This window comes from Pseudoalteromonas agarivorans, from assembly GCF_024518735.1.
Taxonomy (GTDB): domain Bacteria; phylum Pseudomonadota; class Gammaproteobacteria; order Enterobacterales; family Alteromonadaceae; genus Pseudoalteromonas; species Pseudoalteromonas atlantica.
The window spans coordinates 1-230,686 of sequence record NZ_JANIGJ010000001.1 but is presented as its reverse complement, the minus strand read 5'-3'; the positions used below and the strand labels follow the sequence as shown (position 1 = coordinate 230,686).

The 230,686-nt window shown below is 40.8% G+C and carries 194 protein-coding genes, 8 tRNA genes, 1 pseudogene and 2 riboswitches; of the genes and pseudogenes, 82 read left to right on the top strand and 121 right to left on the bottom strand.

The features are described 5' to 3' along the window. The first annotated feature begins 502 nt into the window (after positions 1–502). The 4 genes from NQT65_RS01015 to NQT65_RS01000 all read left to right on the top strand — a co-directional run bounded on the left by NQT65_RS01015 (position 503) and on the right by NQT65_RS01000 (position 2,664). A complete protein-coding gene (locus NQT65_RS01015; RefSeq protein WP_138725029.1) occupies positions 503–892 on the top strand; it encodes a hypothetical protein in 390 nt (129 codons plus the stop codon). A gap of 124 nt (positions 893–1,016) precedes the next feature. Further along, positions 1,017–1,319 carry a hypothetical protein gene (locus tag NQT65_RS01010; protein WP_004587218.1) on the top strand — a complete coding sequence of 101 codons (303 nt, stop codon included), beginning with the start codon at positions 1,017–1,019 and terminating at the stop codon, positions 1,317–1,319. 85 nt (positions 1,320–1,404) lie between these two features. Further along, on the top strand, positions 1,405–1,983 hold the full coding sequence (locus NQT65_RS01005; protein ID WP_256850272.1) for a hypothetical protein: 579 nt from the start codon (positions 1,405–1,407) through the stop codon (positions 1,981–1,983). A gap of 123 nt (positions 1,984–2,106) precedes the next feature. Beyond that, positions 2,107–2,664 (top strand): hypothetical protein, encoded by a 558-nt coding sequence (locus tag NQT65_RS01000; RefSeq protein WP_004587216.1) that lies wholly within the window; start codon positions 2,107–2,109, stop codon positions 2,662–2,664. 393 nt (positions 2,665–3,057) lie between these two features. Here the strand turns inward: NQT65_RS01000 and NQT65_RS00995 are convergent, their stop codons facing one another. From NQT65_RS00995 to NQT65_RS00960, 8 genes are all read right to left on the bottom strand, one after another. After that, positions 3,058–3,510, bottom strand: a complete 453-nt coding sequence (locus tag NQT65_RS00995) for a GNAT family N-acetyltransferase (protein WP_256850271.1) — start codon at positions 3,508–3,510, stop codon at positions 3,058–3,060. Between the two features lie 31 nt (positions 3,511–3,541). After that, complete coding sequence (locus tag NQT65_RS00990) at positions 3,542–4,132, bottom strand: DUF2238 domain-containing protein (protein WP_256850270.1); 591 nt, start codon at positions 4,130–4,132, stop codon at positions 3,542–3,544. 61 nt (positions 4,133–4,193) lie between these two features. Beyond that, positions 4,194–4,985 (bottom strand): SDR family oxidoreductase, encoded by a 792-nt coding sequence (locus NQT65_RS00985; RefSeq protein ID WP_256850269.1) that lies wholly within the window; start codon positions 4,983–4,985, stop codon positions 4,194–4,196. Positions 4,986–5,138: 153 nt separating this feature from the next. Next, the gene (locus NQT65_RS00980; RefSeq protein ID WP_256850268.1) at positions 5,139–5,642 is read right to left on the bottom strand and encodes an Mpo1 family 2-hydroxy fatty acid dioxygenase; all 504 of its coding nucleotides are present in this window, start codon (positions 5,640–5,642) and stop codon (positions 5,139–5,141) included. Positions 5,643–5,715: 73 nt separating this feature from the next. Beyond that, on the bottom strand, positions 5,716–6,402 hold the full coding sequence (locus NQT65_RS00975; protein WP_024033419.1) for a Crp/Fnr family transcriptional regulator: 687 nt from the start codon (positions 6,400–6,402) through the stop codon (positions 5,716–5,718). After that, complete coding sequence (locus NQT65_RS00970) at positions 6,399–7,055, bottom strand: hypothetical protein (protein WP_256850267.1); 657 nt, start codon at positions 7,053–7,055, stop codon at positions 6,399–6,401. Before NQT65_RS00970 ends, NQT65_RS00975 begins: the two co-directional genes overlap by 4 nt. Before the next feature lie 497 nt (positions 7,056–7,552). Continuing rightward, positions 7,553–10,699, bottom strand: coding sequence for a PilC/PilY family type IV pilus protein (locus NQT65_RS00965; RefSeq protein ID WP_256850266.1), 3,147 nt, complete (start codon positions 10,697–10,699; stop codon positions 7,553–7,555). A 477-nt stretch (positions 10,700–11,176) separates the two neighbouring features. Next, complete coding sequence (locus tag NQT65_RS00960; protein WP_004587208.1) at positions 11,177–11,587, bottom strand: hypothetical protein; 411 nt, start codon at positions 11,585–11,587, stop codon at positions 11,177–11,179. Between the two features lie 272 nt (positions 11,588–11,859). Here NQT65_RS00960 and NQT65_RS00955 point away from each other — a divergent pair, with 272 nt between their 5' ends. Continuing rightward, complete coding sequence (locus tag NQT65_RS00955) at positions 11,860–13,173, top strand: S41 family peptidase (protein WP_256850265.1); 1,314 nt, start codon at positions 11,860–11,862, stop codon at positions 13,171–13,173. A gap of 76 nt (positions 13,174–13,249) precedes the next feature. Here NQT65_RS00955 and NQT65_RS00950 read toward each other — a convergent pair whose 3' ends face one another. The 8 genes from NQT65_RS00950 to NQT65_RS00915 form a co-directional block, all read right to left on the bottom strand. Continuing rightward, positions 13,250–13,660: a hypothetical protein gene (locus NQT65_RS00950; RefSeq protein ID WP_004587208.1), complete on the bottom strand. Its 411-nt coding sequence runs from the start codon at positions 13,658–13,660 to the stop codon at positions 13,250–13,252. Between the two features lie 238 nt (positions 13,661–13,898). Continuing rightward, entirely contained in the window at positions 13,899–14,414 is a 516-nt protein-coding gene (locus tag NQT65_RS00945; protein WP_126007417.1) for a M23 family metallopeptidase, read from the bottom strand. A gap of 55 nt (positions 14,415–14,469) precedes the next feature. Next, positions 14,470–14,739, bottom strand: a complete 270-nt coding sequence (locus NQT65_RS00940; protein ID WP_004587206.1) for a YrhK family protein — start codon at positions 14,737–14,739, stop codon at positions 14,470–14,472. A 225-nt stretch (positions 14,740–14,964) separates the two neighbouring features. After that, entirely contained in the window at positions 14,965–16,308 is a 1,344-nt protein-coding gene (locus tag NQT65_RS00935) for an SPFH domain-containing protein (RefSeq protein WP_004587205.1), read from the bottom strand. Beyond that, positions 16,301–16,639 carry a methanolan biosynthesis protein EpsI gene (locus NQT65_RS00930; RefSeq protein ID WP_138684983.1) on the bottom strand — a complete coding sequence of 113 codons (339 nt, stop codon included), beginning with the start codon at positions 16,637–16,639 and terminating at the stop codon, positions 16,301–16,303. Before NQT65_RS00930 ends, NQT65_RS00935 begins: the two co-directional genes overlap by 8 nt. Before the next feature lie 266 nt (positions 16,640–16,905). Next, positions 16,906–17,313: a hypothetical protein gene (locus tag NQT65_RS00925; RefSeq protein WP_256850264.1), complete on the bottom strand. Its 408-nt coding sequence runs from the start codon at positions 17,311–17,313 to the stop codon at positions 16,906–16,908. Positions 17,314–17,583: 270 nt separating this feature from the next. Next, the gene (locus NQT65_RS00920; RefSeq protein WP_256850263.1) at positions 17,584–18,840 is read right to left on the bottom strand and encodes a cation:proton antiporter; all 1,257 of its coding nucleotides are present in this window, start codon (positions 18,838–18,840) and stop codon (positions 17,584–17,586) included. A gap of 152 nt (positions 18,841–18,992) precedes the next feature. Next, positions 18,993–19,400, bottom strand: coding sequence for a hypothetical protein (locus NQT65_RS00915; protein WP_004587201.1), 408 nt, complete (start codon positions 19,398–19,400; stop codon positions 18,993–18,995). A 575-nt stretch (positions 19,401–19,975) separates the two neighbouring features. Between NQT65_RS00915 and sbcB the strand changes: the two genes are divergently transcribed. Continuing rightward, the gene (gene sbcB / locus NQT65_RS00910) at positions 19,976–21,421 is read left to right on the top strand and encodes an exodeoxyribonuclease I (RefSeq protein ID WP_138684985.1); all 1,446 of its coding nucleotides are present in this window, start codon (positions 19,976–19,978) and stop codon (positions 21,419–21,421) included. A gap of 803 nt (positions 21,422–22,224) precedes the next feature. Here sbcB and NQT65_RS00905 read toward each other — a convergent pair. Beyond that, positions 22,225–23,106 (bottom strand): NAD(P)-dependent oxidoreductase, encoded by an 882-nt coding sequence (locus NQT65_RS00905; RefSeq protein ID WP_256850262.1) that lies wholly within the window; start codon positions 23,104–23,106, stop codon positions 22,225–22,227. A 116-nt stretch (positions 23,107–23,222) separates the two neighbouring features. Between NQT65_RS00905 and NQT65_RS00900 the strand changes: the two genes are divergently transcribed. Together NQT65_RS00900 and NQT65_RS00895 are read left to right on the top strand one after the other, a co-directional pair. Next, positions 23,223–23,774, top strand: a complete 552-nt coding sequence (locus NQT65_RS00900; RefSeq protein WP_004587708.1) for a glutathione peroxidase — start codon at positions 23,223–23,225, stop codon at positions 23,772–23,774. Between the two features lie 303 nt (positions 23,775–24,077). Further along, positions 24,078–25,058 (top strand): 2-hydroxyacid dehydrogenase, encoded by a 981-nt coding sequence (locus tag NQT65_RS00895; RefSeq protein ID WP_256850261.1) that lies wholly within the window; start codon positions 24,078–24,080, stop codon positions 25,056–25,058. Between the two features lie 66 nt (positions 25,059–25,124). On the opposite strand, the gene NQT65_RS00890 is transcribed toward NQT65_RS00895, so the two are convergent. After that, entirely contained in the window at positions 25,125–26,447 is a 1,323-nt protein-coding gene (locus NQT65_RS00890; protein ID WP_256850260.1) for a sodium-dependent transporter, read from the bottom strand. Between the two features lie 138 nt (positions 26,448–26,585). Here NQT65_RS00890 and NQT65_RS00885 point away from each other — a divergent pair, with 138 nt between their 5' ends. After that, on the top strand, positions 26,586–27,329 hold the full coding sequence (locus tag NQT65_RS00885) for a 4'-phosphopantetheinyl transferase family protein (RefSeq protein WP_138684989.1): 744 nt from the start codon (positions 26,586–26,588) through the stop codon (positions 27,327–27,329). An 18-nt stretch (positions 27,330–27,347) separates the two neighbouring features. Here NQT65_RS00885 and lysC read toward each other — a convergent pair whose 3' ends face one another. Further along, positions 27,348–28,733, bottom strand: a complete 1,386-nt coding sequence (gene lysC / locus NQT65_RS00880; protein ID WP_256850259.1) for a lysine-sensitive aspartokinase 3 — start codon at positions 28,731–28,733, stop codon at positions 27,348–27,350. 76 nt (positions 28,734–28,809) lie between these two features. Then, positions 28,810–28,982, bottom strand: a riboswitch (Lysine riboswitch). A gap of 290 nt (positions 28,983–29,272) precedes the next feature. On the opposite strand from lysC, the gene NQT65_RS00875 reads away from it, so the two are divergent. From NQT65_RS00875 to NQT65_RS00860, 4 genes are all read left to right on the top strand, one after another. Continuing rightward, entirely contained in the window at positions 29,273–30,544 is a 1,272-nt protein-coding gene (locus tag NQT65_RS00875) for an MksB family condensin complex protein (protein WP_096041534.1), read from the top strand. A gap of 3 nt (positions 30,545–30,547) precedes the next feature. Continuing rightward, complete coding sequence (locus NQT65_RS00870) at positions 30,548–31,096, top strand: condensin complex protein MksE (RefSeq protein ID WP_024033404.1); 549 nt, start codon at positions 30,548–30,550, stop codon at positions 31,094–31,096. Then, complete coding sequence (locus NQT65_RS00865; RefSeq protein WP_126007447.1) at positions 31,093–33,870, top strand: Mks condensin complex protein MksF; 2,778 nt, start codon at positions 31,093–31,095, stop codon at positions 33,868–33,870. The genes NQT65_RS00870 and NQT65_RS00865 overlap by 4 nt, the downstream gene beginning before the upstream one ends. A gap of 108 nt (positions 33,871–33,978) precedes the next feature. Beyond that, positions 33,979–34,530, top strand: a complete 552-nt coding sequence (locus NQT65_RS00860) for a DUF4136 domain-containing protein (RefSeq protein WP_126007449.1) — start codon at positions 33,979–33,981, stop codon at positions 34,528–34,530. Between the two features lie 146 nt (positions 34,531–34,676). Here NQT65_RS00860 and NQT65_RS00855 read toward each other — a convergent pair whose 3' ends face one another. After that, positions 34,677–35,165, bottom strand: coding sequence for a peptide-methionine (S)-S-oxide reductase (locus tag NQT65_RS00855; RefSeq protein WP_256850258.1), 489 nt, complete (start codon positions 35,163–35,165; stop codon positions 34,677–34,679). A 176-nt stretch (positions 35,166–35,341) separates the two neighbouring features. On the opposite strand from NQT65_RS00855, the gene NQT65_RS00850 reads away from it, so the two are divergent. Next, complete coding sequence (locus tag NQT65_RS00850; RefSeq protein ID WP_256850257.1) at positions 35,342–37,195, top strand: TonB-dependent receptor plug domain-containing protein; 1,854 nt, start codon at positions 35,342–35,344, stop codon at positions 37,193–37,195. A gap of 547 nt (positions 37,196–37,742) precedes the next feature. Here the strand turns inward: NQT65_RS00850 and NQT65_RS00845 are convergent. Beyond that, positions 37,743–38,006 (bottom strand): YkgJ family cysteine cluster protein, encoded by a 264-nt coding sequence (locus NQT65_RS00845; protein ID WP_029774574.1) that lies wholly within the window; start codon positions 38,004–38,006, stop codon positions 37,743–37,745. Between the two features lie 169 nt (positions 38,007–38,175). Between NQT65_RS00845 and NQT65_RS00840 the strand changes: the two genes are divergently transcribed. From NQT65_RS00840 to NQT65_RS00820, 5 genes are all read left to right on the top strand, one after another. Continuing rightward, positions 38,176–39,357, top strand: a complete 1,182-nt coding sequence (locus NQT65_RS00840; protein ID WP_126007461.1) for an efflux RND transporter periplasmic adaptor subunit — start codon at positions 38,176–38,178, stop codon at positions 39,355–39,357. Beyond that, complete coding sequence (locus tag NQT65_RS00835) at positions 39,354–42,503, top strand: efflux RND transporter permease subunit (RefSeq protein WP_256850256.1); 3,150 nt, start codon at positions 39,354–39,356, stop codon at positions 42,501–42,503. The genes NQT65_RS00840 and NQT65_RS00835 overlap by 4 nt, the downstream gene beginning before the upstream one ends. A gap of 342 nt (positions 42,504–42,845) precedes the next feature. After that, positions 42,846–44,642, top strand: a complete 1,797-nt coding sequence (locus tag NQT65_RS00830) for a SulP family inorganic anion transporter (protein ID WP_256850255.1) — start codon at positions 42,846–42,848, stop codon at positions 44,640–44,642. Positions 44,643–44,979: 337 nt separating this feature from the next. Further along, positions 44,980–45,936 carry an alpha/beta hydrolase gene (locus NQT65_RS00825; RefSeq protein WP_256850254.1) on the top strand — a complete coding sequence of 319 codons (957 nt, stop codon included), beginning with the start codon at positions 44,980–44,982 and terminating at the stop codon, positions 45,934–45,936. A 106-nt stretch (positions 45,937–46,042) separates the two neighbouring features. Beyond that, on the top strand, positions 46,043–46,933 hold the full coding sequence (locus tag NQT65_RS00820) for a dienelactone hydrolase family protein (RefSeq protein WP_126007467.1): 891 nt from the start codon (positions 46,043–46,045) through the stop codon (positions 46,931–46,933). 46 nt (positions 46,934–46,979) lie between these two features. Here NQT65_RS00820 and NQT65_RS00815 read toward each other — a convergent pair whose 3' ends face one another. The 3 genes from NQT65_RS00815 to NQT65_RS00805 form a co-directional block, all read right to left on the bottom strand. Next, positions 46,980–47,144: a hypothetical protein gene (locus tag NQT65_RS00815; RefSeq protein WP_232510967.1), complete on the bottom strand. Its 165-nt coding sequence runs from the start codon at positions 47,142–47,144 to the stop codon at positions 46,980–46,982. Between the two features lie 183 nt (positions 47,145–47,327). Beyond that, a complete protein-coding gene (locus tag NQT65_RS00810) occupies positions 47,328–47,486 on the bottom strand; it encodes a VOC family protein (RefSeq protein WP_256850253.1) in 159 nt (52 codons plus the stop codon). A gap of 13 nt (positions 47,487–47,499) precedes the next feature. Further along, positions 47,500–48,435, bottom strand: coding sequence for a LysR family transcriptional regulator (locus tag NQT65_RS00805; RefSeq protein WP_054983125.1), 936 nt, complete (start codon positions 48,433–48,435; stop codon positions 47,500–47,502). A gap of 456 nt (positions 48,436–48,891) precedes the next feature. Here NQT65_RS00805 and NQT65_RS00800 point away from each other — a divergent pair, with 456 nt between their 5' ends. From NQT65_RS00800 to NQT65_RS00785, 4 genes are all read left to right on the top strand, one after another. Beyond that, the gene (locus NQT65_RS00800; RefSeq protein ID WP_054983124.1) at positions 48,892–49,998 is read left to right on the top strand and encodes an L-dopachrome tautomerase-related protein; all 1,107 of its coding nucleotides are present in this window, start codon (positions 48,892–48,894) and stop codon (positions 49,996–49,998) included. A gap of 52 nt (positions 49,999–50,050) precedes the next feature. Further along, on the top strand, positions 50,051–50,605 hold the full coding sequence (locus NQT65_RS00795) for a thioredoxin family protein (protein WP_126007473.1): 555 nt from the start codon (positions 50,051–50,053) through the stop codon (positions 50,603–50,605). Further along, positions 50,602–51,393 carry a glycine betaine ABC transporter substrate-binding protein gene (locus NQT65_RS00790; RefSeq protein ID WP_256850252.1) on the top strand — a complete coding sequence of 264 codons (792 nt, stop codon included), beginning with the start codon at positions 50,602–50,604 and terminating at the stop codon, positions 51,391–51,393. The genes NQT65_RS00795 and NQT65_RS00790 overlap by 4 nt, the downstream gene beginning before the upstream one ends. A gap of 75 nt (positions 51,394–51,468) precedes the next feature. Further along, the gene (locus tag NQT65_RS00785; protein WP_054983121.1) at positions 51,469–52,122 is read left to right on the top strand and encodes a nitroreductase family protein; all 654 of its coding nucleotides are present in this window, start codon (positions 51,469–51,471) and stop codon (positions 52,120–52,122) included. 62 nt (positions 52,123–52,184) lie between these two features. Here the strand turns inward: NQT65_RS00785 and NQT65_RS00780 are convergent, their stop codons facing one another. The 10 genes from NQT65_RS00780 to dapB form a co-directional block, all read right to left on the bottom strand. Continuing rightward, positions 52,185–52,769, bottom strand: a complete 585-nt coding sequence (locus NQT65_RS00780; protein ID WP_256850251.1) for a class I SAM-dependent methyltransferase — start codon at positions 52,767–52,769, stop codon at positions 52,185–52,187. Positions 52,770–53,033: 264 nt separating this feature from the next. Next, entirely contained in the window at positions 53,034–53,666 is a 633-nt protein-coding gene (gene grxB / locus NQT65_RS00775; RefSeq protein WP_054983119.1) for a glutaredoxin 2, read from the bottom strand. Between the two features lie 178 nt (positions 53,667–53,844). Continuing rightward, positions 53,845–54,978 carry an L-dopachrome tautomerase-related protein gene (locus NQT65_RS00770; protein WP_029774289.1) on the bottom strand — a complete coding sequence of 378 codons (1,134 nt, stop codon included), beginning with the start codon at positions 54,976–54,978 and terminating at the stop codon, positions 53,845–53,847. An 8-nt stretch (positions 54,979–54,986) separates the two neighbouring features. Next, positions 54,987–55,478, bottom strand: a complete 492-nt coding sequence (locus tag NQT65_RS00765) for a cupin domain-containing protein (protein ID WP_256850250.1) — start codon at positions 55,476–55,478, stop codon at positions 54,987–54,989. A 189-nt stretch (positions 55,479–55,667) separates the two neighbouring features. Then, positions 55,668–56,321, bottom strand: a complete 654-nt coding sequence (ribB, locus tag NQT65_RS00760) for a 3,4-dihydroxy-2-butanone-4-phosphate synthase (RefSeq protein WP_004588090.1) — start codon at positions 56,319–56,321, stop codon at positions 55,668–55,670. A 224-nt stretch (positions 56,322–56,545) separates the two neighbouring features. Continuing rightward, positions 56,546–56,727: riboswitch (FMN riboswitch) on the bottom strand. 66 nt (positions 56,728–56,793) lie between these two features. Continuing rightward, positions 56,794–57,852: a S66 family peptidase gene (locus NQT65_RS00755; protein ID WP_256850249.1), complete on the bottom strand. Its 1,059-nt coding sequence runs from the start codon at positions 57,850–57,852 to the stop codon at positions 56,794–56,796. 354 nt (positions 57,853–58,206) lie between these two features. Continuing rightward, positions 58,207–58,683, bottom strand: coding sequence for a transcription elongation factor GreA (gene greA, locus NQT65_RS00750; RefSeq protein ID WP_004588092.1), 477 nt, complete (start codon positions 58,681–58,683; stop codon positions 58,207–58,209). 46 nt (positions 58,684–58,729) lie between these two features. Beyond that, positions 58,730–61,948 carry a carbamoyl-phosphate synthase large subunit gene (gene carB / locus NQT65_RS00745; protein WP_024033384.1) on the bottom strand — a complete coding sequence of 1,073 codons (3,219 nt, stop codon included), beginning with the start codon at positions 61,946–61,948 and terminating at the stop codon, positions 58,730–58,732. A gap of 16 nt (positions 61,949–61,964) precedes the next feature. Then, a complete protein-coding gene (carA, locus tag NQT65_RS00740; RefSeq protein WP_004588094.1) occupies positions 61,965–63,101 on the bottom strand; it encodes a glutamine-hydrolyzing carbamoyl-phosphate synthase small subunit in 1,137 nt (378 codons plus the stop codon). A 364-nt stretch (positions 63,102–63,465) separates the two neighbouring features. Beyond that, positions 63,466–64,263, bottom strand: a complete 798-nt coding sequence (gene dapB / locus NQT65_RS00735) for a 4-hydroxy-tetrahydrodipicolinate reductase (RefSeq protein WP_138685009.1) — start codon at positions 64,261–64,263, stop codon at positions 63,466–63,468. Positions 64,264–64,602: 339 nt separating this feature from the next. Between dapB and NQT65_RS00730 the strand changes: the two genes are divergently transcribed. The 3 genes from NQT65_RS00730 (at position 64,603) to NQT65_RS00720 (ending at position 68,014) form a co-directional block, all read left to right on the top strand. After that, complete coding sequence (locus tag NQT65_RS00730; protein WP_004588096.1) at positions 64,603–65,916, top strand: Na+/H+ antiporter NhaC family protein; 1,314 nt, start codon at positions 64,603–64,605, stop codon at positions 65,914–65,916. A 134-nt stretch (positions 65,917–66,050) separates the two neighbouring features. Beyond that, entirely contained in the window at positions 66,051–66,839 is a 789-nt protein-coding gene (locus tag NQT65_RS00725; RefSeq protein ID WP_055255029.1) for a hypothetical protein, read from the top strand. 161 nt (positions 66,840–67,000) lie between these two features. Next, complete coding sequence (locus tag NQT65_RS00720) at positions 67,001–68,014, top strand: alpha/beta fold hydrolase (RefSeq protein WP_256850248.1); 1,014 nt, start codon at positions 67,001–67,003, stop codon at positions 68,012–68,014. A gap of 71 nt (positions 68,015–68,085) precedes the next feature. Here the strand turns inward: NQT65_RS00720 and NQT65_RS00715 are convergent, their stop codons facing one another. Continuing rightward, complete coding sequence (locus tag NQT65_RS00715) at positions 68,086–68,883, bottom strand: M48 family metallopeptidase (protein WP_024033379.1); 798 nt, start codon at positions 68,881–68,883, stop codon at positions 68,086–68,088. A 194-nt stretch (positions 68,884–69,077) separates the two neighbouring features. Between NQT65_RS00715 and NQT65_RS00710 the strand changes: the two genes are divergently transcribed. After that, positions 69,078–70,277, top strand: a complete 1,200-nt coding sequence (locus tag NQT65_RS00710) for a Bcr/CflA family multidrug efflux MFS transporter (RefSeq protein WP_024033378.1) — start codon at positions 69,078–69,080, stop codon at positions 70,275–70,277. Between the two features lie 28 nt (positions 70,278–70,305). Here the strand turns inward: NQT65_RS00710 and grpE are convergent, their stop codons facing one another. Continuing rightward, on the bottom strand, positions 70,306–70,920 hold the full coding sequence (gene grpE, locus NQT65_RS00705; RefSeq protein WP_024033377.1) for a nucleotide exchange factor GrpE: 615 nt from the start codon (positions 70,918–70,920) through the stop codon (positions 70,306–70,308). Between the two features lie 58 nt (positions 70,921–70,978). Continuing rightward, positions 70,979–71,944, bottom strand: a complete 966-nt coding sequence (locus NQT65_RS00700; protein ID WP_256850247.1) for an HrcA family transcriptional regulator — start codon at positions 71,942–71,944, stop codon at positions 70,979–70,981. Positions 71,945–72,228: 284 nt separating this feature from the next. On the opposite strand from NQT65_RS00700, the gene nadK reads away from it, so the two are divergent. The 4 genes from nadK (at position 72,229) to NQT65_RS00680 (ending at position 75,853) form a co-directional block, all read left to right on the top strand. Then, entirely contained in the window at positions 72,229–73,113 is an 885-nt protein-coding gene (nadK, locus tag NQT65_RS00695; protein ID WP_004588103.1) for an NAD(+) kinase, read from the top strand. 75 nt (positions 73,114–73,188) lie between these two features. Beyond that, positions 73,189–73,755 carry a hypothetical protein gene (locus tag NQT65_RS00690; RefSeq protein ID WP_138685012.1) on the top strand — a complete coding sequence of 189 codons (567 nt, stop codon included), beginning with the start codon at positions 73,189–73,191 and terminating at the stop codon, positions 73,753–73,755. A gap of 75 nt (positions 73,756–73,830) precedes the next feature. Beyond that, positions 73,831–75,504: a DNA repair protein RecN gene (gene recN, locus NQT65_RS00685; protein WP_138685013.1), complete on the top strand. Its 1,674-nt coding sequence runs from the start codon at positions 73,831–73,833 to the stop codon at positions 75,502–75,504. A gap of 37 nt (positions 75,505–75,541) precedes the next feature. After that, complete coding sequence (locus NQT65_RS00680) at positions 75,542–75,853, top strand: hypothetical protein (RefSeq protein ID WP_004588106.1); 312 nt, start codon at positions 75,542–75,544, stop codon at positions 75,851–75,853. Positions 75,854–75,865: 12 nt separating this feature from the next. On the opposite strand, the gene NQT65_RS00675 is transcribed toward NQT65_RS00680, so the two are convergent. The 4 genes from NQT65_RS00675 to NQT65_RS00660 all read right to left on the bottom strand — a co-directional run bounded on the left by NQT65_RS00675 (position 75,866) and on the right by NQT65_RS00660 (position 84,170). Next, positions 75,866–76,885 (bottom strand): GGDEF domain-containing protein, encoded by a 1,020-nt coding sequence (locus NQT65_RS00675; RefSeq protein ID WP_256850246.1) that lies wholly within the window; start codon positions 76,883–76,885, stop codon positions 75,866–75,868. Between the two features lie 220 nt (positions 76,886–77,105). After that, positions 77,106–78,521, bottom strand: a complete 1,416-nt coding sequence (locus tag NQT65_RS00670; RefSeq protein ID WP_004588108.1) for a glutamate synthase small subunit GltD family protein — start codon at positions 78,519–78,521, stop codon at positions 77,106–77,108. A gap of 9 nt (positions 78,522–78,530) precedes the next feature. Beyond that, on the bottom strand, positions 78,531–82,988 hold the full coding sequence (gltB, locus tag NQT65_RS00665; protein WP_024033372.1) for a glutamate synthase large subunit: 4,458 nt from the start codon (positions 82,986–82,988) through the stop codon (positions 78,531–78,533). Positions 82,989–83,831: 843 nt separating this feature from the next. Beyond that, entirely contained in the window at positions 83,832–84,170 is a 339-nt protein-coding gene (locus tag NQT65_RS00660; RefSeq protein WP_004588110.1) for a Grx4 family monothiol glutaredoxin, read from the bottom strand. A 267-nt stretch (positions 84,171–84,437) separates the two neighbouring features. Here NQT65_RS00660 and NQT65_RS00655 point away from each other — a divergent pair, with 267 nt between their 5' ends. From NQT65_RS00655 to NQT65_RS00640, 4 genes are all read left to right on the top strand, one after another. Further along, positions 84,438–85,019, top strand: a complete 582-nt coding sequence (locus tag NQT65_RS00655) for a Fe-Mn family superoxide dismutase (RefSeq protein ID WP_004588111.1) — start codon at positions 84,438–84,440, stop codon at positions 85,017–85,019. Positions 85,020–85,228: 209 nt separating this feature from the next. Beyond that, entirely contained in the window at positions 85,229–87,151 is a 1,923-nt protein-coding gene (locus NQT65_RS00650) for a PrkA family serine protein kinase (protein WP_004588112.1), read from the top strand. Positions 87,152–87,177: 26 nt separating this feature from the next. Then, positions 87,178–88,461: a YeaH/YhbH family protein gene (locus NQT65_RS00645; RefSeq protein ID WP_256850245.1), complete on the top strand. Its 1,284-nt coding sequence runs from the start codon at positions 87,178–87,180 to the stop codon at positions 88,459–88,461. Between the two features lie 17 nt (positions 88,462–88,478). Then, positions 88,479–89,993 carry a SpoVR family protein gene (locus NQT65_RS00640; protein WP_126007501.1) on the top strand — a complete coding sequence of 505 codons (1,515 nt, stop codon included), beginning with the start codon at positions 88,479–88,481 and terminating at the stop codon, positions 89,991–89,993. 151 nt (positions 89,994–90,144) lie between these two features. On the opposite strand, the gene NQT65_RS00635 is transcribed toward NQT65_RS00640, so the two are convergent. Together NQT65_RS00635 and NQT65_RS00630 are read right to left on the bottom strand one after the other, a co-directional pair. Then, positions 90,145–91,116, bottom strand: a complete 972-nt coding sequence (locus tag NQT65_RS00635; protein WP_029774351.1) for a sensor domain-containing diguanylate cyclase — start codon at positions 91,114–91,116, stop codon at positions 90,145–90,147. A gap of 3 nt (positions 91,117–91,119) precedes the next feature. Further along, complete coding sequence (locus tag NQT65_RS00630) at positions 91,120–92,124, bottom strand: response regulator (RefSeq protein WP_004588116.1); 1,005 nt, start codon at positions 92,122–92,124, stop codon at positions 91,120–91,122. A gap of 216 nt (positions 92,125–92,340) precedes the next feature. Here NQT65_RS00630 and tpx point away from each other — a divergent pair, with 216 nt between their 5' ends. Beyond that, positions 92,341–92,928, top strand: coding sequence for a thiol peroxidase (tpx, locus tag NQT65_RS00625; RefSeq protein WP_004588117.1), 588 nt, complete (start codon positions 92,341–92,343; stop codon positions 92,926–92,928). Between the two features lie 113 nt (positions 92,929–93,041). Here the strand turns inward: tpx and adk are convergent, their stop codons facing one another. From adk to NQT65_RS00570, 11 genes are all read right to left on the bottom strand, one after another. After that, positions 93,042–93,686 carry an adenylate kinase gene (adk, locus tag NQT65_RS00620; protein WP_004588118.1) on the bottom strand — a complete coding sequence of 215 codons (645 nt, stop codon included), beginning with the start codon at positions 93,684–93,686 and terminating at the stop codon, positions 93,042–93,044. Positions 93,687–93,868: 182 nt separating this feature from the next. Continuing rightward, the gene (gene htpG / locus NQT65_RS00615) at positions 93,869–95,782 is read right to left on the bottom strand and encodes a molecular chaperone HtpG (protein WP_024033368.1); all 1,914 of its coding nucleotides are present in this window, start codon (positions 95,780–95,782) and stop codon (positions 93,869–93,871) included. 145 nt (positions 95,783–95,927) lie between these two features. Beyond that, positions 95,928–97,832, bottom strand: a complete 1,905-nt coding sequence (locus NQT65_RS00610; RefSeq protein WP_256850244.1) for an MFS transporter — start codon at positions 97,830–97,832, stop codon at positions 95,928–95,930. Between the two features lie 266 nt (positions 97,833–98,098). Continuing rightward, positions 98,099–98,707, bottom strand: coding sequence for a recombination mediator RecR (recR, locus tag NQT65_RS00605; RefSeq protein ID WP_004588121.1), 609 nt, complete (start codon positions 98,705–98,707; stop codon positions 98,099–98,101). 6 nt (positions 98,708–98,713) lie between these two features. Further along, positions 98,714–99,040, bottom strand: coding sequence for a YbaB/EbfC family nucleoid-associated protein (locus NQT65_RS00600; RefSeq protein ID WP_004588122.1), 327 nt, complete (start codon positions 99,038–99,040; stop codon positions 98,714–98,716). 59 nt (positions 99,041–99,099) lie between these two features. After that, positions 99,100–101,568 carry a DNA polymerase III subunit gamma/tau gene (gene dnaX, locus NQT65_RS00595; RefSeq protein WP_256850243.1) on the bottom strand — a complete coding sequence of 823 codons (2,469 nt, stop codon included), beginning with the start codon at positions 101,566–101,568 and terminating at the stop codon, positions 99,100–99,102. A 3-nt stretch (positions 101,569–101,571) separates the two neighbouring features. After that, positions 101,572–102,117, bottom strand: coding sequence for an adenine phosphoribosyltransferase (gene apt, locus NQT65_RS00590; RefSeq protein ID WP_004588124.1), 546 nt, complete (start codon positions 102,115–102,117; stop codon positions 101,572–101,574). A gap of 172 nt (positions 102,118–102,289) precedes the next feature. Beyond that, entirely contained in the window at positions 102,290–102,412 is a 123-nt protein-coding gene (locus tag NQT65_RS00585) for a hypothetical protein (protein ID WP_004588125.1), read from the bottom strand. A gap of 72 nt (positions 102,413–102,484) precedes the next feature. Continuing rightward, positions 102,485–103,237 carry an HvfC family RiPP maturation protein gene (locus tag NQT65_RS00580; protein WP_256850242.1) on the bottom strand — a complete coding sequence of 251 codons (753 nt, stop codon included), beginning with the start codon at positions 103,235–103,237 and terminating at the stop codon, positions 102,485–102,487. 10 nt (positions 103,238–103,247) lie between these two features. Beyond that, positions 103,248–104,105 carry an HvfB family MNIO-type RiPP peptide maturase gene (locus NQT65_RS00575; protein ID WP_024033364.1) on the bottom strand — a complete coding sequence of 286 codons (858 nt, stop codon included), beginning with the start codon at positions 104,103–104,105 and terminating at the stop codon, positions 103,248–103,250. An 83-nt stretch (positions 104,106–104,188) separates the two neighbouring features. After that, a complete protein-coding gene (locus tag NQT65_RS00570) occupies positions 104,189–104,725 on the bottom strand; it encodes an HvfA family oxazolone/thioamide-modified RiPP metallophore (protein ID WP_256850241.1) in 537 nt (178 codons plus the stop codon). 227 nt (positions 104,726–104,952) lie between these two features. Here NQT65_RS00570 and NQT65_RS00565 point away from each other — a divergent pair, with 227 nt between their 5' ends. Beyond that, complete coding sequence (locus tag NQT65_RS00565) at positions 104,953–105,933, top strand: tRNA-dihydrouridine synthase (RefSeq protein WP_054983096.1); 981 nt, start codon at positions 104,953–104,955, stop codon at positions 105,931–105,933. A 57-nt stretch (positions 105,934–105,990) separates the two neighbouring features. Then, positions 105,991–106,323 (top strand): TraR/DksA C4-type zinc finger protein, encoded by a 333-nt coding sequence (locus NQT65_RS00560; protein WP_004588130.1) that lies wholly within the window; start codon positions 105,991–105,993, stop codon positions 106,321–106,323. 4 nt (positions 106,324–106,327) lie between these two features. Here NQT65_RS00560 and NQT65_RS00555 read toward each other — a convergent pair whose 3' ends face one another. The 9 genes from NQT65_RS00555 to pyrC form a co-directional block, all read right to left on the bottom strand. Beyond that, on the bottom strand, positions 106,328–107,371 hold the full coding sequence (locus tag NQT65_RS00555) for a hypothetical protein (protein ID WP_256850240.1): 1,044 nt from the start codon (positions 107,369–107,371) through the stop codon (positions 106,328–106,330). A gap of 63 nt (positions 107,372–107,434) precedes the next feature. Further along, on the bottom strand, positions 107,435–108,694 hold the full coding sequence (locus tag NQT65_RS00550; RefSeq protein WP_004588132.1) for a tetratricopeptide repeat protein: 1,260 nt from the start codon (positions 108,692–108,694) through the stop codon (positions 107,435–107,437). Between the two features lie 11 nt (positions 108,695–108,705). Beyond that, positions 108,706–109,320, bottom strand: coding sequence for an energy transducer TonB (locus tag NQT65_RS00545; protein ID WP_126007517.1), 615 nt, complete (start codon positions 109,318–109,320; stop codon positions 108,706–108,708). After that, positions 109,320–109,724 (bottom strand): ExbD/TolR family protein, encoded by a 405-nt coding sequence (locus tag NQT65_RS00540; RefSeq protein WP_004588134.1) that lies wholly within the window; start codon positions 109,722–109,724, stop codon positions 109,320–109,322. The genes NQT65_RS00545 and NQT65_RS00540 overlap by 1 nt, the downstream gene beginning before the upstream one ends. A gap of 14 nt (positions 109,725–109,738) precedes the next feature. Beyond that, positions 109,739–110,263 carry a MotA/TolQ/ExbB proton channel family protein gene (locus NQT65_RS00535; protein WP_004588135.1) on the bottom strand — a complete coding sequence of 175 codons (525 nt, stop codon included), beginning with the start codon at positions 110,261–110,263 and terminating at the stop codon, positions 109,739–109,741. Next, the gene (locus NQT65_RS00530; protein ID WP_004588136.1) at positions 110,263–111,627 is read right to left on the bottom strand and encodes a MotA/TolQ/ExbB proton channel family protein; all 1,365 of its coding nucleotides are present in this window, start codon (positions 111,625–111,627) and stop codon (positions 110,263–110,265) included. The genes NQT65_RS00535 and NQT65_RS00530 overlap by 1 nt, the downstream gene beginning before the upstream one ends. 7 nt (positions 111,628–111,634) lie before the next feature. Beyond that, the gene (locus tag NQT65_RS00525) at positions 111,635–112,405 is read right to left on the bottom strand and encodes a DUF3450 domain-containing protein (RefSeq protein WP_004588137.1); all 771 of its coding nucleotides are present in this window, start codon (positions 112,403–112,405) and stop codon (positions 111,635–111,637) included. A gap of 865 nt (positions 112,406–113,270) precedes the next feature. Continuing rightward, complete coding sequence (locus NQT65_RS00520; protein WP_004588138.1) at positions 113,271–113,474, bottom strand: cold-shock protein; 204 nt, start codon at positions 113,472–113,474, stop codon at positions 113,271–113,273. A 464-nt stretch (positions 113,475–113,938) separates the two neighbouring features. Further along, on the bottom strand, positions 113,939–114,988 hold the full coding sequence (gene pyrC, locus NQT65_RS00515) for a dihydroorotase (RefSeq protein ID WP_256850239.1): 1,050 nt from the start codon (positions 114,986–114,988) through the stop codon (positions 113,939–113,941). A gap of 214 nt (positions 114,989–115,202) precedes the next feature. Here pyrC and NQT65_RS00510 point away from each other — a divergent pair, with 214 nt between their 5' ends. From NQT65_RS00510 to NQT65_RS00500, 3 genes are all read left to right on the top strand, one after another. Next, positions 115,203–117,572: a bifunctional diguanylate cyclase/phosphodiesterase gene (locus tag NQT65_RS00510; RefSeq protein WP_138685836.1), complete on the top strand. Its 2,370-nt coding sequence runs from the start codon at positions 115,203–115,205 to the stop codon at positions 117,570–117,572. Positions 117,573–118,027: 455 nt separating this feature from the next. Beyond that, positions 118,028–118,915, top strand: a complete 888-nt coding sequence (locus NQT65_RS00505; RefSeq protein ID WP_004588141.1) for a LysR substrate-binding domain-containing protein — start codon at positions 118,028–118,030, stop codon at positions 118,913–118,915. A 51-nt stretch (positions 118,916–118,966) separates the two neighbouring features. Then, on the top strand, positions 118,967–119,731 hold the full coding sequence (locus tag NQT65_RS00500; RefSeq protein ID WP_256850238.1) for a YdcF family protein: 765 nt from the start codon (positions 118,967–118,969) through the stop codon (positions 119,729–119,731). Between the two features lie 13 nt (positions 119,732–119,744). On the opposite strand, the gene NQT65_RS00495 is transcribed toward NQT65_RS00500, so the two are convergent. After that, complete coding sequence (locus tag NQT65_RS00495; protein ID WP_256850237.1) at positions 119,745–120,497, bottom strand: Nif3-like dinuclear metal center hexameric protein; 753 nt, start codon at positions 120,495–120,497, stop codon at positions 119,745–119,747. Between the two features lie 150 nt (positions 120,498–120,647). Here NQT65_RS00495 and NQT65_RS00490 point away from each other — a divergent pair, with 150 nt between their 5' ends. After that, a complete protein-coding gene (locus NQT65_RS00490; protein WP_004588144.1) occupies positions 120,648–121,016 on the top strand; it encodes a hypothetical protein in 369 nt (122 codons plus the stop codon). A gap of 140 nt (positions 121,017–121,156) precedes the next feature. Here the strand turns inward: NQT65_RS00490 and NQT65_RS00485 are convergent, their stop codons facing one another. From NQT65_RS00485 to NQT65_RS00460, 6 genes are all read right to left on the bottom strand, one after another. After that, positions 121,157–124,333, bottom strand: a complete 3,177-nt coding sequence (locus NQT65_RS00485; RefSeq protein ID WP_256850236.1) for an amidohydrolase family protein — start codon at positions 124,331–124,333, stop codon at positions 121,157–121,159. Between the two features lie 97 nt (positions 124,334–124,430). After that, complete coding sequence (locus tag NQT65_RS00480; protein ID WP_004588146.1) at positions 124,431–125,255, bottom strand: M90 family metallopeptidase; 825 nt, start codon at positions 125,253–125,255, stop codon at positions 124,431–124,433. Positions 125,256–125,313: 58 nt separating this feature from the next. Beyond that, entirely contained in the window at positions 125,314–128,202 is a 2,889-nt protein-coding gene (locus tag NQT65_RS00475) for a ligand-binding sensor domain-containing diguanylate cyclase (protein WP_338128523.1), read from the bottom strand. Positions 128,203–128,557: 355 nt separating this feature from the next. Then, on the bottom strand, positions 128,558–129,196 hold the full coding sequence (locus tag NQT65_RS00470) for a CatA-like O-acetyltransferase (protein WP_256850583.1): 639 nt from the start codon (positions 129,194–129,196) through the stop codon (positions 128,558–128,560). Between the two features lie 155 nt (positions 129,197–129,351). Continuing rightward, complete coding sequence (locus NQT65_RS00465; RefSeq protein ID WP_256850235.1) at positions 129,352–130,392, bottom strand: Glu/Leu/Phe/Val family dehydrogenase; 1,041 nt, start codon at positions 130,390–130,392, stop codon at positions 129,352–129,354. 450 nt (positions 130,393–130,842) lie between these two features. After that, a complete protein-coding gene (locus NQT65_RS00460) occupies positions 130,843–132,369 on the bottom strand; it encodes a fumarate hydratase (RefSeq protein WP_004589406.1) in 1,527 nt (508 codons plus the stop codon). Between the two features lie 169 nt (positions 132,370–132,538). Here NQT65_RS00460 and pabB point away from each other — a divergent pair, with 169 nt between their 5' ends. From pabB to NQT65_RS00445, 3 genes are all read left to right on the top strand, one after another. Next, a complete protein-coding gene (pabB, locus tag NQT65_RS00455) occupies positions 132,539–133,885 on the top strand; it encodes an aminodeoxychorismate synthase component I (RefSeq protein ID WP_256850234.1) in 1,347 nt (448 codons plus the stop codon). Positions 133,886–133,891: 6 nt separating this feature from the next. Further along, positions 133,892–134,467 (top strand): NUDIX hydrolase, encoded by a 576-nt coding sequence (locus tag NQT65_RS00450; RefSeq protein ID WP_024032358.1) that lies wholly within the window; start codon positions 133,892–133,894, stop codon positions 134,465–134,467. A gap of 102 nt (positions 134,468–134,569) precedes the next feature. Beyond that, positions 134,570–135,946, top strand: a complete 1,377-nt coding sequence (locus NQT65_RS00445) for an L-serine ammonia-lyase (protein ID WP_004589403.1) — start codon at positions 134,570–134,572, stop codon at positions 135,944–135,946. Between the two features lie 71 nt (positions 135,947–136,017). Here the strand turns inward: NQT65_RS00445 and cysB are convergent, their stop codons facing one another. Then, entirely contained in the window at positions 136,018–136,995 is a 978-nt protein-coding gene (cysB, locus tag NQT65_RS00440) for an HTH-type transcriptional regulator CysB (RefSeq protein ID WP_024032357.1), read from the bottom strand. Between the two features lie 293 nt (positions 136,996–137,288). Here cysB and NQT65_RS00435 point away from each other — a divergent pair, with 293 nt between their 5' ends. Next, a complete protein-coding gene (locus NQT65_RS00435) occupies positions 137,289–138,047 on the top strand; it encodes a hypothetical protein (RefSeq protein WP_256850233.1) in 759 nt (252 codons plus the stop codon). Between the two features lie 244 nt (positions 138,048–138,291). On the opposite strand, the gene NQT65_RS00430 is transcribed toward NQT65_RS00435, so the two are convergent. After that, positions 138,292–139,584, bottom strand: coding sequence for an NCS2 family permease (locus NQT65_RS00430; RefSeq protein ID WP_004589400.1), 1,293 nt, complete (start codon positions 139,582–139,584; stop codon positions 138,292–138,294). A gap of 117 nt (positions 139,585–139,701) precedes the next feature. Between NQT65_RS00430 and NQT65_RS00425 the strand changes: the two genes are divergently transcribed. The 3 genes from NQT65_RS00425 to NQT65_RS00415 all read left to right on the top strand — a co-directional run bounded on the left by NQT65_RS00425 (position 139,702) and on the right by NQT65_RS00415 (position 141,397). Beyond that, positions 139,702–140,157: a tetratricopeptide repeat protein gene (locus NQT65_RS00425; protein ID WP_256845215.1), complete on the top strand. Its 456-nt coding sequence runs from the start codon at positions 139,702–139,704 to the stop codon at positions 140,155–140,157. Between the two features lie 283 nt (positions 140,158–140,440). Then, positions 140,441–140,875: a SulA-like leucine-rich domain-containing protein gene (locus NQT65_RS00420; RefSeq protein ID WP_024032354.1), complete on the top strand. Its 435-nt coding sequence runs from the start codon at positions 140,441–140,443 to the stop codon at positions 140,873–140,875. 42 nt (positions 140,876–140,917) lie between these two features. Beyond that, positions 140,918–141,397: a YchJ family protein gene (locus tag NQT65_RS00415; protein ID WP_256845216.1), complete on the top strand. Its 480-nt coding sequence runs from the start codon at positions 140,918–140,920 to the stop codon at positions 141,395–141,397. A 128-nt stretch (positions 141,398–141,525) separates the two neighbouring features. On the opposite strand, the gene NQT65_RS00410 is transcribed toward NQT65_RS00415, so the two are convergent. Then, complete coding sequence (locus tag NQT65_RS00410; RefSeq protein WP_004589192.1) at positions 141,526–141,828, bottom strand: DUF6172 family protein; 303 nt, start codon at positions 141,826–141,828, stop codon at positions 141,526–141,528. Between the two features lie 190 nt (positions 141,829–142,018). Continuing rightward, positions 142,019–142,546, bottom strand: a complete 528-nt coding sequence (locus tag NQT65_RS00405; protein ID WP_256850232.1) for a VC2046/SO_2500 family protein — start codon at positions 142,544–142,546, stop codon at positions 142,019–142,021. Positions 142,547–142,658: 112 nt separating this feature from the next. Between NQT65_RS00405 and NQT65_RS00400 the strand changes: the two genes are divergently transcribed. After that, a tRNA-Tyr gene (locus NQT65_RS00400) sits at positions 142,659–142,743 on the top strand. Between the two features lie 48 nt (positions 142,744–142,791). Next, positions 142,792–142,876: transfer RNA gene (locus NQT65_RS00395), tRNA-Tyr, on the top strand. A gap of 63 nt (positions 142,877–142,939) precedes the next feature. Here NQT65_RS00395 and NQT65_RS00390 read toward each other — a convergent pair. Further along, positions 142,940–143,590, bottom strand: a complete 651-nt coding sequence (locus NQT65_RS00390) for a M48 family metallopeptidase (RefSeq protein WP_256850231.1) — start codon at positions 143,588–143,590, stop codon at positions 142,940–142,942. Between the two features lie 309 nt (positions 143,591–143,899). Between NQT65_RS00390 and NQT65_RS00385 the strand changes: the two genes are divergently transcribed. Together NQT65_RS00385 and NQT65_RS00380 are read left to right on the top strand one after the other, a co-directional pair. After that, positions 143,900–147,232, top strand: coding sequence for an MHYT domain-containing protein (locus NQT65_RS00385; RefSeq protein WP_256850230.1), 3,333 nt, complete (start codon positions 143,900–143,902; stop codon positions 147,230–147,232). A gap of 9 nt (positions 147,233–147,241) precedes the next feature. After that, entirely contained in the window at positions 147,242–148,237 is a 996-nt protein-coding gene (locus NQT65_RS00380; RefSeq protein WP_256850229.1) for a response regulator, read from the top strand. Here NQT65_RS00380 and NQT65_RS00375 read toward each other — a convergent pair. Together NQT65_RS00375 and NQT65_RS00370 are read right to left on the bottom strand one after the other, a co-directional pair. Then, positions 148,234–148,662 carry a VOC family protein gene (locus NQT65_RS00375; protein ID WP_256850228.1) on the bottom strand — a complete coding sequence of 143 codons (429 nt, stop codon included), beginning with the start codon at positions 148,660–148,662 and terminating at the stop codon, positions 148,234–148,236. The genes NQT65_RS00380 and NQT65_RS00375 overlap by 4 nt on opposite strands. A gap of 1 nt (position 148,663) precedes the next feature. Beyond that, entirely contained in the window at positions 148,664–149,320 is a 657-nt protein-coding gene (locus NQT65_RS00370; protein ID WP_004589186.1) for an HD domain-containing protein, read from the bottom strand. Positions 149,321–149,460: 140 nt separating this feature from the next. Between NQT65_RS00370 and NQT65_RS00365 the strand changes: the two genes are divergently transcribed. Continuing rightward, positions 149,461–150,651 carry a class I SAM-dependent methyltransferase gene (locus tag NQT65_RS00365; RefSeq protein WP_121637668.1) on the top strand — a complete coding sequence of 397 codons (1,191 nt, stop codon included), beginning with the start codon at positions 149,461–149,463 and terminating at the stop codon, positions 150,649–150,651. 96 nt (positions 150,652–150,747) lie between these two features. Here NQT65_RS00365 and NQT65_RS00360 read toward each other — a convergent pair whose 3' ends face one another. From NQT65_RS00360 to NQT65_RS00310, 11 genes are all read right to left on the bottom strand, one after another. Then, a complete protein-coding gene (locus NQT65_RS00360) occupies positions 150,748–151,044 on the bottom strand; it encodes a PilZ domain-containing protein (protein WP_138685908.1) in 297 nt (98 codons plus the stop codon). A gap of 9 nt (positions 151,045–151,053) precedes the next feature. Then, the gene (locus tag NQT65_RS00355) at positions 151,054–151,434 is read right to left on the bottom strand and encodes a response regulator (RefSeq protein WP_126007544.1); all 381 of its coding nucleotides are present in this window, start codon (positions 151,432–151,434) and stop codon (positions 151,054–151,056) included. Between the two features lie 74 nt (positions 151,435–151,508). Continuing rightward, positions 151,509–155,396, bottom strand: coding sequence for an ATP-dependent RNA helicase HrpA (hrpA, locus tag NQT65_RS00350; protein WP_256850227.1), 3,888 nt, complete (start codon positions 155,394–155,396; stop codon positions 151,509–151,511). A 95-nt stretch (positions 155,397–155,491) separates the two neighbouring features. Continuing rightward, on the bottom strand, positions 155,492–156,526 hold the full coding sequence (locus tag NQT65_RS00345) for an isoaspartyl peptidase/L-asparaginase family protein (protein WP_256850226.1): 1,035 nt from the start codon (positions 156,524–156,526) through the stop codon (positions 155,492–155,494). Positions 156,527–156,767: 241 nt separating this feature from the next. Continuing rightward, complete coding sequence (locus NQT65_RS00340; RefSeq protein WP_004589180.1) at positions 156,768–157,475, bottom strand: SapC family protein; 708 nt, start codon at positions 157,473–157,475, stop codon at positions 156,768–156,770. A gap of 338 nt (positions 157,476–157,813) precedes the next feature. After that, positions 157,814–158,524, bottom strand: a complete 711-nt coding sequence (pgl, locus tag NQT65_RS00335; protein ID WP_126007548.1) for a 6-phosphogluconolactonase — start codon at positions 158,522–158,524, stop codon at positions 157,814–157,816. A 3-nt stretch (positions 158,525–158,527) separates the two neighbouring features. After that, complete coding sequence (zwf, locus tag NQT65_RS00330) at positions 158,528–160,000, bottom strand: glucose-6-phosphate dehydrogenase (RefSeq protein ID WP_004589178.1); 1,473 nt, start codon at positions 159,998–160,000, stop codon at positions 158,528–158,530. Positions 160,001–160,268: 268 nt separating this feature from the next. After that, positions 160,269–161,915, bottom strand: a complete 1,647-nt coding sequence (gene pgi, locus NQT65_RS00325; protein ID WP_256850225.1) for a glucose-6-phosphate isomerase — start codon at positions 161,913–161,915, stop codon at positions 160,269–160,271. Between the two features lie 515 nt (positions 161,916–162,430). After that, the gene (locus NQT65_RS00320) at positions 162,431–164,656 is read right to left on the bottom strand and encodes an aminotransferase class V-fold PLP-dependent enzyme (protein WP_256850224.1); all 2,226 of its coding nucleotides are present in this window, start codon (positions 164,654–164,656) and stop codon (positions 162,431–162,433) included. A 126-nt stretch (positions 164,657–164,782) separates the two neighbouring features. Continuing rightward, positions 164,783–165,859, bottom strand: a complete 1,077-nt coding sequence (locus NQT65_RS00315) for an AI-2E family transporter (protein ID WP_256850223.1) — start codon at positions 165,857–165,859, stop codon at positions 164,783–164,785. Continuing rightward, the gene (locus NQT65_RS00310) at positions 165,852–166,070 is read right to left on the bottom strand and encodes a hypothetical protein (protein WP_004589174.1); all 219 of its coding nucleotides are present in this window, start codon (positions 166,068–166,070) and stop codon (positions 165,852–165,854) included. The genes NQT65_RS00315 and NQT65_RS00310 overlap by 8 nt, the downstream gene beginning before the upstream one ends. A 147-nt stretch (positions 166,071–166,217) precedes the next feature. On the opposite strand from NQT65_RS00310, the gene NQT65_RS00305 reads away from it, so the two are divergent. From NQT65_RS00305 to NQT65_RS00285, 5 genes are read left to right on the top strand one after another with little or no spacing between them, the layout of a single operon-like run. After that, positions 166,218–166,883 carry a hypothetical protein gene (locus NQT65_RS00305; protein WP_126007556.1) on the top strand — a complete coding sequence of 222 codons (666 nt, stop codon included), beginning with the start codon at positions 166,218–166,220 and terminating at the stop codon, positions 166,881–166,883. A gap of 1 nt (position 166,884) precedes the next feature. Then, positions 166,885–168,342: a beta-barrel assembly-enhancing protease gene (gene bepA / locus NQT65_RS00300; protein WP_024034211.1), complete on the top strand. Its 1,458-nt coding sequence runs from the start codon at positions 166,885–166,887 to the stop codon at positions 168,340–168,342. A gap of 54 nt (positions 168,343–168,396) precedes the next feature. Beyond that, positions 168,397–168,744: an arsenate reductase (glutaredoxin) gene (arsC, locus tag NQT65_RS00295; RefSeq protein WP_029772483.1), complete on the top strand. Its 348-nt coding sequence runs from the start codon at positions 168,397–168,399 to the stop codon at positions 168,742–168,744. Further along, complete coding sequence (gene wrbA / locus NQT65_RS00290) at positions 168,744–169,298, top strand: NAD(P)H:quinone oxidoreductase (RefSeq protein WP_004589170.1); 555 nt, start codon at positions 168,744–168,746, stop codon at positions 169,296–169,298. The genes arsC and wrbA overlap by 1 nt, the downstream gene beginning before the upstream one ends. Further along, positions 169,295–169,738 (top strand): DUF2069 domain-containing protein, encoded by a 444-nt coding sequence (locus NQT65_RS00285; protein WP_138685914.1) that lies wholly within the window; start codon positions 169,295–169,297, stop codon positions 169,736–169,738. Before wrbA ends, NQT65_RS00285 begins: the two co-directional genes overlap by 4 nt. Positions 169,739–170,039: 301 nt before the next feature. On the opposite strand, the gene NQT65_RS00280 is transcribed toward NQT65_RS00285, so the two are convergent. Further along, positions 170,040–171,377, bottom strand: coding sequence for an ankyrin repeat domain-containing protein (locus tag NQT65_RS00280; protein WP_004589168.1), 1,338 nt, complete (start codon positions 171,375–171,377; stop codon positions 170,040–170,042). A gap of 210 nt (positions 171,378–171,587) precedes the next feature. Continuing rightward, complete coding sequence (locus NQT65_RS00275) at positions 171,588–172,181, bottom strand: MlaC/ttg2D family ABC transporter substrate-binding protein (protein ID WP_004589167.1); 594 nt, start codon at positions 172,179–172,181, stop codon at positions 171,588–171,590. Between the two features lie 246 nt (positions 172,182–172,427). Here NQT65_RS00275 and NQT65_RS00270 point away from each other — a divergent pair, with 246 nt between their 5' ends. Then, positions 172,428–172,964 carry an acyloxyacyl hydrolase gene (locus NQT65_RS00270; protein WP_029772479.1) on the top strand — a complete coding sequence of 179 codons (537 nt, stop codon included), beginning with the start codon at positions 172,428–172,430 and terminating at the stop codon, positions 172,962–172,964. Between the two features lie 117 nt (positions 172,965–173,081). On the opposite strand, the gene NQT65_RS00265 is transcribed toward NQT65_RS00270, so the two are convergent. Both NQT65_RS00265 and bamC read right to left on the bottom strand, forming a co-directional pair. Then, positions 173,082–174,452, bottom strand: a complete 1,371-nt coding sequence (locus NQT65_RS00265) for a YjiH family protein (RefSeq protein WP_029772478.1) — start codon at positions 174,450–174,452, stop codon at positions 173,082–173,084. A 70-nt stretch (positions 174,453–174,522) separates the two neighbouring features. Further along, positions 174,523–175,581, bottom strand: a complete 1,059-nt coding sequence (gene bamC, locus NQT65_RS00260; protein WP_029772477.1) for an NlpB/DapX family lipoprotein — start codon at positions 175,579–175,581, stop codon at positions 174,523–174,525. Between the two features lie 360 nt (positions 175,582–175,941). Between bamC and NQT65_RS00255 the strand changes: the two genes are divergently transcribed. Both NQT65_RS00255 and bcp read left to right on the top strand, forming a co-directional pair. Beyond that, complete coding sequence (locus tag NQT65_RS00255) at positions 175,942–176,478, top strand: glycine cleavage system transcriptional repressor (RefSeq protein ID WP_029774547.1); 537 nt, start codon at positions 175,942–175,944, stop codon at positions 176,476–176,478. Between the two features lie 10 nt (positions 176,479–176,488). Then, complete coding sequence (gene bcp / locus NQT65_RS00250; RefSeq protein ID WP_029774548.1) at positions 176,489–176,968, top strand: thioredoxin-dependent thiol peroxidase; 480 nt, start codon at positions 176,489–176,491, stop codon at positions 176,966–176,968. Positions 176,969–177,071: 103 nt separating this feature from the next. Here the strand turns inward: bcp and NQT65_RS00245 are convergent, their stop codons facing one another. The 4 genes and pseudogenes from NQT65_RS00245 to queE all read right to left on the bottom strand — a co-directional run bounded on the left by NQT65_RS00245 (position 177,072) and on the right by queE (position 181,213). Then, a complete protein-coding gene (locus NQT65_RS00245; protein ID WP_256850582.1) occupies positions 177,072–177,569 on the bottom strand; it encodes a lactoylglutathione lyase family protein in 498 nt (165 codons plus the stop codon). Positions 177,570–177,647: 78 nt separating this feature from the next. Beyond that, positions 177,648–177,728: pseudogene (locus NQT65_RS00240) on the bottom strand (twin-arginine translocation signal domain-containing protein); the annotation flags it as partial. Between the two features lie 190 nt (positions 177,729–177,918). Further along, the gene (locus tag NQT65_RS00235) at positions 177,919–179,496 is read right to left on the bottom strand and encodes an SNIPE associated domain-containing protein (RefSeq protein WP_256850222.1); all 1,578 of its coding nucleotides are present in this window, start codon (positions 179,494–179,496) and stop codon (positions 177,919–177,921) included. Between the two features lie 1,051 nt (positions 179,497–180,547). Further along, the gene (gene queE, locus NQT65_RS00230; protein WP_256850581.1) at positions 180,548–181,213 is read right to left on the bottom strand and encodes a 7-carboxy-7-deazaguanine synthase QueE; all 666 of its coding nucleotides are present in this window, start codon (positions 181,211–181,213) and stop codon (positions 180,548–180,550) included. Between the two features lie 145 nt (positions 181,214–181,358). Here queE and queC point away from each other — a divergent pair, with 145 nt between their 5' ends. Continuing rightward, positions 181,359–182,015 carry a 7-cyano-7-deazaguanine synthase QueC gene (gene queC / locus NQT65_RS00225; RefSeq protein ID WP_004589469.1) on the top strand — a complete coding sequence of 219 codons (657 nt, stop codon included), beginning with the start codon at positions 181,359–181,361 and terminating at the stop codon, positions 182,013–182,015. A gap of 114 nt (positions 182,016–182,129) precedes the next feature. Here the strand turns inward: queC and NQT65_RS00220 are convergent, their stop codons facing one another. Next, complete coding sequence (locus tag NQT65_RS00220; protein WP_004589470.1) at positions 182,130–182,579, bottom strand: methyltransferase family protein; 450 nt, start codon at positions 182,577–182,579, stop codon at positions 182,130–182,132. 343 nt (positions 182,580–182,922) lie between these two features. Between NQT65_RS00220 and NQT65_RS00215 the strand changes: the two genes are divergently transcribed. Further along, on the top strand, positions 182,923–183,165 hold the full coding sequence (locus NQT65_RS00215; RefSeq protein WP_024034198.1) for a hypothetical protein: 243 nt from the start codon (positions 182,923–182,925) through the stop codon (positions 183,163–183,165). Here NQT65_RS00215 and NQT65_RS00210 read toward each other — a convergent pair. The 5 genes from NQT65_RS00210 to NQT65_RS00190 all read right to left on the bottom strand — a co-directional run bounded on the left by NQT65_RS00210 (position 183,162) and on the right by NQT65_RS00190 (position 189,444). Then, the gene (locus NQT65_RS00210) at positions 183,162–184,199 is read right to left on the bottom strand and encodes a hypothetical protein (RefSeq protein WP_256850221.1); all 1,038 of its coding nucleotides are present in this window, start codon (positions 184,197–184,199) and stop codon (positions 183,162–183,164) included. The two genes, NQT65_RS00215 and NQT65_RS00210, sit on opposite strands and share 4 nt — an antisense overlap. Positions 184,200–184,300: 101 nt before the next feature. Next, complete coding sequence (locus NQT65_RS00205; protein ID WP_256850220.1) at positions 184,301–184,972, bottom strand: tRNA (adenine(22)-N(1))-methyltransferase; 672 nt, start codon at positions 184,970–184,972, stop codon at positions 184,301–184,303. A 148-nt stretch (positions 184,973–185,120) separates the two neighbouring features. Continuing rightward, positions 185,121–186,074, bottom strand: a complete 954-nt coding sequence (locus tag NQT65_RS00200) for a class I SAM-dependent methyltransferase (protein ID WP_256850219.1) — start codon at positions 186,072–186,074, stop codon at positions 185,121–185,123. Next, positions 186,075–188,069 (bottom strand): excinuclease ABC subunit UvrB, encoded by a 1,995-nt coding sequence (gene uvrB, locus NQT65_RS00195; protein WP_248462844.1) that lies wholly within the window; start codon positions 188,067–188,069, stop codon positions 186,075–186,077. 4 nt (positions 188,070–188,073) lie between these two features. Next, complete coding sequence (locus NQT65_RS00190) at positions 188,074–189,444, bottom strand: MATE family efflux transporter (protein ID WP_126007580.1); 1,371 nt, start codon at positions 189,442–189,444, stop codon at positions 188,074–188,076. 1,062 nt (positions 189,445–190,506) lie between these two features. On the opposite strand from NQT65_RS00190, the gene NQT65_RS00185 reads away from it, so the two are divergent. The 14 genes from NQT65_RS00185 (at position 190,507) to NQT65_RS00120 (ending at position 201,138) form a co-directional block, all read left to right on the top strand. Then, a tRNA-Asn gene (locus tag NQT65_RS00185) sits at positions 190,507–190,583 on the top strand. Between the two features lie 21 nt (positions 190,584–190,604). Then, positions 190,605–190,681 (top strand) — tRNA-Asn (locus tag NQT65_RS00180). Positions 190,682–190,702: 21 nt separating this feature from the next. Continuing rightward, a tRNA-Asn gene (locus tag NQT65_RS00175) sits at positions 190,703–190,779 on the top strand. 26 nt (positions 190,780–190,805) lie between these two features. Beyond that, positions 190,806–190,882 (top strand) — tRNA-Asn (locus NQT65_RS00170). 148 nt (positions 190,883–191,030) lie between these two features. Then, positions 191,031–192,974 (top strand): EAL domain-containing protein, encoded by a 1,944-nt coding sequence (locus tag NQT65_RS00165; protein ID WP_138580029.1) that lies wholly within the window; start codon positions 191,031–191,033, stop codon positions 192,972–192,974. A gap of 214 nt (positions 192,975–193,188) precedes the next feature. Further along, complete coding sequence (gene rsxA / locus NQT65_RS00160; protein WP_004589478.1) at positions 193,189–193,770, top strand: electron transport complex subunit RsxA; 582 nt, start codon at positions 193,189–193,191, stop codon at positions 193,768–193,770. Between the two features lies 1 nt (position 193,771). After that, on the top strand, positions 193,772–194,326 hold the full coding sequence (rsxB, locus tag NQT65_RS00155; protein WP_004589479.1) for an electron transport complex subunit RsxB: 555 nt from the start codon (positions 193,772–193,774) through the stop codon (positions 194,324–194,326). An 8-nt stretch (positions 194,327–194,334) separates the two neighbouring features. Further along, complete coding sequence (rsxC, locus tag NQT65_RS00150; protein WP_256850218.1) at positions 194,335–196,878, top strand: electron transport complex subunit RsxC; 2,544 nt, start codon at positions 194,335–194,337, stop codon at positions 196,876–196,878. Continuing rightward, on the top strand, positions 196,875–197,933 hold the full coding sequence (gene rsxD, locus NQT65_RS00145) for an electron transport complex subunit RsxD (RefSeq protein ID WP_256850217.1): 1,059 nt from the start codon (positions 196,875–196,877) through the stop codon (positions 197,931–197,933). Before rsxC ends, rsxD begins: the two co-directional genes overlap by 4 nt. Further along, on the top strand, positions 197,930–198,568 hold the full coding sequence (gene rsxG / locus NQT65_RS00140; RefSeq protein ID WP_054983414.1) for an electron transport complex subunit RsxG: 639 nt from the start codon (positions 197,930–197,932) through the stop codon (positions 198,566–198,568). The genes rsxD and rsxG overlap by 4 nt, the downstream gene beginning before the upstream one ends. Further along, a complete protein-coding gene (locus NQT65_RS00135) occupies positions 198,565–199,263 on the top strand; it encodes an electron transport complex subunit E (RefSeq protein ID WP_004589483.1) in 699 nt (232 codons plus the stop codon). The genes rsxG and NQT65_RS00135 overlap by 4 nt, the downstream gene beginning before the upstream one ends. 44 nt (positions 199,264–199,307) lie before the next feature. Next, positions 199,308–199,940 carry an endonuclease III gene (gene nth / locus NQT65_RS00130; RefSeq protein WP_024034131.1) on the top strand — a complete coding sequence of 211 codons (633 nt, stop codon included), beginning with the start codon at positions 199,308–199,310 and terminating at the stop codon, positions 199,938–199,940. 3 nt (positions 199,941–199,943) lie between these two features. Continuing rightward, positions 199,944–200,477, top strand: coding sequence for a hypothetical protein (locus tag NQT65_RS00125; RefSeq protein ID WP_256850216.1), 534 nt, complete (start codon positions 199,944–199,946; stop codon positions 200,475–200,477). Continuing rightward, positions 200,428–201,138 carry a GGDEF domain-containing protein gene (locus NQT65_RS00120; RefSeq protein WP_024034141.1) on the top strand — a complete coding sequence of 237 codons (711 nt, stop codon included), beginning with the start codon at positions 200,428–200,430 and terminating at the stop codon, positions 201,136–201,138. The genes NQT65_RS00125 and NQT65_RS00120 overlap by 50 nt, the downstream gene beginning before the upstream one ends. Before the next feature lie 60 nt (positions 201,139–201,198). On the opposite strand, the gene NQT65_RS00115 is transcribed toward NQT65_RS00120, so the two are convergent. Continuing rightward, positions 201,199–201,858: a hypothetical protein gene (locus NQT65_RS00115; protein ID WP_256850215.1), complete on the bottom strand. Its 660-nt coding sequence runs from the start codon at positions 201,856–201,858 to the stop codon at positions 201,199–201,201. 1 nt (position 201,859) lies between these two features. Continuing rightward, positions 201,860–202,366, bottom strand: a complete 507-nt coding sequence (locus NQT65_RS00110; protein WP_256850214.1) for a sigma-70 family RNA polymerase sigma factor — start codon at positions 202,364–202,366, stop codon at positions 201,860–201,862. 498 nt (positions 202,367–202,864) lie between these two features. Here NQT65_RS00110 and NQT65_RS00105 point away from each other — a divergent pair, with 498 nt between their 5' ends. Continuing rightward, positions 202,865–203,368 (top strand): hypothetical protein, encoded by a 504-nt coding sequence (locus tag NQT65_RS00105; RefSeq protein ID WP_096739361.1) that lies wholly within the window; start codon positions 202,865–202,867, stop codon positions 203,366–203,368. An 87-nt stretch (positions 203,369–203,455) separates the two neighbouring features. Here the strand turns inward: NQT65_RS00105 and NQT65_RS00100 are convergent, their stop codons facing one another. Both NQT65_RS00100 and NQT65_RS00095 read right to left on the bottom strand, forming a co-directional pair. Then, the gene (locus NQT65_RS00100; protein WP_024034145.1) at positions 203,456–203,821 is read right to left on the bottom strand and encodes a DUF4345 family protein; all 366 of its coding nucleotides are present in this window, start codon (positions 203,819–203,821) and stop codon (positions 203,456–203,458) included. Between the two features lie 2 nt (positions 203,822–203,823). Next, positions 203,824–204,789, bottom strand: a complete 966-nt coding sequence (locus NQT65_RS00095; RefSeq protein ID WP_256850213.1) for an AraC family transcriptional regulator — start codon at positions 204,787–204,789, stop codon at positions 203,824–203,826. A 207-nt stretch (positions 204,790–204,996) separates the two neighbouring features. Here NQT65_RS00095 and NQT65_RS00090 point away from each other — a divergent pair, with 207 nt between their 5' ends. Further along, on the top strand, positions 204,997–205,947 hold the full coding sequence (locus tag NQT65_RS00090) for an SDR family oxidoreductase (RefSeq protein ID WP_256850212.1): 951 nt from the start codon (positions 204,997–204,999) through the stop codon (positions 205,945–205,947). Between the two features lie 35 nt (positions 205,948–205,982). Continuing rightward, positions 205,983–206,615: an alpha/beta fold hydrolase gene (locus tag NQT65_RS00085; RefSeq protein WP_256850211.1), complete on the top strand. Its 633-nt coding sequence runs from the start codon at positions 205,983–205,985 to the stop codon at positions 206,613–206,615. Between the two features lie 537 nt (positions 206,616–207,152). Here NQT65_RS00085 and NQT65_RS00080 read toward each other — a convergent pair. From NQT65_RS00080 to NQT65_RS00025, 12 genes are all read right to left on the bottom strand, one after another. Then, complete coding sequence (locus NQT65_RS00080) at positions 207,153–210,110, bottom strand: TonB-dependent receptor (RefSeq protein WP_126007599.1); 2,958 nt, start codon at positions 210,108–210,110, stop codon at positions 207,153–207,155. Between the two features lie 604 nt (positions 210,111–210,714). Next, the gene (locus tag NQT65_RS00075) at positions 210,715–213,762 is read right to left on the bottom strand and encodes a TonB-dependent receptor (protein WP_054983426.1); all 3,048 of its coding nucleotides are present in this window, start codon (positions 213,760–213,762) and stop codon (positions 210,715–210,717) included. Positions 213,763–213,840: 78 nt separating this feature from the next. Beyond that, a complete protein-coding gene (locus tag NQT65_RS00070) occupies positions 213,841–216,576 on the bottom strand; it encodes a poly(beta-D-mannuronate) lyase (protein WP_256850580.1) in 2,736 nt (911 codons plus the stop codon). Between the two features lie 524 nt (positions 216,577–217,100). After that, complete coding sequence (locus NQT65_RS00065; protein WP_138579782.1) at positions 217,101–218,063, bottom strand: class 1 fructose-bisphosphatase; 963 nt, start codon at positions 218,061–218,063, stop codon at positions 217,101–217,103. Continuing rightward, the gene (gene fbaA / locus NQT65_RS00060) at positions 218,060–219,142 is read right to left on the bottom strand and encodes a class II fructose-bisphosphate aldolase (RefSeq protein ID WP_054983428.1); all 1,083 of its coding nucleotides are present in this window, start codon (positions 219,140–219,142) and stop codon (positions 218,060–218,062) included. Before fbaA ends, NQT65_RS00065 begins: the two co-directional genes overlap by 4 nt. A 13-nt stretch (positions 219,143–219,155) precedes the next feature. After that, positions 219,156–219,773 (bottom strand): bifunctional 4-hydroxy-2-oxoglutarate aldolase/2-dehydro-3-deoxy-phosphogluconate aldolase, encoded by a 618-nt coding sequence (gene eda / locus NQT65_RS00055; RefSeq protein WP_024034155.1) that lies wholly within the window; start codon positions 219,771–219,773, stop codon positions 219,156–219,158. Between the two features lie 65 nt (positions 219,774–219,838). Continuing rightward, positions 219,839–220,771 (bottom strand): sugar kinase, encoded by a 933-nt coding sequence (locus tag NQT65_RS00050; RefSeq protein ID WP_256850210.1) that lies wholly within the window; start codon positions 220,769–220,771, stop codon positions 219,839–219,841. Positions 220,772–220,829: 58 nt separating this feature from the next. After that, on the bottom strand, positions 220,830–222,137 hold the full coding sequence (locus NQT65_RS00045) for an MFS transporter (RefSeq protein ID WP_126007606.1): 1,308 nt from the start codon (positions 222,135–222,137) through the stop codon (positions 220,830–220,832). 3 nt (positions 222,138–222,140) lie between these two features. Continuing rightward, complete coding sequence (locus NQT65_RS00040; RefSeq protein WP_004589273.1) at positions 222,141–222,485, bottom strand: cupin domain-containing protein; 345 nt, start codon at positions 222,483–222,485, stop codon at positions 222,141–222,143. Positions 222,486–222,490: 5 nt separating this feature from the next. Beyond that, a complete protein-coding gene (locus NQT65_RS00035) occupies positions 222,491–224,710 on the bottom strand; it encodes a heparinase II/III domain-containing protein (RefSeq protein ID WP_420875617.1) in 2,220 nt (739 codons plus the stop codon). Between the two features lie 2 nt (positions 224,711–224,712). After that, positions 224,713–226,971, bottom strand: a complete 2,259-nt coding sequence (locus NQT65_RS00030; RefSeq protein WP_256850209.1) for a chondroitinase-B domain-containing protein — start codon at positions 226,969–226,971, stop codon at positions 224,713–224,715. Between the two features lie 146 nt (positions 226,972–227,117). Beyond that, on the bottom strand, positions 227,118–227,996 hold the full coding sequence (locus tag NQT65_RS00025; RefSeq protein ID WP_024034160.1) for an NAD(P)-dependent oxidoreductase: 879 nt from the start codon (positions 227,994–227,996) through the stop codon (positions 227,118–227,120). A 939-nt stretch (positions 227,997–228,935) separates the two neighbouring features. Here NQT65_RS00025 and gloA point away from each other — a divergent pair. Continuing rightward, positions 228,936–229,334 (top strand): lactoylglutathione lyase, encoded by a 399-nt coding sequence (gene gloA, locus NQT65_RS00020; RefSeq protein WP_004589277.1) that lies wholly within the window; start codon positions 228,936–228,938, stop codon positions 229,332–229,334. 37 nt (positions 229,335–229,371) lie between these two features. Here gloA and NQT65_RS00015 read toward each other — a convergent pair whose 3' ends face one another. The 3 genes from NQT65_RS00015 to NQT65_RS00005 form a co-directional block, all read right to left on the bottom strand. After that, a complete protein-coding gene (locus NQT65_RS00015) occupies positions 229,372–229,638 on the bottom strand; it encodes a DksA/TraR family C4-type zinc finger protein (protein WP_024034161.1) in 267 nt (88 codons plus the stop codon). A gap of 505 nt (positions 229,639–230,143) precedes the next feature. Next, positions 230,144–230,219 (bottom strand) — tRNA-Glu (locus tag NQT65_RS00010). 173 nt (positions 230,220–230,392) lie between these two features. Continuing rightward, a tRNA-Glu gene (locus tag NQT65_RS00005) sits at positions 230,393–230,468 on the bottom strand. Between the last annotated feature and the right edge of the window lie 218 nt (positions 230,469–230,686).

Sequence of the window (230,686 nt, the reverse complement as noted above, 5' to 3'; positions counted from 1 at the left end):
CATAAATTTCGACATGTAGTTTTTCTACATGAGAAATTTATAACGCAGTTAACGCTTTATTTAGCACGCGAGAAAGGCTAAATATTTAAGTCGATTGGTATAAATATCGTGTCTGTACTGTTTTAAAAGTAGAAAGACGCGTTTAGTAAATAATTCATCTCCTCGTTTTATAGCCTCCACCAGCCAAAAACCACCTTTTATAATAGGCTTGCATAAACAAATGTACTTAAAGCGGTTACTTATATTTTCGATGCAGTTTTTAGTTGCGGTTAAATGATTTAAAAAAGGGGTTTGGTTTTCATTTTAAATCTTTAGCTGCTGTATTTGCTTACTGCGCAGGCGTTTTTCCTCCTAAGTCTGAAAATGAGGACACTTTCCTCTTTTCCACCTGCCATAAAAAGGACACCCCGCCTTAAAGTTTAATACTCGCAATGTGTTACAGGATTTGTTATTAATACTAAAAATAAATAAGAGGACATACATTGCTCATAAAAAGAGGAAAGTGTCCTCTGATAAAGCTGTTAGGCATACAATGAAATCTATCTGCGGAATTATATTTTTGATGCTCAGTTCAACAACTTTTGCGAGCGAATGCAAAGTTGATGAGGCTAAGTTTGCTAACCAAGTTAAACTCGTAGAACAGGGCTATGGCAATTTTATCGTAACAGCGCCAATTGAATTAGAGTCAAAGCCATTTCAAACTATGTATTTAGTTATCGAAAACAAAAATAAGGCTCCTTTACTCCAAGGGGAGCTACGCACTACAATAAACAATGACTTGGCTATGGCTCACATTAATGTAACTGAGAATAACGGGTTAAACGCACATATTACTATTTATTGGGAGCCTCAAGGTGGTGGTTGCCCAATCATTGTTAGAAAATCGGTTTAAAGTATGCCTAACAAGCGCATCAAGCACGGGACTGCTAACAGTTTGCTCGGTTCCGCTCCGCTTCACATTTTAGCAAACTATCATCAGCCTCTTATGCGGGCGTTAGCAGCCAGAAGTTACCATCATGCAACCAAGTAATCTGTTAAAAATTGAATCATTAAATGATGATTGGCGGGATAAAGACTCCATACTTTTACATGCCTGTTTTCAGCTGCTAAAAGACTTCGTAGAGAAAGAAGACTTAGCCCTTGGAAATACGGATTGGAATGCAGATGAAAAGCATCGACTAGCCAAAGCTGAGATAGACGAATTGTATAAGTGGTGGATTAGCTATACCGAATCAGATACACCTGAAGAGGATAGCTTTGAGTTAGAGAATAATATGCTAATCCGTTTAATTAAAATAAGGTGGGCCTTGTGGACATAGCTGCTAACAAGTCAAGTCTAGGGACTTGTTCTCGCTGCGCTCCCACAAGCCTCAGCTTTAAGCGTTAGCTGTACAAAGGAGTACGATGAATTATCTACTAGTATTTTTCATTATTATATTTTCAAATCACTCCTTTGCTGAGAAGTGGGGAAGCCCTGAGGTAACTTCTGCCCTAAATCAGGACTCATCAATTGTAGTTAGGGTTATTCCCGGAAAAAGCTATTTAAATCATGACTTAACAAATTCAAAAAAAGCATTTGCTAAAGCTCAATATTTTAAATGGAATGGAAGTAATGCCTATGACATTTATCAAAACATAACGTTAAAAAACCCAGCTGCCCCAATTCACATTTTATTAGCAAATGATGGCACATTAGTTACCATCGATAATTGGTATTCGACTGGCTCTGGCAAAGTTATTGTGATTTATGCTCCTAACGGTGAGTTAATCAAAGAGTACGAATTAACAGAGCTTTTTCCTGACAAAGAGGATTTCGATAAACTTGGGCGCAGCGTATCTTCTATCCAATGGAGATGCTTACAGTTACAGCCTGATTTGCGTTATGGTTACCTATATGTTCCTCATATCTTAGGTGGGAGTTTACGCTTCGATTTAAAAACAGGGGCTTTAGATAAAATTCAACCTAACAGTCAGTGTAAATAGTACAGCTAACAAGCGCCTAAACTCCGAGAATGTTTCGTTATCATGGTTTTGGCAAACAACGCAAAAAGCCACGCCAACACATTGCGTGTTAGGCGGGCATTATATCCCAAAAGGAGTACGGTTTTGAATTTTAAGTTTATATTACCCTTTTCTGTATTATTGGCAGGTTGCCAAATAACTAAAGATATTGAATACAGTTCACTTCAAACCAATAGCGCATCATGCCAAATCCCAGTATCAAGCCTTGAAATAAACTCTCCAAAAAAAGGTGAGAATGTATTTAAATTTGAAGATATTGTTAATGCTAATGTAGCTTCTGGAGGCTCGTTCATTTCAATGAGTAATGTTAAGCGTGCAGATTTCAATTACATTCTAACTCAGGACTCTGCTCCAGACCTAAAGAACCAATTGATTGATATTTACCCTGAAACAGGTAAAGAAAAAGCACAATCAGATATAAAGTTTAATTACTATTTAACTAGCTCATCTACAATGGAAAATGAAGTTGTTCTAGTAATTAACGCCTCTTTCGACTTTGCTGGCTCAACCAAGAGCTATCAATCCTCTACTAAGGGTAAATATTCAACTTTCCCTGTAACTTACCCTGATCAAGAGTTTTTAAATAAATTATTAAGTAACGGTGTCAATGATATTAAAAAACAGATTTGTACATCGGTGTAAATGGCTTACAACAAGTCATTTCAGCAGGTCAAATTACAGTTGGCTTTTGCTTCTGCGTCGCTATTTTAGCCAACAAATATTTGCCTCTGAATGAGGCATTATGTGTATGAATGAGGTTATGCGAGCCGAAATTTAATGAGTGTGAATTTGAGAATAAATTATTAAGTCAGTGCTGTGAAGATCAGAAATTAGCAGTTGTTATTTATTATCAATCACAATCCAACGCTCTTAAATGGATGAATACAAATATGTCTGCACTAGGAAATCATACACTTTTAAAAAGCATCACATCTCAACCTAATAAGTAAAAATCAGTTTTAATGTCAATGGCTTATTAGTTTTTTGTATTATCCATACAACTTGCTTACATGGACATTGCCCTTCCCCAATTTACTATACCTCTCTAGTATTTCCCTCATACACATTTTTAGGGTTTATTTGCATTAGCAATGCTGGGTTGTCTATCGGTTTAAACCCGTATTGCGCATAAAGGCCATGGGCATCAGAAGTGGCTAATAAAAAGCGCCTTAGCCCTTGCAGCTCAGGGTGCTCTACTATCGTTTTAACCAGTAACTTGCTCAGACCATTACCTTGCAAATCTGGGGTAATAAATACATCAGCCAAATAGGCAAAAGTGGCGTTGTCGGTTACTACGCGGGCAAAACCCACTTGCTCGTTATCAGCGCTGTAAACACCAAAGCACATTGAGTTATCAATCGCTTTTTGCATCACGCTTTTAGGTATTCCTTTAGCCCAATAGCTATTAGCAATAAAGTTATAAATAACGCTAAAGTTAAGTTTGCTTTTATCTGTACTTATTTTGAAATTTCGGGTATTTACAGCCATAATCTATAGCCTTTTAGTAACAAAATTTGAATTAGTAATCTTTAACATTTTTTAGCTGTTTATCGTGTACTTTTGAAAGCAGCAATAATAAGCAAATAGCCCCAAGTAAGGCAATTCCCATATCAGATTGAGTATCCCATACGTACCCTTGCGTACCTAAAAATGCTTCTGCGTTTTCACCGCTTAACACTGCAACCCACCACTCTATTAGTTCGTAAAAAGCACTAAACGCTAAACATATCGATACAACAAACACATTTAGCCAGCCTTTACCATTTACTACGTTTTTACGTAGTAATATTTCACGCGCTAATAATGCAGGCACGAACCCTTGAAAAAAGTGCCCTACTTTATCGTAGTTGTTACGCTCACTGCCAAATAAGTTATCAAACCAAGGGACTTCGGCGTAGGTGTAATGCCCGCCAACCATTAGCACAATACAATGCGCTAATATAAAGCCATATAAAATGGGGGTGAGTTTAAAATGCTTATAGCTGCTTGCCATAAGCACTAAACCAATTATTGCGGGGATTACTTCAAGCAGCCAAGTAAACTGATCTTTTGGGTTAATTCCGGACCAAGTTAATACAATAAAAAACAGGCCAAGCCATAAATACTTCATTTAGAATCCTTGTCTAAATTGATTGAATTTACAACATTTTATATCTCTAAATTGCCCGATGCTACCGATAGTTTGTTTTAGCGGTTAATCGATTAAATAAGCGAGGAAAAAACCGTTTAATGGTCGGTGCCCAGCCACTTAAGCCTTTGCCAATAACCACTTCGTCTTTTTTATTATGAATTGCGAGGATCATTTTTTTAGCGGCTACGCTTACATCCATGCCATTTTCTATTGAGTGCTCTGGCTTGTTTTGCGCTATGCCTTGCTCGTTTAACGAATTATGTGCAATGGCCGTTTTAATAGAGCCGGGGCAAATAGTTAAGCAATGAATATTATGCTCTGCAAGCTCTGCACGCAGGCAATCCATAAAGCCCACTACCGCATATTTAGAGCCTGAATAGCCCGTTCTAAATTTAGAGCCTACTTTACCCGCAACACTACTAATAGAAACGATTGAACCGCTTTGCCTTGCTACCATACTAGGCGCTACCGCTTTGGTAAGTGCAATGAGGCCAAAGTAGTTAACTTCCATCAACTGGCGGTAAACATTAAATTCGTTTTCTAAAAATAGGCTGCGCTGCGATACCCCGCCGTTATTAATTAAAATATCGATAGCAGGTAATGTACTAATTAAATCAGTAACTTGAGCCAATACAGCTTCAGGCGATGACAAATCAAGAGGCACAATAATGTGGCCATCGCCATGTAAGCTTTGTTTTAGTTCGTTAAGTTTCTCAACGCTTCTGGCTGATAAAATAACCTTGGCACCCAGTGCTGCAAACTGTATTGCGAGCTCTTTGCCAATACCTGATGATGCGCCGGTGATCCACACGGTTTTATTGTTGTATTGCATGGGTTATTTGCCTTTATTATTTTATCCGCTGCTAATAGCAATCGTGTTAAGTATTAAACGTTTATAGCGACAGATATATGATTTATAACGCGGTTAATGCTTTATTTAGCACGCTAGAATAACTAAATATTTAAGCCTTTAAGCCGCTTAGCATTATGCCTTGGTGGGGCCTGCGATGGCGTTAACTTCATGCTCTAGCGATTTATAAAGCCCCATTAAAAATAAAAACTCAACGGTTACATACAACGGGCCAATAATTAAGCCAATTAAATCATCTACAAACGCAGGCTTTTTACCCTCATAGTAATGGCCAATAAACTGCAGCACCCAGCCAAATACAAACACGCCCACACCAATACTTAACCAAGGCCAAAAAGCCATAGCAGCGATTGGCTGGGCTGCTAAAAGCAATAATGTAAACAGTACACCCATTATTAAGCCAAGCGACACGCTCAGCATTAAGTAATACACCACGCTTGCAAAAACAAAAAGCTGCGCGCCATCAATAAGCAGGCTGCCAATGGGCATTTGAATACGCGCTAACAAGCAAAGCACCGCAAATACAATAAGCGGAATACCAAAAAAATGAGTTAAAACATTGCGTTTAGAGCGATGGTACAAACCGTATGTACCAAGCTGTTGCTGTAGAGTTTTCATGTGTGTGCCTTTTATTGTGTTTTTTTACACTATATCAGGCTTTTAAAATATCACTCTGTCGGGGAGCCGACATTTACTGATTACAAAGTAGCTCTAAAGCAGATTGGTTTAAAATGGTCACTTTGTTATAGCCGACCTCAATGAGTTGCTGCTTTGCTAACTTTTTTAGAATTTGATTGGCGGTTTGCCGTGTAAGGTAAGTCATATCAGCCAATTGCTGCTGAGACAAAGTAAAGGTATGGCCATTACTATGCGCTAAATGCGCGCACAATATAAGTAAGCGTTTTGCAACTCGCTGCTCGGCACTTAATAGTGCGTGATCTTCCATGCTAGTAAACATAACTCGCAATTTTTGGGCAAGGAGTAACCCAAAGTCTTGCCAATAATGCGGGTATTGTTTTAACAATTGCTCTAGTGCGCGTTGCCCAATAAAACACAGTGTTACATCGGTTTGCGCATAAACATCGTGGGTGCGCATTCCGCGGTCAAATAAAGTGACTTCGCCGAACCACAGCGAGGCATCAACAAAGCTTAAAACAGCTTCTTTACCATTATTACTTACCCCACTAATACGCACCACACCACTTAATACAGCATAAATACCGTCGTGTTTATCACCTCGTAAAAAAAGAGATTGGTGCGCGCTAAGGCTTAAAGTTTTTGCGTGGCTTAATAAAAACTGTTTTAAGTGTGCATCGCGCTTAGAAAACCACTGCCCTTGTTCAATAATGTTACAATGTGCTTTACTTAATCCATTCATTGCATTGTGTTTATATGTGGTTGAAGCTCTATTGCCAACGACTTAGGCAAGTCTAAATTACTGGCAATAACAAAGTCGTTATACGCCTCATTACCAGAGAAAAACTCCGCAATAAGCGTTTTATTTTTATATACGTTCACTGAAACACCACTGCCCATACCACCAGCATTAATAATGTAGTAATAGTAATTGCCTTTGTTAAAAAACAAAATACTTTCGCCTACTTTCCCTATTTGACGATAGTAGCTACCAAATGGCTGCGCGGCAGTGGCCGTATACTCTAGGCCAATTTTTTTCTCAGTGCCATAACGATAAGTAATAGCTGAGTTATCATTGGCCACACACACAGACAAAATATTATCAGTGGGCTTTAGTGTATAAGTCACTTTTGCGGTTGGGTTGCGTATAACCTTTTGCATTTTTGCATTTATATATGCTGTTTCACCACGTTTACAGTGACTTGGTACAATTCCCTCAATTAGGCCTTCTACAACAAGGTGCTTTTGCTCAATAGCCGTTGCCGGTAAATTAGCGTTTTCGTTTTTAGCCACTAACGGCGTTTTACTGCTACTAAATAAACTCACTTCCTCATCGCAACCATTTAAAAAGAGTACGGGAATACAATAGCAAAAAGAGATCAATTTGAAACTCATACTAATTCCATCTAATACAACTTAACCTTAAAATAGCGGCAAAATTAAGCACTAGCAACCATTAAAAATGGTAAGTTTTATAAATCTTTTTTTTAACCATGTTATGCAAATATTGCTTTACTATTTAGTGACTTATTTAATATTTATTTACACATTGATTGGTTTATTTACGAACAATTCATAAACCAATTCATACCCGTATGTCTATTTTCAATATAGGGACAATAAGCCCTCTTTTTATAATACTTAAACACAATAATTGCGAATAAATGTTGGCTTTATTAATACAAATTCGCTTGGTTAGGTAATTTATTTTAGGTAGGAAGCGTGTTGAATTTTAGGCAAAAATTACATTGTTGAGCTTTCTTAAGCAGAACACTTTAACGTAGCAAGGTTTGCTTTGGGTTCTATAATATTAGCTAGAAAAGTTAGCGCATGCCTTTTAAAGGCATGCGCGGTAAATAATAAAGCACTGCGACTCCTGAGCTAAAGCTAACCTAATCAGATGAAGAATCGTTTTCTTCACGTTTATATATGTAGGTTTGCTGCGTTTTAAAGCCAAAGCCTAATGTATCACTGTCATTTACAAGTTTAACTTTACCATCAACAACAGTTAGCCCTGGTCCGTTAATTTCAGGCGGTTTGATTGGGTTTACTGCGCCTTCACCAGTAAGGCTCGGGCCGATTAAATAAAACTGGCTTACTTGGCTAACAGGTATTGTTTCTTCGTACTCGTAGCCACCGCCTGGGGTACCGTCATCTGGGTCACCATCATCAGGTGTTGGCACATCACATAATCCATTATTATTAGCATCTATACATGAGTCGCCTTCACCAAAATACAACTGAGCGGTATCGGGTACATCGTAGCTGGTAGTAAATTTAAGTTGGTCGTACACTTTTGTGCCATAGTGCAAATGAAAAGCATACATTGCACCACCGCCCCCTGTTAAAGAGCACTGATTTTTATCAGACTCTAGTGCAGGTGTAAACGATGTATAATAAGCTACGCCTCCTACTACGGTGGCTGCAGCCAATGATTTTTCACCATTACTTAGCTCATATCGCCACCCTTTAAAGCCTGCTAAATCAGCTTCAAGTTCTACAAACTCATCTACATTATCTAGTGCATTGCCAAATGGGTCGTCATTCATAAGCATTAAATCACTTGGCACTATGGGCTCTGGCGTATTTTGTGAATCGAAGGTTTTAGTTACGGTTTGTTCATCGCGAATCATGTAAAGGTGATCTTGCTCATTGGTTGCAAGCGGATTTGAGCGATTACCACTGCCTATCACGATGGCATCGTAAGGCGTATCTAATCGTGTGGTTATTTCTTCACCGCCATAGCTCGTTTTGCTCACTTTACTAAACATAGTACGTGCCACTAGTGGCTTGTAAAAAAAGCGTCGGTCTTGCGTTGCTAATGAACTGCCAAGCTCTGCTAATTTGTAATGAGAAAAACTATTTTTGTCTGAGCCAGGCATATCCACACGCCAAATATTACCCCCAGTATCGGTGGCATATAAACGGTCAATGTAACCATCATAATCTGAGTCAAGCGTTGCTATATCGGCAGCTATACTGTGCTTACCTTGAAAATTATTATCCTCAGGCGTTAACGCCCATACTCTTTCGCCAGTTTTAGCCTTAACAATGTAAATTCCCGTGCCTGATTTATCCTCGCTACGAATCGCATTGTCTTTGTTTGTATCGTATCCGCCACCAAATACCAGTAAAGGCTCATCTCCAAACGCTTTAATATAGGCTATTTGTGGTTTTGACCAGGTTTGAGCTAGGTATTCAAACCCATCTGAGCCGCCTACAATAGGCTTACTCCAAAGCTGTTTTGGTTTATCTGGTGAGCTAATATCAAGTGCATAATAGTTTTTACCCCCGCGGCGCATGCCAGCAAATGCCCATACTTCATCACCTTTAGTGGCATCTATTACTCCGTCATTTAAGCCGTCACTGTTTAAACTTTTATTGTTAAAAAACACACTAATAGGCCCATCCATACCATATACTTTAGTATTGGCTTGATTTGTACGAAGCGCAGGTATGTTTTTTAACAGCTCAGCAGGCATAAACGCCCACTCCTCTTCAATGCTGTTACCTTTATCGTTAAACATGTGCAAAAAGCCAGCATTAGTGCCCACTAAAATACGTATGTTGCCATCACCATAATCAATAGATACCGGTTTAGAATGCAAAGGATCACCAAAAATATTGGCACGCTGATCTACTGATGAGCTATCGCTATCTTCGTTATCTACATCCATGCCTCTTGCCCAATTAATATCATTGCGCGAGATAGCAATATCAGTACCCGGTATGATGCCACCTATGGCGTCTGACACTATATTTAAAATTTCTTTAACTCTATCAAAGGTAAAATCAACAATACTACCGTCCGAATCTATATACAGTTTGCGGCTTTGTGAGTCTAAGCTTGAAAGTAAGTAGTTTACGCCGCCTTGTGCGACTAAATTACCATCGGCCGGTTTATTTGAAGGTAGCCAAAACGTGCGAGCGTCTTCTTTAATTAAGCCGTCATCACCTATTGCCTCACGGCCTGTGGAGTCAACTATGTTAGAGCCCGACATAACTAATTTTTTTAAATTGCCGCCCCAACGAGCCCCGGTCTCTGGGTAGAACATAGCAAAATAAATTGCTTCTCGGCTGCGGGTTTGGTCAACGTTATTACTGGCAACCGTAGGCGATGAAAAGCTATCGTTTACTTCGCGTATTCTAGAAATAGTATTATTTAATGCTTCAGAGAGCTCTGCTGAGGTATCTGCGTGAAGGTACTCGCCACCACCTAGTTCAGCGGTTTTTTCAAGAAGCGTTTTACCTTTGCTACTCATGCCACTACCAAAACCAATAGTAAATACGCGGCCTGTGTCTGCTACTTCCGGTGTGTCTTCGTAAAGATCTATTTCAACGTCTTGTGTACCATGAATTATTTGCGCTAATACCGCTAAATAACTGTTACTTGTTTTACTTGGGTTATAACCAAATTTTTGCTTGTATAAATCTTTAATATCGTCATTACGGTTATTATCCTGAGTAGGGTCGCCGTCGGTCATTAATATTAAATTTATAGAATTATCACAGCGCTCTTGCGAACCATATGCCTGTCTAAACGGCGATATATAATCAGGGGGCGTTAAAGGGTTGTCGTTGGTCTCTACACTAAAGTCACGTTGATTGGTATTTTGTCCATACCAAACGGTTTGGCCTGTCATATAAAGGTAGGCTTCCCATAAGGTTTCTGTAACGGGGGTGTTACCGCTAGCAGGTAGCTTTTCAATTTGGCCTAAAATAGTGTCATGTGATGAGCCTAAACCAGCCATAATATAACCACCGTTGTTACCATTAAAACGCATTAAACCAAAGTCAATGGCGCTATTATCATTAACCAGTTGGGTCATGGCATCTTTAGCTGCATCTATTTTTTTAGGTCCATTGTAAGGAAGCTTACTTCCCATACTTCCGGAGGTATCAAAAATAATCACAACACGGGGGTTTTCATCGGTTTCTACGTTATGGTTTACGTATAGCTCTATATCTTCGGCGGTTACAGAGAGGCTAACAGTTGCTGCAAAAAAAGATGCAACAATGCGATTGAAGGTAAGTTTCATTTTAAATCCTTTTATCTGCGCTAAAATCACGCAGTTCCATTAAAAGTGCAGTTACTTATTTATTTTTAGTTTTAATTAGAAAAATGCACAAAACAGCTAAATGCCATTAAACATAAACTTATTTACAAAGATTAATATTAACTGAATTTGCTATATGTTAAGTACTTTAATGAAAATAGGCGCAAATATAAAGAAATTTAATACCCTTAGAGCATTTTATATACGCATCGCCATTAGCAAAATATCCTGCTTTTAAAAACAATTAACCCTGTGATTCTGGGTTAACCTTACTTGCAATGGTGTTATTACCATATTTTAAGTTTAAACCCCCCTATTAAAATAGGTATTTAAGTGAGGATACACGTTAAACCCGCTTAAAAATTAACAACTCACATTGGTTAATTTCAAAAATAAAAACTAAAAAGCCCCCGCGAGTTTATAAACTCGCAGGGGCTTTTTAAGTGCTAAGTAATAAATTTATAACGATAAATCTTCTTTAGCACGCGTTAAATTATGAGATACCAGTGAGTTTTTAGAGATTTGATACGCTTCGTATAAATCTGAAAGGCCTGCGGTGTCTTTTTTGGCCATCATGCGGGCTACACCACGGTTACTTAATGCAAACGATGTAAGTTCGCGTACTTTTAAACGTGGGCCACGGCTTTCTTTTAATAAGGCAATTGCTTGTGTACAAATGGCTTCAGCTTCTGTGTAGTTTTTAGATTCTACATTAAGTGCACAGCTATTAAATGGCTGTTCAAACTCTGGTGCGGCTGTTACAGAATCTTCAATAACCATTAATTTGTAGTCACTTTGATCAGCCATTGCAGCAGCTGAGCAAGTTAATAATGAGCCAAGAGCGATGGTTTTTAAAAGTGTACGTTTCATGATTATCTTCCTGTTTGGTTAGTCGTACTTATTGGCGACAACTCAACTTTAGATAATTCTGAGCGCAGCGACAAACGATAAAAACAAACCTAATAAATGAGAAATACTAACTTATAGACTTAGCCTACCCTCCTTTTACAGCAGAAGATTGGCCGACTGAAAGCTATAAATAAACTTAAATAAACTCAACAATTTACACAATGGTTACCTATTGCCAAAAAAGCATTAGTGTTGTAACTTTGTTAATTAACCCAATATTTACAAGGATTGTCATGATTAAAAAAACAAAAAATATAATTTTATCTAGCTCAATTTTATTACTATGTGCATGTGGCGGCTCCTCAGAAAACGAAGGCGATATTATAAGTTCCGACCCTGCAGTATGTGCTAGTCAAACAGCACAAAACGAAGCCCTTTGGGACTACCTTCAAACAGATTATCTTTGGAGTGAGCAGCTAAATACCTCAACAAACCCATCTACATTTGACTCATTAAGCGATTTAATGAGCGAAGTTAAATCCCAAGTAGAATTAGATAAATACAGTTATGTAGTCACTGCGCAAGAATATGAAGACCGATACCTTAACGCGAGCTATTTTGGTTATGGTTTAGCAAACAAAATAGAATCTAACGGTCTTCTTGTAAAGTATGTATTTGACGATGGTAATGCAGCAGCTATGGGGTTAACCAGAGGCTCATTAATCACCAAAATGAATGGCGTAAATATTGAAAAAGCAATAACCAACAATACGTTTGACTACGATGCCTTATTGGGGCCTGAAGAAGAAGGCTATTCAGTAGACGTAACCTGGATAGATTTAAACGGTGAAGAACAAACCGGCACTATGGCACGCGCAACGGTTAGCACAAACACTATTCTAGACGCCCGCATATTAGAATCTAACACAGGTAAGGTTGGCTACCTGGCCTTTAATAGCTTTATTGAACGCAGTGCCCCAGACTTAGATGACGCATTTTCGTTATTCGAGCAAGAGGGCGTTTCAGAGCTAGTACTTGATTTACGCTATAACGGCGGCGGTTACCTATCTATAGCGAAGCAACTAGCAAGTCAAATTGCCGCAGATCAAGTGCTAGGTAAACCGATGTATAGTTACGAATATAATCAAAACCGTAAATCTAAAAGCACAAATTTTGAGCTAAGCAGCAGCAACCCTCGCCTGAATTTGCCTCGAGTTGTAGTGCTCACCACTGAACAAACATTGTCTGCTAGTGAATTGGTGATTAATGCGCTAGAACCCTACATTGAGGTTCAAGTGGTTGGCACAAGCACAGGAGGAAAACCTGTTGGTATGGATGTTAATGAACTTTGTGACCACGTTGTGTTTGCTATAAACTTTAAGATAGCTAATTCAGCTGGGTATAGTGATTACTTTGATGGTTTACCTGCAGATTGTTACGCCGAAGATACCATTAATTCAGATTGGGGCGATACCAAAGATCCTCTTGTAAACGAGGCTCTATACTTATTAGCTAATAACAGTTGCTCAACAACTCAAACAAGCCAGTTACCTAAACAAAAATCGCTTTATAACAATTTTGGTCTATTCGATAAAAACACGATATAACACTTTCAATTGTATACAAAAAAGCCGATGCAGGATTATCCCTTCATCGGCTTTTTTATCGCGTTATAAAACGTTTTTATAACGATAAATCTTCTTTAGCACGCGTTAAATTATGAGATACCAGTGAGTTTTTAGAGATTTGATACGCTTCGTATAAATCTGAAAGGCCTGCGGTGTCTTTTTTGGCCATCATGCGGGCTACACCACGGTTACTTAATGCAAACGATGTAAGTTCGCGTACTTTTAAACGTGGGCCACGGCTTTCTTTTAATAAGGCAATTGCTTGTGTACAAATGGCTTCAGCTTCTGTGTAGTTTTTAGATTCTACATTAAGTGCACAGCTATTAAATGGCTGTTCAAACTCTGGTGCGGCTGTTACAGAATCTTCAATAACCATTAATTTGTAGTCACTTTGATCAGCCATTGCAGCAGCTGAGCAAGTTAATAATGAGCCAAGAGCGATGGTTTTTAAAAGTGTACGTTTCATGATTATCTTCCTGTTTGGTTAGTCGTGCTTGTTGCCGACAACTTAACTTTAGATAAATCCTCTTGCCCCGACAAACGATAAAAACAAACCTAATAAGTGAGAAAATCTAACTTATAGACTTTAGTCTAATACCTACTTTGAATAACGTTTCTTTCACTCTCAAAAAATACAGCAAAAACAAGTGAGTTAACAACGTTGGCAGCTAATCAGTAAAGGCCCATCCATACATAAAACTGAGTTAGTTAGCAGTTAACTTTTTATGTGGGTTTAAAAAAAACATCTTTTTCCACCCTTGGCTTTGCGTTGTGAAAAGCCACGGCATAGGCATAAGCGATAATATAGAATAATGCACATGAGGTTGCTTTCCTGCGGCATTACCGGTATCACCCAGTAAGCCAATTTGACTGTTTATGCTAACTACATCCCCTGCACTTACATTGTAGTCATTTAAATGTGCAAAATAATGCACTCGCCATTTTGCACCTAATACCGCAACCACTTTGCCACCTCGGTTTAGTTCACCTGAAAAAATAACAATACCGCTTGTTGCAGCAACCACAGGCGTGTTTTTAGCGCCAAAAATATCAATTCCTTTATGCACACCCGAGCGCCCCCAAGGCTCATACCAAAACGTATTGTGGTTCCAATCCTTACTTGTAGCGCCTTGCACAGGAATTACTAGCTTCTCGGGAATGAGTAAACCCACTATTAATAAAATTATAACTGCGCCCAAAGTCCACTTTAGTAGTTTCAATGCATTACCTTTGCTGTGAATAGTCATTAAATTATTAATTACAATACCTGAACGCCTAGTGAGTATTGTTAGAACGAAACACTTTTTTAACGTGAACTAAACTCATTAATTTTAATACAGGTTTTATTATTAATTGCGCACTGCCAGCTATAAAAAGCCAGGTACCGCTTTCAACTAATGACTCATTTAAAAAGAAAAAGCTACCAATTAAAAACCACACCGCAATTAAAAAATCGTTAACTGCGCCTAATGCTTCATAACGGCGTTGGATAGTAATATGCTCTTGTCCTAAGTCTAAATTAAGCTGATTTTTGCTGGAGCCCATCAATACTACTCACTCTTTTTACTATGTAATTAAAAAACTGTTTTCACTAGCATCTAATACCAATTCGCTTAATTAAGTATTATTGCGAATTGGTATAGGCTTATCTGCATAATACAATAGCAAAAAACACACAATAAAAAACGCTGCCTGATATATCCGCCAGCGTTTTTATTGGTGTAGAGCCTTTATAACTAAAAACTCACTATTGCTTGTATATTTAATTGTTTATTTTTGGTCTTTTTCTAAACGTTTTTTAAGACTTAAAGCCGCATCTGCCGCTAATAATCGCATAAATTCAGAACCATTGCTTTGTTCGCCCTGCCCTGCACCTATTACAATTTCAGGCACTAAACGGCTTTTTCCTAAACTATTGAATAAAGCAGTTTGAATTTTCACCTCAGCTTTTAATGTTTCATCAAACACATATTTAGGATCAAGCGCTGCTGATTTAGCACGTAACCGTGCCTCAGCTAACACATCCATGCCTAGTGCTTCTAAACGCTGTTGCTTTAATATCTCTTCTTGCTCTTTTGCCAACTCAGCTTTTACAGCTACACGTTGCTGCGCAGAAATAATAGCATTCGCTTTAATACGCTCGGCATCGATTTGCTCTTTAATTTTAAGCTTTTCAGACTCTGCCCGCTGCTTTGCTATTGCTTGTTCGCCTAAGGCAACTTCTGTACGCGCTTGTTGCTCTGCTTTTTTAAGATTTTGACGTGCCAAGGCTTCATCTGCAGCCGCTTGCTTTTGCGCTTCTAAGCGCGCGTTTACTTTACTTTCGTAGTCAATATCAATAATACTTGCATCTACAACAGTAATACCATACGCACCTAAAATCGGCGCATTACGCAGCGGTTTACCCTCTTTATCAGATTTAATATTTACCGTTACACGCTGCTGTTTACTTAAGCTACCTAGTTCATCGCTTTTATCCCGCTCACCGCTGCTGATTATTTGCTCAGTAACAAAAATACCATTAGTAAGTTGATCAGAAAAGTCTTGGCTAAGTTGCCCGTTTCCACCAGAATAATGCTGCTCAACCGACATCATACGCGCCGACGCTTTAACGTTTTCTGTAGTAGCACGCATAAGTAAATTAGATATAAGCGTATCTTGCGAACCAAACTCTTCGTGTATTTTTAGTAATCCACGTAATTCACCTTTTTCAGTGGCTGGTACATTGCCTGGCAACCTAAAGCGCGATACACCACGTGCACCACCGGTTGTTGTATCCAAAAAGCGTATTGGAATAAGAGGTACAATTGCACTCGCAGTCGCGTTTTCGTCACCCGTAAAGTTAATCGATATAACCTTTTTATAAGCAGATGTAGTGCCAAATGCTTTTAAGTATGGGCCAGCTTGGTTAATAACCGTTAACTTTCCGGTAAACGCCGATTGATGAACTAAACGCTCGTCAGCTTCGTTCCAAGAAATAACTTGTGAAGTAAGCGTTGCTATAACAGCCAACACAACCACTATTGATGTTACTAAAATGACATTTCGGCGGCCAAAACGACCTATAAATGATTGTGACTTTTCTTCTGGAACCGCTTTTTTATCGCTATCCATTTTCCTTACTCTCCATGTTTAGTTTTTTCTTAACAAAGTAAATAATTTCTTGCTCGCTTAAATGCGCACAAAAACTACCTGAGCGATGCAATTCTATAAATGTTGCAAGGATCTCTTCTTTGCCTTTTATTTTTTTATGTTTATCTGCTTGGGCTTGGTTTTTATCCGTAAGTTGAGTAATAAGCTCATCTACAATGGTGTCTTTATCAAACAGCACATTGTATTCCTTAGTTTTTCTTACTCGGTTTTTGCGTATATTGCTATAAATAACATAAATAGCTAAACACAAAATAATAACCAATGTACTCAACCCAACAATATAGAAAATCATATAACCTGCTTATATTTAGTTGAATGATTACGTCAATAACAGGTGTTATAAATCAATAACAAATGTTAACTCATTAATTTTACAGAAACCTCGTATAAAAAACAGGTAAAAGTAATAATTCCAAAAATAAAGCTTTCTAAAACGGGCTTTCTCGCTTTTAAATTTACATGTGAGTTTTATAAAAAATTTTATTACACGCACAAAAAAGCCCCTACCAAATATAAATCGGTAGGGACTTTTTTGTGACTCTCGCTAATTAAATTGCTTTATAAGGCAAGCTCTTCTTTAGCGCGAGTTAAGTTATGAGACACTAATGTGTTTTCAGAGATTTGTACTGCTTCGTATAAATCAGCTAATGCTGCTGTATCGTTATGCGCTTTTAAACGTGCAACACCACGGTTGCTTAAAGCGTACGATGTAAGCTGGCGTACTTTAAATTTAGGGCCTTGTGCATCTTTTAAAAGTGCAATGGCTTTAGTACAAATTTCTTCAGCTTGAGCGTAATTTTTAGATTTAACATTTAATGCACAGCTATTGAATGACTCTTCTAGAGGCATTGGAGCCGTTTCGGTTTTAATAACCATAAGTTTGTAGTCACTTGAATCAGCCATTACAGCTGCTGAGCAAGTTAGTAATGAGCCAAGAGCGATGGTTTTTAAAAGTGTACGTTTCATGGTTTGTCTTTCCTAGTTAAGTTAGTCGCGCTTGTTGCCGACAACTGAACTTTAGAGTAATAGCTCAGCGCCGACAAACGAGAAAAACAAACTCAATAAGTGAAGAAAATTAACCTATAGACTTTAGTCTAATATACGTACAAATTTAAATGTTTAACAGCGTGTAAACCAGCGTAATTACTGCTTGTTTTGAAAAAGGTTTTAAAACGAGTGTTATGCAGTAGCTACGCAAACAAGCCTATGAGCTGTACAAAAATCAGTCTTTATAATTTATTTTGTTTTTATGCTTTTGGCGACTTTTCCTACGCTCAAGCCCTGCACTAAAATTGAAAAAACCACCACCGCATAAGTTAAAGCCAATAATATATTACGCTGCGCTCCGTCAGGTAGCTGCAACACCAGTGCCACCGAAATACCGCCACGTAACCCTCCCCAGGTTAACACTTTCCATGCACCGCTGGGCAGCTCGAGCTGTTTATTAAAAATAGTTGTTGTTAGGCCAACCACAATAAGACGTGCGCATAGCGCAATTAAAATGGTTAAAACGCCCGCCACCAGCAAATTAGCTGAGTACACAATCATTACCACTTCAAGGCCAATTAGCACAAATAAAATGGCATTTAAAATTTCATCAATTAGCTCCCAAAACAAATCAACATAGTGGCGAGTTTTATCACTCATGGCTAAATTACGGCCATGATTACCCACCATTAATCCCACCATAACCATCGCAAGTGGCCCCGATAAGTGCCAGTGACTCGCCAATGCATAACCGCCTATAACACCCGCTAGCGTCAGTAATACTTCTTCTTGGTAGCTATCTATTGCCTTTAATAAATAATTTAAAGCAGCGCCTAATATAAAACCAAATATTATACCGCCCCCCGCTTCAACAGCGAGTGTATGAGCCACTGAGTATGTAGTTGGCATATCACCACTGGTTAAAATTCCTAATAAAAGCGCAAATACCACCACGCCTATACCATCATTAAATAGCGACTCCCCCGCTATTACGGTTTCAATACTTTTAGGCGCGCCAGCAGAGCGTAAAATACCCATTACCGCTATCGGATCGGTTGGCGAAATCAACGCACCAAATAATAAACACCAAATAAACGATAAATTAAATCCCAATAAAGGCACTACTACATATAACGCTGTAGCAATAATCACTGTTGAAATTAGCGTACCCACACACGCTAAAATACCTATGGGTAATTTATAACGTCTTAAGTCACTTACATTAACGTGCAGCGCCCCAGCAAAAAGCAGCATTGAGAGCATGCCATCGAGCAATACATGAGTAAAATTGAGTTGACCAAGTAGGCTTACTTCGTAATCAATAAGTTCATCAAACCCTAAAAAGCCCAAAAATATGGCCACAATAGACACTAAAAGCGAAATAACCATCACCCCAATGGTGGTTGGCAGGCCAATAAACCGATGATTTATATAAGCAAGCAATGCGGTTATAGATAAAAAAATCGCGCTAATTTCAAATATACTCAACGTACTGGTGACATCCATAATCTAGCTCTCTTAAATTTAAAGCCTAATAGGTAGTTTCCACTTTTATGATTTGCACTTTTTAACCGTGCAACGCAAAAAGCCCATGTTAAGAATAAACCTAACATGGGCTTTTTATACACTAGCTTAATTAAAGCATGTTTAGTGCTTTTTTATAGCGCAAGCTCTTCTTTAGCAAGTGTTAAATTATGCGATACCATTGTACTGTTAGACATTTGCGCTGCCTCGTACAAATCAGCAATGGCTGCGGTGTCATTATTTGATTTTAAGCGTGCAACACCTCGGTTACTTAACGCGAATGACGTAAGTTGGCGTACTTTAAATTTAGGGCCGTCTGCATCTTTTAAAAGTGCAATTGCTTTTGTACAAATTGCTTCAGCCTCTGCATAGTTTTTTGACTTAACATTCAGTGCGCAACTATTAAATGACTGCTCAATTGGCTGCGGTGCAGTCGCTTGTTCGATAACCATTAATTTGTAGTCACTTGTATCAGCCATTACAGCAGCTGAGCAAGTTAATAAAGAGCCAAGAGCGATGGTTTTAATAAGTGAGCTTTTCATGATTATGTTCCTGTTGAGTTAGTCGTGCTTGTTGCCGACAATTCAACTTTAGAGAATTAACACAAAACCGACAAACGATTAAAACAAAACCAATAAGTGAAGAAAATTAACTTATAGACTTTAGTCTAATGGAGAATTACTAATTTACGGCAATTGGTATTTATACAATCAGTAACCGAACCCGCTCTTTACTTAGTCCGTTCAAGTAGCTTAACTTTTCCATAACAGCTTCAAACTTAAAGCCTATGTCTGCAGCATCATTTATCCACCAAACCAGCTGTTAAAGCACCAAGTGCTTAGCAAATTTGCGTTTGATTTACTTTGGACCGGTAATAACTATTTGCAAAAAGGTTAGCAAGCCATGGGCTATAACGGCGCGCCCCCTTACTTTTAATTCGTGATTGTCGATTGGAACAAAACTCAAACTTGACGTATTATTCCAAAGTTCCGCGAACACATTTATCACCCAAAACTATAAACTCCCTCGCCCATATGCCATAATCTAAATAATTCATTATTTTAGTAACTTGGCGTGTATTTAAGCGTTTTTAAGTTAACTACTCAGGGTTTTCAGCATGGCATATCAAGAGCAAAATCAAGCAACAATCTACTGGCACGATTATGAAACTTGGGGGGCGAGCCCTCAAAAGGATAAGCCGAGCCAGTTTGCGGGGATTCGTACCGACCTTGATTTAAATATAATTGGCGAGCCGCTTATTGAATATTGTAAGCCGCAAGCGGATTACTTGCCTCACCCTGAGGCATGTTTAATTACCGGTATTACGCCACAAGTGGCGATGCAAAAAGGTTTGGTTGAGGCTGAGTTTATAGCCAAAATTCACGCTGAATTTAGTGCGCCAAACACCTGTGTGGCTGGTTATAACAGTATTCGCTTTGATGACGAAGTAAGCCGTTATAGCTTTTATCGTAACTTTTACGACCCGTACGAGCGCGAATATAAAAACAATAACAGCCGCTGGGATATTATTGATTTAGTACGTGCGTGTTATGCGCTGCGCCCTGAGGGGATTGAATGGCCGTTAAAAGAAGACGGCAGCCCGAGCTTTAAGCTTGAACATTTAACGGTAGCTAATGGCATTGAACACGCCGCTGCTCACGATGCGCTAAGCGATGTAACTGCCACTATTGCACTGGCTAAACTTATAAAAGAAAAACAACCAAAGCTTTATAATTTCTTTTTTGGGCTGCGTAATAAAAAAGCGCTTGGCGAGTTAGTTGATGTATTTAACATGACGCCGCTGGTACATACCTCGTCACGCATTCCAGCCACACAAGGCTGTACTACGTGGGTAGCGCCTATGAGCTTTCATCCGGTAAATAAAAACGCGGTTATTTGTTTTGATTTAACCCAAAGCCCGCAAGTATTGCTTGATTTAAACGTAGAAGAGTTACGTAAACGTTTATACACCAAACGCGTTGATTTAGCCGAGGGTGATTTACCTGTTGGTTTAAAATTGGTGCATTTAAACAAGTGCCCTATTTTAGCGCCTGCTAAAACGTTATTGCCTGAAAACGCAGCCCGTTTAGGCATTGACCGCGAGCAATGCCTCGCTAATTTAGCTATTTTAAAAGCCAATACCGAGCTTCGCGATAAAGTAACTGAGGTGTTTAACGAAAAAGGCGATTACAGCGCGACCACTAACGTTGATTACTTACTTTACGATGGCTTTACAAGCCACGCCGACAAAGCTAAATTTGCGATTATTCGCGATGCTAAACCAGACGAGCTAGCGGGCTTAAATTTAGATTTTGAAGATAAAAAGTTCAATACATTACTGTTTAGATACCGCGCGCGAAACTGGCCTGAAACGCTCAACCAGCAAGAGCTTGACCAATGGCGTCAGTATTGCCAAAACAAGTTAATGCACGGAGAAGATCAACCCTCAATTAGTGCACAAGATTTTATGATCACCCTTGAAAACTTGGCCCATGAGCACGACGACAGCGAAAAAAACCTAACCATTTTAAAGGCTTTGTATAACTACGCGCAAAGCATGTAATTTAGTTTAAGTTTGTGTAGAACACTTTTAAAACGCGATACTTTAGCAATAAAGTGTCGCGTTTTTTGTTTTATATAACTTTACTACTACAAGTAAAGCCAAAAAAATTTTTCACAAAGAGAAGTAAATGAGAAAACATAAAAACATAAACCTTTTTAGATCTATCTCTTCCTCTAAAAGCGAAGTGCATCTTACCCTCTTTGTGAATAAATCGCTTCACGGGCTTTACCCATCACGCCAGCAAGCTTCGCGTCTACAAGTAAAACCCATATCTACACCTTCGCTGTAGACGTCGAGGCAAGCTCACTGACTTCGATGTGATAAATGATAACTACAAGACGTAGAGCTTGCTCACGTGAAAAGCGCAGTTTTTTAAATATAAAATAATCCACAAAGAGAAGCGAATGAGGAAAAAATGAGAAGACATAAAAACATAAACCTTTTTAGATCTATCTCTTCCTCTAAAAGCAAAGCGCCTCTTATCCTCTTTGTGAATAAATTACTTTACGGGCTTTGCCCGTCACGTAAGCAAGCTTCGCATCTACAAGTAAAACCCATATCTACACCAGCGTGGTAGAGGTAGAGCTTGCTCACGCGAAAAGCGCAGCTTTTAAATGCTTAAATAAAACACGACTCACAAAGAGAAGCGAATGAGGAGTAAATGAGAGGGCAAAAAAAATAAACCTTTTTAGATCTATCTATTCCTCTAAAGCGCAACGCCTCTTATCCTCTTTGTGAATAAATCACTTTACGGGCTTTGCCCGTCACGCAAGCTGCGCATCTACAGCGGTATACTCAAAAAGTTATTTTTTGTGCAGTGCTTCAATGCGTGCTAGTAAGCTTGATGTATCGTATCGCCCCCCGCCAAGCGCTTGTACGTCGGCGTAATATTGATCAACCGTTGCAGTCATCGGTAACGTAGCGCCGTTGTTTTTAGCTTCATCAAGCGCGATGCCTAAATCTTTGCGCATCCAATCTACGGCAAAACCAAACTCGTACTCACCTGCCCACATTGTTTTATAGCGGTTTTCCATTTGCCACGAACCCGCAGCCCCTTTTGAAATGGTTTCAATTACTTTTTCACCATCAAGCCCTGCTTGTTTAGCAAAGTGTAAGCCCTCGGCTAAGCCTTGCACTACGCCGGCAATACAAATTTGATTAACCATTTTACATAACTGCCCTGCGCCCACATCGCCTAATAACTGGCTAAAACGGCTATATGCCGCCATTACGGGTTGCACTTTAGTGAAAACAGCTTCGTTACCGCCAGCCATGACTGTAAGCACGCCGTTTTCAGCACCTGCTTGTCCGCCTGATACAGGCGCGTCTATAAAATCGATATTTTGCAAGGCTGCTTTTTCTGCTACTTCACGGGCTACTTCGGCCGATGTAGTAGTATGGTCAACCAAAATGCTATTAACGGCCATCCCCGCTAAAACACCATTTTCACCATAAACAACCGCACGTAAGTCATCATCATTACCTACACACATAAATACAATATCAGCATTCTTAGCAGCTTCTCGCGGCGTGGTAGCAAAACTTCCTGCATACTCATCTACCCAGCTTTGCGCCTTTGCTTGAGTGCGGTTATATACACACACATTAAAGCCCGCTTTTGCTAAATGCCCTGCCATTGGGTAACCCATTACCCCTAAACCTATAAATGCAACATTGATTGACATAAAAGTGCCTTATTTTCCTGCTAACTTAGAAACTATGCCCGATTATGTCAATCGGCTGCTTAAAAAGCGAATTAAGTCTTTATAAATTTCCAACGTAAGGAAATAAGTAGGTAACCATGGATAGTATTTATCAATTTAGTGCCCCTTTGTACAACAGCGAAAGCTTTGCGCTTAGCCAGCTAAAAGGCAAAACAGTACTTATTGTTAATACAGCAAGTAAGTGTAATTTTTCGGTGCAATTAAGTTCGCTAGAAAAGCTCTATCAAGAATATAAAAATAGCGGTTTCACTATTTTAGCGTTTCCGTGTCATCAATTTGGCCAAAACGAGCCGCTTGATAACCTCGCGATTAAAGACTTTTATCAAGGACAATTTGACGTGTCGTTCAAAGTGTTTGGTAAGGTAATGGTAAATGGGCCCGAGGCGCATCCGCTGTTTAATTATTTAAAGTCGCATACCCGTGGTATTTCGCAAAACCGCGCAGTAAAGTGGAACTTCACCAAGTTTTTAATTAACCCACAAGGTCAGCTCGTTGCACGTTATGCTCCGCGGACCAAGCCCGAAACGCTTAAACAGGTCATTGAGGCAAACTTACCTAGCGCACTAAACGCTAATAACTTAAATAACGCAAAAATAATACCCAACTTTAATGCATTAAAAGGCGCTTAATTATTCTAAATCAATAAACGGGTGGTTACTCAAGCATGCTTTATTAAACTAGTTTAAGGTTATGTACAATACCAATCGGCAATAATACTTAATCATTTTTAGGGGCTAAACGTGTCGCTACCTGCGTTAAAAAACTCTCATTTACGACTGCATGGATGCAGAAGGTAGAGCAATGCAGGAGCAATTGCCGAGAACAACTAAATAGCGAATTTTTTGCCTTGCTATCAACACGTTTTTCCATCCTCAAAATAGATCACTTGATTATGCGCATTGGTATAACAGCTAGGCTTTGGAGTAAATAACATGAACATTGCTTTTTTTAGTACGCAAAAATACGAGCAGCCTTTTTTTGAGCGCAGTATTAACAAACACCCGCAAATAGAGATTTGTTACTTTGAGCAAGCACTGAACGAGCAAACAGCACTGCTTGCTAAAGGGTTTGATGCTGTGTGTGTATTTGTAAACGACACAGTTAACGCCCTCGTTATTGAGCACCTTGCTGAGCAAGGAATTAATACTATTTTACTTCGCTGCGCAGGGTTTAATAATGTTGATTTAGTGGCTGCCAAAGCACACAACATTAAGGTATTACGAGTACCCGCATACAGCCCAGAAGCCGTAGCTGAGCACTGTGTTGCACTTATGCTTACCCTTAGCCGTAAAACACATAAAGCCTATAACCGCGTACGCGAAGACAACTTTGATTTAAACGGTTTATTAGGCTTTACCTTACACGGCAAAACAGTTGGCATTATAGGCTGTGGCAAAATTGGCCTTGCCCTTTGTAATATTTTAAATGGCTTTGGCGCGCATGTTTTAGTGTGCGACCCTTATGCAACACCTGGCAATTACACCATCACCGATTTAGATTCGCTGCTTACTCAAAGCGATATAATTTCACTGCACTGCCCCCTGAATGAGCAAACACACCATTTAATAAACGCCGATGCATTTAATAAAATGAAACCTGGGGTAATGCTAATTAACACTTCGCGCGGTGCGCTACTTAATAGTAAAGCGTGTATAAATGCGCTTAAAACTAAAAAGCTAGGGTATTTAGGGCTTGATGTGTACGAGCAGGAGTCGGAGCTATTTTTTAAAAATCATAGCGACGAGATAAACCAAGACGATATATTCTCGCGCTTAGTTAGTTTTAAAAACGTATTAATAACTGGCCACCAAGGCTTTTTTACTCAAGAAGCCCTTAGCGAAATTGCCAATACCACCATACAAAACGCAATAGAAATTAATGAACAGAGACCTTTAACCAATGAGGTTTTATAAAGCAGCGGCCCATTAATTTGCTTTACCCGTTTTGCTATTTACATAACGGGTAAAGCTTAAAATACTTTAGCCAAACGCAACGTTTGCAAAAACAAGAGTCATTAATACTGGGCACACAAAACGAATGTATTGAGCAAACCAGTAATGCGTGCCGGTACTGGCTTTATGAAGCTTATTACCGCGTTTCCACATCCAACCTGCAGTTATAAAATAAAACAGCCCCATAAGTGGCAGTTGGTACTGAGTAAATAGCATGATTACTAAACCAAATAACCACTCAAAGTTTAATATTATTGCACTAGCGCATATTAACACCACTAGGCTAACGGCCCACGTTGCTTTAGTACGATCTACGCGGTGGTTTTCTACTAAAAACGCTACCGGTATTTCTGTGGTAGAAATAGTAGATGTAACCGATGCAATCGACATAAGTACAAAAAACAGTAACCCAATTAGTAAGCCAATTTCGCCCATAGTACTAAAAAGCTCAGGCAAAATAGCAAATATAAGCTGCCCTTCACCTATAAGTTTTCCGCCGCTAAACACCTCTACCCCGTTATGCTGCGCTACATAAATTGCAGGCACTATCAGTAAACCTGCTAAAAATGCCACGCTGGTATCAAGTAGTGCAACGCTTGCAGTTAGTTTTGGCAGGTTTGCATCTGGCTGCAGGTACGAGCCATAAATCATCATGCAGCCAACCCCTAATGAGAGCGAGAAAAAAGCCTGCCCCATTGCAGCAATAATTAAATTTGGGTCAAGCACTTGGCTAAAATTAGGAATTAAATAAGCAGCAAACCCTTCGCTGGCGCCTTCTAAACTGGCTATATAAAAAATTAAGCCTATTAGTAGCACCAACAACAATGGCATTAATCGACGTGACCAAGTTTCAATCCCCGATTTAACCCCTTTTAAAATAATACTGGCGGTTAAAATAAGCATAAGCGGCGTAAATATAAAATTACGCGCCATAGAGTCGCTGTGTAAAAATTCGCTTGCTGCGGTAAAACCAAAAAATGTAGTAATAGGCTCTATGGCGTAAGAGAGCATCCACCCAGCTACAATAGAATAAAAGCTAAGCATAACCACAGCGCCCGCAAGGCCAATATATCCTGCGGCAGCCCCTACTTTTTTGTTGGTATTTTGCCACGCATTACCCAATGCTTTTACTGGGTTTGCTTGCGCTTGGTGGCCTAAATAAAGTTCGGTATAAAGCGCAGGTAGCGCAAGTAAAAATATAACTACAAAGTAAACCAATAAAAATGCACCGCCACCATGGTTGGCCGCCTGCGTAGGAAAACCCCAAATATTACCTAAACCCACTGCTGCGCCTGCAGCGGCTAAAACAAAACCAAAACGGCTTTGAAATCCATCACGCACTTGTGCCATACATCTACAAATTCTGTTATTCTTTGATTATTGTGAATTAAACCATATTTAATGCCAACTGAGTAATAAAATTGCTTTTGGCATAAATAAGCGCTGTTAACCGCTCATAATTACAGCACTCACTTATTTTAAGCGCGTATGACTAACCACTTTTTTAAAAACACCCTAAGTATTGCTCCCTCTTTTTATAGCGATTTATCCCCTAGCAACAATACTATTTTAGTGTTTAATGCCAACACACTTAATGTAGAACACCTTGATTTAACCCAGTACCTAAGCCCATTTGAGCTAAGCGTTATAAATCGCCGTAAACGCATGCAAGCAAAGCAAGAATATGTAGCATCGCGCATATTACTAAAGCAACTTGCAAAGCATACTCAGCCCCAATACGCACACATACCGCTTAATAAAATGAGCACCCACTTTAATGAAGAATGCTCAAAACTGCAGCTCCATATAAACCACACCGTTATAAATACCTGTATTTCGCACTCGCATGGCTTAGTTGGCGTTGCACTTAATGTTACTAAGGCGGAGTTTGGCTTTGATATTGAAAAAATAAACTTAAAACGCCCATTCGAAAAGCTCGCTAAGCATTTTTATCATAAGGCTGAAATTGCCTTAATTACCGCGCCTTTGGCTATAAAAGAGCAAGCCCACCGCTTTTTTAGAATTTGGACCTTAAAAGAGGCACTCGCTAAAGCAACTAGCCGCCCAATAGCGCAATTGCTTAGCCCAAATGTATTTGATGAATTTTCTTTGTTAAACCTAACAGCATCGAGTAACACCATAACGGTTGCCAATGAGGAGTTTGATATAAGCGTGGCGCATAAAAAAAGCACCGACTGGCGGTGCTTTATACTTAATAACTTGGATACTTAATAACTTGGCTTTAAAAGCTTAAGCAGCGCTTTCTAATAAGCGGCTGTGTATTGCTTGTACCACGGTATCTGATTCGCTTTGCTCTACTAAAAAGCATAAGTTGTGCTTACTTGCACCATGACAAATTAATCGAATATTAAACTCTTTTAGTACGTTCATTAGGTTCATTTCGTGCTGGCGTAGCTGTATTTCAGAGCCTATAAGCGCCACTAAGGTTAAGTTGTTTTCAACCGATACATGACAAAATTCGGCCAATTCATCTAAACACGCTTGCTCAAGCTCAGGTCGCGAGGCATTAGGCGCGTTATCGAGCGTAATGGCAACACTAATTTCTGAGGTAGTCACTAAATCTACCGATATATTAAATTCACTTAAAATAGTAAATACACGGGCCAAAAAGCCACTTGCTAATAACATTTCTGGGCTTTTAAGCGTTAGCAATATTTGGTTTTTACGCTGCGTAACGGCACGAATACCTGGCTGCTGCGATTTTTCACGCTCAATCCACGTTCCTCCGCGCTCTGGCTCGCGGCTAGAGCCTACAAATACATTAATATGGCTACGGCTTGCTGGTAAAATAGTTGCAGGGTGCAATACTTTTGCGCCAAATGTCGCCATTTCTGCGGCTTCATCAAAGCTTAAACGGGCAATTGGCGTTGCCTTAGCGCATAAACGCGGGTCGGTGCTAAAAATACCCACTACATCGGTCCAAATGTGTACACTCTTAGCGTTAATAGCCTCTGCTAATAACGCCGCACTGTAGTCAGAGCCACCACGACCAAGCGTTGTGGTTTGGCCAAATTCATCACTACCAATAAACCCTTGTGTAACTATTACTTGCTCATCTAATAACGGAATTAACAGGTCTTTAGCCGCTTGTGCAGTGGCCGCAACATCGGGCGTTGCTTTACCAAATTGGCTGTCGGTTTTAAGCACTTTGCGCACATCAAACCTATCTGCATTTAAGCCTTTTAAGCGCAGCACTTGAGCAAATAAATAAGACGATAAACGTTCGCCAAAGCTAAGCAGCTCATCGTGTTGTTGATCAGTAGTGAGTGTTTCAAGTGCTAACGTTTGAAACGCTTTTAACGTCTCGTTAAAACCTACGGCTAAATCGGCATCAAGCGACAACTCATCTAAAATAGCCTGTTGAATAGCCAATACGCCATCTATGTGTGCTTGGCGCTGCTCTTTACTAAGGTCGGGTTTGCACAGTGCAACTAAGTGGTTAGTTACGCCGGCACTGGCGCTCACAGCTACAATACGTACGCTTTTATCTGCAACAATAATTTCGCTGCAGCGACTCATCGCTTCAAAGTTTGCAACACTGGTTCCGCCAAATTTGGCAACGATGTAATCTGATTTTGCGCCTGATACTGTTTGTGGCACTGATTGGGTAGTCATTTCGTCTCCTTTCGCGGTATCCAAACCGCTAAAAAACAAGAAGAACTTGGCAAAGGAATGCAAATAAGATGTGTCCGCTGCCAGAAGCTCTCCACCTAAGTTGGTGACAGTTTTGGGGATTCAGCCCCATAAACCGAAAAACACGGTTGACGTAACCTTGTTTTCCTCGGCGAGTACTTCCCTCTTTAATGGTTATGGGCGTTCGTCACCTACCATTAAATACCTAAGTATCGCACCTCTTCTGAATGTTGTATTAACCTGTGGCTAATAAAACAAAACCCCACTGTGTAGCGGGGCTTTGAAAGTTATCGTTTAGACGTCTAGCTGTCAAGGTGTTTTAGCTAATATAACGCGAATAATTTAGCCAAGGTTTACATTGCTGGCTACTTTTACAGCGCTTAATGTAACTCGCCTGTACGCCAGCTAAAAAAATGTGTAAATTAAGCCAGTTAATAACGAGTACTTTTTATTATAAAAATATAAAAACTACGCTCTGCTTTAAGTGTAGTTAACTCATTACTAGGATGTATCACCGCATTATGATCCCAGCTAAAAAGCTGCTTAACACCCTTAGCGAACACTGGGGTGTTTTAGAGCTATTATTTAAACGTTTTAAAATGGCCGACTTTAGCCTCAAAGACGTGCAAAACGCCATTAAGCAAAAACAGCCCACGTGGACAAACGAGCGCATATACAAAGAAACAAATCGTTTGCTCAATCAAGACATACTTATTCCATTGGCTAAATCATCCCAGCTTGAAATAAACCGCGCCATTGCCGATTTTGCGACCTTTTTATTACAAGAAGAACACCTAGGTTTAGCACAAGAAATTAGCGTTTTGGTTGATGATTTAGCACGCCTAGGAAACCGATTAGATAATGCCGGCGAAATAGAAGACTATGACGATTTACGCCGCTATAGCCGCATTATGGATGATCGGGTGCGTAAAATAATGAAGCTTTACGCGCACAACGAAAACGCTATTTTAAACATTGTTGAGCAAGCTAAATCTGATCACGCGGTGCAATCTTTGCAAAAGCGCTACAAAGCGGTAATAGAAGCCTTTGACGAATACATAGAGCCGATGCTTGAAATGGTCGATATTCGCGGTGACTTTCATGCCTGTTTTACATTGATTGAGCAGCAAATAAGTAAGCAAATAGAGCACATTGAACGCTCAGGCAAAGCCTACAGCGACAAACGTATGCTTGAGCAATTGCGTACTCGGATACTCGAAATGCATTTAGTTGGCCGAGAAAGCTTACGCAAAAGTGCCGATATGCTTATGCCACTGCGCGAAGAGTTACGCCGTAATAACCTAATTACCCGCCAGGCAGCAAAAGTGCTTGGCCTTGTGCGTAAAAATGGCGTAGACAACATGCTAAGCGCGGTACAACCAAACTTTGTAAGCGATGCGCAGCGTTATTCGCTTGGCCAGCAGCGTCATATAGTTGCCTATATGGCAAGCTTGGTAGAATTTGAACACGAAGAATACCAGCTCCCAGAGCAACAAGACGTGCCGGCATTTGTCACGCCAAACATTCCTGATTACCACGATGTTAAAACAAGCTTTGCAAAACGCTTTAATAAAAAACGTAAAAAGCCCCAGCCATTGCTGCAATTTTTAGATGAAAGCTACCCAGAATTAGACGCCGACGAAATGCTATTTTTATATCAAAAACTAGTCAGCGACAGTGAAATTCACATTAGCCAAAGCGATGAAAAGACACGCGTAAAAATTGCCGGCCAGCATTTTTCGTTATACCCATTTAATTCTGCGCCTCAGCCAGATACACAGGCAGACGAGTAACACATGACACATATAAACTTAGACGAGCTTACGCACCTACAAGCCATTAATAAAAAATTAGGTGCGGGTTACCATATTTGCGAACAAGACAACGTAATGTGGCAAGAGCTTGACCAGCACATAGAATCTTATAGCGCCTTATTTAGCGCCCTTGGCCACGATTTAAAACACGACAGCCGCGGCTTTTACTACTTTGCCAGCGACGAAAGCACGCCAAACATGGGTAAAATATCCCGTGCTATTGCACTGACTATTTACATTTTAATTGAGCACTTTGCCAATACGGGTAAAGACCCAATGCGTGCCCTATTTGATGAAGTAAACGATTTAGAACTGATGCAAACCTTAGTGCAAATTAATAAACACTTGTTTGATCAGCTTGAGATATTTTCGGGCTCAGATTTACGAAAAGATGTATACCTGCGTATGGTACGTTTAGGCCTTGCCCGCGAAGTAGAAGGCGGCTTTATGCTACAAGCGCCTATTCACCGCTATATTGATGCACTTATGGAAGTAAACGAAGAAACCTACATTACAGAGGACGAGCAATGAAAAACTTATACGGACTAAGTAAACTCGCCCTACTTAATACCGCAGGCTATGCAAAGTGTGTTATTCCTCTTGATAAAAGTAGCTCTATTTGTGCACCAAACAATACCGGTAAAAGCTCGGTTATTAACGCCCTGCAATTTCCGCTAATAAACGATTTGCGCCTAACCGAATGGGACGGGCACGATTTAGATGAAACCCGTAAATTTTATTTTTCATCAGATCAGTCGTACATTTTGCTTGAAGCCAACCTCCCCCATGGCTCGGTGGTGATTGGTGTAGCAGGCCTTGGTAAAATAGCCGGTTACGCGCATCAGTACTTTTGTTATCAAGGCAAACTTGATTTAGCGCAGTACACGCAAGGTAATACCATTATTAAGTTTACCAAGCTGTTTAATCATTTAAAAACGCAAGGTTACAACCCTATAGAGCTTAAAGCACAAGAGCTAAACGCCCTGCTTACCGGCGGCGCAACCCCTTTTGACGGCGACATTAATTTAAAAATGATCCCGCTTAATAACGTGCAAGACTCCGCCATTTATAAAGAAATTTTTAGGCGTATTCTTAACTTACACAAATTGGGTGCAAGCGATGTTAAACGCTTTATGCTACGTGTGTTTGAACGCCATATGTCTAACTCTAAAGTGGACTTTTACGAAGTATGGCGTCGCTCGTTTGATAAAGTAAATCGTGCTAAACGCGAATTAAAAGCGCTTGAATCAATGCAAGAGCCAATAACGGCGCTTGAATCAATGCTTGAAAACCAAACCGTGCTTAAAGGTAAGTTAGCAGCCTACGCGCCTAAAATTGATCAAGCATTAATAGACTTTGATACCTACCAAGAAGAGCAACTAAGCGAACTAGCCATTGCCCTTGAAGACATAGAGCACGAAAAACACGAGTTTGAGCAAAAGCAAAGCTTATACGTACAGCAATCGCGCGATATAGAGCGCAGGCAAACCCAAATAGAGCAATGGTTTTTAGATTACAGCGCTCTTAAAAGTGAATTTGAACTGGTAAATAAAGCCACCCTTAAAACCAACCTTGGCCAACTTAAGCAAGACTACGAGTCGCTTTCGCACTCGATTACCAGCGCACAAGGGCAAAGCCTACACACGCTTGATTACCGCATTAGCGAAACGCAAAAGCAAATTAAAAGCTTAAAACTGCAGCTTAAAAACCTTGAGTTTAATTTGTTTACTCGAATGCGCGAAGACCTATCACTTAAAGAAGTAGAAGAAATATCGCGCATTTTAAACCCCGATATACTCTCGTTTGCCACCACCAGCAATGGCGATATAACCATTGATGATGAAGACGCATTTGGGGAATTTTTATCGCTATTAAGCGAAAACGTCAAAGGCGGTGTACTAACGCTTCCAGGTGCAAGCATTAAACTTAAAAAACTGTCGCCAGTGCAAATGCAAAGCGGCGAAAACAAAGCCCAACTTAGCGCTCAGCTAGACGCGCTGGAACGCTCGTTAAAAGAGTTTAAACAACAGCGCGAAGTAGCCGCTAACGTGGCCGATAAACAAAAAGAAAAAGATGCACTTTACGATGAGCTAATGAGCGCAGAGAGCGCCCTAAAACGCTTAGAGCAATTTGAGGTAATGCAGCAATCGGTAGAAGCGCAATCCATGCTAAAAGAGCAGTTATTAGCAGAGCGCGAACAAGTTGACGACTACCTGCAAGACATTCAAAAAAATAGTGGCTCAATTGCAGACAGGCGCTCGTTAATTAAATCTAAGCAAGAGCAAATTAATCGCCAAACCGAGCGCCTACGCCAAGTTAAAAGCGAGCGAATTGACCACACGCTTGATTTATACAGCGGTAAAGTAACCCCGTATATGATTGATATAACAGTCGACTTTGATAACTTAAGCGACCTAGTACATCACTTTAATAAAGACTGCCAAGAGCTGCGCAACTTTGACATAAACGTGCGTAATACCTATTTGCATGTATATAACGCGGGTATTACTAAGTTCGATAACGAAAACGACGAATTTACTAAATACCAAAAGTTGATTAGCGCGTTTCATAACCTTGATAACGAACGCGATGCCGTTGAGCGCCAAGGCCGCGTAGCCCTAACCGAAGTAGCCGCCACAATTAAAGGCTTGCGTGAAGACTTAGACCGCCTTCGCCGCGAAATGAACAGCTTTAATAAAGGCATAAGCCAGCACCGTATTTCTAACCTTCAAGCGTTTAAAATTAACGTAATACCGCGCAAAATGCTGGTTGATAGTATTGATACCATTATCAGCACGTCGCATCAGTTTGAACAAGGCGACACCCTTGATTTATTAAGCCAAGAACCTTACAGCGAAAGCGCGGTAAACGAAGCAAAAGATCACCTAATAAAACTTGCCTCCGACAAAGCAGGCCTTACATTAACTGACTTATTTGATATTCGTTTTGAAGTGGTTAACCGCGCTGGCGAAACCGAACACTTTGAAAAAATAGACTCAGCTGGCTCAAACGGGACCCGTATTACTATTAAGTTATTATGTGGCATGTTGTTTATTCGTTACTTATTAAGCGATCAGGAACAAAACCTTTACCGTATACCTATTTATATTGATGAAGCGGCCGACATTGACCCGCAAAACCAAAAAGCAATCATAGAAACGGCACTGAGCTTTGGCTTTGTGCCAATTTTTGCCTCGGTTAAACCGCAGGTAAGCTGTGATTACATTGTACCTATTCGTTCAGTAAAAGATGGCGCCCAAAACTGGGTAGACGAAAAAGACTGGATTGAAGTTGAACACAATTAATTGGCCGTTAAGGCAAACCAACTAAACTAAAATATAGGACGTTAAACTAATACACATTTAAACGATGTGTGTTATTTTAAATTAACGCATTTTATTGGAGCAAAGGTAATGAAAAATATACTTATTGTTGCAGCGCTGACATTACTTACAGCCTGTACGCAAACCCCTGACTGGGATTACGACAAATCAGCCAACTTTAGTAATTTTAAAACATTTGCTTGGGTAGAAAACGCGAGCCTAACCAAAGACACCACAAACTACCAAATTAACGGCTTAATGGAAAAACGTGTACGTACTGCCGTTAATAATGAGCTTAGCCAAACATTAGGTATGAGCTTAGTAGACCCAGCCCAAGCTGACGTACTAGTTAACTACCATGCATCGGTAGATAAAGAGCTAGAAGTAGACAGCTTTAACGTAGGCTACGGCGCGCGTTGGGGGTACTGGGGTACGGGTTTTCAACGCGACATTAGCGCCCGCGAATACGAAGTGGGTACGTTAGTAATTGATATTATTGACCGCGAATCAAACCAACTTGTATGGCGCGGCGCAAAAGAAGGTCGATTAAAGAAAAAACAATCGCCTGAGCAACGCGAAGCATCAATTAAAGAAACAGTCGCTAATATTTTAAGCAACTTCCCGCCGCAAAAGCAGCAGTAAGTTAAAATTAGCGTTAAATAAGTTTTAAAAAGCTCACAGTATGTGAGCTTTTTTGTGGGTTTTTATTTTTGGGACTTCAGATTTAAATAATTATGAGCTGCGCTCGTCACGTCAGCAAGCTGCACGTCTACAATACCGAGTTAAATTTACGCTTTATACTTATACAATAACTCAAAAGGTATATGGCAATAGTCATCTGGATGGTTGGTTAAACGGTCTTGATGCTCAGGATCGCTTGTTACGTAATTAGTTAACGGCTCTACCTGTACTACAATTTTATCGGCATCGCTGCGTTTATTTATATAGTTGTTTGCTGCCTCTAAATGGTTTTGGTTTTTGCTGTAAATGGCAGTGCGGTATTTAGGGCCTACGTCATCCCCTTGTTTATTAATGCTATATGGGTCAATAATTTCAAAAAAGTAGTCAAACAGCTTATTTAGGCTAACGGCGTTTAGGTCAAAAATTACCTTTACGCATTCTGCGTAACCATCGTAGTCGCCATCTGTAGTTTTACTTGAACCATTAGCGCGCCCTGCCTGTGTGCTAACAACACCTGGTAAGTGTTTCATAAACTCTTGTACGCCCCATAGGCAGCCACCAGCAAAGTAAATAGTATTGTGTTCTTTAGTATCCATTATAAATGCTACCTAATGAGTAAAGTGTGAATGGTTATCAAATGCAGATATTAACAAATTAATGTACAATCGCGCACAAAATGACTGCTGTTACATTTAGCTATTTTATCATGCTCAAATATGAGCTTTTAAATTAATTGTAACCGCAGCTACAAATAAAAAACGACGAGAAACACATGAACCGCACACCACACATTATATTGCCTGCACTATTATGCAGTGTTACCCCATTTGCTTATGCTAATACGTTATCTGATGAGTCTTCAATCGAGCAAATAACAGTGGAGGCTTCGCCTACTGCGAATAAACTGCCTGTAGGTACATTTGACTCGCCTATTTCTAATTTAGAGTACGATCCGCGTGTAGATCTTCAATCGCGCAATATGGCTGAGGCGCAAGCTGATGTAACTATTCGTGGCGGTATTTTTGAAAACACCGGCTTTAGAGTAGGCAGTGCTACCCTGCTTGACCCGCAATCTGGTCATTATTTTGCTGAAATTCCCATTGCACCGCAAATGCTAAGCGGCCCAGCCGTTTTAACCGGTGCCGATAACGCACTGTACGGTATGAACAGCTCTGTAGGTACGGTTTCGTTTGGTTGGAAACCGATTATTACTGGCGGTAGTGTATCGCTTGGTACTGGTACGAACGACTTTAATCTTCAAAGTATTCACGCTGCTAAAAACACACAACTTGATAGCTTAGCTGACTATACCTTAGGTTTTGAAGGTGAATATTCTCACTCGCAAAGTGATGGCACTATTGATAATGGTGACCATGACTTTTCGCGCGCCTCAGCTCGCGTGCAATTGGCAAGCGAGCATAGCCAAACCGATTTATTTTATGGCTCGCAAGATAAGTTTTTTGGCTGGCCTAACTTGTATACCCCTTTTGGCGTTAACGAAACTGAAGATTTAGAAACCCGCCTTTGGATGCTTAACCACAAGCAAAATTACGCTGAAAACAGTAATTTTGAAGTATCGGCGTATTACCGTACCCATGACGATCACTATATTTACTCGCGCGAAAACCCAAGTGCATTCGAAGCGTTTCATAAAAGCGAGGTTAAGTCGCTTGCTCTTTCAGGTCGCCATGCACAAAGCAATGCGTTTGCAATCAATTACTCAGCACAATTTATTGATGACTCGATTGAATCAACCACACTTGAAAACAACTTTACCTCACGAAAATATTATAAGCTGAGCGTATTGCCCCAATACACTATGGCGCTAAAGGCTAACCAACAGCTTATTTTTCGTTTAGGGGCTGCGTATGACGATACAAACCGTGATGACGCTGAGGTATCAGCCATTGGCGATATAACCTTAAATACCCAAAATAATGACAGCACAGCGCAAAGCCTTTATTTATCATATGCGCAGGCGAGTCAAGTTGCAGGCTATACAGCCATTGGCGGTAGCGATTCTGGCGGGTTATTTAGAAGTAACTACAACCTTGAGCGCGAAACCACTTCAAACTTAGAGCTAGGTTTATTACTTGAAGAGCAAAGCTGGCAGTTAAACTCGGCTATTTTTTATCGAAAAGATAATAACTTAACCGATTGGACCTTTAATTTTGATTCTACCTCGGCGCGCTTTGCAAACCCCGTTGATATTGATACTGCAGGGGTTGAATTTTTAGCGACTAAGCACTTTGATACAGCAAAACTTATTGCTAGCTACACCTATTTACATAAATCAGAGAACTACGGCGCAGCCGATATTGATGCCAGTTTTTACGCGTTAAACTTTCCTGATCACCGTTTAACACTTGGCGCTGTGTATAACCCAACTGATATTTTAGAATTTAGAATAGATAACGAATGGCGTACACAGCACAAAAACGCCCTTAGAAATGGCGACGATAACGCGTTATTTACCCAACTCGCGCTTAAAATAACCCCGCCTCAGTTAAGCAATTTATTTATTACTTTAGCGGCAGATAACGTATGGGATGAGTCGTTTGAAGAAATACCTGGTACACCAGGGCGCGGTGAGCAATATACGCTAAGCGCAACGTATAGTTGGTAAAATCAAAGCGGCGTTTACAAACTCAATTTATACTTTGATTTGTAGACGCTGTGTTTTTTATAAAAGCGCTATTTTAGAAAAAAATATTGCACAAAGAGAAGCGAATGAGCAGTAAATGAGAAAACACAAACCAACTATTACTTAAAGTTAATCTCTTCCTCTAAAAGCGCAGCGCCTCTTGCCCTCTTTGTGAGTTACTCACTTTATGGCCTTAAGCCAGTAAAAGCAGCGCGTTTTTATATAAAGCAAAGCTAAAAAGTTGCACAAAAAGAAACGAATAGGCAGTAAATGAGAAAATACAAACCAACTATTAATTAAAATTAATCTCTTCCTATAAAAGCGCCGCGCCTCTTAAACTCTTTGTGAATAAACCACTTTTACAGGCTTTGCCTGTCACTTAAGCAAGCTTTACGTCTACAAAACATCCATATATCTGCACATTTGCGGTAGACGCAGAGCTTGCTCGCGTGAAAAGCGCAGCTTTTAATTACTTAAAAAATCACTCAGTAATAGATAAATGTAAATATATGTGTATTAACACCGTAAGCTAGGTTAACTGCTCAAGTTCGGTAATAAGCGCTAGAGCCTCTGCATTAGTTGACCCACATACATCGCGCGTGGCGCTAAAATCGCTACATACTTTAGGGCGGCTTTCATCGCCAAATAGTTTACATAAATTGTTCTCATCAAGCTGAATACAACGCTCTCCGGCTTTTTTACCGTTTGGCATACCTGGTATTGGCGAGCTAATACTCGGTGCAATGCAACATGCGCCGCAGCCTAAGCGACATGCCATAGGCTCTGTTTTCATAAATACCTCTGTTAGTTAAAGCCAGGCCTCTGTATTTAAATTAACACCCTGCCTAGCCCATTATTTATCTGTAATACACATATGTAATGCTTTGTTACATCTTAAAACGCCTTGTAAACACTTTATTGCGTATTATTGCCTTGTCACCAAATATATGAAGGAATGCCTTGTGGCTACTAAAAAACAAATTTTATTACCAGTCGCGGTTTTAGCAGCCGGGATTGCACTCGCTTTTGGCCTTTCAGCCATGAAAACACCACCAGAAGAAAAACCAGAGCAAGACACTCGCCCACTTGTTGCTGCGCAAAACGTAAACATTGATGCAATAACGCTCGATGTTAAATCGTACGGCGTAGTAAAACCTAAAGACCGTACAGAGCTGGTTGCACAAGTAAGCGGGCAAGTTATTTCAGTAGCCGAACAATTTGTTGAAGGCGCGTTTGTTAAGCAAGGCGATATTTTAGCACGAATTGATCCAAATGATTACGAGGCCGATTTAATTGAGGCCGAAGCAGGCCTTGCCCAAGCAAGTTCAGCGCTTGAAATAGAACGCGCGCAAGCTCACGTAGCTAAAGCCGAATGGGAACGTATTAAATCAGACTCAAGCGATGCAATTGCATCGGAGCTTTATTTACGTAAACCACAACTTGCAGAAAAAATGGCAAACTTTCGCTCTGCCCAAGCCCGTGTAAAACGCACTAAACGTAATTTAGAACGCACGTACATCAAAGCCCCTTACGACGCTATAATAAACCAACGCACCATTAGCTTAGGCTCAGTGGTTAGTGCGGGTAGCAAGTTTGGCGAGCTAAGCGCTACCTCGGTTGCAGAGGTGCGTTTACCGGTTGCAGATAAAGAGCTGCAATACCTAGATAACGGCGGTATTGGCGCATTGGTTACACTTAATGCTGAATTTGCCGGCAAACAAACAACATGGCAAGCCAAGATTGTACGAAGCGAAGGTGTGGTTGATCAAACCAGCCGTATGAGCTATTTAGTTGCTCAGTTACCAACTCCGTACGCTGATAACACCAAACCACTGCGTTTTGGCTCTTATATAAATGCCACCATAAAAGGCCGCGCGCTTGATAACGCGATTATAGTGCCGCACCATTTAGTTAAAAATAACAAAATTGCTATTTTAAACGACGATCACACCCTAAGTTTTAAAACGCTTAATATTGTACGTGAACAAAACGGTATGGTGATTGCGAACCAAGGCTTAAACAGTGGTGAGCAACTTATTACCTCTGCCCTTGAATACCCAACAGAAGGCATGGCGGTTAAGCTAGAAGGCACTGAGCCTAAAAGCGATGTGACTCAATTAGCACTTAAAGAGGATACACCATGAGTACCTCAGAAAAAGGCTTAATTGCATGGTTTGCACGTAACCCAGTGGCGGCAAACCTCATCATGATTTTTATACTTATTGGCGGGCTTTTAACAGCGCTGACAATTCGTAAACAGGCATTTCCGCAATTTGAAAGTAACTGGGTGAGTATTGAAGCGGTATACCCAGGCGCAGCCCCGCAAGAGGTTGAAGAAGGTATAACGATAAAAATTGAAGAAAACCTTGAGGGTACCGAGGGTATAAAGCGTTTAATCACTTACTCTAACCGAGGTTATGCGCAAGCGTGGGTAGAAATAGAAGAAAAATACGACCTACAAGAAGCCCTAGACGAAATAAAAGCGCAAGTTGATTCTATCAATACCTTTCCGGCAGGAATGGAGCGCCCTGTTATTCAGCGTGAAAAATTTCAGCAAGAGGTGATGATCCTCGCGCTTTATGGCGACATGAGTTACTACCAGCTTAAAGAGCTAGGTAACGACATAAAAGATGAACTACTCGCCTTGCCTGGCGTTAATTTAGTCGACTTTTACAGTGGCCTAGATTACGAAATAGGCATAGAGATAAGCCCCGACAAACTACGTGAATATGGCCTAACTTTTAGAGATGTTTCAAGTGCGGTGCAAAATTTTTCTACCAATATGTCGGCAGGGCAAATTCGCTCTGACACTGGCTATATTTCAATGCGTGTTGAAAAACAAGCCTACCGTGGTGGTGAATTTGCAAAGCTTCCGCTTATAACGCTTGCCGATGGCGCACAGATTAACTTAGGCGATGTAGCGACGATTAATGATGGCTTTGAAGAAGGCTTACTTTACTCTAAATATAACGGTAAAAACTCACTCACGTTTGAAGTAGATGCCTCAAAAGATCAAGACATTACCGATGTAGCTAAAATTCTTAAAGGCTACATGGCAGAAAAACAATCGAAGCTTCCACAAGGCGTAAAGCTCTCCCCTATTGTTGATTTAACTTACTACCTTGAAGGTCGACTCGATATGATGATCGACAACATGGTATGGGGCGGTATTTTAGTAATGATAGTGCTGGCACTGTTTTTACCGCTGCGTTTAGCTTTTTGGGTAATGATGGGCTTACCGGTGTCTTTTCTAGGTGCCTTTTTGTTTATGCCAATTGGCTTTTTAGACATCACCATAAACATGGTGTCGTTATTTGCCTTTATTATTGTACTTGGCATTGTGGTCGACGATGCCATAGTCGTGGGTGAGTCTGCCAGTGCCGAAATAGAAAAACACGGTCATAGCCTTGATAATGTTATTCGCGGAGTTAAGCGCGTTGCAATGCCTGCCACTTTTGGGGTTTTAACCACTATCGCGGCGTTTTTACCGCAAGCTATGGCATCGGGCCCAGGCGCTGCGTTTTCTAAAGCCATTGGTGTGGTTATTATATTGTGTTTGATTTTCTCGCTGATTGAGTCAAAGCTAATATTACCTGCGCATATTGCAGCCATGAACCCACGTAAACCTAACCCTAAAAACCCATTACATAAACTGCGTAATGTGGTTGATAGTGGCTTAAAACACTTTGTACAAAACTATTACACGCCTTTTATAGGTCATTGTATACATTATCGTTATACCGTAATTATTGGCTTTTTATGTATATTAATAGTCAGTGCAGGTATGTTTGCAGGCGGCTTAGTTAAGTTTGTGCCTAACCCTAAAATACCGCATGATTTTCCGCGTATTACGCTTGAAATGAACCTGGCCTCTTCGGAGCAAGCCACCCTTGAAACTGCCCGTAAAATAGAAGATGTATTACTCAAAGTAGATAAAGAGCTTGAAGAGCAATACGGCCAAAGCATGATCCGCGATTTATCGGTAAGCCTACGTGGGCGTACTCAAGCAAACATTATGGCTATTTTAGTAGAGCCACACTTGCGCCCTATCGACACCTTTGCATTAAGCACCCTGTGGCGCGAACAAATGCCCCCGCTTCCAGGTGTTAAAATGCTTAATATTCAAGATAATATTTTTAGCGGCGGACGTGATGACGGCGACGTAAGCTTTAGGCTACAAGGCAAAGATGCCGATGAGCTAAAAGAAGTAGCTGGTAAATTAAAAGCTAAACTACAAAGCATGGAAGGTGTAGGCGATGTAAACGACTCACTGCAAAGTGCCACCGACGAAGTACAGCTTGATTTAAAACCACTGGCCTACAGCATGGGACTTACACTTGCCGACGTTGCATCGCAAGTAAGCTTTAGTTACTACGGATTAGAAGCACAGCGTATTTTACGCGAAGGCGAAGAAATTAAAGTAATGATTCGCTACCCAGAAAGCGAGCGTAACTCAATTAGCAACATTCAAAATGCGCGTATTATTACCCCAACCGGCGCAGAAGTACCGTTAAGCGAAGTAGCCGAAGTTAGGCTAGTAGATGGTGTAAACCGTATTCGCCGCGAAAACTCAAACCGTACTGTTAATGTATGGGCAGCAGTAAATACTGACCAAGTTGAGCCGTTTGCTATTGCACAAGAAATTCGCGATACCTATTTACCTTCATTGCTTAAAAGCTACCCAGGCGTTAAAAGTAATGTGGCTGGACGCGTACAAGAAGAAATGGACAGCGCCGATGAGCAGTTACGCGACTTTGCTATATCGCTGATGATTATATTTGCCTTATTGGCCATTCCGCTTCGCTCTTACTCGCAGCCGCTTATTATTATGTCGGTTATTCCATTTGGTGTAGTAGGTGCAATGTTTGGTCACGTAATATTAGGTATGACCATGAGCGGGCTGTCTATGTTTGGTATTATTGCGGTAGCGGGCATAGTCGTAAACGACTCCCTCGTAATGGTTGATTTTGTAAATAAAGCACGCGCAGAAGGCATGGCCGTAAAACAAGCCGTTATGCAAGCCGGTGCAAAGCGCTTTAGAGCTATATTGCTTACCTCAATCACTACATTTATTGGGGTAATGCCAATTATTATGGAAACCAGCTTACAGGCTAAAATAGTTATTCCTATGGCGGTATCGCTGGCCTTTGGTGTGCTATTTGCCACGGTAATTACTTTAATACTTATACCTTGCCAATACGTAGCACTAGAAGACGCTAAGCGCCTTACCCGTAAGCTACTTGGTAAATCGCAACCTATAAGTATTCAACCGGCACCCACTGCCAAATAATTAAAGTTTCTCTCCCAACCATTAAAGCTCGGCCTAATACGCCGAGCTTTTTATTGCCTAAATATTGCACTTCATTATTAATAGTTTTTATAAAGTGTTTCAAATAAATTATGGGTAATTATTTTAATTATATCAGCGTATTATGCGCCCTCAATTTAAAGCATCGCTAACGCATTATAATTTTATTGCTTAGCATTAAGCTCACACCGCAATGGTTTTGAGCCGCTTGTCAGTTAAGTGCCCTCCACTTAGCTCTAATAATTAATTTAAAACACCTAAACATACTGCTATCCGCTTAAAGCGCTATGGCATCTAGTTTATTTATGCACCCTAAGGAACCCTATGTTTGATTTAATAAGCAAACGCAGCGCTAATTTAAAAAATGATGTATTAGCCGGCTTAACCGCTGTGCTTACGCTCATTCCCGAAGCTGTTGCGTTTACCTTTGTAGCGGGAATTGACCCAATGATGGGGCTTTATGGCTCGTTTTTTGTTGGCTTTATTACCGCCGTGTTTGGCGGCCGCCCTGGTATGATTTCGGGTGCTGCTGGCTCTATGGCTGTAGTCACCACCGCCTTTATTATTATGTTTGGGCTGGAGTACTTGCTGGCCGCCGTGGTATTAACCGGTGTGCTGCAAGTTGTGTTTGGCGCTTTTAAAATGGGCAAATTTATTAGGCTGTTACCTCACCCTGTAATGCTTGGCTTTGTAAATGGCTTAGCTATTGTGATTGGTATGGCGCAATTTGGCCAATTTAAAGAAAACGTTCGCGTAGTTTACGATAAGCAACACGATATGTTTACCTACGCAGGCGATTGGATGCAACTAACCAGCCCAGCTATGCTTACCATGATGGGGCTAATTGCGTTAACCATGGCAATTGTATATTTTTTACCGCGCTATACTAAAGCAATTCCTGCCCCTCTTGCTGCAATAGCAGTATGTACAGCGCTGGTCACCTTTACGCCACTTGAGTCAAAACTTGTTAGCGATGTTGTGCACACGCAGCGTACTTCAATGATTGAAAAAGAGATCATTACTGAAAACTTTGCAGCTATAAAAAATCAAGTACCTCATGGGCAATACAGCGAAGTGGCGCAAAATATTGCGCTTGAGCGCCCAACCGATGCGCAAATTACGGCTAAATGGCAAGAAAACGAAGCGCAAAAAGTAGCTGAGGGCTTAAAAGAAACCATCGACCCACTTGATGGCAGTTTAAAAGGTGCATTACCGAGTTTTCACTTTCCGCAAATTAGTTGGGATTTAACCAATAGCGACTCGCTCGATGCGCTTATTACCGTGCTCATGCTTGCGCTTATTTTGTCATCTGTGGGGCTAATAGAAACCCTTATGACGCTTTCGCTTATTGATGAAATAACACAAACCCGCGGGCAAGGTAATCGTGAGTCGGTAGCGCAAGGCTCGGGCAATATTTTAAGCGGTTTATTTGGTGGCATGTGTGGCTGCGCCATGATTGGCCAAAGCATGGTCTGTTTAAACTCAGGCGGCCGGGGGCGTGCAGCAGGTATTGCTACCGCTTTATTTATGCTGGTATTTATTTTGTTTTTTCCAAGCTTAATTGAAATGATACCGGTGGCATCTTTAATTGGCGTTATGTTTATGGTGGTTATTGCTACGTTTGAGTGGTCATCTTTGCGCTTATTTGGCCGTGTTCCAAAGTCTGAAATATTTATCATTATTGTGGTATCTACCGTTACCGTATTGCTCGATTTAGCCGTAGCCGTAGGCATAGGTATTGTTATTTCTGCCTTGGTTTATGCATGGAACTCTGCAAAAGAAATCCGTATTCAATGTAGTGATGAATCGCAAAGCGAAAAAACCTACCAAGTAACGGGTAATCTATTTTTTGGCTCAATAACCTCGTTTAAAGAAGGGTTTAATCCACATAACGACCCACAAAAAGTGTGTATAGATTTTGCCAATGCCAGAGTGTGCGACCAATCAGGTATTGAAGCCATACATGGTTTAAGTGAGCGTTATAAAGCATTAGATAAAACGTTGTATTTGCGCCATTTGAGCCCAGAGTCTGCCAAGTTATTACAAAAAGCCGGTGATTTAGTTGAGGTTAACATTGTTGAAGACCCTAAATACCCTGTAGCCAACGACGCTATGGCGTAACACATCTCTTAGGTAACTCACTAAAAAAGCTCGGAATTTCCTGAGCTTTTTATTTTTAAGTCAATTGTTTAAATTATTTTAAGCTGGTAAGTTAGGCACGTATATGGACCCCCACATAAAAGGATGTAACTATGCCACTTGTACAACTTATTCTATTTATTGTTTTTGCTGTGTTAACCACACTTGGTTTAAAAAGAATAACCGTAACTTAATGCTATTTGGCTTCATTGCTATATCGTTCACATTTGTAGGGCTCGACTTTTTGATAGGCGAAGATGAAAGGAAGTCAGGCATTAATTAATCAAAAAATTTTAGCTTGAAAATTAAAGGGACTTTAATGCGCTTATACATACTGATTATTTCTTTAGTTATTTTTTTAAGCGGGTGCCAGAGCTATATTGCTTATCAAATAACTAAGCCTCCGCAGAAAGTTATCCCTAAAGAATTTGAGAGCTCTATCGCTTTATCTGGAGTACAAACCCATTACTGTAGCAGCGAAGTAGATTGTCTTGATTTTAGGTTTATCTCACCTAAGGATATCGAAAGCTACCTACTCGATGGTAATACACTTTCGTTAAGTTTGATTGTTGGAGGAAGCACTGAAGATGAGGTTTTTGAATACCAACTTACTTCAGATAATTTACCAAACAACCATAATAGCGGGCTTTTAATCATCTTTCCGGGGTATGGCGTAGACAGCTTGATTTACACCATGCAAGCAAGATGGCTTAGCCATGGTACTGGAAAAAATGTGATAGTGATGCCTGCAAGTAATCAATACGAGAAGTTTAGATTTGGTTTAAACTCGCTTGATGTGCTAGTCAATTATGTAAATAAAGAAAACTACACTGATATTTCCTTAATTAGTTACTCAATGGGCGCAATTGCGGGAGTTGAGTTGGCATCTAAGCTGAACATTAGTAAGCATATACTTTATGCCCCAATGATTAATTTTGAGGCCGCACTAACCACAATTGCTAACTTATCACACCCTATTTATAGCAAACTATTAGGCGATGATTATTTAAATGAAGTCGCGGCTAAGATAATTGAAAAAAGTGAAGTACCTCTTACTAAACTCGACATATTAAATAATCTAAATAAGACCCCGCATGCTAGGCAAACTTACATATTTTCAAGTAATGCAGACAAAGTGAGTCCATATAATAGGTTGCTTACACTTAACAACTCAAAAGTGAGCATGTATGAGGTAAAAGATTTAAATCACATTGAAATGGTTTCTTTAATTTCCACACAACAAAGGAATGTGCTCCTTTCCTTGCTTGATGGATAACTTTGCCAACATTCCTAATAATTGAGAAAAATATTGCTCGTTTTTTATCCCTAATACGTTATGGTATTTAAATAATAAATATACATAATAAAGTTAAGGAGCAGCCATGAATACCCCGCAATCAGATCATATCCCGCAAGAAGCCTTTGATTGGTACGACGAATACGCCCACGGTTTAATGGACAGACGTACATTTATGAAAAAACTTGGCGGTTTAGCTGCACTTGGTTTTTCAATGAGCGTACTAACCAGTGCTCTGTTACCTAATTATGCGTTTGCAGAGCAAGTATCATTTAATGATGATGATATTAAAGCCACCTACGAAGAATTTGATTCGCCAAACGGGCATGGTAAAGGCAAAGGCTACTTAGCAGTACCTAGCAAAATTGAAGGTAAACTGCCGGTTGTATTAGTTATTCACGAAAACCGTGGTTTAAACCCATATATTAAAGATGTAGCCAGGCGCTTAGCCAAAAAAGGCTTTATTGCCTTTGCACCCGACGCACTCTTTGCGCTTGGTGGCTACCCGGGCAATGACGATGAAGGCCGCGCCATGCAAAAAACCATGGACAGAGCTAAAATTCAAAACGATTTTGTAGCTGGGGCTCACTTTTTAAAAAATCATTCTAATAGTAACGGCAAACTGGGAGCTGTAGGCTTTTGTTTTGGTGGTTATATTGTTAATTACTTAGCGGCGGTTGAGAGTGGCTTACTGAGCGCGGGCGTGCCTTTTTATGGCACACCTGCCAGTGAGTCACTGCACAAAAATATAAAAGCGCCTTTAATGATTCAATTAGGTGAGCTTGATAAACGCGTTAACGCTACATGGCCTGATTATGAAAAAAGCTTAAAAGCTAACAATGTTGAGTACATTATGCACATGTACGAAGGCGCTAATCATGGTTTCCATAACGACTCTACTGGGCGTTATGATGAGCAAAAAGCAGAACTTGCTTGGCAGCGTACCTTAGCGTTTTTTAATGAAAAACTAAGTTAACAATAAGGTAATGCCACCAGCTTGAAATGGGTGGCATTTTTTTTAGTTAATTGAGCTCTGTAATGTGTAAAAGCTCACCAGATGGTCCCCATAAATAAATCACTTTACCCCACGGCTCTTGTTTTATCCCTTCAAAGCGAATATCAAAGTGAGTTAACTTACTAATGGTGTTAAAGGCTTCGTTTATGTTTAATACGCACACTTGCAGCATTAAATTTTCAGCAAATTCTTGGTTGTAGTAACGATTAATACCAATCGACTTAAATATTTAATCATTCTAGCGTGCTAAATAGAGCGCTAACAGCGTTATAAATTTCTTATGTAGAACAACTACATGACGATATTTATGCCTTGTTATCACGCTATTTAACTGTCGCTATAAATGCCTAATAACTTAACACGATTGGTATAAAAACAAACTACATTCACCTGATGTTGCTATGCTTAAATCAGCTGATGCAGGCTCAATAGTAAAGCCAAGCGCCTGATAAAAGTCGCACGATTGCTGATAATTTGTACACGGCACAAACACTCTAATATCATCAACTTGCATTATCAGTCCTTCATTAGCCAAGCACGCTTTTATCAATAATCCCTTTTGCAATAAGGGCTTTTAAAATACCGGCGCTTTTTTCTCTAAAGGCATCGCGAAGTAAGCGCACTGCCGGAGTGATTGACTGCCTACTTGGGCACACCAACCAAAGCTCTGTAGGCGTGGGTTTAAAGTTTGGCATAACACTTATGACATTACCGGCAAGTAAGTCATTAGACATATCTAAGCACGATTTAACCGCCAGCCCCTTGCCCGACACACACCAGCGCCTTACTAAATCGCCATCGTTAGCCGCATGGCCACCGTGCAATTTTACTTTAAACTCTTCGCTTGCATCGCTAAATACCCATACATCTTTAATTATATCTTGCAGTTGATAAAACAGCCCTTTATGTTCAGTTAAATCATGTGGATGAGCAGGCGTGCCATGTGTATCAAGGTAGCTTTGTGCTGCGCATAAAATACGCGGTACGTCGCAGATTTTAAAACCGTACATGCTGGCATCGTTAGGTTTACCATAACGCAGTGCAATGTCGACCGAGTCACGATAAAAGTCGATATTACTGTCGCTTATATTGGCGCGCAAGCTGAGCTGAGTGTGGGTTTGCATGAACTCGTCAAGCCAGGGGATCACAATGTTGCGCCCTAAATCAGAAGAAAGCGCAATACGCAGCTCGCCATCAATTATATCGTCATCGCTTTTAAGTGTATTTTTGGCTTGTTCAAGCATTGCCATTGCTTGCTGGCATTGCGGAATGTAACGCTCGCCAGCTGCAGAAAGCCTTAAATGGCGAGTGGTGCGTATAAATAGTTCAAAACCTAAAGCCTGCTCTACCCTTTTAACAGCAGCACTTGCTGTGGCGGTGCGCATATCTAAATTTGATGCTGCAGCAGTAATACTTTTAAACTCTGCCACTTTTAAAATTACCTGTAAGTCTTCTAAAAGCATTGTGTATTAATCCATTATCAACTTAATAATTTAATTATTATTTTTGGCAAAATTAAGCGCTTTAGGTTTGCTTACAGTGTATTGAGCAATCAAAAAGTAATTTATTGTCTATTTATATTTGACAATGCTTATCTATTGCGCGGTTTATCAATATAAAGGCTAATATTACACTGTACCCAACAGCTAGTCACTAACCACTATTTATTAAATTAGGACAATCTTTAGGGCGTTTATTAGTAAACCCAGCTTTTGGGCATTAATAGTATGTTTAAAAAGCAAATTTGTTTAAAGCGAGCGCTCACCCTTTTAATTAACTAATATTATTTGATAAATATTCAATTATTACCCTGTTTATTACATAAAAACTCTCACCTATTATTCACCTCATCGCAAGCGAAGTCATTTAGGCTATTAAAATCGCTTTACTCTATTTTTTAGCATAACGGGTATCACAGTATGAAACGATTAAAAACCACCTTAGCAATAGCAACCCTGTCATTAGCCGCAAGTGCTTTTTCAAGCGCCTATGCAGCAGACGTTGGCCCCCTTGAAACGGTGACTACTTTTAATAAATATCGCGGCGCAGGTATAACTATAACACCTGCAGGGCGAATGATTGTAAGCATGCATCCGCTTGATGCACCAAAAACGCGAGTAGTTGAAATTATGGCAAACGGTGCTCAACAACCTTTCCCTAGCGAAGATTGGGCTGACGGCCCCGAGCTTGGCAAAGTAGGCCTTGCAGCCGTAATTGGCGTACATAGCGACAGCAAAGGTGTGGTGTGGATTTTAGACATGGGCAGCGAGCAAGTAGCTCCAAAACTAATTGCTTGGGACAGCGTTGCCAATACCTTAGTTAATACCATTGAATTAAATAAAGACGCTGTACTTGATAACTCGTTTTTACAAGACTTTGTTATTGATGAACGTAACGACAAAATTTACATTGCCGATATGTCTTTTGGTAACTTTATGGGCGCTACTAAACCTGCGTTTATTGTTGTTGATTTAAAAACCGGCGAATCAACGCGTGTACTTGAGGGCAATGCTAAGCTAATGCCAGAGGAGCGCGATATTGTCATCGAAGCCTCTCCTGTTGCGTCTAAATCAGCAAAAGGTGAAACAACAAACCTACGTTTTGGTTTAAACCCAATTACTATTGATGATAAAAACGAATGGGTATACTTTGGCGCATTTACAGGCACTAGCGTGTATCGCATTCCAGCAAAAACACTTGCTAATAGTACGTATTCAGATGCTAAAAAAGCAAAAAGCATTGAAGTGTTTGGCCCTAAAAACCCAAGCGATGGCATGACCTACGCGCCAGGCGGCGGTATTTTAGTAACCGACCTTGAAAACAATGCCATTGGCTTAACGACTAAAGGCCACTACGAAATAATTGTTCAAGACAAACGATTATCATGGCCTGATAGCCTAGCAGTGAGCAATGGTTGGATTTATGTAACACAAGATCAGCTCCACCAGCACCCTGCATTTAGCCAAGGCTTTGGTAATGCAAAACCACCTTACGTATTAACGCGTTTTCGCTTTAATCAAAAATAATTAATTATTTTTATAAGCCAGCCATACCCGCTGGCTTTTTAGGAGTTAAGTTATGCTTCTCGACACCCCTATTTGTGACTTTGGCTGGCAAGCGCCCAACTTTACGTTAAAAACCCCGCAAGGCGAGCCTTTTACCTTAGCCGACAACCTAGGCGAAAACGCCTTGTTAATCGTTTTTATTTGTAACCATTGCCCTTATGTGCAACGTATTGCAAGGCGCTTAAGCGAAGATACCGCGTTATTAATAAACGAAGGTATAAATGTGTTAGCTATTATGTCGAACGACTATAAAAGCGTCCCTGCTGACTCCCCAGCTAATATGGAAAAATTTGCTAAGCAGCACGGCTTTTTGTTTCCCTACCTTGTTGATGAAAACCAACGCGTAGGCAAACAGTATGGCGCGGTTTGCACGCCTGATTTTTTTGGTTTCAATAAACATGGGGCACTGCAATACCGTGGCCGCTTAGACGATGCAAAAATGAATAACGATGCACATCGCACTCCTGAGTTAGTTAATGCCATGCGCCAAATTGCGGCCACAGGCAAAGGTCCTGAGCAGCAAACACCCAGCATGGGCTGCTCTATAAAATGGAGTAATTCATTATGAGTACAGTACATTTAAAATTGGGCGTAACCGATTTATCGTTTCACCATGTTACGGCCTCTTTAGTGAGCCATGTTTTAACTGATATGGGCTTTACCGTTGAGCGCATTTATGCGCCGCATCAAGATAACTTTAAAAACCTTAAATCTGGTGAAGTAGATTTACTCGCCTCAGCATGGCTGCCTTCAAGCCACGGTATTTATAAAGCCGATGTTGAACAAGTTATGCCACTCGTTGAGCTTGGCTTACATTATGAGCCTTATGCACACTGGGGCGTACCAGATTACGTACCGCAAAGTGCAGTGAACGAAATTAGTGATTTGATAAAGCCAAATGTGCTTTCAAAAATGCAAAAAACAATTCAAGGCATTAATGCCGGTGCCGGTATTACCCGTTTTTCTATTAATATGATGAAAGAATATGGGCTGACGAGCGCAGGGTATGAGTTTTTAACCGGCACAGAGCATGACTGTTTTAGCGCGTTTGAAAACGCCGTCGCCACCCAAACCTGGTACGTAGTGCCGTTATGGAAGCCACAATTTTTGCATTACAAGCACACAATACGTGAGCTTAAAGAACCACAAGGGTTACTTGGCGTTGTTGATAGAGCTGTTTTACTCCTACGTGAAGATAAACAAGCGCTGTTTAACCAAGCACAGTTAAACACCCTTGATAAATTACGCTTTTCAAATGAGATCATTGCCGAGCTTGACTATAAAGTATGCAAAAACTTACAACCACTCGATGACGTAACGCGTAATTGGCTTAATAACAATCCAATTAAAAAGTAATTTGTGCTTTGTTTTTTTTAAAAAGGCTCAATATAGACACTACTTGGCTAAAATAGCCACTTAACGGAGATAACCATGACCCATCCAATTATTAATGATTTAGAAAAACGTTATACAACTAAACGCTACACAACCAAGCGTATTCCTCAAGATGATCTAGATGTAATTTACGAAGCTATGCGTCTTTCTCCTTCATCTATTAACTCGCAGCCGTGGAAATTTATTGTTATTGAATCAGACGAAGCTAAAGAGCGTATGCACTCTACGTTTGCTAATAAATTTCAATTTAATCAGCCGCATATTAAAACTGCATCGCACGTTATTTTATTTGCTTACAACCCTAAATATAAACGTGATGACTACGCACAAGTCATTGATGCAGACATTAAAAATGGCCGTACTCAAAGTGAAAACCGCGAACAAGCATTTGGTGCGTTTGCTTTTGTTGATATGAATACCGATGAGCAAGGCAACAATGCAATGTGGACCAAAGCGCAAACTTACATTGCCCTGGGCAACACAATGCACGCCGCAGCACGCTTAGGCGTTGATTCAACACCTATGGAAGGTGTAGATGCACAGCTTATTGGTGAAGTGTTTGAACAAGAGCTCGATGGCTATATTTGTGATGTAGCATTGGTACTTGGCTACCACGATGACACTGAAGATTATAACGCTAAGTTACCTAAATCTCGCTTAGCAAAAGAGCAAGTTATTCAGGTTTTATAAAAACCTATTAAAAAAGCTTAGCGCTAATGAGTGCTAATGAGTGCTAAGCTTTTATATTCATTTTATTTTTTAGCAATAGCTTGCAGTACCGACGCTAAACCTGTGTGGTATGTGCCTTCAAACACTTCTCGCTTTAGCTCTTCTAAATGTATAAAGCTAAGCTCGGTTAAGTCATCTTGTAAATCGCTTTTTGAGGTTTTAGTATCGACACTTGGGCCGCCTCCGGTATTATAATTTACTTGCTCAGGCGTATAGGCCTCAAGTAAAAACACCCCGCCTGGCTTTAAACCTTTAACAGCGCGCTTATATACCGCTGAACGCACGGCACTTGGTAAAGGGCAATAAATAGACACTACTGCATCCCATTTTTCTTTTCCAAAATCAAACTTCGCTAAATCGGCGTGTACAAGCTCAATGTTTACGTTGTGCTCTTTGGCAAGCTTTGCCGCTTTTTCAAGCCCTACTTTTGAGCCATCAACCGCGGTAACGCTGTAACCCATTTTTGCTAAAAATACCGCATTTCGCCCCTCACCTTCGGCTAAGCTAATAACATTACCTTTAGGTAATTGCTTATAGTGCTCGGCTAAAAAATCGTTTGGCTGTTTGCCATAAGCGTATTGCTGAGTGTTATACCTTTCATCCCACATAATAGCTCCTGGTATTATTTTGCGTATTCATAGCGTTGAATAAGCCTGCTTAATAATTCCACTAATAATATGTAGTGTAAATAGGTAACTAATTTTTTAATGTTATTAATATACTACGCAGCCATGCTCACGCACACTGCTAAGTGCTGGATTAAAAGGGGTGATTTTCAGAGCTAAATAAAAAAAGCCAGTGACGAGGTCACCGGCCAAAAGAAGGCAATACGAAGGGAGTCGTACTGGCTGTTAAAACTTTTTCAGTATTCGCTATCTTAATAACGGCACATGAGATTCTAATGCCTGATAGTTCATCCATTGGTTTAATTGCTCTGGCCAGGTAATGGTTGGCTCGCAATATAAACCGCGTAATATAGAAAAATAAATAGCGCTATCAAGCAAGCTTAATGACGTTTTACCATTATTAATATTGAGCTGTTTTTCGGTGCCAATTAAAAATTCATTTACTTGTAAAACGATCTCAGGAGTTGATGCTATTAGGTTTACAAAGTTAAGCTCTGTTGATTGCTTGTTATCTTCCCACGCTATGCGGCTAGATTCTGTTTTAAACTCTTTTAAATCAAGTAATGGCCAGCGCGGCAAACCAATTTGCAATAAAGGCGCAAACGAGCCACCTTGCCACTCAATAGCCCCTTGCGTTGGCTTGTTTGATTCGCTAGAGCCAGCAAGTTCAATAAACAGGCTAATAATTTCGTTACTTTCACCCATAACAGTGCCGTCATCTTTTTCAAGAATAGGTACCATTTTTTTACCAATTAGTTTTGTTGGTGTTTCAGTGTCGTCGTAATCAAGTACAACGTCATCAAGCTTAATGCCTAATTTACCTGCTACATATTTAACACGCGCACAAAAAGGACAATGAGAGTAACTGTATAGTTTCATAATTAATTAAAGCCTAAAGCGGGTTAAGTACCTATGCCCGTAAGATACCCAAATAGTCAGCGCAGAAAAACCGCATTTAGGTTGAAACTTTATCTTGTAAAAATTGATAATCACGCTTTAAAAAGTAAATAAAATAAAAAAACACGCCATAAAGGCGTGCTTAATTTACACATTATAGTTAGCGCCCTATTACACCCTCAGCTAAAGGTTTAAATCTAAATATATAATAAGGTGCTTTATTTTGAGCATTGCCGTTATTAAGTTGTGCCGAAAGCGGCAATTGCGCAGCGCCGGTGTACATGTAACCCTCTGGTCCAATGCTTACACCATCAGGCCAAATCATGTTTTTATCGTACGTGTAATCACGGTACGTACGTGTTTTGGCATCAATAACGCCCACAGTACGCTCACCCACTATGGTTAAATATAAATTATCATCAGCATCAATACTTAAACCACCGTTTACTGGTTTTTGTGCGTATTGCTCTACACGTTCGCCTAGTTGTTTATCGGTTAATTGCTCGTTAGCAATGTCGGCCATTTTAATACGGTAAACATACTTTTTATTAAGCGGAGCAAAGTAAAGCCATTGCTGCGCGTTATCAAGCACAATGCCATCGGCCCCAATAAAGGCATTAAGTTGCTTTTGGTTATCAGTCCCTTCATCAATCATTATTGGCATTGTGTAATCGGGTAATGCACTTTCGTGACCTTGCAGTACTCGCCGGCTCTTACCTGTTTTAGTATTAACGATAATAAGGGCGGCTTGCTTGCCATTTCCGCCATCTGCAATACCTTCATCAGCGATCACCAATGTATTGTATTTGCTCGATATAGCTAAATCATTAAGTTGAGATTGAGCAACCGATATAGGGCTAGGTAAATAAATAATTTTATTAAGCTTATTGTTTAGCGCATCCCATGCTATCAGCTTTGGCGTAATACGCGGCTGCGCCTGGCCTGAGTCGAGTATCCAGACATTACCTCTGTCATCAGCCCTTACCCCTAATACCCAATTTAAATAGTTAGCGGGATTTTTTAAGCTGCCATCACTTTTATAAGGGGTTTGCATTTGCGCATTAGGAAATGGCACCACATCACCACTTTTTAAAAGCTCCCCCACTTTTACTTTTGGGTTATAAAAAGGGTGATAACTAAAAATAAAGCGCTTGTTTTGTGTATACGTAATACCGCCCACAGCACCGTCGGTTTGTGCGTAAACCTCAGCGGGTACCGTGTCATTTGCAAAAGCCGAGGCACTTATTAGCAAGGCTATAGCGCTTAGCCCTAATTTAGATTTATTTAAAAACATAATTTGCCCTACTTTTGCTTAATGTAATTAGCTGTGCCGTCTATCCAGTCTTGTCGAGCTGGGGCAAAAAAATCAATATCTACCGTATCTTGGATAAAGTGAAATTCGTGCGGTACATTGGCCGGTATTACCATCATGTCACCCGCTTTCATAAGATATTGTTTACCACCAGAAAACACTTTAGCCTCGCCTGACATGATCCACGTCACTTGTTCATTCGGGTGTTTATGAAGCGGTACTTTGCCGCCTTTTTTAGCCACCCATTTTACAAACGTAGATTGCGTACCATGAAAATATTGACGTGTTAAATATGGACCCATTTGCTCTTTGGGTTGGCTGTCGAGATTAAGTAAAAAAGGGGCGTTGGTAATGTGCTGATTATAACTATCCATTATGCCCATTTGGGGTGCAGGCGTTATTTGCTGTTCAAGTTTACTTTGCGCTGCCCATACGCCACTGCTTGTTAAAGCAGTTGCTAATAAAAGCGTGTTAATTTTCATAGTTTCACCTAAATAATAAACTGTGTGCGGCTGCACTGACTATTTAGGTAAAGTTTACAGGCTGAGGATTTTTGAAAAAGCCGCCTAGGTAAGAAACATTTTCAAATAAAAACGAGTAATTAATTACTTATTACAAAATATAAACCCAGCAATAAAGCTGGGTTTTACTTAGGTAATGCTTAAAAAACCTTAACTGACCTTTAATTCTTGCATTTGTATGTACTGTACTAAGTCTTCAATCGTTACCACTGTCATGCTGTGTTTATTAGCATAATCACTTACCTGTGGTAAACGCGCCATGGTGCCATCAGGATTAGTGAGTTCACAAATAACTCCAAACGGCTTTAAACCAGCCAGCTGCATTAAATCAACAGATGCCTCGGTGTGGCCGCGGCGAACTAAAACCCCACCTGTTTGTGCTTTTAAGCCAAATACATGGCCTGGGCGCGATAAATCACTGGGTTTGGCGTTATCGGCTGTGGCGGCTTTAATCGTTGTTACTCGATCTGCTGCCGATACGCCGGTTGTAACACCGTGTTTAGCCTCTATTGTAACTGTGTAGGCTGTATTATTTTGGCTGGTGTTGTGAGTTACCATTTGCGGTAGCTCGAGCTGCTTAATACGCTCATCGCCCATACACAGGCACACAATACCGCTGCCTTCGCGGATCATTTCCGCCATTTGTTGGGTGGTTAAATGCTCGGCAGAGAAAACAAAATCACCTTCGTTTTCGCGGTTCTCGTCATCAACAACAAGTACGCCTTGGCCTTGCTGCAAAGCAGCGATGGCGTTTTCTACGCGGGTGTGGCTTTCGCCAAATTGGCTAAGTAAAGACTGAATCATTATTATATTCCACATAAAAATAAATAGATTCAGGACACTGAAAGGCATGGCAAAACACACAAACTAAATTGCGCACTTTTTGCCACTAAACAGCTTATACCAATCCGCTTAATTAAGTGATTTATTTTGAGGTTGGAAAAACGTGTCACTCAAAATGATTAAGTATTATTGCGAATTGGTATTAAACACGCAGCTACAGGCCACGTGTTTGCATACGCTACAAGCTATATTCTCTTTCATCCGGACTATAACCGTCGGCTCTGGCATCTCACCAGATCTGCTTGACCTTTATTTAATACATTAAAAAACGATTATTAAATAAAGCGCTCGCGGGCTCGTTTTATTCAAAAGCTAATGAGTAAAACATACCGCCGGTGGGGAATTTCACCCCGCCCTGAGAATGTACCGTGAACTTATCTGTTCACGGCCTGCGCATTATACGCGTGTATTTATATGTTATTCAAAATAAACGTTAAATAAGTTCAGTGTTTAGTGAGGCATTGAGTACGTTACCTTGGTTAATATCGGCCGTGAGTGAGCATTTTGCGCCATTAACTAAGTTTAAGTTTGGCTGCACATGGCCAATATCAGCATCTATTATTACCGGGAATAAGCACCCACCCAATGCCACATCTAGCGCATGGCGGTAATCAAATGCATCGTGATGACTTTGTGTTATTTCGCTGCGCCCTAAAATAAGGCCGTTAATATCATCAAATACACCGGCAAGTTTGAGCGACAGTAAAAATCGTGCCACAGTGGTAGGGGTAAGCTCTGAATTTTCTAGGTATAAAATTAGCCCTTCGTTCGCACTGTGTTTTTTAAAGTCGTGCAATGCTAAAAATGGCGAATCCAGCAATAATCCTACCGTATCAAGGCAGCCGCCAAATAAGCGCCCAGACATCTCTATTGTGCGCTCATCGGTGTAATTTAGGCACTGCCACTGGGTAGGCTCGCTTGGCGCTAGCAGCTCATCGGGGTTTTGTGCGTACTTGGGTTTATTTTTTTGATAATAAGCAGAAGGTCCTTGCTCAAATTTACTTCCCGACTCGTAGGTAATGGTTTCAAAAATTTGTAAGCTGTAGGGGTTTGTTTCATCAGGGTGAAGCTGCATTAGGTTGGCACTATGAAGTGTTGCCCATTGGCACTTAGCCGTAAGTGCACAGGCAATTGTGCTCACATCAGAAAAGCCCACCAGCCATTTAGGTTTGGCCTCTTTTATGGCGTTAAAATCGAGCAGTGGCAAAATTTCCATCGCCAGCTCTCCGCCCATTGGCGGCATAATGGCGGCAACCTCATCATCTAGCAAAAAGCCCATTAATTGCTTGGCATGCGCTTTTGCATCTAATTCATCGCGGGGTTTATTTTGGCGTAAAAACTCCCCTTCTACTACCTCGTAACCACGGTGTTTTAAACCGTCTATCACTCTATCTAATCGTGCATGGTATTTTTCTTTTAAGCCCGACGAAAGCGAGCAAATAGCAATTTTAGAGCCTACTTTTAAAGGCGCTGGATAAAGTATATTAGCCATGAATGTTCCTTTTAATAAAGTGATTCCACTGTGTAAAAGCCGTTATGCATTTACACATTACCTATATGAATGTACCTATATCAACACGCACAGTCTTTATGCAATATGAATAAGCGTAGAGTGTGTTTAGCATTTATGCAGTCACCATTTTATTTATAAATTTTTTAACGGGTAATGGCGCGCGCTTTTTATAGCAATCTACTAATGCCAATCCGTTTAATTAAATAATCTATTTTGAGGGGTGGTGTTATATATGCGGTTTATGAGGGTAAGTTGGCATTAGCTAGTTTTTAGGTATAAAAAAACCGATGCAATTGCATCGGTTTTTGCTTGTACATTACTGTGAGCTAAATATTAAAGATACTCAACGTCAATGATTTCGTACTCAACGTCGCCTTTAGGCGTTTTAATGGTCACAGCATCATCTGTTTGTTTACCAATTAAACCGCGCGCAATCGGTGAGTTAACAGAAATTAAGTTATTTTTAATATCTGCTTCGTCATCACCCACAATACGGTAGGTTACTTCGGCATCTGTTTCTACATTTACAATAGTGACAGTAGTACCAAAAATAACTTTACCTGTATTAGGCATTTTAGTTACGTCAATAATTTGCACATTTGAAAGCTTAGCTTCAATTTCTTGAATACGGCCTTCACAAAAACCCTGTTGCTCACGCGCAGCGTGGTATTCAGCGTTTTCTTTTAAGTCACCATGTTCACGTGCAATCGCAATATCATTTACGATTTTAGGACGGGTAACTGTTTTTAATTCGTTAAGCTCTTCGCGCAGTAACTCTGCGCCACGAACTGTCATCGGAATTGATTGCATACTTTTCTCACTTAACACCAAGGCCTAGTGGCCTTGGTACATTTCCTTAGTTCAATCGCTGGTGTAGCTCTTGAACTGACGTCACTTTACTACGGTCGTCCGCTTGGTTAGCAGTACAGTTAGCAAATGCCGCGTTCAAGGTTGTCGTGTAGTTGGTTTTGTTTTGCAATGCACCACGACGCAACACCTTCGAATCTTCGATCGCTTGGCGACCTTCGGTGGTATTTACGATATAGCTGTACTCTTTATTCTTGATGTTATCAAGAATATGCGGGCGGCCTTCATATACTTTGTTTACACGGCGTACTTCAATACCGGCCTCTTTTAAAGCCTCTGCTGTGCCACCTGTTGCATCAATTTCAAAACCAAGGTCTGTCATGGTTTTAGCAAGTTCTACAACACGAGACTTATCGCTGTTACGTACAGATAGTAACGCGCGACCACCGCGTGGTAAAGTGTTGCTTGCACCTAATTGTGCTTTTGCGAACGCTTCGGCGAAAGTATCGCCAACACCCATCACTTCACCTGTAGAGCGCATCTCTGGGCCACGGATAGGATCCACACCTTGGAACTTAGCAAATGGTAAAACAACTTCTTTAACGCTGTAATACGGTGGAATTACTTCTTTAGTAATGCCTTGGCTTGCTAAAGACTGACCCGCCATACAACGCGCGGCTACTTTTGCAAGTGCAATACCGGTCGCTTTAGATACAAACGGTACAGTACGCGCCGCACGTGGATTCACTTCAATTAAGTACACTTTGCCATCTTTTACAGCAAATTGTGTATTCATTAAGCCTACTACGCCAAGCTCAAGTGCCATATCGGTTACTTGTTTGCGCATAACATCTTGCACTTCTTGTGATAAAGAGTGTGCAGGTAATGAACATGCTGAGTCACCCGAGTGAACACCCGCTTGCTCAATGTGCTCCATTATACCGCCAATAATTACTTGCTCGCCGTCACAAATTGCATCAACGTCCACTTCAATTGCATTATCTAAGAAGTGATCAAGTAGTACTGGCGCTTCATTTGAAGCTTGTACCGCTTCGGTCATGTAACGACGTAAGTCTTGCTCATCGTAAACAATTTCCATTGCACGGCCACCCAGTACGTACGATGGACGCACAACCAGTGGGAAGCCAATTTCACCTGATTTAAGTAATGCTTCTTCAGTTGATGTAACTGTTGCGTTTTCTGGTTGTAGTAAATCAAGACGCTCTACTAACTGTTGGAAACGCTCACGGTCTTCTGCGCGGTCAATCGCATCTGGTGAAGTACCAATTACTGGCACACCATTCGCTTCAAGTTCACGTGCTAGTTTAAGTGGTGTTTGGCCACCGTACTGTACAATCACACCTTTTGGTTTTTCAACACGTACAATTTCTAATACGTCTTCAAGTGTAATTGGCTCAAAGAATAGACGGTCAGAGGTATCGTAATCGGTAGAAACCGTTTCAGGGTTACAGTTAACCATGATGGTCTCATAGCCGTCTTCGCGTAGCGCAAGGGCTGCGTGCACACAACAGTAGTCAAACTCAATGCCTTGGCCGATACGGTTAGGACCGCCGCCAATAACCATGATTTTGTCTTTGTCTGACGGGTTCGCTTCACACTCTTCATCGTACGTTGAGTACATGTAAGCTGTGTCTGAGCTAAATTCGGCAGCACAGGTATCAACACGCTTGTACACAGGTACAATGTTTAACTGATGACGCTTTTTGCGAATTTCGGCTTCAGATACACCAGCAATTTCAGCAATACGTGGGTCGGCGAAGCCTTTACGCTTAAGTTTACGTAAAAACTCTGCATTTAAGCCGGCCATGCCACCTTCAGCGATTTTAGCTTCGTCTTTTAAAATGTCTTCTATTTGTACTAAGTACCAAGGGTCAACTTTGGTAAGTTCAAATACTTCTTCTACGCTCATACCGTGGCGCATTGCATCGGCAATGTACCAAATACGCTCAGCGCCTGGCTCGCGTAGTTCACGGATGATTTTTTCGCGCGCTTTCGGGTCATCAAGTGCCACAATTGGGTTAAAGCCCGTTGCGCCTACTTCAAGACCGCGTAATGCTTTGTGTAACGATTCTTGCTGGTTACGACCAATCGCCATTACTTCGCCCACTGATTTCATTTGCGTTGTTAAGCGGTCGTTCGCGCCAGCAAATTTTTCAAAGTTAAAGCGAGGAATTTTTGTTACTACGTAGTCGATTGATGGCTCAAATGACGCTGGTGTTTTACCACCTGTAATGTCGTTTTGAAGTTCATCTAACGTGTAACCAATTGCTAACTTAGCGGCAATTTTAGCAATAGGGAAACCCGTTGCTTTAGATGCCAGTGCGGATGAGCGAGATACACGTGGGTTCATCTCAATGATAACCATACGGCCATCATCAGGGTTTACACCAAACTGTACGTTTGAACCACCGGTTTCAACACCAATTTCACGCAGTACCGCCATAGAGGCATTACGCATTAATTGGTATTCTTTGTCGGTTAGGGTTTGTGCTGGTGCAACGGTGATTGAATCACCAGTGTGTACACCCATTGGGTCAAAGTTTTCGATAGAACATACAATGATACAGTTGTCTTTTTTGTCGCGAACAACTTCCATTTCATATTCTTTCCAGCCAATCAGTGATTCATCAATCAACAACTCACTTGTTGGTGATAAATCTAGGCCGCGCTCACAGATTTCGTTAAATTCTTCCATGTTGTAAGCCACACCGCCACCGGTTCCGCCCATAGTGAAAGAAGGACGAATAATACACGGAAAACCAATACGTGTTAGCGTATCGTGTGCTTCATCCATAGAGTGAGCAATTTCAGCACGTGGACATTCAAGGCCAATGTTTTTCATGGCTACGTCAAAGCGTTCACGGTTCTCTGCTTTGTCGATTGCATCGGCGGTTGCGCCAATAAGCTCAACGCCGTGTTTAGCCAGTACGCCGTGCTTATCTAAATCAAGTGCACAGTTTAATGCAGTTTGACCACCCATTGTTGGTAGTACTGCATCTGGCTTTTCTTTTTCAATAATTTTTTCTACCACTTCCCAATGAATAGGCTCGATGTACGTTGCATCGGCCATTTCTGGGTCGGTCATGATAGTCGCTGGGTTTGAGTTAACTAATATAACTCTAAAGCCTTCTTCTCTAAGTGCTTTACACGCTTGAGCACCAGAGTAATCAAATTCACAAGCTTGGCCAATTACAATTGGGCCTGCGCCTAAGATAAGAATGCTTTTTAAATCGGTACGTTTTGGCATTATTACTCCAGTTAAATTAGTTATTACGCGCTTGCATCAGGTCGATGAAGTGGTCAAATAATGGGGCTGCATCGTGCGGGCCTGGGCTTGCTTCTGGGTGACCTTGGAAGCTAAACGCTGGCTTATCAGTACGATGAATACCTTGTAGTGTTCCATCAAATAACGATTTGTGCGTGGCACGTAAGTTACTTGGTAGTGTGTCTTCATCGGCAGCAAAACCGTGGTTTTGTGCGGTGATCATTACTACATCGCGGTCTAAGTCTTTTACTGGGTGGTTACCACCGTGGTGGCCAAATTTCATTTTTACTGTTTTAGCACCTGAGGCCAGTGCTAATAATTGATGCCCTAAACAAATACCAAAAATTGGTGTATCGGTTTCTAAAAAGGTTTTAATTGCATCAATAGCGTAAGTACATGGCTCTGGATCGCCAGGACCATTAGATAAGAAGATACCATCTGGGTTTAAAGCAAGTACATCGGCGGCTGAGGTTTGCGCTGGTACAACGGTTAATTTACAACCGCGATCAACTAGCATACGTAAAATATTACGTTTAACACCGAAGTCGTAGGCTACTACATGAAACTTTTCATCATCGCTGCTAAGGGTTTTAAATCCTTGGCCTAATGTCCAGCTTGATTCGCGCCACTCAAAATTTTCCTTGGTTGAGACAACTTTTGCTAAATCCATACCTTTTAAACCTGGGAAGGTTTGCGCGGCTTGTAACGCTTTGTTTTCGTCTAACTCGTCACCGGCAATAATACAGCCGTTTTGTGCGCCTTTGTCGCGCAAAATACGGGTAAGCTTTCTGGTGTCGATGTCCGCAATACCTAAAATATTACGTTGTTTTAAGTAATCATCTAACGATTGCTCGTTACGAAAGTTACTTGCTAGCAGTGGCAAATCACGGATCACTAGGCCTTTAGCCCAAATTTGATTCGCTTCTTCGTCTTCGCTGTTGGTACCCGTATTGCCGATATGTGGGTACGTCAAAGTTACGATTTGTTCCGCGTATGATGGATCAGTCAAAATTTCTTGATAACCAGTCATAGACGTATTGAATACTACTTCACCGACTGACATGCCGTCAGCGCCGATTGCAGTACCGCGAAACACTGTGCCGTCTTCTAGGACTAACAGAGCGGATTTAGTCAAGTTAAACCTCCTAACAGTAAAAAACGGGAGTAAGCAAATGCTTAACACCCCGCCAATACCCAGAGGGATCGTCAAAACCAGATTTTTTTGTGAGCTTAAATTGTTTTACGCAGTCTTAAATGATGCCGATATAAAACGCTAAACCTTCAATCATTTTTCTTGCCTAAAACTCTTTTCATTCCCACTGAAACCCCTGGTTTTACTAGCCACTTGGGTATAATTGGAAACACGCATTTAGTAATTTTTGGCAAATTGGCTGCATTCTACATGAAGATGCTATTTAGGTCTAACGTTATTTAGATAAATACTACAAATAAGTCGTTTTAGGCAAAAATAGACCCAAACAGCTAAAAAAGTAACTAAACTACTTCAGATCTAGCACATCTTGCATATCATAAAGTCCTGCTGGTTTATTTTGTAACCACTGCGCAGCCCTTATAGCTCCTAATGCAAAGGTCATTCGCGAACTTGCTTTATGGGTTAATTCAAGCCTTTCGCCCATAGTTGCGAAATAGGCGGTGTGTTCACCTACTATGTCCCCGCCTCTTAGTACTGAATAGCCAATTTCATTTTGCGATTTTGCGGTTTCTACTTGGCTACGGTCGTATACCGCTACTTCATCGTGATCCCACCCTTTAGCCTGTGCAATAGATTCACCAATGGCTAATGCTGTGCCCGATGGCGCATCTATTTTATGACGATGATGCGCTTCAAAAACTTCTATATCTAGGTCGTCACCAAACTTAGTGGCCGCTGTTTGCACTAGGTTAAGTAGCACATTAACGCCAACGCTGTAGTTACGCGCAAACACAATAGGAATATGTTTAGCAGCATTTTCTAATAATGCCATGTCTTCGCTAGTTAAACCTGTGGTGCCTATAACCATAGGCAGTTTTTTATCGAGCGCTGTTTTTAAGTGATTGCGCATACCTGCAGGTAACGTAAAGTCGATAAGTACATCAACATCAGCAACCTTGCTCTCGTCGCTAAAGCTAATGGCTTTGTCGGCTGCACTGTTTACTTGATTTACATTAATACCCAATAACGATGAGCTGCTGCGAACATACGCACCACCAAGTTGTGTTTGCTCTTTAATTGTCGCGGCTTCTAATAGGGCTAAGCCCATTCTGCCGTTAGCACCAAAAACACCTATTCGATTCATTGTTATTGCCTTAATCTGATTTAGTTGGATCTGTTGTTGCGTACCCTGACTAATTTGCCGACCTAAACTTGCTTTGAGCAATTATTAGCCACATATAATCGCACACCGGTAGATATTATCTAAAAGTCGTGCAATAGTCAGGTAAGCCCTTAATTAAATAATAATAACAATACCAGTTTACTTTAGCCATCTATACATTTAAACTTCTCTTTCGCGTCGATTTGGTCTTTGGCTTGCGGGCGCTGTGGTCATCTACTTTTCAATTAAAGAGTGATCTACTAAATTCAGCTAAAAGAGGAGTTTTGGCTGTGGTTATATTAACTGGTTATGAGGAATACAATGCAGCCAACATTTAATAAAAACAAAGCAATTCTATCTTTGCTTCCCCTTCTTACCTTTGTAGCCCTTTTTTTAGGCTCAGGTTTATATTTACAATCGCAAGGGGTTGATTACGCTTTTTACCAGCTCCCAGCGCCGGTTGCTATACTACCCGCTATTATGCTTGCCTTTATTTTAAACAAAGGCACTGTAAACCAATGTGTTGAAACCTTTATTAAAGGCGCAGGACACAACAACATTATTACCATGTGTTTAATTTATTTACTTGCTGGTGCATTTTCGGCAGTAGCAAGTGCCACCGGTGGTGTGGATGCGGTTGTAAACGCTGGCTTGTCACTTATTCCCCCGTCGCTGTTATTACCTGGGCTATTTTTAATTGCTGCGGTTGTCTCTACTGCAATGGGTACATCAATGGGTACCATTGGTGCTATAGGGCCAATTGCTTATGCGGTATCCGTTAAAACAGGCATCGACCCTGCGCTAATGGCCGGTACTATAGTATCGGGCGCAATGTTTGGTGATAACCTTTCTATTATTTCAGACACAACCATTGCAGCAACGCGTACGCAAGGCTGTGAAATGAAAGACAAGTTTAAAGAAAACTTAAAAATAGCGGTTCCTGCTGCCGTATTAACCATTGCTTTGCTGCTTTATTTAACACCTGCTCCACAAGCTGTAGAAACTAAAGATTTTGATTTATTATTAGTGCTGCCTTATGCCTTTATTTTAGTATTGGCTGTTGCCGGTATGAACGTGTTTGTGGTGCTATTTAGCGGTATTGTATTTGCTGCGCTAATGGGCTTTACCGGCAGCTACGAAGGCGCAAGCTTCGTAAAAGATATTTACAAAGGCTTTACCGATATGCAGGAAATATTTTTACTTTCTATGTTTATTGGTGGCTTATCTGAATTTATTCGTATTAACGGTGGCCTTGATTTTCTGGCACAAAAAATTCAAGCCATTACAAAAGTGATTGCCAAGTGGCACCGCAAAGTAGCTGATCAGCTTGGTATAGCTGCGTTGGTATTAACCAGCAACGTGTGTATAGCCAATAACACGGTATCCATTATTGTTGCAGGCCCTATTGCTAAAAAGCTTGCTGATGATGGCGAAATAAGTGGTAAACGCTCTGCAAGTTTACTCGATATTTTTGCTTGTGTTACGCAAGGCTCACTGCCCTATGGTGCTCAAGCATTACTGTTAGGTGCTACGTTTAAAATTAGCCCGTGGGAAGTGTCAACGTCATCTTACTACTGCTTTATCTTAGCCTTTACTGCCATTGCCGTTATTTGTTTGCGCCGCAATAAAGCCTAAATTTCGTGCAAAATCTTATGTTGCAGCTTAATAAATAAGCTGCAACATATGTTAAAATAATAATCTACAAATCAATACCTTGTGCTATAATGCGCGCTTTCGCGTGTCACTAAAGTTATAGTTAAATATAGATTATGAAATTTAAAAAAATACTTCCCCTAGTTACCCTTACGTCAATCGCTTTATCATCTTCTGCCCTTGCTGCTAATTGGAGCAGTACCGCATTACATGTTAATAATGGCGACCAAAAAAACCCATTTACCAAGCAAGAATCAGACACTACTGTTTACTCGCTGCAACATGCATCGGGCTATGATTACGGTGATAACTTTTTCTTTATTGATTACAGCAAAGACGATACAACCGACGGCTACCAAGATAGCGACTTTTACGGCGAATGGTATTCAACGCTAAGCTTATCGGCTATTAGCGGTGAGAAAATTGGCGCAGGTGCATTATTAGATGTAGGCCTTACTGGCGGAATTAACGTTGCCGGCGATGCCAAAATGATGAAATACCTACCGGGTGTTAAATTAAGCTGGGATGTACCTGGGTTCAACTTTTTTCAAACACTTGTCACTGCCTATATTGATGACAGTGAAGGCGTAGCAAAAGGCGGTGCCCCTATTGAAACTAATAGCTGGATGTTTGATGTAGCCTTTGAATACCCGTTTACCCTAGGCTCGCAAAAATTTAGCTTTAAAGGACACGCTGAGTACATTGCAGAGCGCGAAGATGAATTTGGTAACGACGTAGAAGCGTGGATACTTGCACAGCCTATTTTAGTATGGGATATGGGCCACGCGTTAGAAATGAAAGAAAACACCCTATTACTGGGTATGGAACTGCAATACTGGCATAATAAGCTAGGCACTGAGGTCACTGAATCGGTTCCACAAATACACGTTGAGTGGACTTTTTAAGTCCATACAGTGTAAAACAGAGTCAACATTACTTTTAAACGGAGCACTTAAACAGTGCTCTTTTTTTGCCATGAAAACTATTTAATTGAACAGCCTTTAATACTTAGTTATTGTCTTACTTTAATTAAAGCCGTGTGCTTGCCTTTAATAGGAGTAAGGAAATGCCAGCGATTAAAGTTATTTGTTTGTCTGCATTATTAGCCTTTACTAATAATGCATTTGCCAGTAGTACAGAACCCTATAAAACCCTCTCTTACGATGCACTTTTAACAAATTACCAGTATGATTTTAAAGTAAATTATTTTGATATTGCTTCACAAAAGCAATCGCTAAAAATGGCGTATATTTATTTAAAACCCACGCAAAAAAATATGCCAATAGTGACGCTAATGCACGGTAAAAACTTTAATGCCGACTACTGGAGCCCCACAGCTCGTTACTTACAGTCGCTTGGGTTTGGGGTGCTGATCCCCGATCAAATTGGTTTTGGTAAATCTTCAAAGCCCACTAACTATCAATATTCATTTGCGGCGCTTGCGCATCATACACATGCATTAATGGACTCGCTAAATCTTGAAAAGTCGATTGTTGTTGGCCACTCTATGGGGGGAATGCTAGCGAGCCGTTTTGCATTAATGTACCCAGATACAACCACTAAACTGATTTTGCTTAATCCAATAGGGCTTGAAAACTACTTACACTATGTAAAATACAAAGACACCAACTTTTTTTATAAAAATGAGCTTAACAAAACGCCCGAAGGTGTTAAAAAGTACCAGCAAAAAAACTATTACGATGGTCAATGGAATGCTCAGTATTCAGCATTAACCGACTTTATTACAGGGCAAATACAAGGCCCAGATAAAGAGCAAATTGCCTGGGTTAACGCTAAAACCTACGATATGATTTTTACCCAACCGGTGATCACTGAATTTAAAGACTTAACCGTGCCGGTTAAATTAATTATTGGTACACGTGACAGAACAGGCCCTGGCCGAAACTGGAAAAAAGACGGGATAGATTATCAGCTGGGGCGTTACGACAAATTAGGAAAACACGCTGCTGCGCTTATTCCTGATGCGCAACTGTTTGAACTTGATAATTTAGGTCATTTACCGCAAGTAGAAGATTTTGATCGATTTAAGGCAGTGTTTAAACAAGCACTAAGTGAGTAATAGCTTGATGCTTAATAAAATAAAGCCCCTGTAAGTAAACTGCTTACAGGGGCTTTTTATATAAAACTAATTTACAGCGTACATTGCGGGTTTTTACCCTGCGATTTAGCCGTACTTTGCTCGCTAAGAGCTTCGCTCATTTGCGCTTGTAGATTATTAATTCGATTGCTCGGTGCAGGGTGAGTAGATAAAAACTCAGGTGTGCTACCACTGCCTGCTGCGCTCATATTTTGCCAAAGCGTTACCGACTCTTGTGGGTTAAAGCCAGCCTGCGCCATTAAATCTAAGCCAATGGTATCGGCCTCTGATTCGTGTGAACGGCTAAACGGTAAAACTACGCCGTACTGCGCCCCTAAGCCTAAACCTTGCATAATTTCGTTGCGGTATTGTACGTTGCCCATTTCAAGCGCTGCGCTGCCTAATTGCATACCGGTATCTAAAATTGAGCTTTGCGATACACGCTCATTTGAATGCTCTGCTATAACGTGGCCCACTTCGTGCCCTAGTACGGTTGCAAGCTGATCTTGATTGGTGGCTATTTTTAATAACCCCGTATGAACACCTATATAGCCACCTGGTAATGCAAAGGCATTTGCCGACTCATCTTCAAATACCACAACTTCCCAATTTTGTGAGGCGTATTCTTTTGGTAAAACAGCCACGACCTTTTCAGCAATACAATTTACATACGCATTGGTTTTTGCATCTTTATTGATTGGCTGTGACTCCTTCATTTGAGCAAAACTTGCGGTGCCCATTTCACTCATTTGTTGCTCTGAATACAGCGCAATTTGAGTACGCCCCGTAGGCGATGTTTTACAGCCGGCTAAAACTGCAGTTGCGAGTAAGGCAAGGGCTAGTTTTTTCATAGTGTTTCCTTCAAGTCTTTAATTTTTATTAGTTGTAGAATAGCAAACACGGTGCCAGTTTAGAATCTTTGCTCTTTATTACGCCGCTTTTTATTTTTAATAAATAAATGACCTTGCCAGACAAACTAAGTTTATACCCTTGCATAGCCCTGTTACACTATAAGCCTTGTTTTTAGTGAATGTTGAGTGACTACATGGACGCCTCGGCCTCGTCTTTTAATACCCGAATTTTGTTACCCTTGTTAGCCAGTATTGTTGCTATTACGCCGCTGGCTATAGACATGTACTTACCGGCCATGTTGGTTATTGCGAACGATTTACAAACCACTATGCCAAATGTACAAATTTCGCTAAGTATTTATTTGGCTGGCTACTCGCTAGGCATGTTATTTTTTGGCCCTATTGCCGATCAACTCGGTCGACGAAAACTAGCCCGTATTGGCTTAACCTTATTTGGTGCAAGCTCATTTGCGCTGGCTTTTACCACCGAAATACACACCTTTTGGGTACTTAGAGCCGTGCAAGCATTCACCGGCGCGGCAGCCACTGTGGTTGTGCCTGGCGTAATTAGGCATATTTATCAAAAAAACACCGCTAAGGGCATGTCGTATGTATCTATGATTATGATGGTAGCGCCCTTAGTTGCCCCCTCTGTGGGGTCGTTTATTTTAGGGTTCTCGGTATGGTCAACCATATTCTTGGTTCTTGCTGCCTATAGCTTTTTAATTTTAGCGTTTGTACAAGTGTATTTAATTGATATCCCCATTCATAAAAATGAGAAAAAAGGCCTAGCCTTGTTTTTCGACAGCTATAAAACGGTACTTAGTAATAAAGATGCACGTGCAGACATATTAAGCTCTATGTTTGTCTCGTTTGGCTTTTTTTGCTTTTTAACCTCAGTGCCTTTTGTATACCTAGATTTATATAATGTATCTGAGCAATTATTTGGTATTTTATTCGCATTTAATGTCATGGCACTTATGTGTGGTAACTTTTTAAATACCCGAATTGTACCAAGAATTGGCTCTCGAAAAATGCTGTACATAGGGCTTGTATGTGGCTTTGCCTCTGGGCTGGCACTGCTTACGTTTAGCTTGTTGCAGCTTTCTTTATATTACATTGTAGCGGCCATTGCGCCTTTAATGATGAGCCTAGGGGTAACAGCAAGTAATGCTGATTCATTAATATTAATGAAGTTTGAAAAAAACACCGGTACCGCCACCGCTGTTATTGGAACGCTGCGCTTTGGCAGTGGCGCGCTCGTTGGCCCATTGCTTGCTGTGGTGCATGCAAAAAGTGCAGTGCCGTTTTCAAGCTTAATGTTTAGCGCCGTGCTATTAACTATGCTGGTGCAGTTAATCCATTATAAAATAGACAAAAAAAATGCCTCATAATGAGGCATTTTTTATAAACAGTGACTAATTAAGCGTCTGCTGCTTTAGATACCATAACCATTGCAGGGCGTAATAAACGACCATTTAATGTGTATCCTTTTTGCATTACTGCAAGTACCGTGTTTGGTGAAACATCGTTACTTGGTTGGATAGACATTGCTTGGTGGAATTCTGGATTAAATTGCTCACCTTGTGGGTTAACAATTTCAACGCCAAACTTTGCAACCGCATCGTTAAAGCTTTTAACTGTCATATCAATACCTTCAAGCAATGGCTTTAGGGTTTCGTTTTCTTTATCAGAAAACTCAATAGCACGCTCTAGGTTATCGATTACTGGAAGTAATTCGTTAGCAAACTTTTCCAGTGCAAATTTATGTGCTTTTTCTACATCTTGTGCAGCACGACGACGAATGTTATCTACATCTGCGGCGGCGCGTACAACGCTGTCTTTTTGATCCGCAATGGTTTGCTTAGCGGCTTCAAGCTCTGCGTATAGCATTGCAATTTCAGCTTCAGGGCTTTGCTCTTGGTCTGCTTCGTGTTGCTCTGCGGCTTCTACTGCTGCTTCAACATCAGCTTCCATTTGAGCTACTTCTTCGTTTAGTTCTACTTCTTGCTCTGGGTTTTGTGTCTGCTCAGACATAAAATACGTGCTCCAATTCTTTACAACTGCGGTAATTATGGGGATTGAATAAAAAGATTCAAGAGTTAGATGGCTCTAATAATTTAAATTCTTGGATTAATTGTTCAATTTGCGCCGATTTAGGGCAAATTACGCAAAAGCGGCTTTGATACTCTTGATTTTGAAAGTACGGCACACTAATTACTATCAGCTCATTACACTCTGTAAACGGTAAGTTTTCAGTGTTTAAAACTGATACACCGTTTTTAAATGCGAGTTTATCTTCGACAAAATTTAAAAATGAAACGCCAATATTTAAGCTTTGTTCGCAATCGACCTTTTTATATAAATAGTTTTCGCCTACTACAATACTGTTATCTGATCCAAGCTTGTGACTAAGCTGGCGCGTCCACTGTGTCAGTGAGTCATGGCAATTACGCGGTGCGGTGTTTGCCATTGCTTGCATTCTGTACAAACCTTCCATTAAGGTTTGTTGGCTAAATACTGTGTTTAACCAAGTTGCAAATTGATAACGCACGGCATCTGAGGAATCATCAGGTTTGTTGATACAAATATTATGGCTTTGCCCTGCTCTATCTATTAGCAATACAAGCCAATCGTTAGAATCAAACTCAAGCACTTCTACTCTAAACACTTGTTGTGAGCTTGCTTGGGGTAAGCCTACACAACAACATACTTGATACTTTTTACTTAATCCATGGGCCAGCTTCACAAGTTGTGCTTGCTTTGGCTGCCAGTAATTAGCTATTTTAGCTAACGGAAAAAACTCATCAAACCAATAATCAAACCCTTGGTTTGTAGGTACACGCCCTGCCGATGTATGAGGGGAATATAACAAGCCTACTTTTTCAAGTCGCGCCATAGCATTTCGTACCGTGGCAGAACAAACCGCCATGCCTTTTTGCTTCGCTATTTTTGTTGATGGAACGGGCAACCCTTCACCATTACAATAAAGGCTCATCACTGCTGAAAAGATTTTTTGATCTCGCGGGTTTATATTCATGTTATCTACATCTTGTTGCATGAAAGAGATATCGGGGCAGTTAAAACAAATTCAAGCCTAAAGCACGCTTTAAGTGAATATGTTGTTGCATGCATTACAATAAAACACTGCTGCAACTATTTTTAAGCATTAAATACAAAAATTAAAGGGGTAATTTAATCTGTTGAGCCAATAATCAGCTCTTAGGTGAGCTTGGCAATATACAGGCGTAATTGAATCATTATCATATTGGTAAATCTGTGTTTTCAAACACTACTGTTTTGAGTTACCCTACAAAAATATTATTACTTTTTATTGCAGCCGTTATGCACTCACCGTTTAAAACTATTGGCCTTATAGGTAAACCAAACCATCCTAAAGCTGCGGCTACGTTACAGCGTTTACATACTTTTTTATCGGCTCTTGGCTTTACCGTGATTGTAGAAAAGCGCACCGGTGGGCAGTTATCGGATGTCCCTGATACTCATCAAGTTGACCTTGTTAGCTTAGGCGAGCAAGCCGACCTTGCTATTGTTGTAGGGGGTGATGGCAATATGCTTGGTGCGGCTCGCGTACTGGCACGCTTTGACGTAGCTGTAATAGGCGTAAACAGAGGTAATTTAGGGTTTTTAACCGACTTAAACCCAGAGGGCTTTGAAGGTAGCCTAGAGCAAGTGTTAAGCGGCGAATATTTAGAAGAAAAACGCTTTTTGCTCGAGGTGGAAGTATACCGCCATAACGAACTTAAAAGTGCGAATTCAGCCGTTAACGAAGCGGTGCTACACGCCGACAAAGTTGCCCACATGATCGAGTTTGAAGCTTTTATTAATAATGATTTTGTGTTTTCTCAGCGCTCTGATGGCTTAATTGTATCAACCCCTACCGGCTCTACAGCTTATTCTTTATCGGGTGGCGGGCCCATTTTAACACCTGAGCTTAATGCAATTTCGTTAGTGCCTATGTTTCCGCATACATTATCAAGCAGACCCTTAGTGGTTGATGCCGATAACGAGGTACGCTTAAAGTTAAGCCTTGAGAACACTGACAGCTTACAAGTCAGTTGCGACAGCCATGTAGTGCTTGCCGTTTTACCCGGCGATGAAGTGGTTATTAAAAAAGCCGACAGAAAACTGCGCTTAATTCACCCAAAAAACTACTCTTACTACAACGTTTTACGTACTAAACTTAATTGGGGCAGCCGTTTATACTAATTTTATTGCCAAGCGTAGTGCTTTAGCGCAAAATACAAGACAAATAAAAATTAATCAAACTAGGAATATCTAGCAATGACTTATGTTGTTATCTTTGCTTTGTTATTACTTATCACTTTGCTTGGCGCTTATATTAGAGTTGAAAACAATAGAAAAAAAGCGTTAGAAACCAAGAAAAAACAATTTAACGAACGTGTTGCCCAAGTAAACACTCGCCTCAAAACCAAGCTAAACAATTTATTAGAAGCCAAAATAATAAGACCTAAGTATGTAGCGCAAATTCAGGCAATTGTGACCAATTTTTTTGTGGTTCAGCCCCATACTGATGAAAACCTACAGCATTTAGAAGATATTAGCGACAGCTTAGTGAGCACGCTTTCGATTGAGTTTCAAAAAGCACTGCAAAGTGAAAACGCCCAAGCGCTACAAGATAATATACAGTACTTTGTGAGTGAGTTACCCCAGCAAGGCATACTATATAATAAAGCATTTTATCACGAAATTTTACCCTCATTGATTGTACAAATTAAAACTGACACACCTGTAAGCCCAAGCGAAAGCCTTGAAAATACTGACGAAACCCCTTCTGATGAAAGTACTGACTCTGATAGTCAGTTTTCTCAAAATGCGAGCGTTGCTTAAAAAGTAAAAAATTAATTTGCAAAAAACCTAAACACTGTATAAATTAACAGTTAATTCACTGGATGGATGAACAGTATGTTAATTGGTTTAGAAATTAAAAATTTTGCAATTGTAAGTAACTTAAGCACTGAGTGGCATAACGGCATGACGGCGATCACGGGTGAAACCGGCGCGGGTAAATCGATTGCCATTGATGCACTTTCACTGTGTTTAGGCGAGCGCGCTGAAGCGTCGGCGGTTCGCCCTGGTACAGATAAAGCAGAAGTGTGCGCACAATTTGATTTAACTGCCCTTCCTCTTGCTAAAGCATTTTTAGAACAACACATGCTAACGAGTAACGACAACGAATGCCTACTTAGACGCGTTGTATGTAAAAATGGCCGCAGCAAAAGCTATATTAATGGCAGCGCTGTTACAGCAGCTCAACTTAAAGAGCTGGGACAGTATTTAATTTCTATACACGGACAGCACGCTCATCAGCACCTTTTAAAAGCTGAACACCAGCTGCAACTGCTAGACGCCTACGCAGGCCACAACCAGCTTGTAAAAGCGGTTAGCCAAAGCTTTAAATTATATGCAAACCTGCAAAAAGAATTTAAACAGCTTGAGCAACAGCAATTACAACAAGCCGCTCAAAAACAATTACTCGAATACCAAGTTGCCGAATTAGATGAGTTTGCCTTACAAGACGGCGAGTTTGAACAAATAGAGGCCGAACATTACAAGCTAAGTAACAGCCAAACCATTTTAGAAGCCTGCCAGCGCGAACTTCAGCATTTATACGAAAGTGATGAGCAAAATGCCTGTTCAATGCTGCAACACAGCGCTCAGCAATTTGCCGAGCTTGCAAATTATGACGAAAGCTTAGCAAGTGTAGCTGCATTATTAGATGAAGCCGCAGTGCAAGTTGAAGAAGCAAGCAGAGAAGTAAGAAACTACGCAGAGCAAGCCGACTTAGACCCTGCTCGATTAACAGAAGTAGAAGCGCGCTTAAGTGGCGCGATGGACTTAGCCCGTAAGCATCATATAAAGCCTCAAGAGCTGGTTGAGTTTCATCAAGGTTTAACACAAGAGCTAGAGTCAATTAGTAACAATAGCTCACGTTTGGCGCAATTAGACGATGAAATAAGTAATGCGCTAAGTGCATACCAGCACGCCAGTGATCAGCTAAGCGAAAGTCGCCATAAATATGCTAATACATTAAATCAATTAATTAGTGAAAGCATGGCTAATTTATCGATGGAAAATGGGGTCTTTGAAATTCAGCTTACCCAAGAAGCTGAGCGCCAACCCAATGCATTAGGTTTTGATAGCGTCTCGTTTTTAGTCTCTACTAATCCTGGGCAGCCATTGCAACCTTTAGCTAAAGTCGCCTCGGGTGGTGAGCTGTCGCGTATTAGCCTTGCCATACAGGTGATCATTGCCCAAAAAGTGACAACACCAACGCTTATTTTTGACGAAGTGGATGTAGGTATATCAGGTCCTACCGCCTCCTCTGTAGGGAAGTTATTACGCCAACTAGGAAAATCAACACAGGTTATTTGTGTAACCCATTTACCCCAGGTTGCAAGTAGTGCGCATCAGCAGTTTTTTGTAGCAAAAGAAATAGCACAAGGCGAGACCTTTACTCAAATGCTCAGCCTAAATAAAGATGGCCGTATTAATGAAATTGCACGCTTACTTGGTGGCGATAATATAAGTAAAACCGCTAAAGCAAATGCTAAAGAGCTTATTATGGCGCACGCATAAGTTATACTTTTGCTACAACAGTGGAGAGACGTTTTAAATGCAAAGCATGCTGATAAATTTTTGCCATGTTACTGGGTGGCTACTTGTTGTTTTAAGCTTTTTACTTATCGGGTTTAGTAAGTTTAAGCACGCAGAATTTAAGCTAAAACTCTTTAGCTTTTTAAAACTTATATTGGTTTATCAAGTAACGGTGAGTGTTTGGCAGTGGTTTATTATTGGCAACATAGTGGCTAATAATCAATGGTTACTTTTATTAGCACAGATACTGTGCAGTGCAATGTGCTATTTAAGTTTACAGCGGCGAAAAAGTAAAAGCCGCCCCAACCTTGATAGCTTTTCTATGGATTAACTAACGCAAGCGTTAAGAGCAAGTTCTATTTTTACCTTGCTCTTTTGCTTTGTATAATCGCTCGTCGGCAAGCTTTATGTCTTGGGCTATGGTTGTATCTAACTGGCTTTGCACAAGCCCCATACTTATAGTTAATACCACCGATTTTCCATTCATCCGCACTGGATTTTTTTGTAATTCGACATGAATTTTTTCTGCAATACTTTGCCCCTGATCTTTGTCGCTGTTTGGTAGTGCAATTAAAAACTCTTCACCGCCCCACCGAGAAGCAATACCTTGCTTTGGCATGCTCTTTTTTAAAATATTGGCAAGTTGGGTTAACGCTTCATCACCAAAGTCGTGGCCGTAGTTATCATTAATGTTTTTGAAATTATCAACATCAGCTAGCAAAATTACATACGGCTGCTTAGTTTTTTTATGAAGATGTTTAAGCTCAGCAAGTTCTTTCATCATAAAACGTCTGTTAGGTAAATCAGTTAAGTGATCTATTGTGGCAAGGCGCTCATTTTTTTGACTCAGCGCGACTATTTTTTCATTGTATTTTTCGCGTGAGCGCTCATAAAAACCACTTAATAAAGCAACAATAATAAAAGAAATGACCACCCTCAGCGGAAGTGCTTCAGGCTGATAATCATAAATATTAAAGTTATCTGTAATAATAAAGCCGGCGATCACGGCAAATAAAAAGGCAACAATATCAAATGTTCCTTTTTTAAGGCCTCTAATAGAGTAAGTCACCGGTGATACAATAAATATCCAAATTGGCCCAGTACCTTCAGCTCCGCCCGAGATCACTAAATACAGCATTAAACAGTAAAGGTTATATAAAATGGTGGTCGCTGATTTTTCGACTGCGCGGTAAAGGCTAAAAGCCCACGCATAAAAACCAGCTGAAACTAGCAGCATAATACCAAGCACTACATCAGCATTAGACAGTGCATTACACGCCATAGCGAAGGTAGCTATAAATCCGATGGTCGAAAAAAAGCGAACAATTAGCTTTCTTTCTCTGTTGTCTGAGTATGCATTCATATTATTATTTTTTATTTGCAAGCGAGCTCTAAAAGCTCATTTTCCGAGGATTTAAAAAAAGAAGTTAGCAGCAAGTTTGTACTGAAATAGTACTTTAAGCAAGATTTACACGTTAATTATTGGTTAATGACAATTTTTTAATACTTTTTCATTTGAAAAAAAGCAAAAAAAAGCAAGCCAGTTGGCTTGCCTTTATTATATTTAAAACTTAACGAGATAATTAAACCTCTAAATAATCCATAATACCTTCAGCAGCGTTACGCCCTTCAAAAATAGCCGTTACCACTAAATCAGAGCCTCGCACTATATCGCCACCTGCAAATATTTTCGGATTAGTTGTTTGATGAGTAAATTCACCTTGCTCTGGTGCGTTAATGCCGCCCCAGTGGTTAATTTCTACATCATACTTTTCTAACCAGTCCATTTTGTGTGGTTTAAAGCCAAACGCCATAATAACCTGGTCTGCCTCAAGTACGTGCTCAGAGCCTGGTACAACTTCTGCTCGGCTACGGCCGTTTTCATCAGGCTCACCCAGTTGCGTTTTAACCATTTTAACGCCTGCAACATGACCATTATCGTCAAGTACAATACCCGTTGGCTGTACATTAAAGGTAAAGTTTACACCTTCTTCTTTAGCGTTTTTAACTTCACGCTTAGAGCCTGGCATATTTTCTTCATCACGGCGATAAGCACAAGTTACTTTAGCTGCATTTTGGCGAATAGACGTTCGCACACAGTCCATCGCGGTATCACCACCGCCAAGTACCACAACCTTTTGATTGGCCATATCAATGCACGCTTGGTTTTTTTCATCGTAACCCATAACGCGATTTGTGTTACCAATTAAAAATGGCAGTGCGTCGTGTACGCCTGGCGCGTCTTCGTTTTCAAGACCAGCACGCATACTCTGATACGTACCTACACCTAAAAATACCGCGTCGTAGTCAGCTAAAATTTCGTCCATAGTGATATCTACACCCACTTCAACGTTTAGCTTAAATTCCACACCCATTTCGGTGAAAATTTCACGGCGCTTTTGCATTACTTCTTTTTCAAGTTTAAAAGAAGGGATACCAAAAGTAAGTAATCCACCAATTTCCGGGTGACGGTCAAAAACCACTGGCTTTACACCGTTACGTACTAAAATATCTGCGCACCCTAAACCAGCCGGACCCGCTCCAATAATAGCTACTTTTTTATCCGTCCATGTCACGTATGACATGTCTGGTTTCCAGCCCATTTTAAATGCGGTATCGGTAATGTATTTTTCAATATTACCTATCGTTACTGCGCCAAACTCTTCATCAAGCGTACATGAACCTTCACACAGTCTGTCTTGTGGACAAACGCGTCCACACACTTCAGGTAAACTGTTTGTACGATGAGAAAGCTCAGCCGCTTCTAAAATACGGCCAGTTCTAATTAGTTTTAACCACTGTGGAATGTAGTTATGCACTGGGCATTTCCATTCACAGTAAGGGTTACCACAGTCTAAACAACGGTCAGCTTGTGAATTTACCTGATTCTCAGAAAAGGGTTCGTAAATTTCCACGAAAGATTTTTTACGCGACGAGATTGGTTTTTTGCGCGGATCAACACGCTGCACGTCTATAAATTGATATACATTTTCGCTCATACTGCCCCCTTATTGCGCTTGAACACGAAGTTCTGCGCTACTGCGAGCGCGGTGCCCGAGTAAACTTTTTACATCACTTGATTTTGGTTTAACTAGTTTGAACATAGGTAAGTACAGTTCAAAATTAGCTAAAATGGTTTCTGCTCGACATGAACCCGTAAGCTCTAAATGCTCGGCAATTAGGCCACGCAAATGCTCTTGGTGCGAACTTAAATCATCAAGTGTTACTACTTCTACAAGCTCTGGATTAATGCGTTTTTCAAAGTCACTTCGCTCATCTAAAATATAAGCAAAACCACCTGTCATACCCGCACCAAAGTTAACGCCTACATTACCTAGCACGCATACAACGCCGCCAGTCATGTATTCACAGCCGTTATCACCTACGCCTTCAACAACGGCTTGCACGCCAGAGTTACGTACTGCAAAACGCTCACCAGCACAGCCTGCGGCAAATAACTTACCACCCGTAGCACCGTACAAACATGTGTTACCAGCAATAGTCGCTTTATGACTTTCAAACGATGATCCCAGTGGTGGGCGTATAACAAGCTTACCACCGGCCATGCCTTTACCCACATAGTCGTTTGCATCGCCAATAAGGGTCATCTCTAGGCCACCGGCATTCCAAACACCAAATGATTGCCCTGCTGTACCATGTAGTTCAATAGATACCGGATCTGCAGCCATACCTTGATTGCCGTGCTTAGAGGCTATGTAACCCGACAGCATTGCGCCCACTGAACGGTCTGTATTACATATGCGGCTTACTAGCGAAATACCCGAAGAGGTATCAATCGCTTGTTGCGCTTTACCTAGTAACGTTTCGTTAAGTTCGCCTAAATAGTGTGAGCTATTTGGTGCGCTGCAAAATAAGGTTTCGCCCGTTGGGTTATTTGGCTGAGCAATTACAGACGATAAATCTATTTTCTTTTGCTTCGCTGTTTTACCTTCAATCGCTTCTAATAAGTCTAAACGACCAATTAAGTCAGTTAGATTAGCAACACCTAAGCTTGCCATAATTTCACGTGCTTCTTGAGCTATAAACTTAAAGTAGTTCATCGCCATTTCTGGTAAGCCGTGGTAATGCTTTTGACGAAGTGTTTCATCTTGCGTTGCAACACCGGTCGCACAGTTATTTAAATGACAAATACGTAAGTATTTACAACCTAGCGCCACCATTGGGCCTGTACCAAAGCCAAAGCTCTCTGCACCTAAAATAGCGGCTTTAATGATATCTAAACCCGTTTTTAAACCACCATCTGTTTGCAGGCGAATACGGTGACGAAGACCATTTTCAACAAGCGCTTGCTGGGTTTCTGCAAGGCCAAGCTCCCACGGGCTACCCGCGTATTTAACTGACGTTAATGGGCTTGCACCGGTACCACCATCGTAACCTGAGATAGTAATTAAGTCGGCGTACGCTTTAGCTACGCCTGTGGCAATTGTGCCTACACCCGGCTCAGATACTAACTTCACCGATATCATCGCTTCTGGGTTTACTTGTTTTAAATCGAATATTAGCTGGGCTAAATCTTCAATTGAGTAAATATCGTGATGCGGTGGTGGTGAAATTAATGTTACACCGGGTACCGAATAACGAAGCTTTGCAATATATGGCGTTACTTTTTCGCCTGGTAATTGTCCGCCTTCACCAGGTTTAGCACCCTGCGCCACTTTAATTTGAATTACATCAGCATTACGAAGGTAGTGCGGCGTTACACCAAAACGACCCGAGGCAACTTGTTTAATACGTGAGTTTTTCTCGGTGTTGTAGCGCAGCTTATCTTCACCGCCTTCACCTGAATTTGAACACCCGCCTAAGCGGTTCATTGCAATGGCAAGCGCTTCATGCGCCTCAGGCGAAAGTGCACCAATACTCATAGCTGCAGAGTCAAAGCGCTGGTATAAAAATTCAGCCGGCTCAACATCATCAATGCTAATGCCTTTTTCAGGTAATTTAAGCGCTAACATATCGCGCAGCGTTGCAATAGGACGGTTATTAACTAAATCAGCATAGGCTGCGTAGTCTTTATAATCGCCTGAACGTACGGCCTTTTGTAGCGTTTGAATAACATCTGGGTTGTAAGCGTGGTATTCACCACCGTGAACGTATTTTAATAAACCGCCATGGCTCAGTAATTTACGCTTACTAAAAGCAAGTTTATGTAGCTTTTGCTGATCAATATCAAAATCGCTAAAACAGGCGCCTTTAATACGACTTGCCACACCTTTAAAGCACATGTCTACCATAGCATCAGATAGACCAACCGCTTCAAAAAGCATTGAACAACGGTACGATGCAATTGTACTTATGCCCATCTTAGACATAATTTTGTACAAGCCTTTATTAATGGCTTTTCGGTACGAAAGCGTCACTTCGCAGTACGATTTATCAATCACTTTACTGTCGCTCATCGCAACCAGTGACTCGTATGCAAGGTATGGGTAAATTGCGGTTGCACCAAAACCAAGTAATACGGCAAATTGGTGTGCATCGCGTACGCTACCCGTTTCAATAATAATATTAGACTCACAACGTAAGTTATTATCTACTAGACGTTTTTGTACAGCACCTACCGCCATAGCAGCAGGAATTGGTAATTGGGTTTCGCTAAAGTTACGGTCAGATAAAATAAGCATTACACAGCCGGCTGCTGCTTTTTCTTGTGCAGCGTCGCAAATACGTGCAACCGCTTTTTCTAAACCTTCCTCTGCTGTGTATGTAATATCAATTTTACAGTAGCTGTAATGCTCGTCATCGGCATTTAGTAGCTGCTGCATGTCTGCATACATTAAAATTGGCGTATCAAACTGTAGGCGCTTAGCGTGGCCTGTAGTTTCATTAAATACATTTTGCTCACTACCAATACACGTTGCCAGTGACATTACGTGGTTTTCACGCAGCGGGTCTATTGGCGGGTTAGTCACTTGTGCAAACTTTTGGCGGAAGTAATCGTACAATGAACGATGCCCTTCGCTAAGTACTGCAAATGGCGTGTCATCACCCATAGAGCCTGTTGCTTCTTGGCCGTTTTCACCCATTACGCGAATAACACTATCGAGCTCTTCGTTAGTGTAACCAAACATTTTTTGGTATTTAACAAGTGTTTCGTCATCAAATGAGCGATTACCCGCATCTTGCTCGGTAAGCTCTTCAAACGGGGTTAAACGTTTAACGTTTTCTTCAAGCCATGACTTATAAGGATGACGCGATTTTAAATCTTGGTCGATTTCGTCTGAGTGCCAAATTTTGCCTAATTTAGTATCAATTACTAAAAGCTCACCTGGTCCTACACGGCCTTTTTCGACCACTTCATCTGCAGTGTAATCCCAAATCCCTACCTCAGAGGCAAGTGTAATAAAGCCATCTTGAGTAATAACATAGCGCGCTGGACGCAGGCCATTTCTGTCAAGGTTACAGGCTGCAAAACGCCCATCAGACATAACAATGCCCGCAGGGCCATCCCACGGTTCCATGTGCATAGAGTTAAAGTCGTAAAATGCGCGTAAGTCATCATCCATAGCACGGTTCTTCTGCCATGCAGGTGGCACAAGCATACGCATAGCACGGAATAAATCCATGCCACCTGCTAAAAACAGCTCCAGCATGTTATCTAAGCTTGAAGAGTCAGAGCCGGTTTCGTTTACAAACGGCGCTGCACTTTGTAAATCAGGAATAAGTGGTGATGAAAACTTATACGAACGTGCACGAGCCCATTGGCGGTTACCTTCAATGGTATTAATTTCACCATTATGCGCTAAATACCTAAATGGTTGTGCTAAAGGCCAACGCGGCTGAGTATTAGTAGAAAAACGCTGATGGAATACACAAATAGCGCTGGTCATACGAATATCAGCTAAGTCTAAATAAAAGTTAGGCAAATCTGCAGGCATCATAAGGCCTTTATAGATAGTCACTAACCCCGATAAACTCGCAATATAAAACGACTCATCCTCTGCTAAACGCTTTTCTGCACGGCGACGTGCTACATATAAACGTCGCTCTAAATCTTTAGAACGCCATCCTTCAGGCGCACTAACAAAAATTTGCTCAAAACCAGGTAATTGCTGTGTAGCAATTGGCCCTAGCATTGAAGGGTCAGTAGGCACTTCACGCCAACCGAGTATTTTAAGTGTTTCTTGTTCTAATTCTTCACATAAAACCTGTTTTGCAGCTTGTGCTAAAACGGGATCTGAATTTAAGAAAACCATGCCTACGGCGTAATTTTTACCTAAGTGCCAATTATGCTCACTCGCAATAGCACGGAAAAAACTGTCAGGTTTTTGTAGTAATAAACCACAGCCGTCACCTGTTTTACCATCGGCAGAAATACCACCGCGGTGCTGCATGCGATCAAGTCCAGTAATAGCTGTACGAATAAGCCGATGACTAGCTTGACCATTTACTTGGGCTATTAAGCCAAAGCCACAATTATCTTTTTCTAATGTTGAGTCGTATAACATAGACCCCTCCCTTGCTGCACTGTTAACGTGAATGAACTGCTCGACGATTTGCTAACAGACGCACAAAACTAGCCTCTATAGTAAATAGAGTCAATATTATTTTGAATACATATTCACATTCTTGAATATTTCTCACTTCAAGGCAAGATTTCTTTTTTACCCATAAGTTTTAACAATTAGCGCTTATTTGCGCGTTATTTTTTCATGACACTGGTGTCAATTTTAACATTTTGTAAAAACAAAGGCGTTAAAGCAATACCCTTTACGTAAACGTAAAGCGCCAAGCCAGTGAATAAATATTCACTAATTTCTAACGGGTTCAGTTAACATTTAGATAGTTTAATGCGTTTTAAATAAATTAGAGGCTTAGGATCACGCTTTTTTAGAGTTCATTAGTATAGTTATTAATTGTGGTGTCGTTTTTAGTGCAGATGTAGTGAATTTTTATTTATTACCAATTCGCTTGATTGAGCGAACTATTTTGAGGCTGGAAAAACGTGTTGATAGCTAGGAAAAACTCGCTACTTGGTTGTTCTAAAAAGAATTCTTTAACGCAAATAGCGACACGTTTAGCCCCGCAAAATGACTACGTCTTATTGCGCATTGATATAAAACTCATATTTTAATTAAAATTCGCGCTTATAATAAGTAGCTTTGTTGCTTACTTATCCTGACTAGGTGCACCTAAACGAGGAGCGAAGGCTGAGTTTACTAACTATTGAGCACAAATTAATGGTTATAATCACCCACTGATGGGCTGTTCAAGAGATTAAGACGTAAGAAAGTTAATAGGCACAAAAAAGCCACGTAAAACGTGGCTTTAATAATCTAGCAAAGTAGCAATTACTCTGCGTCAGCTTCTTTATACTTAGCTGCAGTTTCAGTGATCAGTGGCTGTAATTCACCACGTTGAAACATTTCAATGATAATGTCACATCCACCTACTAATTCGCCCTCAACCCAAAGCTGTGGGAAAGTAGGCCAATTTGCGTATGCTGGTAACTCAGCGCGAATATCTGGATTAAGTAAAATATCAACATAGGCAAATGGTTCGCCACATGACATTAGAGCTTGTGACGCTTGTGAAGAAAAACCACAATTTGGTAATTTAGGCGACCCTTTCATGTAAAGGATAATTGGGTTTTCTGAAATCTGCTGTTTAATTTTATCAATGGTTTCCATCTACAACCTCAAAATGACGATAGCTTGATATACCTAGGGCTTGAAAATAAATCATTGTGGCCACAGATATATAACTTAAAATGGGCAAATAAAGCCGCAATTGAAATAGTCTTTAGCAATAGCATTGCTGTTTGCTTAAACTTGAGTAAAATACTCAACAATTATAGTAACACTATATTTTCGTTTGGTATAGGTAAGTGCTCTGTTCTATCAGGCATTACGTACTATCAAGCGAGTTATCAACCAAAAGAAGATGGAGATAAAAAAATGGCATTTGAACTACCGTCACTACCATATGCAATTGATGCACTTGAGCCTCATATTTCACAAGAAACTCTTGAGTATCACCACGGTAAGCACCACAACACTTACGTTGTTAAATTAAACGGTTTAATTCCAGGTACTGAATTTGAAAACAAATCTTTAGAAGAGATTGTTTGTTCATCTGAAGGTGGCGTATTTAACAACGCTGCACAAATTTGGAACCACACTTTCTACTGGAACTGTCTATCTCCAAATGGCGGCGGCGAGCCAACAGGTGCTATCGCTGACGCTATTAACGCTAAATGGGGCTCTTTTGACGCGTTTAAAGATGCATTAAACGACAAAGCGGTTAATAACTTTGGTTCTAGCTGGACATGGTTAGTTAAATTAGCTGACGGTTCATTAGATATCGTAAACACGTCTAACGCAGCAACACCGCTTACAGACGAAGGTGTTACACCAATCCTAACTGTGGATTTATGGGAACACGCTTACTACATTGATTACCGTAACGTTCGTCCTGATTACCTTAAAGGTTTTTGGGCGCTTGTTAACTGGGAATTCGCGAACGCTAACTTCGCTTAATTAGCTATTATACGCTGATTTAAAAAGACGCCTCGGCGTCTTTTTTTATGCCTTTATAAAATTAAAATCGCCTTTATACGCTCTAAATTGCTAATTTAGCCACATGATCTTTTTTCACTTAAATTTTTAATTTTATTGCACAAAAATATCAATCTCTGACTAAACTTTAAAAAGTAAGCACCTTTTTAAAGCGGGTTTCGGAGGTTATTATGACTATTTTTGAGCACTACCAAGCACGATACGAAGCAGCACAAGAAGAAGAATACAGCATTAGCGAATTTCTAGAAATTTGTAAAAATGACAAATCAGCTTATGCCAGCGCCCCTGAGCGTTTACTTATGGCAATAGGCGAGCCGCAAATGGTTGATACTGCAACCGATGCACGTTTAAGCCGGTTATTTTCTAATAGAGTGGTTGCACGCTACCCTGCCTTTGCAGACTTTTACGGCATGGAAGATGCCATAGAACAAATTGTCTCCTATCTAAAGCATGCGGCTCAAGGCCTAGAAGAATGCAAACAAGTCCTTTATTTACTCGGCCCAGTTGGGGGAGGTAAATCTTCAATTGCAGAAAAACTAAAATATTTAATGCAGCAAGTGCCTATCTATTCAATTAAAGGCTCTCCGGTAAACGATCACCCGCTCAGTTTGTTTGACCCAGTAGAAGATGCCAACGTTCTCGAAAAAGAATACGGTATTAAACCACGTTATTTAAAAACGATTATGTCGCCATGGGCAGGTAAACGGTTAAAAGAATTTAACGGCGATATTAGCCAATTTAGAGTCGTCAAACGCTACCCCTCTATTTTAAATCAAATAGGTATAGCCAAAACCGAGCCCGGTGATGAAAACAATCAAGATATTTCAGCATTAGTGGGCAAAGTAGATATTCGCCAGCTTGAGCATTTTGCACAAAACGACCCCGATGCCTACGCTTACTCAGGCTCTTTATGTTTAGCCAACCAAGGTTTAATGGAATTTGTAGAAATGTTTAAAGCCCCTATCAAGGTGCTGCATCCACTCCTTACCGCAACGCAAGAGGGTAACTACAACGGTACCGAAGGTATTAGCGCTCTGCCGTTTAACGGCATGATTTTAGCCCACTCAAATGAGTCAGAATGGCAAACATTCAAAAATAATAAAAACAATGAAGCGTTTTTAGATCGTGTTTATATTGTAAAGGTCCCTTATTGCCTGCGTGTGACCGAAGAAATAAAAATCTACGACAAACTTATTCAGCATAGTGAACTTGCCAGTGCACCGTGTGCACCAGGTACGCTTAAAGCGTTAGCGCAATTTACTACCTTATCTCGATTAAAAGAGCCTGAAAACTCTAGTATTTACTCAAAAATGCGGGTCTATGATGGTGAAACCCTAAAAGATACCGACCCTAAAGCAAAGTCTTACCAGGAGTATCGTGATTACGCAGGGGTAGATGAAGGCATGACCGGCCTTTCCACTCGTTTTGCTTTTAAAATTTTGTCGCGCGTATTTAATTTTGATACCACCGAGGTTGCAGCTAATCCGGTGCATTTATTTTATGTTTTGGAGCAGCAAATAGAGCGTGAACAATTTAGCGCCGAAGTAGAAGAGCGCTATTTAAGTTTTTTAAAAGGCTATTTAATTCCGCAATATGTTGAGTTTATTGGTAAAGAGTTACAAACCGCGTATTTAGAGTCATACTCTGAATATGGCCAAAATATTTTTGACCGCTATGTGATTTATGCTGATTTTTGGATACAAGATCAAGAATACAGAGACCCAGATACAGGACAGTTATTTGACCGCGCCTCGTTAAATGCAGAACTTGAAAAAATAGAAAAACCCGCCGGCATTTCTAATCCCAAAGATTTTAGGAACGAAATAGTTAACTTTGTATTACGTGCACGCGCTCACAATAATGGTAAAAACCCGTTATGGACAAGCTACGAAAAACTACGCACTGTGATTGAGAAAAAAATGTTCTCAAATACCGAAGATCTACTCCCTGTTATTTCCTTTAATACAAAAACCTCCGCTGAGGATCAACAAAAACACGAGGACTTTGTTAACCGCATGGTTGAAAAAGGCTACACGCAAAAACAAGTGCGTTTACTTTCTGAGTGGTATTTACGGGTTAGAAAATCGCAGTAACCTTCATGTAGTTTAGGGGGAACAGTATGGCGCATTTTATAGATAGACGCTTAAATGGTAAAAACAAAAGCACGCTTAATCGTCAGCGCTTTATTAGGCGCTATAAAAAGCAAATAAAAGAAGCAGTGTCTGATGCGGTTAATAAACGCAGCGTTACCGACTCTAGTTCAGGGGAGAGTATATCTATCCCGCAACGAGATATTAGCGAGCCCATTTTTCACCAAGGTAAAGGGGGCGACAGAGAACAAATTCACCCTGGCAACGATCAATTTTCAACAGGTGACAAAATTGAGCGCCCTAAAGGCGGCCAAGGTGGTGGCGCAGGCGATGGCGATGCAAGTGATTCAGGCGAAGGCCAAGATGACTTTGTGTTTTCTATTTCTAAGGATGAATACCTTGATTTACTCTTTGAAGACCTAGAGCTGCCCAACTTACAAGAAAACCAGCTAGATAAGCTTGTACAAATGAAAACTCATCGGGCTGGTTTTTGTAGCGATGGTATGCCCAGTAATATTGATATAGTACGCTCATTACAGGGCTCACTCGCCAGAAGAGTCGCCATGAGTGCGGGTAAAAAAAGACGCCTAGCAGAGCTTGAAGATCAACTTGCGATGGAGCGTGAGCAAGCCGACAGCGACCAAGCCATCATTGCGTTATTACAAGAGGAAATTGAGCAACTTAAACAGCAAATAAAAGCCGTACCATTTATTGATAATTACGACTTACGTTTTCGTAATTATGAAAAACGCCCCCACCCCACCAGCAAAGCCGTTATGTTTTGTATCATGGATGTATCAGGCTCGATGGATCAGGCCACAAAAGACATGGCAAAGCGTTTTTATATTTTGCTGTATCAATTTTTGACCCGAAGTTATAAAGACATTGAGGTGGTGTATATACGCCACCACACACAAGCTAAAGAGGTCGACGAACAAGAGTTTTTTTATTCTCAAGAAACTGGCGGCACTATTGTCTCCAGTGCCCTTAAATTAATGAACGAAATAATAAAAGAGCGCTATGATTCAGAGCAATGGAATATATACGCAGCGCAAGCATCCGATGGCGATAACTGGGCAGACGATACCCCACACTGCGGTGAAATATTACGTAATAAGCTACTTAATGCGGTACGCTACTTTGCCTATATAGAAATTACCACGCGTGCGCACCAAAGCTTGTGGCGCGAATACCAAAACATCACCCAAACCCATAGCAACTTTGCAATACAACATATTCAAAGTGTTGAAGACATTTACCCTATGTTTAGGGAGCTATTTAAAAAAAATCGTCAACAACAAGGGGCTGCTTAGCCTAAGCGAGGTTTACTATGAGCACTGAACGAATTAGCGATGGCCCAGATTGGACCTTTGAGCTGCTTGAGCAATACCAAACTGAAATAGCCCGTGTTGCAGCGCATTACCGGTTAGACACTTACCCTAACCAAATTGAGGTAATAACAGCTGAGCAAATGATGGATGCTTATTCAAGCGTAGGCATGCCTATAGGCTACAGCCATTGGTCATATGGTAAAAAATTTATACAAACCGAACAAAATTATAAGCGTGGGCAAATGGGGCTGGCTTACGAAATTGTGATTAATTCAAACCCCTGTATTGCTTATTTAATGGAAGAAAACACACTCCCTATGCAGGCACTGGTTATGGCGCATGCCTGTTATGGCCATAACTCATTTTTTAAAGGAAACTACTTATTTAAAACATGGACTGACGCCGACTCCATCATAGATTACTTAGTGTTTGCTAAAAATTATATTAGCCGCTGCGAAGAAAAATACGGTATTACACAAGTAGAAAGCTTAATTGATTCGTGTCACGCATTGATGAATTACGGCGTAGATAGATATAAACGCCCGCAGCAAATTTCCCTTTTTGAAGAGCAAAAACGCCAAAAAGAGCGTGAAGACTACATGCAATCTCAAGTAAACGAGCTATGGCGTACTATCCCCGCTCAGCAGCAAGAAGCTAAAAAGCAAGAAAGGCATTTTCCGCAAGAGCCGCAAGAAAACATTTTATATTTTATTGAGAAAAACGCGCCTTTATTAGAGTCTTGGCAGCGAGAAATAATACGTATTGTGCGAAAGATATCGCAATATTTTTATCCGCAAAAACAAACCCAAGTGATGAACGAAGGCTGGGCCACCTTTTGGCACTACACCATTTTGAACCACTTATATGATGAAGGTAAATTAACCGACTCCTTTATGATGGAGTTTTTGCAAAGCCATACCAACGTGGTTTATCAGCCACCTTATAACAGCAATTACTATTCAGGTATAAACCCGTATGCATTGGGTTTTAATATGATGGTGGATATTCGCCGTATTTGCGAAAACCCAACAGATGAGGATAGACGCTGGTTTCCTGAATATGCAGGCACTAATTGGCTAGACACACTACATTTTGCAATGGAAAACTTTAAAGATGAAAGCTTCATAAGCCAATTTTTATCACCTAAGTTAATTCGTGATTTTAAGCTATTTACTATTGTCGATCACAGCCGTAATCCACATCTAGAGGTAGGCGCAATACATGATGATAGCGGTTATCAGGCTGTACGCGAAGCGCTTTCAGCGCAATATAATTTGAGTAATCACGAACCTAACATTCAAGTATATAATGTTGATGTTAGAGGCGATCGTTCTTTAACGTTGCGTTATGTTCCTCACAATAACATCCCCCTTGCGGACTCGCATAAAGAAGTGCTAAAACACCTGTACAGGTTATGGGGGTTCAAGGTTCAATTACAGCAAGAGACCAGTACAGGCGATGTGTCTACTCTTGGTCAATGCCCAGCAGATGATACTCGCCATACTACAGAGTAAATAAAATGCCTGATAAAAACGGCACTTTAACCAAGCCCTTGTTAAGGATTTACTGCCAAGACTTGCGGCGCAATTAGATGCATCCTTGGTTACTTTAATTTAGCAGTAATATTACCGCTGCCTTAATTTTAGCAGCGCATAAAAAAGACGCTTATGCGTCATTTTTTATATCCTCAAAATCGGTTACTCTGTTACGGCCATGCTCTTTTGAGTGATACAGGGCTTTGTCAGCGGCTTCAATCCACCGCTCATGTTTTGCAAAGTCAGGGCTATTTCCTGCAAAACCAACACTCACAGTCATCTCTATTTTTGTGTTTTTATAAACAAAAGGGTTGGCTTCTATTAACGCTCTTATGCGCTCGGCAAATATTGCTGCGCCTTGCTTGTCGGTATCGAGTAAAGTAACAACAAACTCCTCCCCACCATAACGCCCTGCTATATCGGTTTCGCGAAGCGTCGTTCGTAACAGTTCTGAAAGGTGGCGTAGCGCTTCATCGCCACAGCTATGGCCATGCTCATCATTAATTTTTTTAAAATGATCGATATCAAACATCAATAATGTGCTGCTGCCACCGCTGCGCTTAACACGCAAAAACTCTTGGTGCAGTGTGCTTTCCCAATGCCCACGGTTAAACAGCTGCGTTAAGCTGTCGGTTTGGCTTACTTGCTCTAAACGCTTATTTAAATCTTCTAATTCTTTTTTATTGACTGCCACATCGGTAACATCATAAATAATGATACAAATATGACTGACCTCACCCAGTGTGTTGGTAAGTGGAATAAAGGTCGCATTTTGGTACATGTAATCCGCTTTACCGGTAATGGGACGGTAGTTTTTAAAACGAAAGATGTAAGGTTGCTGCTCCCAGATAGTAAAAGAGCGGTTTTTAAGTACAAATACAGACTCTGACTTGCTTCTAAACCATTTTTCATCAATTGAAGGAAATAAATCAAATAGGTCTTTGTCTTTTACAGCACTTGGCAATAGCCCAGAATGGTTTTCCATAAAGCCATTCCACACACACACTTTATAATTTCTATCCAGTACAACCAGGCCCACATCAACCGTGTTAAACATATCCATTAACCAATGGATCTCATTCATTTCTAAATCAGCGGCCATAACTTAGTCTTCTAATAGGTAAGCAACTTTGTATTTCAAAGTTTTAAGTGAATCTTCGGTAAATAACAGCATAAGATCGCAGTTAATATCGTGGTTTTCGATGCCGTAGCTTATTTCTATCGCTAAGGTTCTTTGCCAACGAGATTTATTTGATTTAACCAATTCAGATACGTCGCGATGTTGGCCAAGTACAATGGGATGACCTTGGCTAAAAGACATATCTAGCTGTTTAGAAAGCCCCGTTAAAATTGAGCCTATTAAAATATTACTAATATCCATAAGTAGCTCAAGCTCAACTTTGTCGTTCAGCTCACCGTCGTAATTCATCAGTGACGCAATTTCTTTAAAGCTTGAGTCGTTTAATAAAAGTAATGCCTCGCCCGATACGCCACCGCCAATAAAGCCTTGGCACACCCCTGATGTGGCAGCATTATTATCAATTGACTGCAGCGCCATATCCAGTTCATTAACTTCAAGCACATTCACATTCGGAATTGGCAACTCTACAAACACATTCAAAAGCCGTGCAAGCAAATCGCCTGCCTGGCCCATAGCGACATTTGTAAGCTCTTGGTATATATCGCGCACATCTGGGTCTACTTGTTCACCTAAAGAATGAGCAAGACGCTCGCGCATGGCTTTATCTTTAATGCCATGATGCTCGATAATATCGGCAAGTTTTTCAGGTGAGCAAGGTTTTTGGATAAAATCAATGGCGCCTAATTCAAGTACGCGTTGGTGCGCATTTGGCTGAATATCGCCAGACACAACCACGGTTAGGATATTAAGGCCTTGCTCTTTCATGGCCATAAGGACTTCGTAACCGTCCATTTCAGGCATGTTTAAATCAAGAAAAAGGATTTCGGGCTCGATTATTTTTAGTTTTTTGATGCAATCAACACCATCTTGAGCAAACTCTACTTTAATATCCCAGTCATCTGGTAAAGAGCGGGCTAGCTGGCGCCTCGCTAATTTTGAGTCGTCACATATTAATACGGATGTTGACATACTATCTCTCTATTATTTAACCCAATGTTGTCAATAGGCCTTATGACTTTATTAAAGATACATTTTGTAACTACATGTTAATAAAAGTTCATGCAGTTTACAATTTATATATCACAGAACTTATTATTACTTTTACAGTGATATTTAATCGCTTGGTCAGTGATATTGAGTATAATACACTCAAACCTATTGCGTTAATTTAAAAGGAAATAACCTATGGTACGCTCTCTTATTTTTGCACTAAGCACACTGGCTTTAAGCTCAGTTGGGCACGCATCACAGTACCCAGAAAACACGCTTGATGCAGGTAAGGTCTCTGCTCAGGGTAAGCCTGTCACTTTGTTAGGTAAAGGTGTAAGTGTAGGTGATAATGCGCCAAATTTTAAAGTGGTTGATGGTGGTTTTGCCCCTGTAAATCTTAATGATTATAAAGGGCAAGCTGTATTAATCAGCGTGGTGCCAAGTTTAGATACTGGCATTTGTAGCTTACAAACCAAACATTTTAATGAAAAAGTAGCGACGCAATTTCCTGCTATCGCAATACTAACCATCAGTGCTGATTTACCTTTTGCTCAAAAACGCTTTTGTAATGCTGAAAACATCGACAAAGTAACAGCCCTTTCTGACTCTGTATGGCGAGACTTTGGCCAAAAATATGGCTTAATTATAAAAGATATGGGGCTACTAACTCGCGCTGTGCTTATTTTAGATAAAAGCCATACAGTGATATACAAACAGCTCGTGTCTAATTTATCTACCGAGCCAAACTACGACCCAGTAATAGAAAAGCTAAAAACGTTGTAAGTAACAGGGCGTGTTGACCTTTGGTGGTTTAATTTTAAATTGTTAAAAGCTACTAAATACAAAAAAACCGCCCGAGGGCGGTTTTTTAATACCTAAGCTGTGTTTAGATTATATTAACCTAAAAGCTCTGCTAGTTGCTGGCTTACTGTTTCAACAGCTTGCGTACCATCAATTTTATGGTACTGCGTGTTACCTGCTTGCGCTTCAGCTTGGTAGTAATCAACCAATGGCATAGTTTGCTCATGGTAAATAGCTAAACGTTTACGAACTGTTTCTTCCGTGTCATCGGCACGAATAATAAGCTCTTCGCCTGTTTCATCGTCTTTACCTTCCACTTTTGGTGGGTTGTAAACAACGTGATAAACACGGCCAGAGCCAGGATGTACGCGACGTCCACCCATACGCTCAACAATTACTTCATCAGCAACGTCAAACTCAATAACGTGATCAACCACAACGCCATTTTCTTTCATAGCATCTGCTTGTGGAATAGTACGTGGGAAGCCATCAAGTAAAAAGCCTTGTTCGCAGTCTGGTTTAGCAATACGCTCTTTCACTAAACCAATGATGATATCGTCAGAAATTAATTGACCTGCATCCATTACTTTTTTCGCTTCTAAGCCAAGTGGTGTACCTTCTTTAATGGCTGCACGAAGCATATCACCGGTAGAAATTTGTGGAATACCGTATTTGTCCATTAAAAACTGAGCTTGAGTACCTTTACCAGCACCTGGCGCGCCCAAAAGAATAATGCGCATATCATTGTCCCCTAGTATGGATATTTATTTTAAAGCCTGAATTCTTCCACAAGCGCTGCAGATACTCAAGCAACTTATACTAATTGCCTACTTTAGAGCGCATAAAAAAAGGAAGCATACGCTTCCTTTATAATTATGGTTATATTTTAGGCTCTTTTAGCAATTAAAAGAGCCTGTTAGCCTTACTTATTTAAATCAAGCATTAACTTGTTTAAACGTGTTACGAACCCGGTAGGATCTTTTAATGTACCGCGTTCAGCAAGTAAAGCTTGGTCTAGTAATACATGAGACCACTGTGCAAACTTATCTTCGTCTTGCTCATCGTTTAAGTGCTTAACTAACTGATGCTCAGGGTTAAGCTCAAACACTGGCTTAGCCTCTGGTACAGGTTGCCCTACTGACTCCATAAGCTTTTGCATTTGCGAGCTCATGTCGTTCTCATCACTAACCACACAGGCAGGAGAGTCTGTTAAGCGATGCGTAAAGCGTACTTCTTTAACTTCTTCACCTAGCGCTGTTTTAATGCGCTCAATTAAGCCTTCTACTTCTTTTTCAGACTCTTCTTGCGCTTTTTTTGTTTCTTCGTCGTCAAGCTTACCTAAATCAAGGTCGCCACGGGTAATTGACTGGAATGATTTTTCGTTAAACTCAGTTAAGTGGCTCATCATCCACTCATCAACACGGTCACTTAGTAATAATACTTCGATGCCTTTTTTGCGGAAGATTTCTAAGTGCGGCGAGTTTTTAGCCGCTGTAAACGAATCAGCAACCACGTAGTAAATTTTATCTTGCTCATCGTTCATACGCTCAATGTATTGCTCAAGCGATACATCTTGTGTTTCTGAGTCAGTATGCGTAGATGAGAAGCGTAACAATTTAGCAATGGCTTCTTTATTCGCTGTATCTTCTGCTGGGCCTTCTTTGATTACTTGGCCAAACTCGTTCCAAAATGTTTGGTAGTCTTCGGCTTTATTTTTAGCCATACGCTCTAGCATTTTTAAGATACGAGACGTACACCCTTTACGAATCGCTTGCGTTACTTTGTTATCTTGTAAAATTTCGCGCGATACATTTAGCGGTAAATCGTTTGAATCAAGTAAGCCTTTTACAAAGCGCAAGTAACTTGGCATAAATTGCTCAGCGTCATCCATAATAAAGACACGTTGAACATACAGTTTTAAGCCACTTTGGCGCTCACGGTTCCATAAATCGAACGGCGCTTTTTTAGGGATATACAATAAGCTTGTGTACTCAGTTTTACCTTCTACTTTATTGTGCGCCCAGTTTAGCGGCTCTTCCCAATCATGGCTTACATGCTTGTAAAACTCTTTGTATTCTTCATCAGAAACCTCTGACTTATCACGTGTCCATAGAGCGGTTGCACGGTTAATACTTTCCCACTCACCTGGAACTGCTGGGATTTTTTCGCCGTCTTCGCCTTCAGACTCAGGCACTTCTGCTTTATACATTTGTACAGGCGTAGAAATATGATCTGAGTATTTAGTAACGATGCTACGTAAACGGTATTCATCCGCGTATTCTTTTTCTTCTTCACGCAGGTGTAAAATGATATCCGTACCACGGCCTTCTTTTTCAATTTCTTGTAACGTGTACTCACCTTCACCTTGTGACTGCCACTCGTACGCTTGTGTTTCACCCGCTTTACGCGTGCGCACTGTCACTTCATCAGCCACAATAAAAGCTGAGTAAAAACCAACACCAAATTGACCAATTAATTGCGAGTCTTTACTTTGGTCACCGGTTAAGTTTTTGAAAAACTCAGCAGTACCCGACTTAGCAATAGTTCCTAAAGAGCTAATCACTTCTTCACGCGTCATACCAATACCATTGTCAGAAATGGTAATTGTGTTCGCCTCTTTATCTGCGCTAATACGTACACGTAAATCGGCATCACCTTGGTAAAGGTCGCCATTTGAAAGCGCTAAAAAGCGTAGCTTATCGGCGGCATCTGATGCATTTGATACAAGCTCACGTAAAAATATTTCTTTATTCGAATATAACGAATGAATCATTAAGTTTAATAGTTGTTTTACTTCTGTTTGAAAGCCTAATGTTTCTTTTTGTGCTGCAGTCATTTATGTATCTCCAATTAGCAAAGTGTCTGCGTTATGCACTTAATATGGGGTGAGGTGGAGTAACTTCAAGGGAAAAATTTAAAAAAGCAGCTTTTGCGCTGACATAAATAAAAAGCCACATAAAAATGTGGCTTTTAGAGTTAAATTACGGTGTGTTTTTAGCGTGCTGGGCTTTTAAAGCGCTGACTTGTTCGTGCAAATAATTAGCACTTACCTGCTCAGCTTCAATCGGCTCTCCCACACTCACCGAGACTAAAGACCATTTAAGGCGTGGTAGTTGCCACTTGGCTTTACGGCTAAACATACTGCCCCACAAGCCACCTAAGTGAACGGGCACAACAGGCACAGGTGTGCGCGCTATAATGCGCTCAATGCCCCGCCTAAACATGTCCATTTCACCATTGCTTGTTAGTTTTCCTTCAGGAAAAATACCAACTAACTCACCGCGTTCAAGCGCTGCGGCAACCTCATCAAATGCTTTTGCAAACGCCTTTGGGTTGGCTTTTTCGCTATCAATTGGAATAGCTTTTGCCATTTTAAATAGCCAATGCAGCGCTTTTGAGTAATAAATGGGAGCAAACACCATAAAGCGTATAGGCCTAGGCGAAGTGGCTAAAATAAACATCCAATCTACAAAGCTTACATGATTAGCTACAATAACGGCTGCACCTTCGCTTGGAATATTTTCATGCCTTTTTGTGCGCACGCGATACATGCATATGGCTAAAATATAGATAACAAAGCGCAAGAAAAATTCCGGCACCTTAGTGTAAATATAAATAGAGATAAGCAAATTAAGCCCCGCCAAAAGCAATAGTAACGACGAAATATGCCACTCTAAAACAGAGAGCGTTACAATACTTAATATGGCACTGCCAACCATTAAGAGCGCATTAAGCACATTATTAGCAGCAATCACCCGTGAACGACTTGCCTCCTCGGTACGCTGTTGAATAAGCGCATACAGCGGCACAGTATAAAAACCGGATGCAATACCAATACCTGCCATCCAAACAAAATGCCATACCATGTCGCCTGTATTAAGCACTTGTTTAAGCGTTAATAAATTTTCAGAGGGCGCGATATATTGACTAATAGCCGGCTCTTGGCTTAATAAATACAAAAATAGCGTAATTAAAATAGCGCCAAAAGGTACAATGCCCAGCTCAATACGTGAGCGCGAGAGCTTTTCGCACAACAAAGACCCCACGGCAATGCTTAGCGAAAACACCACCAGCGCACTGGTTACCACGAGTTCATCGCCACCCATTACATGCTTAACGTAATTAGGTAATGCCGTTAAAATAACCGCGCCTATTAGCCAAAACCAGCTTATACCCAACACCGATTTACCAACCGATTCTGTTTGAGCATTAAGCGCTTTAAATACATTTTTAGTGGATGAAAAAATATTATAGGTAAAGTGCAAATTAGGATTATTGGCTTGGCTTATAGGAATAAAGCGGCTGCTGAAAAAGCCAAGTACCGCAAGTACCAGCACGGCAATACTAATAATTGTTGGACCTGTTGTTTGAGTAATGTAATAGGTGCCAAAAATAGTACCAATTAAAATAGCTACAAAAGTGGCAGACTCAACCAAGCCATTGGCTTTTGTTAATTCGTTAGGCGCCACATGCTGCGGTAATATTGAATACTTAAGCGGGCCAAAAAAAGTACTTTGCAAGCCCATAAAAAACACGGTAGTCAGCATTAGCCAAACATATTGCGTAAAAATAGAGGCTGCGCCAATAACCATAATCGGTATTTCGCAAAATTTAACAAGCCGGATCAGCTTTGATTTTTCTGTTTTTTCAGCTAATTGCCCCGCCATTCCTGAAAATAAAAAAAACGGTAATATAAATAAGCCCGCTGCAAGGTTTGAATACAGCGCACCATCGCCAAGGGTTGCAGCTTGAAACACTAACAATATAAGCACGGATTGCTTATACACATTATCATTCATAGCCGACAAAAACTGCGTTACAAATAGCGGTAAAAAGCGCTTACTGCTGAGTAAGCCGCCTTTATTGTCGTGTTTATTATTTTGCATAGTACTCCTTACTAATCAGATAAATTCCTGATGTTTTTATACCAACTTGAGCGATATTTTTAAGGCGCGTGAGCCGTGCAACTATCACGTTATCTAGTTGTTGTTAGTCAATAATTTATAACACAACGTCGCCAAGTTTAACTCATTTATTAATTTAATATGATTACCGGCAAACTCACACACGTTATACGGTAATTAAATAGCAAACACAAAAAAGCCCACATATTTTACTATGTAGGCTTTTAAAACGATTTCCGATAGTTGTGTTAGTCCTGCATAACCGCTCGGCGGCCACTAAATGCATGCATTAACGTTGTGCCATCTACTAAATCAAGCTCGCCACCAACAGGTATACCATGCGCTATACGCGAGGCCCCTACTTTATATTTATGGCAAAGCTGGGCAATATAATGTGCAGTGGTTTCGCCCTCAACCGTGGGGTTGGTAGCTAAAATTACTTCGTTAATACCGCCGTGCGAGAGCTTTTGTTCAAGTATATCAAGGCCAATTTCTTTAGGGCCAATACCGTCAATTGGCGATAAATGCCCCATAAGTACAAAATATAAACCAAGGTATTGGCCTGTTTGCTCTATTGCCAACACATCGGTAGGCGATTCAACAACACACAGCACACCACTGTCTTGGCGTTTTGTACTTAAGCAAATATCACACTGCGCTTGCTCAGTAAAAGTGCGGCACGACTGACAATGCCCAACCGCGCCCATGGCTTTGGTCAATGCGTTACCAAGTTGAGTACCGCCTTTACGATCGCGCTCTAATAAATGAAACGCAATGCGCTGAGCCGACTTAGGACCAATACCCGGTTGGCAACGTAGCGCTTCTATAAGCTGCGTTAAACTATCTGAAAGTTGCATATTTGCTTAAAACGGCATTTTCATACCTGGTGGTAATTGCATACCGCCAGTTACTTTGCCCATACGCTCTTGCGTTTCGTCAGCAACGCGGCGAACAGCATCGTTACATGCTGCAGCAAGTAAATCTTCAATCATGTCTTTGTCGTCTTCCATAAGGCTTTCATCAAGCTCAACACGACGCACGTTATGATTACCAAGCATGGTTACTTTTACAAGGCCTGCGCCGGCTTCGCCAACAACTTCCATTGTCGCGATTTCGTCTTGGGCTTTTTGCATGCGCTCTTGCATTTGCTGCGCTTGCTTCATCATGTTACCCATTCCACCTTTAAACATAATTTTCTCTCTTTCTTTTAAACTCTAGTTGTCATGAAGATAAGGGCGATTGTATTTAATTACAATGCCTGAATACTGTTTTCGTCAATTTCGGCGCTAAATAGCTGCTGAAATTGTACTATGTTTTCATCAGATGTGATCGCATCAATTGCTTGCTGGTGTCGCCCTGCATCTATTTTTTGCTGAATTAAATAAGGCGAGTCAATCACCCCTTTTGCAAAGTTAATACTCAGCGATACGTTATGCCCGTATATACTTGATAACGCCGCATCGAGCTTTTGCCTAAGCATGGGCGTATCTAAGTGTTTTTGCGATTCATCCACGTCAATATGTAAACTGTCGCCTTGCTTAGTAAAAATCGAGTGTAATGCAAATTGGCGCATTCGCCCACCAAGCCCCATACGCTTAATTAAATAAGCCCACTCATCTTGCTGATGCGCAAATTTAATCTCGCTAATTGGGCTTTGAAAATCATCTGGGACCGGTATAGCGGGCTCTTGCTCTATTACCTCAGGCTTTTTTTGCGGGTTAATTTGCTCAAGCAGCTCAGGCGCTAAGTTTTCAGTAATTGTTTGATGCTTTTCTTTAAAATCAACCTTACGCGCTGGCTGGCTTTGCGTTACTGGCTCAGCTGGCGTTTGGCTCCCTGTTACTGGGAGCGTTGGCTTTTTTTCGCTATCGCCTTGCGCATGGTCATGCCATGGCGGTGAATCGTTTTGTGACTCACTCGCTTGCGGGCTTGTATTGTGTGGCTTTGCTTCGCTGTTAGGCGTAGCTTGAGCAGGCATTTTTGGTGTTTGCGCTTGCTCAGAGGTATTTACACTCCCCCCTGAAAGCCTGCCTGCCCCCGATATATTTCTATCCCGTAAAATTCGCGCAATTGCTGATTGTGCTTGAGCTTCTTGTTCACGCACACTGCTATCTTTAGCATCGGCGTTTTCAGGCGCGGGTTGTGTGTGTTGCGCTACAGGTGCAGGGTTATAACCTTGCTCTACCGCACTGCTCATAACATCATCAAATTGTGCAGCTAAGCTTTGCTCCATATTACTGTGTTGCAGATAAGCATCGTCTTCACTTTGGCGCTCAGCAGCATCGTCACTCTTAGCAATGTGCTCACTTTGCTGCACAGGGCTCGGTATATCGTTTTGCGGGCTTTGAGCCGCAGGTGATGCGCTGTTGCTGTGTTGCTCACTTGGCGAGCGTGTTAGCTGCTCTGTGGGCGGTTGCTCTACTGGTTCATCAATTGTTTGGCTTTGCGCAGTGCTTTGGTTTTGGCTTTTCTCAACCATTACTTGCGGAGCAGGGGTTTCGTCTTGCGATGGTGTTTTATTTTTATTTAATATATCACGCAGCGCATCGGCACGGCCTTTACTACTGGTAGGCGCAGGCATTGCTGCACTTGGTGCGTCACTAGGCTCAGGAAGCGATTGAGCAGGCGTTGTACCTGCAGACTCAAATGCTAATAAACGCAGCATTATCATTTCAAAACCTAAACGAGGCTCTGGCGCCCATTGTAAGTCTTTTTTACCGTTTAATAGTAACTGGTAATAAACCTGTATTTGTTGAGCCTGGGTGTGTTGAGCAACATGGCTAATATAATCGGCATTTTTATCATCAAGTTGCGCTGCTTGCGGGACAAGCTGAGTTAATTGAATAAGATGAGTTAATGCAATTAAATCATCAAGTAGTGCAATATAGTTAGGATTACGGCTCGCAACTTGGGCTATTTCGTCCATCAGTGCGCCACCATCTTGTGCTAACAAAGCAGCAAGCAAACTTTGGCTGTGATGTGTGTCCATTAAACCAAGCATAGCTTGTACGGCTTGATTGTTTATGTCGCCGTTGGTTTGCGCAATAGCTTGATCTGTTAAGCTCAACGCGTCACGCATACTGCCATCGGCGGCTTTTGCAATAATACTTAGCGCATCTTTATCAAAGTTTAATTCCTCTTGAGTAAGGACATGCTCAAGCTGAGTTTTAATTTCGCTTTGCGAAAGTGCATTTAAGTTAAACTGTAAACAGCGCGATAAAATGGTAACTGGTAACTTTTGCGGATCAGTGGTTGCTAGTAAAAATTTCACATGCTCTGGCGGCTCTTCCAACGTTTTTAATAACGCGTTAAAGCTATGCTTAGAGAGCATGTGTACTTCATCTATTAGGTATACTTTGTAACGTCCACGAGTGGGGGCATATTGAACGTTATCAAGAATTTCACGAGTATCTTCTACTTTGGTGCGAGAAGCGGCATCGATTTCAAGTAAGTCAATGTATCGCCCTGCTTCTATGTCAGTACAACTGCTACATTGCCCACATGGAGATGCCGATATCCCCTCATCACAATTTAAGCTTTTAGCAAAAATACGCGCAATGGTCGTTTTACCCACACCACGGGTTCCAGTAAATAAATAAGCGTGATGCAGTCTATTTTGCGTTAGCGCATTAACAAGCGCTTGCTTTACATGAGACTGGCCAACCAATTCATGAAAGGTTTGCGGACGCCATTTTCTCGCTAGAACCTGATAACTCATCAATTACTCGCCTTCAAACTCAACCAGTTTTAAGATTTTAATACCCATTTTTTCTATACGCTGCTCACCACCAAGCTCAGGTAATGAAACAACAAACGCTGCATCAGTGGCTGTGCCGCCTAATTTTGCAACTAGCTTTGCTGTGGCTTCAATTGTGCCACCGGTAGCTAATAAATCGTCAACTAATAATACTTTGTCGCCTGGGACAATAGCATCAACATGAAGCTCTAATGTGTCTTCACCGTATTCAAGTAGGTAATCTTGGCGAATCACTTCGCGTGGTAGCTTGCCTGGCTTACGAACAGGAATAAAAGGGATCCCTAACGCGTAAGATAGCGGTGCACCAAAAATAAAGCCGCGAGATTCTGTACCAATAATTTTTGTAAAGCCTTGGTTTTTATATTCGTTTATAAAAGCATCGATTGTTGCTTTAAAGGCTTCTGGATTTGCCATTAGTGTTGTTACATCACGAAACATAATGCCTGGTTTAGGATAGTCGGCAATGGTTGCGATACTGTTTTTAATAATAGCGGGTGTTACTTGAGTCATAAGTTTAATTGCTCAATAGTTTATATTTCAAAGCAGCTGATTATAACCTTAACTGACGTTAAAATGCGAGTTTGCTGTTATTAATACCAAGGTGGTTTGAAAATTATAAGGGTGGAGGAAGAAAAGAAGCTTAAGGCTGATATAAACAACAGCCTTAATAGAGCAAGGAGCTTTAAGTTAGGCTTGTGATCCAGCCTAAAATCGCATTTAAACAGCCAATACCTACAAAAACTGCTAAAAAAGCAATAAAGTAAGTAGCGTTAAACGGATCTTTAAAGTCTTTATCATCTGACATTGGTATAACCTTTTTTTAAGCACGACAAATAAGGCTGCCATGATAGACGAAGTAAAAACATCTATAAAGACCTTAATGTTGATTTTTTGTCACGATAATACCGCGCTCGGACATTGCATTAAGCGTACTTAACGCACCATGCGCAATTTGTTGTTCGCTAAAATTAGGCGCGTGGACTAAAACCTGCTGGCATACACTCTCAAAGTCAATGCCCGCATTGGATTCTATTATTGAAAGTAGCAAGGCGGTCATTGCATTTGTGGCTAAAAACTGTACGTCGTCGTTATCATCTCTGTATACAACAAAGTAATTAGGCTGCTCAGATGGCGTGCTGGGTTTATATTCTGTGCTGATATTTTGCACCGCATATTGGTAGCTTAAATTACGCGCTACACTCGATAAATAAAGTGCAGAACTGGTTAGTTCAGTGCTTTTTAAGCGTTGCTCGTTGGTATCTTCATTAGCCACGGAAACATCAAGTTCTATCCACTCATAATGTGCCAGCTCCAGCATAAATGCATAATCGTACTCTTGCAGGGTATAGCTGCTCGATAAGTAATTAATAAACTCCCCTGCTATGTCTAAAAAGTAAGGCGACTTACAGTCATGCTCACTAAAAAAAGCCCTTATTAATTTTTGCCATTGCTGCTGTGTATATAAAGTTTTAAGCACCGGAAAACCAGATGAGATGAACCCTGCAATATTATTAAAAAATAAGTCGCGGTAAATCGCCATGCGTCTATCTTCAATATCTTTAGGCTTTGGGTTATGCTCAGGCTCACGTATGTGCGCCATAAACTCATTTTGGCTGTCAATAAAGCTCATATTTATTCCTTTATGCTAATTGCTGAGTAGGCGATGCGCATAACTGCTTATTTTGTAAATCGTGAATAATATCAAGTTCTTTTGTTAGTGTATTTATACTTGGAATATTAAAATCACGCTCTAATAAGGTAGGAAACACCCCATGCGCTTGGTACGCTTTATCAAGCAAGTCCCATACGGGGTCAATAACATCCGCGCCGTGGGTATCAACAATTAAATCATCGGCTTCATTGTAGTGCCCAGCTACGTGCCCATATGCAATGCGTTTTGAAGGTAACCCTAATAAAAACGCTTCGGCGTTGTAACCATGATTAATGGAATTAACATAAATATTATTTACATCAAGGAGTAGCTTACAATCAGCTTGCTCTAAAATCGTGTTTGTAAATTCAAGCTCAGATAACTGCTGGCCAGGCGCCGCATAATAAGAGACATTTTCGATGGCTATTTGGCGCTCTAAAATATCTTGCACTTGTTTGATGCGAGGTACAACGTGTGCAATGGCATCTTCAGTAAAAGGGATTGGCATTAAATCGTACATATGCCCTTTTCCAGAGCAGTAACTTAGGTGCTCACTGAATAGTTTAATGTTGTGCTGATCAAAAAACGTTTTTAGCGATTTAACAAATTCAATATCAAGAGGTTCAGGCGAGCCGATAGAAAGCGATAAACCATGGCAAACAAAATTATTGGCGTCAGTTAAGGTTTTAAATTGTTTTTTAAAGCGCCCTCCCAGCTTAAGCCAGTTTTCAGGCGCTACTTCCATAAAATCGATTTGCTTTGGTGTATGCGCTAGTAGTTCATCAAGCATCTCTCGACGAAGACCTAAGCCCACCATCCCAAATGCTGAGTTTTGTGTTGCTCTCATCATTATCTCCTAAAACAAAAAGGGCCTTTTGGCCCTTTTAGCATAACGTATATCTGAGTAAATCAAGTACTTAAATCAGCCTGTTATTGGCCGCCACATTTGCCTTCGCCGCATTTACCTTCTTTTTTACCTTTTGCGTCGCCGCCACATTTACCTTCGCCGCACTTACCTTCTTTTTTGCCTTTTGCGTCGCCACCACATTTGCCTTCGCCGCATTTACCTTCTTTTTTGCCTTTAGCGTCGCCGCCACATTTGCCTTCGCCGCATTTACCTTCTTTTTTGCCTTTAGCGTCGCCGCCACATTTGCCTTCGCCGCACTTACCTTCTTTTTTACCTTTTGCGTCGCCGCCACATTTGCCTTCGCCGCACTTACCTTCTTTTTTACCTTTTGCGTCACCGCCACATTTGCCTTCGCCGCACTTACCTTCTTTTTTACCTTTTGCGTCGCCGCCACATTTGCCTTCACCGCACTTACCTTCTGCCGCATCAAGCTGGTATCCGGTTACTAGCTGTTGAAATTCAAATGGGTTTGCTTGTGCATCTGCAGAGGCAAAACTTGCAGAGCCAACAACTACTGCACCTAAGGTTAACGCGATTGAGTTTTTCTTTACTGTATTCATTGTATGACTCTCTTATATAAGTGTGTATTAAGATAACGCAAACTAATTATTGCCAATTATGCGTTGCTTGTATAATTAAATAGACCCGCTATCAAATAAAAACTTTCATTTATTTTCATTTTTTTTACTTTTAAATTTATACAAACAAATATGGGCAGTAATTTAAGTTTTATCAAACCATACTTTGCAGGTACACTACGCACCCGTTTTTTCAATAAAAATACTCTATGAAACTTGTTTTAGCGCCTATGGAAGGTGTTGTTGATTTTAAAATGCGCCAACTTCTTACCAATATTGGTGGCTTTGACCTATGCGTAACAGAATTTGTTAGAGTAATTGATAAATGTTTACCGGCTAAAGTGTTTCATCGCTATTGCCCTGAGCTCAATAATAACGGTTTAACCAAAGCAGGTACTCCTGTGCGCGTACAGTTATTAGGGCAAGTGGCCGACGTATTAGCAGAAAATGCGGTTAGAGCTATCGAATTAGGCTCTCACGGTATAGATCTTAATTTTGGCTGCCCTGCAAAAACGGTAAATAAAAGCCGCGGGGGTGCTGTTCTGCTAAAAGACCCTGACCATATGTATGACATAATCAAAGCGGTAAGGGATGCAGTAGATAGTAAACATCAAGTAAGTGCTAAAATACGCTTGGGCTTTGATGATGATAGCAATAGCCAAGAAATTGTAGATGCCGTTGTAAGCGCAGGTGCAGATAGTATTGCAATACATGCCCGTACTAAGCGTGACGGTTATAACCCACCTGCTTATTGGGAAAAAATCCCCCCGCTAATAAAAGGTAAAAACATCGCCGTGGTTGCCAACGGTGAAATTTGGCAAGTGGAAGATGCCCTACTTTGCCAAACTCGAAGCCAGTGTAGCGATTTAATGCTAGGGCGAGGTGCGCTTTCTCACCCTGATTTAGCGAAAAAAATTAAAGCTCATGTTAATAATGAACAATATAATGGCCTAGAGTGGGAACATATAATTTATCATTTGATTCACTCTGCTATTCATCAAGACCCCACACAAGATGAAAAATATTTTGCCTCTCGTACTAAACAATGGCTGGGTTATCTAAAACGCCAATACCCACAAGCTAATGCACTATTTGATGAAATAAGACGTCTTAAAGTAAAAGGTGATGTAGCACAGGTTTTAAAAAAATACGCTAAGTCTCCGCAACTTGATTCAAATCATAGCGTATAAGCAGCGCAGCTCAGATAATACCGGTATAACGAAACGCTAAATGAAGGTTATACCAATATGCTTTATCAGCAACAACTGCACAGTGAAATAGCACACGTTAAATCAGTAATATTAGCGATGCTGAGCCAATCAGCACACCCTGCCCATCTTAAGCTACGTGACGTTATATTAACTAGCCAGCATAACGAATGGCTTGACACTGCCACTTACCACTTAGGTCCTGAATATCAAACTTTAGTTAATAGGCTGACAGAATTAGAAGCGGCAATAAGCCAAATTGATATTGGTCAATACGGCTATTGCTGCGATTGTGAAGAAGCAATTTCTGAGCGGTTACTTAAAAAAGACCCTGCAACACAGCGTTGTGAAATGTGCGCTAAGCGCACATAAGCGTTTAAAGTGTTAATAGTTGCTCGGCAAAACTAAAAGCCTGGCCTGGGTAAAGCACACTATCTTCAACTAAATACTGCGCATCGCGCTGTGAAATAGCTAATCGTTTTACTAAGTTCACTTTTGCCTGAGATAAAGTCCATGCATGGTAGTGTATACCTACATCAGTTTCCATTAGCGCAAGCATTAGCCTTTTATCTTCTGGGCTCAGCTGGCTGTTTTTAGCCATAGCGGGCAACAGCATGTAATCAGTTTGCCAATCAATCCCTTTTACTTTTGGCGCCTTGCTTAAATATTGGCTAATAAACGAAGTACTATGATGCTCGTTATAGCTCAAATTAGGTGCAGTGTGCGAGTTCATTTGAAGATGCTGATTGATAGTATCAACCCATTGCAAAGGCGACTTAACTGCCCCACTGAAGTAATTTAGCTTACTTTGATACCATTCACTGCCATTAGCAAGACCACGTAAGCCAATGCTTCCCCTTGGTTTGTACTGGGCCAAGTAATCATTAAACTCTGCAATCTGGGCTTTTAAATCGTTTACGCTAGATTGTTTTAATTGTGACGTTTGTAAGTAACCCTGCAGGAGGTTTAATTCAACCTTGTTTAATCTCAAATTGCTTTGCAGCGCACTATCTAATTGATCTTGAGTGAACTTAAGCCACTCAATTACCTCGTTAGCCTTAGTACTTTGAATTTGCGCTGATAATAAGTTCTCTAACACATTCACCTGTGCAGGCCAGCTGAAAAAGCGCTCAGGAAAACGCTCAGCAATAATTAAGTAATTTAGCTGCTGTGTTTGCGCGTTTGAAAGAGTCATTGTTTGTAGGCGCTGATACATCTGATGACGAAGCGATAAATACGCTGAGGAAAAAGGCAGTACTTGTTCATTGGATACACTTGCAGTGCCCGCAGGCTTTAGCGCCATGTTTAAACTTTTAATACTCTGCTGCGCAGCATCATAAGATTCAAAAGGCAGTGGTTGTTTTGAACAAGCAACCAAAAACAGACTAAATAGGACAGACAAAAGATGCGTTTTATTCATTATAAATTCCAATAAAAAAAGCCCCATAGGGGCTTTTTATATAATTGCTAAAACAAATTAAAGTTAAATTTTAACACCGTTGCGAGCGGCTTTATCTTTAATAAATGTAGACCAACCTTTAGCAAACTTACGTGTGCGCGGGTCGTCCATTGCTTTAGTAATAGCAGCATAAGCTTGCTTGTATTTAGCTTGGTAGTAGTACGCTTCAGCTAAATCTGAATAAATGGTGCCTTTTTTGTCAGAGCCAAGCTCTAACGCTTTGTTCAAACGAACAACAGCAGCACTAAAGTTCTCAGATTGTAAAAGTAACGATCCTGCTTTGCGGTAAAGCTCTGCATCGTCGTCAAATTTAGCAGCTTCTTCGTAGTACTTAGCAGCTTTTTCGATGTCTTTAGAACGGTGGTAGTTACTAGCAATTGCGTTAACATTTTGCTTAGTACGCTTAACTTTGTCTTCTTTAATCGCATTTTCAAGGGTTTTAGCCGCTTTAAATGGAATTTCGTTTAAAGAGTAAAAGTTAGAAAGTACTTTGTAATCTACTTCCGCTTCAAAATAGCCATTTTTGAATGCTACTTCCATGGTCGCTAGACCTTTAGAGTAGTCTTCGGTTTGTAGGTAGTATTTACCTAAACTAACCCAGGCTTTTTTGTCATCTGGCCAAACTCGTACAATCTCTTCACCAATTTTCACCATGTTGGCGTAATCTTTAAGTTCAAAGTAAGAACCTAATTTTAATTGGTAAGGGGCCTTGTTAGGCTCCTTTTGTAAAGAGATTGCCTTGTCGGCAGGTTTAAAAACATCACGAAACTGACCTAACTGATAGTTAGCTTGCGCAATACGAGTATACACTTTAGGGTCTTCTTCGCCGGTGAAGTCCATCCAAGCTGTATAAGCTTTTTTGGCTTCTTGGAACTTTTCAGTACCTGCGTATAAATCACCTAATAGCTTTAAAGTTTGCTCGTGATCTGCGAAGTTTAAAATATCAGGGGCAACAGCTTGTCTAGAGTATTTAATCGCTTCATCGTACTTCTCTTTTTGCGCGTACATGCTACCTAAGTAACGATTTACAGTCGCTTTATCGAAGTCGTTAGATGCGTCAATCTCTTTTAACAAGGCAATTGCTTCATCAATTTTGTCTTCATTGTACAAGTCAAACGCTTTAATTACCTTTTTACCAGTACGCTCGCCCATGATTTTAGTCTTGGCTTTTTTACGCTCTTCAATTTTAGCGTAATCCGGCGCTGCTAATACAGGTGCAGTTATAGCTGCACCTGACACAGACATAAGAATTGCAAGAGCAGTTACTTTAGATAAATTTCTCATTACTCGCCTCCTTAGCCTTGGTTAAGTTTAAAGTCTAGTTGAACTTGTAAACCAACTTGTTTCTGTGGTTTACCGTCAATAATTTTAGGACGGTATTTCCACTTGCGTAATGCACGTTTAGCTTCACGGTCAAAGATACGTTTTGGTTCTGCGTCAATAACTTCAACGTCAGTCACGCCACCTAACTCATCAATTGTGAACGAAAGTTGTACCCAACCTTCTTTACCATCACGCGCTGCTTGCGTTGGATATTTTGGTTCAATACGAACGATAGGTGTCGCATCACCATCTCGTCCAAATGCACCTGGACCACTTAGTCCACCAGCCGAACTTCCTACATCGATGCTACCCATGTTAAATGACATAGCACCAGGATTAGGATTGTTATTCTCCGGCTGTGGCGGCTGCGGTTTAGGCGGCTGCTTTGGCGGTGGCGGAGGCGGAGGCGGAACACGCTTCCTCTCCTGCACCTTAGATTCAGGCGGATTCGTCATTATTTCGACTATGATCTGCTCTTTTTGTTCAGTATTACGGTCAGCCCCACCAGAGATGAGGTAAGCCATGAAGTAGAACAAGCCGAAAGTAACTGCCCCACCTGCAATCAGTGAAAACAGAAAACGAATCATTACTGATCTCCAGCTATTGAAATTCTCAGGTTGTCACCTGTCGCTTTGATCTGGTCCATAACTTTAACCACTACGCCGTGCTTTGCTTCTTTATCAGCTTGCAAAATCACAACATCAGTAGGTTGTTCTGCTAATAAACTTTCGATTTTTGCTGAAACACGTTCAACATCAACTTGCTGTTTATCAATCCAGATAGCACCATCACTGCGAATAGCAACAAAAATGTTAGCATTTTTTTGCTTCGTAGCTTGGGCCGCTTTAGGTTTATTGACCTCGATACCAGCCTCTTTAACGAACGATGTAGTTACGATAAAGAAAATAAGCATGATAAATACGATGTCAAGCATTGGCGTCATATCTACCGCTGCTTCTTCTTCTTCACGAAAACGTTGTTTACGTGCCATATTTAATTCTCTCTCTAGTGATGAGGCATGCTATCTACAAGTTTGGCTTTCACCATTCTCGCTCTTGCCTCAAGGCGTGAGCTAAAGAAAACTCCAGATAGTGCCGCAACCATTCCAGCCATTGTTGGGATTGTTGCCATTGAAATACCTGATGCCATTAAACGTGCATTACCAGTACCTTGGGTTGCCATGGTTTCGAAAACCGCGATCATACCCGTTACAGTTCCAAGTAAGCCTATTAAAGGACAAACAGCTACTAATGTTTTAATCAACAACATACGCTGATCTAATTTTTCAGACGCTTCAGAAATCCATGCTTCACGGATTCTGTGTGCGTACCAAGACGTAGTGTCTTGGCGGGCATCCCACTTTGCTACAATATCCTTCGTTAAACGAGGAAATTCAGCAAGTAGGAACCAATAGCGCTCAATCATTAAAACCCACATAAGAAAGAGTGCTATCGCGACCACGTATAATACCTGGCCGCCTGTGCCAACAAAATCCCTGATAGATTCCCATATCTCCATCAGGACTAGCATTAGGCTTTCTCCTTCTCCGCGTGAGTAGCAACGATACCCGCGCTTTGCTCATCAAGGATATGTAATACTGACTTACTACGACCTGCAACAATTGAATGAAGTAGGATAAGTGGTAGTGCAGCAATTAGACCTAGCGCTGTAGTTACAAGAGCTAGAGAGATGTTACCAGCCATGATCTTCGGATCGCCCGTACCGAACAATGTGATTGTTTGGAACGTTAAGATCATACCGATTACTGTACCTAGTAGACCAAGTAACGGTGCGATTGCAGCAAGAATCTTGATGATGTTAATACCAGCTTCAACACGTGGCGTTTCACGTAAGATAGCTTCATCAAGTTTAAGCTCAAGGTTTTCAACGTCTTGGCTCTTGTTGTCATGGTACACTTTAAGAATACGACCCAGTGGGTTGTTTGTATTCGGTGTAGACAAGTTTTTAAGCTGAGACTTGATCTTAGAAGTAGTAAGCGCTAAGTCAACGAAACGTACTAAGAAGATTAGTAGACCAACAGCTAATAAAACTGTGATGATGTAACCAACTTCAGCACCTTGCTCGTAGTATTCCATAAGCGTTTTCTTCTGCGTGTTGATACGTAAGATTGCACCACGAGTCGGGTCAATGTATACGCCAGCGTAATTGTCAGAAGAAGTACCTTCAAGAGCAGAGATACCATCTAAAATGTAGCTATCAGGTTGTTTACCTAAAGGCTGAATAGATTTTGTCTCTGGCGAGTAGATTAAGTAACCTTCGTCTGTAACCAAGTTAAAGTTACCAATACGTGTTACTTGCTTAACTGTAGAGTTGCCGTCAAGACCTGACACTTCAGTTTCAAAAGTAGAAACTTTTGCTGACTCAGTCATTTCTGTTTGAAGTGCAATCCAAAGTTCTTCAAGTTCACGAACTGTTGGAAGCTCTTTAGCAGCTGCTAATGAACGAAGTACTTCTGCACGGCCTGGCTTTTCAGCACTTACTAGTGAAGCTTCGATAGAACCGATAGCGTCTTGCGCTGCACGACGTACAACACCAAACATTTCACCAAGAGTACCTTGTGCGTTTTGAAGCGCTTGCTCTTTTTCAGCTAATGTATTTTCGTTTTGTGCATATTGCTTAGCTAAGCTGTCACCGCGTGCTTTTTCAGACGCTAATTGGCTTTTTGCTTTGTTAAGTAATGCTTGCTTGTCAGCACGTTCTGATAAGAACTCTTGCTCACGTTGCTTATTGATTTTACCTTCAGAGATACGTTCTTGCTTTACTTGCTCAAGAATTTTATCTAAAGCATCAGTATTTGCATGTGCATTAAGCGCGGTACCTGCAGAAACAGATAGTACTGCTGCAACAGCAAAACCTTTAAATAGTTTCTTCATTATTCGATTACTCCGCGCCAAAGATTGGTAGTTTAACAAGTTCTAGTGTCGCTTGCTTACGCGCCATACGAATCACTTCTTTAACTGGTTTTAGGTATTCTTCACCTAATTCTTTCCACTCTTTAGTGTTGTTGTCCCACACCCAAGCGTGTTTTAAGTCAAAAGATTGTGCTACGTAAGTGATACGACCTAAACGACCGATATCAACGTTAATGTTTTTACCATCAACTTCTAAAGTACCTTGAGAAGCAGTTACAGCCGAGCTGTAAGCAGTTTCAACTGTGTATGCTTCAAGAACTTGGCGGAATTTCTCAGACGTCGTTACAGACGCAGAAGCCATGATTTCACGAAGTCTTTCTACACGAGCTAGACGAGAATCAAGATTGAACGGAACGTCCGCTTTGATGAATTGCTCAAGCGTATCGATCATGCGATACATCAAAGGCACAACGTTTTGTTTAGTGTTGTCGATAGTAGCGATTTGACGGTCAAACGATTCGATTGACGCATTTTGGTCAGCGACCAAACGTGCTACGTGATCGTTGTACACTTTCATAAGTTCAGTCTCATCAACAATACTACGGTACTCAGCGATTAGCTCTTGAGTTTGACCGTATACGTTGTCAATTTTAGTTTGAGACTTAACAGCAGCCTTTTGAATTTGCTGACCTGCTTTTTGCACGTCATTCAAAGGATCTGCAATCACATTGCTGCTTGCAAATGCAAAAGCGCCAACCAACGCAGATGCTACAAGACTCTTTCTGATTTTAACAGACATAGTTCCCAACCAATTAAGTAATGTTACTTTTATAATTTAATTATCAACCTTATTAAGGATGACAACCCTGATATCTTTTAATAGATATCAACCCTCCAATAATGCTAAATGCAATACGCCCTGTCAACTTGATGTTAGCTATTCTAAGTAAATAAATACCTTGAAAAAGCTAAAACTAAAGTATTACAAAAAATACTGTTAACATAAATGCAACCAGCATTAAGGCGTTTTAGCATTATATAGCCCCTTTAAAATTAAACACTAGTTAAAAATTAGACACTTACATGAAACAAAAATGCAACATCTAAACAAAACTGAATTGCACCTTAAAAAAAAACAAAAATAATAAAAATGTGACAAATTGATGAACTAGATTTGGTTAAATTAGGCTAAAAGCACATCTTAACTTGAAAATCCCGCGCTTCATCGTATAAAAATACAACAATTCGAAAGTGGTTTTGAAATGATGTATAAATATTACTGCATTTAAGTTAATGGCTTTAACTTTGCTAAGCCCAAGTTAAGCCTTATTAAAGCCATAAAACACTCAGTTAATTACACGGTTTTTTAATACACACTATGCGTGTGGTAAATATATTGCTTAAGCTTAGTGAAAGTATATAGATTGTGAGCTGTTAATGTATTAATGCGGCGTTGCTATTAAACAGGGTTATTAACTATTTTAATGGCAAATATGTTAAATGTATTTGAAGCTATAGCAAGAAGTAAAATTTAAACGTTTGACTGTATTAAGGAGTGTAGAAACAATATTAGGGAATGTATAAACAATGGGGAAGATTTTGAGGAATTATGGTGAAACAGAAAACTGCTTCACCAAGATGAACTAAGGTTCACATAATTAAAATTATGCTACTTCTACGTTCTCAGCTTCAGGGCCTTTTTGACCTTGTTTGATGCTGAAAGTCACTGCTTGACCTTCGCTAAGAGTGCGAAAACCAGAACCAGTGATTGCGCTGAAATGTACAAACACGTCAGGACCATTTTCTTGTTCAATGAAACCAAAGCCTTTAGCTTCGTTGAAAAATTTTACTTTACCAGTAACCGACATACTAAATTTTCCTGTAAGTCAATAATTAAAATTCAGCCATATTATTATGGCTATATCCTCCCTGAGTCAGTGCCCAAAATTCTGGAGGTATAGTACAGGAACAAGTTTTAACCTAACCGGTAACCTTAAACGCAGCACAATATCCGTAAATTCAATACGCAAAAACTCAAAGCAAGTTAAGGTTAACACATTAATTTTTTTTTGGCTCTATTAATTAAGATTTATTTACTCAGAACAAAAATAAATAAAGCATTATGTGTAAGTGGTTATTTTTAAAGCTAAAATTGAACAAAAAACGGCAGCTTTGTTGCTCGTAATTGTAACAAAACATGTATAACAGCTTAGCTTTACAAATAAAGCCCCTCGTAAAGAGCGTTAAAACTCGCGTAAAGATTGAATTTCAAGCAAATAAAAAGCCGTACAGCAAGCTATACGGCTTTAATACAATGCTAATTTAATGCAGTTTACTTAACCTGCCAGTCAATCGTAGCTTCTGCTTTAATAGGCACAACTTGTGAGTCACCAAGCGTGTAACTTGCGGGGACTTGCCAAGGGCTTTTCTTTAGGATAATTGTATCGGTGTTACGGGCAAGTCCGTAAAAGTCAGGCCCAAAATGGCTTGCAAAGCCTTCTAGTTTATCCAGTGCGCCCGCCTCTTCAAAGGCTTCGGCGTAAAGTTCAATCGCAGCATGTGCTGTATAGGCGCCGGCACAACCGCATGCAGCTTCCTTTTTATCTTTATAATGTGGTGCTGAGTCAGTCCCTAAAAAGAACTTTTTATTTCCGCTTATAGCTGCCGCCATTAACGCTTGTTGGTGAATATTGCGCTTTAAAATAGGTAAACAGTAATAATGCGGACGTATGCCACCAGCTAACATGTGATTACGGTTGTACAATAAGTGATGCGCGGTAATAGTTGCCGCCACATTTTGCGGCGCGGCTGTTACAAAATCAACGGCGTCTTTTGTCGTAATGTGTTCTAGCACTATTTTCAGATTTGGAAAATCCGCTACAACATCGCCTAAAATCGTCTCTAAAAATACTTTTTCACGGTCAAAAATATCTATTGATGAATCAGTCACTTCACCATGCACTAATAACAGCATACCCACGTCTTGCATCGCTTCTATAACAGGGTAAATATTCTTTACTGATGTAACCCCAGAGTCTGAGTTAGTGGTTGCTCCAGCTGGGTAAAGCTTGGCAGCAACAATTTTACCCGTTGCTTTGGCTTTTTTAATTTCTTCAGGTGTGGTTTTATCTGTTAGGTAAAGCACCATTAAGGGTTCAAAGTTGCCCTGCGGCCCCGCTGCCATAATTCGCTCTCGATAAGCTAGCGCTAAATCAGTGCTCGTTGCTGGCGGTACAAGGTTTGGCATTATGATGGCGCGGCCCATGTAGCGGCTAATATCGCGTACTGTATCTTTAAGTTGCTCACCATCACGTAAATGGACATGCCAATCATCAGGACGAGTTATGGTTAATGTGTTTTTTGAATCGGTATTAATGCTCATTACTTTTTTCCACGGCTGAATTTATCCGATCATAGGCATATGGAAAGACCTAGTAAAGTGTTATCTAAACTATTGCCCTCTATGAGTGCTGCAAAATACTATTGAGTTTAAGTTTAACCACGATTACACCCGTTTAAGCGTTTTATTTTGAACATGCTTTAAATTTGGGTTAACTTATCGGTGCTAATACAAATAAAAAGAATAAAATTACCCTATGTCGAATCATATCGATACCTATAAAGCGCTCGAAGTTAAAACTGAACAGCTGAGCATAATAAATCAGTTTTCCTCAAGCTTATTACAACTCGATACCCTAGAAGAGTTATTTGAGTATGTAACCACTCAAGTAGTAAACCGCCTTGGGTTTGTTGATTGTGTTATTTACCTGGCTGATGAAACACGTTTACAGCTAAATCAAGTCGCTTCTATGGGCATAACCCACGCCAGAGACGAATACCAAGCAGAGCGCAAAGTTATTGGCTTTAACGAAGGTATAACCGGTTATGTTGCCCGCACAGGCACAGCTATTATTATTGGCGATGTAACGCAAGACCCTCGCTACATTGCTGATGAACGCCCTGCTCAATCAGAGTTATGTGTGCCACTTATATACAAGGATCATGTTTTAGGGGTTATTGATTGTGAACATCCAATAAAAAACTACTTCACAAACGCCCACCTAGAAATATTAACCACGGTTGCGCATTTATTAAGTGCTAAGCTAAACCAAGTAAACACGGTTAATAGCTTAACGCACACAGTAAAACAGTTAAATGATGCGCAAAAGCTTGAAAACAGCTTACTGCAAATAGCTAACTTAACCTATAAAGCCAGTAACCTAGATACCTTTTTTGAATCTCTTCACAGCATAATAAATAGCTTACTTCCTGCAGATAACTTTTTTATTGCCCTTTACGATAAGCAAGTAGACATACTCGATTTGGTTTACATCGTTGAAGAAGGCATTCAAACGCACGCACACAAAAAAATATCAAAAGAGCAATTAAAAGACACAGCTTCGTATTACTTACTAAAATCAGACCGTGTGCTGCTATTAAATCAAAACGATTATCAGCAACATATAAATAACGGCGACTTTAAACTTGTTGGCCGTCTTTCTGAATCCTGGCTAGGTGTGCCTTTTAAAGCAAATGATAGAATAAGCGGTGTAATTGTTGTTCAAAGTTACGATAAAAAGCTGCATTACAACGAACACGACAGCGCCCTTTTAACCTACGTAAGTAGGCAAATTAGTATGGCCATAGATAGGCAGCTTGCAAGGCAAGAGCTTGAACACAAAGCATTGCATGATGAGCTAACAGGCCTCGCTAATCGCTCGTTACTTATTGAGCGTATTAAACATGCAATTTTGCGTTTATCGCGTGTTAAAAAAGGCACGAGCCATGCCTTGCTTTATTTAGATTTTGATCGATTTAAAAGTATCAATGATTCGCTTGGCCATGAGGTTGGCGATCACTTTTTAATTAAAATTTGTGAGCTCATAAAAGGCACCGTAAGAAACACTGATACGTTTGCACGCCTTGGTGGCGACGAATTTGCTATTTTTATGGAAAACATCACGCACAGAAACCAGGTTAGCGAAGCGCTAAAACGAATAAACACAGCCCTTGCTAAGCCACTTAATGTGGATAGTCATTTATTGCAAGCATCAACCAGCATTGGCATCGCCTTTAGTGAAAGCAGCGACGATAAAGCCTATTTGCTATTACAGCAAGCCGATGCCGCCATGTACGAAGCTAAATCAAGCGGGCGTGGCCAAGTTAAGTTTTTTAATAACACCATGCGTAAAAAGCTCAAAACACATGCCGATATAGAAAACGACTTACAACACGGCATTGAACACAACGAATTTGAGCTTTATTTCCAACCTATTTTTACTATAGCGACAAGCGAAGTTGTCGGCTTTGAGGCATTAGTGAGATGGCACCATCCTAAAAAAGGGTTTGTGCCACCAAATGAGTTTATTCCGATAGCCGAAACCACCGGGCAAATTATTAACCTCGATTTGCACTTGCTTGACCTTGCTGCACAACATATTGCGCACTGGCATACATTAGGGCATCGCTTTTTAAAAGTAACGGTCAATGTGTCATCGCGTCATTTTGCCAGCCTCGACTTTGTTGCCCAAGTTCACGCATTATATAATAAATACCAACTGCCTTTAGGGTCGTTGTGTTTAGAAATCACTGAATCAGGGCTTATTGCTAACCTTGATTTAGCAACCCAAATAATAGAAGGGCTTGCCCCACTTAAAGTGAAGTTATGCTTGGATGACTTTGGTACTGGATACTCAGCACTTGGTTACTTACACCAATTACCTATTCATATTTTAAAAATAGATAAAAGCTTTATCGATCACCTCAACAAAACCAATAACCCGTTAGTAGAGGCCATTCTCTCATTAGCACAATCACTAAACTTTGAAGTTGTGGCTGAGGGAATCGAAACCCAAGAGCAACTAAATATTTTACAAGCCACTCAATGTAATTACGGGCAAGGCTTTTTAAAGTCAAAGCCAGTTACAGCACAACACGCCATTAAGCTTATCCACAAACCGCTGTAGTAGCTGGTATCAAAAGGCTTACTTTTTCACAACCAAAAAGGTGTAAAAAGTAAGCCCCGTAATACCCATTCGTTTATTTAAGCGCTCAAGTTTTAAAGCAATAAAAACATATTATTACTGTTTAAGCTTTAGCCCATTAAAAACAGACCTGTTATTACGTGTTGTGATAATTACTTACCCCTCTTAAAAACCAATGCCATTTATTGAGCTGCCCTGCCCATAACGCGCTTTACAAAGCCGCTGTATAACCCAACAAAACAACTTGAGCTAAACTCATGCCAAACTCATCAAACCAGTAGCAACCAAAGTACCCACATTAGTTAATTTAACTTTAAGGGGTTATTTTAGTAATTAATAGATTATTTTAGCCATCTAGACGTTGAAACGTTTTTTGTAAAGGCGTAGTATGTAGTCAATCTGAGCCAAACTCACTTTTCCCTTGAGAATTATTAAAGATGATTGATATAAAACACCTTAAAACTATTGCGACATTAAAAGACACCGGATCGTTAGTTAATACAGCCCGCGAATTATTTTTAACGCAATCAGCTTTATCTCATCAAATTAAAGACTTAGAAAACAAATTAGACTGCCAATTATTTGAAAGAAAAACGCAACCTGTGCGCTTTACGCCACAAGGAATGCTATTACTCGAACTTGCCAACGAAGTTTTACCTAAAGTAGAGGCCACTAAGTGCCGTTTAAAAGAAAGCCTTAATCAACCTATTTCCCAACTGCGCTTAAGTGTTGAATGCCATGCGTGTTTTCATTGGCTGCTGCCTACTATTAAAGAATTTAATAATTTTTGGCCAGACATTAAAATTGACTACGAGCGCGGCTTTAGCTACGACGCTATACCAGATTTACTCAACGATGAGCTCGACTTAGTATTGACCTCAGATATACGCGATCCTGATAAACTTGAATACGCTCATTTATTTGATTTTAAATTAAAGCTTATCGTCGCCCCTGATCACGACCTAGCTAAAAAGGCATATGTAACGGCGCTTGATTTAAAAAACGAAACCATTATTTCGTATCCTATTCCGCGCGAGCGACAAGATATATTTAAACACTTTATTCAAAATGCCCGCTTTGACGGCACCTTAAAAAATGTAGATCAAGGCTTATTAATTTTTCAGCTAGTGAGTGCAGGAATGGGTGTAGCAGCGCTGCCTGATTGGTTGGTAACACCTTACGAAAGCCAAGGTTTAATAAAATCAATCCCGCTTGGTGCACTAGGGCTAACCCGCCCTATGTACCTAGCAATGAAAAAAGACATGAAAGACAACCCCGTTTATCGCCATTTTTTAAATACCTGTAAGCAAAATAACGGTCGATAAATCACAAACGAATAAGTAACATAAGGCCTATTGTGTTTTATGTTGCTTGTTATGTTTGAATTAAAAAAATTATTAGGTGGCTTAATTATGCCGCTACCGCTATTTGGTTTACTTGCGTTTGTAATGCTAGTTTTGGCGTTTCGTGCACGTAGGTCTGCTTTAGTGATCGCAAGCTTAAGTATATTGGCGCTTTTAGTGTTAAGTACGCCGTTTGCTGCGCATCAACTGATTAAAAACAATGAGCCCGTGTCATTGGCCTTTAATGCACTAAAACACCCACCCCTTGATAAAATTGTTGTGCTGGGTTGCGACATAAACCCTAACCCCGCTTTAAGCGCTAATAATCAGCTAGGAAATTGTGCGCTTACTCGCTTGGTAGAAGGGGTTAAGCTTGCAAAAAAATACCCTAATGCAACGCTTATCGTATCTGGCGGTGGCTATAATAAAGTAACAAATAGCGCGTTAATGAGCCAAACAGCAATAAATTTAGGGGTAAGTAAAAACCGCATAAAACAAAACCCACAGGCGATGGATACAGCCGCAGAAGCTAAACTCCTCGCGCCTAAGCTCGTTGATTTTAAGGTTGCACTGGTTACGTCTGTGCTACACATGCCGCGCTCAATAAACCTGTTTAATGCCCAAGGCATTGAGGTAATTCCTGCCGCTACGGATTATCACAATTTTGCGGCTTTACCTTTGTATAAACAATTTATACCAAATGCTGAGGCATTACGTGTAGTAACGCAATATGCCCATGAAGTGATTGGGAATGCTTGGATAAGTATGCGCCGCTGGATAAACCCAGAGGCGCTGTAGAGTATATATAAATTTATACTGGGTTATCTATATCTATAAAGCTCACATCAAAACCATGTTCTTTAGCAAGTAGTTCACCAAGGGCTTTAATTCCGTAACGCTCGGTTGCATGATGCCCTGCTGCAAAAAAGTCTATATTTTGCTCTCGCGAGCTGTGAATAGTTTGCTCTGAGGCTTCACCCGTTAGGTATGCATCAATCCCCTGCTCTGCTGCTAAATCGATATAACCTTGCCCGCCTCCTGTACACAGGGCAACGGTGTTAATTTTTTCATCGCGTACAACACTACTTAAAGGTTCGCGGTTTAAAACTTTGGCTATTTTATTTGCAAACTCGCTACCTGTGAGCGGAGTTTTTAACCGTCCTTTCATAGCAACGCTATTAGTAACGGGTTCAAGCCCTGTCTCTATTTCAATATCGAGTAAATTAGCAAGTTGGGCGTTGTTACCTATAACAGGGTGAATATCAAGCGGTAAATGATAGGCAAATAAATTAATATCGTGCGCTAACAAAGCCCCAATACGGCGTTTTTTTATGCCTGTAATAGGTTGCGATTCACCTTTCCAAAAATAACCATGGTGAACCAAAACAGCATCGGCTTTTTTTTCTATCGCTGCATCAATGAGTGCTTGGCTTGCAGTCACCCCCGTAACAATCGTTCTGATTTCATTTTTACCTTCGACTTGCAGCCCGTTAGGACAAAAATCTTTAATTGTGTGAGGCTTTAAAATGTCGTTTAACAGTTGGTTAAATTCTCTACGTTGCATACTTATTACCTTACTCAGCACTGAATTTAGTGCAAATTTTGGCGTTTATGGGGCTAAAATGGAAGGAAAATCGCAAAAAATTGAAAAACAGTTGGAAAATAGGTATAAATACGGCTTCTTTATCTGTGTTCACAACGTATAGGGTCTCTGATGAGCAAACTAGACAAAACAGAAGTTTTATCTGCCTTTGAAGCTGCATATGAAGCTGCCAATGGTAAAAAACCTGAAATTACTACAAAACCTGGCTGGTACAGCATCGATGGTGGCAAAAACTTACGCCTAGCTGATGTAGCAGAGCTAACGAAAGAACTAAGCTCTGGCAAATCGCCTGCACAAGCTGAGCAAAAAGCGCCTGCGAAAAAAACTAAAACTAAAGCTGCTGCGCCTGTTAAAGCACAAAAAACAGCGCCGTTTACTGTTGTAACACAAAGCGAAGACGGCTACACAGCTGAAGAGCTTTGGATTGTTGAGCTTGCAAGTAAAGATCACGACTGTCGCTTACCACGCGGTGTTGTTTAAACAACATGTGATTAATAAAAAAGCCGCGTTAAGCGGTTTTTTTGTGCCTGTTTATCACCTTCTATCAATTCGCTTTATTAAATAATTTATTTTGAGCTAAAAAAAGCGGCTAATAGCCGCTTTTTAAACGTGTATTACAATTATAGCTTTTCAAAATAAAGTGGTTTTCGCTGCTTTTTACCCACTTCGTTCATTGTGCTTGCATCATATAAGCGCCCATTTATCATGGTGTAATCGACTTTATCTGAATCGCGAATATTTTTCAGCGGATCGCCATCAATAACAATTAAATCGGCAAGCTTACCTACTTCTAGCGAGCCTATATTTTTATCAAGCCCCAAGTATTTAGCAGGGTCAAGCGTAGAGGCTCTAATTGCTTCAAGTGAACTCATACCGCCTTGAGCAAACATCCACATTTCCCAATGTGCACCTAAGCCCTCGCGTTGTCCGTGAGCACCTAAATTTACCAGTACACCTAAATCTTGCAGCTCTTTAGCAACACGGGCGTTATTAAAGTGGTTATAGTGATGATCGGGCGCTTTTACTCGGCGCATAGCACGTGGCAATAGCTGATTTTTAGGCACAAACTTACTTAAACGCGGGTGATTCCACACGTCTGTTTTATCGTACCAGTAGTTTTCTCCCCAAATTCCGCCATAGGCGACAACAAGCGTTGGGGTATAACCAACATCACTTTGCGACCATAATTGTTTTATATCATCGTAAATATGCTCAACCGGAATTGAGTGTTCAATGCCCGTATGCCCATCCACAACCATACTTAAGTTATGTTGTAGCAATGAGCCGCCCTCTGGCACAACCATCATCTCTAGCTCACGCCCTGCTTCAATAACTTGTTGACGCTGCTCACGGCGTGGCTGGTTATACGATTTAACACTAAACGCCCCAACCTTTTTGAGACGCTCTAAATGAAATTTAGCATCATCTAGCGAATCAATATGCGAGGTGTAACCAGGCATATTTGCTCCATATAAAATGGTGCCGGTAGAAAAAATACGTGGCCCGACAATCATGCCGGCTTTTTGCATTTCACTGGCGGTAAATATTTCAGAGGTATCGTTTGATGGATCATGAATTGTTGTGACACCTAACGCTAAACCAGCATAGTTTTTCCAGTTTTGCTGAGGAATAATTTCATCGCTGGCTTGTGAGCCATGGGCATGCGCATCAACAATCCCAGGCATAATTGTTTTACCTGCTACATCGATAATTTCAGCCCCTTTGGGGATCGTTACCTCATCAGCAGTACCAATCGCTTTTATGCGTTTACCGTCTGTGATGATGACACCATTTTCAATGACTTGCTCATCCTTCATGGTAATAATGTTGGCGCCCTTTAGCGCAATCATGCCCTTTGGTGCAGCCATTTTTTTACTAAAGCTAATATTCTCACCGCTTTTTACTTTAAAGTCGGCATCATCGGCTTTATCAATAGCAAACATACCATCAAGGCTTGCATGATATAGCTCGGGCCCTAAGCTCCAGTAGAGAGTGTTACTTTGAGCACTCCAACTTATATTTTCACCCGCACGCACAGACAACTGCTCAATAGGAAACTGGTTATCTTTAGGGCTTATTGTGATAGGTGAGCCGCTTTCTACCAGCGGGGTAACAAATACTTTAAAGCGCTCAGCAAACGCTAAGTATTTACCATCTGGTGAGACTCGAAATTCAGTCGCATGCTCTGATTCGTAAAGTTTACGAACGTTTTTAGTTTCAAGCTCCACAACACTTAAGGTAGGCTTAGGCCAAGGGCTCATGATAAATACACGGTCATTGGCGCTACCAAACTGAGGTTGATAACCACTTTTAGAAATAAGCTCGCTCTCTCCCCCTTTTGCACTTACTTTATAAATACCTGGGTTAAGTGACCACTTAGGATTTAAAATACTTCCGCCGGTGGCTTTACGATAAACGATTGTTTTGCCGTCAGGACTAAAAGTAGGCTCAACGTATTTACCCGGCTCGCGGGTTATCGCCTCGCCTCGCCCGCTGCGAGCAGAGACAACGCGTACAGTACCTTGCTTAGTATCGCTCCAGGTGGTGTAAACAATCTTTTTACCATCGCGGGAGTACTGCGGGAACAGCTCATAATGATCAGTTTGTTTGGTTAAGCGCTTAATTTTACCAGAGTCTAAATCGCGTTTATAAATATAACCTAATGCTTCAAAAATCGCAGTTTCACCATCGGGGCTAACCTGCACGTTGCGCAACATTTTTACATCAAACTCATCGGTATCTAAATTTTGAGTAAAGCGTACCGCGGTTTGTATTTTTTTACTGGTGTTTACTTTAAAGGGAACACGCGCAACAGCTTTATCATCAACAGCAATTTTATGTATTGAACCGGAAGCCCAAAACACCAGTTCTTCGTTATCTGGGGTCCACGCAATTGTCGGATACACACCATGAATAGCCCAGGTTTCTTGCATATCGCGTTCAAGCTTGTCATAAAGCTTGGTGTGCTCGCCACTGGTTAGGTCGTATAAGTACAAGCTTGTTTGAAAGTCATCACGTCTTATATAGGCAAGCTTTTTACCATCAGGTGAAGGTGTGGGTCTTATCGCACCGCCCATGCCTTGTATTATGGTTTCTATTTCGCCTGTTTCTCTATCGTAGCGCTTAATTTTATAAATACCGGCAACAGAATCTTTAGAGTAGTGAAAGGTTTTACCTGGTGTCGCGTCATGAGAAAAATAAACATAGCGCCCATCTGGTGAGAACATTGGCTCACCTAAGTCTTTTTGGTCGTTCTCACGTTTAGTAAGCTGAACACCTTTACCACCCGCTTTGTGATAAAGCCACACTTCTCCAGCCCCTAGTGAGCGACTAGCGGTAAAGTGTTTGCGTGCGACAAGGTAATCGCCATCAGGGCTCCATGCGGGGCTGTTTAAAAGTCTAAAGGTTTCGTTAGTCACAGCGTGTTGATTGCTACCATCAACGTCCATAACCCAAATATTATCACCACCGCCTTGATCTGAGGTAAACGCAATGTGTTTACCATCAGGGCTAAAGCGAGGCTGCATTTGCCAAGCAATATCTGAGGTGAGTTTAGTTGCTTCACCTCCGCTTATAGGCATAGTGTAAATGTCGCCAAGTAAGTCAAACACTAGCGTGTTGCCATCAGGACTAACATCAATGTTCATCCATGTGCCTTGCTCTGTGCTAATGGTTGCATCTACAAACTCACCTTTTGGTGAGTCTACCTGCCACTTTTCTTGCTCTTCGTTTGCGTGCGGTTGACCTATTGCAAGGGCGACTGATAAAGCCAGTGCAGTGTGAAGCATTTTTTTCATGCATTTCTCGCTTGTTATTATTGCAGTTAAACTCTCTAACACGATTGCAACAAAAACAGCGCTAACTTGCCAGCGTTATCAGACCAAGTACCAAAAATTAATGCCAAACTATGGGGTCAAATTGGTAGTAATCCACCAGCATTCTATAAATTTCAGGGTCGTGTTGCCTAAGCTGCGCCGGCTTTTCTAAAAAGGTCTCTGTGAGTACTGCAAAAAACTCAGCCTCGTTGGTTGCCCCATAACTATGAATAACGTGAGGCATGTTATAAGCAACATGACTTTTTAACTGCACAAAGGCACGGCTAAACACTCGAGCCCATTCTTTATAAGCATTGGGGGTTTTTAATAATGGAGTGCCAGTGGTTTTTCCGGTTTCTTGGTCTAACTGGTGGGCAAATTCATGAAACACTAAATTATGGCCATCGCTTGGTAAACGGTTGCCTTCAAGTACATCGTGCCAACTTAGCACTAACGTGCCACCAGGCCACGACTCACCTAAGCGTACCGCGTTGTGGTAACTAACCAGCCCAGCACTATCTCGTGTAGATTGCGGCGCATAATACGCACTGGGGTAGAGTAAAATTTCTTTCACGTTTTTATAAAGTGGCCAAGGTTTATTAAGCACTAACACACAGGCATCGGCAGCAACTATCAGCTTCATGGCGGGGGTTAGCTTTAGTCCGTCTCGGCCTAAAAAGCGCTTTTCATTTAAAAACCATATTATGTGGCGCTCAAGCTTGGCTCTGTCGTTATCCGTCATCTTTTTATAGATAGGCATGCAACGAAGGAGTATTTCTTTTTGTTGAGAGTTTAAAACAGCGTTTTTATATTTTTTATTCCAAAGCCAGTTTTGTAGTGCCTGCCAGCGCCAATAAATTACAACAAAAATAGCCAAAGCAAAAATGAGTAGCCCGTTTATCATGGGGACATCCAAAATAAGTTAGTCTCTTATTAATATGTGCGCATGCACTCATTTTCAATCAGATAATTTCTGTGCAATTTCGTCCGCTATTTTTAGCTTTGTATAATGCTTGATCTGCCCGCGATAAAAGACGGTCGTAATCACCGACGTTGGTTGAGTCAGACAAGCCAAAACTGGCTGTTACACTTAACCCCTCACCAATGGCCGAAAAGTCATGCTGTGCAATGCTCTCACGCAGTGCTTCGCATATGATTTTTGCTTCGCCGGCGGTTTTATCTGCAAAAACAATTGTAAACTCTTCACCGCCCCAGCGTGCTATATGCTGGTTTTCTTGGCAGCCATTTTTAAGCAGCTCTGCAATAGTACAAATCACTTTGTCACCAATAATATGCGACCAGTTATCGTTAATCCGCTTAAAGTGATCAATATCCAGTATAGCTATGGCTAAAGGCCGGTTTTGCTGTTTGTAAGTGGCAAAATTATGGGCAAGCCAGCTATCAAAAGCACGCCTGTTAGGCATGTCGGTAAGTTGGTCGTGTGTTGCTTGGTATGCAAACGCATTGGCTTGCGTTTGTAGGTCTTGGGTTTGTTTTTCTACGCGATTAGTCAACTCTATTTCTATTTTTTTGTAGTGGTATAAACGGTATTTGTATATAGCAAAAATAACCATTAAAAATAATACAAATACTGCAAACTTAAATTGCGGTTTTTGCCAAAAAAATGACTGAATTACAATATTTACAGCTTGCTGATTATCTTGCCACTGTGCGTTAGGGTAACTTGCTCGTACCATAAAGGTATATTCCCCAGGCGGTAAGTTAGTGTACTCAGCACCGGTCATATGTTGGCGATTAACCCATTTATCGTTAAAGCCCTTTAATTGGGTTTGAAAATTTAATCGCTGCGGCATAATAAAGCTCAGCCCTGCATAATGAAACGATAAACGCGATACCCCCGGTGGCAAAAATACCGACTCTCCTTCAAGCGGAAGCGCAATAGGCTTACCATCTACAAAAATATTTTCAATAATGGTCGGCAGCGCAATTTGCGTTGATGCTTGTAAGCGCGCAGGTTTTACAGTACTCACCCCCTTTGCGGTTGCAAACCAAATACTCCCATCGTTATGTGTTACAGCCGAAGGGGTTGAACCTCCATTAGCCTGCGCACTTAACATCCCATCGCCTTCATCATACAGTTGATAGTTAAGAACGGGGGCTTTAGCGCTCGCGGGAGCGTCGAGGATTTGCTGTATATGATTTTTATCGATTTGAATAATCCCGCGGTTGCTCGAGAGCCAAAATGAGCCATTGTGCGGCACCACTTGAAATAGTTTATCGATAGGTAAACCTTGTTCTAAGCCAAGCATGGCCATTTTTCCACTTGTTAGCTCATAGCGCACTAAGCCTCTATCTGTGGCCATCCAGGTATAGGTATCATCAATATAAAACCCAAACGCATATTGCGCAGAAAACTCACGAGGGAATTCAACCGTTGTAAATTGCTCACTAACAATATCAAATACCACCACCCCATTGCCGGTACCTACCCAAATATTGCCTGCGTTATCTTCACTAAGTGCAAGTACAAACCCACTTGGTAAGTCTTTTTTATTTGTAAATTGATTTAAGCTGCCATCTTCATTGATGCGCGTCAGCCCCATAGCAGAGCCTATCCACAAACGGTTTTTAGAATCAAATAATAAAGCCCTTACTTCGTTACTTCCAAGGCCAGTGCTACGATTAATAAACGGCGTAAAGGTATTATTAACTACTTTTAAAACACCTGAGGTATATGTGCCTGCCCACACGCTACCATCGGGTGCTTCGTGTAAACTGAGCACAGAATAAGGACTGCTTTGTTTAGAGCCTGAAACCAAGGTAGCGCGATTATTTTTTATTATATTTAAGCCAGAGCTTCCCCCCACCCATAAACTGCCATCGGAGTGAGAAAGCACTGTGCGGGTATAATCCCCCGCTAAACCTCTTTTTTGGGTCCACGATGAAAACGGCGACTCACGCAGGCGAAACAGCCCGGCGTTAGTGCCAATCCAAATACTGTTTTCTCTATCTTGTAACAAAGATAAAATACGGTTGGCGGGTAATCCGTTATTAGCATCTAACTGCTCTACGCCATCAGGCGATAGCCTAAATACCCCTTTATTAATTGTGCCAAACCATAAGTCTCCATGGTTATCCTCTAATAAGCTAGAAATAGATTCATTGCTAAGCTTTTCATGTATCGGCTGAAACTGCGCATTGGTTTTGATCCACGCGCCTTTTTCGCTTCCCACAATAAGCGAGCCACCACGGGTAATTAATAAGTTATATACAGGTGCATTTGGTAAACCAAAGTGTGGTGTGATTAAGGTCGGTATTTTGTTGTGTATTTTATAAAGGCCTGCACTGGTTGCTGCCCAAATAACCCCATCGTGATCTTCTATAACCCGATAAGCACTTACATTTTTAATAATTGCAAGGTCGGTATCGCTGTTATGTTCACGATAAAACACGCCGTCGTTTTCAAGAGCTAACCATAGGCTTTGATCAGCACTTTCAATTAAATGATTAACCATGGTTGATGCTGAGCGCTTGGTATCCCACTGCCTATGTTGATATAAGCTAATTCCTCCGCGCGACCCCGCTATGTATAACCCACCACTATTTGTGGGAGTGAGTGCCCTTAAACCCGAGTCGGGTAAGTTATTAATATGAGCACGGGTTAATATTGTAAACTCTTGGCCATTAAAACGTGCTAAACCTTCCCATGTAGCAACCCATAAGTAGCCATCTTGGGTTTGCGTAACGCTATTAATACTGTTGTGTGGCAATCCAGAGCGGGTATTCCATGTTTCAGAAAAATAATCACTTAACGGTAAACGGGTTTGCTCTTGGGCTTCACATAAAAACATGACGAAAAAAGAACATATAATGCTTAATTGTCTCATCATCAACTGCCTTAGTTATTCTTTTACTTGTGTGTAAGCGTTTTATCGTTATTTAAAAGGAGTGGGAAAGAATTTACTTGGCACTGAGCACACCAAAATTGTGCGCTCCAACAAAGCGTTAAAATCCCTATACGCATTGGGTGAATACACTAGGGTTTGTTTAAGCGCTAAAAGCGCGTTATTTAAAACTAAACAATAGCGTAAACAACTAATAATACGTGCTAAAAAGCACCTTAAATAAGTCGCTAAAACTTAATGTCGTAAACGTATCAGCTAATCGTTACAAATTAACTTATATCGCCTATCTAACTAAAAATACTACCATAGCAAATAAATACATTGCATTAACTAAATTCAATTAATCTTTACAAAAGTTGTCAATATTGTTTTGTAATACGTTTATAAACGCTGCGACGTGTAAACCGTCCATTAGCGAATGATGCACATCAATCGAAAATGGCATCAAGCCCGAGGTTTTATCGTAATGACCAAACACAAATTTAGGAATACCTAAACTTTTTCCTTCACTAAAGGCATGCGAAAAACTACTAAAGTTCAGCCAAGGTAAAACCGATATATGTATCAAATCGGCCTGCCCTTCGGTTTGATTAAACGCCTGAGAAAATAACGGTTGAGATTTAGCATTGGCGCTTATAACTGTGGCGTGCTGAGCAAATTCTTCGAGGCAAGGCGAATAATTAAAGTAACTAAATATAAACGAATCATCGCTAGCAAGCTCGACCACACTGGCTCTTACTTGCTTTAAGCGCCATGGACGTTCATTAATAATTCTTAGCATAATCGGGTTATAAGCGTGGCAAGCTTTTAATGTGGCATGCACATATGCTTGAAAAAAAGACAGTTTATTTTGTTTACAATATTCAAATAAAGGCTTGGCGTTAAGTGTTACGCACACATTAAAATATGGCTGGGTAAAGTTTTTAAATAATTCGAAGTGTTGTTGGCGAGGCCATGTATCAAGGTCGATGGGCTCCATTAAGGCGTTTGTATCAGTCATAATATCCATAAGCTTGTCGTTAACGATTAGGCCGCATTGCCTTAAGGGTCTTGGCCACAAAAAATTACCACGCCACAGAGTATAAACAAAAAAGGCGTACCACTGTACGCCTTAGTTTAAATAAACGGGTAAATTTACAGGCCGTTTTGAATTATCTCTTGCGCTAACTCATCGGCAATCAAGTGCGTTGATTTTTGCTCTTTTTCACTACGGGTGAATATTTCGGTTAAGGTATCAAAAATACCTTCAACATGTTTATTAGACGCCGCCTCACTGTAGCCTAGTGGTGCAGTTTCGTAATACACATTAATAATGCCACCAGCGTTAATAACGTAATCGGGTGCATACAAAATACCTTTTTCACGAAGTACTTCACCGTGACGAGACTGCGCTAGCTGATTATTAGCACACCCAGCAATAATGGTTGCCTTAATACGTGCAATGGTTTCATCATTAATGGTGGCACCTAATGCACAAGGTGCGTATACATCAACATCAAGGTCGTAAATTTCATCAATACCCACCGCCGTAGCACCAAAGTCATTTACTACCCGCTCTACAGCATCTTGATTGATATCTGTTACAAATAATTTTGCACCAGCTTGGGCTAAATGCTTACATAAACCATAGGCGACCGCACCTAAACCTTGTACAGCCACTTTAATGCCCGCAAAATCTTGATGTCCGCGTTGGTGCTGTAATGCCGCTTTAATTCCTAAAAACGTACCGTAAGCTGTAAAAGGTGACGGGTTACCGCTTTTCCCTTCCAAGCCCAACACATAATTCGTTTCTTTATTCATTAATGCAACGTCATCACATGTAATGTTTACATCTTCGGCAGAGTAGTAACGGCCATTCAATCGCTCTAATTGACGACCAAAAGCTCGAAATAACTGCTCTGATTTAATCTCTTTTGCATTGCCAATAATAACTGATTTACCACCACCAAACGGTAGGCGAGCAACCGCATTTTTATAGGTCATCCCTTTTGAGAGACGTAAAACATCGTAAACGGCATCTTCATCGTTGGCATAGTCCCACATTCTACAACCACCAACAGCAGGGCCAAGGTTAGTATTATGTACGGCAATAATTGCTTTTAAACCTGACGCTTCGTCAGAACAAAAAACCACTTGTTCGTGGTTATCAAATTCAGCTTGATTAAACACAGCCACTGTAATTACTCCAAAATAGTTTACCCGTGAGAGGGATGAGCGCTGGAAATTGACGAAACTTTACCACTTCATTTTTAAGGGTGCCACATAATGAGAAGTTAAACCCGCAAAAAGCGAGCCTTGTGAATTAATAAATCTAAATAAGAATAAAATATGGATATAAAATTCAACAAAAGGCATATAAATTAAATTTAAAGCTAACAACGCCATTAAGAAGCGCCCTCATATTTACGTGAACGTAAAGGTAACGCCAAGTGTAAACCTTGTATTACACAGCTCCCCTCCAAGCAAAGGCGCACAGTGTATAGGTTTATGAAGAAAAAAGCAGATTTACCACAACTGGTCTGAGGTGTTTATTTGAAGGGGCAATTTGCGCTTTTTTAATATTTCATAAAACAAACACAAAAAAAGCGAGCCTAAGCTCGCTTTTTTATTAGATTACGTAAACCTTTATTTAAGCTTACCGTCTAGCTCTTCAATTTTAGCTTTCCAAATTGCAGGGCCTTGCGTGTGTGCGTTAGCACCTTCGCTGTCTACGGCAACCGTAACTGGCATATCTTCTACTTCAAATTCGTAGATTGCTTCCATACCTAAATCTTCAAAGGCAACCACGCGTGCTTTTTTAATTGCTTTAGATACTAAGTATGCCGCACCACCTACCGCCATTAAATAAACCGATTTATGCTCTTTAATCGACTCAACTGTAGCAGGACCACGCTCAGCTTTACCTATCATGCCTACAATGCCGGTTTTTTCTAGCATCATATCGGTAAATTTATCCATACGTGTTGCAGTTGTAGGGCCTGCAGGGCCTACAGCTTCATCACCTACAGCATCAACTGGGCCAACGTAATAAATAAACTTATTATCAAAATCAACGCCCTCAGGTAAACCTTCACCTGAATTGATCATATCTTGTAAGCGTTTATGGGCAGCATCTCGGCCTGTTAAAATAGTGCCTGAGAGTAAAACAGTTTCTCCCATTTTCCACTCGCGGGTGTCTTCTTTAGTTAACGTATCTAAATTAACACGGCGAGTTCCTTCACCTACTTCAAACGTCACTTCTGGCCAGTCTTCTAGCTTAGGTGCTTTTAAATCTGCAGGGCCTGAGCCGTCTAGTGTAAAGTGTACGTGGCGCGTAGCTGCACAGTTAGGGATCATCACAACAGGTTTTGATGCCGCATGCGTAGGCGCTGTTTTTACTTTAATATCAACAACCGTTGTTAAACCACCTAAACCTTGCGCGCCAATACCTAGCTTGTTAGCACGTTCAAAAATTTCTAAACGCAGTTTTTCTTCCGTTGTTTCTGCACCGCGCTCCATAAGCTCATGAATATCAACCGGGTCCATTAACGACTCTTTTGCCATTACCGCTGCTTTTTCGGCGGTTCCACCAATGCCTATACCTAGCATGCCTGGCGGGCACCAACCAGCGCCCATTGTTGGTAGCGTTTTTTCTACCCATGCAGCAACATCGTCAGATGGGTTTAGCATAACCATTTTACTTTTGTTCTCTGAGCCGCCGCCTTTCGCTGCAACCATTACTTCTACTTCGCCGCCCGCCACTAAATCGATGTGTACAACTGAAGGGGTATTATCTTTAGTGTTTTTACGTGTGCCAGCAGGGTCAGCTACAATAGAAGCGCGTAGTGGGTTATCTGGATTTAAATATGCGCGACGTGTGCCTTCATCAACCATTTGTTGTACGGTTAAATCTGTTTTATCCCACTTAACATCCATCCCTACTTTTACAAAACAGGTAATAATACCCGTGTCTTGACACAATGGACGCTTGCCTTCAGCCGACATACGCGAGTTAATTAAAATTTGCGCGATTGCATCTTTTGCAGCCTTGCTTTGTTCTTTGTTGTAGGCTTTTTCTAGCGCTTGAACAAAATCAAGGGGGTGATAAAAAGAGATATATTGCAACGCATCTTCAATGCTATCAATAAAGTCTTGCTGACGGATTGTACTCATAGTGGTTCCTTAAGTTAGCGTTACGCTTAAGCGTAATCTATACCAAACCGGTGACGGTGGTTTGCACTGTTTTAATTACAACGTAGATTTGATACTAAACGCTGCCAAAAAAATTTGACTTATGATACCCTCCCAGCCCGTTTCGAGCCAGTTCTTAAAGGGGCAGTAAATGCTAAACAATGAAAAAAATTGTGTAAAATTAGCCATAACACAAAACTGCATTGATGTTTTCGCGCATTTTGCGCATTTACCCTATGCCGTATTACTAGACTCAGCCAATAGCGAGCACATAAATAGTCGCTTTGATATTATTGCGATAGAGCCTCACGCTATTTTAGAAGTAAACAACAATCAAAGCGTATTTAATCAACAGCTTGACTCGCGTAGCCCCTTTACAATAATGAACGAAGAACTAAGTAAACTTAGCGCGCAAAAAGCCGCTAATAACCTGCCTTTTAACGGCGGCTGGCTTGGTTATTTTAGTTACGATTTAGGGCGTATTATTGAGCACATGCCACGCACGGCAAAACACGATATAACGTTGCCACAAATGGCCATTGGCCTTTATTTAGATGCGCTTATATTTGATAAACACCAGCAAAGCTGGTTTTATGTTTCTCAACCTGAGGTGAACCGTTTAGCGCTTTACCAGCAATATTTAGCAAACGATGTAGCGCCTGCACAGTTTTCGCTCACCAGCGATTGGCGCTCAAATATGAGTGAGCATGAATACGCTGACAAATTTGCGCAAATACAAGATTATTTAAAAAGTGGTGATTGCTATCAAATCAACCTAGCCCAGCGCTTTAGTGCCGGTTTTAAAGGCGACCCTTTCCAAGCCTACAAAGTATTACGTGAGGCTAATAAAGCGCCATTTTCTAGCTTTATTAACCACCCACGTGGCGCCATTTTATCAATATCGCCAGAGCGCTTTATTGCAGTTCACGACAATATAGTTGAAACAAAACCCATCAAGGGCACTTTGCCACGCATGGCCGATGCAATCGCCGACCAACAGCAAGCCAGAGCCCTTGAAAACTCAACCAAAGACCGCGCAGAAAACGTAATGATTGTTGATTTACTGCGTAACGATTTAGGTAAGGTTGCAAAACCTGGCTCTGTAAAGGTGCCCTCACTTTTTGCTATTGAGAGCTTTCCGGCAGTGCATCACTTAGTGAGTACCGTAACGGCAGAGCTAGATGAAAGTAAAACGTGTGTTGATCAACTTGAAGCAGCATTTCCCGGTGGGTCAATCACTGGCGCGCCTAAAATTAGAGCGATGGAGATAATTGAAGAGCTAGAGCCTCATAGGCGTAGTATTTACTGTGGCTCTATAGGGTATTTAAGCGCCTGCGGTAATATGGACACCAGTATTACAATCCGTACATTGGTTTGTCATAACGAACACATTTATTGCTGGGCCGGTGGTGGTATTGTCGCTGATTCTAAAGTCGAATTGGAATACCAAGAAACATACGATAAAGTGAATAAAATACTTCCTTTATTAAAACAGTAGAACGCTTTGAATAGTGAACATATTATGGCGCGGTTTCAGCTAAGCCCTACTGCCGCGCCAAATCAAATAAAAGATACCCGTAAAAAGCGTGCCAGTGCGGTTATGCTGCCTATTATTGATGTTGATAACCACGCGCATATTTTATTGTGCAAACGCCCTACTTATTTACATCATCACCCTGGGGAAATTTGTTTACCCGGCGGTAAGTTTGAGCAAAGCGATAAGCACCTGCGCACCACAGCGCTGCGAGAACTACACGAAGAGCTTAATATAGCGCCAAGTAATGTTAAAGTGCTCGGGCAACTGCCACAATACTCTACCCTAACTGGCTTTAGCATTAGCCCATTTGTGGGTTTACTTGGTGAACACACAGTATGGGAGAACGATTATAATGAAGTGCAAGCTAGCTTTTTACTGTCGCTTACCCAGCTTTCAAACGAGGCCAATTGGCAGCCCATTCCTTTTCAACGTTTTGGCAAAACCATCACCTTGCAAGGGTTTAGTACACCGCACGGATTACTGTGGGGAGCAACGGCTAGCATTATAAAAAACTTTACAAAACAGCTTGCCCTACCAGTGTAAAACTTACGGCCAAATAGTTACATAATATAGAATTAACGTTATGATACTCGACCGTTCAAAGAACAGCTTTCGGGCTGAGTAAATAAAGTAGAGACCCATAGTATGATCAGTGCATTTGATATGTTTAGCATTGGTATTGGCCCATCGTCGTCACATACCGTTGGCCCAATGCGTGCCTCGCGCTTATTTGTTAATGACCTACAAGAGCAACAACTTTTAACCTCTGTTACCGATATAAAGGTAGAGCTTTATGGCTCACTGGGTCAGACCGGCGTAGGCCATGGTTCTGGTAAAGCCGTTATATTAGGGCTTGCCGGCTACGACCCAGAAACAATAGATGCCGATTTAGTTGACGATATCCTTGCCACCATTGAAAAAGAGCAAGTGATATACCTCAACCAAACCCATAAAGCGAACTTTCCTAAGCAAGGGGCTATTGTTTTTCATCGTCGCAAAACCTTACCTAAGCACTCTAATGCAATGGAAATTATTGCCTCAAACAATGGCGAAAAAGTATATAGCAAAGTGTACTACTCTATTGGCGGCGGCTTTATTGTTACCGATGAAGAATTTGAAAACGAAAAACAAGCAGCCCTTGATATACGCGAACAAAACCCGGCTCCTTACCCGTTCGAAAGTGCAAAAGATTTACTAGAGCTGTGTAAAGAATCAGGCTTTAGTGTATCTACTTTAATGATGCATAACGAAAAAACGCTGCGCAAAGAAGACGATATTAAAGACGAGTTGTTTAATATTTGGCAAGTAATGAAAGCCTGTATTGAACGTGGCATGCGCACCGAGGGAATTTTACCAGGTGGTTTAAAAGTTAAACGCCGTGCACCTAGTTTGTATTTAAAGCTAAATGTAGAAGTGAGTAATGACCCACTCAGAGCAATGGATTGGGTGGATTTATTTGCCTTAGCTGTAAATGAAGAAAATGCCGCGGGTGGGCGCGTAGTCACGGCGCCAACAAATGGTGCTGCGGGTATATTGCCGGCCGTTTTAATGTACTACCACACATTTATTAAAGAAGTAGACCGCGACATAGCCACACGCTATTTATTAACCGCAGCGGCGATTGGTATTTTATACAAAAAAAATGCCTCTATTTCGGGCGCAGAAGTAGGCTGCCAAGGTGAAGTCGGTGTTGCCTGTTCAATGGCTGCCGGCGCACTTACTGAAATTGTTGGTGGTAATGTAGTACATGTTGAAAACGCCGCCGAAATAGGCATGGAGCATAATTTAGGCCTAACTTGCGACCCTGTAGGCGGATTGGTACAAGTACCGTGTATTGAGCGCAATGCCATGGGCGCCATTAAAGCAATTAATGCCTCTCGACTAGCAATACGTGGCAGTGGCGAGCAAAAGGTGTCGCTTGATAAAGTGATTAAAACCATGCTCGATACCGGTAACGACATGAAAACCAAATATAAAGAAACCGCACGCGGTGGATTAGCGGTAAACATTATTGAATGTTAAGCGTATAAAAACAAAAAACCGCGTATTTTAGCAATACGCGGTTTTTTAGTATTTATATACTTAAAGCCTTACTATTTTACCGGCAGTTCTATGTCGGCAAATAACGCATCAACATCTTCTTGATTACGTAATAAGCTTGCTCGCTCTACTCGCTCTTTAGTTAAATGCGGGGCAAAACGCTCAATAAAGTCATACATATAAGTACGTAAAAAACTGCCCTTTCTAAAGCCAATTTTAGTTGTGCTAGCTTCAAATAGATGGCTGGCATCAATACACACTAAATCTGTGTCACTTAATTGATCAACGGCCATTGAAGCGACTACACCTACACCTAGCCCTAACCTTACATAAGTTTTAATTACATCGGCATCGGTTGCAGTAAACACAATGTGCGGCTCAAGGCCGTGCGCATTAAATGCTTTATCAAGCTCAGAGCGCCCAGTAAACCCAAATACATACGTAATAAGCGGATACTGCGCTATATCGGCAACCGTTAAATTGTCGGCCTTTTGTGCTAGAGGATGATCTTTTGCCACCACAATGCTGCGGTTCCAATGATAGCAAGGCAGCATAACTAAATCTGAGTATAAATGAAGTGCTTCAGTTGCAATGGCAAAGTCTGCGTCACCGCGCGCTGCCGCATCAGAAATCTGTTGTGGTGTACCTTGATGCATATGCAGCGAAACAGCTGGGTATTTTTTCATAAAGCCCTGAATAACACTTGGCAAAGCATAACGTGCTTGCGTGTGTGTTGTGGCTATATTTAGTTTACCCTGATCAGGCAGCGTATGCTCATTAGCAACCGCTTTTATACCTTCGACTTTAGATAAAATTTCGCGAGAAATGTTAATTATTTCTTCGCCGGCACCTGTAACATGCGTTAAATGCTTACCACTGCGGCCAAAAATTTGTACACCTAGCTCATCTTCAAGCATGCGCACTTGTTTAGATATACCAGGCTGTGAGGTAAATAAACTCTCAGCAGTTGCTGATACGTTTAGCTTATGGTTTTGAACTTCTACGATGTATCTAAGTTGTTGTAATTTCATGGTTGCAGTTTTTAACGTTATTATTAAGCTTATATGATGGTAATACTAAGCAAAACCAAGTTTAATTTAGCTAAAACTTGGCAAAGTAAGCACGTATATTTTCATTATTTAAGCATTAAGGCTAGCATAATAAACCCGCTGCAGATAGCGATGTTTATTCAGGTTCAACTTATAATACATTATTCTTATATCTAATTTTTAACATATTTTTAAGTTAATCAGCGCAAAGCTACCCTCAAAGCATATATTTGATGTAATATAAAAAAATAGATTATGAATCCGAGAATTAAGCCATGATCGTTTCGATTATAATTGTGCTTATAGTGGCACTGATAGTGATTGCACTGTGGGTAAGCGCTGTACAGCAGCATAAAGAAAAGCAAGAAATTGAACGTCGCAAAGAATTAACAAAACAAAAAGCGATAATTGAAGAAACCGAAGAAGCACTTATGAATAGCGCTAATATTCCGCTTTCTGAAAACATTATACGCGTTTTACAACGTAGATGTTACGAAGCACTAAACGCTATGGTGAACCATTCACCTAATTCTAAAGCATTAAAAAGCAGAATGAACGAAGCTAAAGAAAAGCTAAGTGGTGCAGTGCAAGGTAATAGCAGCGACAATTTATCGTTACCAAGTAACGATAAGCAGTTAGTCTCGTTAATTCAGGGCATAAAAAAGCTTAGAGTTATTATGCGCTCAGAGCACAGTAAAGGCCGTGTAGATAGCCAAATATTTGCAGCAGAAGATAAGCGCCTAGAAAAGTTACAACTTAGAATTAACATAGAAAGCCAAATTAAACGCGGTTTATCTGCTCGCTCAGCGAGCATGGTGGGCTCTGCCAGGCAATATTTTGAAAAAGCCTATGCCACACTTAGTGCCGTTTCCTATTCTGATGAATACGTAAACGCAAAACGCCAAGAAGTTGAAGCCTATTTAGAAGAAATAAGCACCGAACTAAAAGCATCAAATGCCACTGCCCTGAAGAAAAAAGCAGAAGCAGAGCAAGATGACTTAGACGTATTATTTGCACCTAAAAAGAAATGGTAATTTAAAATACCCAAAAGAAAGCCCATACATAGTGTATGGGCTTTTTTGTATCTGTTAAGCTATTTTTACCAATGGGTAAATACTAACGTATTTTGAGGCGCTAACTACGTTATAAACGCTCATTTACCACAACATAGATACGCAAGGTATAACAATGCAGTGGCAATGAGTGATAGCCACTAAATAATAAATGTTTACCCACCCTCAAACTAAGCCTCTTAGCTAAAAGAATGGGTATTCGCTATTACGATAAAAATGCAAACTTGATAATAAATAACGCTGTTAAAATCCACACGCTAATACTAACCTGATCGCGTTTACCACACAGTACTTTAACCGCAGTATACGATATAAAACCAAGAGCAATACCATGCGCAATAGAGAATGTAAGCGGCGTCATAAGTAGTACCACACTTACCGGAATTGCATCGCTCATGTCATCCCAGTTTACAAACTTAAGGTTTTGCAGCATTAATACCGCAACGTATAAAATAGCACCCGCTGTTGCATAAGCCGGCACCATTTGCGCAAGCGGCGCAAAAAACATCATTAGTAAAAAGCATATACCCACAACAACAGCTGTTAAGCCAGTACGCCCACCAACCGATACACCGGCTACAGACTCAATATAAGAAGTAGTGGTAGAAGTACCTAACATTGCACCTGCAATAGTAGCTGTACTATCTGCACTTAAAGCACGCCCTAAACGTGGCATATTGCCTTTTTCATCGGCTAAGCCTGCTTTTTGAGTTACCGCAACTAACGTGCCTGATGTATCAAATAAATCAACAAACAAAAACGCAAAAATTACACTCAGCATAGAAAGCTCAAAGGCCGCTGCAAAATCAAGTTGCATGAAGGTAGGTAAAATAGATGGTGGCATTGACATTACGCCGTGGTACTCAACTAAGTCGAGGCTTAACGCAATTCCCGTTACTAGCAAAATGCTAATAAGTACGCCGCTTTTTATATCACGATAAAGCAAAGCAGCAATGACAAAAAAGCTTAAAATAGCTAATAAAGGACCTGCCGATGTAATATCGCCAAGCTGTACTAATGTAGCTGGGCTTGAAACAATAATGCCTGCATTTTTAAGCGCAATTAACGCTAAAAACGCACCAATACCAGTGGCAATAGCCTGCTTTAAAACCAAAGGAATAGCATTAATTATCCACTCTCTGACCTTAAACAAACTTAATATTAAAAATATACAACCAGACATAAATACCGCACCTAATGCAGCTTGCCAGCTATAACCCATGCCCAGTACAACACCGTAAGTAAAAAATGCGTTTAAACCCATGCCCGGCGCAAGTGCTAAAGGGTAATTAGCCCACAATCCCATAATAAAACAGCCAATAGCAGCCGCAATACAGGTAGCAACAAATGCAGCACCTTGATCCATGCCTGCTTCCGCAAGCATTGCAGGGTTTACAAATACAATGTAAACCATAGTAATGAAAGTAGTGATTCCAGCAATGCTTTCGCGTCGCACATTGGAGTTATTTTCGCGGAGTTTAAATAGAGCTTCGAGCATAATAGACTTGTGATAGTAAAAAGTGACGTGATTTTACCATAAAATTAAGTATAAACAGGACATTTTACCTTGCGATATACTAAACTGTTGACGTAGAAACTATAAAAAAGAAAATATATGAATAAGACTCAGCCTAGCGGACAAGACTTAGAGCAGCAATTAAACAATATTTTAGATTTTGTAACACAGCCTACAAGCCACAGCGCTGAAAACAAGAGTGATGTAAGTGAGCAAACAACACTTAACAAAGCACTGTATTATTTAAAGCATAACCAAGCACCGTTGGCAGCTAAGTGGATGCGCCTTGCCGCAATGGCCGGAAATCATCGCGCCCAGTTTTATTTAGGGTTATTTTTTGTCAAAGGCCAAGGCGTACCAAAAAGCGTATTTCACGCAGCAGCATGGCTGAGTTTAGCCAGCAGCCAAGGCTATGAACCGGCAACCGCGGCTTTAGATGATTTAAGAAAATATATCGACACCAAACGTCTTAAAGACGCTCAATGCTATGCAGCCAGTTTGTATGAGCAAATCCACCAAATTCAGTTTACCCACTTAATCCCAAAAAATGACTAACTACTGTATAGCTAACAGCTAAGCACTGTAAAACACACTAAAATAACTGTATAGCCATCCCTTAAGTACTGTGTAGCGCTGCTACACTTTATACAGTACTGCAAACACCCTCAGCTTTCACTTACACGGTTTAAATTATAACTCACTGTTTTTAAAGTGTTATTTTTAATATTAACTATTCAAAACCATTAACTGTATAAAAAATAACAAAAAACGCTTGCACACAACAACTGTATAAACTACTGTATACATGTACTGTATATAAACCCAGTGAGTGAGACCTATGCTACAGCCAATTACCGTAAGAACCGTTAAAAGCTACCAACAACATGATGAAAGTGAGTCGGTAAACTTAATAAAAGTAGAAGATGAAATTTCTGCTACGTTTGAAATGCTAAAAGTGTTGCACCAATACAATAGCTCTAACGCGTGGACCTTACTGATTGCGCCCGACCATGTGCCAAGTAAAGCCTTGCTAGATAGCTGCTCTATAGATACCAGTAAACTGCTTGTAATAAGACAAAAGCATTTAGTAAATTTAGAGTATGTGCTTAATTCAGCACTTCATAATGGTAACTTTGCAGCCATTATTACGTGGACCGATATAGTAAGTGAGCAGCAGCTTGTTAATTTATCGCTTAATTTAAACAAAAGAAGCGCTAAGCTATTTTGCTTTACTAAAAAAACCAGCACTACAGCAATATCACTTACTCAATAAGCTTGGTAAAATACATTTTTAATTTATGTTAATTAGTATTTTATGAGTGTAACCAGTACTAGCGCTTGCTTATGCAACAGTCAGCTTAATTATGGCGACTGTTGCCAGCCTTATCATCTTGATATAAAAACCCCAGCCACACCTGAGCAACTAATGCGTTCGCGCTTTAGTGCTTATGCATTAAAAAATGCATCTTATGTATTTAAAACTTACGCCAAAGAAAAACAAGCACAAAACCCAGTAAATGAAATTGCTGACTTTGCCAATAGCTGCCGCTTTGTAAAATTAGTTGTGCGCGATACGCAGCAAAGTGATGAGCGAGGTTATGTTGCCTTTAACGCGTATTATTTTTACCAAAACTTATATTGTGAATTGGATGAGAAATCAGACTTTATAAAAGAGGACGGTGAATGGCGTTATTTAGAGGGTATTATTAATCCGGTCACCGATATAAAAGTTGCCAGAAACGACCCCTGCCCATGTGCAAGCGGTAAAAAATATAAAAAGTGTCACAGTGTATAAAATAAACTAAACACTTAGCATAAAATAGCTTTTTATTTAAGCGCTACTCTATACCACTAAACATGTTAATAACTGCCATAAACAAAAAATGGACCATCTAGGTCCATTTTCTACAATATTGCTATTGGTTATTCATCATCATCTAGATCGAACGATTCACGCTGCGCAGGTCTAGCTAAAATCTCAACATAGAATGAAGTAAGCGCCTGCTTTTCGATTTCGCTGATCTTGTTGTTAATTTCAGCTACGTGAACGACTTCGGCATCATCGGCACTTGTGCCAAACTTACAGTCAAACGCCCAGTAATCAGCTTCAACAGGTAGCGTTTTATTGCGCTCTCTTTTCAAATATTTTTTCACTTCATGCTTTGCAGCATCAACCATACGAGGGTATTTGATTTTCTCATGATTTAGCGTGAATGTTTTCTTCATTACGTTCCTAATTACCTTGATTTAATGATAATGGCACTCAAGTCATACCATTTGCAGCCATTATAGCAATTGCATTTAATTTGTGGATGCTTTTTTTAAACAAAAAAAGAATTGTTCTATTTTATTGCATAACCGGTTATTAAATATAAGGTGTTTTAGGCTTTTAAAACGCACAAGTGTTAAATTATTTTTATGCGTTAGCAACAAGCAATGGCTTATGTATAGCCTCATTAGTTAAATCGTCATAAAATGCTGCGGCGTCCATTTGTGGACTTGCAAGCGCCGTGTGCGTGTCATTTAAGCGCCTGCGTACTGATAGTTCACAATTATCGATTACTGTTAAAGGAATATGAAACTTGTCATCTCTAATCGCTAGTGGCTCAGGGTTTAAGCAGTGGCTTAATTTTATTGCTTTCATGCCTGCTTGCTCGCCTTGTTGAACAATCACCGACGCGTGCTCTTGCCCTATGGTCATATCAAATTTTTCGGGAGCTAATAATTGCTTTGGTCCAGCACCAAAGCGCTCCCTTAACTGTTCTTCGTCTACATAAGCACTATGCGTTTCACTCGTTGGCAAGTGAAATTGACTAAAATCCAGCGCATCGTGCGATAGCATCGCTAATAAAAGTGAAAATTCGCCTCTGCGATTTTCATGCACACTTTTATTTAGCCTGGTCTTTAGTTGACTCTCTGTGATTAACAAATCATCGATTTGCATAGTCTTTAGCCGATTATGATAACTGATAGATATTTATCGGCTTTATTTCAAATTTCTTTAGCTTTTTTCTTTACTTAAATACGCAGTTTGCTATTATCAGCGCCGTTGCATTGGAGGGGTTCCCGAGCGGCCAAAGGGATCAGACTGTAAATCTGACGGCTCAGCCTTCGCTGGTTCGAATCCAGCTCCCTCCACCACTTTTCTTACCGCTAAGTTAAGTGGGGCCAAATGTAACAAAATAGTGTGGAGGGGTTCCCGAGCGGCCAAAGGGATCAGACTGTAAATCTGACGGCTCAGCCTTCGCTGGTTCGAATCCAGCTCCCTCCACCACTTCTTATCTTCAGTATCCTTTTCTATACCTTTTTCATTACTATTTAAAACTTCATTTTTAGACTAATTATCAAATACCCACTGTAATGTTGCCCCGTGGTTTTTAAGCCATGCTGATGCAGATTTATAATCGGGATAAAAATTAGCTACGCGCTTCCAAAAAGCGCTGCTGTGGTTCAAATACTTTAAATGAGCCAATTCGTGCACAATAACATAATCAATTATATGATGAGGCGCCCCAACAAGGTTAAGGCTAAAGGTTAGCTCTCGCCGAGAATTACAACTCCCCCACTTACGTTTATAACTTCCAATCGTCAATTTAGTCGGTAATGCTTCTGACATCTGTTGGCAATAATAAGCTAAACGCATTTCAACGTAGTTTGTTAGCGTTTCTTCAAGGGCAAGGCAAAGTAACTGCTTGCGTTTTTCAGGCTGTTTTTTTACTCGATTAGAAGTGTAAATAGTAAATACGCTATCGGATTGCTGAACATGCGAGCGTGTCCCTTTTGCAAAAGTAATGGTATATGGCTTAGCAAAAATCATTATTTGCTGGTTTTTAAACGGGTGTTGTTGAGTATCAATGGCATTAAGTTGTTTATGTAATTGCGCAGTTACCCACTCTTTTTTACTAAACAGCCATTGTTCTATTTGTAGTTTTGGCACGTGTGTAGGCGCATAAACAGTAACTAATTTTTGGCTAACTTTTATTGCCACTGTTTTACGCCTTGCACTGCGTTTTAGCTGATACTCAAACAAGGTGTATGCTCTAAATATAAATAAAAGCGTATTATAAAGCCTTATTTAATCAATGCAGTTATTTAGCGATAAATAAATGGGCTCAGTGTTTATTATTATTTTTATTTACGCAAAATCACGTCTTATTAATAAAGCACGCTACGCATGTTAATATTTTAATGCTAAAAAGTAACCTCACTGATTTATAATATAAATTATTAGATTAACAGTTTATTTATATATTAAATCTATTAAACTAGTTCAATAAAGATACTAATTTGAGCCACTATGCTGTCTGCATTTTTTATAACCGACCACGATCCGAGCCTCATTATCAACGGTGCATATAACCCTATACTGGTTAGTTTATCGGTCATTACCGCTATTTTTGCTGCCTTTTTTACGCTTTGGTTAGTTGATGTAGCTAAGCAAACAAAGTTCGAAAACTATAAACGCTTAGCTAATGTAACCGGTGCCACTGTTTTATCGGCCGGTATTTGGAGCATGCATTTTATAGGTATGTTGGCCTTTTCGCTATGCACAAACATTAGCTATGATCCACTCATTACCATGTTGTCTTTTTTACCGGCGTTTATTGCATGTCAGTACGCTTTTTCGATTTTAGTAAAATCGCAAGGGTCATATAAAAACCTTATTATTTGCTCTATTTTACTAGGCTCAGGCATTGGTACAATGCACTACAGCGGCATGGCAGCAATGGAGCTGGCCCCGTTACTACGTTACGATGCAATCATGTTTGCTTTATCAATTGTGGTCGCTGTTGGTTTATCGTTTATAGCACTTTTTACGCGTTATCATTTAACGCGTTTGCTACCTAATTTATCACAACTGCAAGCGCGCGCTATTACCGCTGTTATTTTAGGCTCAGCGGTGGCAGGTATGCACTATATGGGTATGGCCGCTACCCGCTTTGTTGCAACCACACCGCTTTTACCCGATTATCAAGAGTCAACCACTGAACTTGCTTTTGTGGCTATTGCCGTAGCTACCGCGACTGTTGCTATGACCTGTGTTATTGCAGTTATAAATGGCATGGTTAGATACCGCTTACTGCTTGAGGAAAAATCGGCGGATGAATCTCGACTAAATGCTATTTTAGGCACTGCTATTGATGGCATTGTGACTATAGATCACACCGGCATTATTTTGAGCTTTAACGAAGCTGCCAGCAAAATTTTTGGTTGGCGAGAAAATGAAGTCCAAGGTCATAATGTAAAAATGCTGATGGCCGATGAAATCGCTCGCCACCATGATGGCTATTTGTCTCACGCCAAAAATGTAGATCTAGGTAAAGTAATTGGTATAAATAGGGATGTGTCTGCCAAACACAAAGATGGCCACCTTTTTCCTATTCGCTTAGGTATAGGGGAAGTTAATCAGCCCGGCCATATGCCGTTATATGTTGGCTTTATCACCGATTTAACCGAACAACGCGCTATGCAGCAAAGCCTTATTGAAAAAGAGCAAAAGTACCGCTCTTTAATGGATAATATGCCTGGCGCTGCTTTTCGCTGTAAGTACGACGAAAACTGGAGCATGTTATTTATCAGCCCAACAGTGGCTGAACTAACAGGGTACACGCCAGAAGAGTTCACAGAAAGCTGCATAGAACTTAACGACCTTATTTTGAAAACAGATCAGCCAACGGTAAACGAAGCCGTAGCGCAAGCCATGACCTCAAGTTTAAAGTACTCGGTAGAGTATCGTATTCGCCACCGTAACGGCAAAGTTGCCTGGGTATTAGACAAAGGCAGTATTACCCTTGATAAAGATAATAACCCGCAATGGATAGATGGGGTATTGGTTGATATTACCGAGCAAAAAGAATACGAAGACAAACTTGAGCAGGCAAAATTGCAAGCTGAAGAAGCAGCGCACGCTAAGCAATCTTTTATGGCTAATATGAGCCATGAGATCCGCACGCCGATGAATTCTATTATCGGTTTTAGCGACCTACTGATGGACACTCCGCTAAACCAAGAACAGCAAAAACACTTGGTTACAGTTAATAATGCGGCGCGTTCATTATTAAGGTTACTTAACGAAGTGCTTGATACCGCAAAACTTGAGCGCGGAAAGCTAACTATTGAACCCGTTCACTTTAGTTTAAAACAAGTACTCGATAGTATTATTTCGACATTTTGGCTTGAAGCAAAAAAGAAAGACTTGCGTTTAAAGTTGAATATTAAAGACTCTGTTGCCACAACTTACTATGGCGACCCAGATAGGTTAAGGCAAATTTTAACTAACCTCATCGGTAACGCCATTAAATTTACCGAACAAGGTTCGGTTGAGCTCACTGTAAGTACTACGCAAACTGATCAGCTCTTTTTTGAAGTGCAAGATACCGGCATAGGTATTGCCAAAGACCGTGTTAAAGCTATATTTCAGCCGTTTGTTCAGGCCGATGGCACCACTACTCGTCGCTTTGGCGGTACAGGCCTTGGAACAACCATTAGTAAACAATTAGTAGAGCTGATGGGCGGCACTATAAACCTAGTCAGTGAAGAAAACAAAGGTAGCTGCTTTTACTTCTCTTTACCGCTTAAACAAGGCGATTCAGAAAAAATAGACCATTTCGATGGCCTGCACACTCAATTACCATCGCTAAGGGTACTTGTGGTGGATGATATTGAGCAAAACACCGAGCTGCTTTCGTTATTACTTTCTAAAGATCAACATTTGGTAAGCAAAGCAAGCAACGGTTTAGAGGCTATTGCAATATTCGAGAAGCAAGATTTTGATGTCATCTTAATGGATATTCATATGCCTGAGTGTGATGGCATAGAAGCAACCACAAAAATTAGAGCCATAGAAAAGCAAAGGCAGCTTAAATTTACCCCCATTATTGCGCTAACGGCAAGCGTTCTACAGCAAGATAAACTCACAGCTAAACGTGCCGGCATGAACGGCTTTGCTAATAAGCCGATAGATATAAATCAGCTTAACCAAGAAATTGCCCAGGTGCTTGGCTTAGGTATTGCTAAAGATATGGTTATTAGCCAATCAGACCCTGAGGCTAAACACATCGACTTTGAAAAAGGTGTGATGCTTTGGGGCAATAAATGCAAACAGTTAACCGAAATTGCCAAATTTATAAATGACAGCAATAAACGATTTGATATTTTATTTAACAGTAAGTTATCTGAGATTAAAGACGCCAATAGCCTGATACATACCCTTAAAGGGGTCGCCGGTAATTTAGGCCTAACAACATTAATGACTTTATTAGCCAATTTAGAGCGTGAGCAAACTTCTGAGCAATCTAAAGCGTTAGTAACACAAATAAAAGACGAGTTAGAGACAATAACGCAATTAATATCAGGCGATGAGTGCGCACAAATCACGCCTGCTGAGAGTGAAAATACTGAGCAAAAAAGCACGCTAAACGCGGCTGAATTAAAGTCACTGTGTGAAACGCTACACCATGAAGCGCAAAGCGCCGAGCTCAACGATGATTTGCTTGCGCAGCTTGAAAATAACGCCCCTGCACACTTACAAACTCAAATAAATGAGGTTGTAAACGCATTTGATGAATTTGACTTTGATCAGGCGCAACACGTGCTAGACGGTCTAATTAAAGAGTTTACCCAAGAATGAGAATATTGAATGGATTTTAGCAACGACAAACCACGTATATTAATCGTTGACGATGAACCTGCTAACTTAAAAGTCATGCGAGAAGTATTAGGTAATCAATACCGTATGTCTTTTGCTAAATCGGGCGCTGCAGCACTTGCGCTACTTGAAAAAGAACAGCCTAAACTTATATTACTCGATATCATGATGCCCGATATGAATGGCTTTGAGGTCTGCGAAATACTTAAAAGCACACCAGCGCTTTCGCATATCCCAATTATTTTTGTAACGGCTTTGGGTGATGAAAGCGATGAGTTTAAAGGCTTTGAACTCGGCGCTGTTGATTACATTACTAAACCTATTAGCCCCGCGATTGTGCGCGCACGTGTTAAAACGCATTTATCGCTTGTACAAGCCGAGCAATTAAAGCAAGCCCATGTTGATTTAGTACATCGGTTAGGCCGCGCTGCAGAGTATAAAGACACAGACACTGGCGAGCACATTGCTAGGATGAGCCAATACAGTAAATTATTAGCATTAGAATTTGGCATGGGTGAGCAACAAGCAGAGCTACTTCGCCAAGCAGCCCCTATGCACGATGTAGGTAAAATAGGTATTCCGGATGCTATTTTATTAAAGCCTGGGCGATTAACCCCTGACGAATTTGCCCACATGAAACAGCATGCGGCTATTGGCGCGCAAATTTTAGCAAATTCCTCATCACCGCTATTACAACTTGCCCACAAACTGGCTATAGAGCACCACGAAAAGTGGGATGGCAGTGGCTACCCTAATGGTTTAAAAGGCGAACAAATATCGGTTGAAGGGCGTATTGTGGCTATTGCAGATGTATTTGATGCCCTTACCTCTAAACGCCCGTATAAAGAGGCTTGGGGTGTAGAAGAGGCGCTTGAGCATATGCAAGCACAAGCGGGTAAACACTTTGACCCCCACCTCATCAATTTATTTGTAAATAAGCTCGATGCTATAATCGCAATTAAAAACGCATATCAAGAGCAAAACTAAGTATTGCGCGTACGTGAGCCTAGTTTTACATCACCATATACCGCTTTTATGTGCGGGTAGTCATGAGAGGTTATTTCGTGGCTATTCCCACTGTTATCTTTAAAATAAAGCGAAAACGTTACACTGTGATCGGCCAGTACAGTTTTTATGTTTAAGCCATTTAAATAATCAACCCAACCAATAAACTGTGCACCGGTGGCTGCAAACGCAATACCTTTGCTTCGCCCTTGTCCTTCAAATAACGCTAAACGCGTTGTTTTTGCGCTATCTTCAAGTGTGAGTGGCCCCTTGCCATTTTCATCCCAAAAGGCAAGCTCTTCAACTACGCTAAAGCCTAGTACCTGCTTGTACCACTTTAGCGCTTCTGGGATGTTTTCAACATTAAGGTGGCAATGATCAATGCCCGATAATAACGGAGCGCTCATATTATTGACCAATTTCTGATTTTAGCTGCTCTAAAAACGCATACATATACTCTGTGCGTCGCTCTGCCTCGGCTTTAGCTGAGGGCGTATTCATGCTCTTAGCAATATGAAGCAATTTAATAAAAAAATGATCAAGGGTATAGGTTTTATCATCTGCTTCGCGGTTAACACAAAATGGGTCATCAGGGTTATACAGTAAGCGGCTAATAGAGCCCCCTACTTTCATACAACGGCTAACGCCTATTGCACCGAGTGCGTCCATTCTATCGGCATCTTGCACGATTTGCGCTTCTACAGTTTTAACCGCTATATTGGCGCTAAAGCTATGGGCAGCGATAGCATGATGAATATCATCAAACAAACATGCGTCGTAGTTAATTGATTTTAAAAACGCAATGGCTTTATCTGCCGCCATAGTAGATGCTTTTGCTCTATCAGGGTGGTTTTTCGCCACCGCAACACAATCGTGCATCCACGCCGCTGGCAAAACAATATTCATATTGGCTTGCTCGGCGTGACATAATTGAATGGCAACACGCACTACGCGTTCAATATGCGTTATGTCGTGTGCTACATCGGCATGTATTAACGAAGTAATAAATGAGCGACATTGAGAATCAAGCTGTTGTAACTCAGGGCTTAAAGCAGTGTTGGCCACAGTGATGTTCCAAAAAACTAATTTATATGAGAATTATCCGTACTTTAACGTGCTTTACACCTCCCTTGCAAAACATTCATTGTATGTTGCCCTATGCTTGACTAAAATACAGCGCTTATTTATTACAACTGAGAAGCCTTATGTCATCTGCCGTTTACCTACAAGCTGGTCGCGAAAAATCATTAAAAAGAAAACACCCTTGGTTATTTTCAAAAGCCATCAAAAAAATTAAAGGTAAACCAGGCCTAGGTGACACGGTCACCATTCACGACAGCGAAGGTAAATTTTTAGCCACCGCAGCTTATAGCCCTCACTCACAAATAAGAGCGCGTGTGTGGAGCTTTGATGAAAAAGAAGTAATAGACCAACACTTTTTTGAGCGTCGCTTACGCCGAGCTTTAGATGCTCGCGAGCATGCAATAGCCGAAGGCGGTTTAACTGGCTTTAGGTTGTGTGCTGCTGAGTCTGACTACTTGCCAGGTGTAACCATTGATAAGTTTGATAACACCTTAGTTTGCCAATTACTAAGTGCCGGCGCTGAGCGCCATAAAGGTGAAATTGTAGGCGCGTTAATGGCTATTTTTCCTGGCGCGAATATTTATGAGCGCTCAGATGTAGACGTGCGCACCAAAGAAGGCTTAGAACCTATTAAAGGTGTACTGTGGGGCAACGAACCTTCAGAGCCGGTGGTTATTGAAGAAAATGGCTTAAAGCTTGAAGTAGACATTTTAGAAGGTCATAAAACAGGCTTTTACCTGGATCAGCGTGATAGCCGCGCAGCACTTGAGCGCTTTTCAAAAGATAAAACCGTATTAAATTGCTTTAGCTACACAGGTACTTTCTCACTTTACGCACTACGTGGTGGCTGTAAACACGTCACTAATGTTGATGTATCACAACCAGCACTGGATACCGCTAAGCGTAACGTAGAGCACAATAACTTAGATTTAAATAAAGTCGATTTTGTAAAACAAGATGTGTTTAAGCTATTACGCCAATACCGTGAGGAAGGCAAACAGTTTGACACTATTGTGATGGACCCACCAAAATTTGCAGACAACAAAGCGCAGCTAACCGGTGCGTGTCGTGGTTATAAAGATATAAACATGATTGCTATGCAAATATTAAAACCAGGCGGTACATTACTTACCTTCTCGTGCTCTGGATTAATGGAGCAAAACTTGTTTCAAAAAGTGGTAGCAGACGCTGCGCTAGATGCAGGTAAAGAGCTATTGATTATGGAGCGTTTAAATCAAGCGGCCGATCACCCTATTGCTGGCAGTTACCCTGAAGGCTTTTACTTAAAAGGCTTGATTTGTAAGGTTTACTAAAAATTATTGTTATTACCTACAAGGACGTAGGTAATAAAATCGAACGTTATTTTACACCCGCAATAGCAAAAGCCAGCGGCTTGGTGTTTATTCAATTTAATTAAACTGAACTATTTCTAATCCTGCGGTAATGGTGCCATCGTCTTCTTTGCTAGCACGTATAACTTTAGCCGTTGCATTTAAAGACGCAATACTTGGGTGAGTCGACTCTATATTAACCTGTAGCAAAGTATCGAGCTCAAGCAAGTCATCTAAATGAAGTGATAACCCAGTGGCACTTAAATCAACACATTCTGCGGTATAATTTAGCCCAGCAACAGGCTCTATTGTTGTTAATCGCGCAGGGGTATTAACCTGCATACGTCTAAAATTGCGCTTATCTTCAGTAAACATGCATCACCTTTAAACAACCGTGTTTATTTGCTCAAATAAAGTACCCATCGAAAACGGTTTTACTACATAGGCATCACACCCTGCATCAAAGCCAGCTTGCTTTTCCGAGGGCGACTCTAAGCCCGAAACCATAACAACAGGTATATTTTTAGTCTCAGGCGTGTGCTTAAGCATCCGACATGTATCATACCCATCGAGGCCAGGCATACATACATCAAGCAAAATAATATCCGGCGGGTTAGCAATGGCAGACGCCAAACAGCTTTCCCCCGAGTCAGCATAACTAACATCAAATTTTGAGGTCAGGGCAGATTTAAGCATTTCATAATTAAAATACTCGTCATCTACAACTAACAATCGCTTAATCTTATGTTCAACCGATGAGGACATAGGTATGTCGCTTCCTTCTCAACCAAAAATAAATCCTTCTATTAAGGTACTAAGCTTAATAGAAAATGCAAGTTTTATTCTATCTCTTTTATCGCATTCATAACGCGTTTTGCAGAAATAGGATATGGGGTACCTAAGGTTTGCGCAAACAGTGACACTCTAAGCTCCTGCTGCATCCAAAAAATAGCGTTTACCTGTTGCGGAATAGGCAAGCCTTTTGGAATTTTATTTACGAGCTTTTTGTACTCTTGCGCTACTTTTTCAAGTTCTAAAACACACAGTCTATCGCGGTTAGGATCAACAGGCAGTTTTTCTAAACGTTTTTGAATCGCTTTTAAATAACGAATTAGGTCGGGCATTTTATTCGCACCGTGAGCGCTCACAAACCCTTTGAAGATAAGTGACTCAAGCTGCGATTTTATATCGCCATGGGCAGTTATCATAGTTAAATCGACACGCCCTTTCATTTTTTTATGTAACGCATGAGCAATGCTTAAAACTTGTTCAACCTGGGTGGCAATTTCTACCACAGCATCGCCTAGTTCGCCCCTAATTTGCTCTTTAACTTTATCAAAAGCGTTTTCATCGCGTATATCGCCATGCTTTATTAATAAGCTGTCTACGCCGGCGGCAATACAATCATCAATTAAATCTGCAATTTTCCCAAACGGATTAAAGTACAAGCCCAGTTTGGCTTTATTAGGTAAGTTTTGCTGAAGGTACTTTATTGGCGACGGCACATTTAACAATACTAAACGACGTAAACCTTGCTGATGCGCTTGCTGGGCTTTTTCTTCACTATCAAAGAGCTCAATTGCCGCTGTGGATTTTTTATCTACCAGCGCTGGGTAAGCTTTTATTTCGTATTGGCCTTGCTTTTTAACGTACGAGGCAGGCAAAGCGCCAAAGTCCCATTGTGTTAAATCGGCTTTTTCAATGCCTTTATCGGCCACCTTTGATAGCGTATCGGTTACTTTGCCTTGCAGCTGTGCTTTTAGTTTTGCTAAATCTAGTCCGCGTGCAAGCAATTTATCGTGCTCATCACGCACCTCAAACTGCAATCTTAAATGAGGCGCCAGTGCGTTTAAATCCCACGCTTCTATATCTACTTTTACGCCTGTCATTCTTAGTAAGCGTGTAGTAAGTGCATCAAGTAAGCTGCCTTGCATAGGCTCAATGGCTGCCAGTACAGCATCAGCGTAATTGGGGGCAGGTACAAAGTTACGACGTAACGACTTAGGTAACGATTTAATTAAACCACTTATTAGCTCATGCCTAAAGGCAGGTATATGCCAATCAAACCCGGTTTCTTGCACTTGGTTTAAAAGTGCTACCGGTATTTGTACAGCCACCCCATCAACAGCTTGTCCTGGATCAAAATGATAGCTCAGCGGCAAAATAATATTATCTTGCTGCCATGTATCAGGGTAATCAAACTCAGTAATATTACTTGCACCGTGCTGCATAAGCTCTTCACGGGTCATGTATAGGTAGCGTTTGTCTTTTTGCTTTTGAGTTTTATACCACTTAATAAAGGCTGCACGGTTGTTGATTTCTTTAGGTATTTTTTTATCGTAAAATTCAAATAACGTTTGCTCATCAACCAAAATATCGCGACGTCGCGATTTATGCTCAAGTACCTGAATATCTTCTATTAGCTCGCGGTTGTACGCTAAAAACTGCTCATTTAAGCCAAGCTCTTGCTCTACAAGGGCGGTGCGTACAAACAGCTCACGGCTAACTTTAGGGTCTATATTGCTATACACACAGCGGCGTTTATTAACCACCAATAAGCCGTACAAGGTTTGTTGCTCGAACGCGATAACAGCGCCTGGTTTTTTCTCCCAATGCGGCTCAGAATAGCTTCGTTTTACTAAGTGCTGTGCAAGGGGCTCTACCCAATTAATATCTATTTTGGCATTAATGCGTGCGTATAGTTTACTGGTCTCTACCAGCTCTGCCGACATAATCCATTTGGGGCTCTTTTTAAATAATCCAGAACCCGGAAAAATATGAAACTGGCTATTGCGAGCGCCTTTATATATTTGCTTTTCGTCTTTAAAGCCTATGTGACTTAACATGCCGCTCAGTAACGCTTTGTGAATTAGCTCAGAGTCAGCCACTTGCGTGGTGGCTTTAATTTTCATTTCGTTGCACACAGTGCTTATTTGATAAACAATGTCTTGCCACTCACGAATACGCATATAAGCTAAAAAGTCTTTTTGGCACAACTTTCTAAACTGGCTATTTGTCAGCTCACTTTGCTGCTCTTCTAGGTAATTCCAAAGATTTAAAAAAGCAATAAAATCCGAGTCAGGGTCATCAAAGCGGCTGTGCTTTTCGTTCGCTGCTGCGCGTTTTTCTTGCGGGCGCTCTCGGGGGTCTTGAATCGACAGCGCTGCCACAATAATAATAACTTCTCGTAGTGCACCGAGCTTATTAGCCGTCAACACCATTTTAGCTAAGCGCGGGTCGACCGGTAAGCGGCTAAGCTCACGCCCTGATTGCGTTAAACTCGTTTGATGGCGCTTTTTACTCGGCTTAATCGCCTGAAGTTCTTCAAGTAGGGTTAAACCATCATTAATATTGCGACTATCTGGCGCTTGTACAAACGGAAACTCGCTCATATCGCCAAGCCCTAATGCCAACATTTGCAAAATAACAGATGCTAAATTAGTGCGCAGTATTTCTGGGTCTGTAAATTCAGGGCGAGATATAAAGTCATCTTGCGAGTATAAACGTATACAAATACCCGCTTCAACACGGCCACAGCGTCCCATACGTTGGTTCGCACTTGCCTGAGAAATAGGCTCAATAGGTAAACGCTGTACTTTAGTACGATAGCTGTAACGGCTAATACGCGCTGTACCTGGGTCTATTACATAGCGAATACCCGGCACCGTTAATGAGGTTTCGGCCACGTTGGTTGATAAAATAATATGGCGGCGCGAATGCGGGGCAAATATACGATTTTGCTCTGCGTTAGATAAGCGCGAGTAAAGTGGTAATACGTCGGTGTGTTTTAAATTACGTTTAGAGAGCGCCTCTGCGGTATCGCGAATTTCGCGCTCGCCATTTAAAAATATGAGAATGTCCCCGGGCCCTTCAGCGCACAGCTCATCTACCGCATCAAAAATACCTTGCAGTTGGTCGCCTTCGGCTTCCATAGCGTCTTTATTTATATCGCTTATAGGGTTATAGCGCACCTCAACGGGGAATGTACGTCCCGACACTTCAATAATTGGCGCATCATCAAAGTGCTTTGAAAAACGTTCAGGATCAATGGTCGCCGAGGTAATAATAACTTTTAAGTCGGGGCGCTTTGGCAGTAAGTTTTTTAAATACCCTAAAATAAAATCGATATTTAAGCTGCGCTCATGGGCTTCATCAATAATGATGGTGTCGTACTGATTTAAAAAGCGGTCTTGTTGTATTTCGGCGAGCAAAATACCGTCGGTCATCAGTTTTACATACGTATTAGTAGAAACCTGATCACTAAAGCGTATTTTAAAACCGATTTGTTGGCCAAGCTCACATTTCATTTCCTCAGCAATACGGTTAGCTACACTGCGCGCGGCTAAACGTCTTGGCTGGGTATGGCCAATAAAGCCATCAACCCCACGGCCAAGCTCTAAACACATTTTTGGTATTTGTGTGGTTTTACCTGAGCCTGTTTCACCGGCAATAATCACCACTTGATTATTCGCAATGGCGTCTTTAATGACGTCCTTTTTTTGACTTACCGGTAATTGCTCAGGGTACGTTACAGCGGGCAGCTCAGCTAAACGTTTTTCACGTAGCTGCTGGCTGCGGGTAATATCAGCCGCTATTTTTTCAAGGGCATTGGCCTGCTTAGTCTCGTCTTGTATTTTTTTTACGCCATGTAAGCGTTTTTTAAATATAAACTGATCTTTTTTTAAGCACGTTTTAAGCTCGCCAAACAACTGACCTAGGTTTACCACCCGCACACCTTATAAATTTAATAAATGAGGGCTAATAGTATCAAAATAAACGCGCAGCGTTAATCCTACAATCCCTATAAGGCTTATATATCACGCTATTGGTTTTTAAAAATTCCCACAAAGGTTGCTTGCGTGTTCGATTTGCTCGCTCGGTACATGCCCGAGGTATTAAATGGCATACTAATATGACCTTTAGCATCCACAATAATAACCCCACCTGTACCACCTATAGGCGCAAGTACTTGGTTAATAACCTCATCCCCAGCTTGTTCAATGGTTTTATTTTGATATTTAACGCGTGCGCAAATATCACTGGCAACACTGTAACGAATAAAATACTCGCCGTGACCGGTGGCCGACACCGCACACGAATCGTTTTCAGCAAATGTACCCGCGCCAATAACAGGGGAATCGCCAATGCGGCCAAAGCGTTTTGCGGTCATGCCACCTGTAGATGTACCTGCGGCTAAATTGCCGTTTTTATCAAGTGCCACTGCGCCTACGGTGCCCATTTTATAATTTGTTGGCAGGGCCTTATGCGCAGCTTGGTAGTTTTTGCTGGTTGCTTTTTCTTTTTCTAATTTTTGCTTTGCTTTTAAAAGTGCTTCATAACGGTGCTTAGTATCAAATATATTATTTTCTATCAGCGCTACGCCCTGCTCTTTTGCAAATTCTTCAGCGCCTTGACCACTAAGCATTACGTGTACTGAGTTATCCATTACTAAGCGGGCTAATTGAATTGGGCTTTCTATGTGCTTTACGCCAGCGACCGCACCCGCTTGACGGTTTCGCCCATCCATTATTGAGGCATCAAGTTCATGGCTGCCATCATAGGTGTACACTGCACCGCGCCCAGCATTAAAGTAAGGCGACTGCTCTAATACTTCAATAGCAGTGGTGATTGCATCTAAACTTTCGCCGCCCTTTTCAAGTACAGTGTAACCCGCTTCAACAGCTTCGGCTAGTTTTGCTCGGTAGGCTTTTTCTTGCTCTGGGGTAAATTTTGCTTTTTCAATTGTGCCTGCTCCACCATGAATCGCTATAGCAAACGGAGCTTTTTCACTTAATGCTTGCGTGCTTAGTGTTAAGCAGCCGCTGGCTAAAACTGACAATAAGAATGTTTTTTTCATAGTGCGCTCTTTTTTAAATTTAGTATTGAATTTACTTTGAATGGTTACACGTATTTTTTCAACTAATATCAACGGTATTAAGTTAGCACTTTATTTAAGCACTTAATAAACAGCCTAATAATAATGCGAAATACGAGGGTGTGATTTTCCCCTCTGGCTTATTTTTAAAAATTGGCATAGGGTAAGTTTAATGGCACAAAAAAAGCGCCATCAGGCGCTTTTTAGCTAAACGTGTATGTAATTACGCGTCTTGCTTAGCTTTTAAACGTGCTAAACGTGCTACTTGGTGAGTAGATGTTAAGAACGAATAAATAGGTGCTAAGTAACCGCGCTTACGAAGCTCTAAAAACTCTTCATCGCTAAGCGAGTTAAGTTTTTTCTCATCGATAAGGTAAATACCGTTGATGTCTTTTTTCTCGCCTTTAATGTCTACAGTTAGCGTTTGCGCTACTAGTAGCTCTTTATCAGCTAAGTATTTAGTGAATGCCTCTGTTACTTGAGAAAACTCAATGAAAGACACTAAAGACTCTTTACGACGCTTTAAGTAGTCAGTTTCTTCACCGTTTTCAAATAATGCGTTGCCTTCTTCTTCACCTACAAGTGAGCTTGCTTCGTCAATCACAATACCGTACTGATCTTGCTCAGGGTGCTTTACTAGACCTAATGGGTAACGCGTTGATGCCATAGGCGCAAAAGCTGCTGTCCATTTACCATCTTCTACAAACAGGTTTTCGCCTGGCTCTAGGCCAAACATTGCAACTGCTTGGAAAGTACCGCTTTCGTTGTTTTTAACAAAAGACATTGGGAATTCATTTGCTACGCGTGCAAACTCATGTGCAACTACTGGCACTAAATGTTGAGTTTTCATAAATTCAACGTTGATGCCGTTTTGAATTTTAGTGTTGGCATGCTTTTCGTTGTGTAAAGGCTGTACTTGTTGCTCCGCCATGTTACTGCTCCGTTTATTTTTAATATATATATTTCATTGTTAATGCCTTTAGGCTAATGCTTTTGAACGAAAAAAGGAAGGGAAAGTTTTATGACAACCGTCATGAAAAAATAAAGTTTAACTAAATCTGGGCGTTGCTAAAAAACAGACAATAAAAACTCAACCAATACGCTCAAAAACAGTACAAATAACGGGTAATTTTAATACAGCGCCATAAAAACCATTAACATTGGTTAACAGTTTGGCGATATTTTTTGAATGGGTTTAGCACGTTATTTAGCCAAATAAAAAGGCAGCTTAATTAAGCTGCCTTTTTAAACTGTAAATGAGCGGCTAAATTAAGGCGCCCAATACACTTCAATATTTATGCTTGGGTGGTTTAGCACAGCGCGAAGTGGCATATCGTTTACATCGCCACCCGCTTTAGCTTGCTTGTAAACCGCTAGCTTTTCTTCACCACTGATCAGAAGTTTAACCACTTTAGAGTTTGCTATTGCATTTAAAGTCAGTGTCATGCGCTCTGTAATGCTGCCTGTCACGTCACTTTCTATTGCATTAATAGCGCACACAGTTTGCTGTGTTGTTAAACCATGCTCAAGACCCTGCGCATGTGGGAACAAAGACGCTGTATGGCCATCTGGGCCCATACCTAAAATTGTTACATCATACGGTGCTTTTAAAGCGCTATAAGCGGCTTCACATACTTGTGCGCCCTGCTCGGCCGTTGCTGCATCGTTTTTCATGGTAATAAAATTAGCGGCACTGCCGTAATTTTGTAACAAGGTGCTTTTTATAAACGCTTCGTTACTTTTTTCGTGGCTTGGCTCAACCCAGCGCTCATCAACCATGGCAACATCTACATTTTGCCAATCTAAATCAAGCGTTGATAAGTGCTTGTACGCCGGCGCCGGAGACGAACCGCCCGATACCATTAGCACAGCACGGCCATCACTTTTTATGCCATCACGTAAAGATTGCTCAAGCGTGTGTGATAGCTCAGCGGTTAACTCATCTTTTGAGTCAAAAAACTTTTCAACAAGTGTTGCCATACCTTACGCCTTATCGCCTGTGTTAAACCACACGTGGTTGTTTTCAGCTAATAATTCATCAGCATCATCCGGTCCCCAGCTACCAGCACGGTAAAGTGCAGGTTTGCCTTTGGTTTGCCAGCGCTCAATAATTGGATCTATCCATTTCCACGCTTGACGAACTTCGTCACGGTGTATAAATAACGATGGGTTATTAGCTGCAGCATCAAGCATTAAGCGTTTGTACGCATCAGAATGGAAACCATTGCTGTATGCTTGAGAAAGCTCAATATTCATCGTTACCGGCTCTAATTGCATTTCAAGATTATCAAGGCGCTTAGACATAAGCGTTAATTGAATCGTCTCTTCAGGCTGCAAACGAATAACAAGGCGGTTTGGCTCAATATTACCCACGTTCTCTTCATAAATATTGTGCGATACTTTTTTGTACTCAACCACAATTTCTGCACAACGTTTAGCCATACGCTTACCAGTACGAAGGTAAAAAGGTACCCCCGCCCAGCGCCAGTTATCAATGTGTGCACGAATAGCAACAAAGGTTTCTGTTTTACTTGAGCCTTCGTTAAGCTCTTCTAAGTAACCTGGTACAATTTTACCGTTTAAATCCCCTGGTACGTATTGACCGCGAACGATATTTTCATCTACGTCACCTTCTAGTAACGGACGAAGTGCTTCTAATACTTTAAGTTTTTCAGTACGGATACTATTTGCGTTTAGTTTATTTGGTGATTCCATTGCCACTAAGCACAATAACTGTAATAGGTGGTTTTGCACCATGTCGCGCAGTGCACCGGCTTTATCGTAAAAACCAGCACGGCTTTCAAGGCCTACCGTTTCAGATAAACTAATTTGAATATTATCAATAGATTTAGCATCCCACATGTTTTCAAACAGTGAGTTTGAAAAACGCAGTGCCATTAGGTTTTGTACTGTCTCTTTACCTAAGTAGTGGTCAATACGGAAAATTTGCTCTTCGTCAAAAAACTCTGCAATTTTACCATTGATAGCCTCTGCTGATTCGCCGCAGTAACCAATTGGCTTTTCAACAACCACACGTGAAGTGGGTGTGATTAAACCTTTCGTTGATAAAATTTCACAACATGTGCCGTAAACAGCAGGCGGAAGTGATAAATAAAATACGCGAGATTTATTGCTGTCGTGCTCATCTAAAATGCCTTTAAGTACATCCCAGTTGTCGTCAGCTTCGGTTACGTTGCTTACTACAGGCACTAAGTAAGTAGAAAATGCTTTCCAATCTTTAGCGTTAAATTCGCCTTTACTTAAAAATTCTTTCAGTGCGTTGTGTGCTGTTTCTATGTAGTCAGCACGCTTACTTTCTTCACGCACTGTAGGCAGAATACGCGAGCCTTCTGGTAAGTTGCCTTCTTGATATGCTCTGTACATTGCAGGTAGCAATTTGCGTAACGCAAGATCACCACCGCCCCCAAAAATTATAATATCAAAAGGATTAAGCATAGTTACTCTCTACGTTTGTAATACCTAAAAGCGACTTCCATAAGCCGCTTGGTATGCAGGTTTAGTGCTTGAATGACAGTGGCTCTTAGTGTTAATAAAAGCCTATTGAATGTTTTACGCTATGGCGTTTTATTTATTATTTGACTGTTCGCACAATTAAATGAGTCTTAGGAGTCCTGTAAATCCTCTCACAAAAATACAGGCCCTAAGAACTCCAGCGCTACCCGTTCAAAGGTACTCGGTTTGCTTATTTACATAAGCGAATATATTACTGCGTACGGTGTTGCTTGTAGTACGCGATTAAGCCATTTGTTGAACTATCGTGGGCGTGTTTTACGCTGTCATCGGTTAGTTCGCTTTCAATTTTAGAGGCAAGGCCTTTACCAAGCTCTACACCCCATTGATCAAATGAGCAAATTTCTAAAATTATGCCTTGGCAGAAAATTTTATGTTCGTACAGCGCAATTAAGCGTCCTACTGTTTTTGCATCAACTGTATCTAGCAGTATAGATGTTGTAGGGCGATTCCCCTGATGAATTTTATGATTTAGTAACTCATCAATTTGCGCTTGTGTTTTACCTTTAGCGGCTAAATCTTCTGTGACTTGCTGTGCATCTACACCGCTCATCATTGCTTCTGTTTGCGCTAAAAAGTTAGATAATAAAATATCGTGATGCTTATCTACGGCTACCTGCGGCTTAACTGAGGCTATAAGATCAGCAGGTACAATTACATTACCTTGGTGTAAGCACTGATAAAACGCATGTTGGCCGTTAATACCGGTCATACCCCAAATAATAGGAACCGTTGTATAAGGTACGGTTTCGCCTGCAAAGTTTACGTGTTTACCGTTACTTTCCATCTCACCTTGCTGTAAATACGCAGGTAACATATGAAGCGCTTGATCGTACGGTAAAATAGCTTGCGACGTAAAGCCTAAAAAGCTGGTATTCCATACACTAAGTAGTGCCATTATAAGAGGAATATTTTGCTCAAATGGGGCTGCTTTAAAGTGCTCATCTACTTCAAATGCGCCTTCTAAAATAGCTTCAAACGCGTCATAACCTAGGTATAACGCAATAGGTAAGCCTATCGCACTCCAAAGTGAAAAGCGACCCCCTACCCAATCCCACATAGTGAATACGTTTTCATCGCTAATACCAAAGGCTGCGGTTTTTTCTAAGTTTGTGCTAACAGCAACAAAATGCTTAGCAATGGCGCTGTCATCTTTTGCTGTTTGTAAAAACCAATCAACAGCCGTTTTAGCGTTGGTCATGGTTTCTGATGTGGTAAATGTTTTCGATGAAATAACAAACAAGGTTGTTTCTGGGTCAATTGCTTTTAACACAGAGGCAATTTGAACACCGTCAGCATTAGATACGTAATGAACATTTAAAGTGTCATCAGCAAGTGCTTTTAGCGCTTCTGTTGCCATTTGCGGGCCTAGGTTTGAACCACCTACACCAATGCTTACCACATCTTTTACTGCTTTACCTGTGTAGCCTACCCATTGCCCACTGCGTACTTTTTCTACAAAGGTTTTAATTTTTGCTAATTCGTTATCAACCGCTTGCGTTACGTCTTCGCCGTCAACAACTAAAGGTGTATGGGCTCGATTACGTAAAGCAGTATGAAGAACAGCACGCTCTTCTGTAATATTGATTTTTTCACCGCTAAACATCTTGTCGCGCCAAGAGGCAATGTCACACTCTTTAGCAAGCTCGATGAGTTGTGCAAAAATAGTTTTATCAATACGCTGCTTTGAATAATCAAACAACACACCCGAAATCTGAGTAGAGAATGCATCAAATCGTGTATCATCTTGTGCAAATAACGTTTTTAGATGGGTTTGTTTCATCTGCGCGGCACTATTTTGCAGTGCTTGCCAACTTGCTAATTGCGAACGATTAGACATGTAAATATCCTCTAAAATATTTAAATTAATGATTTAAAAACAGTTTTAGGTAAAAAGACTTCGCTAATTGCGCGTAGTGCTAGTAAAAAAGCAAGCGCTTAGTATAACGAAAAAAGCAATAAAAATGCTGTTTTTATAATTTATGATGCAGATAATAACGCAATTTTTTACTTTTGACACCGGTATCATAAAAATTTTATGAATTAATTACCCACAAATTTTAAGCATTTAATAGTTTAAACAACATTTATTAAATATTCATGAATTAGGGCCTGTTGACCTTTTAGGATTAAAATTTGTACAAACTAGGAACAATTTAATTTTGGCGCGAGGTTTGTTCCCTAATGGGTTCAGTAACGGCTCCTGCGTTACGCTACTGGCTTACATCCATGTAAAAATACCAAACACTGCTGCAAATTAAACTTCGAAACATTATAGGCCCAAAGCATAGAATGCATCGTATGCACTCGCCTAACTTTATAGGTGGTTAAAACATCCTCAAAACTAGGCCATAATTAGCTCACCAACGCCAAGCCACCCGCTACGTTATAAATATTCGCAAAGCCTAATTGCTGTAAATTTGCCGCTGCAATTTTAGAACGATTGCCGCTTCTACACAGTAATATATAGGTGTGCTGCGGGTTTAATTGATTTTGTACTATGGCGTTAGCCATACGGCTAAGTGAAATATTAAGCGTATTAGCTAAAGGCGCGGCAAAAAGCTCCGCCACATTAATTGCGCCATGTTCATACGGCTCACGGGTGTCAATTAAATACACATTTTTTTGCGTTAGTAACGCTTTAGCTTGCGTAAAGTCTAGCTGCTTAGTGTCTGTTTGCACCGCCGCCTGTACATAGCCACACAATTGGTTACTGGTTTGCATATGTAGCTGATCGTGTTGTGCTTTTAGCTGTGCAAATTGCGCCGTACTTATTTCTCCATCTAATAATGGGCTAAGCAAAGGCGTTTGTGCACGTACAGTACGCCAGTTAATGGCAAAGCATTGCTGATAGTCATGCCCCGAACAAATAACCGTATCGTCACTTATTTTCTCAGCAAGGCTAATAAGTGAGTGTGCCATTTGCGTTGCACTGCCCCCTTCAAGCGAGGTATTGCCAAGTCCTGCAGGTAAAATTAAATCACCGCAAAAACAATAATCAATATGGCCTGTGGTGCGCTCTTTTAATAAATAACTAACGCTGTCTTTACTGTGCCCTGGGGTTGGCTTTATGGTTAGTGTTTTTGTACCAAGCTCAATGCTATTTTGCATCGCATGCGTTGTGCCCAGTACTTCATTTAACAAAGCCACTGCGCTTGGACGGTCTTGGTGCTGGTGGGTATCTAAAATTGCTTTTACGTTGAGCTGTTGTGTGCTCACTATTTTTTCAAAGCGCGGAATAAGCTCTAATACGGGGTCAATAATAACGGCGCTGTCATCGTCACTAACATACAGCCAGCTACACGCCCCTTTATGCCTAAATTGTGTTAACCCCAGCGCGCACACTTCTTGCTTTGGCGACGCACTGTCAGAAACAATTAAGCAATTGGCCTCTAATACCGCCTTTAACGAGCATATACGCTTACATGCTTGGCTAATTTGCTGCTCGGTTGCAGCAGGTCCAAAAGACAGCCTAATGGCGTTTTCACTTTGCCAATCTGTTGCCCCCATTGCATCAAGCACAAAACTGCGCGTTGCCCCTGTACTACATGCCGAGCCACCGCTCACTCTAATGCCTGCTGCATCAAATAAATCAATAACCTCTTTGGAGGTAAGCGTATCGACAGCAAAATTAAGGGTGGTAGGTACAGAATGTGAAAAATCGTGATTAAAGGTTATATCGCCAAAGGTACTTTGCAGCGCATTAAGCAGTTGCGCTCTGTAGCTATTTAATACCTTAACCGACTTAAACGTGGCGTCGTTTTTATCTAGCAGCAAGTTAAACAGTTTATTAAGCCCTGCTATACCTGGTAGGTTTTCGGTGCCAGAGCGCATGCCGCTTTCTTGCCCGCCCCCCGCAATAAATGGCGTATAGGCACTGCCATTTTTAATGTATAAAAAACCAATACCTTTTGGTGCATAGAGTTTATGGCCCGAAAACGGGGCATAATCTATGCTGGTACTACTAAGCGCTAACGCTTGTTTACCTAAGGCTTGTACACAATCAACCATCCAAGACACTGATTTATTACGGCTGCGAATAGTATGTTCTATAGCGTTTAAGTCTTGATAAACACCGGTTTCGTTATTAACCGCCATGGTGCAAATCATTAGCGCGTTATTTATGTGCTCACTAATAAACGCTAAATCTAAAACCCCTTTACTATCAACAGGAATAGCCAGTAATTGGGCGTTAATGCCTAAAACGCTATTCCAATGTTTTAACGTATTAGGCACCGCTTTGTGCTCAGTTGCCCCGTACAATAATACAGGGTTTTTAATCGTATGATTTTTAGCATGAATGAGCGTTGAAACAATGGCTGTTTGTATGCCCTCTGTTGCGCCTGAGGTAAAAAGAATATCGCCATCGGGCGCACCAATAACATGGCGTGCATTTTGTCTTGTTTGTTCTAATAAATACTTGGCTTGTATACCGCTAATATGGGGGCTTGAGGGGTTACCAAAACAAATTTGCATGGTGTGCGACACCACTTCGGCAATACAGGGTAAAACAGGTGTTGTAGCGTTTGCATCAAGATAAACTTGGGCTGCTTGTTCATCGTGCAATAAAAACTCAGACATTAAAAACGCACCTTTATTACTAAAAAATATATCTTATACCCAATAGTACATAAGTTTGTTCTCATAGGGTAATAATCAATTAGTAACTTAGGTGCGTTTACTATGCTTTTTTAAACTAAAAGTACGTTACTCTGCCCGCTCTTTTGTTATTTCTCCATGCGTAGATGACCAGGCATTTATTAGCGCTTTTACAAGCGATGCGAGCGGAATGGCAAAAAACACGCCCCAAAAACCCCATAAGCCACCAAAAAATAGCACTGCAACAATAATAAATACGGGATTTAAATCAACGGCCTCAGAAAACAACAAGGGCACTAATACGTTACCATCGAGCGCCTGAATGATCCCGTAAATTATTAATATGGTCCAAAACTGCGTTTCGATACCAAATTGAAACAGCGCCACCGCCGCAACCGGTATGGTAACCAATGCCGCACCCACAAATGGAATTAACACCGAAAACCCAACCAGCACACCAAGTAAAGCTGCATAACGTAAATCAAGCACAGTAAAGGCAATAAACGAGGTGCCACCCACAATTAAAATTTCGAATACTTTGCCTCGAATATAATTCATTATTTGCTGGTTCATTTCGTGCCACACTTGCAAAATTAACCGTCGCTGCTGCGGAATAAGCGTAGCGGCACTGCTTGTAAGCTCAAGCTTGTCTTTAAGCATAAAAAATACAAGTAAGGGTACAAGCACCAAATAAATAAGCCATGCCACAACATCTTTTAACGAAGTAAGTGAAAACGAGACAATAACTTGGCCAAATTCGAGCGCCTTTGTCTCTACACTTGCCACAATAGCTTGGACCTGCTCGGCATTAATTAAACTGGGGTATTGCTGTGGTAAGGCCATTAAAAATGACTTACCTTGCTCTACCATGTGCGGGGTTTCTTGTACTAAATTACTGGTTTGCTTCCAAAGTACTGGGCCAATAACCAAAATAAGGGTAAGCATAACCCCGGTAAATATCAGCATTACAATTACTGTGGCGCTAAAGCGTTTTAACCCAAAGCGCTCTAAGTGCACGACCGGCCAATCAAGTAAATAAGCAATCACCAATGCCACTAACACAGGAACAATTAACGAGCCAAAAAAGTACAGTAATGCCACAGAGGCAATGAGTAAAAAAAGTAAGGTGACTGAATGAGGATCTGAGAACTTTCTTTCGTACCATGTTTTAACGTATTCAAACATGCAATGGCTCCACTAGTAATAGTCCTAGGTGTTGATCAAATTTATATGTATATGCATTTTTGCTTAAAAAACGCGTAATATCATCTGCGCTTTCGTCGTTATTTATACTAAACGTTATTGCCTTATTAGATGACTGCGCATTACGAAGCGCTAATTTAAATTGTACAAACTGTTGTGGGCATTTAAATTTTTTTAAATCGCACTCTAACATAACTACTTTACTCGCTAAGTAAAATGAATAATAAGTCGCATATTGTCGGTCATTCTATTTATAAAATGTGAACAGCAGTAACTTTTTCTTAAAACCATTCCAGCAATGGTTTATCCTTATAACATAATTAGCAGTAAGGATAAGTTAATGCCTGGCACGCATAATAAAGCGCAACTACCTAGTAATCCAACTCTCAAAGAGATTAATTGGTATAAAAAGCAGATAAACTGGGGAGAGCTCCCGCCTTTTTATCATCTTGTTGCTTCTTCGGTCAGCGAATCTGAAGGAATATTGGAGCACGGATTTGATAATGCTGTAAAAAGCCTGATCAATAAACGCAATTGGAACTTAGACTTACTTGATGGCTATGAAGATGATTTTGGTGAAATACACACCAAGCATAAGCCGCGTATAGCGCTACACCAAGTATTTACCGACCGAGGCTTTGAGCTCTGGGCGCAACCTTATGCTAAAGACATAATTATTGATCAATACGTTAAAGATAACCGCTTTATGGAATTTAAAGTATGGGATCCGCATTCAATGAAAAACCTGATCCGCATAAATCAGCTCCATAAGTTTATTGGCTTTTATTTTGAGCGCGGCGACAAGGCCGATAAAGCCATTATTTTACATGCACATAAGGTAGTACATAAAATTATTAAATTTTTGCAGCAGGAATTGAACGTTGTAAAGCTTGATGGAGTCACAATAAAAGAACTCTACCAATTGTGCGAAAAAGACAGCCGTGCAAACAGCGATGAAATTGACATAGCAAAAATTGCCATTGGTGAACAAATTAACAAGGAATAAAATGCAGCTAAAATCAGCCTTTATCACTTTATGCAGTGCCGCGCTTACCTTTAGCCTACTGGTTAGTGAGCCGTTAAAGGCACAAACAAACTTTACGCTACCCGATTTAGGCACGTCTGCGCTACAAGTTTTGCCACTTGAAAAAGAACAAGCCATTGGCGAAGTGATGATGATGCAAATAAGAGGCTCATCACCGGTAGTAAACGACCCCGTTTTAGACGAATACTTAACCACACTTGGCCGAAAACTTGTGGCTAATGCAAACGACGTGCGTTTTCCTTTTTCGTTTTTTTGGGTAAATAACAACGAAATTAATGCCTTTGCTTTTTACGGCGGGCATGTTGGTGTGCATACTGGGCTTATTGCGCAATCAGATAACGAAAGCCAATTTGCCTCTGTACTTGGGCACGAAATAGCGCACGTAACTCAGCGCCATTTAGCTCGTCGTATTCAGCAACAACAAGACAACAGCGCACTGACTATTGCAGGCATGATAGCCGGTATATTAGCCACCGTTGTTGCTCCCGACGCAGGTATTGCTATTATTTCGGCTAACCAAACCCAAGCTGCGTTTAGCCAATTAACTCACAGCCGTGCTGCCGAGCAAGAAGCCGACAGAATTGGTATGCAAACCCTTAATAACGCCGGTTTTGACGCCCGTGCATCGAGTGAATTTTTAACTAAACTTTCAGCGCAAATAAGATATAAGTACAAACCACCCGCTTTTTTACTGACTCACCCATTGCCAGAGAGCCGTGTATCTGACGTACGCCTACGTGCAGAGCAATTCCCTGTGCGCCATTTAAACCCAAGCCTTGAGTTTAATTTAGCAAAAAGCCGTGTACTTGCTCGTTATGCCAATAAGCCCGAAAATGCCGAAGCGTTATTTAAAAAATTAATGCGCGAAAACAGTTACAACAACACCGCGCTTAAATACGGCTTGGGCATAAGCTTACTTGATCAAGATAAACTAGATGAAGCCGCCGAAATTTTAGAGCCGCTATTAGCGCAAAGTCCTAAAAATTTATTCTATATCGATACCCATACCGATTTACTAATAGCGCAAAAAAAAGCCGATGAAGCGGTAAAGTTTTTGGCTGAACTAAACAACTATCGCCCTAACAACCAAGTTATAACTTTAAACTATGCAAATGCGGCATTAGAGGCTGAGCAGTTTGAATTAGCTGAAAACATTTTAAAAAGCTTTTTACTTGAAAAACCCGACCACAACTTAGGTAAACAGCTATTAGCCGATGCCTATAAAAAGCAAGACAAGCTTGCCGCTTATCACGAGGCCAATGCTGATGTGTTATCGCAATATGGCGCGTATATTAAAGCGGCAGACGAAATCCAAAAAGCGCTTAACTTCGTAGAACCCACAGAGCTGGTTAAACAGCAACGCCTAAAAGCCTTGCTTACTCAGTATCGCCGTTTACAAAAAGAGCTGGCAAGGCTTTAAGTCTGTCAGCGCTTGCCCTAAAATAGCGGCAAATTACATTTTGGAACTAATTGTATGTCAGTTACTATTTATCATAATCCACGTTGTTCTAAATCGCGTGAAACCCTAGCATTACTAGAACAAAACAACGTAACACCAAGCGTAGTAGAGTATTTAAAAACACCGCTTAACCATGAGCAAATAAGCCAACTTTTAGAACAATTAGGCTTTAGCTCAGCTCGCCAGCTAATGCGCACAAAAGAAGATGCATACAAAGCTCTTAACCTAAAAGAAGAAACCAACGAGTCAGCGCTAATAAACGCCATGGTAGACAACCCTAAACTTATTGAACGCCCTATTGTACAAAACAACGGTAAAGCAGCCCTTGGCCGTCCGCCAGAAAACGTATTAAGCGTATTATAATGACGACTCGCATTGTTGTACTGTATCACTCAAGCCATGGCTCGGTTGAGGCTATGGCGCACGAAATAGCCGAATCTATAGAGCAACAGGGTGCCACAGCCGTATTGCGTACCTTTGTTGCTAAAAATCCGCACGATATAGTAATTACAAAAGATGATTTAATAAATTGCGACGGCCTTGCGTTTGGCACACCTACCCGATTTGGCATGATGGCATCGCAAGCAAAAACGTTTTGGGAAACCACCAGCGATCTCTGGCTAAAAGGCCAGTTAATAGATAAACCAGCCTGTGTGTTTTCATCGTCAAGCAGTATGCATGGCGGAAATGAAGCCACCTTACTTAATTTATCATTACCGCTACTACACCACGGCATGATGTTATTAGGGGTACCTTACGAAGTACCAGAGTTACTAGCTACGCAAACCGGCGGCACACCTTACGGGGCAACACATGTAGCCGGCAGTAGTAATACGAATACTTTAAGTAAAGATGAAATTAAAATATGCCAAAGCGTTGGTAAACGCCTCACTCACATTGCGAGAAAACTTCAATGAATACCGCTGACACCCCTGCTAAAAAGCCAATTACTATAAAATTTCAGCGCACCGCTATTTTTGGCTATGTGGGTTTATTACTTTTATTTCCTCTTTGGATGTACTTTGTACCTCCGCTAAATGGCAACGCAAGTTTTGTATCCTTGTTTGTGCCTATAATCCCTTTACTGTTGCCCTTAAGAGGCTTTATTAAAGACAACACTTACACTTACGCCTGGGCTAATTTTGTTGTTATGTTGTACTTTATACACGGCTTAACCATGTTATGGGCTGCACCTGATGAGCTAATATGGGTGTTATTAGAGCTTGTGTTTGCCTCAGCCATGTTTATTGGCTGCACGTATTACGCAAGGCACCGTGGGCAAGAGCAAGGCTTAAAAATACGTAAGCTTAAAGAAGAGCTCGCAGAGGAAAAAGCCGCTAACGAATACAATAAATAATGCTAATTCGCAAAATAAATTATTTAAGCTGAAAGTTGAAAGTTGAAAGTTGAAATAATACCAATCCGCATAAGTAAGTGATCTATTTTGAGGATGGAAAAACGTGTTGATAGCAAGGCAAAAAATTCGCTATTTAGTTGTTCTAAATGAGAGTTTTTTAACGCAGATAGCGACACGTTTAGCCCCGCAAAATGATTAGATATTATTGCGGATTGGTATAATAGCTTATACATACAAAAAACGCGCTTAACATAACAATGTGAGCGCGTTTTTTTAGGCTTTTAGTTTGCCATGGCGGCCGCTACACTAATTCGCTCAGTGCAGCCAGTGCAACTATGCTGGCTAATCCAAGCTGAGCTATTAAGCTTAACAACGAAAAAACACGCAACACAAATAATCCCCACGGGTGCTTTATATGTGGATAGAGCGCACAGCGCTTTAAACTCGCCGCAAAGAAAAAACACACCGATGCAATCAATGTAAAAATTAAAGTCAGCTCACTTTTTATGGCAATACTTTCATCAAAAAAGAAATAGAGCTGCAATGGTAATAAAATAGTGACAATTGCGTGTAAGGCGTGCACCTTTTTAATGCGGTTAAACTGCCCTTCTGGCGAAAGCTCTTTTATACCAAAATCGCGCTCAAGGCATTTAACTAAATTGCTTGCTTTAATACTTACTGCTAACCGGTAACAGCTTAAGCCCTCGTTATTACGTGCTCTAAAGTCGTAACCTGCTTTTAGTAATAGCACCATAAGGGTTTCGTTTTTAGCTAACACTGCATAATGCAGTGCGGTATTGCCTAAGGTGTCTTGCGCTTTTTGATCCTGTTTAGCCAACAGGGTTTCTATCACATTTACATAGCCTTTTTCGGCTGCCCACATAAACGCTGTTTTATTGTTTTCATCAGCCAATGTACCAGTGGCACCTTGCTCTATAAAACGCATCGCCATGGTTTGCTTTGCGCTTTTTTGGCTTAAATGAGCAAGTAATGCTTTTTCAAGCAATACAATAGAATCAACATCAGGCGATACTTGCGTTAACAGCGTAAAATAGTCTTTACCGTTTGCTACTTTTTGACTGGCAAGCTCTGTAAGTTCGTTTAAATCAGCAACCGATTCAGGTAAAAAAGCACTTAAACGCTCTCTAAAATCAACTTCTTGCCACAGTGCTAGCGTATCGTGTGCACTTAATTTGCTGCCACTATTTAGAGCATGTTCAATTAACGAAAAATAGCGTTTACTAAATAATAAGCTAAACAACGAAAGCGGCGTATCAAGTGCGTTTTGCGCCGCCACACTGGCGTATTTTTCTAAGCGCTGGCACAGCATTAGCGCCATTGATTCGCTGGTGTATTCGTTATCTAAATAATGATTTTTAACAGCAGCAATGTAAGCGTGCGCATCTTCGTCATATTCACTAATATGCTGAAAATAACACTCTTCAAAGGGTTCAAGCGGGGTTAACCATATCAAATAGTAAATGGGCGGTAGCACAGTGGTGCATACACCGTCATCTTCAATAGTAGAACGACATGCAGGCCAAGCTTCTAAAGCATCTAAAATAAAGGCACCGTTTTGTTCTACAAGTCCTTTAATAAGTAATGGGTATTCCTTTGGCCAAATCAGTACATTTTCCATTAAAACAGCACAACTCCAGTGTAGCTTGATGAGGCGTCAGTTATAGCAGTTTTTAGCTGACACCACGCTTAATCGACGTGCTGATATTCTATCACACCTTTTTTTTGCTGCGAGCTTAAAGTAGATGAATATTAAGAAAATATAAAAGCAGCCAATACACTTTAGTGCGGCTGCTTTTGTGGTTGGAGAGGGTCTTAATCAGGAAGTGAACTATTTATTTTTTAGTTCGGTAATTACTTGCTCTAAGCCTACATCAGAAATACGTTGAATGATCTCTTTTTGCTTAGCGCTTAAAAGCGAAATACCTTCGGCAACAATGTCGTAAACTTTCCATTGCTGGTCTTTACCTTGGCGCAGCTTAAAATGCAGATCAATCACGGGCGCATTTGGCTCAATAATTTGCGTTTTAACCGTCGCGTACTCAGAGTCGCTTTTAGCGGTATCTTGTTCAAATACTACTTGCTGGCCGGTGTACTTCATTAGCGCACCTGCGTAAGTACCTGTTAAATAATGCTCTACCGCATCAATAAAACGTACAGCTTGCTCACGCTCAATGCCTTTAATGTGCTTACCAAGCAATTTAAACGACACAAACTTAATATCTATGTTTGGCATTAAACGCGTCTCTACAATGCGCGCCATATCGGCTTTACTTGCATCGCCTTGTGCATTTACTTTTGCAATATCGCTAAAAAGCGTATCGGCAACGCCTTCAAGCATATGTTGAGGCGACTGCGCCGTTTGCGCAAATAACGCGCTGCTAAAAAAGGCAGCAGCAATAAAAATAGTGTTAAAAAGTTTCATGAGCGTGACCATGTGTGTGATTAAGATGTGGCTAAATTACGCGATTTTAAGCCACAAAAACAGACACAAAAATGCACCTTATTAATGCCAAAACAGCACCAATTAAATAAACTATTTATTTTCAATTAGTTAAGCCTTCACTGTTAACACCCCATAAACAAGCGGCATTTTGTCCTCATTGAAAATGTGAATGGCCCGCCCTTATCATTTATTTACTCATTCGACTCACACACCAATTTGGCAGTTATGAAAACGGTATATAAAACTTTCACACTTATTCTATTTTTAGTTATTTCTGTATGGGGTAACACGGCGTTTGCGCAGTCTAATCATGGTTACGCCGTAGATGTTCTCAAAGGCGAAGGCAACGTGAATGGCGTTAAGCTGGCTTATCAATATCATGCCCCTAGCTTACAAAACTTAGTGGGCGATGCGCGCTTTTATTTTGAAACCAGCGTTAATATGTGGGAATACCGCCATGGTGACAACTCGCAATCTAATCTTGTTTTGGCTATGTCGCCCGTGCTGCAGTTTCCTGCTTTTAGTTTTCACAATACCCCGTTTTATATTGAAGCAGGTATTGGTGTATCGCTTATTGATGAAACTAAATTTGCGGGCAAAAATATTAGTACTCACTACCAATTTGAAGACCGTATTGGCCTAGTTGCAGACTTTGGCCACACAAACGTAGCGCTTCGGGTTATTCATTACTCAAACGCCGGATTTAAAGAGCCTAACCCAGGTTTAAACTTTTTAACTCTTTCAGTGGCAAGGCGTTTTTAATCTTCATTCGTATTTAGTATCAATTTGCCACTTAAGAATGTTAAGCATTAGGGTAAATTGAAATAACTAGCCACAAAAAAGCCCTGATAAATCAGGGCTTTTTATAAAAATACACGACTAGCCAACTAACCAGTGCGCCATTAAGGCAATAACCGGCAGCGTAATAAGTGTACGTAAAATAAATATAACGAACAGCTCAACAATGTTTACCGGTATTTTACTACCCAGTAAAAGTGCGCCAACCTCAGACATATAAATTAGCTGAGTTACGCTCATTGCCGCAATAATAAAGCGAGTTACATCACTTTCAATGGTGCCCGCAGCTAAAATTGACGGAATAAACATATCGGCAAATCCCACCATAATAGTTTGTGCCGCGGCCTGTGCTTCGGGTACTTGTAACCACTCTAAAAATGGCACAAACGGCATACCTAAATATTGAAATACCGGCGTGTGCTCAGCAATAATAAGTGCAAATGTTCCTACGGCCATTACAACAGGCAGTACACCAAACACCATATCAAGCGCATTATGTACACCCTCTTTTAAGGTACCTTTAAAGCCCGACGAGTTATTGGCTTTTGCTAATGCTACATCAAGTGAGTGCCCTACTAAGCTTTTACCCGTTGGGATAGCCTCAGCATCGCGATTTGGCTCACTACCATCAATAAGCAAATCTTTTTTAAAGCGAAGTGGCGGTAAGCGCGGCACAATAATAGCGGCAACCACACCGGCTAAACATACGGTGGCATAAAATGGGGCAAATAAGTGCTCTAATTTCACTTGGCCTAAAACCACCAAGCTAAAGGTAATAGAAACCGCCGAAAACGTAGTACCAATAATTGCGGCTTCGCGCTGCGTGTAGTGCTTTTGGTCGTACTGCCTTGCGGTCATTAAAATACCAACACTGCCATCACCTAACCACGACGCAGTACAGTCAACTGCACTTCGCCCAGGTACGCCAAATACAGGGCGCATTACCTTGGTTAGCATGGTGCCTGCAAGCTCTAATAACCCAAAGTTAATTAGTAAAGGCAGTAATAAACCGGCTAGTATAAATACCGAGAACAAAACAGGTAATAAGTCGTTTAATACCAAAGCGCCTGTGTTTGCAGAGGTGATTGCCTCGCTACCTAACCCTAAATGGGTCATTAGCACAAACGCCATACCGAATAAACGCACCACTAACCACACTACACTTACATCAAATAAATGCTTTAACAGGGGTGATTGACAAATAGCGGCGGGTTTAAATACTTTGGTGATCACCGACATAACGCCAGTAATACAAATAATAAGGGTAATAATTGCTTGCGCAGAGCCAGACATCAACGCTTGCACGCCTTTAGCCATTAACGCAATAGGAATGGTCATCCCGTCTGCGGTAGGAATGGGTGTCATAAATAAAAACACACCAATTAACGACGGTACTAAAAAAGTAAACCAAGTGCGCCACGTATAGTGCCCGCGAGGAGGTAACTGAGACATATTTTTTAATCCATAAAAACTACAAAAAGAGCAAAGCGCTCTTTTTGTAGTAAAAACTTATTATTAATTATTAAATTTTGATGCCGCGCTGAATAAGTGCTGCTTCTAACGCTTGTTGTAAACCATTCATGGTGCCAGGTTCGAGTGTTTCGCCTTTGTCATCCATCCAGGTTAAGCTTGTACCGCCTTCTTTAGTTTTGCTCACTAAAATTTGGTATTGGCCTTCTTCAATTGGAAGCTGCGCAACTTCGTCGCCCCAAATAGAATCCCATACACTGCTTTCTGGCTTGTTGTAGTCGGCAGTTATTAAGCCGGTATCGGTTTTAATCTCAACAATAGTAAACGATAGACGCTCTAAAAAGCCCGAGAAGCGATCGAATACTGCATCGTATGACTGCTCAGTAACAAGTGCAGCATTGCCTTTGTTATCAAAGCCCATTTCTAAAGAAATAATACCTTGGCGCTTGCGGTTTTCTACTTCTAACTGACGATAGCGATAATCAAATTCAGCCACAACTTGGTTAAGCGCGCGTACTTCTAATTGCTGCTTAAGTAAATCGGTTAACGTGTCATCACCTTTAAAGTCAATAAGTTCAGCGCGTAACGAAGCAGTACGCTGATGCGATTTTTCTTCAATTGTAAATCTAAAACGCTCTTGGTTTTCGCTTACCTCATCGCCCCATAACCAGCTCTCTTCAGCTTTAATTATTGAGTACCAGTCGGTTTCGATAATACCAAGTAGCTTATCTTCTTTTGTGGTTGTTGCATTATTTTCGGCAATAACCGCTTTAATTGAGTCCCAAACAAATTCATCTAAATCAACAATGCCATCGTTTTTATCAAAGTAAATACGCGCTTGTTTATCGCCCTCTTCTACCCAGCTACCTTTAGCAACAGTTAAAACCTGTGCTGGTGGACGATAGTTTGTTGCCTCAGGGTTGTTATCGTATTGGCCCACATCCATTTTATAAACCGGATCTTGCGCTGGTTGAGATAACGATGGCGGGGTTTTAACACCTTCATGCGTACGATAATTGCGTTCGTTGTGCGCTTCATTAATAAAAACATTACACCCTGATAAACTTACCAATACACTCACTGCAAGTGCTTTTGGGATCCAATACTGCACAGATATTTCTCCTTAGCATACCCTTTAATTGTTTTACACGTATATGAGTGGGTAATACCGAATTTGGTTCAGTGTAAAATCAACATTAACTTTACATTTATTATTTGGCTGTCTAATTGCAATAAAGTTCACACCTAAGTGTTATAAAATCAATCACAACAAAAAGACAAATTTTAGCTATGGTACTTTCCTGTGCCAGTAAAAACAAGGAACACAACGCTTTAAAGCGCCTTTAATTAAGCGCCTATGTAGTTTAGGGTGCTTTTTGTGTTAAACTTCGCCGCCGTGCAACGTAGTGTATGCGCAGCGGGCTATACCAACTCGGTTGTTATATTTCAAAAAACGTAGGTATTAAACTTCATGACTGCATTTTCAAATCATCAAATTGTTTTAACCGCTATTGGCGAAGATAGACCGGGAATTGTAAGTGAACTTACACAGCTTGTAAGTGATTGTCATTGCAACATTATAGATAGCCGAATAGCTATTTTAGGCAGCGAATTTACCTTTACCATGCTGCTAAGCGGCGATATGTCGGCCATTAGCCGCATAGAGCACACCTTGCCTACTAAAGGCATGGAGCTAGGCCTACTCACCATGATGAAGCGCAGCACCACTCGCCACACCGAAAGTGAATTTTGCGCAGGCTATACCCTTGAATACACAGGGATAGACACCCCAGGTACACTGAGTAAAGTAACGCGTTTTTTTGCCGATCACCACATTAGTATCTGCTCATTAAAGTCAGACACTTACGATGAAGAAACCGACACTAAAATGCGCTGCGAAATTGAGTTTAATATCCCAGTAGAGGTTGATATAGACCAATTTAAAGTGACCTTTGAAAACCTTTCGCACAGTCTTAACGTAGATTATATTTTTAAACGTATTCGCTAAGGAGCACAGCATGAACAAAATTAGTCCATTACAAGCCGGTGATACAGCACCAGAATTTAGCTTACAAAATCAAAACGACGAAACAGTCACCTTAAGTGAGCTGTTAAAAGAGCAACAAGTACTGGTGTACTTTTACCCTAAAGCCTCTACACCGGGTTGTACGGTTCAAGCCGAAAACTTACGTGACCAACAAGCGCAGCTTGCTCAATTTAACACCCGCGTAGTGGGTATTAGCCCAGACCCTATTAAGCGCCTTAAAAACTTTGAAACTAAAAAAGAGCTTAACTTTGATTTACTCGCCGATGAAGATCACGCCATTGCTGAAGCATTTGGCGTATGGGGCTACAAAAAGTTTATGGGTAAAGAGTACGATGGTATTCACCGCTTAACCTTTTTAGTAGGCCAAGACGGTAAAATTAAACACTTATTTGATAAGTTTAAAACCAAAGATCATCATCAAGTGGTTTTAGATTACTTAGCGGCGGAATAAGTTAGCTGTAAGCTGTAAAAAAATATACAAAAGCGTTGCTCTAGGGCAACGCTTTTTTATTAGCGTTTATTGAATAAAGTACAGTGACTCGTTACATAATAAATTAACCATAAGCGCCACTTGAATATATAAGCTCGTAACTGTGGCTATAAATTTCTAAAATATTGCCAAACGGGTCTTCCATGTAAATCATGCGATATGGTTTTTCCCCTGGGTAATAATAGCGCGGCGCTTTCATACGCTTTTTTCCGCCCGCGGCCACTATTTTATCAGCGAGTCCTTCTACATCAGGGTCTTGTACGCTTAAATGAAATATTCCCGTTTTCCAATACTCAAAATTATTTTTTGGGTTTTGCTGATTTTTAAATTCAAATAGCTCAACCCCCACCCTATCCCCTGTTGATAAATGGGCTATTTTAAAACTGCCCCACCCAGCACCAAATACATCAGTACACATCTCACCAATCGGTGATTTATCTTCTGTTATTTGTGTGGGTTTCATAATTAAATACCAGCCCAGCACCTCAGTATAAAACTTAACGGCTTTTTCTAGGCTTGGCACTGACACACCAATATGCGAAAACGTGCGCGGATAAGGCATTGGCGAATCGGCTAAGCCATTTGCTTGCTCGCCTTTACCCGCAGCTTGCAGGTTGGCATTAGCATTTAAACTTGTAAACAGCATAGGCAGCGCGGCAGCACCCAACCCAGCAGCTGATAACTTCATAAAGTCTCTGCGGTTTAACTCTTTTTTACTCATGGCATGTTCCTTAACGGCAAAGGCGTTAAATGTAATTAAAGGAATTAATTAGCCATGATAAATGATTGTAGTGAGGACAAAAAATTATCAAATATGATATTAATGATTACGTTTTGTGATGGTGGTTGGAAGAAGTATTTAATTCATATAGTGTTATTTGAATCAACACTATATGAATTATTGGCTTTAATTATGCAATTGCGCTTTCTCGCATGCTTTTCTCTATGGATAGGCTTTCTCGATATTCAGCAGCTTCTGCTTTCAGCGTCCAATGAACATCTAAAATACCACTCACTTCTACAGCTTGTTTCACTTCAGATATCGTTGTTTTAAAAAACTCTTTTCTTGAGTTAATCTTATTAACTGAGCATAAGTTGAAACGACGATGAAGTTCTTTTTCCAAAGTTGGTGCGTCCTCACTAAATATCATTGCATGAACATCAAAAGAAAACGGGACAGATGCATCTCCAAGCTCTTTAACACGGTCCATTGGTTCTAACCTTCGAGTCATACCTATTTTAAATACTTCTTCACCAAAACTACCAATGTTACTGATGACATAAACATGACCACGTCTAGTTTGTTGTGCCATAGAAATAGCTCTTTGTCCTTTATCCTCAGCTTCTTTTAATTGATTTTCTAAATCAAACAACTTGGCTTCATAGTCAGCTTTTTGTTCATCATTGGCAGCTAAAAGCTCTTCCCTGACTTTTTTTAGCGCTTTTTGAATTAATCGTTCTTCCTTCTCAGCTTCTTTTCTTGCTTTTTCGATATCTCGTAGCGCTTTTTCCTCTTCACGTATCTGTGCCCGAATTTCAGCTTGTTCTTCTCGTTCAATTCTTTTAAGTTCACTGACCGCGACTGCCCACTTAAGCTCTGTTAAACGAGCATTTAAATACTTTTCATTAATCCGCGCACTACGAAACGGTACGCCATTGTGATTTACTAATGCAAAAGCATCTAAAATTTCTTGGTTTATCTTCCCAAAATTGTCGTGTTTTACTTTGGATAATGCACTATCTACTTTGCCGTTAAAAGCATCAACCACAAAATGTATTGCGTATGTTTTTCTATGGTGCTCGACATAATCGCAATCGCCTGCAAAACCATCTTTAACCATTTGGCGGATGTTTTGACGTATTAATTTTAACTCGACTCCAGCCTCTTTATGGCTAAATTCATCAGCTAAATCATCTAAAACTGAGTGATTTGGTATTATGTAGTCGTCTTTATAGCCTTCGATAGTATTTCGCATAGCTTTAATTGCTTGTTCATAGATATCTGCTTTTTCTTTAGCCTCGTAAGCATCACCAGCAATTTCTTTAGCTTGCTGAACTGCAAATGATGTAATTCGATCTGCCTCTTGATTAGCCTCAAGGCGAATTTTCTCAGCTTTTTCTTTTGCTTCTTTAAGCTTTTGGTTCCCTTCGGCTTTATACACTTTCAGGGTTTCTCTTGTAGTAACAGCTTCTAGTTCAATGTCATTCGCTAAATCCATTGCATTTTGTTTTATAGTCTTTGCTTCCAACTCAGCTTTTTCTAGAAGGTCTTTAATATAGTTTTCTACTTGAATAATTGGGCTGTATTTATCGAGTAACTCTTTATTTTTACTTGATGTGTTCTTAATTTCTGCTCTTGACACATCAAGCTTGTCATTCAATGAATCTATATTTTTTTTAGATTGCTGCTTTAGATTTTTAACCGTGCTGTACCAGCTAAAACTAATGATTAAAACTACAAATGCGAGTATTGAACTAAGAAGTTCCATATCTAAATCCTTTTATTAAATTAACTACAGACCGTATCACAGATTAGCTGTACTTGATAAATGTATAACAATACAAACCCACTCTTGAAAGCATTTGAAAATAATGGGGTTGGTAGTTTAATAAGAGTTCTCTGTTTAAAATTAAGTGGCTAAATACCAATCTATTTGATAAAAAAATAAAAAAGGAGAATTTAATTTTGAGTAAGACAATCAAATTTCGAGTGTATTTAGTCGCATTGATTATATGTGTTATTGGCTTTATGTTTTCACCAGCGAGTAGCCAGTTTTATACAAACCCGTTTTATATTGGCAGTTTTATTTTTGCAATCGCGCTAATTGTGAATGTTATTAATTACTTTTGCCCAAATTGTAAGAAAAACCAGGTAATGCAATCAGCTACTAGCTATCGCCTGCCAAAAAATAAATGCTATCACTGCGGGGAAGAAATTAATTAGCCTTTACGGATGGCGCTTTGCTTATCCGACCTACGCGTTTAAATAAGCTGGTGTGGTGGTTTATATAAAGAGTGAGTAATGGAGATGTGGTGTTGGGTTTCGTTTCACTCAACCCAACCTACTAGAGAACCAGAAGGGTCAAATCTTGACTTCATACATCATAAATTAATTAGCTATTGATATTCGCCGAAACTTAAATAAGTTACTGTGTCGGACGGCGCTTCGCTTATCCGACCTACGCGTTTAAATAAGCTGGTGTGGTGGTTTATATAAAGAGTGAGCAATGAAGTTGTGGTGTTGGGTTTCGTTTCACTCAACCCAACCTACAAGAGAACCTGAGGGTTCAAATCTTGACTTCATACATCATAAATTATTTAGCTATTTATATTTGTCGAAACTTAAATAAGTTACTGTGTCGGATGGCGCTTCGCTTATCCGACCTACGTTTTCAAATATATAATACGGGATTATTGGGGTGTGGGTATTGGAGGTTCGTTGGGTTTCGTTTCACCAAACCCAACCTTGTATCTACGGAATATAACTTAACGCAGAGCGCTTATCGCTTACAGCTAAACACTTACAGCTGCCCTTTCGCTTTAGCTAATCCCTAAATACTTATGTACCTGCACTGATAAGCGCCAGTTTTTGGCAATACAGGTGTCGATGGCTAATTTGGTGGCTGACACTTTTTGGCTGATTGGCTGTAAGTAAACAAGTTTAGGGTTAACACCTGTTTTGGCAAATAGCGCTTCAAGCTCTTCTACGTGCTTTTGCATCGCTACTGGGTGCTTTATCTCGTTGGCGCGCTTCATGGCGCTGGTAAGTACTTCGTAGCCGCCGCGCATATTAATTTTAGGCGATACGGTAACCCAGGTTTGCTTAGGGGCAAGTATTTCAAAGGTGCCGCTGGTTTCTATTTGTGTCGTAAAGCCGTTATCGTGCAATAGCTTACACACTGGGTTTAAATCGTACATACACGGCTCGCCGCCGGTAATTACAACATGCTTGGCTGTATAGCCACGTGATTTAAACAACTCAAGTACTTGCTCGGCGCTGGCATCGGCCCAATGATCTGAATCGGCTTTTTTTTCTACCGTTTCATCAAGCGATACTTTGTACACGTTATCGACTTCCCAAGTTTGTTTAGTATCACACCATGCGCAGCCCACTGGGCAGCCTTGCAAACGCAAAAATATTGAGGGTGTGCCGGTAAAACTTGCTTCACCTTGGATGGTTTCAAACACTTCATTAATTTTGTACAAAAGAGATCTCACTTACTGCCTAGCTGCAAAATTGCTACTATAAAAGACGAAAAAGCGCTGCCCAAAAATTGTTATTTAAGCTGCGGCCGTGTAGTATATCGCGCCCTGATATAAACCTCTATTAAAACTAAAGAGCAATCCAGATATGACGCAAAAAGTAGTTGTTATTTATTCCGGCGGTATGGATTCGTTTACCGTATTAAATAAAGCCTTACAACAAGGCCATGATGTTTATGCCCTTTCATTTGACTATGGTCAGCGTCATGTTAAAGAGCTTGAAGTGGCTGCAAATGTGTGTGAAAAACTTAATGTTCCACATAAAATTGTAGATATATCAGCTATTAACCAGCTTATTGGCGGCTCATCACTGACTGATGATATTGATGTACCAGAAGGTCATTACGAAGAAGAAAGCATGAAAAGCACCATAGTGCCTAATCGTAATATGATTTTGCTTTCGCTGGCGGTTGGTTACGCCGTGTCTTTAAAAGCGAGCAAAGTATATTATGGCGCGCATTCGGGGGATCATGCTATTTACCCTGATTGCCGTCCTGAGTTTGTGCAAAAAATGGATGATGTATGTCGTATTGCTAACTACGACGCTGTAGAAATTTTTAGCCCGTACTTAAATAACACCAAAATTGATATTTTAACCGATGGCATAAAAATGGGCTTAGACTACAGCCAAACATGGACCTGTTATAACGGACGCGAAAAAGCCTGTGGTAAATGTGGTGCTTGCCAAGAACGTTTAGAGGCATTTTCGCTTAATAACGTCACTGATCCAATCGAGTACGAATAACACTATTTAGCTGACGCGCTAGTTATGGGGTTTCATTGAAAACACAGCTAATTTATTAGCGCTGAACGCAAAAAGGCTATCATCTCGATAGCCTTTTTTGTATTTGCTTGTAAATTACAACCAGCGTTTTACTTTGTTTTTATACTCTGTGAATTCTTGGCCAAATAATTTGCTAAGCGCCCGCTCCTCAGGAATTATTTGAAAAAACGTTAAATAAGCAATAAACCCAGCAACACATAAAAGTGCCCACAGCGAACTAAGCCAAATACCCCAGCCAGCTAAAATAAACGCAAAGCCTACATACATAGGATTACGTGAAATTTTATATACGCCACTGGTTACCAACTTTGATGCTTGCTCGGGCTTATTTGGATTAACTGTGGTGCGTGCAAGTTTAAAGCTTACCACTGCGGCTATACAAAATGCGCACCCTATAATGACTAAGCTCGCTGCTAAGTAGGCAATAAACGCAGTAAAATCAATCACACTGTAATGGGCTATTAACGCCATAATGCCTGCAAAAACGAGCACGACAATAACCGGAGGTATTTTATTATTTAACATAGCAACTCACTGTATTGATTATAAAATAAGGACCTATAAGTCTGTAAACACTATACCCGTTTGCATTAATACACAATTAAATACAAGGTTAACGCTGGCATAGAGCGCGTTAAAACTGCTGAGTAAAGCAACACAATAAAATGTTGGCTTTAAAGTCACACGGTTTAATCTCAAATAGACTTATTAATTACGCCATTAGTTATTAAACAATAACGCAGGTGTATCAATGATGAACACAACTCCACGCTGCAATCGACAAATAAAGTTACAATTGTCAGGTTTAACCGCTGCTAAATATGGTTATACTTTATGCAACAGTTAAAACTATAAAAAGGAAGTGGTTATGTCAGGCACTACAATGATAGTACTTATTGTGCTTATATCGGTTGGCTCTGGGGTTATTTACGATATGTACAAAAAACACCTTGAATTTAAACACAAAATGCAAGATAGCAACCAAGATGCAAATAAACAACTGGCCGAGGTAAGTGCCCAAGTGGTTGCTTTAAAAGAGCGCGTGCAAACGCTTGAGGCCATAGTGACAGACTCAAGCTACACCACAAAAGAAGAAATTAACCGCCTTTAAAAACGATATAAATGTGCATTTTCTGGCTGCTCTATACCGTGGGCAGCTAAAAACCCATCTATAGCTTGGCCGCAACCTTGTGGCGCACGCGAACTATCAATTTCAAAGTTAAGCTTATTTGCATGTTGCTTGCCAAGTGAGCACAGCCCCAACACTTTTGGCGAGCGCATTGCCACACTAAGTGCACCTATTTTTTCTACGCAATTGTGTTTACTAAATCGGGCAAACCCCTGGTATTTAAATTGCTCACTTACATACTCATTACTAATATCAACCAGGGCATTAATAAAGCCATGTAAAAGGCTATTTGCGCTGCTATCACTGGTTAAAAATGAAAAGGTTTTATTATTAAATTCTGTAAGCTGACAAGTATTGCAGTGTAATTTTAAGGTGTATAACCACTGCTGCGAGCTTATTTGCTGCATAGCACTTAGCGATACCTTAGCACCTGCAAATACCACCCGTTTTAATAACTGCTCAATAGTGCAATGTTGCTCATTGCCCTGCGGTGCGTGTGCAATAACAAGCTCTGCATTTTGTGCCATAACCGGTAAATCATGATGATTATTAAATGGCGTGCTGGTGGTATTATTGCTGTGAGTAAGTTGAAACAGCTCTCTTACCTCGTGCTCTCGCGCTATTTTAAGCGCTAAAAACGCTGTTTGAATAAGCTCGGAGGTTGGTAAGTTTTCCTCTACTATCCAGCGTCTGCCAAACAGTAATTTTTTTGCTGTGCCCTCACCCGCGTAACTACTGGTTTTGTAATTATCGGGGCTCAGTACGGCAACTTGTAAATAAAGTTGCTGATCTTTTTGTGCAGCAAGCACTCTAAAGTGCGCTGAAAAATTGATATTTTCTAGTACTTTATTAACGCTTTGTAAGGTGTGTTTATAGCGTAAAAAGTGCTGTGGAACTATCCAGCTGTTATTAGCAAGTTGCACTAATGGAGCATACGAAATTGGCTGCTCGTAACTGTTTTGCCATTTTTGCTCTGCACTGAGCAGCGGCTCAATGCGACTTTTTTTATCTGACATACATAAACCAAATAAACTCGCGCAAGGCGATATAATCTATGTTGATGTTACGTTTTTGCGCCTTGCATTAGATCACACTATTAGCGCTAAATAAGCCATTTTTAAGCGTCGCTGAGCTTTTTATAATCTGTTATAACTTTTTGATAATAAAGCTCATCTTTATTAAGCATTTTATTATAATGAGTGAGTAACTGTTTAAGGTATTGCTTGTGCGATGCATTATTTAAATCCCACATGCTGTTACCGGTAGATGTGAGCAACGCTGTGCTACGTTGACTTACCTCTATAAGCTCATAATAGCGGTTGTTCTCAGTGATTAATTGCTCGCTTTCAAGGCCAAAGCTTAATTTGGCTAAACCACTGCGCAAATGATAAGTATGGTGTATAGGGCAAACTATAAAGCGGGTGCTTGCTACAGATGCCACGCAATTGTTTTTAATAATGCCGGCAACAAGTTTTAGTAACAGCTCACCGCCAACACCTGCAATAACCACAGTATTTAACGCATTTGGAACGAGCTTTATTTCTCTTACATCTTGGCAATGTACTTTATATTGCACATCACTTGGTAGTGTTTGGCTAATATTTGTAAGGTGCTCGCTCAGCTCGGCCATTATTTTATCTACCACATCTACAAAATTAACCTGTTTTGCAGCGCGGCGCTTTAATAGTGCAATGCCTAAGTAACCATGATCGCAGCAGCAATCCCAAATAACATCAACGGGGTCAGTAATTAACGCATTAATTGCGTTTAAACGCTTACTCAGTTTCATTTAATACCAATTAGCTTAATTAAGTGATCTATTTTGAGGCTGGAAAAACGTGTTGATAGCTAGGCAAAAAATTCGCTATTTAGTTGTTCTAAATGAGAGTTTTTTAACACAGATAGCGACACGTTTAGCCCCTTAAAATGATTAAGTATTATTGCGAATTGGTATAAGTTGCGGTATGTGCCGTTTTATACACTAACGCTTTTAAGCTTTTATTGCTGTCTACTTCTACAAAACGGGCCGTTGGTGCAAGGCGCTCAACAAATTCTATTGCTCCTTGGGTGTGCTCGTTTATTAAAGCTTTAAACGCATTTTCGCTAAGCTCTGGGCTATTAGCGCATAATAAAAGCTGTGTGGTATCGCACAGTAGTTCGGGTAATCTGCGCAGCACCTTTTGATAATCTTTAGTTAGAATAAAGCTGCCCTTTTGAAAGCTTGGCGGGTCTACAATAATTAAATCAAACGGCGCTGATTTTTTTAATTTACCAAACGACTTTAAAATATCGTGCGGTAAAAAACTCACTCCGCGCTCAAAACCATTAAGTTGGTGGTTTTGCTTACCGACTTTAAGTACGCCTTTGCTCATATCCATGTTCATAACGTGATCAGCCCCGCCTTGCATTGCCGCAAGCGAAAAACCACACGTGTATGAAAACAAATTAAGTACTTTTGCATGTTTACTATTGGCAGAGACAAACTCACGTCCACTTCGCATATCGGGGAATATTCCGGTGTTTTGGCGGCTTGTTAAATCCACTAAAAAACCAATGCCGTTTTCTTTTACCACATGTGGCGAGGGAAGATTACCATGCACTAAACGATTGCTGCTTTGTACACCCGCGCGCTGTTGATACACCAATGCAGATATTAATTCAGGGTGATGCTGCTGCGCCCACGCCCAAAGGGTACTGGTCAGTGTATTTACCGTGGCTTCGTCAATTTCATCGTACGAAATTAAAAACAAGCTTGGCGGATAAAAGTCTAAATTAATATGGCTTAGCGATGCCACGCTATGGCCGCGACCATGAAATACGCGGCATAGTTCGTTTTGTAGTAATGGCGCATCTTCAAGCGCGCTTATTAGGGGCGAAAAATCGGGTGTCATTTAGTTAATCAACTGTTGTTGTAGTTCGTGTATTTCGTCGCGTACAGACGCGGCTTTTTCAAATTCAAGATCGCTGGCATAAGCATGCATTTTGCTTTCAAGCTGTTTAATTTGTGTGGCAATTTCTTTCGCACTGAGTATTTTTTTAGACTCTTTACGTACCAGCTTAAGGTTATCTTGTGGTGCGGCTTCTTCGCCCACATCCATAATATCGGTGATCTTTTTAACCAAGGCTTGCGGCTCAATGCCGTGTTCTATATTAAAGGCGTGTTGTATTTCGCGGCGGCGCTGTGTTTCGCTAATCGCTTTGTCCATCGATTTAGTGACTTTATCGGCGTATAAAATGGCGCGCCCGTCGAGGTGACGTGCAGCACGACCAATGGTTTGAATAAGCGAACGCGCTGAGCGTAAAAAGCCTTCTTTATCGGCATCTAAAATGGCAACTAGCGCCACTTCTGGCATATCTAAGCCTTCTCGTAATAAGTTAATACCCACTAACACATCAAACACACCGGCGCGTAAATCACGAATTATTTCAACGCGTTCTACTGTGTCTATGTCTGAGTGCAGGTAACGTACTTTTACATTGTGCTCGCTTAAGTAATCGGTTAAATCCTCAGACATGCGCTTGGTAAGGGTGGTTACCAATACTCGCTCACCTTTTTCTACACATTTATAAATTTCTGAGAGTAAATCATCTACCTGAGTGCCTACAGGGCGTATTTCTATTTCAGGGTCTAACAGGCCCGTTGGGCGTATAACTTGTTCTGCTACTTCGCCTGCGCTGCGCTCTAATTCAAAATCACCCGGCGTTGCCGATACATAAATCGTTTGCGGTGCTATGGCTTCAAATTCTTCAAAGCGCAATGGGCGGTTATCCATCGCCGATGGCATTCTAAAGCCATATTCAACTAGGTTTTCTTTACGGCTTCTATCGCCTTTATACATGGCACCTATTTGCGATACGGTTACGTGCGATTCATCGATGATCATCAATGCATCATCAGGAAGATAATCTAGTAATGTGGGTGGCGGATCGCCCGGTGTACGCCCCGACAAATAACGGCTGTAGTTTTCTATGCCCGAGCAATAACCAAGCTCGGTCATCATTTCTATGTCGTATTGTGTTCGCTGCGCTATGCGCTGCTCTTCTACTAATTTATTGGCACTTAATAATTGTGCTCTGCGTTCTTTAAGCTCAGCTTTTATTTTTTCTATGGCATCAAGAATTTTTTCGCGTGGCGTTACATAGTGCGTTTTAGGGTAAATAGTGGCACGTACTATGTGTTTTTCTACCGCACCAGTAAGGGGATCAAAAATACTAAGGCGCTCTATTTCGTCATCAAACATTTCTACACGTACTGCATAGGTGTCTGACTCGGCAGGAAATATATCAACAACTTCGCCACGTACACGGTAAGTACCACGGCTAAAGTCAATGTCGTTACGAGTATATTGCAGCTCAGCTAAACGGCGCAGCATATCGCGTTGGTCGACCTGTTCGCCTACTTTTAAAAGCAGCATCATTTTCATGTATGAGTCGGGGTCGCCCAAACCATAAATAGCCGACACAGAGGCCACTATTATGGTATCGCGGCGTTCAAGCAATGCCTTAGTAGCACTTAAACGCATTTGCTCTATGTGCTCATTAATAGAGGCGTCTTTTTCTATAAACGTATCGCTGGCAACCACGTAGGCTTCTGGCTGGTAGTAATCGTAGTAAGATACAAAATACTCAACTGCATTATTAGGAAAAAACTCTTTCATTTCTCCATACAACTGCGCGGCTAGTGTTTTATTATGCGCCATTATTATTGTTGGGCGATTTAAATCGCTAATAATATTGGCCATGGTAAATGTTTTACCTGTACCTGTAGCACCGAGTAAGGTTTGATGCGCAAGCCCGGCTTCTAAGCCTTCTTCAAGCTGTTTAATCGCTGTGGGTTGATCGCCCGCGGGTTTAAATTGTGACTTTAGCTCAAAGTGATCACTCATTCATTTACTCCGTTACCGTGTTACTACATATTGCATCTAGCTCTTTTACAAACCATTTGTACGCGACTAACCCTGTGAATACATTACCGATTGCAGCGCCAATAAATAAACCAATCAAGCCACCTAGCATACTGCCTACATAAGCAAAAGGCAGATAAAAAACAAACAAACGAATAATACTTAAAAACAATGCATTCATAGGTTTGTGTAAAGCATTAAACGATGAATTTGATAAAATGATCACCCCTTGAAAACCATAACTTAGCGGTATGGTGTATATAAAGAGCTTAATAACATCGATTACAGCTTGTTCTTTACCAAATAATTGGCTTATTACCCCTGACAGCGCAATGAGTAAAATATAAATAGCAAATTGCCATAACATCACAAATTTAAGCGTACCAATGTACGCCTCTTTTACGCGGCCTAATTTACCCGCCCCAAAGTTTTGGCTAACAAAAGGAGGCAATGTCATCGACAAGGCCAGCACTAAAATACTGGCAATTGATTCAATACGGCTGCCCACACCAAAAGCGGCAACCGCTTCGGGTCCATGATTGGCAACGAGTGCGGTCATCACTGCCATTGCTACTGGGGTAAGCATGTTAGCCCCCGCTGCGGGTAAACCTATTTTAAGTACTTTTTTAATTGCACTGGCCGCAGTTTGATTACCGGCTTTTAAGCTTAATAGCCGCTTTTTAACGCCCAGCACATATAAAATAATAATAACCGCTACGCCCCAGGCAATAACACTGGCAATAGCGGCACCTTGAATGCCTAATGCCGGTACTGGGCCCCAGCCAAATATTAAAATAGGATCGAGTATGGCATTAATAAGCCCTGCCCCACCCATTACTATGCTGGGTGTTTTAGTATCGCCACTGGCTCGTAATACCGAATTACCTATCATGGGGGTAATTAAAAATACGCTACCAATAAACCAAATATTCATATACTCATGAATAAGTGGCAGCACTAATTGTCCGGCCCCTAATAAAGTGAATATTGGGTCGATTAGTAAATATCCAACAAACGAAAGTAAAATAACTAATAGTAGCGCCACAATAAGCGACACACTGGCATCAAAACGCGCCTCTTCTATTTTATTACTGCCTAAGGCTTTCGCTATCACCGCTGATGTGCCAATACCTAAACCTATGGCTAGGCTTATTACCGTAAAGGTTACCGGAAACGTAAAGCTTACCGCCGCAAGGGGCTCTGTGCCCAACATACTGATAAAAAATGTATCGACTATATTGAACATCATTAGCGTGACCATGCCAAATATCATCGGGATGGTCATTTTTTTCAATGTAGGCAAGATGGGATCGTTAAGTAAATCTGGGCGTGATTGAGAATGTGAAGTTTCGCGCATGGAATAAATAAGCCTCTTTTACTGAGCGAGCCATTTTAAAGCATCATAGCAATTCAAGCCACGGATTTATCAATGGATTTCATACTAATGATAAAGCAACAATTAAAAAAATAGCTAAAGTTGAATTTTTAAGCATTTGTGCACAAATACGCCCTTAGAGCGCAAAAAAACAATAAGTGAACATTTTTATTACTTTTTTAACATTTAACCCTGCAAATTCGCTGAATTTTTACACAGCGCGGTATTAATCTTTATCGTAACGAATTAATTTACTCATCGTTGCCTGGTAATTCAGCATGCATTTATAACCCTATGTTTTTTATAGTAATAAAAAAATCGTTTTAAAAGCTTGAAATCGTTGTAGCGCCCTAAAACTCTGGTCGGGACAGTGTTCTTAAAGTTTCATAAACAGAGTTATCCACAGAAACCGTGGATAACTCAGCTGAGCCCGCATTTATAAAGGCTTGCGCGCTGGCTAAAATTCAGCTCAGGTCCAACCTTTGCTCAAAGTTAAAGTTAAAAACTTATCAATGCTTGCAAACAAAAAATTAAGCTAAGCCAAATCTTTGTGCCTAATACAGCTATAAGTGACTTAATTAGTTTACGCAAATATTTAGCAACTTATTGATTGTTTTGTTTTTGTACAGCTTTTTAAAATAAAGTTTCCAGCCACGGCTTTATTAGTTTAACCCCTCTTAAATACCGTAATACGAAAAAACTACCCTGCTGGATTTTTTAAAAAGATCTGCTAGCTAAATTTATACTCGGTTTTATGACAACCAGGTTAAATACAAATTTACTGATTTGCCGCGATAAATTTTGTCTCAGCGGCATTTTTTACACATAAATTAAACAATGGCTATTTTATGGGCGCTGTTTTTTTCACATTGGTGTGAGTCTAAATAGAGATTTACCGCCGTGTTTTGCATAAATAGAGTTATAAAATGCGCAGATCGAACATAAAAACAACGAATAAACTTCTTTTTTAAATTTATGACTTTTATATGTTGACACTTTGCGGCTCCATCATTAATATTTCGCCCCGTTGAAAGGCATGACGCTTCCCCCTTAGCTCAGTTGGTTAGAGCGACGGACTGTTAATCCGCAGGTCCCCCGTTCGAGTCGGGGAGGGGGAGCCAAGTTTTTCAATCATAAACGATTCCCCCTTAGCTCAGTTGGTTAGAGCGACGGACTGTTAATCCGCAGGTCCCCCGTTCGAGTCGGGGAGGGGGAGCCAAGTTTATGTTTATGATGTAGTTCCCCCTTAGCTCAGTTGGTTAGAGCGACGGACTGTTAATCCGCAGGTCCCCCGTTCGAGTCGGGGAGGGGGAGCCAAATCATAAAATGACATCTCTATTTGTTCCCCCTTAGCTCAGTTGGTTAGAGCGACGGACTGTTAATCCGCAGGTCCCCCGTTCGAGTCGGGGAGGGGGAGCCAATCATAAGAATTTCATAGACATTTCAGTAATTTTCCACTACTCTTCTGCTTTATAACTAAAACATAATATCTATTCTAATGTGTTGCTATTAGTTGAATGATCAAGGACCTGATTCCTTTCCTTTTGAACTATTAAAAGATTGATAACATGGCTGGCTTTAAAAAACTTATTTTTATACAAATCCTGTCTTGGCTTGTATGTGTTGCGGCTGGAAGCTACTTCATATCTGTAAGCTTTAATAATGCAGTAAGTGAAGCACAAACTTCAGCACAAACCAGTGTAACACGTTACATTAACAGCTTAACAAGTGATGAGCTTTCGCCTGAAAGTATAAAAAAAGCGATTGGCGATGGTAAAACGTTTTCAAGCTTTATACTAAGAGACTACCAAGGGGCTGAAGTATTTTCAGTTAACTCCCCTACCCAGCTACCCATGTTTGCTGAATTTATTCAATCTAGCTTTAATTCGGTTCGCCCACAGTTTGCCGTTAACGACGCTGCAGATATAAAAGTAGAATTTACCCTCAACATTGAACGTTTAGCGCAGCAGTTACAAACCTCGTTATTTATAGTTATATTTATTTCTGCCTTTTTAGTGATTATTCCTATCATATTAATGAAGTCTATTTTTCATAGCTTAAATAAAAATATCAGCATGACCGTTGCCGATGTAATAGACATTTACATTAACCAAAATCAAATTGGCGACGACTTAGACACCGCACTTGATGCCAGTAAAATGAAAAAGCTAGGTAAAGATTTAGTCCCGAGCTTTAATCGCCTTTCGCATTTTTTAAAAAATAAAAATGATGATATTCAAAACGCTGCCCTAAGTATCAAACAAGAAGCCTATAAAGATGTAATTACCGAATTAGGTAACCGTAATATGTTTGTTGAATATTACGAAAAACACATCGAAAACAGTGAGCGCAGTACGTTTGGATCGTTAGCGCTTGTACGCTGTAGTGAGCTGCAAACTATAAACCAAAGCCGTGGCTACCAAAAAGGTGATGACTACGTTAAAGGTGTGGCGGATATAATTAAGCATATAAGCGGCACTTACACCGGCAGCCAAGTATTTAGGCTAAATAGCTCAGACTTTGCCATTGTACTGCCTAATACCCCACTTAAAGAAGCAGAGCGTTTTGGTGAAAACCTGCAATCGCGCTTTACTCAATATCAACAAAATCAAGAGCTAAGCTCTGTGGCTAATACAGGTATTGTGGGCTACGAAAAAGGCAAACCGCTGGGTGAGCTATTATCGGTTGTCGATAACGCAATGAGCATGGCGCAATCTAAGCAAGTAAATGCATGGCATGTGCAGCGCGAAACCGATTTAGTTAATAATGTAAGTGCTGGGTTTGGTAACCAGAACTGGCGTAAAGTGATTAACGAAGTAATTGAATCAAAACGTGTTCACTTAGTAATGCAAAATATTATGCCGCTGGGTAAAAGTATTAAGGCGTATGCAGAGATACAAGTGCGCTTTAAAACCGAAGATAACCAAGTGCTTCCTACGGCCTCGTTTTTAGCCATGGCTGAAAAACTCGATATGGCCATAGAAATTGACCGCTTAATTATTGACTCATCACTTGAAAAAATTAAAAGCCGTAACCTCTCTGAAAAGTTTTTTGGCCTGAATGTAACCGCATCAAGTGCACATAACGATCAATTTGTTATTTGGTTAGAGCGCCGCTTATTAAAAGATACGCATATAGCCTCTAAATTAGTATTTGAAGTAAGTGAGTTTGGCCTACAGCAAAATATTAAAGCCAGTAAACGTTTTATTGATATGGTGCATCGCGTAGGTGCCCGCGTAACGGTTGAACGCTTTGGTGTTGGACTAACGTCGTTTAAGTTTTTCCGTGATTTAAAACCAGACTTTATTAAAATGGATGCAAGTTACACCCGCGGCCTAGAAGATGATAAAAACAATCAATACTTTATGCGCCTAATGGTTGATTTAGCCCACCGCATTGGTGTGAGTGTGTTTGCAGAGGGCGTTGAAAGCCAAGAAGAAAAACACATAGTAGAAACGCTTTGCCTAGACGGCGTACAAGGTTATTACATAGAAAAACCTAAAGATATTTAGCACCTACCCTTAATGAAAGTAAAAAAGAGCACATGTGCTCTTTTTTGCGTTTAACTGTTTAATTTTTCGCTTACTTTAAAATCACATAAATTTTACAGCTTTGTGATCGCTTAATTATTTTACTGTGTTTATTTAACTGATAACGACTCGCATATGTTGTTTATCGGGGCAGAAAAAAGGATAATACACAGGATTTTAATAGCGCGAGGCACACATGACAGAATATGTCTTGTTATTGATTGGAACCGTTCTAGTTAATAACTTTGTATTAGTACAATTTTTAGGCTTATGTCCATTTATGGGTGTATCAGGCAAGCTTGATACCGCTATTGGTATGTCTTTAGCAACCACGTTTGTGCTTACCCTTGCCTCTGTTACAAGCTATTTAGTTAATCAATATATTTTAGCGCCGCTAGATATCGAATTTTTACGCACCATGAGCTTTATTTTAGTGATTGCCGTTGTGGTGCAATTTACCGAAATGGTTGTGCGTAAAACTAGCCCGACTTTATACCGTTTACTGGGTATATTTTTACCGCTGATCACCACTAACTGTGCGGTATTAGGTGTTGCGCTTCTTAACATAAAAGAAGATCACACCTTTTTACAATCGGCCGTGTATGGTTTTGGCGCAGCCGTTGGCTTTTCATTAGTACTTGTATTATTTGCAGCGCTGCGCGAACGCCTTGCTGCTGCAGATGTTCCTACCCCGTTTAAAGGCGCCTCAATAGCTATGATCACCGCCGGCTTAATGTCGATGGCGTTTATGGGTTTTACCGGATTAGTGAAGTTTTAATATGACCTTAATGTATGCCTTGATAGCGCTTGGCTCGCTAGCGCTTGTTTTTGGACTTATTTTAGGCTTTGCAGCTATTCGCTTTCGTGTAGAAGGCGACCCAATTGTTGAGCAAATAGATACCATTTTACCGCAAACCCAGTGTGGCCAGTGTGGCTATCCGGGCTGTCGTCCCTACGCTGAGGCAATTGCCAACGGAGATGAAATTAATAAATGCCCACCAGGCGGTGAAGCAACGGTTAAAAAGCTGGCCGATTTAATGGGCGTAGAGCCTAAACCGCTTGCCGGTGGCGAACAAGCAGAGCCGATAAAAACAGTGGCCTATATTCGCGAAGACGAGTGCATAGGCTGTACTAAGTGTATTCAGGCATGCCCTGTGGATGCCATTGTCGGTGCTACACGCCAAATGCACACTGTACTAATAGAAGAATGTACCGGCTGCGATTTATGTGTAGAGCCCTGCCCTGTAGATTGCATTGATATGCTGCCTGTAGCCGAAACAAAACAAAACTGGAAATGGCAACTTGATGCTATTCCTGTCACGCAAATAGATTAGAGGTTTGAGTGGAAAAGTTACTTGAACAAATTAAAAAAGGCACTGTTTGGGCATTCCCGGGCGGCGTGCATCCACCACAACAAAAAACACTCTCTAACAGTGCGCGTATTGCTAGGCTTCCTCTACCTGATAAGTTAGTTGTACCAATTAAACAGCACATTGGTGCTAACGGTAAATTAATTGTAGAAAAAGGCCAACAGGTATTAAAAGGCCAAGCACTTACCGTGCCCGTTGCGAATTGGTCTGTGCCTGTACATGCGCCCAGCTCTGGCACCATAACAGATATTGCTTCTATGCCTTCGGCACATCCATCGGCTTTACCTGAGCTAAGTATTATTATTGAGCCTGATGGCAAAGATCAATGGTGCGAACTAACCCCAACACCTAACCCAAGTGAGCTTAGCCACGATGAATTAGTCGATATAATTCATCAAGCAGGTATAAGTGGTATGGGTGGAGCAGGCTTTCCTACTTATGTAAAAGCCGATATAAAACAACCTATTGAGTTTTTAATTGTTAATGCTGTTGAGTGCGAACCATACATAACAGCCGACGATGTGTTAATGCGTGAACATGCCAAGCAAGTAGTGCAAGGCATTGAGTTAATGCAACAAATTTTAAATCCGACACTGTGTATTGTTGGCATTGAAGATAATAAGCCCGAAGCCATAGCGGCTATGAAAAGTGCCGCAGAGCACAACGCCAATATTGTTATTCAAACGGTGCCTACTGTTTATCCATCGGGTGGCGAAAAACAATTAATTAAATTACTTACAAACCGTGAAGTACCCAGTGGCGGTATTCCTGCCGATATTGGTATTTTAGTACACAACACAGGAACTTTGTTTGCTGTGCAACAAGCGGTGTACGAAGGTAAACCGCTTATAGAGCGCGTTGTTACAGTAACAGGTAACACCATTCATAATGCAGGTAATGTATGGGCATTATTAGGCACCGAAGTTAAGCACCTGCTTGATTGCCAAGGTTTTTCACCCGTACCCCAGCAGCGCGTTGTTATGGGCGGGCCGATGATGGGCTTTACCTTACCGACTGTGCGTATTGGGGTAATTAAAACCACCAACTGTATTTTAGCCCCCGATCATAAAGAGCTTGCAGAGCCAGGGCCTGAAAAAGCCTGTATACGTTGTAGTGCCTGTGCAGATGCCTGCCCTGCTTCGTTATTACCCCAGCAATTACAATGGTTTGCAAAATCAAAAGAATACGACAAATTACAAGAGCACAACTTATTTGATTGTATTGAATGTGGCGCGTGTGCGTATGTATGCCCAAGCGAAATTCCATTGGTGCAGTATTACCGCGTAGCAAAAGTAGAAATAAAAGAGCAGCAAGCCGAAAAAATTAAAGCCGATAGAGCAAAAGAGCGCTTTGACGCCCGTAAAGAACGCCTAGAGCGCGAGCAACAAGAACGTCAAAACCGCCATAAACGTAAACCAGCGGCAAAAACATCAGATGAAAAACAAAAAGTAGCGGATGCCCTTGCCCGCGTTAAGAGCAAATCATCGAATGGCGATGAAAAATCTGCTGTAGCCGCTGCAATTGCCCGCGCCAAAGCGAAAAAACAGCAAGGTGAAGAGTTAGAGCCAGATAACAGTGAAGTAGCTAAAGAGCGCGCACTACGTAAAGAAAAAGCACGTAAATATAAAGAACAAAAAGCTGCCGAGGGCGAGTCATCATCAGCACCTGATGATAAAAAGTCAGCCGTAGCTGCTGCTATTGCACGCGCTAAAGCGAAAAAAGCGGCGCAAGCTGAGCAAAGCGCTGAGCCACAAAGCGATGAAGCAACCGCCGCACCTGATGATAAAAAAGCAGCCGTAGCTGCTGCTATTGCCCGTGCTAAAGCTAAAAAAGCTGAGCAAAGTGCAGAGCCACAAAACGATGAAGCGCCCGCCCCAGCTGATGATAAAAAAGCTGCGGTAGCTGCTGCTATTGCTCGCGCTAAAGCGAAAAAAGCGGCGCAAGCTGAGCAAGAAGCAGAGCCACAAAGCGATGAAGCCCCCGCGCCCGCAGATGATAAAAAAGCAGCGGTAGCTGCTGCTATTGCGCGTGCTAAAGCTAAAAAAGCGGCGCAAGCTGAGCAAGAAGCAGAGCCACAAAGTGATGAAGCCCCCGCGCCCGCAGATGATAAAAAAGCAGCGGTAGCTGCTGCTATCGCGCGTGCTAAAGCTAAAAAAGCCGCTAAAGCGGCTGCGCAAGCCCAGCAATCAGATGAACCAAGTGCTGCTGAGCAAACAGGTGAAGTTGAGCCTGAAAACTCACAAACACACTCTCCTGCTGATGACAAAAAAGCGGCCGTAGCTGCTGCTATTGCCCGCGCTAAAGCTAAAAAAGCCGCTAAAGAAGCTGAGCAACCAGCAGCAAGTGAACACAGCGCACCTGAACAAAGCAATGAGCCACAAACCAGCAGCGGTTCAGACTCTGAGCAAACGGCCTCTGAGCAAACTGCAGCAGAGAAGAAAAAAGCCGCCGTGGCCGCCGCAATAGCGCGCGCCAAAGCTAAAAAGTTACAAAAAGAAGGAAATGATCAGTCATGAAATTAACCATGGCCAGTTCGCCGCACAACCATAGCCATAAGTCGTTAACGCGATTAATGCTAACCGTAATTGCTGCGTGTATTCCTGGGCTAATAGCGCAAGTGGTATTTTTTGGGACTGGCGTACTTATTCAGTTAGTACTGGCACTTGTTGCTGTAAGCGTATTTGAAGCAGCCATTATGTTAATGCGTAAACGCCCTGTTTGGCCTGCATTGAGTGATGGTAGTGCTTGGCTTACTGGTGTGCTGTTAGCACTGAGTATTCCGCCGCTGGCGCCTTGGTGGGTCATTATTATTGGCTGTTTATTTGCCATTGTGATTGTAAAGCAACTTTATGGTGGGCTTGGGTTTAACTTATTTAACCCAGCAATGGCCGCATACGTACTACTTTTAGTCTCGTTTCCGGTGCAAATGACCGCTTGGTTACCCGTTACCGATTTACTTAATGCCCCAATTGGCTTTATTGACCAATTACGCCTTATATTTACTGATTTTACCGCTCTGGGCTTTAGTGTTGATCAAGTCCGTGCCGGCGTTGATGGCCTCACCATGGCCACCCCGCTTGATACAGTTAAAACCGATGTAGCACATGGTCTAACCGTTAGCGAAAGTATGCAAAAACCGATTTTTTCTCAATGGGCTGGGCTTGGTTGGCTATGGGTTAACCTAGGCTTTTTAGCCGGTGGTTTATACCTTTTAAAAGCTAAAATTATAAACTGGCATATTCCAGTAAGCTTTATAGGCTCACTAGCGCTGTGCAGTGCCATTGGCTATATTGCCGAACCGGGTACCGAGCCGGGTATGGTATTTCACTTATTAAGTGGCGCAACCATGATGGGCGCATTTTTTATCGCCACCGATCCTGTTTCGGCTGCAACTACCAATAAAGGGCGCTTAATTTATGGCGCGTTAATTGGCTTGTTGGTGTATTTAATTCGCACCTTTGGTGGTTTCCCTGATGCGGTAGCCTTTAGTGTATTATTAATTAATATTGCTGTACCGCTGATTGATTACTACACCCAACCACGCACTTATGGCCACGGAGCAGTAAAATGATTATTTCATCAATGGCTAAAAATGGCGCGATATTAACCGCCTTTGCACTGATAACAACAGGCTTAGTTGCCTCAATTGATGCCTTTACCGCCGATAAAATTGCCGAGCAAGAACGCTTGCAATTAACCTCACAATTACAAGAGGTATTAAACCCAAGCAGCTACGATAATCAGCTCAATACAAATTGCGTAATTATGAGCGACGAACAACTGGGTCCTTACCCCGAGCAAGTTATTTACCGCGCTTATAAAAATCAGCAACCTGTTGCACTTGTAATAAGACACGTAACACCTAGTGGTTACAGTGGCGATATTAACTTATTAACCGCCGTACTTGCTGATGGCACCATTGCCGGCGTTCGTACTACTAAGCACGAAGAAACGCCCGGCTTAGGCGATAAAGTAGAAGTTAAAAAGTCGCTGTGGATCACTACATTTAACGATTTAACGGTTCAAAGTGAAGACGATGCCCGTTGGGCGGTAAAAAAGGATGGTGGCCAGTTTGACCAATTTACCGGTGCAACAATTACCCCTCGCGCCGTGGTAGGCTCGGTAAAAAATGCCGTATTATTTGCAAAAACTAACTTTGACGCCATTTTTAAACAGCCTAATGCTTGCCAAGAGGTAACCCAATGAGTGAGTTAAAAACCTTATACAAAGAAGGCGTATGGGCTAATAACCCCGCGCTAGTGCAGCTACTCGGTTTATGCCCGCTTTTAGCTGTAACATCAACTGTAACCAACGCACTTGGCCTAGGGTTAGCCACTTTATTAGTTTTAGTAGGCTCTAATATTACTGTTTCAGTTGTGCGTAATTGGGTGCCTAAAGACATTCGTATTCCGGTATTTGTAATGATTATTGCAGGCTTTGTGACCATAGTTCAGCTACTTATGAATGCGTACACCTTTGGCTTGTATCAATCATTAGGCATATTTATTCCACTAATAGTAACTAACTGCGCCATTATTGGCCGTGCAGAGGCGTATGCCTCTAAAAATCCTGTTCACCTGTCTGCATTCGATGGCCTAATGATGGGCTTAGGCTTTATGGCCGTACTGTTAGTACTAGGTGCAATGCGCGAACTGATAGGCCAAGGTACATTATTTGATGGAGCCGATTTGCTTCTAGGGCCATGGGCACAAAGCCTACGCTTGGAAATATTTAGTTTCGATAGCCAGTTTTTACTCGCTATTTTACCACCCGGCGCCTTTTTAGGGCTTGGGCTGCTAATAGCAGCAAAAAATGTTATTGACGCACAAATAAAATCAAAACAAGTAACGCCGCCAGAAGCCGAAAAAGGCCCACGCGCACGTGTTACTAGCTTAACTTAAGGGGAAAACGCATTAACGCTATTAGCTAATGCGTTTTAAGTTGCATGAATAAAGAAAAACGTCACCAAATACTCTCGCGCTTGCGCGAGCAAAACCCGCATCCAGAAACCGAGCTTGAATATTCAAGCCCATTTGAGCTACTAGTAGCCGTTACGCTCTCTGCACAAGCCACCGATGTAGGGGTAAATAAAGCCACCCGTAAATTATTTCCGGTTGCTAATACGCCACAAGCCATTTTAGATATTGGCCACGATGCGCTTCGCGATTATATAAAAACCATTGGCTTATTTAATTCAAAAGCCGCAAACGTGTACAAAATGTGCCAAATATTGGTTGATCAACATAATGGCATTGTTCCCGAGAACCGCGAAGCTCTAGAAGCCCTACCCGGTGTTGGCCGAAAAACCGCAAATGTCGTACTCAACACAGCCTTCGGCTGGCCGACCATTGCCGTAGACACGCATATTTTTCGTGTTTCAAACCGCACCAAATTTGCTATGGGCAAAGATGTAGTCGCCGTTGAGCAAAAGCTTGAAAAGGTTGTCCCTAAAGAATTTAAAGTAGACGTACACCACTGGTTAATACTACACGGGCGCTACACCTGCGTAGCACGTAAACCTAAATGCGGCAGCTGTATTATTGAAGACTTGTGCGAGTTTAAAGAAAAAACGGACTAATAATTGAAAAGCTATAGCAATAAATCACAATTATACAATTTGCTTTTAGCCATTACTTCAGCGTTTTTTATATGGCTCTCGAATGGCTTTATCACCTTTATTGCTTTTAACGAGTCTGTTGCAGGAGTGAAATTTGAAGAACTTTTGCTCATATTTTCACACGTCGATATTCTAAAAGTTTTGGCTTTTCCTGAGTTTTGGGAAGCTAATGCAAATCACTCTTTCATTGAGGCCCCTGGTTTATGGTTTGAGCCGATGACTATTTTATCTTCGTTAGGCTCATTACTTCTCATAGCTTTATTTTCTATGTATGTCAGTAAATTAAAATCTGAAACAATATCTATATCATTACTCTTAATTGGGTTTTTATACTTGGTTGTTTCATGGGGTGTTTTGCTAGATGTATCTGATGCTAAGATGATTGGGCCCTATTTAAGTATTGGCATTCAAGGCCTGTTATTACATTCGTTTATAAGTTGCCTAATTTGTGTTTTTACCTTATCAAAAAATGTATATTTTAAAATTAGTGCTATTTAGTCTTTCTTTATTTAGTAGCTTTGCATTTGCAAGCGAAATTGATTGGCAAAGCAAAGCGGCTGATCATATTAGGTTAAATATAATTCTGTTTATTAACCTTGGCCTTTTCATTCTCATTTTGTTTTTCTCAATTCGTCATATTAAAAAATTAAAACGACTTAATATAACAATCACTAATGAATCGTTAATCGACCCTTTGACAAAAGTGTTAAATAGAAAAGGCTTTCATGAACAAGTTTCACGCTTAGATAAACAAAGTGGTTTTTTACTCATTGCAGATATAGATAACTTTAAACTCATTAATGATCGATTTGGACATAATGCTGGTGATAAAGTTCTTCAAAGGGTCGCTCATGCTTTAAAAGTTCAAACTAGAGAAAAAGATATTGTTGGACGATATGGCGGAGAAGAGTTTGTAGTATTCTTTCCAAGCAATGATGTTGAAACCGTAAAAAAGATTTCACATAGGCTTGTATTAGCCATTGCTAGCCTTAATTTAAATGACATATCACCTGAATTAACAGGAGTCACAATTAGTGCGGGTGTAGATAAAGGTGATACCAAACGCTCTAAGTTTGAAAGGTTATATGAAAACGCAGACCAACTATTATATAAAGCTAAGGCTGCTGGTAAAAATCAAGTTATCGTATTTGATAACTAACAGCTTAAGCCTTAGCTAATCCACTTCTAGTCGCACTGCAGTAATCCGGCATCTAATCGTTTAGCTGTCTGTCGAGTCTATATCATTTATAAATTGCGCCATATTTACTAAACGCTCACCGACGATAAATGCAATGGTGCGTTTAACCCAAGGAGTTGCGATATTTGTGTTGTTTAGTTTAGCGAATACGAAGCTTGTAATTATTAAAAGTAGTAGTGATGACACGCTGTAAACCCAAACCATGTGTTGCTCTAAGTGTGCATACAAGTCAATTTCAAATAGCACATCAAAGCCAATAAACACATAAGCCATATAAAAAGGAACTGACATAAGTAACAACTTAGTTAGTTGTAATTTATGTGAGCAAAGGCGGTAAACGTCTTTTTGAAGTTGGCTAATTGGCTTTGCATAATCAATGTTAGCAATATGCACTATTTGGCCGATATTACCTGCAAGGCCAGCAATGGAAAATACACTCAGTATCAACGCAGATATTGAAGGCGCTGAAACACTAAAGTTATTTGCAATGTACTGCCCCAATAAAACAATAATAAAAAAAAAGGCTGCGCTTTCAATAATACGTGCCCACTTCATAGCATTAAGCTCTTTCATTTGTTTATTCACTTTTGTTTCGCTCAGCAGTGATTGGTTTATTGTAATGGCCGATTCGTTAACACTATTTTGCTGCTGCCATGTGTTTTTAATGTTATCTAAATTCATATTAAGCCCCCTGTTTTTCAAATTGATTTTTTAGTGTTTCTTTAATGCGGCCAATTCGCGTAGCGACGTTGGTTTTACTTATGCCTAAACTCGTCGCTATGCTTTGATGGGGTTCGCCTTCTAAATACAGCAATACTATGGCTTTATTTAACTTATCGAGCTTTGCTATAAACTCATAAAGCTGCTTAACCTCTTCGCTTTTATCATTGTGCGCTGATAGGTCGGCTATGTGCACAATGCACTGCTCACTTTCATTGGCTTTATCTTCTCGTTTACTGTCTTTGCGGTAATAGGAAATCGCCACATTCAGTGCTATTCGGTACATCCACGTAGAAAACTTATAGTCTTTGTCGTAATTATCATAAGCAAGCCACATGGTGGTGAGTATTTCTTGCGCTAGGTCTTGCCTGTCGTGCTGGTTTTGACAGTACGAGTTAACAATTTTATAAATAATGCCTTTATGCTGCTCCATTGTTTGAGTAAACAGTGCTTTTTTATTGGTGTTCATTTACGCATAAATCCACCATCTAAATTAATCTCATCACGTAGTTGGCTCATCACAGTTTCATTGTGTTTAATTTCTAATGCACCTGTTTTTAAAAGTAATAAAGTGCGGCGCTTAGGCTAATGCAACATAGCCTGTACACATTTATATAAACATTTTAGCTGCACGATAATACTCACATAACCTTCTTATCTAGTTATTCGCAGTATCGCTGAAATAATCACAACTATTTAAAAATAATTATTTGAGGGAGTAATAAGCTAAGTAAAAGAGCAAAGCAAGGAGCTAGCTCTTTATTCTGCTTTGCTATTAAAAGGGGACTCCTAGTTAAAAGTTTTTTTTAATATAGCAATTGTTAATATTATTGTATCTCTGGTTATCAAATATGACTCAGGCTAAAGGTGGTAAAAAAACATACAACCTGCTATTAATAGTGAATAATAATTTAAGAAGGTTTCTGCGTTAGCGCTGTAAGAAACCACATAACTTCAAGGATGTATTTTGCAAAGTAATCATTCAAAATTTCAGCCAAATAAGTGGTCATTATTAAATTTAGCTGTTGTGCTTATACTGGCGGGTGCATTTTATTATTTGGGTCAATTTTCTGTATTTCATTCGATTCTTTTAAGCCTAATTTGTTTTATTTCATTTTTAACCTTATTAATTTTAAAGCGTTGGAAAGCATATATTAACTATTTAAAAGCAATAGGAGATGAGATAGAGCGAGAAAGATTTCACTTAGGTGAACACATAGTATCTATGGTTCCTTACATGAACTTACAAATAACAGTTCATGCACGTATGGATGAATCAGCTTTATTAATCAAAAAAGCAAATTGTTATATTTCAATTAATCTAAAAGATATTTGCTCATTTGAGCCAACTGAATATTTCGGACGGCCAATCGCGAAAGTAATTTTGGCCGATAATAAAAACTTAACTCCTGCACTCTATGTACCTTGGTCTGAAGAAATGGCGCTAACTCAAAGTAAAGCTCATGGGTAAACGCCTTTGTTTGCTTATCATGCCTTAAAGGTATTAAGCGTTACACTCTAAGGCGATACTAAGATTTATAGCGGTTTAACTCTGATACTAAGTGCGTACTTTTAAATACCACCAAATTAGAGGCGCCAGTATCACTATTTCAATACCCACATTCAGCCACTGTTTTGCTACCGAGCCATCTAACATAATGCCAATAAGCCTTGCAATTAATAGTCCTACGAGTAACGATGACAGTGTTGCCGCTATGCTAGCTTGCCAAGGTACAAGCTGATGATGAAATTGCAGCAATAAGCCAAAACCAATAAATAACCCCCACCAAATTCTGCGCTCTACGGCCTTAAAAATATCATTAGGAACTGGCTTATTGCTTATCAGCTCAGGGTTGGCAGCTAACACTATGCCAAAAATAATTAATACCGCACCAACAACCCTAAAAATGACTATATTATCCATGATCAATCCCTCAGGCTGGTTGTTTGATCAACTGTTTGAGCAATCGATTGCTCAACAAGCTCCTGAGGTAACTCCTTTGCTTGGCTCCACTGCTTTGGCGATTGCCCATACATACGTTTAAATTCTCGGCTAAATTGTGATGAGCTAACATAGCCTACCGACATGGCCGCCGAACTTACGTTCATACCCGCTGCAATTTTCATCGCAGCGGTATTTAAGCGCATAGATTTAACAAATTGAATCGGCGACATACTGGTCGCATCCTTAAATTTTCGATGCAAAACTGCCCTACTTACGCCAATTTTTGCTGCCATATCGTCTATGGTTATGGTTTCATCTAATCGAGATGCCAAATAATCAATTGAGCGTGCTATGTCGTTTCCTACGCCAAAGGCTTGGTGCACACTACTACCTGCCTGTCCGTTTAATATGGCGTAATATAATTCTCGCAGTCGCCCTTCGCCTAAAACCGCAATATCTACAGGGTTGCCTACAAGTTGCAGCAATCGTAGTAATGAATCGGTAAATGAGTCATCCCACGCAGCGAGTGTAAGCCCTTGCGTTTTGGGGCCTGATGCGTGTTTTTTTACACCTTGTGCAGCCATGGTAATAGATAATTCGGTCATCACTTTTGTATCTAGCGATACAATAACGCCTAGCAAGGGGTTCTCAGGTGAAGCCGTGGGTGTACCCGCTTCTACTGGCATAGACATAGGGCAGCACATATAATTATTTTCATCGTATATAAAATGCTTACCATCGAGTATGGCTTCTTTAGCGCCACTGACTATAGCAACAATACACGGCTCGTATACCGCAGGTGCACAGCGCATAGCCTGCGTTACTTTAAACAACTGAACACCTTTAATACCCGTTTCTATTAGCCCTTGAGCATAATTTTCATCGTTGTTTACATCGTTAAAAGACAGGCTATTTTGTATAAGTTGCTTAATGTGGTGTTTGCTCACTCACCCATTCCCTTTAAATAGTGAATAAATCCAATCTAGCACCGTAAATACACATTCTCAATGCAGCGATACAAATAGGCATATTTTAAAGAGGATATCGCCTAGTTACACCTAGTAGCGAGAGTTATATTACCTAACAAGCAATGTGGAACAATGCGCATAGCCCTGTACTGCATATTTATACTTATATTGATAGGAATTTAACTGATGAGCGCAACTAACCCATTTGGCCCTTCTGGCTGGACTCCCGACCAACTCAGTTCTTTAGTTGGTAAATGCTATCTAATAACGGGAGCAAATACAGGCGCAGGCTTTAAAGCAACCCGACTATTACTCGCTAAAGGCGCAAAAGTAGTTATGCTCAATCGTAACCCTTTAAAATCAGATGAAGCTATTGCTAAGTTAAAACAGGAGTTTGGCAATAATACCGATGTGAGCTTTATAAAAATGGACCTAGCAGAGCTTGCATCAGTACGCCATGCAGCCAACGAGGTATTACAAACTGTGCCACACATAGATGCACTTATTTGTAACGGTGCTATTGCACAGGTCGCGACTCAGCAATTTACTAAAGACGGCTTTGAAAGTCAGTTAGGGGTTAACCACTATGGGCACTTTTTACTGTGTGGTTTACTTTTTAACAAAATAGAGCAATCTAGCGGGCGTATTGTTGTAGTGGCCAGTGAAGGCTACAAAATGGGGCTTAAAACGATTCAATTTGATGACATGAATTGGAATAAAAACTACCACCCAAATAAAACCTACTGCCACAGTAAGCTTGCACAAATGATGTTTGCTTATGAGCTGCAAAATAAAATAGCCGCGGCTAATAAAAATGTGCAGGTGTTTGTGTGTCACCCAGGTGCAGTTAATACCTCTCTTATTGGCGATAATGTTAACTTTGCAACCCGATTTACCTGGTCACTAATAGTAAAAATGGGCTTAGCACAATCGGCAGAGCAAGGTGCATACCCTGAAGTTATGTGTGCCACCAAGCATAACCTAAAACAGCGTGCATATTATGGCCCATCAGGAAGATGGAATTGGAGCGGCCCCGTAGGAATATGCAAACTTGAGCCGTTTGCTTTAGATCAGCCTGTGCTAAGCAAATTATGGGCGGTTACTGAGCAGCACACTGCTTTTAAATGGACAATATAATTGCTAATAGCGAACGTGTGTAGGGTGTAAAAGTAATGAAAAAACCATTAGTAATCGGCCTAATACTTTTACTTTTCCTAACCGGTTGTAAAAGTACCAATAACCTCCCTGTGCAGTATAAACCTAATGATGAGCTGGTAGTACTTGCCCATGGGTTAGGCAGAAGCGATTGGGCAATGCGATATTTTGCCCAGCAGCTTAAACGTGCACATTATAAGGTATGCAGCCTAAATTACGCCTCTTTAGGGCAAAGTGTTGAGGCTGTGTTTACGCAAACAACCACACAAATTAATGCCTGTATTGCTAACGCGAGTAAAGTACATTTTGTAGGCCACTCCCTAGGTGGCTTAGTTATTAGAGCCTACTTACAGAATAACCTCCGGGGTTTTAATGGTAGTACACTTGGAAATGTCGTGTTAATTGGCACGCCCAACAATGGCAGCGAATTAGCTAATAATTTAAATGGTTCATGGTTAATGCATATAGCCGGCGGTGTAAGCCAATCTCTAATTACAGGCAGTAAGAGTTTGGGCAACACTATAAATGAGCTGGACATTAATTTAGGCGTAATAGCCGGTACTAAAGCATCCCCCCTGACACAGCATTATTTTAAAGGTAAAAACGATGGCTTGGTGTCTGTAGAATCAACCAAGCTGAGGGCGTGTTGATTTTTGCGGATTGAAATTTGTTCAATCTAGGGGCGATTAAATCGCGGCGCGAGGTTTGTAACCTAGTGGGCTAAGTAAAAACCAAGTAAAGCTTCCGCGTCCTGCTCACGCCCCTTACCTACATCCATGTAGGCAACAAAGAGTTTATCGCCCCTAGGCAGAACCCAAAGGGCAGCGCATGTTTGGCATTTATGCAGCGTTATCGCCTATTTATGGGGAATAACCACACTTCACAGGCTCTGCCTTGCCTAAAAACCAAACACACTGCTGCAAATTCAACCATCAAATACCAACACGCCCTACTAATATGCGTGATTTTATTACCCTTGATGTAAGCCACACGGGAATGCGCTACAACCAACAAGTAATACAACACACACTTTATTTTTTGCAAACAGGTGCATTTTTACCCCCAACACAAAGAACCACGGCCCTTTATTAACCACCTAACTGCGGCTAATTTTAGGTAAAAAAAAGCAAGCCATGTGGCTTGCTTTTGAGTGCCCGTTCAAAGGCTACACACTCTCAACATACTTTTTAAAAACGGTAACTTGCACCCAATGTAATACGACGGTCAGTTAAACCTTGGAAACACAATAGTGCGCTTTCGTTTATACATGATTGGCTAATTTCAGATTCAGTAATATTTACAGCCTCTAAACCAATATTAAGTTGCTCGTTCACATCATAGCTAATACTTGCATTAAGCTGGCCACGGTCTTCTTGTACCACTGGGAAACCCCAAGGGAAGCTAGACGTACTACCAAAGTCATTTGAACGATACCCTTCACGCCACGTGTAACGCATACGTGCTGATAGGCCAAATTTTTCGTAGTACAGCGTAAAGTTATACGCGTTTTCAGAAAGGTTAAGTAAGCCTTGAATTTCACTTACTTCAATACCTGGCGTACCGGTGGTTGCTGCAAATACATTACTTGCTCTTGAGGTTGCTGAATTTTCTGTTTCACCACCTGAGAACTCTTGAATTGTATAGTTAGCTAATACACCAAAGCCAGATGCCCACCCTAGGTCTTTTTCAAAGCCTGATAGGTCATATTGAAAGGCAAACTCAATCCCTTTTTGGGTAGTTTCACCACTATCGTTTACTTTTGTTTCTGTACCAACACATACGCCACGGCCATTCTCAGGACCAAATACGTTTATATCTGCAATGGGGTTAAATATACCGCCACCTTCACATGGGTCTGTTAAGTCGCGGTACCCTGTTACAGGGTCTTCAACTGGCGAGGTTAACTGATTTACGTGTAAGTCTTTACGGGTTTTATGAAAAATACCTACGCTAAATACACTTGCCTCTGCAAAATACCACTCTGCCGATAAATCGTAAGACAGTACTTCTTCAGGTTTCAGTGCTGGGTTACCAAATCCAACTTCGTCATTTGGACTTGTGCTGTAAGTAATAGACGTTGATAGGTCGTTATAATCAGGGCGACGAATATCTTTACCTACACCAAATCGCACAAGTACATCTTCCGATACATCAGCGACAAGGTTTAAACGAGGTAAAATAAAGTCATAGTCAGATTCATTGGTAATACGCGTTACCAGTTCATTACCACTACCATCTTGAGTAACTGAGTTACCCGTAGACTCTACGTCTGTTTGAATGTAACGTACGCCAATATTACCGCGTACCATTTTGTACTCAAAGTTAGCTTGTGCATATAGCGCATGGGTGATTTCTTCTATATCAAAAAAACCTGCAGAACTTGAAGTAGGTGCATTTAATGTTTTGCTTGAACCATGCGCAGTCATCGCTGCTTGTAATGTGGCAAGTACCGCATCAGGGTCTGACGCCACAAGCTCTGGATCAATTAATAAAAAGTCGCCTATGTATAACGAGCGGCCATCAGCTTCGTTAAAGTTATCTGGGCCTGCCACTAATAAGTCGGCAAATAAATCACCTGTTGGGCTATCAGCCATGGTTCTTAAACCAATGCTTGAGGTAATTTCGTTTTGTTTGCTTTGTGATTTACTGTAGCGGTAACCAAAATCAATAGAGGTTACAATTGAGTCTGTGTAATAGGTTGAATCAATACGGAACGCATCTTCAGAGTTTTCAACCGTATCTTGACCAATATTTACATCACGTAGCACTACATTTGCAGGGTCTAGTAGTTGTTCAACCGTTGGCGCGTACTCTGCCCCCTCTGCAATACCAAATGCCAATGCGCCACCTGATAAGTCATACTCAAACGGCACACTATTATCATTACCGCCACCAGCATCTAACGGCACATTAGGGTTAATAAAGTTAAGCGTTGTATTAAAGCTAGGCGTAGTTGTATCTGAAGATGACGAAGCAATTTCAGCACTAACAAACCACTTATCGCCTTGCCATTCGCCACCGAGTCTAAAAATATTACTGTCGGTAACACGCGAGTTTGTATCACTTGAAAAACGAAGGTTAGGATCGTCATCATCGTTTTCTAAATTAACCGGAATGACACCGCGTAAGGCCGCTTGAATAGACCCAAGGTTGGTACCGCCAAGTGAGCCTAAGTTTACGGTTTCAAATTCATCAGGAACCGAAATATCATTAAGCGCACTTACACCAGAAGCCTGTACACGAGAACTTTCTTGGCGACGTTCTTGATCGTTAACCACAGCATCAAAATAAAACTTTGTGTTGTCGTTAGGCGCCCATTCAATGGTACCTACAAAGTTTTTAGTTTCGTATTCGTAGTTATCGTAATCTTGTACAAAAAATTGAATTGGTAAAAAGTCAAAAGACTGAGCGCTGGCTACACCGCTATCTGCAGTGATAATGTTATCTCTATCTGCACGTGGGCGAAACGCCGTTACATCTTGCTCTGCGTAGCTGCCGCTCACTAACACACCAAATTTACCGTAATCACCTTCCCAGTTATCAGCAAAAGTTCCCGAAAAACGTGGTTGTAAACCGCTATCAGTGCTTAAGCTACTGTGCTCACCTTGCACTCTAATAGTGGCTAGCTGCTCACCTAAATGCAGTGGGCGAATCGTTTTAAGGTTAATAGTACCGCCTACAGACCCCTCTATCGTTTTCGCTTCAGGCGACTTTATTACCTCTAAGCTTGAAATAATTGACGCTGATACATCTTCAAAGCTAATACCACTTCGACCAGAGCCTGAGCCCACCGTTGATACACCGTTAATTTCGGTACGGTTAGCATCGGTACCACGAATTTGTACACCTGTGCCTACACCCGCTTGGCGTGTAATTTGAATACCCGTTACGTTTTCTAATACTTCAGCGAGGTTTTGATCGGGTAATTTACCAATATCTTCTGACTGAATAATTTCAACTAGGCTATCTGCAGAGCGTTTTTCAGCAAGTGCATTAGTAAGTGATTGGCGAATGCCAGATACTTCGATGATCTCTACATCATCTTCTGCAATTGGCTTGGCTTCCTGTGCGTGTGTGGACATAGAAAGGTTTAATGCTGTGGCAGATATAACTGCTAGCGTAATTTTTGATAACTTGTGATTCATAGTTTTTCCTGTGTGTGTCAGTGCTATGTGTAACTCGCTATATATTTTTTATTAAACGCCTTACCATTTATCTAAATGGTTAACTTAATATTTACAGCAAAAGCACCAAAGGTCAACCTATTGGTAAACCATTTTTTGTAAAAAAAACAAAAACAGTCTTTACCAATAAAAGCCAATTCGGCATGACAAAAATACTTTTATTACTGACCACAATATAACCACTTGTATTTAATGTGCTTTTAAATCTCAATTAAGGTTAAATAACACACAAAAACAGATTAACCCCCCCTCAATCTCCTCGATATATTTTTTTTATATATACCGCGTTATTTTTATATTTAGCCGCTTTTACCGAATTAATTGGTCAACCAAGATAAAGATAGTAGACTTTTGGCTAACTAATTTGCTTGCCAATAACGCAGCGTTACTAACACCGAGTTTAGTAATGCTGCGCTTTAGGTAAAAAGGTTTAACCAAGATTTAGTTAAGAGAGTGCGCCGCGATTCAAAAAGGTTAGGGTTAATAGCCCACACGCACATACAAAAAAACCCAATTAGCGGCATACGCTAATTGGGTTTTAAAGTGGGGATCACTGGTTATTGTGTTATAGCTTAAAGCTCATTCCTAAGAATAAACGTGGGCCGTAATCGTTTACTTCACCTAGGTTATCTTCCACAAAGAAGTCTTGTGACTTAGGTGCGCTAAACAAATTAATGGCTTCAGCTTTAACTCTAAAGTGCTCGTTAATTTTATACGATGCGCGCATTTCCCATACACCTACGGCATCAACATAACGTAAGCGGGTACCATTACTGGTATAAGGTTGGAAGTATTCACTACGGTATTTATAAATAATGGCCGTATCAAAGTCACCAATTTGGTAATACAGTTGGCTACTAAATACATGCTCTGAGAAGCCCGGCACCGAACCAGGTTCAATAATACCGGCAGTTAATTGAGTAGTATTGCCATCTAGGTCGGTAACGTATGTATCGCCATATAAGCTATCTTCAAACTCAAAGTCAGTATCTGCAAAGTTATAGCCAAATTTTACACCAATACCATTATCCCAGCGGTACGAGAACGATGCTTCTAAACCCAGTATATCGCTATCATTATCGGTGGTTACCGAATTTGTCACTGGTAGTGATACTGTTTCACCGCCAACCACATAGTCTTCAATCACAGTTTGTTGCTGGAAGCCACCTTGGAACTGTTTGTAGTATAGGCTTAGCGCTAAAATAGAATCTTCATTAGGGTACCATTCAAAGGCTAAGTCGTAGTTCCATGACATTAATGGTTGAGTATCAGGGTTACCTGAACCATCTACGGTTAATAAGTCAGAAAGCGATAGCGCAACAGATTGATCGTCTGTTACAAAGTCGCGATCATAGCCTAAATCAGATGGGTCAGCACGTGACATACCACGGTAAATACCCGCACGCAGTAAAATGTCTTCACTATAATCAACTACTAAGTTAAAGCTTGGTAAGTATTTAGTATAACCACCGCCGCTTTCGGTTCTTTCTAGTGAATCCCCTACATCGAGGGTTACAGCGCCTGTAGTTTCATCTACATCTACAGTGTAATTTGTTCTAAAGCCTACTGAGGTTACATCAGTATCAACAATACGCAGGCCGAAGTTACCACGAATAAACTTACCAAATACTTCAGTGTCGTAGTTTGCCATTAAGTACACTGAGGTGGTTTTTTCAGTAACATCTATGGTACCGGCATTTTCGTACTCAACATCAGGGTAACCAAATTCACCTGTATAATCAGCGTCTGTAGCCGCTACAGCTTGAGAGAAACATACGTTATCGTAGGTCGCCCACGAAGAACCTGTCCCAGAGCTTATTACATTACCGCTACTATCTACATTTGTTACTAAGTTGCCATCCGATACGCTAGATAAAAAATCAGATTCTGGGAAGTCAATTTGACAGCCCTGAAGTATCTCTAATGCTGAGTCATCGCCTATCGTGTACTCAGTACGAGACCCATTACCTTGGCTACCACCAAACTGTATAAAGCTTAGTTCTGAGGCTCTAATACCCCCTTCAATACTGGTAAATATATCGCCCTCTAACGCGTAGTCAAAATCAATACGCGCTGATTTAACTACGTTTTCGCGAACGTTTTCACGGTCTAAACGTGTACGTAAGCTATCTGTAAAGTTAGAAATATCAGTTACATCAAAGTCCGTTAACGTGAAGTGAGGAATTTCATCGCCCATATCCCAGCTAAACAAATTACGGTCGGCGGTTCTACCACGGTTAGAAATTTGTAGCTCTTCACGCTCAGTTTTTGAATACGCTAAATCAAGATTTACAGTAAGGCGGTCGGTTACCGTGTGCTCAATATTAATACCATAGCCTTGGTAGTTTTCTTCACGAGAGAATTGCTCGCCCGCCGATTCAATACGTTCCTCACCTTCCCAATGTAAAATTCCGCCTACATCGTTAGTAACAAGCGTTGGGCCTGTTAAACCAGGTGTTGCGCGTTTTTGTAAAAAAATTAAATCGTGGCGTGCTTCTCTTTGTGTTCTGTCAGAGATTTGTGCATCAAAGTTAACATCCCACTCAGACGACGGCTGGTATTGCATTGCAATAAATACAGCATCACGCTCATCTGAGGTTTCATTTTGACGATAGCTGCGGCTACTGCCTGTCCATGCGTAAGGAGTACCATCGCTTTCGGCTTTGCCTGTTTCTGGGTCGATGTTTGTTTGATAACCTTGATTGTTACTGCCATTTACTTGGTCTTCACAATCACCTGCGCTGCTTCTGTAAAAGCCTTCATTCGTATTAGTTGGGTCATTTAAACATGCCCAAAGTGAAGAGCCCGATGGGCTTGAGCTTCTGTATTCGGCCTCTGGTTGGCTAATATCTTGGCGCTGCACACCAAAAGACACACCCACTGCTTGGCCATCGGCAAACTCAAATTGGTCAACATAACTAAACGTACCACGATAGCCTGTATCACTTTGCAGTGAGTTTTCTACATTACTTTCATCTGGATTGTAATTTAGTTTAACTTCGCCTTGTACGCGTTGCTTGCCGTAATCTAGCGGGGCAATCGTTTCAAGTGCAATCACACCGGCTACGCCACCTTCAATCATTGAAGCATCTTGGGTTTTGTAAATAGCGACCTTTTTTACAAGCTCTGATGGAAACTGTGAAAAGTTAACCGAGCGGTCACCACTACCATTGGTAGCTTCACGGCCATTAATATGGGTTGCGCTTAAAAATGGGCCTAAACCACGAATGGTGATTTCGGTAGCGCCCCCGTTTTCACGGTGAGATGCGGCACCGGTAATCGACTCAAGCGCTTCACCAATTGACAGCGCGGGTAAATCACCAATATCTTCTGCAGATAAACCATCGACAACCGTTGTTGCCTCACGCTTAATTGCAATTTGATCTTGTATGGTTCTACGAGTACCTGTAACGCTGATGATTTCTACATCTTGCTCTACTTCAGTCACTTTTTCTTGGGCTTCTTGCTGAGCAAAAGCATTAAATGACAATGAACCTGCCATACCTGCAAGTAAACTTGCTCTAATTAACTTAGCAGCAGGTGAAAGTGCAAAATGATTACAAACAGAGCTGTTTGTAGAATGTTGACGTCTTCGATCCATTTTTAACGACATGCCGCGTTCTCCTTTATCATTGTGTGTGTTGTGCGTAGTTTGCTATTTTTATAAGTATTAATAATGTGCAGTGTGGGCTTATTCATCTTGTGCCACCCACGTAGAGCCTGCACCTACATCAGTGCTTTGGATGTAGTATAAGTTTCTTGCACCTGCTAAGGCTTGTGCTCCATTTGAGTCAGTCTCAAGCAGCGTACTTGTAGCAGTGACAAACTCTGGGATTTCTTTACCATTTGCTTCTGGGTTTTGGTCAATAGCGCCATCGGTGTCGTATTCACCATTGCCATTTACGTTTCTAATATCAACCCAAAGGTCGCTCGCATCGCCCGACTCATAACTGTCACTAAAGCCAAAGCTGTTAGAGAATAGTGATTCAGTATGGTTAATTAGGTCACAGTCGTATTCAAAAGAGTGATCGCTCGACAGCTCGTTAGGGTAAAAGAAACCATAAACAAGCGCGCTGCTTTCAATGGTGTCTTCATCAGTTTGATCGCCCACCCCATTAGCATTTAAATTACCGTTGAAGTTAATTTCAAACGCATTTTTAGTTAAACCATACAGTACAGGTGCATTTTCTGCGGTAAGCTCATCACAATCTCCAACAGGTGCGTTTGAACCTATTTCTGTACTAAATACAAATGGTTGCTGTGAGTTAAGTACCGTATTATTAGTCACATTAAGGGTAAAGTCGCCTGCGCCATCAAGCACAGCTTGGTTACCTCCATTTGGCACCCCGCCATCAGCTTGTGAAAATGGGTTAGCGGTAAATACAATACCACCGGCTTCTTTATTACCAGAACGAATACCAGCGATGTAGTTATTGCTTACAGTGTGGCCTAAAGGCGTAACTAGCACGCCGGCAGGGCGATCGCTTGAACTTGCAATATCAGTGGTACGAATAATAATGTTGTCTGATACCGTATTAAATCCACCATCTTCAAGCGAAATACCGCCATTAGGATTTAAAATGGTATTGCCTTTAATCGTCGCGCCAGAGGTTTGTACGCGCATTAAACGTCGGCCTGTAACAAAGTTTTCTACTCGGTTATATTGAATAGTAAAGTTTGCATCATCAGCAGAGCCTGTATCTGTTGTACTACCTGCGTTAATTAAGTGCAGGCTAGAGTTACCAAAATTTGGGTTGCTGCTGGTACCTGTGAAAAGGTTATATTGAATAACGTGGTTAGTGCTCGATGAAGACATTTTTATCACCGAACCATTTTCTGCTTTATCGCGGTTGGCAAAGGTATTACGCTCAACCATTGCGCCGTCGCCTTTAAGCATTAACCAATGGTAGGTAGAGTTATTTAACGTCTCTGCTTCACCATCGATAGTATTTTGTGTAAATGTGAAGTTGTCACCCTCAGAATAAATAACGGCATCTTCTTCGGTTTCACAAAAGCCACCCGTTTTAGTATCAATATTTTTAAATGTAAGTCCTTCAATACCCGCGCCATCAACCCCACTGGCTACATGAATACAAAGCTCGCCACTAATTACCGGGCTTTGTCCTTCAACAGCTTTAAGTGTTGCTGCGCTGGTTAGCATAATGGCATCAAGATCGGCGTATACACCGGTATTTAAACCAAGCACATCGCCATCACCAAGCCCTGCATTAATAGCACCTAATAGCGCACCCGCATCGCTTATCACTTGCGTGTACACTACTGTATCGGCGGCACCGGTAATTGTGCTTGAAAAGCCATCGTTATCGGTATAACTCGCAGTGACCGATATAATCGCGCCAGCTTGATTAGTTGGCGTAAATGTTTTGCTGTTGGTATCGGCAATTGCTACGCCATCAGCAAGCCAAGTGTAGGTAACGTTTTGCTCATCTACCCCATTGTTATCGCTAATTTCAGCGGTTAATTCGCTAGTCACTAAATATGGCGTAGCCCCTGAAATGGTGATACTACCCGCTTCATCTACAGCCTCTGCAGAAACAGCAATGGTTGCCTCAGAAAGGTTGTCTTCGGTAAAACCGTGATCGTCCGTGTAGGTAACCTGCACGGTAATAAATTGCCCTAATAATGACTCATCTACAACGTAAGTGCTTTGCGTGGCACCACTAATTGCAACCTCATCAGCAAACCACTGGTAAGTAATTGTGCCGCTTGCACCATCTTCATCTGTTATTTCGGCTGTAAGTGTATTACCCACCGTAGGTGTGCCAACAATAGCCACCGACCCTTCTGAATTTGCACGCTCTACTGGCGCTGTGGCAGTTGATGTAGCTGACTCTGCAAAGCCTCTGTTATCTTCAAATGCTGCATTTACAGTTATAACTTTACCTAGTTGCGATTCGGTAATAGTGTAGGTTGCTAAGGTTTCATCGGCAATTTCAACATCATCTGCAAACCATGTATATGCTACAAGCGCCGGATCAAAACCATTTTCATCCGCTACATTAGCACTTAGTTCATTACCTATAATTGCATCACCGTTAATTTCTACCGTGGCCGCAAAAGGAATAGCTGACACTTCATCGGTGGGCTCACTTAAATGTGACTCATTAACACCACTGTCATCTGTATAAAGTGCTTGTGCTGTAATTGCAAAACCAATTTGCTCATCTGTTAATGTAAAAGTTGCGTCATTAGCGCCACTTATAACTTGTCCGTCGGCGTACCAGTAGTAGCTTACTTCACCAGAAATACCATCGGCATCATTTACGCTGGTCGACAATGTTTCGCCCGTTAACGCTGTGCCTGATAGAGCAATAGAGCCCAATGTGTTGTTATTATTATTTGAATCCGTGTCACAACCTATAATGGCAGCTGCAACAGCACATAATGCAAAATGTTTTAATTTCATCATGGCTCTATTCTCCTTAATTGTGTGGTTTAGTATTTGGCAGGTGTTATGTGTGATTTACCAAATACCCAGTGTGTTATTACCAAATTATTTTATTTTTACGCTTCATTGTTAACCAACTTGGTAATATAAGCATAATAAAAACACTTTTACCACTATATTCGTTCAAAATTCATCATATTTTATTAACTGAAAGTTAACTTACGTCTATACCTAATAACGCAGCGTTATTACCAATATTAATTTCACGAATAGATAAACAAACAACCTTTATGAACAATTGGTTTTACCGAAAGAATTACTCTGTATTAATACGTAGCGCGATAAGCACATAAAGAATAGGGGGTGGAAAATGCAGGTGTGAAGCTTTAGCTGTAATAGCCTATAGATATGAATTTTTGGTGTGTATATAAAATAGCGTAGCCACTGCGTTTAACTCACTATTAGACAGCAGTGGCTTACATTTTATTTAAAAGGCGTAAGGATACAGTAACCGCCCTTTTGTACTGAGGCCTTAGCCAGGTTTAATAAACCGTAGAATTAAAGTAAGTCACAGGTTCACTAGAGCCTAAAATAACAGGCACACGCTGATGCAGCTCATCGGGCTGAATATCTAAAATACGCATACCTTTAGAGGTGGCTATACCGCCTGCGTTTTCAGTGAGCATTGCCAGTGGGTTAGCTTCGTAAAGTAAGCGTATTTTACCGTTTTCATTACCTGCGCGCGTATCTTGCGGGTACATAAATACCCCGCCACGGCATAAAATTCGGTGCACATCGCCAACCATGGCTGCATTATAGCGAATTGAGCTTTTAGCAAACTCTTCTGATGTATACAGTAATTTATCAAAGTAAACTTGTGTTGCTTCATCCCAGTATCGGTAATTTGCCATATTAACCGAGAACTCACGGCTTTTACTCGGTACTGCAAGCTCTGGTTTTGTAAGCAAAAAGCCACCGTGGGTTAAATCGTGTGTATAACAGCGGGTTGGCCCGCCTGTGCTCATTACTAGTAACGACGATGGCCCATACAGCACGTAGCCTGCACAAACCTGATTAGTACCGGGTTGATTAAATTGCTCATCACTATCGAAGGGCACATCTGCCTTTGCTGGATAAATGGTAAAAATAGTGCCTATTTGCCCGTTAACATCAATGTTTGATGACCCATCAAGGGGATCAAATGCCACAATATATTTACCATCAGGGTGGGCGCCTACTGCATTATCTTCTTCTTCAGATGCCACTGTTTTTACAAGATCATCATCAATTAAGGTATCTTTTAACAGTTGATTGGCAATGACATCTAACTTTTTTTGCACCTCGCCCTGGATATTTTCGTTAAGGGTAGAGCCTAAAACACCCGCAAGCTCACCTTGGCTTACTCTAAACGCTATTTCTTTTGTGGTTGCTAATAGCGTGCGAATTAACATAATAAGGTCGGTTTCAACCCCATCTTGCTTTAATACTTTATTCAGTCTTTTCATGCGCTATACCTGTTCACACAATTAAGGTCGTCAAAACATTGGATCAGGCGAGCCACCATATGCTGCTCCGACTGACGTAACCACACACGTGGATCATAGTATTTTTTATTGGGTTTATCTTCGCCATCAGGGTTACCAATTTGGCCTTGCAAGTAGTCTTGTTTTTCTTGGTAGTAGTTTAATACCCCGTTCCAACTCGCCCATTGGGTGTCGGTATCAATGTTCATTTTTACCACCCCGTAGGTTAGCGACTCAGCAATTTTACTGTGCTCAGAGCCACTCCCACCGTGAAATACAAAATTAATAGCGTTATGCTCTAAATTAAATTTTTCAGCTACATAGGCTTGCGAGTCGCGTAATATGGTAGGTGTTAATACCACATTGCCAGGCTTATATACGCCGTGGACGTTACCAAAAGAAGCAGCAATGATAAAATTAGGGCTTATTTTACTAAGTCGCTCATAGGCGTAGGCTACATCTTCTGGTTGAGTGTAAAGCGCAGAGCTGTCGAGGTGCGAGTTATCAACCCCGTCTTCTTCTCCGCCGGTACACCCGAGCTCTATTTCAAGTGTCATGCCTATTTTTGCCATGCGCGCTAAATAACGCTCACAAATTTCTATATTTTCTTCCAGTGGCTCTTCTGACAGGTCTATCATGTGCGATGAGAAAAGCGGCTTGCCTGTTTGTGCAAAATACTTTTCGCCTTCATCTAATAAACCATCAATCCAGGGCAGTAGTTTTTTTGCTGCGTGATCTGTGTGCAGCATTACAGCAACGCCATAGTGCTTCGCCACGTTATGCACATACTGTGCAGCACTTATTGCCCCAACAACGGCAGATTGCTGGCCCTCTAGTGCTAAACCTTTACCACAAAAAAACTGCGCTCCCCCATTAGATAGTTGAATAATGACCGGCGACTTCATTTTTTTTGCGGCCTCTAAGGTGGCATTAATTGACGATGTGCTCACCACGTTTACAGCAGGCAATGCATACTGATGCGTTCGTGCGTGTTTATACACTTCGCTTACTTCATCGCCAACAACAACGCCTGGTGCAATGGTTGGGGCTAAATAATTCATTTTTTGCTCCTTGCTATTTTAAAGCCTCGATACAAGAGTCTGTAATGGCTTGCCAATTACCCTGCGTTACCCATTCTTTTTTAGCAACCCAGGTACCGCCTACTGCAAATACATTGTTTAACGACAAGTAATCCATTTTATTTTTTTCGCTTACGCCGCCGGTCGGGCAAAAGCTCACTGCACGAAATACAGATGAGACAGCAGAGACAAACGGCGCACCACCAGCAAGTGAAGCTGGAAAGAGTTTTTGCTCTTCAAAACCATATTCAAGCGCCATTAATATATCGCCGGTATTTGATACACCTGGCAATACTGGCACGTTACACTTAACCAGCTCACTTAATAGTGTAGGCGATACAGCGGGAGTAACTATAAAATCTGAGCCTGCTTCTAGCGCTTGCTTTAAAATTGTTTCGTTAATAACGGTGCCTGCGCCCACTTTTAGCTGTGGAACCTGTTCTTTAATGGCTTTAAGCGCATCAATTGATGCATCTGTTCTAAGAACAACTTCTACCAAAGTTAGGCCTGCCTCTGCCATTGCTTTAGCAATGTTTACACCTTGCTCTGGCGTGTCTGCTTGAATTATAGGTAGCAGAGTTTGCCCTGCCATTAGTTCAGAAAAGCGAGTCATGCGTTATTTCCCTTATTTTTAAATAATCGTGCTACTTAGTGTTATAAATTGAGTAAATTAGCCAGTTAGAGACCTGATTTAGCCATGGCTTGTTGAAAAACATCTTTTGGTGCAATAGCACCGGGTTGCTGAATAACAGCGCCGGCAGCCTGCGCGCCCAGCTTAACCGCTTCGCTAATTGGGCGCCCATCTAAACGCGCTCCTAAGTACACGCCGTTAAAGGCATCGCCTGCGGAGGTTGTATCGATAACGTTTTTAACCGGCGTAATACTGTGGCTTTGCACTGTATTAGCCTCTTTTGTAATGACCGAATCGGGGCCGTTTTTTACTATAATTTCGTTAATGTTGTACGGAGCCAAATAATCAATTACCGCTTCTACACTTTGCACGTTGTAAAGCGTTTCTAAGTCTTCAACGCCGGGTAACGTAATATCGGCTAAGCTAAATGCACTATGGTATTGCGCTTTAGTTTGCTCAACGTTATCCCAAAGTCGCGCACGGTAATTTGGGTCAAATACTATTTTTACACCCGCGGCTTTAAGTTGCTTCACTATGTTCCAAAACTGCGCTCTTGCTTGCTCTTCTATTACGGCTAAAGAAATACCCGAAAAGAAAAACATATCACCCGATGACAGCTGCTTAACAAGCTCAGGGCTGATAAATTCAACCACCTTTTTGGCTGCGGAATCATCACGCCAATAAATAAAACTGCGCTCGCCTTGCTCGTCCGTTTCTATGTAATACATACCTGGGACTTTACTGCTATGAGCAAATACATAATCTGTATTTAATTGCTCACTTGTAAAACGCTCACGCATTTTTTTACTTAAGTTATCTTCCCCTAAAGCGGTAATAACCGAGGTGGTGATTTGTGGGAAACAACGCTTTAAGTAAACTGCCGAATTGTATACGTCACCTGCAAATGACTGATGCAATGTAGAGGGAACAGTCGCTCTTAACTCAATCATGCACTCGCCAATAAAGTAAATATTTTTCATTATTATCACTTACCTTAGGTAGTAAATGGCTGTGAGAAACACAGCCATTGCCAACAAATTAGTTAGGCTTTTTCAATGGTTCAATTTTTGGAATTAAGATCCATACAGCTGCCATTGCAATAATCGCTAAAGACGCGCCTATCACAAACGCCGGTGTATAATTACCATCCGCTGTTAAAATAGGTACCAATGACGTAAGGCCTACAGCACCTAATTTAGCGGCCATGCCAGAGAAGCCCGACAACGTACCTACCGCTTTTTTACCGAGTAAGTCGCTTGGTAAGGTTTGCACGTTACCAATGGCGGTTTGAAAACCAAATAAAATAACAGCCATAATAAGTACCGCAATTACCGGCTCGCCTGGGTTTGCCATTGCAAGCAGCGCCGGCAACATAATTAAACACCCTAATGTGATGGTCAGCTTACGCGTTTTATCGGTATTCCAGCCAGCTTTAAGGCGGTTTTGGGCAAGTAAGCCACCAAACCAAGCGCCAAACATAGCGCCTACATACGGAACCCAGCCATAAATACCAATCGCTTTAACATCCATGCCATACACTTCGTTTAAGTAAATTGGTATCCAAAAAACAAATAACCACCAAATAGGGTCGATAGCTGCAGAGGCTATAATTACGCCCCAGCTTTGCTTACGAGAGAGTAACTCGCCTGTAGACGGGTTATATTCTTCTTCGTCATCGCTTGTTACATCACCGTTATCATCAACGCGTCTTTGTCCGGTAAGAATGTACTCACGCTCTTCTTCACTTATCCAAGGGTGAGAGCCTGGAGGCGCTTTTACCAATATAATCCAAGGAACTAACCATAAAAAACCTAAGGCACCAACAAATATAAACACCATTTGCCAGCTAAAATACACGGTTAAATAAGCAATAAGCGGGATAGCAATAATGCCACCAATGGCTGCGCCAGAATTAAATATACCTTGCGCTAAAGCACGCTCTTTTGTTGGAAACCACTCGGCATTACCTTTAGCTGCACCGGGCCAGTTACCAGCTTCGGCTACACCTAAAATTGCACGGAAAATACTTAAACTAAGCACCCCTTGTGCAAAAGCATGGGCAACAGTGGCTAATGACCACACACCAATTGAAAGCACAAAACCTAAACGCGTGCCAACCCAGTCAAAAATTTTGCCAAAAATAGCTTGGCCAAATGCATAAGCAAATACGAATACTATAGAAATATTAGCGTAAATTTGTTTACGCTCTAACGCAGATTCATCAGGGAACATTTCTTCCACAATGTCTGGCCATAAAACGCTAAGCGCTTGACGGTCTATGTAGTTAATAATGGTAGCAAGTGCAATTAGCACTATAACCCACCAGCGTAAGCCTTGAATTTTCATAGGTTATTCCTCAAGAAAGTCTTCGCGAGCTGGGCTAAAGGTATCAATCAGTATACCGCCAGTTGGGCACGTTGCACCGTGATCAGCAAAAGGAGGAATAAAACAGCTATCACCCGCTTTTAAGATTTTAGTTACGCCATCAATGTTAAAGTGAAATTCACCCTCAACCACATACGTTACTTGCGAATGCCTGTGCGCATGGTTATAACCAATAGCCCCTTCTGAGAACCAAATTTTCACGGCCATTAGCTCTTCGTTATAGCCAAGCATTTGGCGTTTTAAGCCATTACCTAAATCTTCAATCTCGGTTTCGTTACCAAATGAAAAGTGTGCACTTTGCTTTTGCATCCTGTTTACTCCTGATTATTCTTCATCGCATAAACGCCAAGGCGGCCATTTAAGGTGAATGCTTTATTTTGATATGTGAATGTGTGTTTAGCTGCTTTATCGGCTTTGTTGATAGCAACCAAATAGGTATTATTTTTTACTTTAACTTCAATTAGGTCTAAGGGCTCTTGCGCGTCATACTTAAGTGACGATACACGGCTAACAGCCTCTAAGGTATATTCTTTACTTGGGTTGTATTCACCGTGAGGCTCAAGTACTGAAATAAATTTATGCTGTTTTTTACCTTCTACACGGCGAATGTAGCCATTTTCGTTACGAAGATTAAAGAGTGGATCGTTTGCCCCTATTTGCGTAAATAAGAAAGACTCATCCCCTTTTACTAGGCTTGTTTGTGTATAAAAACGGCCGTTGTCGTTTAACCACGTTACCTTTGCTAGGCCTTCATCTGGTTGTGCCTGTGCTTTTAACCATAAATGTTGATAACCATTTTTATCACCCAGCGCAGCTAAGCTTTTGGTGTTACCAAGTAACTCAAAGCTGGTATCAATTAATTGGCCTTTGTAATGCAGTGGTAAATCAATTTTATGGGAGGAATCTGCAGTCACATTAAAAATATCAACTGCAAGCGTGCTTTCAAGCATAGGTAAATTAATTAACGCTAACGTGCGTTCAAGCTCAACACCTTTGTAAGCGGTGCTTATTTGCCCACTTGACACCGTTCCGTATTGGTTTGTTTCAAAGAAATTAAGCGTAGGATGATTGTTATTACCCACTTTAACATTTGCATTAAAATGCGAGGTTTCATCAATCACAACCGTATTGTGTGCCACGGTATGTTTTGCGTAAGTTTCGTTTTCTGGTAGGTAACGACCGCCGTATTTAGCCTCAACATTTAAAAAACGTGCAGCGCCATAATCAGATACAATTTCATTGCCATGATCGTAAAACTGCCATGTTAATTTATCAAAATGTCCATGCCCTAAACCCTGTGCGGCAGGTTTAAATAAAAGTGCTTGGTCGCCACCAGTTTGCGTACGCATTACTACCAACGCCCCTTGCTCGCCATCGTTACCATCGCCAAACGCTACCGATTTAAATACATAAGGGGTTTGCTTATTTTTATCCAGTGCTTGAGCCACTTTTAGGCCATCGCCAGAGAGTATTATTTGATTTTGCTTTTTAGCTATATCTAAGTAACCAGTATCGTGTGTTAAACCGTAAGCGGCTGTTACACCGTGTACCAGCTCTATTGTATCTATACCTTTACTTTTAATTGCATCGTTTATCGGGAAAAATAAACCGTTATAGCTTAGCTGAATAGTGGTATCAATCGCTTTAAGTAATATGCCATCGCGATATTCAAAAATGTCTCGCTGCGGTTCGTTGTTTTCTATTGCTTTAGCAAAGGTAACAAACGGAAGTAGTGCAAAGCGTTGATAATAAGGACCTTCGTTGTAATAGCCTTGTGGCGAAAACAGCATGTCTAGCTGCTTAATAAAGCCACCCTCGCCCGATTTATCTAAATCGTAAAGAGACTTTTCGACCCACTCAGATTCATCTAACACATACCCTGCCATGCCTACACCGGCTGTAGCCCACGTACCATGGTTATGTACCTTGTTAAAGGTTGATGGCTGGCCTTGTGATAAAAATAACGATACTGGGCGCAGTAAGTCATTTTCGATGGTTTTAATATTAGCGGCGCTTAACGCATCATGCACTAAATCGTATGCTTGAATGGTATAAACAAGCCACATGGCCTCATTAAGGCTTTGCCAAAATAGTTTACCTGGGTTTTGCGACTTAACTTTGCGCTTAGGGTGTACATCAAGTGTTGGGTATAATTTGGCATACTCAAGCAACATATCACGTACGTAATGAGCGTATTTATCATCTTGGCTTAGCTGATAAATAACACCGGCGTTATACATAAGCTGATAATTTTTTTTGTGACGTTCGTGGGTATACCCTCCCCCACCGTCTTTTGGTACAGGCACTGTTATAGGGCTTTTAATTTGCTCATCTACTTGTGCTTTAAGCGCTGCAAATGCGTTGGCAAACTTGCCCTGTTCGTTGTTGCTAATTGCTTGGCGCATTTGCTTTACATCATCATTGGTTATTACCAAATTTGGATGCGCTGCGTAGGCGTTTATCGATAAAACTAAGGCACTTACAGTAACACCCAGCGTTTTAAATAATGACTTATTTTGGGTTAAATTCATCATTGTTAGTTCACCTTATTTAAAACGTTGTTATTTTTAATTGTTGCCGTGTGCGGGCCTACTACACGTAACTCTTTTACGCTTGGCGCTTGAGTTGCATCAAAGGTGTTATCTGTAATGGCTGTTATTGGCTCACCAACCGTGTGCTCAATTTTAATCGGTGCCGATTTTTCAAATACGTTGCTTGCAATATTTGTTACTTGTACACCGTGCGCATACACACTCGCTTGCGCCTTGTTGCGCTTACCTAAACCTACTTTAGTTAGGGTGTTATTGGTCATTAATAAATGCGGACCAAAGGTGCTTTCATCACTCCCCCCTCGGTATAACTTAACGACGCCACCGGCTACCTCATTAAAGGTATTGTTTTTAAGTGTTACATACTCTGCGTTATAAATACCTAAGTCTTCTATTTCGGTATTGAGACGTAAAATATCGCCAGTTACATTTTTAAAGGTATTATTTACTAACGTGATTTCATCTGCCATCGCCCCTTTACCCGTTACAAAAAAGTGAAATGAGTGATTAATATCAAGATTAGTTAATTGTGAGTTGTGTATTTCAAAGCGGTAGTTATCAACCATGCCCCACTTTTTAGTACGTACCACACTATTATTAATGGCATCAGGTGCGTTTTCACCCGAGATAACTAAACCATCTATCTTTAAGCTACCGCCATCATGAATTTCGAATAAGGTGGAGCGTTGGTAGGTCAGCTTAGCTTTGCCAGTATGTTTAGCCTTAAGGGTAAGCACTTTTGTTATTTTAACGAGTTTAGATACATCGTATTGACCATCTGCAAGCTCTAATACATCACCCGTTTGGGCTGCATTGATTGCGTTAAGTAAGGCATCTGCAGTTGCTTTAACCTGGTGAGTTTTACCCGTATCAAATGCCACAACTTGCTCTGTTTTTGGATACCAGCTAACGCCGGTATCGGCCTTTTTTAGCACCTTTAAACCGCGTTTAGCACCTGCACTAATTTTGCTTGATTCAGGATACAGTAAACCGTTACTAGCTCTGGTTAGTGTTACATTTTGCTGTTTAACACCGTAATTTAACGCTTTTAATACCTGGGTATTAGCTACATTTTCACTAAATTTAATACCGCTTACATCATCAAAGGTTGTAAAAGGCTGCTCGCCATTTTGATTAATAATAAGGTTATTTTTCATTACGCTATTAATTGGTGCAGCGCTACGCTCGCTATCGCTACCTGCGCCAAGTTGTATATGACGCACATTTACATAGGTATTGTTTTCAATTGTCGCGTTTTCTACCTGATGGTAGCGATTTATTGGTGAGTTAGGTACGCCGTTCATAACCGTAAAACCACTCCCAAAACGGTAGCCTGTTAAACCTTCTAAGTAGTTATTTTTTACTGTTTGGTTTTTATTAATTATGCGAATGCCACCTGTGTGATCTACACCGTTACCAAAAAAAACGTTCTCTTGTATAATATTGCCATTACCATGGCGCAACGTTAGTGTGCCGCGAGATTCAAAAAACACATTATTGCGGATTTGGTTTTTCCCTGATTTAACAGAGATTATTTCTACTTCGCCGTTAGTACGTTCAAAGTAGTTGTTTTCAACTACGGTAAATGAATCACTTAATGAATAGTGGCTAGTACCAATGCGAAGTGTTTCACCGCCGTTAGATCCAAAAGTAGGACGATAGCCAAAGAAGTTATGATCAATTTGATGGTGGTTTTGTTGGCTTTGCTCACTATTAAGCCTTACTGCAACCGTAACGCCTTTGTTACGTTTACCTACTAAGTGGCTGTGATCAAAACGATTGTGTTTACCATATAGAGCCACCCAATAGTCTGATTCTCGTTTATCGGGGTTATTGTAGTTATCGATAACAACTTGTGTTACGCGGGAGTGAGTAGCAAGCTCATCTTTATTTTTACGAAATTCTATAACGGCTGAGCTAGGCGTATAACCATTTTTAAATACAAGTCCTGACACTTCTAAATACGAACCCGCCAGTCTTAAATTAGATTGCCCTGATAAAATAACGTTACCCTTGGTTTGCGCTGTAAGCTTTATTGGGGCGTTTTTGGTTCCTTGGCCTTGTAATAAAATTTCGAAATTAGACCACGTACCGTCTTTGAGAGTTACTTTATCGCCGGCAACGAGTTTGTCAGAGATCTCTTGAAAAGCTTGTTTAGTGTCTACAAAATAATCTTTGGCTGCCAATTGTGTGGATGTGCACCCAATAAGAACTAGGCTAAGCTTTATTATATTAATTAAACGCATAGATAACTCTTTTTCAGTATGACCGGAAGTAATGCCTTATCAATAGTAATGCTGCACTCATTGCACAAAGCAGGTTAAATCTAGCCAATTGATGTTGTGTGTGTTTTGGTGCTTTAACTACGTTAAAGCACCCAATGTTGTCGGTATTACTTTTCTAGAGTTTTAAAGTAATCAAAAATTTCTGGTACGTTGCCTTGCCCCATACCTGCATCAAATGCCGCTTGTAAGTTAGCAGATGACCCTTCAGCAATTTTTGATTCAGTCCCAAGGTCTGAAACCATTTGTAGGAAGTAGCCTAAATCTTTGTTTGCATTGGCAATTGAAAAACCAAGGTCGCTTACATTGTCTACCGCGTAGTTTTTACAAAATTGCATAAACGGAGAGCTAGAAGGCCCTGTCGACATAATGTCAAATAGTTGCTGGCGGTCTACACCGGCTTTGTCTGCTACAGCAAACGCTTGTGACATAGCACATACTGTGGTCATACCCATAAAGTTATTGATTAACTTAGTTGTATGCCCTGCGCCTAGCTCACCTAGGTGAAATACGTTTTCGCCTTGATCTTCAAGTACAGGTTTAACTTTATTGAAGGTGTCAATATCGCCCGCTGCCATAATATTTAATAGGCCGTCTTTAGCATGGGCTGGAGTACGCCCTAGTGGTGCGTCAATCATGCCTGCGCCTTTAGCGGCTAGATCAGCACCAATTTTTTTAGTAGACGAAGGAATTGATGTACCAAAATCAATTAATACCGCGCCTTCTTTAATACCCGCTAAAATGCCATCTTCTGCGTAGACAATTTTTTCAACAACTGCTGATGTTGTTAAACAAAACATAATTATGTCTGCACCTTGTGCAAGCTCTTTTGCAGTGCTTGCTGTTTTTGCGCCTCTGCTAACGCATGCAGCAACCGCATCTTTGTTTAAATCCATAACAATAAGCTCATAGCCTTTGTTCTGTAAGTTTTCGGCCATATTGCCGCCCATTAAGCCAAGGCCGATAAAACCGATTACTGGTTTAGACATGAATAACTCCTAAATATGATGGCGCGTGCTTTTATGAGTACGAGTAATGATTTACCCCATAAATAGGTACGCTGTGTCGTTTAATTCAATTTGCTAAAGTAACCCTGAGCATGTTCGTTTGAATAGGTAACCCGCCGCGTTATTACCATTTGAGCGAATAAAAACAGAGTGATTACACGCTGTATATTATTGACCGGTTACGTATTTATTTCGTTATGCTTAGCATTGCTTTGATTATTTATTAATACCTTGGAGAAGCTAAAACCAAGCAACTTACCAATTGGTATGTAAAAACTGTATTACCATACACCAATCTTGTCAACCAATAAGTTAACTTTGTAAACCAAGGTAATTTACAATTTATTTCAAATCAACAAAATAACAATAATAAACAATTAGTTATAGGTAGTATGGAAATCAAATTAATTCAACGCACTTTTCCCTTCTTTGGTTAGAGCTTAATAAAAAATAGGTTGACCAATAAGTGCAACAACTTTATAAACTCGTATAAATAGCATGGCTATAATTACATTGTGCACTAACCCATTGTTGGTAATACCACTAATTTAGTGTGCTAATATTATGGCAATGCGTGGTTGTAAATGCCGAGCCTTGTCCACATTTAGCTTAAATTGCCCGAACTCAGGTTAAGAAGTTTACTTACGTATTAAATCGTACTGATATTTTAATTTATTTCACAAGCCGAGGTTTTCAGTGAAGACAAAGCCACTTGCGCGGCAATAGCTGGGCTTATTGCAAGTAAATTTGACGCAATGAGTGCGCAAATAGCTGGTTAATATAAACTTATTATTCAAAGTTGAGGTAAAATAAGCCTCTAGGTATATGGCAGGCTCTGGCCTTTGCAATGCGGTTATGGATACTCCATAAAGACGCTATGCTCCACACCTATTTAAATTTAAACTCACAGAGGTAACCTAAATGCGTTTATTACACACAATGTTGCGTGTAGCCGACTTAGAAAAGTCACTTTCTTTTTATACACAGATTTTAGGAATGAAAGAATTACGCCGTTCTGACAACGAAGAGTATCGTTATACATTAGCTTTTGTAGGGTATGGTGAAGAGGATAGTAATACTGTATTAGAGCTTACTTATAATTGGGATGAAAATAGCTACGATCTTGGTAATGCGTATGGCCATATAGCTATTGAATTTGACGATATATACAAGGCATGTGACGACATAAAGGCCGCTGGTGGAAACGTCAGTCGAGAGCCGGGGCCAGTAAAAGGCGGCACAACAGAAATTGCTTTTGTGAAAGACCCTGATGGCTATTCAATTGAGCTTATTCAGAAAAAGAAAAACAAAGCTCACTAGGCAATAAAATTTATCAAAAAGCTGCCTAGTCGCACCTTTACCTTAGTTGGCTATCTTTACTTGCTCGGCGGTTTACGCCAGCAACGCCCTTGCCTTTAGCCTCAAGCTCACTTTGACACGCCACACAGTGCCTAACACCTGGCAGCGCTAACCTGCGTGCCTGTGGTATTTCACAATCACACTCATCACAGAATTCAGCACTCGCGCCTGAGATTAAATTTTGCCTTGCATATTGCACTGCGTCGTTAACACTTGCATCGATTTGATCTTGAATTGCGCCATCACGCGCCCAACCACTTGCCATAATTAACTCCTAATAATAAGAAATTAAGCTAAAAGGTTAGCAGCACAGCGCTTTATAAATGCTGAATATTTTGTACAGGCTTTATTGATTGAGCTATTTAAAGGATGAATAAATATGGTTAAGAGTAATTTGAAATTTAGTTGTGCTATCCATTTTATCTACACATGCAGTTATAAGTATGTATTTTTAACGCAGCTAGCAAAAAATTTATCACTGTAACTGAATAATTATTATTGCGGATCGCTCTTGAAAACCAAAGAAATTATACGTAGGTGATTATTAATTAAACAGATAGGTTTTTAGATATTGAAGAAAATTAAAAGTGTAAAACTAAAATTTTAACGGATAAACGGTAGAAGTTAATGCGCTGGATAGCGCTGAGGAAGTAATAGCTTTATAAACTACTAAAATAGTAAGTGGCGTCTCAATAGATTAGTACTCTCGATAACGTCGTGCATAGAGAGTGCGGTGTCACACTGCTTTATACATCACCTAAAATAGTAAGTGGCGTCCCCAAGGGGATTCGAACCCCTGTTACCGCCGTGAAAGGGCGGTGTCCTAGGCCTCTAGACGATGGGGACGCAGAAATTGCTTTGCAAATCACTGATTTGCTATTTCTAAGTAAGATGAGGCCGAGCCTGCGAGGCGAATGGCATTATCTTCTTAAAAACTTTTCTGTGTCACTAGGACAACTGAATGGTTTGACTCGTTTCAGGCGAGTTTTTAATAACACTACCCTACTATAAATAGTAAGTGGCGTCCCCAAGGGGATTCGAACCCCTGTTACCGCCGTGAAAGGGCGGTGTCCTAGGCCTCTAGACGATGGGGACGCAGAAATTGATTTGCAAATCACTGATTTGCTATTTCTAAGTAAGATGAGACCGAGCCTGCGAGGCGAATGGCATTATCTTCTCAAAAACGTTTCTGTGTCACTAGGACAACTGAATGGTTTGACTCGTTTCAGACGAGTTTTTAATAACACTACCCTACTATAAATAGTAAGTGGCGTCCCCAAGGGGATTCGAACCCCTGTTACCGCCGTGAAAGG

Excerpts from the sequence above, each read along its gene's own strand:
- NQT65_RS01010 (WP_004587218.1), top strand. The coding sequence starts at position 1,017 with ATGCAACCAAGTAATCTGTTAAAAATTGAATCATTAAATGATGATTGG.
- NQT65_RS01005 (WP_256850272.1), top strand. The coding sequence starts at position 1,405 with ATGAATTATCTACTAGTATTTTTCATTATTATATTTTCAAATCACTCC.
- NQT65_RS00995 (WP_256850271.1), bottom strand. The coding sequence starts at position 3,510 with ATGGCTGTAAATACCCGAAATTTCAAAATAAGTACAGATAAAAGCAAA.
- NQT65_RS00990 (WP_256850270.1), bottom strand. The coding sequence starts at position 4,132 with ATGAAGTATTTATGGCTTGGCCTGTTTTTTATTGTATTAACTTGGTCC.
- NQT65_RS00985 (WP_256850269.1), bottom strand. The coding sequence starts at position 4,985 with ATGCAATACAACAATAAAACCGTGTGGATCACCGGCGCATCATCAGGT.
- NQT65_RS00980 (WP_256850268.1), bottom strand. The coding sequence starts at position 5,642 with ATGAAAACTCTACAGCAACAGCTTGGTACATACGGTTTGTACCATCGC.
- NQT65_RS00975 (WP_024033419.1), bottom strand. The coding sequence starts at position 6,402 with ATGAATGGATTAAGTAAAGCACATTGTAACATTATTGAACAAGGGCAG.
- NQT65_RS00970 (WP_256850267.1), bottom strand. The coding sequence starts at position 7,055 with ATGAGTTTCAAATTGATCTCTTTTTGCTATTGTATTCCCGTACTCTTT.
- NQT65_RS00965 (WP_256850266.1), bottom strand. The coding sequence starts at position 10,699 with ATGAAACTTACCTTCAATCGCATTGTTGCATCTTTTTTTGCAGCAACT.
- NQT65_RS00960 (WP_004587208.1), bottom strand. The coding sequence starts at position 11,587 with ATGAAACGTACACTTTTAAAAACCATCGCTCTTGGCTCATTATTAACT.
- NQT65_RS00955 (WP_256850265.1), top strand. The coding sequence starts at position 11,860 with ATGATTAAAAAAACAAAAAATATAATTTTATCTAGCTCAATTTTATTA.
- NQT65_RS00950 (WP_004587208.1), bottom strand. The coding sequence starts at position 13,660 with ATGAAACGTACACTTTTAAAAACCATCGCTCTTGGCTCATTATTAACT.
- NQT65_RS00940 (WP_004587206.1), bottom strand. The coding sequence starts at position 14,739 with ATGGGCTCCAGCAAAAATCAGCTTAATTTAGACTTAGGACAAGAGCAT.
- NQT65_RS00935 (WP_004587205.1), bottom strand. The coding sequence starts at position 16,308 with ATGGATAGCGATAAAAAAGCGGTTCCAGAAGAAAAGTCACAATCATTT.
- NQT65_RS00930 (WP_138684983.1), bottom strand. The coding sequence starts at position 16,639 with ATGATTTTCTATATTGTTGGGTTGAGTACATTGGTTATTATTTTGTGT.
- NQT65_RS00925 (WP_256850264.1), bottom strand. The coding sequence starts at position 17,313 with ATGAAACGTACACTTTTAAAAACCATCGCTCTTGGCTCATTACTAACT.
- NQT65_RS00920 (WP_256850263.1), bottom strand. The coding sequence starts at position 18,840 with ATGGATGTCACCAGTACGTTGAGTATATTTGAAATTAGCGCGATTTTT.
- NQT65_RS00915 (WP_004587201.1), bottom strand. The coding sequence starts at position 19,400 with ATGAAAAGCTCACTTATTAAAACCATCGCTCTTGGCTCTTTATTAACT.
- sbcB (WP_138684985.1), top strand. The coding sequence starts at position 19,976 with ATGGCATATCAAGAGCAAAATCAAGCAACAATCTACTGGCACGATTAT.
- NQT65_RS00905 (WP_256850262.1), bottom strand. The coding sequence starts at position 23,106 with ATGTCAATCAATGTTGCATTTATAGGTTTAGGGGTAATGGGTTACCCA.
- NQT65_RS00900 (WP_004587708.1), top strand. The coding sequence starts at position 23,223 with ATGGATAGTATTTATCAATTTAGTGCCCCTTTGTACAACAGCGAAAGC.
- NQT65_RS00895 (WP_256850261.1), top strand. The coding sequence starts at position 24,078 with ATGAACATTGCTTTTTTTAGTACGCAAAAATACGAGCAGCCTTTTTTT.
- NQT65_RS00890 (WP_256850260.1), bottom strand. The coding sequence starts at position 26,447 with ATGGCACAAGTGCGTGATGGATTTCAAAGCCGTTTTGGTTTTGTTTTA.
- NQT65_RS00885 (WP_138684989.1), top strand. The coding sequence starts at position 26,586 with ATGACTAACCACTTTTTTAAAAACACCCTAAGTATTGCTCCCTCTTTT.
- lysC (WP_256850259.1), bottom strand. The coding sequence starts at position 28,733 with ATGACTACCCAATCAGTGCCACAAACAGTATCAGGCGCAAAATCAGAT.
- NQT65_RS00875 (WP_096041534.1), top strand. The coding sequence starts at position 29,273 with ATGATCCCAGCTAAAAAGCTGCTTAACACCCTTAGCGAACACTGGGGT.
- NQT65_RS00870 (WP_024033404.1), top strand. The coding sequence starts at position 30,548 with ATGACACATATAAACTTAGACGAGCTTACGCACCTACAAGCCATTAAT.
- NQT65_RS00865 (WP_126007447.1), top strand. The coding sequence starts at position 31,093 with ATGAAAAACTTATACGGACTAAGTAAACTCGCCCTACTTAATACCGCA.
- NQT65_RS00860 (WP_126007449.1), top strand. The coding sequence starts at position 33,979 with ATGAAAAATATACTTATTGTTGCAGCGCTGACATTACTTACAGCCTGT.
- NQT65_RS00855 (WP_256850258.1), bottom strand. The coding sequence starts at position 35,165 with ATGGATACTAAAGAACACAATACTATTTACTTTGCTGGTGGCTGCCTA.
- NQT65_RS00850 (WP_256850257.1), top strand. The coding sequence starts at position 35,342 with ATGAACCGCACACCACACATTATATTGCCTGCACTATTATGCAGTGTT.
- NQT65_RS00845 (WP_029774574.1), bottom strand. The coding sequence starts at position 38,006 with ATGAAAACAGAGCCTATGGCATGTCGCTTAGGCTGCGGCGCATGTTGC.
- NQT65_RS00835 (WP_256850256.1), top strand. The coding sequence starts at position 39,354 with ATGAGTACCTCAGAAAAAGGCTTAATTGCATGGTTTGCACGTAACCCA.
- NQT65_RS00830 (WP_256850255.1), top strand. The coding sequence starts at position 42,846 with ATGTTTGATTTAATAAGCAAACGCAGCGCTAATTTAAAAAATGATGTA.
- NQT65_RS00825 (WP_256850254.1), top strand. The coding sequence starts at position 44,980 with ATGCGCTTATACATACTGATTATTTCTTTAGTTATTTTTTTAAGCGGG.
- NQT65_RS00820 (WP_126007467.1), top strand. The coding sequence starts at position 46,043 with ATGAATACCCCGCAATCAGATCATATCCCGCAAGAAGCCTTTGATTGG.
- NQT65_RS00815 (WP_232510967.1), bottom strand. The coding sequence starts at position 47,144 with ATGCTGCAAGTGTGCGTATTAAACATAAACGAAGCCTTTAACACCATT.
- NQT65_RS00810 (WP_256850253.1), bottom strand. The coding sequence starts at position 47,486 with ATGCAAGTTGATGATATTAGAGTGTTTGTGCCGTGTACAAATTATCAG.
- NQT65_RS00805 (WP_054983125.1), bottom strand. The coding sequence starts at position 48,435 with ATGCTTTTAGAAGACTTACAGGTAATTTTAAAAGTGGCAGAGTTTAAA.
- NQT65_RS00800 (WP_054983124.1), top strand. The coding sequence starts at position 48,892 with ATGAAACGATTAAAAACCACCTTAGCAATAGCAACCCTGTCATTAGCC.
- NQT65_RS00795 (WP_126007473.1), top strand. The coding sequence starts at position 50,051 with ATGCTTCTCGACACCCCTATTTGTGACTTTGGCTGGCAAGCGCCCAAC.
- NQT65_RS00790 (WP_256850252.1), top strand. The coding sequence starts at position 50,602 with ATGAGTACAGTACATTTAAAATTGGGCGTAACCGATTTATCGTTTCAC.
- NQT65_RS00785 (WP_054983121.1), top strand. The coding sequence starts at position 51,469 with ATGACCCATCCAATTATTAATGATTTAGAAAAACGTTATACAACTAAA.
- NQT65_RS00780 (WP_256850251.1), bottom strand. The coding sequence starts at position 52,769 with ATGTGGGATGAAAGGTATAACACTCAGCAATACGCTTATGGCAAACAG.
- grxB (WP_054983119.1), bottom strand. The coding sequence starts at position 53,666 with ATGAAACTATACAGTTACTCTCATTGTCCTTTTTGTGCGCGTGTTAAA.
- NQT65_RS00770 (WP_029774289.1), bottom strand. The coding sequence starts at position 54,978 with ATGTTTTTAAATAAATCTAAATTAGGGCTAAGCGCTATAGCCTTGCTA.
- NQT65_RS00765 (WP_256850250.1), bottom strand. The coding sequence starts at position 55,478 with ATGAAAATTAACACGCTTTTATTAGCAACTGCTTTAACAAGCAGTGGC.
- ribB (WP_004588090.1), bottom strand. The coding sequence starts at position 56,321 with ATGATTCAGTCTTTACTTAGCCAATTTGGCGAAAGCCACACCCGCGTA.
- NQT65_RS00755 (WP_256850249.1), bottom strand. The coding sequence starts at position 57,852 with ATGGCTAATATACTTTATCCAGCGCCTTTAAAAGTAGGCTCTAAAATT.
- greA (WP_004588092.1), bottom strand. The coding sequence starts at position 58,683 with ATGCAATCAATTCCGATGACAGTTCGTGGCGCAGAGTTACTGCGCGAA.
- carB (WP_024033384.1), bottom strand. The coding sequence starts at position 61,948 with ATGCCAAAACGTACCGATTTAAAAAGCATTCTTATCTTAGGCGCAGGC.
- dapB (WP_138685009.1), bottom strand. The coding sequence starts at position 64,263 with ATGAATCGAATAGGTGTTTTTGGTGCTAACGGCAGAATGGGCTTAGCC.
- NQT65_RS00730 (WP_004588096.1), top strand. The coding sequence starts at position 64,603 with ATGCAGCCAACATTTAATAAAAACAAAGCAATTCTATCTTTGCTTCCC.
- NQT65_RS00725 (WP_055255029.1), top strand. The coding sequence starts at position 66,051 with ATGAAATTTAAAAAAATACTTCCCCTAGTTACCCTTACGTCAATCGCT.
- NQT65_RS00720 (WP_256850248.1), top strand. The coding sequence starts at position 67,001 with ATGCCAGCGATTAAAGTTATTTGTTTGTCTGCATTATTAGCCTTTACT.
- NQT65_RS00715 (WP_024033379.1), bottom strand. The coding sequence starts at position 68,883 with ATGAAAAAACTAGCCCTTGCCTTACTCGCAACTGCAGTTTTAGCCGGC.
- NQT65_RS00710 (WP_024033378.1), top strand. The coding sequence starts at position 69,078 with ATGGACGCCTCGGCCTCGTCTTTTAATACCCGAATTTTGTTACCCTTG.
- grpE (WP_024033377.1), bottom strand. The coding sequence starts at position 70,920 with ATGTCTGAGCAGACACAAAACCCAGAGCAAGAAGTAGAACTAAACGAA.
- NQT65_RS00700 (WP_256850247.1), bottom strand. The coding sequence starts at position 71,944 with ATGCAACAAGATGTAGATAACATGAATATAAACCCGCGAGATCAAAAA.
- nadK (WP_004588103.1), top strand. The coding sequence starts at position 72,229 with ATGCACTCACCGTTTAAAACTATTGGCCTTATAGGTAAACCAAACCAT.
- NQT65_RS00690 (WP_138685012.1), top strand. The coding sequence starts at position 73,189 with ATGACTTATGTTGTTATCTTTGCTTTGTTATTACTTATCACTTTGCTT.
- recN (WP_138685013.1), top strand. The coding sequence starts at position 73,831 with ATGTTAATTGGTTTAGAAATTAAAAATTTTGCAATTGTAAGTAACTTA.
- NQT65_RS00680 (WP_004588106.1), top strand. The coding sequence starts at position 75,542 with ATGCAAAGCATGCTGATAAATTTTTGCCATGTTACTGGGTGGCTACTT.
- NQT65_RS00675 (WP_256850246.1), bottom strand. The coding sequence starts at position 76,885 with ATGAATGCATACTCAGACAACAGAGAAAGAAAGCTAATTGTTCGCTTT.
- NQT65_RS00670 (WP_004588108.1), bottom strand. The coding sequence starts at position 78,521 with ATGAGCGAAAATGTATATCAATTTATAGACGTGCAGCGTGTTGATCCG.
- gltB (WP_024033372.1), bottom strand. The coding sequence starts at position 82,988 with ATGTTATACGACTCAACATTAGAAAAAGATAATTGTGGCTTTGGCTTA.
- NQT65_RS00660 (WP_004588110.1), bottom strand. The coding sequence starts at position 84,170 with ATGGAAACCATTGATAAAATTAAACAGCAGATTTCAGAAAACCCAATT.
- NQT65_RS00655 (WP_004588111.1), top strand. The coding sequence starts at position 84,438 with ATGGCATTTGAACTACCGTCACTACCATATGCAATTGATGCACTTGAG.
- NQT65_RS00650 (WP_004588112.1), top strand. The coding sequence starts at position 85,229 with ATGACTATTTTTGAGCACTACCAAGCACGATACGAAGCAGCACAAGAA.
- NQT65_RS00645 (WP_256850245.1), top strand. The coding sequence starts at position 87,178 with ATGGCGCATTTTATAGATAGACGCTTAAATGGTAAAAACAAAAGCACG.
- NQT65_RS00640 (WP_126007501.1), top strand. The coding sequence starts at position 88,479 with ATGAGCACTGAACGAATTAGCGATGGCCCAGATTGGACCTTTGAGCTG.
- NQT65_RS00635 (WP_029774351.1), bottom strand. The coding sequence starts at position 91,116 with ATGGCCGCTGATTTAGAAATGAATGAGATCCATTGGTTAATGGATATG.
- NQT65_RS00630 (WP_004588116.1), bottom strand. The coding sequence starts at position 92,124 with ATGTCAACATCCGTATTAATATGTGACGACTCAAAATTAGCGAGGCGC.
- tpx (WP_004588117.1), top strand. The coding sequence starts at position 92,341 with ATGGTACGCTCTCTTATTTTTGCACTAAGCACACTGGCTTTAAGCTCA.
- adk (WP_004588118.1), bottom strand. The coding sequence starts at position 93,686 with ATGCGCATTATTCTTTTGGGCGCGCCAGGTGCTGGTAAAGGTACTCAA.
- htpG (WP_024033368.1), bottom strand. The coding sequence starts at position 95,782 with ATGACTGCAGCACAAAAAGAAACATTAGGCTTTCAAACAGAAGTAAAA.
- NQT65_RS00610 (WP_256850244.1), bottom strand. The coding sequence starts at position 97,832 with ATGCAAAATAATAAACACGACAATAAAGGCGGCTTACTCAGCAGTAAG.
- recR (WP_004588121.1), bottom strand. The coding sequence starts at position 98,707 with ATGCAACTTTCAGATAGTTTAACGCAGCTTATAGAAGCGCTACGTTGC.
- NQT65_RS00600 (WP_004588122.1), bottom strand. The coding sequence starts at position 99,040 with ATGTTTAAAGGTGGAATGGGTAACATGATGAAGCAAGCGCAGCAAATG.
- dnaX (WP_256850243.1), bottom strand. The coding sequence starts at position 101,568 with ATGAGTTATCAGGTTCTAGCGAGAAAATGGCGTCCGCAAACCTTTCAT.
- apt (WP_004588124.1), bottom strand. The coding sequence starts at position 102,117 with ATGACTCAAGTAACACCCGCTATTATTAAAAACAGTATCGCAACCATT.
- NQT65_RS00585 (WP_004588125.1), bottom strand. The coding sequence starts at position 102,412 with ATGTCAGATGATAAAGACTTTAAAGATCCGTTTAACGCTACTTACTTT.
- NQT65_RS00580 (WP_256850242.1), bottom strand. The coding sequence starts at position 103,237 with ATGAGCTTTATTGACAGCCAAAATGAGTTTATGGCGCACATACGTGAG.
- NQT65_RS00575 (WP_024033364.1), bottom strand. The coding sequence starts at position 104,105 with ATGAGAGCAACACAAAACTCAGCATTTGGGATGGTGGGCTTAGGTCTT.
- NQT65_RS00570 (WP_256850241.1), bottom strand. The coding sequence starts at position 104,725 with ATGAATACAGTAAAGAAAAACTCAATCGCGTTAACCTTAGGTGCAGTA.
- NQT65_RS00565 (WP_054983096.1), top strand. The coding sequence starts at position 104,953 with ATGAAACTTGTTTTAGCGCCTATGGAAGGTGTTGTTGATTTTAAAATG.
- NQT65_RS00560 (WP_004588130.1), top strand. The coding sequence starts at position 105,991 with ATGCTTTATCAGCAACAACTGCACAGTGAAATAGCACACGTTAAATCA.
- NQT65_RS00555 (WP_256850240.1), bottom strand. The coding sequence starts at position 107,371 with ATGAATAAAACGCATCTTTTGTCTGTCCTATTTAGTCTGTTTTTGGTT.
- NQT65_RS00550 (WP_004588132.1), bottom strand. The coding sequence starts at position 108,694 with ATGAGAAATTTATCTAAAGTAACTGCTCTTGCAATTCTTATGTCTGTG.
- NQT65_RS00545 (WP_126007517.1), bottom strand. The coding sequence starts at position 109,320 with ATGATTCGTTTTCTGTTTTCACTGATTGCAGGTGGGGCAGTTACTTTC.
- NQT65_RS00540 (WP_004588134.1), bottom strand. The coding sequence starts at position 109,724 with ATGGCACGTAAACAACGTTTTCGTGAAGAAGAAGAAGCAGCGGTAGAT.
- NQT65_RS00535 (WP_004588135.1), bottom strand. The coding sequence starts at position 110,263 with ATGCTAGTCCTGATGGAGATATGGGAATCTATCAGGGATTTTGTTGGC.
- NQT65_RS00530 (WP_004588136.1), bottom strand. The coding sequence starts at position 111,627 with ATGAAGAAACTATTTAAAGGTTTTGCTGTTGCAGCAGTACTATCTGTT.
- NQT65_RS00525 (WP_004588137.1), bottom strand. The coding sequence starts at position 112,405 with ATGTCTGTTAAAATCAGAAAGAGTCTTGTAGCATCTGCGTTGGTTGGC.
- NQT65_RS00520 (WP_004588138.1), bottom strand. The coding sequence starts at position 113,474 with ATGTCGGTTACTGGTAAAGTAAAATTTTTCAACGAAGCTAAAGGCTTT.
- pyrC (WP_256850239.1), bottom strand. The coding sequence starts at position 114,988 with ATGAGCATTAATACCGATTCAAAAAACACATTAACCATAACTCGTCCT.
- NQT65_RS00510 (WP_138685836.1), top strand. The coding sequence starts at position 115,203 with ATGTCGAATCATATCGATACCTATAAAGCGCTCGAAGTTAAAACTGAA.
- NQT65_RS00505 (WP_004588141.1), top strand. The coding sequence starts at position 118,028 with ATGATTGATATAAAACACCTTAAAACTATTGCGACATTAAAAGACACC.
- NQT65_RS00500 (WP_256850238.1), top strand. The coding sequence starts at position 118,967 with ATGTTTGAATTAAAAAAATTATTAGGTGGCTTAATTATGCCGCTACCG.
- NQT65_RS00495 (WP_256850237.1), bottom strand. The coding sequence starts at position 120,497 with ATGCAACGTAGAGAATTTAACCAACTGTTAAACGACATTTTAAAGCCT.
- NQT65_RS00490 (WP_004588144.1), top strand. The coding sequence starts at position 120,648 with ATGAGCAAACTAGACAAAACAGAAGTTTTATCTGCCTTTGAAGCTGCA.
- NQT65_RS00485 (WP_256850236.1), bottom strand. The coding sequence starts at position 124,333 with ATGAAAAAAATGCTTCACACTGCACTGGCTTTATCAGTCGCCCTTGCA.
- NQT65_RS00480 (WP_004588146.1), bottom strand. The coding sequence starts at position 125,255 with ATGATAAACGGGCTACTCATTTTTGCTTTGGCTATTTTTGTTGTAATT.
- NQT65_RS00475 (WP_338128523.1), bottom strand. The coding sequence starts at position 128,202 with ATGATGAGACAATTAAGCATTATATGTTCTTTTTTCGTCATGTTTTTA.
- NQT65_RS00470 (WP_256850583.1), bottom strand. The coding sequence starts at position 129,196 with ATGGAGCCCATCGACCTTGATACATGGCCTCGCCAACAACACTTCGAA.
- NQT65_RS00460 (WP_004589406.1), bottom strand. The coding sequence starts at position 132,369 with ATGAGTACAATCCGTCAGCAAGACTTTATTGATAGCATTGAAGATGCG.
- pabB (WP_256850234.1), top strand. The coding sequence starts at position 132,539 with ATGCTAAACAATGAAAAAAATTGTGTAAAATTAGCCATAACACAAAAC.
- NQT65_RS00445 (WP_004589403.1), top strand. The coding sequence starts at position 134,570 with ATGATCAGTGCATTTGATATGTTTAGCATTGGTATTGGCCCATCGTCG.
- cysB (WP_024032357.1), bottom strand. The coding sequence starts at position 136,995 with ATGAAATTACAACAACTTAGATACATCGTAGAAGTTCAAAACCATAAG.
- NQT65_RS00435 (WP_256850233.1), top strand. The coding sequence starts at position 137,289 with ATGATCGTTTCGATTATAATTGTGCTTATAGTGGCACTGATAGTGATT.
- NQT65_RS00430 (WP_004589400.1), bottom strand. The coding sequence starts at position 139,584 with ATGCTCGAAGCTCTATTTAAACTCCGCGAAAATAACTCCAATGTGCGA.
- NQT65_RS00425 (WP_256845215.1), top strand. The coding sequence starts at position 139,702 with ATGAATAAGACTCAGCCTAGCGGACAAGACTTAGAGCAGCAATTAAAC.
- NQT65_RS00420 (WP_024032354.1), top strand. The coding sequence starts at position 140,441 with ATGCTACAGCCAATTACCGTAAGAACCGTTAAAAGCTACCAACAACAT.
- NQT65_RS00415 (WP_256845216.1), top strand. The coding sequence starts at position 140,918 with ATGAGTGTAACCAGTACTAGCGCTTGCTTATGCAACAGTCAGCTTAAT.
- NQT65_RS00410 (WP_004589192.1), bottom strand. The coding sequence starts at position 141,828 with ATGAAGAAAACATTCACGCTAAATCATGAGAAAATCAAATACCCTCGT.
- NQT65_RS00405 (WP_256850232.1), bottom strand. The coding sequence starts at position 142,546 with ATGCAAATCGATGATTTGTTAATCACAGAGAGTCAACTAAAGACCAGG.
- NQT65_RS00385 (WP_256850230.1), top strand. The coding sequence starts at position 143,900 with ATGCTGTCTGCATTTTTTATAACCGACCACGATCCGAGCCTCATTATC.
- NQT65_RS00380 (WP_256850229.1), top strand. The coding sequence starts at position 147,242 with ATGGATTTTAGCAACGACAAACCACGTATATTAATCGTTGACGATGAA.
- NQT65_RS00375 (WP_256850228.1), bottom strand. The coding sequence starts at position 148,662 with ATGAGCGCTCCGTTATTATCGGGCATTGATCATTGCCACCTTAATGTT.
- NQT65_RS00365 (WP_121637668.1), top strand. The coding sequence starts at position 149,461 with ATGTCATCTGCCGTTTACCTACAAGCTGGTCGCGAAAAATCATTAAAA.
- NQT65_RS00360 (WP_138685908.1), bottom strand. The coding sequence starts at position 151,044 with ATGTTTACTGAAGATAAGCGCAATTTTAGACGTATGCAGGTTAATACC.
- NQT65_RS00355 (WP_126007544.1), bottom strand. The coding sequence starts at position 151,434 with ATGTCCTCATCGGTTGAACATAAGATTAAGCGATTGTTAGTTGTAGAT.
- NQT65_RS00345 (WP_256850226.1), bottom strand. The coding sequence starts at position 156,526 with ATGAAAAAAACATTCTTATTGTCAGTTTTAGCCAGCGGCTGCTTAACA.
- NQT65_RS00340 (WP_004589180.1), bottom strand. The coding sequence starts at position 157,475 with ATGGCGGAGCAACAAGTACAGCCTTTACACAACGAAAAGCATGCCAAC.
- pgl (WP_126007548.1), bottom strand. The coding sequence starts at position 158,524 with ATGGCAACACTTGTTGAAAAGTTTTTTGACTCAAAAGATGAGTTAACC.
- zwf (WP_004589178.1), bottom strand. The coding sequence starts at position 160,000 with ATGCTTAATCCTTTTGATATTATAATTTTTGGGGGCGGTGGTGATCTT.
- pgi (WP_256850225.1), bottom strand. The coding sequence starts at position 161,915 with ATGTCTAATCGTTCGCAATTAGCAAGTTGGCAAGCACTGCAAAATAGT.
- NQT65_RS00320 (WP_256850224.1), bottom strand. The coding sequence starts at position 164,656 with ATGTCTGAGTTTTTATTGCACGATGAACAAGCAGCCCAAGTTTATCTT.
- NQT65_RS00315 (WP_256850223.1), bottom strand. The coding sequence starts at position 165,859 with ATGTTTGAATACGTTAAAACATGGTACGAAAGAAAGTTCTCAGATCCT.
- NQT65_RS00310 (WP_004589174.1), bottom strand. The coding sequence starts at position 166,070 with ATGTTAGAGTGCGATTTAAAAAAATTTAAATGCCCACAACAGTTTGTA.
- NQT65_RS00305 (WP_126007556.1), top strand. The coding sequence starts at position 166,218 with ATGCCTGGCACGCATAATAAAGCGCAACTACCTAGTAATCCAACTCTC.
- bepA (WP_024034211.1), top strand. The coding sequence starts at position 166,885 with ATGCAGCTAAAATCAGCCTTTATCACTTTATGCAGTGCCGCGCTTACC.
- arsC (WP_029772483.1), top strand. The coding sequence starts at position 168,397 with ATGTCAGTTACTATTTATCATAATCCACGTTGTTCTAAATCGCGTGAA.
- wrbA (WP_004589170.1), top strand. The coding sequence starts at position 168,744 with ATGACGACTCGCATTGTTGTACTGTATCACTCAAGCCATGGCTCGGTT.
- NQT65_RS00285 (WP_138685914.1), top strand. The coding sequence starts at position 169,295 with ATGAATACCGCTGACACCCCTGCTAAAAAGCCAATTACTATAAAATTT.
- NQT65_RS00280 (WP_004589168.1), bottom strand. The coding sequence starts at position 171,377 with ATGGAAAATGTACTGATTTGGCCAAAGGAATACCCATTACTTATTAAA.
- NQT65_RS00275 (WP_004589167.1), bottom strand. The coding sequence starts at position 172,181 with ATGAAACTTTTTAACACTATTTTTATTGCTGCTGCCTTTTTTAGCAGC.
- NQT65_RS00270 (WP_029772479.1), top strand. The coding sequence starts at position 172,428 with ATGAAAACGGTATATAAAACTTTCACACTTATTCTATTTTTAGTTATT.
- NQT65_RS00265 (WP_029772478.1), bottom strand. The coding sequence starts at position 174,452 with ATGTCTCAGTTACCTCCTCGCGGGCACTATACGTGGCGCACTTGGTTT.
- NQT65_RS00255 (WP_029774547.1), top strand. The coding sequence starts at position 175,942 with ATGACTGCATTTTCAAATCATCAAATTGTTTTAACCGCTATTGGCGAA.
- bcp (WP_029774548.1), top strand. The coding sequence starts at position 176,489 with ATGAACAAAATTAGTCCATTACAAGCCGGTGATACAGCACCAGAATTT.
- NQT65_RS00245 (WP_256850582.1), bottom strand. The coding sequence starts at position 177,569 with ATGCCTTATCCGCGCACGTTTTCGCATATTGGTGTGTCAGTGCCAAGC.
- NQT65_RS00235 (WP_256850222.1), bottom strand. The coding sequence starts at position 179,496 with ATGGAACTTCTTAGTTCAATACTCGCATTTGTAGTTTTAATCATTAGT.
- queC (WP_004589469.1), top strand. The coding sequence starts at position 181,359 with ATGACGCAAAAAGTAGTTGTTATTTATTCCGGCGGTATGGATTCGTTT.
- NQT65_RS00220 (WP_004589470.1), bottom strand. The coding sequence starts at position 182,579 with ATGTTAAATAATAAAATACCTCCGGTTATTGTCGTGCTCGTTTTTGCA.
- NQT65_RS00215 (WP_024034198.1), top strand. The coding sequence starts at position 182,923 with ATGTCAGGCACTACAATGATAGTACTTATTGTGCTTATATCGGTTGGC.
- NQT65_RS00210 (WP_256850221.1), bottom strand. The coding sequence starts at position 184,199 with ATGTCAGATAAAAAAAGTCGCATTGAGCCGCTGCTCAGTGCAGAGCAA.
- NQT65_RS00205 (WP_256850220.1), bottom strand. The coding sequence starts at position 184,972 with ATGAAACTGAGTAAGCGTTTAAACGCAATTAATGCGTTAATTACTGAC.
- NQT65_RS00200 (WP_256850219.1), bottom strand. The coding sequence starts at position 186,074 with ATGACACCCGATTTTTCGCCCCTAATAAGCGCGCTTGAAGATGCGCCA.
- uvrB (WP_248462844.1), bottom strand. The coding sequence starts at position 188,069 with ATGAGTGATCACTTTGAGCTAAAGTCACAATTTAAACCCGCGGGCGAT.
- NQT65_RS00190 (WP_126007580.1), bottom strand. The coding sequence starts at position 189,444 with ATGCGCGAAACTTCACATTCTCAATCACGCCCAGATTTACTTAACGAT.
- NQT65_RS00165 (WP_138580029.1), top strand. The coding sequence starts at position 191,031 with ATGGCTGGCTTTAAAAAACTTATTTTTATACAAATCCTGTCTTGGCTT.
- rsxA (WP_004589478.1), top strand. The coding sequence starts at position 193,189 with ATGACAGAATATGTCTTGTTATTGATTGGAACCGTTCTAGTTAATAAC.
- rsxB (WP_004589479.1), top strand. The coding sequence starts at position 193,772 with ATGACCTTAATGTATGCCTTGATAGCGCTTGGCTCGCTAGCGCTTGTT.
- rsxD (WP_256850217.1), top strand. The coding sequence starts at position 196,875 with ATGAAATTAACCATGGCCAGTTCGCCGCACAACCATAGCCATAAGTCG.
- rsxG (WP_054983414.1), top strand. The coding sequence starts at position 197,930 with ATGATTATTTCATCAATGGCTAAAAATGGCGCGATATTAACCGCCTTT.
- NQT65_RS00135 (WP_004589483.1), top strand. The coding sequence starts at position 198,565 with ATGAGTGAGTTAAAAACCTTATACAAAGAAGGCGTATGGGCTAATAAC.
- nth (WP_024034131.1), top strand. The coding sequence starts at position 199,308 with ATGAATAAAGAAAAACGTCACCAAATACTCTCGCGCTTGCGCGAGCAA.
- NQT65_RS00115 (WP_256850215.1), bottom strand. The coding sequence starts at position 201,858 with ATGAATTTAGATAACATTAAAAACACATGGCAGCAGCAAAATAGTGTT.
- NQT65_RS00110 (WP_256850214.1), bottom strand. The coding sequence starts at position 202,366 with ATGAACACCAATAAAAAAGCACTGTTTACTCAAACAATGGAGCAGCAT.
- NQT65_RS00100 (WP_024034145.1), bottom strand. The coding sequence starts at position 203,821 with ATGGATAATATAGTCATTTTTAGGGTTGTTGGTGCGGTATTAATTATT.
- NQT65_RS00090 (WP_256850212.1), top strand. The coding sequence starts at position 204,997 with ATGAGCGCAACTAACCCATTTGGCCCTTCTGGCTGGACTCCCGACCAA.
- NQT65_RS00085 (WP_256850211.1), top strand. The coding sequence starts at position 205,983 with ATGAAAAAACCATTAGTAATCGGCCTAATACTTTTACTTTTCCTAACC.
- NQT65_RS00080 (WP_126007599.1), bottom strand. The coding sequence starts at position 210,110 with ATGAATCACAAGTTATCAAAAATTACGCTAGCAGTTATATCTGCCACA.
- NQT65_RS00075 (WP_054983426.1), bottom strand. The coding sequence starts at position 213,762 with ATGTCGTTAAAAATGGATCGAAGACGTCAACATTCTACAAACAGCTCT.
- NQT65_RS00070 (WP_256850580.1), bottom strand. The coding sequence starts at position 216,576 with ATGAAATTAAAACATTTTGCATTATGTGCTGTTGCAGCTGCCATTATA.
- NQT65_RS00065 (WP_138579782.1), bottom strand. The coding sequence starts at position 218,063 with ATGAAAAGACTGAATAAAGTATTAAAGCAAGATGGGGTTGAAACCGAC.
- fbaA (WP_054983428.1), bottom strand. The coding sequence starts at position 219,142 with ATGAATTATTTAGCCCCAACCATTGCACCAGGCGTTGTTGTTGGCGAT.
- eda (WP_024034155.1), bottom strand. The coding sequence starts at position 219,773 with ATGACTCGCTTTTCTGAACTAATGGCAGGGCAAACTCTGCTACCTATA.
- NQT65_RS00050 (WP_256850210.1), bottom strand. The coding sequence starts at position 220,771 with ATGAAAAATATTTACTTTATTGGCGAGTGCATGATTGAGTTAAGAGCG.
- NQT65_RS00045 (WP_126007606.1), bottom strand. The coding sequence starts at position 222,137 with ATGAAAATTCAAGGCTTACGCTGGTGGGTTATAGTGCTAATTGCACTT.
- NQT65_RS00040 (WP_004589273.1), bottom strand. The coding sequence starts at position 222,485 with ATGCAAAAGCAAAGTGCACACTTTTCATTTGGTAACGAAACCGAGATT.
- NQT65_RS00035 (WP_420875617.1), bottom strand. The coding sequence starts at position 224,710 with ATGATGAATTTAACCCAAAATAAGTCATTATTTAAAACGCTGGGTGTT.
- NQT65_RS00030 (WP_256850209.1), bottom strand. The coding sequence starts at position 226,971 with ATGCGTTTAATTAATATAATAAAGCTTAGCCTAGTTCTTATTGGGTGC.
- NQT65_RS00025 (WP_024034160.1), bottom strand. The coding sequence starts at position 227,996 with ATGTCTAAACCAGTAATCGGTTTTATCGGCCTTGGCTTAATGGGCGGC.
- gloA (WP_004589277.1), top strand. The coding sequence starts at position 228,936 with ATGCGTTTATTACACACAATGTTGCGTGTAGCCGACTTAGAAAAGTCA.
- NQT65_RS00015 (WP_024034161.1), bottom strand. The coding sequence starts at position 229,638 with ATGGCAAGTGGTTGGGCGCGTGATGGCGCAATTCAAGATCAAATCGAT.